Here is a 224,472-nt window from a genome sequence, read left to right on the forward strand (position 1 = left end):
CCGCGACATAGCGATGAACATGCTGAAAGCGCGGCTCTACGAGGCCGAAATGCGGTCGCGCGAGGAAGCTGCCAGCGCCGAACATTCGGCCAAGAGCGACATCGGATGGGGCCACCAGATCCGCTCCTACGTCCTGCAGCCCTACCAGATGGTCAAGGACCTTCGCACCGGCGTCGTCTCGACCTCGCCCGATGCGGTGCTCGACGGGTCGATCGATCCGTTCATCTCGGCCGCGCTGGCGCAGCGGGTGACGGGCGAGACGGTCGAGATCGAGGACGTGGAATAATCGTGCGCGTTTCGGGCTGGACGGCTTCGGCGCGCGCCTCGGGCTTGCTGGTCGCAGGCGCGCTGGCGCTGGTTGGTTGCGATCAGGTGGTACCGATCATGGCGGATCCGACCGACAGCCCGATCGACTTTCCCGAGCCCGATCGCCCGGTGGTCGAAGTGGTTTCCTACCAGTTCGCCGACGAGGACGCCCGCGACCAGCGCAACGAGGCGCAGGTGGTAATGGATCTTGCCGATATACGCCCTGGCATGACCGTGGCCGACATCGGGGCAGGGGAGGGCTATTACACCGTCCGCCTCGCCGAACGCGTCGGCGAGGACGGGCGCGTTCTGGCGCAGGACATCAGCCGCGAGGCGCTGGAACGGCTTGGCCGCCGGGTCGAGCGCGAACGGCTCGAAAACATCTCGATCAAGCTGGGCAAGCCCGACGATCCGCAGCTGCCCTCCGACAGTTTCGACCGCATTTTTCTGGTTCACATGTACCACGAGGTGACCGATCCTTACGCTTTCCTGTGGCGCATGTGGCCCGCCCTGAATGCGGACGGGCAGATCATCGTGGTCGAAGCCGATAGCCCGGTGGGCCGCCACGGGTTGCCGCACACGCTGCTGTTCTGTGAATTCGAGGCAGTCGGCTATGTGCTGGTCGAATATCTCGAACGGCCCGACATCAAGGGCTATTTCGCCCGGTTTCAGCGCGGTAAGGCGCGCACCCAACCCGAGGCGATCCGGCCCTGTAGAACGGGGCAGGAGTAAACCCGCCGCCAGACGTTGCGGGCAGCGCCGCGCGACACTATGTCACCACCACGTAATGCGCGTCAGAGAGGCGCGAAGGGGAGTTTTCATTGTTCAAGGGACTTAGCCCGATCGTTTATGGCGGGCGTGAAGTGTGGCCGCTGGTCGAAGGCGGCAAAGGTGTATCGGCGACCAATCATGCCAGTTCTGGCGCATGGGCGGCTGCGGGCGGCATTGGCACCGTCAGCGCGGTCAATGCCGACAGCTATGATGCGGACGGCAATCCGATTCCGCAGGTCTATCACGGCCGCACGCGCGAGGAACGGCACCAGGAGCTGATCCGCTACGCCATCGACGGCGCGACCACGCAGGTGAAGCAGGCCTATGAGTTGTCCGGCGGCAAGGGCGCGATCAACATCAACGTGTTGTGGGAAATGGGCGGGGCGCAGGCCGTGCTCGAAGGCGTGCTGGAGAATACGCGCGGCATGGTGGCGGGCGTCACCTGCGGCGCGGGGATGCCGTACAAGCTGGCGGAAATCGCGACGCGCTTCAACGTTGCCTATCTCCCGATCATCAGTTCGGGCCGCGCTTTCCGCGCCTTGTGGAAGCGTTCCTATCACAAGGTCCCCGATCTGATGGCGGCGGTGGTCTATGAAGACCCGTGGCTGGCGGGCGGCCACAATGGCCTGTCCAACGCCGAAGACCCGACCAAGCCTGAAGACCCCTATCCGCGCGTCAAGACGCTGCGCGACATGATGCGCGCCGAGGGCGTCAGCGATGACGTGCCCATCGTGATGGCGGGCGGGGTGTGGTTCCTGCGCGAATGGGAAAACTGGATCGACAATCCCGAACTCGGCAAGATCGCCTTTCAGTTCGGCACGCGTCCTTTGCTGACGCGCGAAAGCCCGATCCCGCAGATCTGGAAAGACATGCTGCGCACGGTCGAGCCGGGCGATGTGCTGCTCCACAAGTTCTCGCCCACGGGCTTCTACTCGAGCGCGGTCAAGACCCCGTTCCTGTATGATCTGATGCACCGGTCCGAACGCCAGATTCCGTTCTTCAAGCGCGGCGAGGAAGAAGGCACCGTACAGCTGGGCGAAGACGGCAAGGCGCGCAGTTTCTGGGTTATGCCCGAAGACAAGGCGCGTGCCGAAATGTGGATGCGCGCCGGACATACCGAGCCGCTGAAGACCCCCGATGGCACGATCATCTTCGTCACCCCGGAATCGCGCGACACGATCCGAACGGACCAGCAGGAATGCATGGGCTGCCTGTCGCATTGCGGTTTTTCGAGCTGGAAAGACCACGACGACTATACGACCGGCAGGCTCGCCGACCCCCGCAGCTTCTGCATCCAGAAGACCCTGCAGGACATCGCCCACGGCGACGATCCCGACAACAACCTGGCCTTCGCGGGCCACTCGGCGTACCGTTTCAAGCAGGACCCGTTCTACTCCAACGGCTATACGCCGAGCGTCGGCGAACTGGTCGAGCGGATCCTGACGGGGGATTGAGGTTGGACATCCGCATTGCCGATTTCGACAATGCGGATGTTTGCGACCTGATCGCACTTCACCAGCGGCGCGCTTACGATGCGTCGCCGCCGGGCACCTCTTTCGCCTTGGATCTGGCGGGCTTGCAGCGGCCCGAGATCACGCTTTTCGAGCTACGTGAAGGTACCCGATTGCTAGGCATCGGGGCCTTGATGGCGCTTCCCGACCGGACAGGCGAGGTCAAATCGATGCGCACTGCCGACGCCGCATTGCGGCGAGGAATCGGCGGTGCCATTCTCGCCCATATCGAGGCGGAGGCTCGCCGCCGCGGTTATACGAAGATTGTTCTCGAAACGGGAAACAATGAGGCCTACGCGCCCGCGAACGCGCTCTATCGGCGGCATGGTTTTACCAGACGCGGCCCGTTCGGCGACTATGCCGAAACCGGGTTCAATATCTTCTACGAAAAGGTTTTGGAGCAAACGTGACTGGGCGGTGCGAGGTCAGCCCCGCACCAGCGCCGTCAGCACCTGATCGGGCGGCCGGTGCCCATCGGCCCACATGCGGATGTTGGCGATTACCTTATGGCCCGAATCCTCGCGCCCCTCGGCCGTGGCGCTGCCGATGTGGGGGAGGGTCATGACGTTAGGGTGCGCGATCAGGCGTGGGTCGACATTCGGCTCGTCCGGATAAACGTCCAACCCTGCGCCCGCGAGATGGCCCGATTGCAGCGCCGCGATCAGCGCCTCCTGATCGATCAATTCGCCGCGCGCGGTGTTGATGATGCTGCTGCCGGGTGCCATCAACGCGATCCGCCGCGCATCGATCAGGTGCCGCGTTTCCTCGGTCAGCGGGCAATGCAGGGTGAGGATATCGGCCTCGCCCATCAGCGCATCGACAGTGCCGACGTGACGCACGCCCAGCATCCGCTCGACCGACTCGGGTAGCGCCTTGCGGTTGGTGTAAACGATCTCCAGCCCGAAGGCGCGGGCGCGGTGGGCGACTGCCTGACCGATCCGGCCCATGCCGATAATGCCCAGAACCTTGCCCGCCAGCTTGCGCCCGAGCAGGCCCGATGGCGTCCAACCCGTCCACTCGCCGCGCCGCACCAGCTGCGTGCCTTCGCGAATCCGGCGCGGCACGCCGATTATCATCGCCATCGCCAGATCGGCAGTGTCATCGGTGAACACGCCCGGCGTATTGGTGACAAGGATCTTGCGCGCAGCAGCAGCAGCCAGATCGATATGTTCCGTCCCCGCGCCGAAATTGGCGATCAGGCCCAGACGCGCGCCTGCGCCCGCGATTAGATCGGCGTCGATCCGGTCGGTCACGGTCGGTACCAGCACATCGCAATCCTGCATCGCGGCGGCCAGCTGATCGCGGGTGAGGGGGGTATCGGATTCGTTCAGCACCACGTCGAACAATTCACGCATCCGCGCCTCGACTTCGGGCACCAGATGGCGCGTGACGATCACGCGGGGACGCTCAAGGGGAGTGCGGGCGAGCGGGGTGCGGATGTCGGGCATGGCTATCGGCTAATGCCACTGGCCCCACGCGGTCAAGGCGTGATGCTGCCGGATTTGCATCAAGGCGTGCTTGATACCGGCGTGCCAGACCGTCTATCGCGGCAGATGATGATGGGACTTCGCGTTTTTGCCGTGCTCGGCCTGTGCCTGCTTCTGGGGTTCGTGATCGTGTGCGATCCGGCCAGCGCGCAGGATCGCGAAGTGCCCTACTGGGCAAGTCTTCGCTATGACGAGGTGCGCATGCGCGTCGGCCCGAGCGAGGAATATCCGATCGAATGGGTCTACAAGCGCAAGGGCCTGCCGGTAAAGGTGGTGCGCGTGCGCGAAGGCTGGCGGTTCGTCGAGGATCCCGAAGGCACCAAAGGCTGGATCGCCCGCAGTCAGCTCGATCCCGATCGCGGCACTATCGTCGTGGGCGAGGGGCTGGCCGACATACGCGCCGCGCCTGCCGTTGCCTCGGCATTGCGCTGGCGGGCCGAACCGGGTGTGGTGGGCAAGCTGGGCGCCTGCCGCGAAGGCTGGTGCGAGATCGACGTCGCCGGACGCAAGGGCTGGATGAGCGCCGAGCGGTTGTGGGGCGCGGAAACCCTGCCGGGCGACGAATAGCCGCGCTGGCGGCTTTTGGGCTTCGCGTTCAATCGGCCGGAAGTTCGGGCGGCTCGACCGGGTCGGGTTGCGGCGAGGGTTCACACCCCGCCGTCGCCCCGGCCGCAAGCAGCAGCATCAGCGCAAAAAGAGCCTTGCGCCCCACGATATCACACCAGTTCGACCGCTACCGCAGTGGCTTCACCGCCGCCGATGCACAGCGCCGCGATGCCGCGGGTCTTGCCGTGGGTTTTGAGCGCGTTGAGCAAGGTCACGATGATGCGCGATCCGCTGGCGCCGATCGGGTGGCCAAGCGCGGTGCCGCCGCCGTTGACGTTGATTTTGTCATGCGGAATGCCGAGGTCGCGCATCGCGAACATCGCGACGCAGGCGAAGGCTTCGTTGACTTCGAACAGGTCCACATCGTCCACGCTCCAGCCTGCGCGCTCCAGCACTTTCTGGATGGCGGGGATCGGCGCGGTGGTGAACTTGGCCGGGGCCTGGGCATGGGCGGCGGTGGCGATCAGGCGGGCGACAGGTGTCAGCCCCTTCGCCTTCGCCACGCTGTCGCGCGTCAGCACCAGCGCAGCGGCACCATCCGAAATCGAGCTGGAGGTCGCCGCTGTGATCGTGCCGTCCTTGGCAAAGGCGGGCTTCAATTGCGGGATCTTGTCGGGGCGGCCCTTGCCCGGCGCTTCGTCGTGCTCGACCGTGACTTCGCCTGCGCGGGTGATGACGGTTACCGCCACGACTTCGCCTGCAAACGCTCCGCTTGCGATCGCCTTGTTCGCACGGGCGAGCGATTCGATCGCGTAATCGTCCATGTCTTCGCGGGTCATCTGGTATTCGTTGGCGGTGTCTTGCGCAAAAGTGCCCATCGCGCGGCCGGATTCGTACGCGTCCTCCAGCCCGTCGAGGAACATGTGGTCGTAGGCGGTATCATGGCCCAGCCGCGCGCCGGAACGGTGCTTTTTCAGCAGGTAGGGTGCGTTGGTCATGCTCTCCATCCCGCCGGCGACGACGATGTCGATGGTGCCGCTGGCCAGTGCCTCTGCGCCCATGATGACGGTTTGCATCCCCGATCCGCATACCTTGTTGACGGTGGTCGCTTGGACCGACAGCGGCAGGCCCGCCTTGATCGCGGCTTGCCGAGCGGGCGCCTGACCCAGACCGGCGGGCAGCACGCAGCCGATATAGGCGCGGTCGATATCCTCGCCCGCCACCCCTGCGCGGTCCACCGCGGCCTTGACCGCGACGGCACCCAGATCGGTCGCCGATACGTCCGACAGCGCGCCCTGCATCGCGCCCATCGGGGTGCGGGCGTAGGAGAGGATCACGATCGGATCGGCGGGGGAAAGCTGGGGCATGGCAAAATCCTTGCATCAGGATGGAATGTCTGGGGCAGGCTCTAATGCTGCGTTGCGGTATTGGCAATCAACTGGGTGGGCAATCGGGCTATTCAATGCCCCGAGGCGCGAACCCGTTGCGGCGACAAGCTTGCACGCACCATCGGTTTGGGCGAAGATGCGTCGCAAATCAAAACGGATCGCTGTCCGAATGGGAGAACGACATGGCTGATGATCGCCGCGAAGAACTTGAAACGCTGCTGGCCCGCCAGCGCGCCGCCTTCACCGCCTCGCGCCCTGAGCCGATGTCCCAGCGCAAGGATCGCATCCGCCGCGCAGTTGCGCTGGTCAAGGATCACGGCGAGGAATTCGCCAAGGCGATGAGCGCGGATTTCGGCAATCGATCGATCCAGCAGTCGATGCTGACCGACATCGCCGCCACCGTGGGTGCCGGCAATGACGCGCTGAAGAACGTCGACAAATGGGCGAAGACCGAGAAGCGGAAAGTGCAGTTCCCGCTCGGTCTGCTCGGCGCCAAGGCCGAAGTGCGCTATGAGCCCAAGGGCGTGATCGGCATTCTTTCGCCCTGGAATTTCCCGCTGCAACTGGCGTTCGGCCCGCTGATGCAGGTGCTGGCGGCAGGTAACCGGGCGATGATCAAGCCGTCCGAATTCACCGAGCGCACCAGCGAGCTGATGGCGCAGCTGACAGCGGAATACTTCACGTCCGAGGAAGTCGCGGTCATTACCGGCGGGCCTGAGGTCGCGGCGGCGTTTTCATCACTGCCGTTCGACCATCTCGTCTTCACCGGGTCGACTGCAACCGGACGGCGTGTGATGCAGGCGGCGGCGGAAAACCTCGTGCCGGTGACGCTGGAACTGGGCGGCAAGTCGCCGGTCATCATGGGCCGGAGCGCCGATTTCGCGCGCGCCGGAGAGCGGATCGCAATTGGCAAGATGATGAACGCTGGCCAGATCTGCCTCGCGCCCGATTACATGATCGTGCCCGAAGACAAGCAGGACGAGGCCATCGCCGGGGTCGTCAATGGAGCGAGTGCGATGTACCCGCGCCTGCTCGACAACGACGATTACGCCTCGATCGTGTCCGACCGCCATTTCGAACGGCTGCAAGGCCTGGTCGAAGACGCGCGCGGCAAGGGGGCCGAAGTGATCGAGGTCAACCCGGCGGGCGAGGATTTCTCCAACGCCAACCAGCGCAAGATGCCGCTCACCATCCTCAGGAACGTCGACGAGTCGATGGCCGCGATGCAGGAGGAGATCTTCGGTCCGGTGCTGCCGGTGATGACCTACAAGGCGGTCGATCAGGCGGTGGATTACATCAACGAACACGATCGCCCGCTCGGCCTCTACTACTTCGGGGAAGACAAGGGCGAGCAGGAGCGCGTGCTGACCCGCACGATTTCGGGCGGGGTGACCACCAACGACGTGGTGTTCCACGTGTCGATGGAAGACCTGCCGTTCGGCGGCGTCGGCCCGTCGGGGATGGGCAGCTATCACGCGGTCGAGGGTTTCCGCGAATTCAGCCACGCCCGCGCCGTCTATCACCAGCCGAAGATCGACATCGCCAAGCTCGGCGGATTAAAGCCGCCCTATGGTTCGGCCATCGAGAAGGCCACGGCCCGCATGATGAAGTAGGGGGCGCGCGGAATTTCGCGCTCGCTCGCAAGAACTGTTCGATTTCGTGCAACACCGCTAAGGGCTTTTGCCCGAGTCGCGGGCTTGCGCGGTGGGCGCGAGAGGCTTAGGGCGACCGCGGGATTAATAGCTTGGACATCGCCGTGATCGATCTCAGCCAGTATCTGCCGATACTGTTATTCATTCTCATCGCCTTCGGGCTGTCGATCCTGTTCGTGGTCGCCCCGATGGCGGTGTCGCGGCTGACGGGCGCGCATAACCCGACGGCTGACAAGCTCAGCGAATATGAATGCGGCTTCCCCGCGTTCGAAGATGCTCGCAGCCAGTTCGACGTGCGGTTCTATCTCGTGGCGATCAGCTTTATCGTGTTCGATCTCGAAGCCGCGTTCCTGTTTCCGTGGGCGGTCAGCCTCGGTCAGACGGGCTGGGTCGGATGGGGCGGGATGATGGTGTTCCTGTTCATCCTTGCCGTCGGCCTCGCATATGAATGGAAGAAAGGAGCGTTGGATTGGGAATGAATACCACCGTTACTCCTCCCCAAGGGCTTCCCGACATTTCGGCTCTCACCACCGCCAAGGGCGGCGAGGTGCGTCAGCCTGACGCGTCCTATTTCACCGCGATGCAGACCGAGGTGAACGACAAGGGCTTCCTCGTCACCTCGACCGAGGATCTGTTCCAGTGGGCGCGCACCGGCAGCCTGTGGTGGATGACCTTCGGCCTTGCGTGCTGCGCGGTCGAGATGATCCACGTCAATATGCCGCGTTACGATATGGAACGCTTCGGCGTCGCGCCGCGCGCTTCCCCGCGCCAGTCGGACGTGATGATCGTCGCGGGGACGCTGTGCAACAAGATGGCTCCGGCGCTGCGCAAGGTCTACGACCAGATGTCGGACCCCAAATATGTGATCAGCATGGGTAGCTGCGCCAATGGCGGCGGCTATTACCATTACAGCTATTCGGTGGTGCGCGGCTGCGACCGGATCGTGCCGGTCGACATCTATGTTCCGGGCTGCCCGCCGACCGCAGAGGCGCTGCTTTACGGCGTCATGCAGTTGCAGCGGAAAATCCGCCGCGTCGGCACGATCGAGAGATAAGGGCAAAGGCCATGGCCGTTCTCCATTCCGCCCCGAAATACGCTTCGAACGAAGGCGTGATCGACGCAATCAGCGAAAGCATCAGCGTGTGGCTGCTCGATGCGGTCGAATCGCATGGCGAGGTGTCGTTCCGTGTCCGGCGCGACGACATTGCCCGCGTGCTGCAAACGTTGCGCGATGATCATGCCTATCAGCAGTTGATGGAGATCGCCGGTGTCGATTACCCCGACCGGGCCGAACGGTTCGAGGTCGTGTACATGCTGCAAAGCCTGACCAAGAACCACCGCGTGATGGTAAAATGTTCGGCGGACGAGAACACGCCGGTGCCGACCGTTACCACGCTGTGGCCCAACGCAGGCTGGCTCGAACGCGAAGTGTTCGACATGTTCGGCGTCAGCTTCGCGGGCAATCCCGATCTGCGCCGCATCCTCACCGATTACGGCTTTGAAGGGCATCCTTTCCGCAAGGACTTCCCGATGACGGGCTATACCGAACTACGCTATTCCGAGGAGGAAAAGCGGGTGGTGTATGAACCGGTCGAACTGGCGCAGGAAATGCGCAGCTTCGACTTTCTCTCCCCATGGGAGGGCGCGGATTACGTGCTGCCGGGTGACGAGAAATCGCGCGGCGAGCCGCGTGTGGAGGAAGTCAAGACGACCGAGAGCACCAAGCAGACCGGCGCCGGGCCAAAGGCCGACGAAAAGGCCGCCAAGCCCGTCTCTCCCGGCTCGCCCGATCTCAAAGACACCGACAAGAAAGCACCCCCCGCGCCCGAGGACACCTCGAAGGAGGGCGGACGATGAGCATGCAACGCGAAGAATCGCTCACCACCACCGGTGAGGTCATCTCCAACTACACGATCAATTTCGGCCCCCAGCACCCGGCTGCGCACGGTGTGTTGCGGATGGTGATGGAACTGGACGGTGAAGTGATTGAGCGCATCGATCCGCATGTCGGCCTGCTGCATCGCGGCACCGAAAAGCTGATCGAGCAGAAGACCTACCTGCAGGCGCTGCCCTATTTCGACCGGCTCGATTACTGCTCGCCGCTGTGCATGGAGCATTCGTGGGTGCTCGCAATCGAGAAGCTGCTGAACATCGAAGTGCCGATCCGCGCGCAATATCTGCGCGTGATGTTCGCCGAGCTGACCCGCATCTGCAACCACATGCTCAACATCGGTGCGCATGTGATGGACGTGGGCGCGATGACGCCCAACCTGTGGGTGTTCGAACTGCGCGAGGATTGCCTCAACTTCTTCGAGCGCGCGAGCGGCGCGCGGATGCACTCGGCCTGGTTCCGTCCCGGCGGCGTGCATCAGGACGTGCCGGAAAAGCTGTTGGTGGACATCGGCGACTGGCTCGACAACCGCTTCTTCCAGCTGTTCGAAGACGCGATGAGCCTCGTGATCGACAACCGCATCTTCAAGCAGCGCAATGTCGATATCGCCGTGGTCAGCCGCGATGATGCGGTGGCGTGGGGCTTTAGCGGCCCGATGATCCGCGCCGCCGGCATCCCATGGGATCTGCGCAAGAGCCAGCCCTATGATGTCTATGACCGGATGGAGTTCGACATTCCGGTCGGCACCAATTCGGACTGCTATGATCGCTTCATGGTGCGCGTGAAGGAAGTCTACGAAAGCGCCAAGATCATCCGCCAGTGTCTGCGCGATATGCCGCAGGGGCCGATTGCCAGCACCGACGGCAAGGTTTCCCCGCCCAAGCGCGGCGAGATGAAGCAGTCGATGGAAAGCCTGATCCACCACTTCAAGCTGTATACCGAAGGCTTTCACGTGCCTGCGGGCGAGGTTTACGTGGCGACCGAAAGTCCCAAGGGCGAATTCGGCGTCTATCTGGTCAGCGACGGCACCAACAAGCCCTACCGCTGCAAGATCCGCCCCACGGCGTTTTCGCACCTGCAGGCGATGGACTTCATGTCCAAGGGCCACATGCTGCCCGACGCGACCGCCATTCTCGGCGCGATCGACGTGGTGTTTGGGGAGTGTGACCGGTGAGCAATTCTCGATCGTTCCTGCTAATGGTCGGCCTCGCACTGGTCGCTTTATTGCTGGGTCCAGTGGTTTTCTTCGGCCTGTTCGCACCGGAAGGCGGGCTGATCGCCGGACTTAAGGGCAACTTCTTGCTTTTCGTCGCAGTTGTCGTCGGCGCCATGCTGGCATGGTGGCTGGCAGTGCTCGCCATCGGCCATGCCGCCTCCAAGCAAAACTCTCCAAAGGACAGCAAGCATGGCTGACCGTAACCCCGCACCCGATACCCCCGAACTGCGCGCCCGCTGGAGCGCGTTCGCATGGACGCCGGAGAACCGCACAACCGCCGATTGGCACATTGCCAAGTATCCCGAAGGGCGTCAGCGTTCGGCGGTGATGCCGCTGCTCGATCTCGCCCAGCGGCAGGTCGGCGCGGAGACCGATACGCAGGGCTGGCTGCCGCTGCCGGTGATCGAATATGTCGCGCAATATCTCGGGATGCCGGTGATCCGCGTGCTTGAAGTCGCCAGCTTTTACTTCATGTACAACCTCAAGCCCGTGGGCAAATTCCACGTCCAGGTGTGTGGCACCACGCCCTGCATGCTGCGCGGCTCGGACGACATCATCGCCGCCTGCAAGAAGCGCGGGATGGAGAAGGGCCACGTTTCGGCAGATGGGCTGTGGACCCTCACCGAAGTCGAATGCATGGGCAATTGCGCCACCGCGCCGATGGTCCAGATCAACGACGACAATTACGAAGACCTGACGCCCGAACGCCTCGATGCGGTGTTGGATGCGCTTGCGGCCGGACAGCAACCCAAGGCTGGCACGCAGGAGCCGGGTCGGCACACTTCCGAGCCTTCGGGCGGGCCGACGACGCTGAAAGAAATGGTCACCGAGAACCACGATTATCGAGGCGAGTGGTGACCGAAGCCGTCTCGATCATCGGCGCGTTGCTGCTGGCCTTCATCGCCTACAAGGTGCTGATGGGCCTGATGCGCGTGGGGGTGATTATCCTCATCCTGGTGGTGCTCGCCGCGCTGTTCAATCAGGGAGTGATCGGATGAACCCGATGACGCTCGCTCTGGTCGGCGCGGGGCTGACCGGCTTTGCTCTCGGCGCGTTTTTCACCGCGACGGGCAAGCTGGAAATGGGTGTGATCCTGATGGGATTGGGCCTGATGTTTCAGGTGATTTCGCTGGTGCGCCTGAAGCGCGCCAAAACAAGGGATGGCAGCGATGCTCGCGGATAAGGACCGCATCTTTACCAACGTTTACGGGTTCCAGGATTGGGGCCTGAAGGCAGCGCAGGCGCGCGGCGATTGGGACGATACCAAGGCGCTGCTCGCACGCGGGCCGGATGCGATCGTCGAGGAGATGAAAGCCAGCGGCCTGCGCGGACGCGGCGGAGCGGGCTTCCCGACCGGTTTGAAGTGGTCCTTCATGCCCAAGGAATCGCGCGACGGGCGCCCGAGCTTCCTTGTCATCAATGCCGACGAATCCGAGCCCGGTTCCTGCAAGGACCGCGAAATCCTGCGCCACGATCCGCACAAGCTGGTCGAAGGCGCGCTGGTCGCGGGCTTCGCGATGCGCGCGCGGGCGGCGTATATCTACGTGCGCGGCGAATATATCCGCGAGGCCGAGGTGCTGCAGGCGGCGATCGAACAGGCGTATGATGCCAAGCTGATCGGCAAGAACGCCTGCGGTTCGGGCTATGATTTCGACGTTTTCATGCATCGCGGCGCGGGTGCCTACATCTGCGGCGAAGAAACCGCGATGATCGAGAGCCTCGAAGGCAAGAAGGGCCAGCCGCGATTGAAGCCCCCGTTTCCGGCGGGCGCGGGGCTGTATGGCTGTCCGACCACAGTCAACAACGTCGAAAGCATCGCGGTCGCGCCGACGATCCTGCGGCGCGGGGCGGCGTGGTTCTCCAGCTTCGGGCGCGAGAACAACAAGGGCACCAAGCTGTTCCAGATTTCTGGCCACGTGGAAAAGCCCTGCGTCGTCGAGGAATCGATGAGCATCAGCTTCGAAGAGCTGATCGAAAAGCACTGCGGCGGCATTCGCGGCGGGTGGGACAATCTGCTGGCGGTGATTCCGGGCGGCTCCTCCGTGCCGCTCGTCCCCGCCGCGCAGATCCGCTACGCGCCGATGGATTTCGACGGGCTGAAGGAACTCGGCTCCGGCCTCGGCACGGCAGCGGTGATCGTGATGGACAAGTCCACCGACATCGTCCGCGCGATTGCCCGCCTCAGCTATTTCTACAAGCATGAGAGCTGCGGCCAGTGCACCCCCTGCCGCGAAGGCACGGGCTGGATGTGGCGCATGATGGAGCGGCTGCGCACCGGCGACGCGGCCATCGAGGAAATCGACATGCTGCACGAGGTGACCAAGCAGGTCGAAGGCCACACCATCTGTGCGCTCGGCGACGCGGCGGCATGGCCGATCCAAGGTCTGATCCGCCATTTCCGGCCGGAACTGGAGCGGCGGATCGTGGAGCATAATGCCAAGTTTGCAGAGGCAGCCGAATAATGCCTAAAGTCACCGTAGACGGTCAAGAAATCGAGGTCCCGGCGGGCGCCACCGTGCTCCAGGCGTGCGAGCTGGCAGGCAAGGAAATCCCGCGCTTCTGCTATCACGAACGCCTCAGCATTGCGGGCAATTGCCGCATGTGTCTGGTCGAGGTGAAGCCCGGGCCGCCCAAGCCGCAGGCCTCCTGCGCGCTGCCTGCTGCCGATGGTCAGGAAATCCGCACCGACAGCGCAATGGTCAAGAAGGCCCGCGAAGGGGTGATGGAGTTTCTGCTCATCAACCACCCGCTCGATTGCCCGATCTGCGATCAGGGCGGCGAGTGTGATTTGCAGGATCAGGCGGTCGCCTATGGCCGCGGCGGCTCGCGCTATCACGAGAACAAGCGCGCGGTGACCGAGAAGTACATGGGTCCGCTGATCAAGACGATCATGACCCGCTGCATCCACTGCACCCGCTGCGTGCGCTTTTCCGAGGAAATCGCGGGCGTGGACGAGATCGGCGCGCTGTTCCGCGGCGAGGACATGCAGATCACCACCTATCTCGAACAGGCGGCGGCACATGAACTCAGCGCCAATGTGATAGACCTGTGCCCGGTCGGCGCGCTGACGAGCCGCCCCTACGCGTTCGAGGCACGTCCTTGGGAATTGAAAAAGACGCTCAGCATCGACGTGTCGGACGCGGTGGGGGCGAACATCACGCTCCATTCGCGCGGCCGGGAAGTCATGCGCGCGCTGCCGCGCATCAATGACGACGTCAACGAGGAGTGGCTGAGCGACAAGGGCCGCTATCAGGTCGATGGCCTCGGCAAGCGTCGCCTCGACCGCGTGTGGGTGCGCCGCGACGGCAAATTGCAGCCCGCCGAGTGGACCGAGGCATTCGGGATGATTGCGGGTGCTTTGGAAGGCAACGCGTCCAGCATTGCGGCGGTCGCGGGCGATCTGCTCGACGCCGAGACGATGTTCGCGGCCAAGGCTTTGGTCAATGCCTGCGGATCGCAGCTGACCGAAGCGCGCCAGACCGGCATGACCTATGACGTGTCGAATCTTGCGGCGGTGAACTTCAATTCCACCTTTGCGGGCATCGAGACAGCCGACGCAATCCTGATCGTCGGAAGCAATATCCGTTGGGAAGCCGCACTGCTCAACGTTCGGCTGCGCAAGGCGGTTAAGGCAGGGGCAAAGGTGTTCGTGGTCGGGCCGGAGTGGGACACGACCTTCCCGGCGACGTTCCTCGGCTCCGACCTCAAGATCCTGAACCGTGTGCCCAAGGAACTGGGTGACGTCATGAAGTCGGCCAAGCGTCCGGCGGTGATCGTGGGCGCGGCGGCTCTGGCGAAGGGCGCGCTGCCGGCGGCGCTGAAGCTGGTCGACAAGTTCGGACTGGTGAAGGACGATTGGAACGGGTTCAACGTGCTGCACATTTCGGCAGCGCGGATGGCCTCGCTGATGCTGGACTTCACGGTTCCGGGCGGCATGGCCGACATCGCCAAGGCAGCGCCCAAGGTGCTGCTCAGCCTCGGCGCGGACGAAATGGATTATGCGCCCTACGCAGGGTCGCTGAAGGTCTATATCGGCCACCACGGTGACAAGGGCGCGCATCACGCCGACATCATCCTGCCGGGCGCGTCCTATGCCGAAAAGGACGGAACTTACGTCAATACCGAGGGCCGGGTGCAGTTCGCCGAGAAGGCCGTGTTCGCCCCCGGCGATGCGCGCGAGGATTGGACGATCTTGCGCGCGCTTGCCGACGCGCTGGACGTGACGGTCGGCTTCGACAGCTTCGGCGCATTGCAGGGCAAGATGATCGCTGCCGTGCCTGCGCTGGGCGAGGAAGGCCTCGCGGATTACGGCGCGCTGCCGAAACCTGACAGCGCAGCCAAGGCCGAGGGCGAAATCACCGCCCATCCGGTCAAGGATTTCTACCTCACCAATCCGATCGCCCGCGCCAGCGAAGTGATGCAGCGCTGTTCGGATGAACTGCTGCACGGGGCCGATGTGAAGGAGGCTGCGGAATGACCGCCTTCTTCCAATCCCTCGGCCTCAGCTACGAATGGGCCTGGAGCATTGCCACCGTGGCGGCGATCGTCATCGTCGCGCTGCTCGTCATGTTCAGCGTCGCGATGGTGATCTATGTCGACCGCAAGGTGATCGGCGCAGTCTCGATGCGGCGCGGGCCGAATGTGGTCGGGCCGTTTGGGCTGCTGCAAAGCTTCGCTGACGGGCTCAAGGTATTCCTGCAGGAAACCATCATCCCGACGGCAGCGAACAAGGGCATTTTCCTGCTCGCGCCGATCATCACCTTTACCGTGGCGCTCGCGGCGTGGGCTGTGATCCCGTTCTGGGACGGCGGGGTGATCGCCAACATCAACGTGGGCCTGCTCTACATTCTCGCGATCAGTTCGCTCAGCGTTTATGGCGTGGTGATGAGCGGGTGGGCGTCGAACTCGAAATACCCGTTCTTCTCGGCGATGCGCGCCGCGGCGCAGATGATCTCCTACGAGGTCTCGATCGGCTTCGTGTTGGTGTGCGTGGTGCTGTTTGCCGGCACGTTCAACATGAGCGGGATCGTGTATGCGCAGCAGGGCTTCGGGCTGGGCGTGATCAACGCCTATGTCGTGCACCCGCTGCTGTTCCCGATGTGGGTGGTGTTCTTCATCTCCTCGCTGGCAGAAACCGCGCGTGCACCGTTCGACCTGACCGAGGCGGAGAGCGAGCTCGTCGCGGGTTACCAGACCGAATATTCCTCGATGAGCTTCGCGCTGTTCTGGCTCGGCGAATATGCCAACATCCTGCTGATGTGCTCGCTCAACACGCTGCTGTTCTGGGGCGGGTGGCTGCCGCCGATCGACTGGGCGCCGCTTTATCTGGTGCCGGGGATCGTGTGGTTCCTGCTCAAGACCTTCATGTTCTTCCTGATGTTCAGCTGGATCTGGGCGACCGTGCCGCGTTACCGCTACGACCAGCTGATGCGCCTCGGGTGGAAGGTGTTCCTGCCGATGAGCCTGCTGTTCGTCGCGGCGACCAGCGGGTGGCTGATGGCGACGGGACATTTCGACCGCGCGCCGGCTTTCGTTCCCGATCCTGCCGCCGTTCCTCCCGCATTCGTCGATACCACCCCTGCGCAGCCTGAAGCTGCAAGAGCCAAGTCATGACCACCGTCTCCCACCTCATCAAATCGTTCACCCTCTGGGAATTCCTCAAGGCGCACGCCTTGACGCTGAAGTATTTCTTCAAGCCCAAGGTGACGATCAACTACCCGTTCGAAAAATCGCCGCTCTCGCCCCGCTTCCGCGGCGAGCACGCGCTGCGGCGTTATCCGAATGGCGAGGAACGCTGCATCGCGTGCAAGCTGTGCGAGGCTGTGTGCCCCGCGCAGGCGATCACCATCGAGAGCGAACCGCGCGAAGACGGCAGCCGCCGCACCACCCGCTATGACATCGACATGACCAAGTGCATCTATTGCGGCTTCTGTCAGGAAGCCTGCCCGGTCGATGCGATCGTCGAGGGGCCGAATTTCGAATACGCCACCGAAACCCGCGAAGAACTGCTTTACGACAAGGCCAAGCTGCTCGCGAATGGTGACAAGTGGGAACGGGCCATCGCGGCCAATCTTGAAGCCGACGCCCCCTACCGCTAGGGCGCGCCGGACGAAGGACATTGGGTCAATAATTTCGTTGTCCCGGCGCCGAGGGTTCGAGGCACCGGGAACACACTTGGACTAGGGATCACATTGCCGCTTTCTGGGCCACGGCGTTCGCCGGGGTGACGGATCGGCGGAGTAATATCATGATACAGGCCATCGCCTTTTATTTCTTCGCGACCATCGTGGTCGGCGCCGCCGTGATGACGATCATGTCGAAGAACCCCGTCCATTCGGTGCTGTGGCTGATCATGGCGTTCTTCAACGCCGCCGGCCTGATGGTGCTGGTGGGCGCGGAGTTCATCGCGATGCTGCTGGTGATCGTCTATGTCGGTGCCGTGGCCGTGCTGTTCCTGTTCGTGGTGATGATGCTCGACATCGATTTCGCCGCGATGCGCGCAGGCTTCAGCCGCAACGCGCCGCTGGGGCTCGCCGTCGCGGCAGTGCTGCTGGCCGAGTTGCTGCTGGCGGCGGGCGCATACAGCGCGGGCGGCATCCAGTTGGGTACGCCGGACGGCAGCGCGGTGCAGGCGGTCGAGGTCAGCAATATCGAGGCGCTCGGCGCGCTGCTGTATGGCCGGTACATCCTGCTGTTCGAAATCGCGGGCATTATCCTGCTGGTGGCGATGATCGGTGCGATCGTGCTGACCTTCCAGGCGCCTAAGCCCGGCGCGCGTGCGCGGCAGGACGTCGACAAGCAGACCCGCCGCCGTCCCGAGGATGCAACCGTCATGAAGAACCCGGAGATCGGGCAAGGGGTCGACCTATGAACAGTGCAGGCGCGATCGGCATTGAACATTACCTCACCGTGGGCGCGATTCTGTTCGTGCTCGGGGTGCTGGGGATTTTTCTTAATCGCAAAAACGTGATCGTCATTCTGATGGCGGTCGAATTGATCCTGCTGGCGGTGAACATCAACCTCGTCGCCTTCAGCGCCTTCATGCAGGACCTGGTGGGGCAGGTGTTCGCAATGCTGGTGCTGACGGTTGCGGCGGCGGAAGCTGCCATCGGCCTTGCCATTCTGGTGATCTACTTCCGCGGACACGGCTCGATCGCGGTCGACGATATCAACCGGATGAAGGGATAAACCGCCCGTGCATCCCATTCTCATTATCGTCTTCGCGCCGTTGCTCGCTGCCCTGATCGCAGGGCTGGGCAACCGTATGATCGGCAATGTGGCGGCGAAATCCGTCACCACCGGCGCGCTGTTCCTGTCTGCAGGCCTGAGCTGGCCGATCTTCCTCGGCTTTCTCGGCGGCGATCAGAACGCCGAAGTGATCGAAGTGCTGAAATGGGTCGAAAGCGGCTCGCTCAACTTCGACTGGTCGCTGCGCGTCGATGCGCTCACCGCGGTGATGCTGGTGGTGATCAATTCGGTCTCGGCGCTCGTGCACCTCTATTCGTGGGGGTATATGGAGGAAGATCCGGATCAGCCGCGGTTCTTCGCCTACCTGTCGTTGTTCACCTTCGCCATGCTGATGCTGGTGACCGCCGACAACCTCGTGCAGATGTTCTTCGGTTGGGAAGGGGTGGGCCTCGCGTCCTACCTGCTGATCGGGTTCTGGTTCCGTAAGCCGAGCGCAGGTGCTGCCGCGATCAAGGCTTTCGTGGTCAACCGCGTGGGTGACCTCGGCTTCATGCTCGGCATCTTCGGCACGTTTCTGGTGTTCCAGACGACCTCGATTACCGAGATCCTCGCCGCTGCTCCGGCGATGAGCGGATCGACCATCACCTTCGTCGGCATGCGGCTGTATACGATGGATATCCTGTGCATCCTGCTGTTCATCGGCGCGATGGGCAAATCGGCGCAATTGGGCCTGCACACGTGGCTGCCGGATGCAATGGAGGGGCCGACGCCGGTCTCCGCGCTGATCCACGCCGCGACCATGGTGACGGCGGGCGTGTTCATGCTGTGCCGCCTGTCGCCAATGTTCGAAACCGCGCCGACCGCGCTCACCATCGTCACCATCGTGGGTGCTGCCACCTGCTTCTTCGCCGCCACCATCGGCACGACCCAGTGGGACATCAAGCGGGTGATCGCCTATTCGACCTGCTCACAGCTCGGCTATATGTTCTTCGCTGCCGGGGTTGGCGCGTATGGCGTGGCGATGTTCCACCTGTTCACGCACGCGTTCTTCAAGGCGCTGCTGTTCCTTGGCGCAGGCAGCGTGATCCACGCGATGCATCACGAACAGGACATGCGGTATTACGGCGGGCTTCGTAAGCGCATTCCGCTGACCTTCTACGCGATGCTGGCGGGTACGCTGGCGATCACCGGCGTGGGCGTGCTCGGCGTGTTCGGCTTTGCGGGCTTCTATTCCAAGGACGCGATCCTCGAAGCGGCATGGGCGCGCGGTACCGGCGTATCGCAGTTCGCCTTCTGGGCCGGTGCCATCGCCGCATTGCTGACCAGCTTTTATTCGTGGCGCCTCATGTTTCTCACCTTCTGGGGCAAGCCGCGCTGGGCTCTGTCGGAGCATATCCAGCACGCCGTCCACCACGGCCACGACGATCCTGACCACGCCAACCCGCCCAAGCAGGAAGACGCAGGCCACGACGCGCACCATTCAGTGCCTTCGCCGCATGAGGATGACGGCACCGCCGGTTATCACCCGCATGAAAGCCCGGTCGCCATGCTGATCCCGCTGGGTGTGCTGACGCTGGGTGCGATCTTTGCAGGCTTCGCATTCAAGTACGATTTCATCGACGGCGAAGCTTTCTGGGGCGGCTCGATCTACTTCAACGAAAATCTGATCCACGCGCTGCACGTCGTGCCGCTGTGGGTGAAGCTGACTGCGACCATCGTGATGCTGCTGGGCCTTGCAGGCGCATACTTCGCCTACATCGCCAAGCCGGACATTCCCGGAAAGTTCGTGGCCACCTTCGGCGCACTGCACAACTTCGTCTACCGCAAGTGGTACTTCGACGAGTTGTATGATGCGATCTTCGTCAAGCCGGCGTTTTGGTTCGGGCGCCAGTTCTGGAAGCTCGGCGATATCGGCACGATCGATCGCTTCGGCCCGAACGGTATCGCCTGGGTGGTCGAGCGCAGCGCTGGCGCCGCGAAGTCGATCCAGTCGGGCTACGTCTACACTTATGCGTTGATCATGCTGCTCGGGCTGGTCGCCGCTATCACCTTCGTTCTGCTTTAGGAGCGCGCTTCGTAATGGAAGGCCTTCCCATCCTGTCACTGATGATGCTCGTGCCGCTTGCGGGCGCGCTGGCGTGCCTGTTCGTGGGCGCGAACCTTGCGCGCTGGGTCGCACTCGGGGCGACGCTTGCCACCTTCGGCCTGGGTATCATCCTGTGGTCGAGCTACCAGATCGGCGGGCCGCAATGGCAGTTCACCGAACGCGCCGATCTGTTTGCGGGCTTCAGCTACGCGCTGGGGATCGACGGAATTTCGCTGCTGCTGATCATGCTCAGCGTGTTCCTGATGCCGATCTGCATTCTTGCCAGCTGGGACGCGATCAAGAAGCGCGTCGGCGAATACATGGCGGCTTTCCTGTTCATGGAAGTGCTGATGATCGGCACCTTCGCGGCGCAGGATCTGTTCCTGTTCTATGTCTTCTTCGAAGCTGGCCTGATCCCGATGTATCTGATCATCGGCGTGTGGGGCGGGGACAACCGCATCTACGCCAGCTACAAGTTCTTCCTGTATACATTGCTCGGGTCGGTGCTGATGCTGATCGCGATGTTCTGGATGGTGGCCGAAGCGGGCACGTCCGACATTCCGACGCTGATGCAGTACGATTTCCCGGCAGAGGCGCAGACATGGCTATGGCTTGCCTTCTTCGCGAGTTTCGCGGTCAAGGTGCCGATGTGGCCGCTGCACACCTGGCTGCCCGACGCGCACGTTCAGGCGCCCACCGCGGGTTCGGTGATCCTTGCAGGCGTGCTGCTGAAGCTGGGCGGCTATGGCTTCATCCGTTTCAGCCTGCCGATGTTCCCCGAAGCTTCCGCCGATTTCGCGTGGCTGGTGTTCATCCTGTCGATGATCGCGGTGGTCTATACCTCGCTGGTCGCGCTGGTGCAGGCCGACATGAAGAAGCTGATCGCCTATTCCTCGGTCGCGCACATGGCGATTGTCACCGTCGGCCTGTTTGCCTTCAACGTGCAGGGGCTGGAGGGCGCAGTGATCATCATGCTCTCCCACGGCCTCGTTTCGGGCGCGCTGTTCCTGTGTGTTGGCGTGATCTATGATCGGCTGCACACCCGCGAGATCGCCCGTTATGGCGGGCTGGCGATCAACATGCCCTATTACGCGCTGTTCTTCCTGCTGTTCACGATGGCCAGCATCGGCCTGCCGGGCACCAGCGGGTTTGTCGGCGAGTTTCTGGCGCTGGCAGGCATTTACCAGACCTCCAGCCTTGTTGCTCTGGTGGCGACCACCGGCATCATCCTCGGCGCGGCCTACATGCTCTATCTCTATCGCCGCGTGGCGTTCGGCGGGCAGGTCAACGAAGATGCGGCCGCAATGCGCGACATTTCGGCGCGCGAGTGGGTGATGATGGCGCCGATTGCCGCAGCGGTGCTGTGGATGGGGGTTTACCCCGAAAGCTTCCTTGCGCCGATGCGTGCAGACATCGCGGTGCTCGATGCCCGCCTTGCCGCCACTGCTCCCGCTTCTGATGCCAGCCTCGCGCCCGGCGCTCCGCGTGAGGAAGCCGCCAATGCGCTCCACCACGATAATGCCGCCGGGGAGGGCGCACACTGATGGACTTCGCGCCTTCCTTCGCGCTGATCGCGCCTGAATTGCTGCTGATAGCAGCGGGCCTCGTGCTGCTGCTCGTCGCGGCTTGGGCAGGGGACAAAGCCGCGCGCCTCGTCACCATTCTTGCCGCTGCGGCGCTATTCGGTGCAGGCGTCATGCTGGTGCCGGGCCTCCATTTCGGGACCGACGGCCCGGCCACGCTGGCGTTCGGTGGGCTGATGAAGGTCGATAGCTTTGCCTTGTTCGCCAAGGCGCTGATCTATCTTTCCGCCATCGGCGCGCTCATGGTGGCGCCCGCGTTCTTCAACAGCGCCGCTGCCGGAACCGAGCGGGTGATGCGCGCCGAATATCCGGTGCTGGTGCTGTTCGCGACCGTCGGCATGAGCATCATGGTTTCGGCCAATGATTTCATGAGCCTCTATCTCGGGCTCGAACTCAACAGCCTGTCGGCCTATGTGCTTGCCGCGATCCTGCGGCGCGATACGCGCTCGGGCGAGGCGGGGCTGAAATATTTCGTTCTGGGCGCTCTGGCCTCGGGCATTCTGCTTTACGGCATGAGCCTGCTTTACGGCTTTACCGGCGGCACAGGCTTCCTTGCCGTGCGAGCGGGCCTGACCGGCGAATTGGGCACCGGCGCATTGTTCGGGTTGATCTTCGTGCTGGCGGGCCTTGCGTTCAAGATTTCCGCCGTGCCGTTCCACATGTGGACGCCCGACGTTTATGAAGGCGCGCCGACGCCGGTGACGGCCTTCTTCGCCACCGCGCCCAAGGTCGCCGCCGTCGCGCTGACCGCCCGTGTGGTGTTCGAGGTGTTCGGCGGGCAGGTCGACGCGTGGCAACAGATCGTGATGTTCACCGCGCTCGCTTCGATCATCTTCGGCGCGTTGGGCGCGATCGGTCAGGAAAACCTCAAGCGGCTGCTGGCTTATTCCTCGATCAACAATATCGGTTTCATCCTCCTCGGCCTTGCGGTCGCCAATCAGGACGGGGCGAGCGCGATGCTGGTCTATCTGTTCATCTATGTCGCGATGAGCCTCGGCAGCTTCGTCGCGCTGCTGATGCTGCGCGGCGAGGATGGCGCGCTGTTCGAAACCTTTGCGGACATTCGCGGACTTTCGGTCACGCAACCTGCGATTGCCTGGGCGCTGCTGTTCTTCATGTTCAGCCTTGCGGGCATTCCGCCGCTGCTCGGCTTCTACAGCAAGTTCGTGGTGTTTCAGGCCACCATCGAAGCTGGGCTGGTCGCATTCGGCGCAATCGCCATCGCTGCGAGCGTGATCGGGGCGTTCTATTACATCAAGTTCGTCAAGGTGATGTTCTTCGATGAACCGGCCGGCGTTGTTACGGGGAAGAGCCCGGCGGGGCACTGGGCGCTGCTGGGGCTGACCGCGCTGATCGTATCGCCGCTGGGCTATCTGCTCACTCCGTCTCTGACCGATCTGGCCGACAAGGCCGCCGCGTCGCTGTTCCTTACGGTTTGACGACACTTTCGCCTATCCATCTGGTCGAGGAGACCGGCTCGACCAATGCCGATTGCGCCGCCGCGATCCGGAATGGCGGAGGCTGGCCGCATGGACAGTGGCTGGTCGCACGCCGCCAGACCGCCGGCCGCGGACGGCAGGGGCGCGAATGGTTCGACGGTGCGGGCAATTTCATGGGATCGACTGTGGTGGTTCCCCATGAAGGCGATCCGCCGCTCGCTTCGCTCAGTTTCGTTGCTGCGTTGGCGGTGCGCGATGCTGCGGCCCGGGTGCTGGACGAAGGCGCGGAACTTGCGCTCAAATGGCCGAACGACGTGCTGCTGGATGGCGGCAAGCTGTCGGGTATCCTGCTTGAAATGGTGCGCGGGCAGATCGTCGTCGGCATCGGAGTGAACTTGGCGCGCGCGCCGCAATTGCCGGATCGCAAGACTGCGGCGCTGGCCGATCTTGTCCCCCCGCCGCCGGTCGAAGATTTCGCCGCCAGCCTCGCCGCCACCTTCGCCCACCGCCTTTCCAACTGGCGCAACGGCGGCCTTGGCGCGACACTCCGCGCCTTTCTTGCTGGATCGATCCATGCGCAGGGCGCGCCGCTGACCGTCCACGATACCGACGGTTCGGTGCTCTCCGGCAGCTTCGCCGGTCTGGACGAAAGCGACGGCGCGCTGCGGCTGCGCTTGGCGGATGGCAGGGAACGTGTCATTCGCGCCGGGGACATTTCGTGAATACAGGAGTCCGTCCAATGCTGCTCGCCGCCGATGTCGGGAACACCAATGTCGTCTTCGCGCTGTTCGAACCGGGCGTTGACGGTGCTTACACCATCCGTGCGCGCTGGCGCATCGCCACCGACCCGCGCCGCACCGGCGACGAATACGCGGTCTGGCTGCTGCAATTGCTCAAGATCGAAGAGGTCGAGCGCGATCAGATCACCCAGATCATCGTCGCCTCGGTGGTGCCGCGCGCGGATCACAACCTGACCGTCTTGTGCCAAAAGTATTTTGGCATCACGCCGATGTTTGCAGGGCAGGGCAAGGCTGCGTGGCGCTTTGCCATCGACGTCGATCAGCCCAGTTCATTGGGGGCCGACCGCGCGCTCAACATTCTTGCCGCGCACCATAAATACGGCGGCGATCTGATCGTGGTCGATTTCGGTACCGCGACCAAGTTCGAAGCGGTCGATTTCACCGGCGCCTACAAGGGCGGATCGATTGCGCCGGGGATCAACCTGTCGCTCGATGCGTTGGTGGGCAAAACGGCAAAGCTACCCCGCATCGCCATCCGTGCGCCCAGCACCCGCAGCGTCATAGGCCGCAACACCGAAGACCAGATGCTGATCGGCGTGTTCTGGGGCTATGTCGCGATGATGGAAGGGATGGTCGAACGGATGAAGTCCGAAATCGGCCGTCCGGCAAAGGTTGTAGCCACCGGCGGGCTCGCCATATTGTTCGATGACGCGACCGAAATTTTCGATCACGTCGATGCCGACCTGACATTGGACGGCCTCGCCATTCTTGCGCGGCAGGCCGAAACCGCCTGAATTTCCCCGCGCTCCTCCTGACAGAACCGGAAATACCTTGAAGAAAGATTTTACGCCCGAAGACGAATTGCTGTTCCTGGCGCTCGGAGGATCGGGCGAGATTGGCATGAACGTCAATCTCTATGGCTGTCAGGGCAAATGGCTGATGGTCGATCTGGGGATGACTTTCTCCGGGACCGAGTATCCCGGCGTCGACTTGGTCTTCGCGGACCTCGATTTCATCGAGGAGCGGGTGGAGGATCTGCTCGGCATCGTGCTGACCCACGCTCACGAGGATCACATCGGCGCAGTCCCCTATTTCGCGGGCGAACTGGGCGTGCCGCTTTACGCGACGCCGTTCACCGCCGATCTGGTGTCGCGCAAGCTTGAAGAAGCTGGGCTGCTCGGCAAGGTCGAACTCAATATTATCGAGGATGATCACGGCGAAATCGACATCGGCCCGTTCACGATCACCTACCTGCCGCTGGCGCACTCGATCGCAGAAGGCAACGCGCTGCTGATCGACACTCCGCACGGCCGGATTTTCCACACCGGCGACTGGAAGCTCGACGAAGAACCGATCATCGGCGAACCGACGACCGAGGCGGAATTGCGCGAAATCGGCGACGAAGGCGTGCTGGCGCTGGTGTGCGATTCGACCAACGTGTTCAATCCCGAACCTTCCGGTTCCGAAGGCGCGGTGCACCGCGCGCTGATGGAAGAAGTCGCTCGCCACAAGGGCAAGCGCGTGGTCGTGACCACCTTCGCCAGCAATGTCGCGCGCCTGCACACGCTGGGCGAGGTCGCGCGCGAAACCGGGCGGCAGATCTGCGTCGCGGGCCGCTCGCTCGACCGGATTATCGAGGTCGCGCAGGATAATGGCTATCTCGAAGACTTCCCGGCCCCGGTCAATTTCGACACCGCGATGGGCCTACCGCGCGGTGAGGTGCTGATTATCGCCACCGGCGGGCAGGGCGAACCCCGCGCCGCGCTGGGCCGGATGGCGGACAGCAACCATCCGATTGAATTGGTCGCAGGCGATGTGGTGCTGTTCTCCTCGCGCCAGATCCCCGGCAACGAAATTCCCATCGGCAAGATCCAGAACCAGCTCGCCGCACGCGGGATCCAGATGGTGACCGACCGGCAGGCGTTCATCCACGTTTCGGGGCATCCCGGGCGGCCCGAACTCGAAGCGCTCTACGAATGGCTGAGGCCCGAAGTGCTGGTGCCCGTCCACGGCGAAATCCGCCACATGGCCGAACAGGCGCGGGTCGGCAAAGCTGCGGGAATTCCGTCACAGGTGGTGCAGAAGAACGGCGACCTCGTCCGCCTTGCGCCGGGCAAGCCGGGTAAGCTCGCCGAAGTGCGCGCCGGTCGGCTCGTGCTCGATGGTGACATCATCTCGCCTGCCAATGGCGATGCGATGGTGATGCGCCGCCGGATTGCGCAGGACGGCGTGCTGGTGGTGGTGCTGGCGCGCGGGCAAGCGCCGCTGGTGGAGGCGATCGGCCTGCCGCTGGACGAAGACTTGCCCGATTTCCTCGCCGAGGCTGGCCGCGACGTGCTGACCGCGATCAACCGCCTCAAGGGCAAGGATGCCCGCGATCCGGCGGTGATCCACGAAGCCGCGCGGCTTGCCGCACGACGCGCGGCGCAGCGCTGGTCGGGCAAGAAGCCGCAGGTGCGCGTGGTCATGCCCGGAGCGCCGGTCTGATGCAGATCACCTCGATCGCGGCGATCTACTTTCTGTTCTGGGTGATGTGCGCCTTCATGATGCTGCCCTTCGGCGTGCGCACCGCCGCTGACGTGGGCGAGGGCATGGTGCCGGGGCAGGCGGAAAGCGCGCCGGTGAACTTCCGGCCGGGCAGGCTAGCACTGCGCGCGGCCATCATCGCGGCTGTCCTGACCGGACTATTCGTCGCCAATTACGAATATGGCTGGGTCACGATTGCCGACATCGACATCCTGCCCAAACCGCCGGTGAATTTGGCGGACTAATTCCGGAACCGCTGGATAGACTGCGCCAGCACGACATACAGCTTGCCCATATCCGACCCCAGCATCGTCACGCTCAGCACATGGCCGTCGCGGGTCGACAGCGTCGAACGCAGCATCGCCTCGAAATCGTGGATGTAGCGGCTGACATTGGCCTTGAACGTATCGTCCTGACTGTAGAGTTCGGCAATATCGCGGGCCGAGCCATTGTCGATGAGCCGCACGGCGCGGCGGGTGAAGATGCCGCGATCCCCCTTGAGATAGGCGTCCCAAGCCGTGTCGGCGACCTCGGTCGATAGCGCCCCGGCGATGTCGATCGAGGCCGAGTTGAGGCTGTCGGTGATCAGCGCCATACGCCGGGCAAAGTCGTTGTTGACCTGCTCCTCGGCCAGTTCGCGTGCGCGGCTGATCCGCTGTTCGAGGTTGCCGGTCAGCTCGTTCACCCGCACCAGTTGGTCGCGCAGCTGGATCACCGCCTCGCGCCCGACGCCCGAGGCGTGGGCGGCGGCCTGTTCCAACTTGCCGATGGTCGCTGCACTCTCGTTGCGCAAAGCCCGCTCCAGCGCCTGCACCGCTTCGGCCCCGATGTTCTGCGCCAGAACGGTGGCCTTTTCGCGGGCGCCTTCATCAAGCGTGGCAAAGGTCTGCGCGATTGCCCCTTCCAGCGTTGCGAGTGCCTCGCGCAGGCGCTCCTGCGTGTCTCCGGCCAGCGTGCCGCTTTCCTCCGCCAACCGCGCGAACCCGCCACGCAGCCCTTGCAGCCGCGCGAGCGCTTCGTCCGATTGTTCGGCCAGCCGCGTCCTGAAGCCGTCGATGGCGGTGTCCGCTGCGTCGATTTCGCCGCGGGTCTTGATGAGGTAATCGGACAGGTCGCTGCTCTGCTGGCTGGTGCGCAGCATCAACTGGCTGACCTCGCCCGCGCGCCCCTCGACCGCGGCAAGGTTCTGGCCCGCATTGGTGATTGCCTGCTGCAGGTCTTCGCGGCTCGTGCGCGCGCCTGACTGGATGATCTCGAGCAGCCGCACACCGCTTTCGGTCAGTTCGGCCAGCTGCGCCTCGGTCTGTGCAAGAGCGATGCGTTTGGCCGCCAGCTTTTCGCCAAGAACATCGAACCCGCTGGCAAGACTGGTGCGAGCGGCATTGCCCTCCTGCGTCACGTCGCTGAGCAAAGCGCCGAACTGGTCCAGTTGCGCGGCGATTGCCTGTCCGTGCGCCACCAGCTGTTCGGTATCTGCAACCTGCGCCTCGCGCCGCTGGGCTAGGGCATCGTCGAGTGCGGCGAGCCGCTGCGCCAGCAATTCACTGGCCTGTGCCTCGCGGGTTTCGAATTCGGCCTGACGTTTCTCAAGCTGTTCGTGCAACAACCGCGCACGCTCGGCGAAATGGTCGTCATAGCTGGCGGATTCGCCGCGCAGTTGGGCGATGCGCTGTTCGGCATCGCTGCTCGTGGTGCGGTCGAGCTCATCCACCAGCTTGAGCTTTTCCACCAGACCCTGCTGAAGCTGCGCAAACATCGCTGCGATGCTGGCATTGGCCTGCTCCTCGGCCGCTTGCAATCGCTGCGACAGAGCATCGACTTCGCTGGCGAAGGCTCCGCTGCGCTGGCGCAGGTCGTCGAGCGCTTTTGCTTCGGTCCCGTCGAGCTGGGTGCGGTAGGTTTCGGCGTCCTCCTGCAAGGCAGCGAAGCGCCGCGAGAGGGTCGCTTCGATCCGGCCCATCTGGGCGTCGAACCCGGTGAGCGTTTCTCCCACCCGCGCGCTGAGATCGGCCACCTGCGCTTCGCTTGTGGTCCCGAATTCGCCGAGCCGCGCGAAGCCGGATACCAGCCGGTCGAGCTGATCCTGCGCCTTGTTGCCTGCGCCGCCGATCTGGTTGGCGACATCGCGCGCCGCGTTGGCGATCACCGGCAGATCGTCGCGCAGCCGGTTCATGTTGCCGAGCGCGGTTTCGCTGGCGGTGCCGATCGCATCCACCTGCGCGCCGTTCGTGGTGATGAGCTGCTGCAATTCGGCCGCGTGGGTCGAAATACGCTCAGCCGAAATCCGGCCCAGCGACTCCAGATCGCGCGATTGCGCGGCGAGGAATTCGCGGGCGAGGCTGAGTTCGCGGTTGACGATCTTGAGCCGCTGTTCGAGCTCTGCACTTTCTTGGCTGAGCAATGCGGCGCTGGCAGCAAAGCGGCTTGCCTCGGCACGCGATGATCGCATCGCCAGCAGCCAGACGACCCCGATCAGCGCCGTTGGCACCGACCAAGCCACAATCCATCCGGCCCAAGCGGCAGGCGTTGCCCCGTCGATCACTTCGCCGCTGATGGTCCAGCCGAAAAATGCGGTCCACCCGGCAATTGCCAGCAAGGCAAGGGCAGCAGGCAGCCAACCGAAACGCGAAACGGCGGGCACGTCCGGCTCACTCTCGACCCACGCCTCCTCCAGCAGCATCTCGCCGCTGTCAGGCGCAGCATCATTGATGCCGCTTTCCTGCGATGAAGCCGTGCCGGTCGCGTCGTCCGCGCCGCCTTTGCGCCCCAAAGCGCGCATCTGGTGCCGTTCTGCCATGCTCGCGTCATACCACAGCCGCAAACGGGATAAACCCTGCTTTAACCAAATGCGTGTTAGCCCCCTGCCATGGCCTATGACAACGGAGCTCTGGATGCGACGCTTGCGGCAGCTGCAGGCGATAACGCCGCGCTGATGCACGAGCTGCGCGGTGCATTCCTGGAGAGCGCCGCGCGCCAGCTCGATCTGCTCAAGCGCGCGCGCTGCGACGGCAATTGGAACGTCGCGGCGATGCGGCTCAAGGGTCTGGCGGCGAGTTTCCACGCCGATGAATTGCTGTCAGCCGCCGATCATGCGCTCAATGCCGCGCCCGGTGAGCCGCTCGCGATCCGTGAAATCGAGGCAGTGCTGGCACGTTTCAACCGGTCGGCCCGGCGCTGATCCGTCAGCCCGCCCGCGATTTCGGGCAAATTTAGGCAGGCGCCGCTTGAACCGCTGATGCGGAACCGCCAATCGGGGGGTATTGATCCCTCGGCGAAAGGCGGCAGGATGCGCACGGCCCTGATTGCGGCCCTCAGACACAGTTCGAACGGCCCCCTGCAAGCTGCCCCCTTGCGCGCGACATTGCCGCTCGCCGGGCGCAGCGTGCTGGCGCGGCAGGTCGATCTGTTGCGGGCGCAGGGGTGCGAACGTATCCTGTGCCTGTGCGACCGGGTTGATGGCGAAGTCCTGCGGGTGCAGGCCGCTGTCGAGGCATCGGGCGGGACGTTTCAGGCTTTGCGCGGCTTTCTTCACCTGCCGGCAATGGTGCGGGCGGATGATGAATTGGTGATCCTGGCCGATGGTCTGGTGCCCGATCCGGCGATGGTGCGCGATCTGTTTGCAACCGGCCCGCAGCCCCCGCGTTTTGTCGCTTGTCTGCCCGCCGAAAGCGCGATGGTGAGCCGTCATCCCGACGATTTCGAGCGGATCGATGCGACGCGCCATTGGGCCGGTTTGCTGGCGATGCGCGGCGCGCCGGTGCAGCGTCTTGCCGATTTTCTCCCCGATGCCGATGCAATATCCGTCCTGCTCCGGCTTGCGCTGCAGGATGGGACGCCGTGCCGCGAACTTCCGAATGAAAATCCCGGTCCGGAAAGCTGGTTGCTGGCGACCGACGCGGATGCGCTGGCGCAGCAGGAGCATGCGTTGATCTTCCGCGCTGCAGGCGCTGTCGACTGGCTCAGGCCTTCGCTGGCGGCAGCGCGAATGGCCGCGCGCGCTCTCGGCCCGCGCGCGCTTGGCCGAGGGCCGCTGATTGCGCTGTTGACGGCGGCGGCGCTGCTGCTGGGCGGGGTTGGGGCCAGCGCGCTGGGGGTTCCATCGATCGGGCTTGCTCTTGCCGCTGGCGGCGTGTTCGGGGCGGCGCTGGCGGGTGCGCTAGCCGCGATGCAGCGGCAGTTGATGGGCGAGGGGTCATCGCCGAACGCCTGGGCGCGGCTCGGTTGGGGCGTGGACATCTTCGCGGCGATTGCCCTGTTGCTGTCGCTGTCACCCGTCCCCTGGGGAGAGCCGCTGGCGGCTCTGGGGCCGGTCACCATCGGGCTGGCGCGTCTCGTGCTCCGGAAGTCCTGCTTCGCGCCTGTCGCTGTTCTGGCAGACCGCGCCGTGCTGCTCGCCGCGCTCGCACTCGCCGCCGCATTCGACCTGCTCCCGCTCGCAACCGCGTTGGCTGCGCTGCTGTTGCTGGGTGAAATGCTGCTGCGCCGCGACCGGATTTGAACTAACGCGTATTTAACTATGCGCCGTTTATGGCGGCAGGATGGGCGAAGAAGCAATGGCACTCGCGACCGCCAGTCCGGTCGAGAAGAATCTGCGAGAGAACCTCGCGCGTGAAAACCGCGCGCTGGGCGCGGTTGTGCCGGTGCTGCGCCATCTGCTGGCAAGCGAAGGGCAAAGGCTCGTGAGCGATGCGATCCTTGCGCGGGTGCGGGGGATGCTGTCCGATCTTGCCGCGCAGCTGCTGGCGGTGGCGGATGGACGCGATCCGGCGCTGCGCAGCTTCAACCAGAGCGATACCGATACGCGCGATACGCTGGCTGAAAGCCTCGCCGCGGATCAGGTCTTGCTGACTCTGTGCCATGCGCTGGCGGTGGAAAGCCATCTGGCCGAACGGCTTCATCATCAGCGCGGGATCGACCCGGTGTTGTGCCCGCTGCTGCAGGAATTGATCGCTTCCGATGAGCCGGTGATTGCCGAACTGGCGATGAACATGCTCGCCGCGCAGTCGCGCTTCATCCAGAGCCAGCGCCGCATGGAATTGCCGCTGACCGAACTGCCGCCCGAATTGTTTCATGCCATTCTGTCGGATCATGCGCACCAGCACGGCAGCCCCGCGCCGGACAGCGCCTTGGCTCGGCTGTCGCAGAATTACGATGAAGCGGCATCCCGGCTCGGCCTGCTTGCCCGGCTCGTTTCGGCAATGCGGCGCGGCGCGGTGGCGGCGCTGGCGCTCGATCATGCCGGTCTTGCGCTGTTCGCGAGCGCGCTGGCCACGCTGTCCCGGCAGCCGCGTGCCCATGCGGTGCTGGCGTGTCACGAACAACAGGGCGCGCGTCTGGCGCTGGGGCTGCGGGCGGCGGGGCTCGGGGTTGAGGCGATCGAGCGGCAGTTTCTGCTGGTCGATCCGGCAGCCCGTATGCCGCGCGACCTTGCGGATATATCCCCTGAACGGGCGCGTCTGCTGCTTGACGCGGCCGCGGGCTGAAATGAACAGTATGGAACGCCGCGACAGCCTGCTGGGTGCCCACGGTCTGACCGACGCGCGCGACTGGCTGATCAACGCAGACGAGCCGCTGGCCGAGCTGCAGGCGCGGTGCGGGGGGCGGGTGCCCGGTCCGCTGGCGATCCCGGAATTGCGGGAACTGGTTCGCCAGACCCGTGAGATGGGCCTGAGGCTCGCCAGAGCCTTCGCAGCTTTCGATGGGGAAGCGCTGGTCACCGGCTTTGCCCGGATCCACCCCGCCAGCGAAGCCGCCGGTGGTGGCTGCGAAGTGCTGGTGGAGAACTGGCAGCGGAGCGTGCAATCCGTGCCGGAGGGCCGCGAATTTGCCGAGCGGCTCGACGCGATCGATCGTGCCACCGCCGAGGTCAGCGCCCGGCTCGACGCGCGTCAGCGGGTGCAGGTGTTGAGCGCGCTGGCACCCGATGCGCTGGAATTGCAGGCCGCCTGCATGGCCGCGCCGGGCCGCGTGTGGAGCGAGCTGGTCGAATTGAAGGGCATTGCACATCAACAACCCCTGCACTGGCGGCTGCTCGATGGAACAGCCTGCCGGTTTGCCGGTTCGCAGCGCCGCTGGCGGGCGCGGCTGATGCCGTTGGGGCCGGACCTGCAAACGCCTTCGGGCTTCGAACTGTTGCTGATTGCCGAAGAGCCGCTGTCCGCCATGCCGATTGCAAAAGACAGCGGCGAAAGCGGCGAGACCACGCCGACCCGCCTGATCGGCAGTGCGCTCGCGCCCGTTCTGCGCCAGCCGGTGTCGCGGATCATCGCCAATGCCGAAACCATCCGCGCGCGGCTCGCCGGGCCGCTGCGCGAGGAATACAGCGAATATGCCGGCACGATCGCCAGCGCGGGCCAGCACCTTGCAGCGATGCTCGATGATCTGGCCGATCTCGAAGTGGTGGAGACGCCCGGCTTCGTGACGGTGCGCGAGCGGGTCGACCTCGCCGATGCGGCGGTCAGGGCGGCGGGTATCCTCGGGGTACGCGCGCGCAACAGCGACATTCGCCTCGATGTGTCGGGCGATCGCGGTGCGGCGGTCGCGACGGCGGAGTTTCGCCGGGTGCTGCAAATTCTCATCAACCTGATCGGCAATGCGATCGCCTATTCGCCGGGCGGCAGCACTGTCACGATCACGGCCCGCGCGGCGGATGCCTCCAGCAAGAAGGGGGGCAGGGTGGTCGTTACCGTCGCTGATGAAGGGCCGGGGGTCACGACCGAGCAGGCGAAACGCATTTTCGAGAAGTTCGAACGCCTCGGCCGCGACAGCAATGGCGGCAAGGACAAGGGATCGGGCCTTGGCCTTTACATCTCGCATTGTCTGGCAGAGGCGATGGACGGCAGCCTGACGGTCGGCCGCGCGGAAGGCGGCGGGGCGCTGTTCACGCTGGAATTGCCGGGGGCGTAAACCGGCATATTGGCCAGGCGCCTCGAATTCTTGCGACCTAATCCGGCGTTCGGCCAACCCTGCTTGCGCCCCACAAGGCAAAGGCCCCGGTCGTTGCCGTTAGTGCGCCGTAGAACGCCCATTCGCGCTGGGCGAACATGATACTGCCCGCAGGCCAATTCAGCAGTCCCAAACCCTGAAAGGCCCAAATGGCGCCGAATGCGATCAGCAATCCGCCGAACGCTTTCAGCACCATCGGAAGCATTGCTGGCGCGCCTTAGCGACGATCCAGCGGGATGTAGTCGCGCTGCGTCGGGCCGGTGTAAAGCTGGCGCGGACGGCCGATCTTCTGACCGGGATCGGAAATCATCTCGTTCCACTGCGCCACCCAGCCCACGGTGCGCGCCAGCGCAAACAGCGCGGTGAACATCGTGGTAGGGAAGCCGATCGCCGAAAGGATGATGCCCGAATAGAAATCGACGTTCGGGAACAGCTTCTTCTCGATAAAATAGGGATCGTTGAGCGCCAGTTCTTCCAGCCGCAGTGCCGTCTCGAACAGCGGATCATCAACCTTCAGCGCATCGAAAACTTCGCGCACGGTCTTCTGCATGACGGTCGCGCGCGGATCGTAGTTCTTGTACACGCGGTGGCCGAAGCCCATCAGGCGGAACGGATCGTTCTTGTCCTTGGCGCGCTCGATGTAATGCGGAATGCGGTCCGGGGTGCCGATTTCCTTGAGCATGTTGAGTGCGGCTTCGTTGGCACCGCCATGCGCCGGGCCCCAAAGGCAGGCGATGCCCGCAGCGATACAGGCGAACGGGTTCGCGCCCGACGACCCGGCAAGCCGCACGGTCGAGGTCGAAGCGTTCTGTTCGTGATCGGCATGGAGGATGAAAATCCGGTCCATCGCCTTTTCGACCGCCGGGATCACCTCGTATTCCTCTGCCGGAACGCCGAAGGTCATCTTCAGAAAGTTGCCCGTGTAAGACAGCTTGTTGTCGGGATAGATGAAAGGCTGACCGATCGAATATTTGAACGCCATCGCCGCGATCGTCGGCATTTTGGCGATCAGCCGGTGCGAACTGATCTTCCGGTGCTCGGGATCCGAGATGTCGGTGCTGTCGTGATAGAACGCCGACAGCGCGCCGACCACGCCGCACATGATCGCCATCGGGTGCGCGTCACGGCGGAAACCCCGGTAGAAGGTCATCAGCTGTTCGTGCAGCATGGTGTGGCGGGTGATGGTGTAGTTGAAGTCGTCCATCTCCGCCTTGCTCGGCAGTTCGCCGTTCAGCAGCAGGTAGCTGACTTCCATGAAGCTGGAATCCTCGGCCAGCTGGCCGATCGGATAGCCGCGGTGCAGCAGCACGCCTTCGTCACCGTCGATATAGGTCAGCGCGCTTTCGCAGCTCGCGGTCGAGGTGAAACCGGGGTCGAAAGTGAAAGCACCGGTCTGCGCGTAGAGCTTGCGGATGTCGATGACATCGGGGCCGGTGCTGCCTTCAAGCACGGAATAATCGAAGGTCTTCCCGCCGAGTTCGAGTTTCGCCAGCTTGTCTGCCAAGGTCTGTCTCCTGTCCAAATTCTTTGCCGTTCCCGCGCCTTGCGCCGTCTGCTTTATGCAGCCTGGGCGTCGAGCCGGGCGAGAGCTTCTTCCCGTCCCAGAAGGACCAGAACATCGAAAATACCGGGTGAGGTCGTCGACCCGGTCAGCGCCGCGCGCATCGGCTGCGCCAGCTTGCCAAGGCCCAATCCCAGTTCCTCCGCAAGCGATTTCGTAGTGGCTTCGAGTGCCTCGCTTGTCCAGTCGTTTTCGCCCCCCAAACGCTCGCAAATCTTGCGCAGGTTGCTGCGTGCGTCGGCATCGAGGAGCTGGGCGGCTTTCTCGGTCATTTCCAGCGGCCGCTTGGCGAACAGGAATGCCGATCCTTCAACAACTTCGTTGAGGTTCTTCGCACGCACTTTAATCACCGGCATAGCCGCCGCGAGCAGCCCCGCATCGGCATCTTCGCCCATCCGCTCCGCGACCAGCGTGGCCAGACGTGCATCATCGGCTTCGCGCAGGTAGTGCCCGTTCAGGTTTTCGAGCTTTTTGATGTCGAACCGTGAAGGGCTCTTGCCGACGCCATCGAGATCGAACAGCTCGACCGCCTCCTCTCGGGTGATCTCCTCGCGGTCGCCGTGGCCCCAGCCGAGCCGCAACAGGTAGTTGAACAGCGCCTCGGGCAGGATGCCGAATTCGTCGCGATAGGCCTCCACCCCCAAAGCGCCGTGGCGCTTGGAGAGCTTCGCCCCGTCCGATCCGTGGATCAGCGGGATATGGGCATAGACCGGATCGGGCCAGCCGCCCTCGATCGCGTTCATCGCGCGGATGATCGGCAGCTGGCGGAAAGCGTTGTTCAGGTGATCATCGCCGCGGATCACGTGGGTTACGCCCATGTCATGGTCGTCGACCACCACCGCCAGCATATAGGTCGGCGTGCCATCGGCGCGCAGGATGATGTAGTCGTCGATTTCCTCGTTCCGCACCGTCACCGCGCCCTGCACCCGGTCGTGAATGGTGGTCTCGCCATCATTCGGGGTTTTGAGCCGGACAGTGAAGGGGGTACCTGCGGGCGCTTCGGCGGGATCACGGTCACGCCAGCGCCCGTCATAGCGCAGCGGCTGCTTGTTGGCGCGCTGCTCCGCGCGCATCGCTTCGAGTTCTTCGGACGTTGCGAAGCATTTATAGGCGTGGCCCGCTTCGAGCAATTGTAGCGCGACTTCGGCGTGACGCTCCGCCCGGTCGGACTGGAACAGCGGCGGCGCGTCATAATCCAGGCCGAGCCAGTCGAGCCCTTCGATGATCGCATCGATTGCCTCCTGAGTCGAACGCTTGGCATCGGTATCCTCGATCCGCAGCAGCGTGCGCCCGCCATGGTGGCGCGCATAGAGCCAGTTGAACAACGCCGTGCGCGCGCCGCCGATATGCAGAAAGCCGGTGGGCGAGGGGGCGAAACGAGTCACCACCTGGGTTGCCGGCGAATCCGCGGGGCTGCTGCTTTCGCTTGCCATTGCCTGTCACTTCCTGTTCAGTTTGAGCGGCTTGGCGTGGGCCTTGCCGGTCAGGGGGCGAGCCGATGCGCGATGCGCCGATCATTCCGATGGGGGACGATCCCGGCAGCCAACCTGCCGCTCGCGTCGTATCGGCGCGGCCTTGGCAAAGCGGCGCGGGATTGTCCAGCGCGGCAGCAGCGTCGATCGGCCAACTCGCACGCAGCATTGCCGACTATGCCGAGCGGTTTCTGGCCACTGCCGGGTTCGATCGTGCCCCTTGGTTGGCGGTGCTGTTCATGGGCGGGATCATGACGTGGTTCGCCTTGCCGGGTCAGCTCACCTGGATCCTGGCGATGGCGGCCGGGGGCGGTTTGGTTGCGACGGCGCTGGTACTCTGGCCGGATGCGAACGACGCCTTCGATGGACGGGTGAACCTGCGGAGCGCGGTGACTGCCGGAGGGCTGGCGTTCGCGCTGGGGATCGCGGTGATCTGGGCGCGCTCCGAAATTGTCGGGGCCGAGCCGATCGCGCGGCCGCAGGTCGCTCTGCTTCAGGGCCATGTGCTGGAGCGCGAGGATCAGCCTGCCGAAGACCGGATCCGGCTGACACTGGCGGTCCGCGATGCAGAGAGCCTCGCCGCGTACAAGGTCCGCGTCAACGTGCCGTTGGAAGCGCTGGAAGGCGGAGCCGCCGGTGCTGCACTGGCAGAGGGCGCGGTGGTGCGGCTGCGCGCCCGCCTGATGCCGCCCGCTAGCCCGATGTTGCCGGGTGCCTACAACTTTGCGCGCGCGGCCTGGTTCAAAGGGTTGGCCGCCACCGGCAGCGCGCTTGGCCCGGTGGAGCTTGTCCGTGCAGCGCCGCAAGCGGGCGGGATTGCCGACATCCAGCGGGCGCTTTCCGCTCATGTCCGCGCGCGGGTCGAGGGCTCGGCGGGCAGCATCGCTGCCGCCTTCGCCAGCGGCGACCGCGGCAGCATCGCGCGCGCCGACGAGGAGGCGATGCGCGATTCGGGCCTCACGCACCTGCTGTCGATCAGCGGACTGCATGTCAGCGCTGTGATCGCGGCGGCCTATCTTGCAGTGTTGAAGCTGCTCGCGCTGTGGCCCGCACTGGCCTTGCGCGTGCGTTTGCCTGTGGTGGCGGCAGCGGGCGGGGCGCTTGCCGGCATCGGCTACACCCTCTTGACCGGCGCCGAGGTGCCGACCGTGCGCAGTTGCGTTGCCGCCATGCTGGTGCTGATCGCGCTCGCACTGGGGCGCGACGCGCTATCGGTCCGGATGGTCGCGGTGGCTGCGGGGTTCGTGCTGCTGCTGTGGCCGGAGAGCGCCATCGGACCGAGTTTCCAGATGAGTTTCAGCGCAGTGCTGGCAATCATCGCCCTGTCGACCAGCGCGCCGGTGCGCGCTTTCCTCGCCGCGCGTGAGGAGCCGTGGATGGCTCGGATGGGCAGGCGGGTGGTGATGCTGTTTGTCACCGGCATGGTGATCGAACTTGCGCTGATGCCGGTGGTGCTGTTCCATTTCCACCGTGCGGGGCTTTACGGGGCGCTTGCCAATGTCGTCGCCATTCCGCTCGTGACGTTCATTGCGATGCCGTTGATCGCGCTCGGGCTGCTGTTCGATCTGGTCGGCGCGGGTTGGCCGTTCTGGTGGCTGGTTCAGCATTCGCTCGATCTGCTGCTGGGGATCGCCCACTTTACCGCAAGCCAGCCGGGCGCGGTGAAGCTGATGCCACAGATCAGCGGCTCGGCCATCGCGCTGTTCGCAGGCGGGGGGCTGTGGCTTGCGCTGTGGTCCGGGCGAGCGCGCTTGCTGGCATTGGTTCCGATATCCATCGCGACTGTTCTGACGCTACTCACCCCTGTACCCGATATCCTTATTTCGGGTGACGGGCGGCAAGCGGGCATTACGATCACTGAAGCAAGCGGCGGGCGGCGGTTGCTGTCCCTGCGAGACAGCCGTTCAGATTATGCGCGCGATAACCTGATCGAGCTTGCAGGAGTGAAGGCCGATCCGATTCCGCTTTCCGAATGGCCGGAGGCGCGGTGCTCGGATGCGTTCTGCACCTTGGTGATCGAGCGCGGCGGACGCGAATGGGTGCTGTTGATGGGCCGAAGCCGCGACCGGGTCGAGGAACGAGGGCTGGCAAGCGCCTGCGCGCGCGCCGATATCGTCATCGCTGACCGTTTCTTGCCGCGATCCTGCCGCCCGCGCTGGTTGAAGGCCGACCGGCGGCTGCTTTCAGAGACCGGCGGGCTTTCGATCAACCTCGACAATCGAACGATTTGCCACCGTCGCCGAGCGTGAAGGGCAACATGGCTGGTGGCGCGGGGGCGGGTAAAAACCACCCGCGCGTCAACAGATCTCAGTGATAGCGGCGCAGCAATCCGGCAAGCTTGCCCTGCACCTGAACTTCGTCAGACCGATAGACCTGCGCTTCGTAAGCGGCGTTGGCCGGATCGAGCCGCACCTGTCCGCCATCCTTGCGCAGATATTTGAGCGTTGCTTCCTCGCCGCGCACCAGCGCCACCACGATCTCGCCGTCGCGGGCGGTATCGGTGCGGCGAACCAGCGCATAATCGCCGTCGAAAATGCCGGCCTCGATCATCGAGTCCCCGGATACTTCGAGCGCGTAATGCTCACCCGGGCCGAGCAGCGCGGCGGGAACCGGCAACGTGCTCTGACCTTCAAGCGCTTCGATCGGAGCCCCTGCCGCGATCCGGCCATGCAGCGGCAGTTCGATCACGTCATTGGCCGGCTCGGGCGAAACGGCGCGCGCAGCGGGCGGCGTCATCGTGACCACATTATCTGCGGCGGCACGCGCCGGCGTCGAATTCTCGGGCTGCCGGATCACTTCCAACGCACGTGCGCGATTGGGCAGGCGGCGCAGGAAACCACGTTCCTCCAGAGCAGAAATCAGACGGTGCACGCCCGACTTGCTCTTCAGGTCGAGCGCTTCCTTCATTTCCTCGAAACTCGGCGAGATGCCGGTTTCCTCCAGCCGCTGCTGGATGAAGCGGATCAGTTCGTGCTGCTTGGCGGTCAGCATTGATCAAAACTCCCATACTTGCACCCTGATCCCGCCACAGCGGCGGTAGATGCGGTTCTGCGTGCGTGTGTCACGCGGCACCCACATATCCGAGGTGCAATTTTCCGTTCAGTGATATGGTGAACGAATAAGGAACAATTAGGCAACCGATATTCGCGTGTCAAGCGCGCTGCGCTGGCGAACCGCGCAATTCAGCCATTCCGGAGGTAGATCACCGGAACCGGATCGCCAGCGGCAACTGCCGGACCGCCTGCGGACCGATCGATCAGGCAATCGGCAGCGGCCAGGGCTGCCAGCGCGCTCGAATCCTGCGGGCCAGCGCGGGACACGCTGCCGCCATCGCTGACCGCGCGCAGGAACTCGCGCCGTTTGCCGACAGCGGGCAAGGCTTCGGCGGCGCGCAGCACAACCGATCGCGGCAGCGGGTTCGCATCGCCCAGCGCCGCCCGCACCAGCGGCAAGGCGAACAGGAAGGCGGTGACGAAGCTCGACACCGGATTGCCCGGCAGGCCGAGAATGACTTGCGCGCCGCGCCGCGCCACCAACAGCGGCTTGCCGGGCTTGATCGCGACCTTCCAGAACGTAGTTTCGGCTCCCCAATCGGCCAGCGCCGGCTTGATGAGATCGTGATCGCCCACCGATGCGCCGCCCGATGTGATGAGGATATCCGCCGCCTCCGCCGCAGTCAGCGCGGCGGCGAGTGCGGGCATATCATCGACGATAGGGCCGAGCCGCTGCACCTCGCAGCCGAGCGGTGCGAGCATGGCGGCGATCATCGCGCCGTTGCTGGCGGGGATTTGGTAGGGCGGGCAATTGGCGGGATCGGCCGCAAGTTCATCCCCGCTGTCGAGCACCGCAATCCGCGGGCGGCGCACCGCCGCCACCGCCGAATGCCCGGCGGCGAGCATCAAGGCGATGCGCGCCGGGGTAATGCATGTGCCGCGCGCGAGTAGCAGGTCGCCAGCGGCGAAGTCGAACCCGCGCGGGCGGATGTCGCGTCCGGGCAGCGGCAGTTCATCAGCGCGAACAACGCCATCGGCAACTGCAGCGTCCTCCTGGATCAGCACCCGGTCGGCGCCTTTGGGCAGCACCGCGCCGGTCGAGATGCGGACGCACTGCCCGGCCGTCAGAGTGCCTGCGAACGGTGCGCCAGCGCGGCTTTCGCCGACCAATTGCCACGGCCCTGCGCCGGGAGCGAGTGCATAGCCATCCATTGCCGACAGATTGGCGGCGGGCTGGGTGCGCGCGGCGCGGACATCCTCGGCGAGATAGCGGCCGAGCATCGCTTCGACCGGAACCTGCTCGGGCGGCAGCACCGGCGCGAGCGCCAGAAGCTGCGTCTGCGCCGCTTCCAGATCGAGCAGGTCGCTCAAACCGGCGGCGCTTTCCAGTCGCCCGACTTGCCGCCGGTCTTGGCGATCAACCGAACCTCGCCGATCACCATGCCTTTGTCGATTGCCTTGGCCATGTCGTAGATCGTCAGCAGCGCAATGCTGACCGCGACCATCGCTTCCATCTCGACCCCGGTGCGCCCGGTGAGCGAGGCGGTGGCGGTCGCGCGGATGGCGGCTTCCTCGTAAGTGAATTCGACGCTGACGGCTTCGAGGCCGAGCGGGTGACACAGCGGGATCAGTTCGCCGGTGCGCTTGGCTGCCATGATCCCGGCAATGCGTGCGGCGGACAGCACGTCGCCCTTCGGCGCGTTGCCTGCACGGATCGCGGCAAGCGCTTCTGCCGACATGGTGATCAGCCCCGAAGCGACCGCGCGGCGCTGTGTCTGCGGTTTGCCGCCGACATCGACCATGTGCGCGGCGCCGCTGTCATCCAGGTGGGTGAGTCGGGAGCGGTCTTCGTTCATTCTGGCGCCTGCAGGGCTGTCCGGACCGGCCTGTAGGAGACACATGAGACACTGTCCAAGGAACGAAAACCCGCCGCGTCGCAATCAGGCACATGGCGGGCAGGCGGGGAGGGCATCGGCATGGTCATGGCGTGGTTCTTGCCCGAATTTGCGGATGTAGGACAGTCCGCGCTTTGATCAGGCGTTCCCTTCGAGCAGGGTGCGCGTGGCGGCGGCGATATCTTCGGCCCGCATCAGGCTTTCCCCGACAAGGAAGGTCCGCACGCCCGCCGCTTCGAGCCGGGTGATGTCGGCATGGGTGTTGATCCCGCTTTCCCCGACCAGCAGCGTGCCTTCGGGCGCGAGCGGGGCGAGACGTTCGGTAACCGCAAGCGAGGTGGTGAAGGTTTTGAGATCGCGGTTATTGACCCCGATCAGGCGGGATTTCAGCACCCGCGCGGCGCGTTCCAGCTCGGCTTCGTCGTGCACTTCGACCAGCACGTCCATGCCGAGTTCGGCTGCCGCCACTTCGATTTCGGCCATCAGCGTATCTTCCAGCGCGGCGACGATGATCAGGATCGCGTCCGCGCCGATCGCGCGCGCTTCAAGGCATTGCCACGGATCGACCATGAAGTCCTTGCGCAGCACCGGCAGGGTGCAGGCGGCGCGGGCGGCGACCAGATAATCCTCGTGCCCCTGAAAAAACGGGGCATCGGTCAGGACGGAGAGGCACACAGCGCCGCCTTTCTGATAGGCGGCGGCGTGTTCTGCCGGGCGGAAGTCTGCGCGGATCAGCCCTTTGGACGGGCTGGCCTTCTTGATCTCGGCAATAAGTGCGTAACCGGTCGCGGCGCGGGCGCGCAACGCGGCCTCGAACCCGCGCGGTGCCGTCTGGATGCGCGCCGCAGCGGCCAGTCCAGCCTCACCGATCGCCTGCTTGCGGGCAGAAACGATGGTGCGCTTGGCGGCGCAGATTTCTTCGAGCTTGTTCATGTTCTCACTTTGCCAATGCAATCCATTTTTCCAGCAGCGCCATGGCGCGGCCCGAATCCAGCGCCTCTGCCGCCATTGCCGTGCGATCGCTCCAGTCCGTGCCTTTCCCGGCAACCTGCAGCGCTGCGGCGGCGTTGAACAGCACTGCATCGCGGTAGGGGCCGGGCGCGCCCATCAGCAGCGCCTTGAGCGCGGCGGCATTGTGCCTAGCGTCATCGCCGCGGATCGCTTCGATCGGGGCGTGCGGCAGGCCTGCCACGCTGGCATCGAGGCGCTCCATGGTGAAGGCGTTGCCGGTCACCACCGCGACTTCGTTACCGCCCGCGAGGCTGAGTTCGTCAAGCCCTTCATCGCCCGAGACGATCAGCGAACGCCCCGTGCCGAGCCGCGCCATCGCGCCGGCATAGATCGGCACGTATGCCGGGCGGGCGATGCCGATCAGCTGGCTTTTGACCTTGGCCGGATTGGACAGCGGCCCCATCAGGTTGAAGATCGTGCGCTTGCCGATTTTCTGGCGGATAGGTTGGATGCGCGCCATCGCCGGGTGGTGGTTCTTGGCGAACAGGAAGCAGATGCCGATTTCGGCGAGCGTCGTTTCCGCCGTCCGCCCGGCGGCGTCCATGTCGAGGCCGAGCGCTTCCAGCGTATCGGCCGCGCCCGCCTTGGAACTGGCGGCGCGGTTGCCGTGCTTCGCCACCGGCACGCCGCAGGCCGCGACCACCAGGCTGACCGCGGTCGAGACGTTCAGCGTATGGTGCCCGTCGCCCCCGGTGCCGCACACGTCGATCGCGCCTTCGGGAGCGCTGATGGGGATCAGCCGCGCCCGCAGCGCCCGCGCCGCGCCCGCGATTTCGTCCGCAGTCTCGCCGCGCGCCGACAGGTCGACGAGGAACCGCGCGATCTCGTCTTCCGAAGGCGCACCGTCGAGAAGCACGCCGAACGCAGCCTCGGCCTCTGCCTCGCTCATCGGAGCGGCGATTGCGGGGAGGGCGTTCATGCGAGCAGCCTTTCGGGCATGGCCGGTTCCAGCCCGCAAACCGTCAGGAAATTGGCAAGCAGCGCGTGGCCATGTTCGGTGGCGATGCTTTCGGGGTGGAACTGCACCGAATGGATCGGCAGGCTTTCGTGCCGGAAGCCCATCACGCTGGCATGATCCGCGCCCGGCGTTTCGGCGTGGGCATTGGCGACGAGCGCGCGCGGCACATCGACGACCTCGAGACTGTGATAGCGGGTGGCAATGAAGGGCGAAGGGACTCCGGCAAACAGCCCGGTCTGGTCGTGCGTGACCGGAGAGGTCTTGCCATGCATCAACCCGCCGCGCTGCACGGTGCCGCCGAAATGCTGGCCGATCGCCTGATGGCCCAGGCACACGCCCATCATGGGCTTGCCCGCGTCGGCGCAGGCCGCAACCAGATCGAGGCTGATCCCGGCCTCGTTCGGGGTGCACGGTCCCGGCGAAATCAGATAGCCCGCCGCATCCAGCCGCAGCGCATCCGCCGCCGTCAGCGCATCATTACGCTCAACGCGGACATCGGCCCCAAGCTCCATCAGGTAGTGGACGAGGTTGAAGGTGAAGCTGTCGTAATTGTCGATGACGACGATCGTTCGCGAGAGGGTCATTCGCCCGTTCCTTCAAGTCCGGCCGCGGCAATCCTGCTCACCACGATGATCGGCCCGGCGCGGCCCTGATCGAGCCTGTCGGTCGCAGGGTTCCACAGCGCAGAAGTCTGACTGTCGAGATGCAGCGCGTTGGCGGCCTTCACCTCGTCGCGGAAATAGCGCGCCAGCTGCCCGAAGCTGAGCGGCGCATCGGCGATCACGAAATGCGCGCGGCCCTTGGCATCCACGCCAACGCCGTTGCGGATTGCGCGCGACGGGCCGTTGTCCTGAATGTCGGGATGCAGCTTGCCGTCGATCACCAGCATCGGGCCGGACTGCGTGCCGAACTGCGGACGGTCGCCCACCGTGGCAACGAATGTCTCGCTCGCCAACACCCGCCACTTGCCCCCGGTACCGAAGAACACGCCGTTGGGCTTCATGTAGAGATTGCCATCACCCGAACCGCGATCGAGCTCGGACAGCCGCTCGCCATTCTCGACGTAGTAGCCGACCGCTTTGAGATCATAGCCGAAAATCCCGCCGTTCACGGCAAAGGCGATGGTGCCGGTATCGGCGCTGGCGGCAAAGGTGCCGAGCGAGCCGAACGGCTGCCCGCCTGCCGGAGCATTCGCCATCGCAATTCCGTGCTGCGCGGGATCGGCGACGCAATGCGTCAGCGGCACATCTTCAAACACGGCTGTGCGGCAGGCCGAATCCGTCGCCGCGACACCGGGCGAGGGTGAGGCGACCATCTCGGGCGGGGTCGAACCATCCAGCATGGTGCGCACCACCGGTTCCCCAGCAGGCTGCTCCGTGCAGGCGAAAAGGGCGAATACCGTCAGCAGAAGGGCAGGCGTCCGGGTCATCGCGGCTCTTCGAGAAAACGCAGCAATTCGTCCATCCACAAGGCCGGGCGGCTGTGAGTTCCGTGGCCATAGGTCTGTGCGCTTGGCGGGATCAACACGAACCGCGCCCGAGGCATGGTGGAGGCCAGCGCCGCCGGATTGCCGAGGCCGGGCGGATTGATGAAGTCGTCAGCCGAATTGATCCACAGCACCGGCGCGGTGATTTCGTGCAGGCGCGCAGCAGGGTTATAATGGCGCGAGGAATCGAACTGGTAGATCGTATCATTGGGATCAACCGCCCGACCTGCGGCAAGACGGCTCCGCTCCGCAAAGAATTGCTCGGCAGCGGCACGGGTCGGATATTCGGCGTCCATGCGGTACGGGTTGCTGCCAGCCAGCAGCAGCACATTGGAAGCAATGGCCTGACCCACCTTGAGATCGGCCGGATCGACATAATTGCCGCCATCATAGGCCGGATCATTCCGGAATCCGTCGATCACCATCTGGCGCATGATGCGGTTGCGCCCCGCGATCTCGACCGCATTACAGGCGAGCGGGACATATTTTTCGACAAAGCCGGGATACATCGGCCCCCAGACGAAGGAATGCATGCATCCCATCGACGTGCCGATGATCAGGTCGAGGCCGGTCACCCCGAAGCCTTCGGTCAGCATCCGATATTGCGCGCGCACCATGTCATCATAATCATAGCGCGGAAATGCGGCGCGCAGCCCGTCGCTGGGCTTGCTACTTTTGCCGTGACCAAGATTGCTCGGAGAAATCACGTAGACGCGGCTGATGTCGAGCGGTTGGCCCGGCCCGAACATCGCGTCACCTAAATGGGGTTGCAGCAGCGACGTCGCATTCCCGCCAGTGCCGTGCAGCAGCATCACCGCGTTCTCGATCTCGCCCTTCGCATTGCGGCGCGGCTCACCGAGGGTGAGCGCATGCATGGTAATCGCGGGAAGCGTTTCGCCGGTGTCAAAGGCGAAGTCTTTCAGCTCGATCGTGTGCTCCTGCGCCTGCGCCACCCAGTCCTCGGCTTTGAGAGCGGCAGATGGAAGGCCCAGTGCCAGCACCATAAGCAGGGCGACGGCGTAGCGGATGATCGGCATGATCGCTCTCCTTTTCCGGGTCATTGGCCGTACCCCGGCTCGCCCGCCACGCGCACCGCTTCGCGCGCGGCGGCGATCAGGGCGCCGGCCTTGGCGCGGCATTCAGCGAGTTCGTAATCGGGATCGGAATCGGCGACGATCCCTGCGCCCGCCTGCACATGCATCACCCCGTCCTTCACCACGGCGGTGCGCAGGACGATGCACGAATCGAGGCTGCCATCGGGCGCGAAGTAACCCACGCCCCCGGCATAGGCGCCGCGCGTTTCGGGTTCGAGCTGCGCGATGATCTCGCACGCCCGGATTTTTGGCGCGCCCGAAACCGTTCCCGCAGGAAAGCCTGCAAACAGCGCGTCGAGCGCGTCCTTCGATGGATCGAGTTGTCCCACCACATTGCTGACGATGTGCATGACGTGGCTGTAGCGTTCGATGGTGAAGCTGTCGGTCACGGTCACGCTGCCCGCCGCCGCCACCCGGCCCACATCATTGCGCCCCAGATCCAGCAGCATCAGATGCTCGGCCCGTTCCTTGGGGTCGGCCAGCAGGCTGGCTTCGTTGGCGATGTCTTCGTCGCGCGTGCTCCCGCGCGGGCGCGTTCCGGCAATCGGACGGATGGTGACTTCGGTATCGCCCTTGTCGTCGGGCCGCGCGCGGACGAGGATTTCCGGGCTGGAACCCACCAGCGCAAAGCCCGGCAGGTCGAGGAAATAGAGAAACGGCGACGGGTTCACCCGCCGCAATGCGCGATACAGCGCCAGTGGCGGCAGGGGAAAGGGGCAGGTGAAACGCTGCGCCAGCACCACCTGAAAGATGTCGCCTGCGAGGATGTAGTCCTTGGCACGCAGTGCCATCGCCTTGTAATCATCCGCCGCGATCACCGGGGCCAGATCGGGCAGCGCATCGGGCAGTTCGGGCTGATCGGTGACAGGTGCGGCCTGTCCAAGCTGGCTGAGCGCCGCGTCGATCCGCTCGCCCGCGCGCTCCACGGCGGCCTGCGGGTCGCGCGCCTCCCAGATCGGGGCAACCGCGAATAGTGCATTGGTCAGACCATCGAACACCAGAATCACGGTGGGCCGCACGAACAGCATGTCGGGCAATTCGAGCGGGCTGTCAGCCGCGCGGGGCAGGGTTTCGACCAACCCGATCGTTTCGTAACCGAGATAGCCGACAAGGCACGCCAGTGCAGGCGGCAGGCCTTCGGGCATCGGATCGATCCGGCAGCCAGCGGCAAGTTCGCGCAATGCGCTGAGCGCGTCGCCGGGGCAGGGGGCAAAAGCCTCGCGGTCGGTGCGCCAGTCGCGGTTGGTTTCGGCGCTGTTGCCGGTCGCGCGGAACACCAGATCGGGGTCGAGCCCGAGCAGGCTGTAACGCCCGCGCACTTCGCCGCCTTCGACCGATTCGAGCAGGAAATCGCCGCGTCCCGGCACGATCAGCCGCCGTGCCGCGCCGACCGGCGTGTCGCTGTCGGCGATGATCCGCCGCCACACCAGCGCCGCATGGCCAGCGGCCAGCGCCTGCACGGCTGCGGCAGCGTTTTCGGGCAGGCCGGGGTGCGGCGCGGTCAGATCAGGGCCATTGGTCACGAAGCGGCGGTGCCTGCGCTTACTGCTCGCCGGCGAGCTGCTTGCGCACCGCTTCGACCGCGTCATCATTGATCGTGGTGCCCAGTTCCTGCTGCATCGCGGCGGCGGCCTGGCGGCGGTATTCCTCGCTCAAGGTCGGGGCGAGCTGGCTGCGGGTCTGTTCCAGCAGGCCCGGCTCGCCATCCACCGGATCGGTGCTGATGTCGTCGAGACTGACGACATACCAGCCGATGTCGCGCGGCGCTTCGAGCAGCTTGACCGAGCCTTCGGCCATGCTGAACATCAGCACCAGCGGCGGGGGAAGATTGCCCTGTCGTTGGGCGAGCAGCTGGCGGCGTTCGAGATCGATCGCCTCGCGTTCGAAACCGGGCTTGTTTTCTGCGGACAAAGCGGCGGCAAGCTCGGTCTCGCCGCGCACCTTGCCGACGATCCGTTCGGCGGCAGCGCGGGCGAGCTTCGCCCCTTGCGCACGGCGCCATGCAGCTTCGGCCTGTTCCTGCACTTCGGCCAGCGGCGGGGCGGCGGCTTCTTCGATGCGGGCGACTTCGAAGGCCACGAACTGATCGCCCGCAACGGCCAGCTGGGGTTCGCTTTCATCCATCTGGAATGCGGTCGAAAGGACCGGCGCAAGTTGCGGCACGATCTGCATGTCCGGACGTCCATAGGCCTCGCCGGTGGCGAGCAGCGGGGGAGTGGTTTCGAGCGTCAGGCCGTAAGCTTCCGCGACCTCGGTCAGCGCGGTACCGCTATCGATCTCGGCCTCGATCTCGGCGGTGAGATCGGCGACAGCAGCGCTTCGCTTTTCCACGCCGAGACGTTCGGCGATCTCGCCGCGTACATCGGCGAGGCTGCGCGCGGGCAGGCGTTCGACTTCGTCGACGCGCGCCACGTACCAGCCGAGCGTGCCCTGTGCCGGCTCGACCACGCCGCCCTCGTCGGCCTTGAAGACGTTCTCGGCGAAGGCGAAGCTTGCGGCGTTTGCGGTTTCCTCACGGCTCCGCAATTCGGTGCTGGAGGCATTGAACCCGGCCTCGCGCGCAGCCGCTTCGAGCGACATGCCGCCGCGGATGCGATTGACCAGCGCCTTGGCTGCGTCTTCAGTCGGCACCACGAAGGTTGTGGTCGCGCGCCGTTCCGTTGCCTTGTACTGATCGGCATCGCGTTTGTAGCGCGCGGCGATTTCAGCGTCGGTCGGGGTGGCTGATACTTCAAGCGTCTCCTCGCCGAACACCGCAAAGCGCAAGGTGCGGCGTTCGGGCCGGATGAACTGGGTGCGATTCTCGCCGTACCATTCGGTCAGCTGCGCCTGCGTCGGGCCGGTGGTCGGCGCGAAGGCGGCACTCGGGATCAGGGCGATCTCTCCGCGCCGCCGTTCCAGCACCAGCGCGGCATACTGGCGCGCGATTTTTTCGGGCATCTGCGGCGCGATCAGCGCAGGGCGGAGCAGCTGGTCTTCCAGCAGCCCGTCGGCCAGATCGCGGCGGAACACCGCATCGGTCAGCCCGCGCTGTTGCAGCGCCGCCAGATAGACCTGCTGATCGAAACCGCCGGTCAGCGAATTGAACGCGTCGATCTGCAGGATCTCGCTGTTCACCAGATTCTCGCCAGCCCGCAACCCGTAACTCTCGGCGTAATTGCCGATCGCATACCGATCGATCAGCTGACGCAGCACTTCGTCGAGCACGCCGGCTTCGATGAATTCGGGCATGGTCAGGGCCGGGTTCTGGCGACGTACCTGATCGAGCGCGGTGTTGGCCGCAGTCGCCAGATCGGTGTCGGGAATCGGTTCGCCGTCGACAACCGCCACCCGGTCCCCGCCCGACACACCGCCGAAGGTCGTGCCGGTGATATCGGCGGCGGCAAACGCCAGCGCGATCAGCACCAGAAATCCGATGAAAACCGGCAGACCGATCTTCGACTGGAAGAAACGACGGAAGAAGGAGATCATTGCTGGTGTGACCCTACCCGATAAAACTGGCTGCCGGCAGGGACGCAACGCGATGTCCCCGGCGCGCCGACCGGAAGCGACCGGCGCGAGCGCGCTTTATCGGCCCTGCGACCGCGCGGCAACAGGTCTCCCCGCCTTTTGTTCAACCGGTGGCTTTTGTTCAACGGGTGCTTTGACTGCAGGGGTTTCCTCGGCTAGCCCACCGCGCCCGGCGACCGTAAAGGCTCCGGGCAATCGCTTCCCCACTTCACTCCTCTTCACTTGTGCAGGACACACCCCATGACACGCCGACCCTACATCGTCGGAAACTGGAAGATGCACGGCACCCGCGCGATGCTCTCCGAAGCGCGCGCGATCGACCGTGCGGCCCAGCGGCATATGAAGGTCGAGGTCGCGCTCGCGCCTCCTTTCACGCTGATTCACCCGATCCACCGCGAGGCCGAACAGATTTCGGTCGGCGCGCAGGATTGCCACCAGGCCGATGGCGGCGCCTTTACCGGCGACATTTCTGCCACGATGGTCGCCGATGCCGGCGCGAAATTCGTGATCCTCGGCCATTCGGAACGGCGGCAGGGGCACAGCGAAACAGATGCGCTGGTGCGCGCCAAGGCTGAGGCGGCGCTGGCGGCGGGCCTGCGGATCATCATGTGCTGCGGCGAAAACATCGAAACCCGCGAATCGGGAAGTGCAGTGGCGTTTGTCAGAGCGCAGCTGAAGGCGTCACTCCCGGCGCCGGATGAGGCGCTGGCCGACGTCGCAGAGCGCATTACCGTCGCCTATGAACCGATCTGGGCGATCGGCACCGGCACGGCGGCCACCACCGACGATATCGGCGAAATGCATACCGAGATCCGCAAGCTGCTGGTCGAGCTGTACGGTGAGGAACAGGGCGGCGAAGCGCGCATCATCTATGGCGGCTCGGTCAAGCCCGAGAACGCCGCCGAAATTTTCGCCGTGCCCGAAGTCGGCGGCGCCTTGGTGGGCGGGGCAAGCCTGACCGCCGACAGCTTCATGGGCATCGCCCTTGCCGCGGGCGAGCCGACCGACCACTGATCCTGCTGCCCTAGACCCGGCCACCGCCTGTACCGTAAGCCCCGCGCACCCTTGCTGTTCGCGCGTGGTGAGCCTACATGGCGCGCAGATTGCCCGCGCGACCCTATCCCCGTTGAAGAGACCTGTTCATGTCGACGTTTATTTTCCTTACCGTAATTCAGGCCCTGATCGCCGCCACGCTGGTGGGTGTGGTGCTGATGCAGCGTTCTGAAGGCGGCGGACTCGGCATTGGCGGCGGTTCTTCAGGCGGTATCGGCGCGCGCGGAGCGGCGGATTTCCTGACACGGGCGACCAAGTGGCTGGCGATCGCCTTCGTGGTGCTTTCGATCATCCTTGCTGCTCTGGCGGTGCGCGAAAGCAGCGTCGGCGCGGTAACCTCCACGCTCGAACGCGGGCCGACCGCCCCGGTCGCCGCGCCGGACCTGCTGGCCGAGCCTGAGGCTCCGGCGGCAACAGCTACGGCGCAGCCCGCACCGGCGCCTGCGGAGCAGGATCCGCTCGCCGAGTAATCAGGCCGAACCGCTGCCGACGCAGCGATTTGCCTTTCTATCGTACCGACTTTCGTCACCTTCGATGCGCGTAGCATCGGCCATGGGCGCGGCCTTCGGGTCACAGGCCTGTGGATGGGTGAACGAAGGTGCTGCAATTCGCTTGCCCCGAATCCCTCTCGACGCTTAAGGCCCAACTCCCATGGCGCGGTTCATTTTTATCACCGGCGGCGTGGTCTCCTCGCTTGGCAAAGGTCTCATGGCAGCCTCCTTGGCGGCCCTTCTGCAGGCGCGCGGCTACAAGGTCCGCATCCGCAAGTTCGATCCCTATCTCAACGTCGATCCGGGCACGATGAGCCCGTATCAGCACGGCGAGGTCTATGTTACCGATGACGGCGCGGAGACCGATCTCGATCTGGGTCACTACGAACGCTTCACCGGGGTCTCCGCGCGGCAGAGCGACAACATCACCAGCGGGCGCGTTTACCGCGACATCATCGCCAAGGAACGCCGCGGGGATTACCTTGGCGCGACGGTGCAGGTGATCCCCCACGTGACGGACGCGATCAAGGAATTCGCACTCGCGGATCAGGGCGACCATGATTTCATCCTGTGCGAAATCGGCGGGACAGTGGGCGACATCGAATCGCTGCCGTTCATGGAAGCGATCCGCCAGCTCAGGAACGAGCTGGAACCGCTCCAGACGCTGTCGGTGCATGTCACGCTGGTGCCCTACATCAAGGCCGCGGGCGAGCTGAAGACCAAGCCGACCCAGCATTCCGTGCGCGAACTCGCCAGCCTCGGGATCAAGCCCGATCTGCTGCTGTGCCGCGCCGAGCATCCCATTCCCGATAGCGAACGCCGCAAGATCGCGCAGTTCTGCAACGTGCGCGCCGAAGCAGTGATCCCGGCGCTCGATGCGCCCTCGATCTATTCGGTGCCGCTGCAATATCATGGCGAAGGGCTCGACCGCGAGGTGCTTCGCGCCTTCGGCATCAATGACGCGCCAGAGCCCGATCTGACTGCTTGGGACGACGTGACCGACCGTTATTTCAATCCCGAAGGCGAAGTCACGATTGCGGTCGTCGGCAAATATGTCGGTCTGCCCGATGCCTACAAGAGCCTGAACGAGGCGCTGGTGCATGGCGGGCTGGCCAACCGGGTCAAGGTCAACATCAAGTGGATCGACGCCGAGATCTTCGAAGGCGATGACGACACGCAGATCATCCCCGCGCTGGAACCGATGCACGGCATTCTGGTGCCGGGCGGATTCGGCACACGCGGCAGCGAGGGCAAGATCGCCGCTGTGCGTTTTGCCCGAACCCGCAACGTCCCGTTCTTCGGGATCTGCCTCGGAATGCAGATGGCCTGTGTCGAAGGCGCACGCGCGGCAGGACTTGCAGGCGCCTCCTCGACCGAGTTCGGGCCGACCGATACGCCGGTTGTCGGCATCATCACCGAATGGATGAGCAAGGAAGGCCTTCAGCAACGCGCCGAGGGCGGCGATCTGGGGGGCACGATGCGGCTCGGCGCCTATCCGGCCGCGCTCAGCCCCAACAGCCACACCGCGCGCGTCTATGGCGGGGCGGAAGTGATCTCCGAGCGTCACCGGCACCGTTACGAGGTCAACAGCGCCTATATCGCGCCGCTGGAGAAGGATGGGCTGGTGTTCGCAGGGATGTCACCCGACGGCCTGTTGCCCGAAATCATCGAGCGGCCCGATCATCCGTGGTTCGTCGGCGTGCAGTTCCATCCGGAGCTTAAATCACGTCCGTTCGATCCCCATCCGCTGTTTGCCGGATTCATCGCGGCGGCGCTGGAGCAGTCGCGACTGGTCTGATACTGGCACGGTTGTTCTGGGCGTTTGCAGTAGGCTTTTTGTCAATCTTTCTGCGGCCATGCACCATTTTGTTACAATGATTTGTCGGTTCGTGTCGCATCCTTACAAGTCTGGAAGTTTGCGCTTGCGTGACGTTGCGTTTCGGCATTAGACGCTGGCTTGGCGAGACGATTTAGCAAGGTTAGCAACCTTTGGCGTCAGGTGTCGCGGCCATATCCCTTTGATATGCCCGTTCCTGGTGATTTTGCGTTTCAAGCTTGCCGGGTTTTGTCCGTCTTCTGCGACCCGGACGGACAGAGTCAGGCGAGGCGGTGAAAACCGCGGGGGCGGATCGCAAGATCCGCCCCCTTTCGTTTGGTTCAACTCGTATGAAGATCAGGCCGCGCTGGCAGACGTGTCGTCGCTATCGTCGGCCACGGGTACGGCAGAAAGCCGCACGGTCCCGTTGATCGCGATTTTCTTCGGCTTCATCGCTTCCGGCACTTCGCGCACCAGATCGATGACGAGCAATCCGTCGGCAAGATCGGCGCTTTCGACGCGGACGAAATCCGCCAGTTCGAAGCGCCGCTCGAACCCGCGGTTGGCGATGCCGACATGAATCAGTTCGGAGCCATCGGCGGCCTCATCACGCTTGCGACCCTGCACGACCAGCAGGTTCTGCTGCGCGGTAATGTCGATATCCTGCGAACGGAAACCCGCCACGGCCAGCGTGATGCGGTAATTGTCCTCACCGGACCGCGAGATGTTGAACGGCGGGTAATTGTCCCCGGCATTGAGCCGCGCCTGATTTTCGAGCAGGTCGAACAGGCGGTCGAAACCCACGGTGCTGCGGCGATAGGGAGTGAAATCGAAACGTGACATAGTGCAAATCCTCGTGCTTGAGCAATTTGGTTCGGGTTGCGGGCCTGCCGTAAGCAGCACCCGCCTTGTCGCCAGAACGTTCCCCAAGACTGGCGAAACGCGGCGACAGACACTATCTGGTTTGCAAATTTTCGCTTTCAAGAGGATCGTAATGGCCCAGCAGCAAATCGACATCTACACCAAATTCGGTTGCCCTTATTGCGTTCGCGCCAAGCGCCTGCTCGACGACAAGGGAGCCGAATACAGCGAACATGATATCACCATGGGCGGCCCCAAGCGTGACGAGATGCGCGAACGCGCTCCGCAGGCGATGACAGTGCCGCAGATTTTCATCGGCGAAACCCATGTCGGCGGTTCGGACGAGCTTGCGGCGCTGGATCGCTCTGGCAAGCTTGACGCAATGCTGGCCGGCTGATGCCGAAAATAGCTGTCTTGCAGATGTGTTCGGGCATTGATCCGGGCCGCAACTTCGATACTCTTCGCGGCGCCGCCCATGACGCCCGCAAGGAGGGCGCCGAAATGCTGTTCACACCCGAGATGTCGCTGCTGCTCGACCGCAACCGGCAGCGTTCCGCCGATCACATCGTGCCTGAGGAACAATCGCCTTACGTGGCGATGTTGGCGGACCTTGCGGAAGACTGCGAACTGATGATCGCACTCGGTTCGATGGCGGTGGCGGTGCCGGGCGGAAAGAATGCGAACCGCTCGATGATTTTTCCCCCGAGCGGGGAAAGGCCGGTCACTTACGACAAGATCCACATGTTCGACGTGGACCTTGCCTCCGGCGAGGCGTGGCGAGAAAGCGCCGCCTATCGTCCGGGCAACGAGGTGGTGAGCATTGACGATACCCCGGTCGGGCGGCTCGGCCTGACGGTGTGTTACGACCTCAGGTTCCCGGCGCTGTTCGGTGAGCTGGGCAACCGCCGCTGCGATGCCATTGCCGTACCCGCCGCTTTCACCAGACCGACCGGCGCAGCGCATTGGCATGTGATGCTGCGCGCCCGCGCGATCGAGGCCAGCGCCTTCGTCATCGCCGCAGCGCAGGTCGGATCGCACGAAGACGGCCGCACCACCTACGGTCACAGTCTCGTCGTCGATCCGTGGGGCGAAGTGCTGCTCGACATGAGCGGCGAGGCGCCGGGGCTCGGCTTCTGCGACATTGATCTTGCACGGATTGCGGATGTCCGCGCACAGGTGCCGTCGCTTGCCAACCGCCGCGCAATTCCCGGATTGAATGGACAATGATCGTTTTCGACCTTGCGTGCGCCGACGGCCACCGATTTGAAGGCTGGTTCGGTTCTTCGGCCGACTTTGCCGATCAGCAGGCGCGCGGGCTGGTGGCTTGTCCGCACTGCGGCTCTGCCGAGGTGTCCAAGGCGCCGATGGCCCCGGCGGTTCCGGCCAAGGGCAACAGCAGGCCCGAACGTGCGCCCGCCGAGCAGGCACCGTCGCAGCAACTTGCCAACGTGCCGATGTCGCCCGAAGTGAAAAAGGCGCTCGGCGCGCTTGCCAAGGCGCAGGCCGACGCGCTCAAAAACAGCACATGGGTGGGTGACAAGTTCGCCGACGAAACCCGCAAGATGCATTATGGCGAGCGCGATGAAGCGCCGATCCACGGGCAGGCGAGCCTTGCCGAGGCCAAGGCGCTGATCGACGAAGGCGTGCCGGTCGCGCCGCTGCCGTTCCCGGTTGCGGCGCCTGAAAAGTTGAATTGATCGGTAAGGCGTTTTTGGATTGCGCACGCCCTACGGCGTGCGATCTCCTCGCTCATGCTGGCTACGCCAGCGTCGCTGCGGGCGGCCAGTCGGCCTTGCGGGCGCTTGCGCGCCCGTTTGGCCCTGCTAAGAAGCGCGGCGGGACCCCGTAGCTCAGCCGGATAGAGCACCAGATTCCTAATCTGGGGGCCGCGCGTTCGAATCGCGCCGGGGTCACCACCTTTCTCCTGAAATGCCGCGTTGTGAATGGGCGAGGTGGACTCGGCCCTGCTCTCCGCGCTAGCAGCCGCGCCACAAGGAGACGCTGCGCGCCATGCAAAACCACGATACCGATGACCTCGCCGAAATCCGCCGTGCAGTCGCCAGCCTGTGCGAAGGCTTTCCGGGCGAATATTGGCGCGCCAAGGATGCGGTTCGCGAATACCCGGCAGAATTCGTCGATGCTTTGACGAAAGCGGGGTTTCTCGCCGCGCTGATCCCGGCAGAATATGGCGGCAGCGGCCTCAGCCTTGAGGCGGCGCGTGTCATCATGGAGGAGATCCAGGCAAGCGGGTGCAACGGATCCTCAGCCCACGCGCAAATGTACATCATGAACACGCTGCTGCGTTACGGCAGCGAGGCGCAGAAGGCCGGATATCTACCGCGCATCGCCAGCGGTGAGCTGCGCTTGCAAGCGTTCGGCGTGTCCGAACCGACCAGCGGCACCGACACGCTCAGCCTCAAGACCCGCGCGGTCAGGGACGGCGACGAATACGTCATCACCGGCCAGAAGATCTGGACCAGCCGCGCCGAACATTCGGACCTGATGCTGCTGCTCGCCCGCACCACCCCGCGCGAGCAGGCCGCAAGCAAGACTGAGGGCCTCTCGCTGTTTCTCGTCGATATGCAGGCGGCGCTGCAAAGCGGCATGACCGTGAAGCCGATCCGCACGATGATGAACCATTCATCTTGCGAGGTGTTTTTCGACGATCTGCGCATCCCCGCATCCGCGCTGGTGGGCGAGGAGGGGAAGGGCTTCCGCTACATCCTGTCGGGCATGAATGCCGAACGCATTCTGATCGCTGCCGAGTGCATCGGCGATGCCAAGTGGTTCATCGAAAAAGCCACTGGCTATGCCAAGGACCGCAACGTCTTCGCGCGTCCCATCGGCCAGAATCAGGGCGTGCAGTTTCCGATCGCCCGCGCCTATGCCCAGATGCGCGCTGCCGAATTGATGGTCCGCCATGCCGCGCGGGTCTATGACGAAGGCGGAAATCCGGGCGAAGAGGCGAACATGGCGAAACTGCTAGCTTCCGAGGCCAGCTGGGCGGCGGCGGACATGTGCGTGCAGACCTTCGGCGGGTTCGGTTTCGCCGAGGAATACGACGTCGAACGCAAGTTTCGCGAAGCGCGCCTGTATACGGTCGCGCCGATCTCGACCAACCTGATCCTGTCCTATCTTGCCGAACACGTACTCGGTCTGCCGCGCAGCTATTGAGTCGCAATTCGCAAGGTTTATTGCGCAGGTGCGCGCATGGTGCTTGCGGTGAGCGCCCAAGTGTGATTCTGTCGTTTCTGCGGCGGTAAGGGGATTGAGCCAGTCATGCACAACACGGTTTCAGGCGAGCGAAGGAAACGCATCGCCGCGCTGTGCGTGCTGTTGGCGCTGGCTGGCTTCGCAGTCGCGGGGCCGACAGGGCTGCTGGCATGGAGCGAAAACGCCGCGACACTCGAGCAGCGCGAGACGGAAATCGCGCAGCTCACCGGAAAGCGTGATGCGTTGCGCAACCGGGTGATGCTGCTCGATCCCGAAGCCGCCGATCCCGATCTCGCCAGCGAACTGGTGCGCGCACAGCTTGGCGTCATTCACGAGGACGAGGTCGTCATCACGATCGAGGACGAGTGACACGGCAGCCGTCCGGGACGTGCTGATTTCGTATGCGAGTGCTGCTAACCCCGATGCTTGACGTTGCACGGCGGGCAAATCCCCGCCAATAGCAATCGCGCGCGCATCTCCTCCCCATGAGCCGCGCCTGAGAGAGGAACCCTTGTCTTGGCCAAACAGCCTTCCAAAGCCGCATCGGCTGCAAAGAAACCCGCCTCACCGACCAACGCGGCCGCCGCTCCTTCGGACGATCCCGATTTCGTCCTGGGTTCGCTGCAGCAAGCGTTCGAGGCGAACAAGCGTTATGCCGCGGATGAAGCGGAGATGCTGGAATTCTACCGCCAGATGCTGCTGATCCGGCGGTTCGAGGAGAAGGCCGGTCAGCTTTACGGGCTCGGCCTGATCGGCGGGTTCTGTCATCTCTATATCGGGCAGGAAGCGGTCGCTATCGGGCTGCAGTCCGCGCTCGACAATGATCGCGACAGCGTGATCACCGGCTACCGCGATCACGGCCACATGCTCGCCTACGGGATCGATCCCAAGGTCATCATGGCGGAACTCACCGGCCGCGAAGCCGGGATTTCCAAGGGCAAGGGCGGGTCGATGCACATGTTCTCGACCGAGCACAAATTCTACGGCGGCCACGGGATCGTCGGCGCGCAGGTTGCGCTGGGCGGGGGACTCGCGCTCGCGCACCAGTACAACGAAGATGGTGGCATCTGTCTTGCCTATTTCGGCGACGGCGCGGCCAATCAGGGTCAGGTCTACGAAACTTTCAACATGGCCGCGCTGTGGAACCTGCCGATCGTGTTCGTGGTGGAGGACAACCAGTACGCGATGGGCACCTCGACCAAGCGTTCCTCGGCAGAAACCCGGTTCTACCGGCGCGGCACGTCGTTCCGCATCCCCGGCATGGAAGTGAATGGCATGGACGTGCTCGAAGTGCGCGCCGCCGCCGAAGTCGCTTTTGCCCACGTCCGCGCGGGCAAGGGGCCGGTGCTGATGGAGTGCAACACCTATCGCTATCGCGGGCATTCGATGTCCGATCCGGCCAAATACCGCACCCGCGAGGAAGTGCAGGATCAACGCGACCACCACGATCCGATCGAGCGGCTGAAGAAGACTCTGATCGAGAGCGGCAAGGGCGAAGACGAATTGAAAAGCATCGACAAGGCCATCCGCGCCGAAGTGGCGCAGGCGGCCGATTTTGCCGAGACCTCGCCCGAGCCTGGTGCAGGTGAACTCTACACCGATGTTCTGGTGGGGGAGTACTGAGCAATGGCGATCGAACTGAAAATGCCGGCGCTGTCGCCGACAATGGAGCAGGGCACGCTCGCCAAGTGGCTGAAGGCAGAAGGTGACCGGATCGAACCGGGCGATATCATCGCCGAGATCGAGACCGACAAGGCAACGATGGAATTCGAGGCCATCGACGAAGGCGTGCTTTCAAAGATCCTGATCGAAGCTGGTACCGAGGATGTGGCCGTGGGCGCAGTGATCGCGCTCATCGAAGGGGAAGGGGAGGAGCCTGCCGAGGCATCTGCGCCTGAGCCTAAAAAGGAATCCGCGCCCACGCCGACGCCGACGCCCACACCATCACCGCGGGCTGAGAAACCGGCACCAGCCACTGTCGCCAGGGACCCGGCCATTCCCGAAGGCACCAGGCTGACCAGCACCGCAGTGCGCGAGGCGCTGCGCGACGCCATGGCCGAGGAAATGCGGCGCGATCCCCGCGTCTTCGTGATGGGCGAGGAAGTCGCCGAATATCAGGGCGCCTACAAGGTCACCCAAGGGTTGCTTGACGAGTTCGGCCCCAAGCGGGTGATCGACACACCGATCACCGAATACGGCTTTGCCGGGATCGGCACCGGCGCGGCGATGGGCGGATTGCGCCCGATCGTCGAATTCATGACCTTCAACTTCGCCATGCAGGCGATCGACCACATCATCAATTCGGCCGCCAAGACCAACTACATGAGCGGCGGCCAGATGCGCTGCCCGATCGTGTTCCGCGGCCCCAACGGCGCGGCTTCACGCGTCGGCGCGCAGCACAGCCAGAATTACGGGCCGTGGTATGCCAGCGTTCCCGGCCTGATCGTCATTGCGCCGTTCGATGCCGCCGATGCCAAGGGATTGCTCAAGGCGGCGATCCGCTCGGAAGACCCGGTCGTGTTCCTCGAGAACGAACTGGTCTACGGGCGCAGCTTCGACGTTCCCGATATGGATGATTATGTGCTGCCGATCGGCAAGGCGCGGATCATGCGCGAAGGCAGCGATGTCACCATCGTCAGCTATTCGATCGGCATCGGCATGGCGCTGGAAGCGGCGGCGACGCTGGCGGATGAAGGCATCGAGGCCGAGGTTATCGACCTCAGAACGCTGCGCCCGCTCGACAAGCAGGCCGTTCTCACCAGCCTTGCCAAGACCAATCGCCTGATCGTTGCCGAGGAAGGCTGGCCGACCTGTTCTATCGCCAGCGAAATCATCAGCATCTGCATGGAGGAAGGCTTCGACCATCTCGATGCGCCGGTGCTGCGCGTGTGCAACGAAGATGTGCCGCTGCCCTATGCCGCGAACCTCGAAAAGCTGGCGCTGATCGATCCGGCCCGCATCGCCGAGGCCGCGCGCAAGGTTTGCTACAAGTAAGCGGTCAGGACCGCCCCGGTCCGATCAGACCGGGCGGTCCGCCGAATAGACATTGCAGCTTGCCACCGGATCGGGATCGTTGGGATCGCGCTGGAACAACCCCGCCAGATTGCGGTTATCGCGGACGTTGAATGCGGCCGTATAAGTGATTTCCTGCCCATCATAGACGGTGAAGGGCGTGAGCGAATCGTACTCGTAGGAAATCTCGATGAAGATCACCGCCGTGCCGTTAGCGGCGGTGATAAGTTGGCCGGGTTTGCCCATGCCCTGGAAAGCCGTGCCCGTGGCACCGTCGCCCTGATTACCGTACCTCGAATTGTGAACCCTCGCACCGCGACAACGTTGCCATGCAATCCATTGCCCGTCGTCGGCGTTACGCTGGAGACTGGAAATGATGACGCGCCCGCGCTCGAAGATCTGAAAGGTTTCCCCGAGCTTTTCGGCACCGACGAGCGACGCGTTGATATCGGATTCGAACACACGCCGGGCAACCAGCACATCCTGTTCGCCGACACGCGAAACGTTGTCCGCCACCTGCATTGCAAGCTGGCTCACCTGCATGTGCGTGATGACGTAATAGGCGGTCTCGGTCCCGAGCATGCCCATCGACAGGACGATCGGCGCGGTGAAAGCGAATTCCACGAACGCAACGCCCGAACGATCCCGCGCCAGTCTTTGCGGCAGGCGTCGCACCCGGTTGCACAGGGCCGATGCCGATCCGGCGATTTTTGCGAGGGTGTTTAGCGGGGCGGCGATCATGGGCAATTTCCCGTTTGGGCTGATTGATCCTGCTCATCATATGGCTGGTTACGCAGCACGGTCGATGCGCGCAGGGTCACGGTTTCGGACATGCCGGCAAGGCCGAACATCGGAAACAGTCGGGGATAGCTGACGACAGCAGTGTAGAGCACCGCATCGCGGGCGCCCCCGATCCCCTGACGACCCCGGTTCGCGTCCCATTGGCTATTGCCGTTCGAATCCACGAAGATCTCACCGGCGTTGCAGATACCGTCGGCATTATCGTCGGCGAATTCCTCGGCTTCCCCGATGTCGGTGAAGTCGAAGTGCGAGAGCTTCTCGAACGTCACGGTGGCGGTGGTCGGTGTCACAAGCAGGACTTCGGCTTTCACCGCCGCGTCGATATCTGCCTGGCGACTACCCGCCGTCTCCAGCGTCAGATCACGCCCTGCCTTCTGCATCGCCCCGTTGATGAGCGAGGTGGTGTACTGGGTGTGCGCCATGTCGAAAATGCCCATGATTAGCAGACACAGCACCGGTGCGACAAAGCCGAATTCGGTGAGGGTCGCACCCTGCCGGTCGCCGGAGAGACGGTGCAGCAGGGTGCGGACGCTGATTGCGGTAGAGCCGATCATGACGTGAGCCTCAAGGCAGCGATCTTCTGGGCGATTTCCTGGAAACGTGCAGTGAGTGTCTCGGAGTCGTTCGCCTGGAACGCTCGGCCCGGGGAGGCGCAGTCGATCAGGTTCTGGGTCAGCGTCGTGCCGAAGGCGACCACCCAGACGGTGATGTTCTCCTGACGGGCGGCCCGGCAGATGGCCTGCAGACGTGCTGCACGGCGGTTGAATTCACGCCCCGAGTTCCCGTCTCCGGTAATCCGCCGATCCCACCACTCGACGCCGTGGTTCGAATAGTTCTCGATATTGTTCACCTGCGCGCCGTCCGTCATGAAAACGATATGGCGGGAAATCGCGTCGCCGTTCGGCGCCGAGTTGTTTTCCGCTGCGAACAGCCCGTTCGGCGAGATGAAGCGGGCGCCCCACAGCATACCGATATCGTGATAGGTGTTGCCGCTGGCGTTGAGACTGTCGACGTAAGCCTGCAGGCCGGACCGGGGAATCTCGGTCAGCCGGAAAGCCTCACGCGGGCAGGTATAGCCGGGCTTGCTTTCGTTCCAGGTCTGGTAGAGCCAGTTCGTTGTCCGGCCACCGCCGTCTGTGCGCTCCCAAATTGCATTGCGAAGCGCCGGCTTCCATCTTTGCTCCTCGGTCGTCGGAACAAGATTGATGTTGAGGTCGTGCGCAGCGGCAGGGATCGGGCTGTAGCTGTCGGCGAGAACCGTTGATGGTTCTTCGACGCAGCCGTCCCAAGTGTGCGTCTGCATTGCACCCTGATCGCCGGTGGGCAACTCAATCGTGTTGTTCGTGTAAAGCGTGCTGAGATCGACGGATTCCCAACCGGCCGGGCTGTCGGCCGGATTGTCTACATCGCAGGGCGTGGTATCGTCGGTGTCGACCGGGCAATAAACATAGTCCTGCCATACGACCTCGACGCGATCCTCGATGACATCGTCCGCAGTCGCAATCTTGGATTTGCGAACTCTTCCAGCGCAACCGCCACGGTTGTTCGAACCGCCGCCACTCCAGACGCCCTCATAATATTGCGTGCCCGAGAACACTTCCCACGTCCAGCCATCGACCGTGTAGGTGCCGGGCAGGGTGTTCCAGCAGAAATCCTGTGCTTGGCTACGTGCAGAGTCGCCGCTGGTGCGGAAGCGATAATTGCTCGTGCTAGACGTGCCAAAGTTTGACAATGAGCGGGGCAGCCATTCCCACTGGTCGGACTGGACCAGCTCGTCGCCGATCTCGACATCATTTCCGGGGATGAAATTTTCGCGGAAGCGTGCGACGCGGGATTGATAGGTGTGGCTGGCGGCCATGTGTTCCTGCGGTAGGGAGAAGCCGACATTGGCCTGTTGCGAATAGGGCACGATCCCGTAGCGGATCTGTGCACTGTCCGAGGTCGCGTCTTCGACCGTGTCGTAGAAGTTCATCACCGCTTCGCGCAGCGCGACGATCTTGGAGCCCGGCCCTGAACCGCAGTTGGAGCCATCGGGGCAGCTGGCCATCGACCCGGTGACGTCGAGCACGAACATGATGTCGCTGTTCGAGATGTTGATTTCGGCTGTGCAGCTGACAGCGAGACTGAAGGATTCGAAACCGAACGCACCCATGATGCTGGTGGGCAGCGTCCCGCTGGCTGTGCCCGTGACCACGCCGTCGCCATCGCTGGTGTAGGTGCGCGTGTCGCCGGTAATGCCGAACATGCCTTGCGAGAAGTTCTGATCATAGAAGTTGAGCCCCGTGTCCCGGTGCTCGGTGGTGAATTCGTCCGTGATCATCGCGCGTCGCGCGGCCAGAGCGCCGGCATCGCAGGCGGCCTGCATCCGCGCTGCCGCCATGTAATAGCGACTGGCATCGACGCCCCCGCCAATCATCGCCAGAAGCGGGAGCATTGCGGCAGCGGAAATTACGATCGTGTTTGCAGTCCTGTCGTGCAACAGCGACCGCATAAACGACTCCCGCTCGTGATTTTCTCGTACCATCGGATGCGCGTCCTTCCCCTGACCATTCCCCTCATCCAAGGAGAATTCCAGATGCATCCGTTTGCTTTAAAAGGGTCTGGTAAGCGGATTGCGAAGGAGCGTGGTTAATTCATTCCTAATGCTGTTCCACGGGTTTCAAACCTTGCGTCCGTGTCACCGCGGCACACTTATATTGTCATTTGTGAGCGAAGCCGTTTACCCGCTCTACCTGCCATGAACACCGAATCTGCCGATATTCTTCCCCCCGAAGCCGAGCTGGCTGTGGCCTGGAGCCCGCCAAAGGTTCGCGCAGCATTCAGCATATTGCTTCAGCTCGATCGCCGATTGGCAAAAATCGTGTCGCGAACCACCGAGCCGATGCTTGGCCAGATGCGGCTCGCCTGGTGGCGCGATGTGCTGAAGCAGTCTCCTGCGCAGCGGCCGCGCGGTGATGTGGTGCTCGATCAGATCGGTGCCCTGTGGCCGAGCCGCGAGGAGTCGCTGATCGCGATGGTCGATGGGTGGGAGATCCTGATCGGCGAAAATCGGCTTGGGCCGGACGATGTGAACGCCTTTGCAGGCGGCCGCGCGGCTCCTTTCGTCAGCTTTGCCGGGCAGGGCGACAGCGCAGCAGGCAGCCAGCGCGCCGAGCAGGCGGCGCGGTGCTGGGCACTGGTCGATGTCGCGGTGGGCGTGTCCGATCCCGAGGAACGCGCGCTGTTCCTCGAAGCGGCAACAGTCTGCAGCACTGCACGAGGCCGGCTTCCCGGCGATCTGCGCGGCCTTGCCGTGCTGGAAGGGCTGGCACGGCGGGCGCTTCGCAATGATGGCGCACCGTTGATGGCCGGACGCGGCGCAGCGCTGACCGCGTTGAGAGCGGCTATCTTTCTGACCTGATTACGTATATTTACCTGTCGTGGACGGCAAGATGGGGCAGACCTTTGCGGCAGGCAGTATTGGGCGTTTTTGCGGGGCTCGCGTTGGCCGGGATCGGCATGTTCTGGTGGCAAGGCCGCGCGGCAATCGACCAGAGCGCGCCGCCACCGCCTTTGCCTGAAGCGCCCGCACCCGATCCCGAAGACCTGCCGCTGACCGATCCGGGGGATATGGAAGGCCCGACTCCGCCCGAAGTCAGCCCGCTCACCCGCGAGGAGCAGCGCTTCTTCCGCTATGATCGCAACCGCGACCGCCTGATCACCCGCAACGAAATGCTTTCGACCCGCACCGACGGGTTCCGCAAGCTCGATGTGGACGGCAATAATCTGCTGACATTCGAGGAATGGGCGGTGACCACGGTCGATCGCTTCGGGTCGGCCGACGCCGATGGCGATGGCCGCCTGACCCCGCGTGAATTCGCCACCACCGCGCCCAAACCGGCGGCGAAGAAGCCCGCCTGCAAATGCTGATCAGGCGGGCACGGCCTCACGCGCTTCGCTGATCCAGCGCGCCAGATCGGCCTTTGCACGGTCGGTATAGGCTTCCTTGCGCACCTTCTTGCCGACGTCGTGGAGCGGCGGGAACAGGCCGAAATTGACGTTCATCGGCTGAAACGTCTCGGCCTCGGCATCGCCGGTGATGTGGCTCAGCAGCGCGCCCAGCGCTGTGGTGGCGGGCAAGGGCTGCCAATCGTGTCCTGCCAGTTCGGCGGCGGCCATCATCCCGGCCACCAGCCCGATAGCGGCGCTTTCAACATAGCCCTCGCAGCCTGTGACCTGCCCGGCGAACCGGATATGCGGCGCGGCCTTCAGCCGCAATTGGCGGTCGAGCACCTCCGGAGAATTGAGGAAGGTGTTGCGGTGGAGCCCGCCCAGACGCGCGAATTCGGCATTTTTCAGCCCCGGAATGGTGCGGAACAGATCAATCTGCGCGGCATATTTCAGCTTGGTCTGGAAACCGACCATGTTCCACAGCGTGCCCAGCTTGTTGTCCTGCCGCAGCTGCACCACGGCATAGGGCCAGCGGCCCTGCGGAAATTCCGGCGTCGTATCGAACGGGTTATCGAGCCCCACGCCCTTCATCGGGCCATAGCGCAGCGTTTCCACCCCGCGTTCCGCCATCACCTCGATCGGCATGCAGCCATTGAAGTAGGGGGTGTCCTTTTCCCACTGCTTGAACTCGGTCTTCTCGCCTTCCATCAACCCTCGGTGAAAGGCGCGGTATTGCTCCTCGTTCATCGGGCAGTTGATGTAATCGCCGCCTTGGTTCGACGCATCGGTGCGCTTGTTCCAGCGCGACTGGATCCAGCATTTGCTCATGTCGATGCTGTCGTGATGGATGATCGGCGCGATCGCATCGAAAAACGCCAGCCGCTCGGCTCCGGTGGCCTTCACGATGCTGCCCGCCAAAGCCTCCGCCGTCAGCGGGCCGGTGGCGACGATGGTGAGCCCGGCAGCGGGGAGGGTATCCACCCGCTCGCGCACGATGGTGACATTGGGATGCTGGCTCAGCGCCTTTTCGACTTCGGCAGAGAAAACATCACGGTCCACTGCCATCGCGCTACCCGCCGGCACCTGCGCCACTTCGCCTGCACGCATCACCAGGCTGTCGAGCGCGCGCATTTCGTGGTGCAGCAGGCCGACCGCGTTCTTGGTGTCATCGTCCGAGCGGAAGGAATTGGAGCACACCAGTTCTGCCAGCCCATCGGTCTGGTGCGCCGGGGTCATCTCGCCGCTTCCACGCATCTCCGAAAGGCGCACCTTCACCCCCCGCCGGGCGAGCTGCCAGGCAGCCTCACTCCCGGCAAGGCCGCCGCCGATGATGTGAACATCGTGAATAGTCGCTGATGCAGTCATGGCAGGGCAGGTAATTGCGTGATAGCGCCGCGGCAAGCCCCTTGGCGGGCGGTATCGGGCAAAGGGACGCAGACAGGGATGGCAAAACAGGCGCTGATCGAACAACGGCCATGGCTGCTGCTGAGTGTCGTTGCGGCAACCGCTTTCTATTTTCTGCGCGACAATCCGGTTGGCGAGGGGACGTGGGGGTTGCTGGCCAAGGGGTTATCGGTCGGCCTGCTGGCGGCCTATGCATGGCTGCGGGTGCCGCGTGACCGGCGCTGGACCGACGGCATTCTGCTGGTGGTGGCTCTGGCGCTGGCGGCTGCGGGCGATGTGGCGATCGAACTCTATTTTTCCGTGGGCGGCGCCTTGTTCGCTGCGGCGCATTGTTTTGCAGTGGCGCTTTATCTTCGAAACAGGCGCCAGCGCCCGTCGCCAAGCCAACGGATGCTGGCTCTCGCGCTGCTGATCGGTACGCCGCTCATCAGCTACCTTGTCAGCGAACGAGCCGACGTTGCGATCTATGCCAGTTTCCTCGGCGCAATGGCGGCTGCCGCGTGGATGAGCCGCTTTCCGCGCTACCGGGTGGGCACTGGCGCGGTTCTGTTCGTCGTCAGCGACTGGCTGATCTTTGCGCGGTTCGGCAGTTACGACTTCGGCGTGCTGCCCGATCTGCTGATCTGGCCGCTCTATTTCGCCGGGCAGTTGATGATCGCGACCGGCATTGTGCAATGCCTGCGCGGAGAGCAGCCCGTCAGGTGACGGACGGCTCTCCTGCACCGGCATCGCTCGCGATTTCGGCGGCGACGGCTTCTTCGGCCGGGTTTTCCGGCTCTTCATTGTCGTCGATCAGCGCAGCCCCGACGATATGTTCGCCCTTGGCAACGTCGAAGATCTTGAGGCCGGACGAGCTACGTCCGTAGATCGAGAAGCCCTTGTGCAGTTCGAACCCGCCTTCGACGAGGTGGCGGAAATCGATCCCCAGCCGGATCAGCTTGGCTTGATCGGTCACCAGCATCAGTTGCGATCCATGGCGCACCGGGAAGCTGGCGACGACCGGGCCGTTGCGTTCCGGATTGCTTTCGGGCGTGCCGATGTTGGTGATGCCCTGACCGCCGCGTGATGTGGTGCGGTATTCATAGGCGGAGGAAATCTTGCCATATCCATTGGCGGTGATGGTGAGGATGAACTCCTCGCCTTCCGCCATCTCCGCCTGCCTGTCGGCGGGTAGGGCAGGGACCGCATCATTGTTCTTCCATGCAGCGGCACGCAGATAGGCTTCGCGTGTTTCCATATCCACGGTGAGCGGATCGAGCACCGCCATGCTGACGACCTTCGCGCCGCCCTTCAGCGCCATGCCGCGCACGCCGATGCCGGTGCGGCTCTTAGTTTCGCGCGCATCGGTGGCAGAGAACCGGATCGCCTTGCCTGCATCGCTGGCAAGGAAGATCTGCTGTTCTTCGGTGAGCAACTGCACCCCGATCAAGCGGTCGCCTGATCCTTCGACAAAGCCCATCGCGTATTTGCCGGCGGTCGGGACGTTGGTGAAGGCGTCCATCGAATTGCGGCGCACCATGCCCTGTTCGGTGGCGAACACGATGTTGAGGTTCGCCCAGGTGCCTTCATCCTCGGGCAGCGGCAGGACGTTGGTGACGCGCTCCTCCGCGCCGAGCGGCAGCAGGTTGACCATCGGGCGGCCTTTAGTCTGCGGCCCGCCTTCGGGCAGCTTCCACACCTTCATGCGGTAGACACGCCCGCTATTGGTGAAGAACAGGACCGGGTTGTGCGTGCTGGTGACGAACAGCTCGACAATGGCGTCTTCATCCTTGGTCGCCATGCCGCTGCGGCCCTTGCCCCCTCGTGCCTGCGCACGGAAGGTGTTGAGCGCGGTACGCTTGATATAGCCGTCATGCGTGACGGTGATGACCATCTCCTCGCGCTCGATCAGGTCTTCGTCTTCCAGACCATCCCATGCGGGCGCGATTTCGGACAGACGCGGAGTGGCATAATTGGTGCGGATTTCTTCCAGTTCCGTCCGCATCACGCCGTACAGCTTCACGCGGTCGGCAAGGATCGAGAGGAATTCCTCGATCGACAGCGCCAGACCTTTCAGCTCTTCGCCGATTTCGTCACGGCCCAGCGCGGTGAGGCGGTGGAGGCGCAGATCGAGGATCGCCTTCACCTGCCGTTCGGACAGGCGATAGGTGCCGCCGCTTTCGTCGGCGGATGGCTCGATCGCTTCGATTAGACGGATATATTGCGCGATGTCGCCGATCGGCCATTCCTTCGCCAGCAGGCGCGCGCGCGCCTCGGCAGGATTGGGCGCGGTGCGGATCATCGCCACGACTTCATCGAGGTTCGAAACCGCGACCACCAGCCCCAGCAACATGTGAGCCCGTTCCCGCGCCTTGGCGAGTTCGAACTTGGTGCGGCGCGTGATCACTTCCTCGCGGAAGCTGATGAAGGCCTGGATGAATTCGTTCAGCCGCAGCGTTTCCGGTCGCCCGCCGCGGATCGCCAGCATGTTGGCGGGGAAGGAGGATTGCGCCGGAGTGTGCCGCCAAATCTGGTTGAGCACGACTTCGGGCGTGGCATCGCGCTTTAGATCGATCACGACCCGCACACCTTCGCGCGAGGATTCGTCGCGGATGTCGGAAATACCCTCGATCCGCTTTTCCTTGGCGGCTTCGGCGATTTTCTCCACCAGGTTCGACTTGCCGACCTGATAGGGGATCGAAGTGAAAACGATGCTTTCGCGGCCTTCGCTCTTCGCGCCGCGAGTGGATTCGATTTCGTGGCGGCACCGCATCAGGATCGAACCGCGCCCGGTGGTATAGGCCTGCCGCGCACCGTGCGTGCCGAGGATCAGCGGGGCAGTGGGGAAATCGGGGCCGGGGATATATTCGATCAGTTCTTCCGAAGTGATCGCCGGATTGTCCATATAGGCAAAGCAGGCATCGATCACCTCGCCCAGATTGTGCGGCGGAATATTGGTCGCCATCCCGACCGCGATCCCGCCCGCGCCGTTGACCAGCAGGTTGGGGAAACGCGCAGGCAGAACCGTCGGCTCCTTGCGACTGCCGTCATAGTTGTCGGTGAAATCGACCGTATCCTTGTCGAGATCGTCGAGCAGGCTGTTGGTGACCCGCGCGAGCCGCGCTTCGGTGTAGCGCATCGACGCTGGCGGATCGGGGTCCATCGACCCGAAGTTGCCCTGACCATCGATCAGCGGAACACGCATCGACCACGGCTGCGTCATCCGCGCGAGCGCATCGTAGATCGCGCTGTCGCCGTGCGGGTGATAGTTGCCCATCACGTCGCCGACGATCTTCGCGCTCTTGCGGTATGGCCGCCCGGCAACGAAGCCGCCTTCCTGACTGGCGAACAGGATGCGGCGGTGCACCGGCTTCAGCCCGTCGCGCACATCCGGCAGCGCACGGCTGACGATCACGCTCATCGCGTAGTCGAGATAGCTCGACTTCATTTCGTCGACGATGTCGATGCGTTCAAAACCGCCCATCGGCGATGGCGCAGGGGAATCGAGAATGTCGCTGTCGTCGCTCAAGGCTCGGGCCGTTTCTGCTAGTGTTTATCGGGCCCCGCGGGCGGGGCGGCGGCCATGAAGGGCCGGAACGCAACCTATGTAGGCCTGACCCAGCAGTTTCGCCACCTCCACAGCCGAACACAGCGGGAACGGAGCGGCTTTTTCCACATTTCACAAAGGATGAACGCTGCACTGGGTCACCATTCAAAAGCCGTTCAGCACGCTTGGCCTACCAAGAATTGCAAATTGCTCGCGAGCCGTTCAAAGGCTGCAAAATGCATAATGCGTCCGGTCGCGCGTGCCGCCCGGACAGATAATTATCTGGAGGATGAATTGACCAACCTTTCTTCGAACCATCGCGGTAACCGCGGCCTGATGCGCCAGCTGGCGCTTGCGATCGCCCTGGCCGGCGGCACCGCGATTCTGGCTGCGCCCGGCTTTGCCGATCCGGCACATGCGCAAAAGCGCAACAAGAAGAAGGACAAGGAAGAACCGAAGACGGAATTCTCGAAGGAATTCATCGAAGCCTATCAGCCTCTTAACGAAGCGATCGCTGCGGAAGGAACCGATGTCAGCGCGCTGCGCCCGCAGTTGCAGTCTCTCGTCCAGTCTTCTGTCTCGCCGGACGAGAAGCAGGCTGTTGGCGGTCTGGTCTACAATGCCGGCGCCAAGATGCAGGACAAGTCGCTCCAGTTGCAGGGCATGGAACTGCTGCTGTCGAGCGGGAAGCTTCCGGCTGATCAGGTCGGACGCTACAATTTCAACGCCTACCAGCTGGCCAACGCGATGGAGGATTATTCCAAAGCGCGCACCTATCTGCAGCGGGCGATCGACGGCAATTTCACGACCGAGACGGTGTCCGCCGCCGATCTGGAAATCACGATGGCCGAAAGCTATTTTTCATCGGGAGAGTTCGCCGAGGGGCTGGCGTATCTCGACAAGGCCATCGCCGCACGCAAGGCACAGGGCCAGCCGGTCGATGCGCAGTGGTATCGCCGCGGAATCACGGTTGCCTATAACAACAAGGTCGTGCCGCAGATTTACGACATCGTGGTCGACTGGGTCGGCGATTATCCGTCGGAAGAAAACTGGCGCGATGCGATCAACCTGACCCGTAATCTGAATAATTATGAAGGGGCCGAAGTCCTCGATCTGTTCCGCCTTGCGAACCGCACAGGGGTTCTGAACGACAAGCAGGATTACATCTATTACATCGAATCTGCCGATCCCCGGCGCCTGCCCAAGGAAGTCAAGGATCTGATCGATCAGGCCTATGCCAAGGGCACCTTGAGCAAGGATGACATCTACGTCGCGGATTCGTTGAGCACCGCCAACAGCCGGATTGCGGCCGACCGGGCTGACCTTCCGTCACTGGAACGCGATGCAAGCGCGGCTTCGGCCGGGTTGCGCACGGTGTTTGCAGCGGGCGATGCATTCCTGAGCTACGGCGACTATGCCAAGGCCGCGACCTTCTATGAAAAGAGCCTCGGCATGGCCGGGGTCGATCGCGACACTGCTTTGACCCGCCTCGGGATCGCCCAGATCGGTCTGGGAGACTACGCTGCGGCGCAGGAGACATTCGGCAAGGTGGGCGGGGCACGCGCCCCGCTTGCGAAGCTGTGGTCGGCCTATGCGGCGCAGCAGGCCGGCGGCGCAACCGCAGCGGCGATCTGAACCGGATAGTCTCGCAGGATTAATCGAAGGAGGCGGCAGGCGTGGGTCTGCCGCCTCTTTTCGTTTGGGCTCCCAGCGTCAGCGCAAGCGCTTCACCCAGATCTGATTGTCAGCCCGCCGCTCGACCTTGAAGTTTTCAAGTGAGGCGAACATCTCCGACAGGCTCTTGAAGCCATAATTGCGCACATCGAAGCTGGAGCGGTTTCCGGCGATCTGCCCGACTTGTTGAATGCGCGCGAAGCCTTCTTCGTCGCGCTTCGCTTCCCGGTAGGCGGCGAGAATGAGTTCGCGCAGGTCCTGCAAATCTTGCGTGCTCTCTGACTTGGCGGCCGGCAGTTCGTCACGGGACGTGGCGATCAACTCGTCGATGTAGAGAAACCGGGTGCAGACCGCCTGAAATGCTTCCGGCGTCTTCTTCTCGCCAAATCCGTAAACGAGAATGCCGTCCTGCCGCAGCCTGGTGACGAGCGGTGTGAAGTCGCTGTCTGATGTCATGATCCCGAAGCCGTCGACCTTGCCTTGGTAAAGCAGGTCGATCGCATCGATGGTCATCGCCATGTCGGTCGCATTCTTGCCCTTCGATATATCGAATTGCTGCTGGGGGCGGATCCCGAACTTGTTGGTGATCTTGTCCCACTTCGACAGGTTGTCCTTGGCGAAATTGCCATAGGCGCGGCGGATATTGACCTGACCCAGCTCGGCCATCACCGTCAGCACGGGGTCGATCGCCTGAGGCGAGGTGTTGTCTGCATCGATCAGCAGGGCGATGTTCTGGAGCGTGATTTCGGACATTGGCGCGCTATGAAGCCTAGTTGCTTCATCGACAAGTCGGCTGTCGAAAAGGTGAACTCCGCCGCGCTTGCGGGAAGGGCCACGCGCTCCTAAATGGCAGGCTATGAACGATCTTGCCAGCACGCCGCAGCCCGAACCTTCTGCCGAGCGCCCAGCGCGTCAGCGCAAGCCCGACTGGATTCGCGTGCGCGCACCGGTGAGCGAGGGTTACCACGAAACCCGGCGGTTGATGCGCGAACTCAACCTCAACACCGTTTGCGAGGAAGCCGCCTGTCCGAACATCGGTGAATGCTGGACCAAAAAGCACGCCACGGTGATGATCCTTGGCGATGTCTGCACCCGCGCCTGCGCGTTCTGCAATGTCAAGACCGGGATGCCCCGCCCGGTCGATCCGATGGAGCCGGAAAACACCGCCATCGCCGCGGCCAAGATGGGGCTGGAACACATCGTCATCACCAGTGTCGACCGCGACGATCTGCCCGATGGCGGCGCGATGCAGTTCGTCAAGGTGATCGAGGCGCTGCGCCGCAACACGCCCAACACCACGATCGAGATCCTTACCCCCGATTTTCGGGGCAAGATGCGCCGTGCGGTGGAAATGATCTGCGAGGCAGGGCCGGATGTCTACAACCACAACCTCGAAACCGTGCCGCGGCTTTATCCCACCATCCGTCCGGGCGCGCGCTATTATGCCTCGCTGCGGTTGCTGGAAGAGGTGAAGGCGCACAATCCGCTGATTTTCACCAAGTCGGGCATTATGCTCGGGCTAGGCGAACAGCGGCTCGAAGTGCATCAGGTGATGGACGACATGCGCAGCGCCGAAGTCGATTTCATCACGATGGGGCAGTATCTCCAGCCCACGCCGAAGCACGCCAAGGTCGAGGAATTTGTTACGCCCAAGGCGTTCAATGCCTATGGCGCGATTGCCCGCGCCAAGGGCTTCCTTCAGGTGGCGGCCACCCCGCTGACCCGGTCAAGCTACCATGCGGGTGATGATTTCGCAGTGATGCGCGCCGCGCGCGAGGAAAAGCTTGCGACCGCACGGGAGCGGGCCAAGACCTGATGCCCGGCATCCGCGAAACCCGGCGATTGCCCTACAGCGCGCAGCAGATGTTCGATCTGGTGGCGGATGTGGGTCGCTATGGCGAATTCCTGCCGTGGGTGATCGCGACTCGTGTGCGCAGCGATTCGGAGACCGAAATGGTCGCCGACATGGTGGTGGGCTTCAAATCCTTGCGGGAAAGCTTCACCTCGAGGGTGTCCAAGGAACGGCCCCGAATGATCGATGTCCATTATATCGACGGGCCATTGAGCGACCTCGACAACATCTGGACGTTCCGCCCGGTTGACGAGACCAGTTGCGAAATCGATTTCGTGGTCGAATTCACCTTCAAAAACCGGCTGTTCGAACGGATCGCCGGGCAATATTTCGATAAGGCCTTCCGCAAAATGGTTGAAGCCTTCGAAAAACGGGCAGAGCAGCTTTACGGAAGCAGCAATTCGAGCGCGCAGAGCGTTGCCTGACGGCGGATTTCCGCGCGCCCATCCGGCCCTTCGCCTCCTTCGAAAAACTTGAGCTCTCCCTCGGGCTCGCCCGCAGCAGCGCGGACAACGCGGGCGAAGACCACCGTACCGACCGGCTTCAGCGAGGTTCCGCCACCCGGCCCGGCCACCCCGCTGATCGCCACCGCAACATCGGCGCCCGAACGCTCGAGCGCGCCCTTCGCCATGGCCCAGGCACACGCGATCGAGACTGCGCCGAAGGTCTCGATGATGTCGCTGGCGACCCCCAGCATCTCCATCTTCGCCTCGTTCGAATAGGTCACGAACCCGCGATCGAGCACGGCGGATGATCCCGCGATTTCGGTCAGCGCTGCCGCCACCAACCCGCCTGTGCAACTTTCAGCCACTGCGACCTTGCGCGCAGATGCCGTGTTTTCCGACACGACTCGGGCAGCAAGTGCGGCAATGTCATCAGGCAGGAGAGAGAGGGGCATGACCGGTCACTCCCTCGCCGAAGCGGGCGCGGTGCCGCAGATCGGCGGGTTCTTGATGTCGGCAAGTTCGGCAACGAAGGCGATGAGACCCGCGACATTATCGGTCGGCAGGGGGCTGAGCAGTTCGAGCCCGCGCTCGATCTTGCCGCAGGAGTCGGGTTTGATTTCCTCCGCAATCATCTGGCCCACCATCCCGTCCACGAATGGCCGCAGCGATTCTTCGGGCAGGGCGGCGATCATGGCCGTCATATTGGCGTCCGCTCCGCCCTTGTCGGCGCTGTCCTGTGCCATGAAGGTCTTGAGCAACCGGAACGCGCCGGGCCAGGCCATGTTCTGGCGGGCGCGAAAGCCGTCGATGAATGAGTCCCCGCCGCGCGCCATGAAGCCATCCGCCTTGAACTGCGAGGCGCATCGGGTGCTGACCGCGTCATAGGCGAGCGGCATCGCATAGATCACCGTATCGCCGAGATCGTCAGGCGCGACGCAGGCCTGCTGCTGCGCCTGAGCGGCCTGTGCAGAGACCAGCGCGGCAAAAGCCATCGCAGGGGCAAGAACATGTCGGTTCATCTCGTGTAATCCTCTCACGCAAGGGTCAGTGCCACAATGGCCTGAGCAGCAATCCCTTCGCCGCGTCCGGTGAAGCCCAGTTGTTCGGTGGTGGTTGCCTTGATGCTAACCGCGCTTTCGGCAAGGCCGGTAAGACGGGCGACTTCGGCGCGCATGGCGGGGCGGTGCGGGCCGATCTTCGGCGCTTCGCAGATCAGGGTAAGATCGATATTGGCGATGGCATAGCCTGCCTGGTGGGCAAGGCCGACGGCGTGTTCGAGAAAGCGCCCCGATCGTGCGCCGCGCCATTGCGGGTCGCTGGGCGGGAAATGGGTGCCGATATCGCCTTCGCCAATCGCACCGAGCACGGCATCTGTAATCGCATGGAGCGCGACGTCGGCATCGGAATGACCGGCCAGCCCCTTGTCATGCGGAACCTGCACGCCGCACAGCCACAATTCCTCGCCAGCTTCGAGCCGGTGGACGTCAAACCCCTGTCCGACGCGGAATGCCGGCAAAGTGGAAGGGTGTGTGCCGGTATCCACGAAATCCTCCGCAAAGGTGATTTTCCTGAGGCGTTCGTCACCATCGACCAGCGCAACTGAACCGGAGCTTGCCATCATCACCTGCGCATCATCGCCCGCAACGGTCGCGCCGTCCCACCTGCGATGGGCTGCGAGAATGGCGTCGAAGCGGAACGCTTGGGGGGTTTGCACCCGGCGCAGCGCCTCGCGGTCGGCCTTGCCGGTCATCACCCCGTCACCGCCAGCCAGTGCGAGGCTGTCCACCACCGGAAGTACGGGGATCGCGCCCGGATGCCGATCGAGCGCCGCCAACAGGCGGGTGGTGACAGCCAGCGGCAGATCGGGGCGGGCGGCATCGTGGATCAGAACCGATCCCGGCGCGTCTTCGGCCAGCGCTTCAAGCCCGTTGCGAACCGAATCCTGACGGGTTTCGCCTCCGGCCACAAACCGAATGCCCGCTATCCCGCCGAGCGCCGCCTCGGCGTCGCTTCCGCCATCGGGTGCGATCACCACCACCAGCGGTGCCGCTCCGGCTTCGAGCAGTGCTTCGACCGAGTGGCGGATCAATGCCTTGCCGTGCCAATGCCGGAACTGCTTGGGCACATCGCCGCCGACGCGCAGACCTTTGCCCGCGGCCACCACAATGGCCGCAAATGGGGGAAGGGAAGGAGGGATCGCCATGAGGCCGTTCGCTTAAGGTCTGGACGGACTTTCGGCAATCCACTATGCGCCTGCCTAAATATTAGGCACCCTCGGCAATGAATTCACTTCCCACCCCTCCGGCGCTCAAGCCGATCGCCATCGGTCCGGTCACGATCGCCGAGCCTGTGGTGCTGGCGCCGATGACCGGCGTCACCGACATGCCGTTCCGGACTCTGGTGCGGCGCTATGGCTCCGGACTTAATGTTACCGAAATGGTGGCGAGCGAAGCGGCCATTCGGGAAACCCGCCAAAGCGTTCAGAAGACCGCATGGGACCGGATCGAGGAGCCGGTTTCGATGCAGCTGGTCGGTTGCGATCCCGCCAGCATGGCCGAAGCTGCCAAGCTTCAGGAAGGCAGCGGCGCGGCGATCATCGACATCAATTTCGGCTGCCCGGTGCGCAAGGTCGTCGGCCAGCTCGCCGGCAGCGCTCTGATGCGCGAAGTGCCGCTCGCCGTGCGCCTGATGGAAGCGACGGTGAAGGCGGTTAAGGTGCCGGTCACGGTCAAGATGCGGATGGGCTGGTGCCATGATAGCCTGAACGCGCCGGAACTTGCCCGCATGGCCGAAGACATCGGCGTGCAGATGATCACCGTCCACGGCCGCACCCGCAACCAGATGTACAAGGGCAGCGCGGACTGGGCTTTCGTGCGCAAGGTCAAGGACGCAGTCTCGGTTCCGGTCATCGTCAACGGCGACATCTGCACCATCGACGATGCGGCCAAAGCGCTCGAACAATCCGGCGCCGACGGGCTGATGATCGGCCGCGGCGCCTATGGCAGGCCGTGGCTGCTGGGGCAGGTGATGCATTGGTGGCGCACCGGCGAAGCGCGCGCAGAACCCGGCATCAATGAACAATACGCGGTGCTGGTGGAACATTATCACCGCATGCTCGATCACTATGGCCGGGACACAGGGGTGAAGATGGCCCGCAAGCATCTGGGCTGGTACACCAAAGGGCTGCATGGTTCGGTTGAGTTCCGCCACAAGGCCAATTTCATCGACGATCCGGAGCAGGTGCTCGGCGAGATAGAGCGGTTCTACACGCCGTTCATGTTGCAGCAGGCAGCCTGATCGGTGCCAACCACCGTGACACCGGGAGAGATGGGCGCTCCCGACATGGCCGGCGCGTTTGTAGCCGATAGCCTGCCCGATGCCCGCGCACAGATTGCCGGGCTTATTTTTGCGGTTTTGCTGATCGACGACGCTGGCAGGATCGCGGAGGTCAATCACGCAGCCGAAAGCCTGCTCGGCACCAGCGCAAGCCGGATTGTTGGCGCAAGTCTGGCCGAACGGATCGGGCCGCTCGACAAGCGCGTCGAAGCGCGCCTGCGCGAAACCGATGAGGCACTTGTTGCGCGTGACCTTGTAATCAGTACCGGCAATACGGAAGCCCGCGTCAATATGACTGTGTCGCCACTGGGCTCCTTCCCAGGGTGGCGCGTGGTGACGTTGTCGGAAATCGGTTACGAAGACCCGGCGCACAAGCAGGGCGGCGACGCCATGCTGGGCGCGCCTGCGGTGCTGGCGCATGAGATCAAGAACCCGCTCGCCGCCATCCGCGGAGCGGGGCAGCTGATCGCTCGCAAGCTTCCCGATGCCGACAAGAAGCTTGCACGCATGATCACTGACGAGGTCGACCGGATTGCCCGGCTGATCGACCGGATGCAGCAACTCGGCAGCACCCGGACCGGGCCGGTCGAACCGTGCAACCCGCACGAAGCGATCCGCGCCGCCATCGCCACCTTGCGCGCGGCAGAGGGCGAGCGGGGCGCGGTGGAGATCCGCGAGGAATTCGATCCCTCGCTTCCGCCGGTGCTCGCCAATCGCGATGCGTTGGAACAGGTGCTGATCAATCTGGTGTCGAATGCCCGCGACGCGGCGCTCGGTGGGGAGGGCCCGGCGGAAATCACTGTGCAGACGCGGTTTGTCAGCGGGCTGGCCTTCAGCGCGGTCCGGCATGGCCGGGCAGTGCCGCTTCCGATCGAGATCACCGTGACCGATAACGGCCCCGGTATTTCGCCCGAACTTCGCGACCATGTCTTCGAACCCTTCGTGTCGTCGAAGGTCTCGGGTCAGGGGCTGGGCCTTTCGCTGGTCCGCAAACTGGTGCGCGACATGAACGGCAATATCAGCCACGACCGCGACCAGCGCAGCGGGTTGACGCATTTCCGGCTGCATCTGCCGCAGGCCCGGCGCGAAGGATAATCAATGAGCGGTTCGGGCACTCAGGCAATTCTGCTGGTCGAAGATGATGCGGCCATCGCAACCGTCATCACGGCCGCGCTGGAGGATGAAGGCTTTGCGATATCGCATTGCACCGGCATCGCGGCGCGCGACCGGTTGCTGGATCAGGGCCGTTTTGCCTTGATGCTGACGGACGTGATCCTCGAAGACGGGGACGGGCTGGCAAGCCTTGCTGCTGTGCGCGAACGCGCGCCGGAAATGCCGGTGATTGTGCTGTCGGCGCAGAACACGCTCGATACCGCGGTCCGCGCGAGCGAGAGCGATGCTTTCGAATACTTCCCCAAGCCATTCGATCTCGACGAACTCGTGCATGCGGTGCGGCAAGCCGTGGGCCAGCGCGCCAACCTTGCGCAGTCCGAGGCCGAGATCGCGGGAGAAGCGGAAGGCGTGGGCGCGCGAATGCCGCTGGTCGGGCGCAGCGCAGCGATGCAGAGCGTCTACCGCATGATCACCCGCGTCCTGCGCAATGATCTGACAGTGCTCATAACCGGGGAGAGCGGCACCGGTAAGGAACTGGTGGCAGAGGCGATCCACGAACTCGGCAATCGCCGCACCGGCCCCTTCGTGGCGGTCAACACCGCCGCCATTCCGGCGGATCTGGTCGAAAGCGAGCTGTTCGGACACGAAAAGGGCGCGTTCACCGGAGCGATTGCGCAGGCGATCGGCAAGTTCGAACAAGCCAATGGCGGAACCCTGTTCCTCGACGAGATCGGCGATATGCCTGCCGAGGCGCAAACGCGGCTGCTGCGGGCGCTTCAATCGGGCCGCATCCGGCGGGTTGGCGGGCGGCAGGAAATCGCCGTCAATGTCCGGATCATCGCCGCCACCAATCGCGATCTTGCTCCCATGATCGCCGCCGGAACCTTCCGCGAGGACCTGTTCTACCGCCTCAATGTGGTTCCGATCGAATTGCCGCCCTTGCGCGAACGGCGCGAGGACATCGGGGCATTGGTGCAGCATTTCCTGATCCTTGCCGCCGAAGATGGCCTGCCACGCCGCACGCTGACGCCCGAGGCGGTCAACCGGCTCGAACAGCGGGCATGGCGCGGCAATGTTCGCGAGCTGCGCAATGTCGTCTACCGGCTTGCGCTGATGGCGCGCGAGGACCGGATCGATGCCGAGAGCCTGGCCGACATCATCGGCGATGAAATCGCTTTTGGCGCGGGTCAGGTTCGGGAGAGCGGCGGCAGTTTCGCATCCGCACTGGCGGCATGGCTCGCCAGCGAGACTCTGCCGCCCGGAACGCTTTACCACCGCGCGCTGGCAGCGTTCGAGAAGCCGTTGATCGAGCATGCTTTGGGCCGCACTGGCGGCAACCAGCTGCGGGCAGCGCAGTTGCTCGGCATCAATCGCAACACCTTGCGCAAACGGATCGGTGAACTGGGGCTGGAACCGGACCGGTTCTCGCAGCCATCCTGACCGGGATTGCCTCTCAGCACAGTTTCGGCTTGCGCATTTGCCACACCATTGTTGTAAAGGAGCAACGATGGATGCGCCCATGACCCGAACGCCGAGCCTTCCGCCACGGCAGTCGCCGCGTTGGTGGCGCCGGTTTGTCGTTGGCTCCCGGCGCGCAAACATCTTCGGGTGGCTCGAGCTGTTGTGTGCCGCCGCGCTGTTGGCGGCCATCGGTGCCACCTATCTGACCTACTCGACTGCATCGGCACCCGATGATCTGCTGCCGACAATGCAGGTTTCGCTCATCCTGATGGCGACCCTGGTGCCGGCGATGGCGCTGCTGGTGCTGATCGGCCGCCGTGTGGCGCTACGCCGCGCATCCGGCAGCACCGCGCGGCTGCATGTCCGGCTCGTGTTCTTTTTCTCGATGGTGGCGGCTCTGCCGACGCTGCTGGTAGCAGGTTTCGCGGCCTTCCTGTTCCAGACCGGCGTCGATTTCTGGTTCTCCGACGATTCCCGGGGGTTGATGGAGAACGCCAACGCGCTGGCGCAGAATTACTACGACGCGAACCAGCGCAATGTTCAGCAGAACACCATCATAATGGCGACCGACATGCGAGAAATTCTCGCCCGGGTGCCGATCACCGATCCCGATTTTCCCGACTTCTACCTCTACCAGACGCAGGGGCGCGAAATATCCGAAAGTGCGATCCTGCAGCGGGTTAGGGACGGTTCGTTCCGGACGGCAGCGGCGCTCAATCTGCCGCGCGACAACAGCCCGCTCGAGTTCAGTCGCAAAGCGCTGGCCCGCCTCGATCAGGGCGAACTTGCCGTTGTTGGGATCAGCCCCGAACGGATCGAAGCGCTGGCGGCGATTGACGCCGAGGCCGGGGTCTATCTCTACAACGCGCGGACCACTGAAGAGAGCATGTTCAATTCCTGGTCGCGCGCGCAATCGATCGTCGGCGCCTATGACCGGCTGACCGGCAGCGCCCGGATGCTGCAACTGCGCTTCAACATCGCGCTGGTGGCGGTCAGCCTTTTTCTGGTGGGGATCGCGATCTGGTTTGCGCTGCGTTTTGCCGACCGTCAGGTGAAACCACTCACCGATCTGGTCGGGGCGGCGCGCAAGGTCGGGCAGGGCAACTTCGCGCTCCGGCTCGAAGGGCGCACCGGTGCGGACGAGATCGGCCTGCTCAACCGCGCGTTCAACCGGATGACCGGGCAGCTCGAAAAGCAGACGCAGGCCCTGGTCAGCGCCAACCGCCAGATCGACGATCGCCGCGCGTTCATGGAGGCTGTCCTGGAATCGGTGACGGCAGGCGTCATCTCGGTCGATGCGGACAACCGCGTCATGCTGATGAATTCCTCGGCGCAGGCGCTGCTCTCCCCGCCGGGCGCGGAGGAAGTGGACATGAACGGCCACGCGCTGGAAGAGCTCGCGCCCGAATTGTGCCGCATGATCGCGGAAGGCAAGGAGCGGGCGATCATCACGCACGCCAAGGGCGCGGAATTGCTGACGCTCGCGGTAAAGCTGGCGCCCGGGAACAGCGGCCATGTGATCACCTTCGAGGACATCACCCGCCAGCTGCTCGATCAGAGGCAGGCGGCGTGGGCCGATGTCGCCCGGCGGATCGCGCACGAGATCAAGAACCCGCTCACGCCGATCCAGCTGGCGACCGAGCGTCTCAAGCGGCGTTACCGCACGCGGGTCGGCGATGAGGACCGCGACCTGTTCGACGAACTGACCAGCACGATCGTGCGTCAGGTCGGCGATCTCAGAAAGATGGTGGACGAGTTCTCCTCGTTTGCGCGCCTGCCCAAGCCGGTGTTCCGCGACGAGGACGCGCTCGATCTGGTGCGTCAGGCGGTATTCCTTCAGGAAGTCGCCCATTCGGGGCTCGCGTTCAGCGTCTCCTCCACCAAACTGCTCGACCGCGAAGTGCGCTGCGACCGCCACCAGTTCGGGCAGGCGATGACCAATGTGCTCAAGAATGCAGTCGAAGCCGTCGAAGCCCGTGCGGGCGAGGCGCGCGAGGAATATGCCGGCGAAATCGCGGTTTCGATCGCCGATGGCGGGGATTCGATCGTGGTCACTGTCGAGGATAACGGCGTCGGCCTTCCTTCGGACCGCGAACGTATTACGGAGCCCTATGTTACTACCCGAGAGAAAGGCACCGGCCTCGGCCTCGCCATCGTCAACAAGATCGTCGACGAACATGGCGGCGACATGAGTTTTGCCAGTGCTGCGAGCGGAGGAACGCGCGTGACCCTGCGCTTTGCCCGCAATCCCCAACCCGTCGATGGCCTGCCCGCCTGATGGACCCTGAACAGCTGACCGAAGGACACTGCCGATGGCGCTCGAAATCCTGATCGTCGATGACGAACGCGATATCCGCGAACTGGTTGCCGGCGTGCTCGGCGACGAGGGGTATGCCTGCCGTACCGCCGCCGATAGCACCGCAGCTCTTGCCGCAATCGACGAACGCCGCCCGAGCCTCGTCCTGCTCGACGTATGGTTGCACGGCAGCCAGATGGACGGGCTGGAACTGCTCGATGCGATCAAGGCGCGCGAGCCGGGCCTGCCGGTGATCATCTTCTCCGGACACGGCAATATCGATACCGCCGTTGCCGCTGTGAGCCGCGGCGCGATGGACTTCATTGAAAAGCCGTTCGAGGCCGAACGCCTGCTGCTGCTGGTCGAACGCGCGACCGAAACCGAGCGGTTGCGCCGCGAAAACAGCCGGTTGCGCGAAGGCAGCTGGGGTAGCGCGGAATTCACCGGCAATTCGCCGACTATCAACGGTGTGCGCGCGACGCTGAAGCGGGTCGCCAATACCGGCAGCCGCGTGCTGATTTCCGGGCCGCCAGGCGCTGGCAAGGAAGTGGCCGCGCGTCTGCTCCACGCCTGGAGCGGGCGCTCGCAAGGCGCTTTCGTACTGGTCAATTCGGCCCGTATCACGCCCGAGCGGTTCGAACAGGAGCTGTTCGGTGAGGAGGTCAATGGCAAACAGATGCGCCCGGGCCTGCTCGAAATGGCCGACGGCGGGACGCTTTATCTCGATGAGATCGCGGACATGCCGCTGTCAACGCAGGCGCGCATTTTGCGGGTGCTGACCGACCAGAGCTTCGTGCGGGTCGGTGGCAGCCGCCAGATCGGGGTCGATGTCCGGGTGGTGTCCTCGACCACCCGCGATCTGAACGTGGAAATGGCAGAAAAGCGCTTCCGCGAGGATTTGTTCTATCGCCTGAACGTCGTGCCGGTGGCGATTCCCTCGCTATCGCAGCGGCGCGAGGATATCCCGTCGTTGGCCGAGCATTTCTTCACCCGCTATTCCAACGATCAGGGGCTTACCCCGCCGGAAATCTCGTCCGAGGCGATGGCGGCGCTGCAAGCCTATGACTGGCCGGGCAATGTCCGCCAGCTCAGGAACGTGGTGGAGCGTACGATCATCATGACCCCGCGCGAAAAGCTCAACACGGTCGAGCCCGACATGCTCCCGCCCGAAATTACAGGCGGACAGGCGGGGGTGGGCAGCGAGAGCCTTTCGGCAATCATGGGCGTGCCACTGCGCGAAGCGCGCGAAAGTTTCGAGCGGGAATATCTGGCCATCCAGATCCGACGGTTCTCCGGCAACATCTCGAAGACTGCCAGCTTCATCGGAATGGAACGATCGGCCCTGCACCGCAAGCTCAAGCTGTTGGGAATGGCAGACCGCCGCGACGAGGCGGATAGCGAATAAACCGTATGGCCAACTGGGCCGCGCTCAAATCAAGCCTTGTCGCATGACGCTGCAATCGCCATTATATTGAATGGGTCAGGCGGCCCATCAATCGGCGCGCCTACCCTGAACTGCGGTTACTCTCGATAATCGCCAAGAACAGGAGGCAAAGTCATGTCCAACGGGCGAACACTCTCTCCCCGGCCGATCGTCCGTGAAACTGTCCCTAGCGAGCCGCGTTCCGGCGATAGTGGCGGATCGTCGGGGCGTCAGGGCAATTTGCAGGACGCCTTCCTGAATCTGCTCCGCAAAAACAAGATTCCGGTCACCATGTTTCTGGTCAAGGGCGTGAAGCTTCAGGGCATTGTCACGTGGTTCGATAATTTCTCGATCCTGCTGCGCCGCGACGGGCAGTCGCAATTGGTCTACAAGCACGCGATTTCGACCATCATGCCCGGCCAATTGCTCGATCCGCAGCAGTTCCAGGCTCGGCCCGGCGGCAAAAAGCAGAAGCAGTTGCAGGACGTGTTCCTCAGCCGCGTTGCCGAAGCGGAAGTTCAGGTGACGATGTTCCTCGTCAACGGCGTGATGCTGCAGGGCCGGATCGCCGCGTATGACCTGTTCTGCATGATGCTGGAACGCGACGGCGCGGTTCAACTTGCCTACAAGCATGCAGTATCTACCATTCAGCCCGCAGGCCCCGTCGATCTGAGTGTCGGCGATGATGACGATGGCGAACTTGATGACGGGATTTCAGACTGAGCTTCGATAGCGAATATAGTGACGAGGTGACCCGCGGCGCGCGGGCACTGGTGTTGTGTCCGGATATCAAGGCATTACGATACGACCTTGATGCAACCGATCGTCTAGCGGAGGCTGAAGGGCTTGCGCTGGCCATCGGTATTGTGATTGCGCATTCGGCCATTCTGCCTGTGCGCAAAATGCAGCCCAACACGCTGTTCGGCTCCGGTCAGGTCGAAAATATCGCGGTGTGGTGCGAACAGCACGAAGCCGAACTGGTGATCGTCGACGGGGCGCTCTCCCCGATCCAGCAGCGCAATCTCGAAGATCGGTTGAAACGCAAGGTGATCGACCGGACCGGGCTGATCCTCGAGATTTTCGGTGAGCGTGCCGCGACCGCCGAAGGCCGGTTGCAGGTCGAACTGGCGCATCTCGATTACCAGCAAAGCCGCCTTGTGCGCAGCTGGACCCACCTCGAACGCCAGCGTGGCGGCTTCGGCTTCCTTGGTGGTCCCGGCGAAACCCAGATCGAGGCTGACCGCCGGATGATCCGGCAGCGCATGACCCGCCTGCGCCGCGAGCTGGAACAGGTGCGCAAGACCCGCGCTTTGCACCGCGAGCGGCGGGGTAGGGCGCCGTGGCCGGTTATCGCGCTGGTGGGCTACACCAACGCGGGCAAATCCACTTTGTTCAACCGTTTGACCGGCGCCGACGTGATGGCCGAGGATCTGCTGTTCGCGACGCTCGATCCGACCATGCGCGCGATCAGCCTGCCTGGCGTCGAAAAGGCGATCCTGTCCGACACGGTGGGCTTCATTTCCGATCTGCCGACACAGTTGGTGGCGGCGTTCCGCGCAACGCTCGAGGAAGTGACCTTCGCCGACATCATCTTGCACGTCCGCGACATGGCGAATGCGAGCAACGCGGCGCAGAAAAAGCAGGTCATCGAGGTGCTAGGCGACCTTGATATCGTCGACACCGACACCGGCGAAAGCACGATTCCGATCGTCGAGGTCTGGAACAAGTGCGACCTTCTGGACGCCGAAAGCCAGGACGAATTGCGCGCAATGGCTGAACTCCATGGCGCCGTAATGGTGTCGGCCGTAACCGGCGAAGGCGTTGCTGCGCTGGAAGATCGGGCAGCTGCCATGCTGACCGGAACCGCGCGCGAGGTGACCTTCACTCTGCCCGTCAGCGAAGGGCGCCATATTGCATGGTTGCACGCACATGGTGAGGTTGTCGCAGAGGAAGATGCGGGGGAAGGGGACGCCGGCCCGATGCGCCGCGTGACGGTACGTCTCAACCCCAAGGAACTTGGGCAATTCGCGACTTTATTTTAGGTTTAGCAGGCGTTTATTCGGCCTTTTTGACCTGCTGCCATAGCGCTTCTTGCGCCTCAAGACCGAGGTTCTGGAAGTCACCCTTCGCTTTGTCTTCCATGGCACGAAAGCGCCGCTCGAATTTGGCATTGGCAGCCCGCAGCGCATCTTCGGCGCTGATCCCGTGAGCTCGGACGAAATTGACCACCGCGAACAGCAGGTCGCCTGCTTCCTCGGTTCGGTTTTCGTCCGAAGTGGCTGACTTAAGCTCTTCGAGTTCTTCAAAGATTTTCGCTTCGGAGCCCGAGGGATCAGGCCAGTCGAACCCGGTGCGCGCGGCGCGTTTCTGCAATTTCTGCGCGCGCATCAGTGCTGGTAGCGCAATCGCCACGCCGTCGAGCGCGCTGGTCACACCTTTCGCTGCGCGTTCGGTTTCCTTGATATCTTCCCAGCGGGCATCGTCCATCGTGCCACCGGCGCCGGCAAAGATGTGGGGATGGCGGGCTTCCATCTTGTCGCTGATCGCGTTCGCGACATCGGCGAACGCGAAGTGACCGGATTCTTCGGCCATGCGGGAATGAAACACGACCTGCAGCAGGAGATCGCCGAGTTCGTCTTTGAGATCGGCCAAGTCGCCCCGGGTAATGGCATCGGCGACTTCATAGGCTTCTTCGATGGTGTACGGCGCGATCGTTTCGAAGGTCTGCGCCAGATCCCATTCGCAACCGGCCACAGGGTCACGCAATCGCGCCATGATCGTAAGCAGCCGTTTGATAGGGGGCACCTGGCTCATGTCGCACCTTAAGATTGATAATATATATTATGTAAAATCTAGATCAAAGCGCTGGCGGCGCCTTGAGCAGTCAGGAACCATTCGACCACCAGATAAAGCCCGCCGAAAAGGGCCAGCCAAACCAGCGCCATTTTCACAACCTGGCTCCATTTCAGACGGTAAGACGCAAACGCAGCGCCAACCAGTATCAGCCAACCGAGGCTTGTGACGATCGGCAGAAGCATGTCCGAGTTCATGCGACGATCTCCAGCCCATCATATCCGACTGTCACGAAATCGGGCACCTCGTCGCACAGGCTGCGATAATCCATGCTCTTGTCGAGATGGCTCAGGACCACGCGCCCGGCACCGCACCGTTCGCCAAGCTCGATCGCCATGGCCAGATGCGCATGCGTGGGATGAGGGTCACGCCGGAGGCAGTCCGAAACCAGAATATCGACTTGATCGAACAGATCGATCATGTCCTCTGAAATCTCACTGAAATCCGTGGCATATCCAATGGACTTGCCATCAGCTTCGAACCTGTAAGCGGTGGTTTCGCCTGGACCGTGCGCCATCTGGCACCATTCGACACCGAAGCCTGCGACCATCCGCATCCTGTCGAGCGTGTCGATGCTGCAGATCGTGGGATAGCCATCCTGTCCCGCAAAGACATAGCCGAAACGCTGGCGCAAACGGCGCACTGTTTCGGTCGATGCGAAGCCCGGTATCGGTCCGGCGCGTCCATAACGCAGCACACGCAGATCGTCGATGCCGTGGCAGTGATCAGCATGGTCGTGCGTCCAGAACACGGCGTCAATGCTGCCGATCCGGTTCGCCAGCAGCTGTGCGCGGCAATCTGATGACGTATCGACAAGCAGCCGCCGTCCTTCATCGCTTTCGACCAGAATCGAAACCCGCGTCCGCCGGTTCCGCGGCTCATCCGGATCGCAATCGCCCCAGTCACCGGTGCCGTCTGCCCCGCCGATCCGAGGCACCCCGGTCGAGGTGCCCGAGCCGAGCATCACCACTTTCACAGGCGCGCCTTACTGAAAAGCTTGAAGAAATTGGTGGTGGTCTGCGCTTTCAGCTGTTCCACATCCGTTTCGCGCAAGCCAGCAATGAAGGCAGCCGTATCCGCAACATAGGCTGGCTCACACACCCGCCCGCGATGCGGCACTGGGGCAAGGAACGGGCTGTCGGTTTCCACCAGCAGGCGATCTGCAGGAACGGTCTTCGCAACCTCCTGCAAAGTCTTGGCGTTCTTGAAGGTTACGATGCCCGAAAGCGAGATCGTCAGACCCAGTTCCAGAACCTTCGCGCCGAAATCGGCGGAGGCGGTGAAGCAGTGGATCAGCGCCGGGAAGGCGCCCTTCCCCATCTCCTCGGCAAGGATCGAAAAGGTGTCGTCCTCGGCATCGCGGGTGTGGATGATCACCGGCAACTGCACCTCGCGCGCCACATCAATATGCATACGGAACAAGCGCTTCTGCGTGTCTCTGTCCGAATGGTCGTAATAGTAGTCGAGTCCGGTCTCGCCGATTGCAATGACGCGCGGATGCCGGGTCGCCTCGAGCAAGGCAGCACGCCCCAAATCCTGATGCGCGTCGGCCTCATGCGGATGGATGCCGACACTGGCGAACACATCGGGTTCGCGCGCAGCAGTGGCAACCACCTGATCCCATTCGCTCTGGCGGGTCGAGATGTTGAGAAACGCGCTCACGCCAGCCTCCCGCGCACGGGCGAGCACGCCAGCCTGATCTTCGACCAGACCTTTGTATTCGAGATGGCAATGGCTATCGACCAGCATCAGGCGGCGGCCTCCGCTTCAAGCAGTTCGAGGCGCGGGAACAGCGGGGTCGGCGGCGCGACAGTAAAGCCGGTGGCGACGAGCCGGGCGAACCAATCGGTGTCGGACAGCGCCGCGAAGCTGCGTTCGTCCTCGGGAATGCCGAGCTGATCCAGCAATGCCGCTGCCTTCTCCGGCACAACGGGCTGGATCGCGATGGCAAGGTCGCGCAAGGCAACGAACAGCGTTTGCAGCACCGCCTTCATCCGCGCAGGATCGGTCTTTTTCAGCGTCCAGGGTGCCTGCTCGTCGACATACTGGTTGCAGGCATAAACCGCCCGCAGCCATGCCTCGATCCCGGTCGAGAACGACAGATCATTGAAATCCCGCGGAAGCTCCGTGCCGCACGCCAAGGCGACCGTGGCGAGCAGAGTAACATCCGCATCCTGCTGCTCAAACGCCTCAAGCCGCCCGTCCATGTTCTTCACGATCATCGACAACGTACGCTGCGCCAGATTGCCGAAGCTGTTCGCCAGTTCCGCATTCGCCCGTAAAACAATCGCTTCGGGCGAATAGCTGCCATCCTGCCCGAAGGCGACCTCGCGCATCAGGAAATAGCGCAAGGCGTCCACACCGAAGCGCTCCGCCAGCGCGAGCGGGTCCGTGACATTGCCGAGTGACTTCGATTCCTTCTGCCCCCGGTTGAGCAGGAAACCGTGACCGAACACCTTTTGTGGCAGCGGCAATTGCGCGCTCATAAGAAAGGCAGGCCAATAGATCGTGTGGAAGCGCACGATATCCTTGCCGATCAGGTGCAGACTGGCAGGCCAGAACGTCCCCATTCCTTCAGGCATATCATCGGGATAGCCCAGGCCCGTGAGATAGTTCGTGAGGGCATCGACCCACACATACATCACATGGCCTTCGCTGCCGGGTACCTTCACACCCCAATCGAAACTGGTGCGGCTGACCGACAGATCGCGCAGGCCACCTTCGACAAAGGCGATCATTTCGTTACGGCGGCTTGCCGGCTCGAGGAATCCGGGCGTGCGCAGCAGTTCGAGCAACGGCTCCTGATATTTCGACAGGCGGAAGAACCAGCTTTCCTCGACCGTCCATTCGACGGGCGTGCCCTGCGGCGAAAGCTTTTCCCCGTCCTCGCCTTCGGTCAGTTCGCTCGCGTCATAATAGGCTTCGTCACGAACCGAATACCATCCCTCGTACCGATCGAGATACAGGTCGCCTGCAGCCTCCATCGACTGCCAGATCGCCTGGCTGGCGCGGTGGTGATCGGGCTCACTGGTACGAATGAAACAATCATACGAAACGTTCAAAGCATCGCACATCGTCCGGAAATATCCGGACATTTCATCCGCCAGATCGGAAGGTTTGCGACCCTGCTCCTCGGCCTTGCGCGCCATTTTCAGGCCATGTTCGTCGGTGCCGGTCTGAAACCGCACCTTGCGGCCCTGAAGGCGCTGGAACCGGGCGATTACATCGGCGGCAATCGCCTCGTATGCATGGCCGATGTGCGGCCGCCCGTTCGGGTAGCTGATCGCAGTGGTGATGTAGAACGGGGTGTTGTCAGGGTCAGCCATGGGCCGGTTCGCTAGCTGGGGCGGCGGAGACAAGCAAGGTGCCGATCTCGAATGGGAGCATCCCGGGATCGAAATTGGCGGTGGGCGCTTCGGCGGCGAGTGAGACCAGCGCGGCGTGTGTATCGATCAGACGCGCACGCTGGTACGGCTCCTCGGAAGTGCGCGCTGCGCGGGCGACCAGACCCTGCGCCAGATCGAGCACGGCTTGCACCCGTTCGCGGTCGGCGCGTGGCCCGATCAGCCGCGCCAACTGGCCGCGCTGTTGGAAATCGATGTCACGGGTGGACAGCAAGGATACAATCACTTGAGCCAGCGGATTGAGATCCTGCGATGCGAACCGCAAAGCCACGCCGAACGATCCTTCGGCGGCAGCAATCGCGGCAGGATCGACCGGCAGGCCGCCGTCCTCCAGCATTGCGGCAAGCTGGCTATCGGTCAGCGCCGGAAACCGCAAGGTGCGGCAGCGCGACCGGATCGTGGGAAGCAATCGTGCCGGACGGTGGGATACAAGCAGAAAGAAGGTGCCGACGGGCGGCTCCTCAAGGCTTTTGAGCAGCGCGTTCGCGGCGGATTTTTCCAGATCGTCGGCCGGATCGATAATGATCGCGCGGCGCGCGCCGAGTGTCGGGCGGGTGGACAGGCGGCGCTGCATCGCACGGATCTGCTTGATGCGTATGCTGCGGGCCAGTTCGAAGGATTTGCCATCGGCCTGTGCTTTCTCGGCCTTGTCGTCCTTCGGCCCATAGGTCAGCGTCAGGATGTCCGGATGATCGCCCTGCGGCTGCGGTACCCCCGGTTCTGCCACCAGTTCGCGCGCGGCCGCCAGTGCGAAGTCACGCTTGCCGACGCCCGCCTTGCCCGACAAAAGCCAGCCATGATGCATCCGCTCGCCGCCAAGCGCATCGCGCCACTGCCGCCACGGCTCGGCATGGTTCGGCCAGCGGGTCATCGCCGCTCGCCCTCCGGGTCCAGCAGATCGGCCAATGCGCCCATGATCCAAGCGTGCACATCTTCGGGCGCGCCTACGCCGTCGATCCGGACAATCCCGGCAGGGTCGGCGATTCCCAAGGCGCGGAACGCTTCGGCAACCGCGCGGTGATAGCTGGCGGGACGCCCCTCGATCGCATCGCTTATCGCTCCGCGCGCCGCTAGGCGTCCGGCCAGCACAGTCTCGTCGCCCTCGAGCAGGAATACCCGGTCAGGCCGAAGCCCGCCGCTGCCGAAACCGTGCAGCGCAAGCACGGCATCGTCGCCCAGCCCGCCCGCTGCGCCCTGATAAGCGCGGCTCGAATCGACAAAGCGGTCGCAAATGACCCACTCGCCGCGAGCCAGCGCCGGGCGGATCAGGTGCGCGACGTGGTCGGCGCGGGCGGCGGCGAACAGCAGGGCTTCGGCCTCGGCCGTCCAGCCCGCATCACCCGGCGGATCGAGCAGCAGCTGGCGGATCGCCTCTGCGCCCGGCGTTCCGCCCGGCTCGCGCGTGGTGACGACCGCCAGTCCGCGCGACCGCAACGCCTCGGCAAGCAATCGCGCCTGCGTGGATTTGCCCGCCCCCTCGCCGCCTTCGAAGGCGATAAACCGGCCCGCCTGCGTGCTCATGCGAACAGCCCGGCGATAGCATTGACAATCCGATCAATCGGACCCGCCACCGCGACGTCATCGCGCGCGTAAAGCGGAATGCGTGCAGGCGCGACGCCGGGCGCGGTGACTTCGAGCACGGCGACCTCCTGCCCTGCCGCGATCGGGGCGCGCAGCGGTCCTTCGTAGCGAATGGTCGCGCTAAGCTTTCCCGTGCTCCCGCGCGGCATGTTCACTGTGACGGCGCTTCCTGCGATGAGCGGCACATCCCGCGCATCGCCATTCTGCACCAGCGCCTCGCCCACTACCGCCTCGGGCGCGAACAGGCGGCGGCGGTCGAACGCGGCAAAGCCCCACTCCATATAGCTGCGCGCCAATCGTCCCCTGAGGCGACCGTTCTCCACCCCGGCCAGCACCAGCACCAGCCTTTGACCATCGCGCCGCGCGGTCCCGAGATAGGTGAAACCCGATTCGTTGGTGAACCCGGTCTTGATCCCATCAGCGCCGGGCGTACGACCGATCAGCGGATCATGGTTGATCTGCGCGATACCTTTGTAGTCGAAGCCCTTGCGTCCGACATAATAACCGAACTTGTCGCGGTGCCGTGTCACCATCGCCTGCGCGAGGCGCACAAGATCGCTGGCGGTGGTAAAGGTGTACCCTTCGTCGGGAAAGCCGTTGGGTGAGGCGAAATGGCTTCCGCTCATGCCGAGCGCGCGTGCGGCTTCGTTCATCGCTGCCGTCCATGCCGGGACAGAGCCCGCCTGCCCGGCAGCCAGAACCGCAGCCCCATCATTGGCCGATACATTGGCGATGCCGAGCAGAAGATCGTCCACCCGCACGCGTTCGCCTGCATCGAGGAACATCGTCGACCCAGTGCGCCGCCATTCGCGAGCGGTATCGGGGCTCATCATGAAGATCTGCGCCGGATCGAGCCGGCCTTGTTCGATCAGCTCGAACGCCAGATAGAGCGTCATCGCCTTGGTAACCGACGCCGGCATGAAGCGCCGGTCGGGGTTGCGGGCGTGGAGCACCTGGCCGCTGGTGATGTCGACCAGCAACGCCACCGGCGCTTCGTTAGCAAGCGGAACCGCAGGAACGACAGGCTCGCTCGTACGCTGCGCGCCCGCAGGCGATATCACTGCGGCGAGCAGAATCAGCAGCAGGGCCGGGCGAAATTTGAGAATGGCAATCACGGCGCAAGCTATAGCCACACCCCCCGCCCTTGGCGAGGCGTGCGCTGCCCTCAGTTCACGATTTCATCGGCCAAAAGCCCCACACTCATCGCGTAATAGTTGGAGCAGTTATATTCGAGGATCGAGCGGTAGTTGCTGGTCAGTAGCCATGCCGGAGCGCCCGGCCCGTCTGGCTGGAACAGCGAGACCATTACCGCATCAGCCAATCCGCCCTGCGCCACCACGCCGAGCGCGCGCCATTCGGCAACCGTCTTCCAAACGCTATGCCGCTCGTGCACCCGCGGGCAGAGCGGTGCGACCAGTTCGGTTTTGTAGGCATCGACATCGAAGCCCGAAGGGACATAGGCCCGCACGCCCCACGGTTGGCCCGGACGCCATCCCGCATCGCGGAAATAGTTGGCGATGGAGGCAAAGGTGTCGGCGCGGTTGGAGAAAATGTCGGCGCGCCCGTCCCCGTCGCCATCGGTAGCGAGCCGCAGGTAGACGCTCGGCAGGAATTGCGGGTTGCCGAAAGCTCCGGCGTAGCTACCGACCAGTTGCGACCGGGCAAAGCCCCTGTCGGCGATCTTGAGCAGAGCGATGAACTCGCCTTCGAATAGCTCGCGCCGCCGCCCTTCCCACGCCAGCGTGGCGAGGCTGCGGGAGAGATCGAAATCGCCCTTGATCCTGCCGTAGCTGGTCTCATGACCGAAGATCGCGACGATGATCGCACCGGGCACGCCGGTTTCGCGCTCGATCCGGGCGAGTAGATCGCGGTGCTGGGTGTAGACAGCCCGCCCGCTGCCGATCCGCGCACCATTAACGTGGGTGGCGATGTAGGGCGCAAGTGGCGGGTAGCCCTGCACCGTGGCGCTGCCGGGCTGGTTGCGATCGAGCCGGATCACACGATCATTCGGGGTGAGGCCGGCGGTCATCCGGTCGATTGTCGCGCTGCTCACCCCTTCCGCCCGCGCGCGCGCTTTCAGCACCTCGACATAGGCATCGAACGGAAGCCCCAGTTGATCGGGCGACTGCGCGGTCGCGGGTGCCAGCACGGCGCTGGTGCCGAACAGGGAGACTGCGGCAAGCGCAAGACAGGCGACGGGGAGCAAGCGATGAATCATGTCCAAGGGGATGTCATACCTTTGCTGAATTCCCAACAACCGAAGTATGGTGACTTGTGAATCCGGCTTGGCTACAGAGCGCGCCGTGCGGACAGGTGGCCGAGTGGTTTAAGGCAGCGGTCTTGAAAACCGCCGAGGGTGCAAGCCCTCCGTGGGTTCGAATCCCACCCTGTCCGCCATGCAAGCCCTAAAAATGGCGGAAATGCTAGGTTTTCCACATTTACCGGCACCCAAACTAACCAATTCGCTCACCAAAATATGACCGATTGTGCCGGATCGTGGCCGCTCGTGACGGGTGGTTATGGCTGGAGGGTTTATCCCCGGCGGCTGTCTGGACAACAGTCATTGTCCGCCCTGACAGGGGTGTGGGGGGGGTGTTTGCAGCCGTGACGGGTGCGGCGGACGGTGCGTCCGCACAAAGGCGAGCAATCATGCGGCTCTCGGTGCGGCGCTCACCAGCGGCCCTAACCGATCGTGGCTTGCACTTGCTCCACTTGTCGCGCGAGTCGCAGCACGTCCGCCGTTGCCGTTTCAGCATCACCCGGCCATGCAAATAGGCGGCGCATGTCACGCTCTAGATCAACCGTGCCGCTAGTGTGCACCAGCCCGAATCCGCCTGCGCCAGCAGCGCTGTGCCGATGGGCGCAATCATCCCTTCGAACCGTTCGAGACTGGCGAGCCAGCGCGCGCCCATTTCTCCCGCCCAGTCTTCACCCTTGAGGGCTTCGGGTGCTGCCTGATTCATCAGCTATTCCTTTAAAAGTGGATCGCCCGCCCGTACGCATCGAGCACGCTTTCATGCATCATTTCGCTCAGCGTCGGGTGCGGGAAGACGGTTTGCATCAGTTCGGCCTCTGTCGTCTCCAGCACCTTGCCGACGGTGTAGCCCTGGATCAGCTCGGTCACTTCCGCGCCGACCATGTGCGCGCCCAGCAGTTCGCCGGTCTTGGCGTCGAAGATGGTCTTGATGAAGCCTTCCGCCTCACCCAGCGCGATGGCCTTGCCGTTACCGATGAAGGGGAAGTTGCCGACTTTGATCTCGCGCCCGGCTTCCTTCGCCCTGGCTTCGGTCAGGCCGACGCTGGCGACCTGCGGGTGGCAATAGGTGCAACCGGGAATGGCGTTGCGGTCAAGCGGGTGCGGGTGGACGTTTGTGTTGCCCAGTTCCTGCGCGATGGCTTCGGCGGCGGTGACGCCTTCGTGGCTCGCCTTGTGCGCCAGCCAAGGACCGGGCGTGCAATCGCCGATGGCCCACAGCCCCTTGGTCTTGGTGCGGCCATAGGGATCGATCTGGATGAAGCCGCGATCCATCTCCGCCAGCTTGTCGAGCCCGATATTCTCGGTGTTCGGCACGATGCCGATCGCGACGATCACGTGGGTGAAGTCCTGCGGCGCGGCTTTGCTGGACTTGTCCTTGATGGTGGCGGTGATGCCCTTATCGCTGACCTTCACGTCCTCGACACCCGCACCGGTCATGATGGTGATGCCCTGCTTCTTCAGCGACTTTTCGAGGAAGGTCGAGACGTCCGCATCCTCCACCGGCACGATCCGGTCGAGCATTTCCACCACGGTCACGTCAACGCCGAGATCGTTGTAGAAGCTGGCGAATTCGATCCCGATTGCACCCGATCCGATCACCAGCAGCTTTTCCGGAAGTTCGGTGGGGGTCATCGCATGGCGATATGTCCAAACGCGCTTTCCGTCAGCCGGGGCAAACGGCAGGTCGCGCGCGCGCGCGCCGGTGGCAACGATGATGTGCTTGGCGGACAGGGCTTTCTCGCCCTTTTCGCCCTTCACCGTGAGAGAAGTCGCGCCGGTCAGCGTGCCCTCGCCCATATGGACGGTGATCTTGTTCTTCTTCATCAGGTGGCCAATGCCCTGATTGAGCTGTTTCGCCACCCCGCGGCTGCGCTTCACGATCGCGCCCAGATCCGCCTCGATCCCCTTGGCGACGAGGCCGTAATCGCCCGCGTGCTGCATGTAGTGGAATATCTCGGCCGAACGCAGCATCGCCTTGGTCGGAATGCAGCCCCAATTGAGGCAGATGCCGCCGAGGTTCTCGCGTTCAACAATCGCGGTCTTCAACCCCAACTGCGCGCAGCGAATCGCCGCCACATAGCCGCCGGGGCCGGAACCGAGCACAATCACGTCATAATCATTAGCCATTGGTATTTCCCGTCAATTCAAAACCGTTCAGGCTGAGCTTGTCGAAGCCCTGCCCTTCCTTTTGCCCGGTGGCGAAGGAAGAAGGGCAGCCCTTCGACAAGCTCAGGGCGAACGGGTGTGGGTTGGTAGTGCAATTGCGCGGGGGCGATCATCCTCGCCCAGCAGCACGAATTTGAAGGTGCCTTGGGCAACCTTGGTGGTGGCCTCGCCATTGCGTGTCCGAGCGATGGCTTCGGCAGCGATGGTGAGCGAGGTGGTGCCGGTGGCGGCGACTTCGCAGTAAACGCTGAGTTCGTCGCCGACGGCCATCGCGCCGGGAAAGGCGAAGTCAGTCGCGGAAACCACCACCGCCTTGCCCTGCCCCACTCGGCTTGCAAGGGAGCCTGCGCCTAGCGCCATCTGCGCCATGAGCCACCCGCCAAACACCCCGCCATAGGGGTTGGTATCGGCCGGCATGGCGGTGACGCGGATCTGGGGGGGGCGGGCAGTCATTCACCAAGTCTCCGCCCTGACTTAAATGACGCCCGAACCAAACGGATGCTGCGATAAGACCGGCGACTGCGCCCATTGCTGCCCAAATGAGCATACCAGCCATCACAATCTCGATGTTGCCCTGCCAAAACACGACACTTAAAGCGATTCCCCCGACCGCTCCTGCAATGCAGCCAAAAACAGCTAGCTTTCGGAAATCCCCGTCCAAATGCAGCTTGCGGGCTAACCAGAGCGTGGGCAAGCCAACCACTAAACCCCCGATGATTCCGATGACAAAGCTCATCGCACCAATGGCAAAGAAGGCTTCGATGGAAAAATGCTCCCCACGAACGAGTGACAATGCAGCGAAGCCAGTGGGGATCGTGATTGCAACAGCGAGTGCCGTCACCATGAACCGGCCAGCTTCAACCAGTAACCTCACACCACCAGCCCCATCGGGTTCTCGCACAGCTGCTTGATCGCCTCCATCAGCTGCGCGCCGTCCGCGCCGTCGATGGCGCGGTGGTCGAAGCTGCCCGAGGCGTGGAGCACCGTCGCCACCTCGATCGCACCGTTGACCACATAGGGCTGCTTCTGTCCGGCTCCCACGGCGAGGATCATGCCCTGCGGCGGGTTGATCACCGCGTCGAACTGCTTGATCCCGAACATGCCAAGGTTGGAAAGGCTCGCCGTGCCGCCTTGATATTCGTGCGGTTGCAGCTTGCCATCGCGAGCCTTGCCCGCGAGCGTCTTCATCTCGGTCGAGATCGCGGCGAGGCCCTTGGTGTCGGCATGGGTGATAACCGGCGTGATCAGGCCCGAAGGCGCGGCCACCGCCACCGATACGTCAGCGCGTTCGTAACGGCGCAGCGTGTCGCCCTGGAAGCTGACATTGCACTGCGGCACGCGCATCAGCGCGCGGGCGAGCGCCTTGATCAGCAGATCGTTGACCGACAGCTTCACACCGTCCGGCTCCAGCGATGTGTTCAGTTGGGCACGCAGTTCCAGCAGCGGATCGAGCCGGATGTCGATGGTGAGGTAGAAGTGCGGGATCGTCTGCTTGCTCTCGGTGAGGCGGCGGGCGATGACCTTGCGCACACCCGACAGCTTCTCGTCGGTGAACGGCGCGCCGCCTTCGACGGCAGGGGCCGGAGTGGGTGTCCGCGTGGCAGCGCTCGCGGTTGGCGTGGGCGCCGATGTTGCAGCACCGGGCGAGAAGTTTTCGACGTCGTCTTTCACGATCCGGCCATTGGGGCCGCTGCCCTTGACCTGCGCCAGATCGATCCCCTTGTCCGCTGCGATCCGCTTTGCCAGGGGCGAGGCGATGATGCGCTCGCCATCGCCTTGGGCCGGTTCCGCCTGCGCTGCCGGGATGTCCTTGTCCGGAACCCCGGAGCCGGTGACGGATGCTGCACCGCCGCCGCCCATGGCCGCCTCGACATCGCCTTTCGTAATCTTGCCATTAGGACCCGTGCCTTCAAGACCGGCAAGATCAATGCCATTGGCCTCTGCCAGACGCTGCGCGGTGGGCGTAGCGGCGGGGCCATTGTTTGCGGGTGCGGGTGCGGGAGCAGGTTCGGAAGACCCGGCAGGCTTCGAGGCTGGAGCCTCATCCTCGCCCTCAACCGTCAGCCGCGCGATTACCGCGCCGACTTTCACGTTCTCGGTCCCGGCTTCGATCAGGATTTCGGCGATCACGCCTTCGTCCACCGCTTCGAACTCCATCGTCGCCTTGTCGGTCTCGATCTCGGCCATGATGTCGCCCGATTGCACCGTGTCACCGACGCTCACCAGCCACTTTGCCAGCGTGCCCTCTTCCATCGTGGGCGACAATGCCGGCATCTTGATATCCAAGGCCATGATCCGCTGAAACTCCCTTGATCGATCCTTGCCCCGTTCTCTGGCCAATTCCCTAGCGTCGGGCAAGTGGTCAGAGTGGGGGACTTGCCATTCCATACGAATGCATTGATACCCTCGCACCCAACGGGGCTCGAAAATATGCGTACATTTCTGGTCATCATCGACGAAAGCGAAGAGGCGCTGGCCGCCTTGCGCTATGCCGCGCGCAGAGCCGTGGCGGTGGGCGGCGCGGTGCATTTGCTGGCGCTGGTGCCGCAGCAGAATTTCAGCGCGTTCGGCGCCGTGCAGGCGACGATCGAGGAAGAAGCGCGCGACAGGGCGGAGATGCTTGCCCACGGAGTCGCCGGCAATCTACTGGCCGAAAGCGGGATCATGCCGACCATTTCGGTCAAGATCGGCAACGGGCAGAGGATCGTCAGCGACTTTCTGGCCGAGCATGACGAAGTCGCCGCGCTGGTGCTGGGGGCAGCGAAAGGAGCAGCGCCCGGCCCGTTGGTGACGCACTTCTCGGCTGCGGCGGGGAACCTGCCCTGCCCGCTCTATATCGTCCCTGCCGATTACGACGAGACCAAGAGCGATCATCAGGTCTAGGTCAGGGCCGCTACTTCTTGCGCCCCTGATGCCGGATATTGCCCGGCCGCCCGCGTTGTCCCGCAATGTATTTGCCCGCTTTCTTCGGTGGCCCACCGGAACTGCGGCGGCGATCGTCGGGGCGGGCGCCGCGCGGTTCAATCGCGCCCGCATCGGCGCCGGGCAGCACGAACTTGAGCGCGCCGGTCAGCGCGTTGGCCTCCGCCAGCTTCAGCTTCAGCCGGTCTCCGCTTGTGTAGCTTGTGCCGCTGTCGGTCCCGACCAGCGCCTGCGCCGCCTCGTCATGGCGGAAATACTCGCCGCCCAAGGTCGAGATCGGCACCAGCCCATCCCCCCCTAACCCGACGATGGTGGCGAAAAACCCGAAGCCCTGCACCCCGGTGATGCGGGTATCGAACACCTCCCCCACCCGCGCCGATAGCCACGCCGCGACGTAACGATCAATGGTGTCGCGTTCCGCCTCCATCGCGCGCCGTTCGGTCTGGCTGATCGCGTCGCTGACCTGCTGCAAGCTGGCGCGGTCGCGGTCAGACAGACCGGAAGTGTCCGGCAGCGATCCCGGCGGGGCGGGCTGTTCCAGCTTGTAGGCATCCACCAGCGCGCGGTGCACGAGCAAGTCGGCATAGCGGCGGATCGGCGAGGTGAAGTGCGCGTAAGACCCAAGGCTCAATCCGAAGTGCCCGGCATTGGCGGGGCCGTAATAGGCCTGCGTCTGGCTGCGCAGCACCGCCTCCATCACCAGCGCCTTTTCCGCCTCGTCGGTAACGTCCTTTAGCATCCGGTTGAATAGGCCCGGCGTCACCACCTGACCGAGCGCCAGTTTCTTGTCCATCGTGGCAAGGTAATCGCGCAGCGCGATCAACTTTTCGCGGCTCGGCGGTTCATGGACGCGGTAGATAACTGGCGCGGTTTTCGCCTCCAGCGCCTTGGCCGCGGCGACATTGGCAGCGATCATGAAGTCTTCCACCACGCGGTGCGCGTCGAGCCGTTCGCGCAGGGCGATTTCGGCGATCTGGCCCTCGGCGTTCAACACCACGCGCCGTTCCGGCAGTTCGAGCGCGAGCGGATCGCGGGCATCGCGCGCGGCGGAGAGCGCCTTCCATGCGTCCCATAGGTGCGCCAGATATTCGGGCGGATTGCCGCTATCGACGGCCTTCTGCGCATCCTCATAGGCAATGTTGTGCGCAATCCGCACCAGTGCGCGGGTGAAGCGGAAGCTCGACACCTTGCCATCGGCGTTGATGTGCAGATGGCAGGCCATCGCCGCGCGGTCCTCGCCTTCCTTCAGCGAACAGACATCGGCTGACAGGATTTCGGGCAGCATCGGCACCACGCGGTCGGGGAAATAGACCGAATTGCCGCGCTTCCGCGCCTCACGGTCGAGCGCCGAGCCGGGGCGGACGTAGAAGCTCACATCGGCGATGGCGACCAGCGCGTTGAACCCGCCCTGCCCGTCCGGCTCCGCCCAGATGGCATCATCATGGTCGCGCGCGTCGGCGGGGTCGATCGCGACGATGGGCAGGTGCCGCAGGTCTTCGCGGGTCTTTTCCGACAGCTTGAGTTTGGCCGCGCGCGGCGCTTCTTCGAGCGCTTCCTCGGGGAAGACGTTGGGGATGCCGTGTTTGGCAATCGCGATCAGGCTGAAACTGCGCGGGGCGAGCGGATCACCGATCACTTCGATGACCTTCACCCCGGCGCGCTCGGACCGACCGACTCGTTCGGCGATGACCAGCTGGCCTTCCTCGGCCTCGCCCACATCCGCAATCAGCGTGGACTGGCGCACGCGCTTGTCGACCGGCGCGAGCCATGCCTTGCCGGCCTTGTCGAACTCGACCACGCCCATCAGCCCTTCGGTGCGTGAGGGCAGCTTCTTCATCGGATGCGCGATCCAGCCTGCGTCCGTCTCCTCGGTGCGCGCCAGCACACGGTCGCCGCGCTTGAGCGCAGGCGGTCGCTTCGCGCCGGGCTTGGGGCGCGGTTCCCGGATGGTGAGACGCGGAGCATCGCCGGGGGCTTCGGGGTCCCAGTTGTCGGGCACGGCGATCAAGTCGCCGTCTTCGATGGCGACGATCTTGAGCGTGGTCACCTTCGGAACCCCGCCCATCCGGTGGAAGGCGGATTTCTTGCCGTCGATCAGGCCGTCCTCGGCCATGTCCTTGAGCAGGGCTTTCAGCTTGATCTTTTCCTGCCCCTTCAGCCCGAACGCCTTGGCGATCTCGCGCTTGCCGGCGGGAATGTCGGAGGACTGGATGAAGTCGAGCACCTGTTTGGCGGTCGGCATTCCTTGGGGGAGTTTGGGGGGCTTGGGCATGAATAAGGCCCTAACCGATAAGCCTCGTCATTGCGAGCCGAAGGCGAAGCAATCCATGGACGGACGTTAGCCCAAACCGCAACGCAGGGTCATTGAGTGCCGCAGCCCTGACGGGCCTCGCAATGACGAAGGTCATTCCTTCGCCACCGGCTCGAACGCACCGCCGGGGACGGCGCTGGAAACGGGCGAGCAATATTCCCCCGCGCAGGCCGACGCGCCGAACATCCAGTCGTCACCGCGAACTGGCAGGGTCGTCGTGATAATCTCGCCTTCAGATACTTCGAGGCCTGGCTCGGCGCTGCCTAGGATCCCCTCAAGTTCTTCGCGACTGGCCCACTCGGTGGCATTGGTGCGGCGCATCGCAATATCGATCAGCTCGGCCCCCGCAGGCAACTTCGCGCTCAGCAAGGTATCAACCCGCACCGCCGCATCGATGCTGACCTCCGGCGGCATCGGCGCGCGCGCCAGCGCGTCCAAGGCGCGCACGTTCAACTTGGTCACTCCGGCGAGGTATGCGAAGTCCATTTCCTCCACCGTGTCGCCGTAGAATACGCCGCTTTCGGTGCGCAGGTCCTGATGCTGGTGGTCGTAATCCTCGACTCCGACAGAGAATCTGACCGCAGGGTAGCCCTTCTGCAGGAACGGCACCTGATCCCCGCCCCGCCCCATGCGGTCGGTTCGCCAGATCTGGCGGACCTGCATTTCGTCGGAGTGCTCGGCCGCCAGATCGGCAACCCAGCGCGACAGGTTGCGGCCCGGCGAATCGTTCTCGCCGCCGTAACGGGTTTGTGACGCGCGCAAGCGTTCGGTCAGATCGGCGCGCGGACCTTCGGAGAAGACGCGCACCACCTTGGGCTCGCAATATCCGTCCTTGCCGCAGGAATTGCCGACGATGTCGTTGTTGAGCACGGCTTTCACCGTATAGCCCTGCGCTTCGGCCCAGTTGGCGAGAGTGCGACCGCCGTGGAGGCCCTGTTCCTCGCCAGACAGCAGGGCATAGATGATGGTGCTGGGGTATTGCGTCCCGGACAGCGCCCGCGCCGCTTCCAGCACCAGCGCGGTGCCCGACCCGTCGTCGTTCGCGCCGGGCGCATCGCTGGTGAAATCGAGCGGATCGGACACGCGGCTGTCGATGTGGCCCTGAACGATCACGACCTCGTTGGGCCGCTCGCTGCCGCGCTGGATGGCGACGGCGTTGCGCACCAATGTGGGCGTCGGGATGCGCGGCGCGGCGGTGATCGTGTCGCTGACAGGCAGGACTTCAAGGCACCCGCCGCACTTCGCGCCGATCCGCTTGAACTCGGCCAATCCCCAATCGACCGCCGCGCCGATGCCGCGATCGGGATCGTCCTGCGATGACAGCGTGTGCCGTGTGCCGAAGCTCACAAGCTTCTCGACATCGCCCTTAAGGCGCTCCTCGGAAACAGCCTCGGCGGGATGGGTCTGGGCGGAAAGCGGGCTGGCCAGCAGTGCGGCGAGCAGAAGGGCGCGTTTGATCATGCCGCCCTGTCTGCCCGCCCTGCGGGATGGGCGCAAGTCTAGTAAGCGCGGGCGATCAGGATGCGCTCGGTCGCGGGCGCGCCGGTGAAGATGCAGGTAGCGGTGGCAGGCTCGCCTCCGCGCGGCACGTTGCGGATGGTGAGCTTCACCGCCTTCAGCTTTTCCACCACGGCATCGAGCGCCGCGCCGGTCGGCTTGGCCCACTCGACCTCGACCCAGCCGGGATGTTTGCCGCCGTTTTCGAAGTGGCTGACGACTGCAGTCCAGTCGCTGATCCCGCGGGTGATGCTGGCATCACGCCGTGTGCGGGCTTCGCCGAACAGGCCGTGCTGGATTTCCTCGAGCAGCGCGCCCGCGCTCGCCGCAAAATCGTCGCGGGGAACAAATTGCATGGCGGGCTTGCCGTTCTCGGCATTCCACAACCGGTCGCGGCGCAGAACCGCCAGCTTGCCCTCGGCCATGTCGCGCGGGCCGACTTCTACGATGACGGGCGCGCCCTTGCGCACCCAGTCCCACCGCTTGGCGGCAGCCTTGCCTGGCTTGGTGTCGAGCAGGACGCGCACCTTTTCGCCCAAGGCGGTTTGCGCAGCCAGCGCCGCACGCACGTTCTCGCAATAGGCCAACAATTCGGCGTCCTCGGGCGTGTCGCGCAGCATCGGGAGGATGACGATCTGTTGCGGCGCGATGGCGGGCGGCACGCGCAAGCCATCATCATCGCCGTGGGTCATGATCACCCCGCCAATCAGCCGTGTCGACGTGCCCCAACTTGTGGTGTGGCAATATTGCTGCGCGCCTTCGCGGTCCTGATACTGAATGCCCGCCGCGTGCGCGAAATTGGTGCCGAGATAGTGGCTGGTGCCCGCCTGCAGCGCCTTGCCGTCCTGCATCATCGCTTCGATCGACCAGGTCTCGACCGCGCCGGGGAAGCGTTCGTTCTCGGGCTTCTCGCCCGCGATCACCGGCATGGCGAGGTCTTCTTCTGCGCATGCGCGGTACATTTCCAGCGCGCGGTGGGTTTCGGCTATCGCCTGATCGCGGTTCTCGTGCGCGGTATGGCCTTCTTGCCAGAGAAATTCGCTGGTGCGCAGGAACATCCGCGTGCGCATTTCCCAGCGCACCACGTTGGCCCATTGGTTGGTAAGCATCGGCAGATCGCGCCAAGACTGAATCCAACGCGCCATCGCATCGCCGATGATCGTTTCCGACGTCGGGCGCACCACCAGCGGTTCTTCGAGCTTGGCGGCGGGATCGGGGATCAGACCGCCCTTGCCGTCCGAAATCAGCCGGTGGTGGGTGACGACCGCCATTTCCTTGGCGAACCCTTCGACATGCGCTGCCTCACGCTCGAAATTGGCGAGCGGGATGAACAGCGGGAAATAGCAATTCTGCACGCCCGCAGCCTTGATCCGGTCGTCCATCAGGCGCTGGATACGTTCCCAGATGCCGTAGCCCCACGGCTTGATGACCATGCAACCGCGCACCCCCGATTCCTCGGCGAGGTCGGCGGCGCTGATGACTTCCTGATACCACTTGGCAAAGTCGTCTTCGCGCTTGACGGTGAGGGCGTGGCGGATCTGGGACACGGACTTGATTCCTGACTAACTCACGCGATCCAGCATCGCGAGGCGCGCCGCGCTTCGCGCTATTTGCCCAATTCGTCCAGCTTCTTTTGCATTGCTGCCATCTGTTCGCGCAGCTGGGCGATTTCGTCCTTCGCTTCTGCAGCGGGCGCAGCGGGCTTGTCCTTGCCCTTTGCAATGCCCGGCATGAAGGCCCCGGCAGCAGCGCGCATCATCGCCATATTGGTTTCATGGATCGCGGCGAAGGGATTGCCGGTCATGCCCTTTTCGAAAGCTTCGCGAATCTTCGACTGGTTGTCGCGGAAGTTCGTCATGCTGGCTTCGAGATAGGATGGCATCAGAGCCTGCATCGAATTGCCGTACATCCCGATCAGCTGGCGCAGGAAGCTTACCGGCAGCATCTGCTCGCCATTGGCCTCTTCATCCATGATGATCTGGGTCAGGATCGAATGCGTGATGTCGTCACCGCTTTTGGCGTCGAGTACCTGAAAATCGATGTTCTCGCGCACCATCCGGGCCAGATCCTCAAGCGTGATATAGCTCGACGAGGCGGTGTTGTAGAGCCGCCGGTTGGCGTACTTCTTGATGATTACCACACCGCCGTTTTCGCCCGATGCCGCCTTCGACCTGCCGACCATTATGTTATCCTGTCAGTTGACGCTGACCCGCCTTAGCACCTGCACAAGCTGCAGTGCAATATAAGTGACAGCGAAAGCTTACCCCCGGCGTAGACGCTGGCCGATCACCGTCAGCAGTTCATAAGGCGATAGAATAGTTTGCTGCGCACAATTTGCGATATCCCAAGGCACCTGCAGCCAATCGCCCGCCGCCACATCGGGCGCGGCGGAAAGGTCGACCACCACCATGTCCATCGAAACCTTACCAAGGATCGGCAACCTGCGACCCTGATGGTGCAATGCGTTGCCGACCCCGCGCAGGCGCAGGAAGCCGTCCGCATAGCCGATAGAGACAGTGCCGACCCGCATCGGCGCAGCAGCGGTGAAGGCGGCGTTGTAGCCCACGCTTTCACCCGGCAGGATGCCGCGACATTGCAGGATTGCCGCCTCCACCCGCGCGACCGGGCGGATTGTCGACGCCAGTTCGGCACGGGGCACGCCGCCATAAAGCGCAAGTCCCGGCCGCGTCAGATCGAAGGCGTAGTCCGGTCCCAGCGCAATCCCGGCGCTGTTGGCAAGGCTCGCACGGCGATGCGGTACCTGCCCCGCCACGGCCACGAAGGCGTCGCGCTGGCGGGTGTTCATCACGCTGTCCTCGTCCGCGCAGGCAAGGTGGCTCATCACGATATCGATATCGAGCGCGGCGATGCGCGGGTCGCTGGTCTCTGCAGGTGCGATGCCGAGACGATTTATCCCTGTATCGATCATCAGGTGGCACAGACCGCCGCCCGAGGCACGCCAGCGTTCCGCCTGGTCGAGCGAGTTGATGACAGGCACGGCACCGGCATTGCGGGCATAGGCGCAGTCGCTTTCGTTGAGCGGGCCGTGCAACACTGCGATCTGCGCAGGCGGCACATGGCGCGCGACCGCCGCGACTTCGCCCCAATGGGCCACGAAAAAGGTTCCGCACCCCGCATCGCGCAGAACCGGAACGCAGGTTTCCACGCCCAGTCCATAGCAATTGGCCTTAACCGCCGCACCTGCCCTGCCGCCGCCAGACAGGTCATCGAGCGCGCGCCAATTGGCGGCGAGCGCCTGCGTGTCGGGCGACAGCCGCAACGTGGGCTGCGGGGTTACTTCAGTCATCGGCAAAGTCTGTCGGCGGCCCGGAAGGAAGGCCCCACCACGCCACCACCAGTCCGAAGGCAACGATTGCCCAAGTGTACCACAGACCCGAATACATATCCCCGGTGCTGGCCACGATTACGCCCGCGATCAGCGGCAGAAACCCGCCGAGATATCCGGCCCCGATGTGATAGGGGATCGACATCGAAGAATAGCGGATGCGCGGCGGGAACATCTCGCTCAGCAGCGCAGCGACCGAACCATAGGTCAGCGCCGACAGCATCCCCAGCGCCAGCAAAATGCCGACGATGCCGATGATGTTGGCGGTATCCGGCTGCTGCTTGGAAAAGTCGAAGCCGTATTGACCGAGGGCGGCATGGATGCCCGCGCGCCGTGCTGCACTGTCGGCGAACCACGCCGGGTCGATCGCCACCGGTTCGCCGCCCGCCGTCACGGTCAGCGAGTTGCCGGGGGTGAGCGTGTAAGGCACGCCCGAGGCGGTCAGCGTCTCCAGCACCTTGCCGCAATCGGTCTGCTCGCGCTGGAACAGTTCGGCAAACGGATCGGTCACGCATTCGGGGCCGCTGACCACGATCGGCGTTTGCTCGGCCGCCGATGCGAGGCCCGGATTGGCAAGGCTACCCATCATCCAGAACAGCGGAAACAGCAGCGCCAGCGTCAACGCAGCGCCGATGATGATCGGCAGCTTGCGACCCACCCGGTCGGACCATTTGCCGACGAAAATGTAGAAACTCATGGCGATCAGGCCGGACACCAGCAGCACCAGTTCCACCGTCTGATCTTCGACATGCATCGGCCCGCGCAGAAAGCTCATGCCAGAGAAGAAGGCAGTGTACCAGATTGTCGTCAGAACGCCGGTGATGCCGAACAGCGCGACGAAAATACGCTTGGGGTTGCCGGGATAGGTGAAGCTTTCGACGAAGGGATTACCCGACGTCTCGCCCGCCTCCTTCATCGCCTGGAACACCGGGCTTTCCGACAGCTTCAGCCGCATCCACAGCGATATGGCCAGAAGGATGAGCGACAGCAGGAACGGCACGCGCCAGCCCCACGCCGCGAAGTCATCCGCGGGGATCAGGAAGCGGCATGCCAGCACGACGATGATCGACAGCACGAACCCGCCGGCAACGCTCGCCTGAATGAAGCTGGTGTAAAAGCCGCGCTTTTCGGGCGGCGCGTGTTCGGCGACATAGATCGCCGCGCCGCCATATTCGCCGCCCAGCGCCAGCCCCTGCAATACCCGCAGCAGGATGACGATGATCGGCGCGGCCATGCCGATGGTGTCGACCGTCGGGATCAGGCCCACTCCGGCAGTGGCAATGCCCATCAACGTGACCGTGACGAGGAAGGTATATTTGCGCCCCAGCTTGTCGCCCAGAAAGCCGAACAGGATCGCGCCGAGCGGCCGGAACGCAAAGCCGACTGCGAAGGTCGACCACACCAGCAGCAGGCCCAGCGTTTCGTTGTCGGTGGCGTAGAACGCATCTTTGAGGATGTAGGCGAGCGTGCCGTAGATGAAGAAATCGTACCATTCGAAAATGGTGCCCGCGCTCGACGCGCCGATTACCAGGCGGATTTCCTTCTCGCTCGGCTCGCGGTCTGCGAGCGCCTGCGCTTCTGCCATGTCGATCAATCCCCTTTTGCCACCACGCATGGCTGTGCCGCCGCGCATGGATGCGCCTTTGGCAAGACCTCTAGCCCGCAGCGTCTCGGCTTGAAAGCGCCTTGCTTGCGGCCTTCCACGGCAACAGCAAGGCCGCATGGCGGGCCGGGTGCGCGCGCGCCGGTGCCAGAAGCTCCAGATCGGGCCATGCGGGCAGTTCTCCGGTTCCGGCCAGCCACTGCTCCAGACCTGTCAGAGTCGCGGCAATCGAACCGGCGTCGCATCCCTTCGCGCTGCGGGCCAGCAAAGCAGCGGAGCCTTGGCCGATCGCGCAGGCGCTGACTTGCATCCCGACCCGGCCAATCGCCCCGTTAGCATCCAGCGACAGCCCGACAGTGATAGTGCTGCCACAGGTACGCGAGCGCGCCTCTGCCCGCAGCGGGAGTTCATCGCCCAGCGGATAGGCAGCAAGCTCGATCGCCAGCGCCAGCACTTGCGGCGAATACAGCCGCGCGGGACGTGGGCTGGACATGACGCTCAACGGCGGGCCTTGGCGGCGGTTGCCTCCCGCAATTCGGATTCGCGCCGTAGCTGATCGCGGCGGACGGCGATCATCGGCACCAGCTGGCGTGAAAACGCATCGGCGGCCGGATAGGTGCGGGCAGTGACGATCCATACCGGACGTCCCTGATAACCCCACGCCTCGTCGAACCCGAGTGCCAGCAACGAAAAGGCGAAGATACCGATCAGCGCGCCTTTGACCGCGCCGAAGCCGAAGCCCAGCACCCGGTCAATCGGCCCTAGGATCGCGCCATCTGAAACGCCGCTGATATTGCCGGCGATCAGTTTCATCGCGGCATAGGGGATCAGCAGCAGCAGCACGAAGGAGAAGACCGGCGTAAGCCGCGCCGAATTGAGCAGATCGCTGAGCGCGGGGGTGAGGACAGGGTGCATGAAATGGACCGCCAGCGCGGCAAACACCCATGCAGCCAGCGACAGGACTTCCTGCACCAATCCGCGCAGAAAACCGCCGATCGCCGCAACGCCGACGATGAACAGAAAGACGAAATCGAGCCCAGCCATAGCCGCGATGTCTATGCGTTGCCCATCACCTGGTCAACGAGGTTCGCAAGTGCAGCAAAACCGCGATATCCTTTCGCATCCTCCGGCTTAACCCCGGTCGGGCCGAAACTGCGGGTAAAGCCGAGCTTGGCCGCTTCACGCAGGCGCAGCGGAGCGTGGGCGACGGGGCGAATCTCACCCGCCAGACTGACTTCGCCGAACCATGCGGCCTTGTCCGGCAAGGGCTTGTCCGCCAGCGCGGAAACGAGCGCGGCGGCCACTGCAAGATCGGCGGCCGGATCGGTCAGCCGGTAGCCCCCGGCGATGTTGAGATAGACCTCTGCCGAGGAGAAATTGAGCCCGCAGCGCGATTCGAGCACCGCCAGCAACATCGCCAGCCGCCCGCTATCCCACCCCACCACCGCACGGCGCGGGGTCGCGCCCGATTGCAGTCGCACGATCAGCGCCTGAATCTCGACCAGAACAGGCCGCGTGCCTTCCAGCGCCGGGAACACAGCGCTGCCCGCTAACGGCTGATCCCGCCCTGACAGGAACAGCAGCGATGGATTGGCGACTTCCTCCAGCCCTTCGGCCGCCATCGCGAACACGCCGATCTCGTCGACCGCGCCGAACCGGTTTTTGAGCGCGCGCAGAATGCGGTACTGGTGGCTGCGCTCACCTTCGAAGCTCATCACCACGTCGACCATGTGCTCCAGCACGCGCGGCCCGGCAATCGTGCCGTCTTTGGTGACATGGCCCACCAGCACAACCGCGCAGCCGGTTTCCTTGGCATAGCGGATCAGTTCCAGCGCGCAGCCGCGCACCTGCGACACGGTGCCCGGCGCGCCTTCGATCGTGTCGGAATGCATCGTCTGGATCGAATCGATCACCAGCAGCGCAGGCGGATCGCCCTGCCCCAATGTGGTCAGGATATCGCGTACCGAGGTTTCCGACGCGAGCCGGATCGGCGCATCGATCAAGCCCATGCGTGAGGCGCGCAGGCGCACCTGCCCGGCCGCTTCCTCGCCGCTGACGTACACGACATCATTGCCCCCGCGCGCGATGGTGGCCGCGGTCTGCAGCAGCAGGGTCGACTTGCCGATCCCCGGATCGCCGCCCATCAGGACTGCCGAACCCGGCACCAGTCCGCCGCCGAGTGCACGGTCGAATTCTGCCAGCCCGGTTGATTTGCGCACCGGCAGCTGGGTCGGCGCATTGAGCGGTTCGAACGCCAGCGCCCTGCCCCCGCGCGACAGGTCGTGCTTTTGCGAGAACACTGTCGCCGGCACATCCTCCACCAGCGTGTTCCATTCCGCGCAATCGGCGCATTGCCCCTGCCATCGCGGCGATACGCCGCCGCAGGCCTGACACACGAAACGCTTCTTTGACTTTGCCATAAGTGTCCGCCTTATCGAGAACAGATGACGAACGCAATTGCATTGCCGGTCTGATCCACGTTAGGAAGCTGACCATGCGTCAAAAGGAACTCCGCCTTGCCCTTGTCTGCTACGGCGGCGTCAGCCTTGCCGTCTATATGCACGGCATCACCAAGGAAATCTGGCATATGGCGCGAGCCAGCCGGGCGTTTCACCAACCGGGCGCAGTACCGCTCGACGGGGTGGCGGAGGCCTATCGCGATTTCCTGACCGAGATCGAGCGGGAGGACGGGCTGCGGCTACGCATACTGCCCGATGTTCTGACCGGGGCGAGCGCGGGCGGGATCAACGCCGTGTTCCTCGCGCAGGCGATCCATTCGGGCCACAGCCTTGAACCGTTGACCGATCTGTGGCTGGAAAACGCCGATGTCAGCGAGTTGACCGATCCCAAGGCGGAACCCCTGTGGCGATATGGCAAGCTGTGGGCGCAGCCGATCGCTGAATGGTTCCTGAGCCGTCCCGGCAATGCGGTGAGCGAGACAGTATCCCCCGAAACGCGCGAGGAAGTGCGCAGCAAGGTTTCGCGCTTCGTGCGCGGGCGCTGGTTCAGTCCGCCATTCTCAGGCGCGCGGTTTTCGGCGATGCTGTACGAGGCGCTGGTGAAGATGGCGGAAAAGGGCGATGGCGTTCCCTTGCTGCCGCCCGGCTACCCCGTCGATCTGGCAGTGACGGCCACCGATTTTCGCGGACATCCGCAGACACTGCGCCTGAATTCGCCGCCCAAGGTGGAGGAGACCGAGCACCGCCTGTCGATCAGCTTTCGCAAGCGGGTTGCCGCCGATACCCCGCAGCCGCTCGCCGATAATCTCGAGCTGGTGTTGGCGGCGCGAGCCACCGCGAGTTTTCCGGGCGCCTTCCCGCCGCTCGGTATCGACGAGATCGACCAGCTGGCCGCCGACGAAAGCCACAATTGGGCCACCCGCGCTGATTTCCTGAAGCGCATCATGCCGGTGCATGTCCGCGATGGCACCATCGGCGAGGTTGCGCTGATCGATGGATCGGTGCTGGTCAACGCTCCGTTTGGGGCAGCACTGGCCGCGCTGCACGGACGTCCGGCCCAGCGGGAGGTGGATCGCCGCTTCGTCTATATCGACCCGCGCCCGGACAGCCGCGCCCTTATGCCCTCGGGACCGGCACGCGAGATCGGCTTTTTCGGTGCGATATTCGGCTCGCTTTCCACCATCCCGCGCGAACAGCCGATCCGCGACGATCTGGAGCGGATCGCGCTACAATCGCGCGATGCGGCGCGGTTGAAACGGATCGTGATGGACCTGCAGCCCGATATCGACCGGGCGGTGGAAAAGCTGTTCGGCTACACCTTCCTGCTCGACCGGCCGACGCCCAAGCGCCTTGCCGGGTGGCGCGCCAAGGCGCAGCAGGCCGCAGCCGAGCGCGCGGATTATGCCTTCGGAGCCTACGCGCTGGCGAAGTTCGACGCGATCCTCGATCACCTCGCCCGGCTGACGTTGCGGGCCGAAGGAAACGGCGCAGGTGATACTACGCCCATCGTTGCTGCTTTGCGCCGGGAACTGGCCGCGCGCGGGATCGACCGGCTCACCGATGCCAATGGCGGTGCCAACGCGGGCGCCATCGCTTTCTTCCGTACTCACGATACCGGCTTCCGCATCCGCCGCCTGCAAATGCTGGCGCGCAAGCTGTCGCGCGATTGGGAACTCGATCCCGACATCCCCGACGATGCGCTCGATCATGCGCGTGACCGGCTCTACGCGATCCTGGCGCTGTATTACCGCACCGACGAGCGCGTGTTGCAGAACACCCATTTCGCCGCGCTCGCCGGTGCTGCTCTTGAGGCACCCGGCGCGGTGCTCGATTTTCTCGCGACCGAGCGCCTGTTGCCGGCAACCGATCTCGCCGCCGAGGAACTGCTGATCGACGCGCTCGAGGCTATGCCGAAGAACTTGAAGCGGCGGATGCTGCTGACCTATCTCGGCTTTCCGTTCTACGATGTCGCCACGCTGCCAATGACCCGGCGCGAAGGGCTGGATGAATTCAACCCGGTCAAGGTCGACCGCATTTCGCCCGAAGACGCGCGCTCGATCCGCGAAGGCGGCACCAGCGCGACCTTGCGCGGGATCGAGTTCTATAACTTCGGCGCTTTCTTCAGCCGCGACTATCGCGAGAACGATTACTTATGGGGCCGCCTGCACGGGGCTGAACGGATGATCGATCTGGTTGCCTCGACCGTGCCCGATGCCCTGCCCGAAGCGCGCATTCGCGCCGCCAAACGCGCGGCGTTTCTCGCGGTGCTGGAAGAGGAGGAAATCACCGGGCGCTGCCGGCCCAGGCTGATCGAGCAGATCCGGCGCGAGGTGGGCGAACGGCTGGGTTAATTCGTCACCGGCGCGAAGAACAACAGCACCGCTCGTCAGCCCCCGAACACGTCCTTGAGCTTATCAAAGAAGCCGCGGCTTTCGGGGCATTCGTCGCCGGTTTCGGTTTCACGAAACTCCTCGAGAATTTCCTTCTGGCGGCGCGACAGCTTGGTCGGCGTTTCGACCGCAATCTCGACCACCAGATCGCCGCGCCCACGCCCCTGCAGCACCGGCATCCCGGCACCGCGGACACGCAACTGCTTGCCCGATTGGATGCCTGCCGGGATGTCGAGCCGGTTGGTGCTGCCATCGAGATCGGGGATCTCGACACAGCCGCCCAGCGCGGCGGTGGTGAAAGTCACCGGCACGCGGGTCATCAACGTCGTGCCTTCGCGTTCGAACACGCGGTGCTGCTTCACATGCAGGAAAATGTAGAGATCGCCGGGGGGCGAGCCACGCTGGCCAGCCTCGCCCTTGCCGGAAAGGCGGATGCGGGTGCCGGTGTCGACGCCTGCCGGGATGTCGACCTGTAGCGCCTGCGGCTTGTCCACCCGGCCCTCGCCCCGGCATACACGGCACGGATCTTCGATCACGCTGCCGCGCCCGCCGCAGGTGGGACATGGGCGTTCGATCACGAACAGTCCCTGCTTGGCCCGCACCGCGCCCATCCCGTTGCACAGGTTGCACTGGCGTTCGCTAGTGCCAGGGGTTGCGCCGGTTCCGTCGCAGGTGTCGCACGACTGGCTGACCTCGATCTCGACCTCGGTAGACTTGCCGTGGAACGCCTCTTCGAGGCTGACCTGCATGTCATAGCGCAGATCGGCGCCGCGGCGGTTCTGCTGCCGCGCTCCTGCTGCACCGCCAAAAGCGCTGCCGAAAATCGTTTCGAATATGCCGCCGATATCGGCAAAGTCGCCGTGGCCGCCGCCCCCGAAGGGACCGCCGCCGCCGCCGCCGCCGTTCATGCCCTGCGTGAAGGCTTCATGGCCGAAGCGATCATAGGCCGCGCGCTTTTGCGGGTCCTTGAGGCAATCATACGCCTCGTTGATCGCCTTGAACTTGGCTTCGCAGGTGGCGTCGCCCGGATTGCGGTCCGGGTGAAACTTCATCGCAAGCTTGCGGTAAGCGCTCTTGAGCGTTGCCCCATCGTCACCGCGAGAAACTTCGAGCGTCTGGTAGTAATCAGTCTGGGCGCTGGACATTGGTATAACCTATTCCCCGTGTCCGGTCGTCACCGATGCGCCGGACATGGCGTCCGGGCGCATCGGCACGATACCGGGTTGCATCGGGGCCTTAGCCCTTCTTGTCTTCATCCACTTCGGAGAATTCCGCGTCGACTACATCTTCGTCGGCGGCCGGTTCAGCTTCAGCTTCGGCAGCCGCATCCGGCTCTGCCGCCTGCTGCTGTTCGTAGATCTGCTGGCCCATCTTCATCGCGGCTTCGGTCAGCGCCTGCGCCTTGGCGTTGATGTCATCGGCATCACCGCCTTCGATCGCAGTCTTGGTCGCGGCAATGGCTTCCTCGACTGTCGACTTGGTGCCGGCGTCGATCTTGTCGCCATGTTCGGCCAGCTGCTTTTCGGTCGCATGGACAAGGCTATCGGCCTGATTGCGCGCTTCTGCGGCAGCCCGGCGCTTCTTGTCTTCCTCGGCGAACTTTTCGGCATCCTTGACCATCTGATCGATGTCGTTGTCGGTAAGACCGCCCGACGCCTGAATCTTGATCGTCTGTTCCTTGCCGGTGCCCTTGTCCTTCGCCGCCACGGAAACAATGCCGTTGGCGTCGATATCGAAGGTCACTTCGATCTGCGGCACGCCGCGCGGTGCGGGCGGAATGCCGATCAGGTCGAAATTGCCGAGCAGCTTGTTGTCCGCCGCCATCTCGCGTTCGCCCTGGTAGACCTTGATCGTCACCGCGTTCTGATTGTCTTCGGCGGTCGAATAGGTCTGGGTCTTCTTGGTCGGGATGGTGGTGTTGCGGTCGATCATGCGGGTGAACACACCGCCCAGCGTCTCGATGCCGAGCGAAAGCGGGGTAACATCGAGCAGCAGCACGTCCTTGACGTCGCCCTGCAACACACCCGCCTGAATGGCCGCGCCCATGGCGACGACTTCATCCGGGTTCACGCCGGTGTGCGGCTTGGCTCCGAAGAACTGCTCCACCACTTCGCGCACGCGGGGCATACGGGTCATACCGCCGACAAGGATCACCTCGTCGACCTGATCCTTCGAGATACCGGCATCAGCCAGCGCCTTCTTGCAGGGATCAAGCGTGCGCTGGATCAAGGCATTGACCATCTTCTCAAGGTCGGCGCGGGTGATCGTTTCGACCAGGTGCAGCGGGGTGGTGCTGCCGCCTTCCATGCGTGCGGTGATGAAGGGCAGGTTGATTTCGGTGGTCGCCGCGCTCGACAGCTCGATCTTGGCCTTTTCGGCCGCTTCCTTCAGACGCTGAAGAGCGAGCTTGTCGGTCTTGAGGTCCATGCCTTCCTTCTTCTTGAAGGACTCGGCCAGAAATTCGACAATCGCATTGTCGAAATCCTCGCCGCCGAGGAAGGTGTCGCCGTTGGTCGACTTCACTTCGAACACGCCGTCCCCGATTTCGAGGATCGACACGTCGAAGGTACCGCCGCCAAGGTCATAGACGGCGATGGTCTTGCCCTCGTCCTTGTCCATCCCATAGGCGAGTGCGGCAGCTGTCGGCTCGTTGATGATGCGCAGCACTTCAAGGCCCGCGATCTGGCCGGCATCCTTGGTCGCCTGACGCTGGGCGTCGTTGAAGTACGCGGGAACGGTGATGACCGCCTGGGTAACCGTTTCACCGAGATAACTTTCGGCGGTTTCCTTCATCTTCTGCAGAATGAAGGCGGAAACCTGCGACGGGCTGTAATCATCGCCGCCCGCATTCACCCAGGCATCGCCATTCTTGCCCTTGGTGATCGTATAGGGGACGAGGCCCATGTCCTTCTTGGTCAGCGGATCTTCGAACCGGCGACCGATCAGGCGCTTGATCGCGAACAGCGTGTTGTCGGGGTTGGTCACGGCCTGACGCTTGGCCGGCTGGCCGATCAGGCGTTCGCCATCCTTGCTGAAGGCAACGATTGAAGGCGTGGTGCGCGCGCCTTCGGAATTTTCAATCACCTTGGGTTTGCCGCCGTCCATGACAGCGACGCAGGAATTGGTGGTTCCGAGGTCGATACCGATAACTTTACCCATTGTTTCCCCATCCATCTGGAAGATTGTTGGACACCGCGTATCGCGCTTCCCACAGGGCGGCAAAGCGCTTTGGCGGCTCGTTTGTGAGCGCGATATAGGTGCGGTTTTGCTTGGCACAAGACTTCCGACGGCCTAGTTTTCCGCCATTCCACAAGGAGACATACGAAGTGAACAGATCAACGGGGATGCAGGGGCTTACGAAAAATCGGGGCAAAGGGCTCGGCGCGATCCGAAAGGGTGCGGTCATATTCGGCATGGCCGCGATGCTGGGCCTCGCCGCATGCGGGGGCGAAGCCGAGGCTCCGGCGACAGAGGCGGTCGCGGGGCAGGTGCCCGGCATGACCATCAGCAATGCCCGCATGGTTCTTCCGCCCGTGGCGGGCAATCCGGCAGCGATCTATTTCGATCTCGCCTATGAGGGCGACAGGGGGCTGACCATCCGCAAGGCCGAAGTGGCCGAAGCGGGAAGTGCTATGATGCACGATTACGGCGAATATGATTTCAAGGTTCAGATGATGGAAGCGCTGCCGATCGCGCTCACGAAAGGCACCAAGGTCGCCTTCGAGCCGGGCGGGTTGCATGTGATGGCGATGGAACCTTCGGCAGATCTCGCGCCGGGCGACAAGGTAACGGTAACGCTCACCATGTCCGGCGGAGCGACGCAGGTGTTTCAGGCGGACGTGCGCGCTGCGGGTGAAGAACGCTGAGTGATGCGCTGACCGGGACGGGCGCGGCGGTGGGCGATGCCCTGCCGCCCGCCTGCCCGGCCGGTGGCCAGCGCCTGCTTACTCCGGGCGAGATCGCACTCGCGCGCAGTGTGTTCGGCGATGCGATCGATTATGCGCACGTGACGATCCGGCGGCGCAAGTTCTTCGCCTTTCAGCCGCGCAAGGTGACGATGGCTCCGATGGGGCACATTCATTTCCATCCGGCAGGCGATAGCTACCGCGATGATTTCTCCTCCGCGTCGCTGTCGCTGCAGGCCCATTTCATTCACGAGATGACCCACGTCTGGCAGGCGCAGAAGCGCGGGCGGTGGTATCTGGTTTTCAACCGCCATCCGCTCTGCCGCTATGATTATGCGCTGAAACCGGGCTGGACGCTGGAACGCTATGGCATCGAACAGCAGGCCGAGATTGTGCGGCATGGGTTCCTGCTGATGAAAGGTGCCAGCGTGGCGGGTGCGCCTCCGCTGGCTACCTATGTAGCAATCCTTCCGTTTTGGCCGAAGGTGGCGTCCTCCTAGTTCGGGCAGCGCACCGGATATTCGCGCCCGTCATCGCCGACGCGGTAGCAATCGCCGTCGTTCTTTTCGATCAATGCGCCGCCAGCGCCGCCAGCCGCTGCACCGACTGCTGCACCCGTGCCGACATCGCCGCCCGTTACAGCGCCAATCGCAGCGCCCGCAGCCGCACCGGCACCGGCGCCTTCCAAGGCATAGTTATCCGCACATGCGCCAAGCGAAAGGGCGCAGGCAGCGGTAATGGCTGAAAACTTGAGGCGATTTGTCATTTGGTATCTCCGTATTCCTGTTACTCGTCCTCAACGGAAAAGCCGGATACGGAGTTCCACCACTCGTCGCGCCCATCGGGGCATGCAGCGCAGCTAAGCCGAATGCTAGTCCGGCTTCTTCGCCACGGCCACCATCGCCGCGCGCAGCAGGCGATCCTTGATCATCCAACCGGCCTGCATTTCCTGCACCACCGTACCGGGTTCGTGATCGGCGCTGGGCACTTCCAGCATCGCCTGATGCTGGTTGGGGTCGAGCGGCAGGCCGATAGACGCGATGCGGGTGATACCATGGCCGGCGAACACCTTTTCCAGCTCGCGCTGGGTCGCTTCGAGACCGATAACGAGCCCCTTCATCTTGTCGTCCTCACGCAGACTTTCCGGGATCGCTTGCACTGCGCGCGTCAGATTGTCGGCCACGCTCAGGACATCGCGGGCAAAGCCGGTCGCGGCATAGGCGCGGGCCTCGTCCTTCTCGCGTTCGAGCCGGCGGCGCACGTTCTGCGTTTCAGCCTGCGCGTAAAGCACGTCCTGCTTGGCTGCTTCCAGATCGCGGCGCAGTGCGGCCAGCGCCTCACCAAGGGCATCGTCTGCCCCGCCTTCGGCCTCGCCGTCATCGAGGAATTCCTCCGGCACGCCCTTCAATTCATCTTCAGCCGCAGAATCGCGCGGCTTGTCGTTATCGATCATGTCTCGTGTGTTCCATTCAAGCGATGAGCTTACCCAGCGAACGGGCGGTCATATCCACCATGGGGACAACCCGCGCGTAATTCAACCGCGTCGGCCCGATCACACCCAACACGCCGACCACCCGCCCCTCTCGATCGCGGTAGGGCGAGGCGATGACAGAGGAGCCGGAAAGCGCGAACAACCGGTTTTCGCTGCCGATGAATATGCGGGTCGCATCGGCATCGCGGGCCGAATCGAGCAGCTGCGCAACCGACTGCTTGTTTTCCAAATCTTCGAGCAGGCGGCGCACCCGCTCGATATCGCCCACCGCGCTTTCATCCAGCAGGTTGGCGGCGCCGCGTACGATCAGCACCGGACGCGCGGCGGCATCCTCGCTCCACACGGCGAGTCCGCGCTCGACCAGATCGCGGCTGGCATCATCGAGTTGCGATTTACCGGCGTTGATCTCGGTGCGCATCGCCTGCGCTGCCTCGGCCAGTGTGCGCCCGGCAAGGCGCGCGGTAATGTAATTGCTCGCCTGATCGAGCGCGCTCGAACTGATCGCGCCGCCGATGGTAAGGATGCGGTTTTCCACTCCGCCATCCTCGCCCACCAACACCGCGAGCGCCCGCCCCTGACCCAGATCTACCAGGCTGAACTGGGCAAGCCGCTGTTCGCGATGCGGCACCAGCACCATGCCCGCCGCGCCCGAAAGGTCGGAAAGAATTGCCGAGGCTTGCTTCAAGGCAGCCTCCACCGGGCCGGCCTCGGCCAACCGGGATTCGATCGCGGCCTGTTCCTGCATGGTCGGCTCGGCAACGCGCATCAGTCCGTCGACGAAGATACGCAGACCCGCATCGGTCGGCATCCGCCCCGCGCTGGTATGCGGCGCGGCGAGCAGGCCCGCCGCCTCGAGATCGGCCAGCACCGAACGGATCGAGGCGGGCGAGAGGTTCAGCGTGCCATCCGCCGCCAGCGTTTTCGACCCGACCGGCTGCCCGCTGTCGATAAACTCCTCCACCACCCGGCGAAAGATTTCGCGGGCGCGGGACGTAAGTTCGGTTACGGGGAGTGAGGTCATGGCTGGTGCATTAGAAACTAGCTCTACCCGCCTTCGCCGACAAGCTCGACGATGGCTGGCAATTCCTGCCAAGCGTTCGACAGTTCGATCCACGCGTCCGGCATCTCGTCAGTCCCGCAGGCGTCATAGAGGACGAGGATATCGCCATCGGGCCAGGCAAGCCGCATAGCCGCCCCGTCGGTCGGAACGGGCTGTGGGCAACTTTGAGCGCTACGGTCGAGCAGGCCATCGGGGCGGAAACGTTCAATACGCGAATTGAATGCGGTAAAGTGGTCCGGCGTGACGACAAAGCCATGTTCGCCTGCAGACTCGACATGCTTCCTTCCGTTGAACACGCCGCTCCCGTCGGAGGCGATTACGAAGGAAAAGACGGGGCAGGCCCCGAAGCAGCCCGACGCTTGAAAGAACACCTCGCCAGGAGCAAGTTCGGGGATGCTTGCTATCGCGTTCGCTTTGGCAATTTTCGCGAAGTCAGGGCGGGCACTCTCGCGAACTATCGGTGCCTCACTGCGCTCCTCCGCGGGATTGCAGGCCGTCGCCAGCAGGGCTGTGAGCAGAACGGCTTTGTGCAAAGGTTTTCCCTTCCGAGACTTTCCCAGTGGTTTCTCTCATAGAAGCTGGCTAGTCGGCCAAGCAAGACCACAGGAGAATACAAATGCGCCCATCAGGACGCGCGCCCGACGAGATGCGCGCCATTACCATTGAAACCGCCTTCACCCGCCACGCCGAAGGATCGGTGCTGATCGGGTTCGGCGATACCAAGGTGCTGTGCACCGCCAGCGTCGAACGCGGTGTGCCGCCGTGGATGCGCGGCAAGGGTGAAGGCTGGGTGACGGGCGAATATTCGATGCTCCCCCGCGCCACCCATACCCGTGGTCAGCGCGAAGCCGCCAAGGGCAAGCAATCGGGCCGCACTCAGGAAATCCAGCGGCTGATCGGGCGCAGCCTTCGTGCCGTGGTCGATCTGCAAAAGCTCGGCGAGCGGCAGATCACGCTCGATTGCGACGTGATACAGGCCGATGGCGGCACGCGTACCGCCGCGATTTCGGGCGCGTGGATTGCGCTGCGGCTTGCGATCAACGGGTTGATGGCGTCGGGCGATATCAAGCATGATCCGATCACAGCGCAGGTCGCCGGCATTTCCTGCGGCATCTTCAAGGGCACCCCGGTGCTCGATCTCGATTACGACGAGGATTCCAACGCCGAGGCTGATGGCAACTTCGTGTTGCTCTCGGGCGGCAAGATCGCCGAAGTGCAGGCGACCGCCGAGGGCGCGACCTATGACGAGGAAGCTTTGCTGCGCCTGCTCCGCCTCGCCCGCATGGGCTGCGACCGGATCTTTGCCGCGCAGTTGGACGCGGTGAAATGACACGTCGCCTCGGCTCCGGTTCCCTCGTTATTGCCACGCATAACGCGGGCAAGCTGAAGGAAATCGGCGCTCTGCTGGAGCCGTATGGCATCAAGTGCCTGTCCGCCGGATCGCTCGGCCTGCCCGAACCGGCCGAGACCGGCACCACCTTCGCCCAGAACGCGCTGCTCAAGGCACGAGCAGCGGCGGAAGCTTCGGGTCTGACGGCGCTGGCTGACGATAGCGGCCTCAGCGTGGCGGCGCTCGATAATCGTCCCGGCGTCTACACCGCCGACTGGGCCGAGCGGCAGTGGTTCGAGGGCGCTCCGGGGCGAGACTGGTACATGGCGATGGGCAAGGTCGAAGGGATGCTGGCCGAGAAGGGCGAAAGCGTCGACCGAAGCGCCGCATTTCATTGCGTGCTGGCGCTGGCTTGGCCCGACGGGGAATATGCGATCTACGAAGGCAAGTGCGAGGGTAGCCTGACATGGCCGCCGCGCGGGACACTCGGCTTCGGCTATGATCCGGTGTTCGTGCCCACAGGCCGCAGCCAAACTTTCGCCGAGATTGCGCCGGAGGAAAAGCACGCGATCAGCCACCGCGCCGATGCCTTTGCGAAGCTGGTCGCGGAGCAGTTCGGCCGCTAGACTGCGCTGATGGCCCGCGCGCTCTACATCCACTGGCCCTTTTGTGCCAAGAAATGCCCCTATTGCGACTTCAACTCGCACGTGCGCGAGCAGGTCGAGATGGGCGCGTGGCAAGACGCACTGATCGCCGACATGCGCGCCGAAGCCGAAGTGGCCGGGGGCGACAAACTGGCATCGATCTTCTTCGGCGGCGGGACCCCGTCCCTGATGCCCCCCGCGCTGGTCGCGGCGCTGCTGAACGAGGCCGAGCGCCTGTGGGGTTTCGATCCGGCAATCGAGATTACGCTGGAGGCCAATCCTTCGTCTGTCGAAGCCGCCAATTTCGCTGCCTTGGCGGGCGCGGGTGTAAACCGTGTTTCTCTGGGAGTGCAATCGCTCGACGATGCCGAGTTGCGTTTTCTCGGGCGGCTGCACGGCGCGGAGGAGGCGTTGGCGGCGCTGGACATGGCGCAGGCGCATTTCAGGCGCGTGAGTTTCGATCTGATCTATGCCCTTCCCGGACATACGCCCGACTTGTGGCATGAACGCCTGACCCGCGCCCTGTCCTTCGGCACCGGGCACTTGTCGCTCTATCAACTCACGATCGAGCCCGGCACGCGCTTCGCCAGCGATGTACGGCGCGGACGGCTGACCCCGCTCGACGATGATGCTGCGGGCGAGCTGTTCGATATCACACAGGAACTGACCGAGGCTGCGGGGCTGCCCGCCTACGAAACCAGCAACCACGCCCGCCCCGGCGAGGAGAGCCGCCACAATCTGGTGTACTGGCGCTATCATGATTATTGCGGGATCGGCCCGGGAGCGCATGGGCGGCGCGGCGGCGCGGCGACGGTGCGGCACAAGAAACCAGAGAATTTCCTGCGGTCGGTTCGCGAGCGTGGTGACGGCATAACCGAAACGCGCCTGCTCACCCGTAACGAACAGGCGACCGAGGCGTTGCTGATGGGCTTGCGACTTGGCGAGGGGATCGATCTTGCCGCGATGGAGAGCCGTTTCGGCCTTCTGCGCGCCGATCTGGTGGACACAGCCGCCCTCGCCCGGCTGATGGCGCTCGATCTGATGTGGCAGCAGGGGGGCCGCATCGGTGTTTTGCCGAAGGGCCGTCCCTTGCTCGATGCGCTGCTTGCCGAGGTGGTGGCCGATGGGCTGGTGGCGGCATGACGTCGTCTGATCTGGTCGCGGCATGGCGCGCCTACCTTACAGATAACAAGCGCCGCTCGCCGCACACAGTGCGCGCCTATGTCGCTGCGGCGCAAAGGCTGGTGGCTGCGCGCGGCCTGACTGACTGGGCCGCCGTTGCCCGCACCGAAGCACATCACCTGCGCACCTTCCTTGCCGCGCGCCGGGCCGAGGGGATCGGCAATGCCAGCACTGCGCGCGAACTGTCTGCGCTCAAGGCCTTCATCGCCTTTGCCCGGCGGGAAAGCGGCGATCCTGATCCTGCCCCGCCCCGGCTGCGCGGACCACGGCTGAAAAAAGGCCTGCCCCGCCCTGTCACGCCCGACGAGGCGGTGAATCTCACCGATCTGGTCGATAGTCTGGCGGGCGAGGACTGGATCGGCGCGCGAGACCGCGCTGTGCTGCTGCTACTCTATGGATCGGGACTCCGCATTGCAGAGGCGCTTTCGCTTACGGCACGCGACGCGATGCTGGACGAAGTGCTGCAAGTCACCGGAAAGGGCGGCAAGCAGAGAATGGTGCCGGTCCTGCCGATCACCCGCGCTGCAGTGGCCGAATATGTGCGGCTATGCCCGTGGCCGCTGACCACGAAGGAGCCATTGTTCCGGGGTGCCAAGGGTGGACCGCTGTCGCCCGGTATGGTGCAGCGTGCGATGGCGCAGGCGCGGCGCGCGCTGGGCCTTCCCGATACCGCAACGCCCCACGCGCTGCGGCATTCCTTCGCCACCCATCTGCTCAGCGCAGGAGCAGATTTGCGCTCACTGCAGGAATTGCTCGGCCATGCATCGCTGGGATCGACCCAGATCTATACCCGCGTCGATGCCGCGAGCCTGCTGGAAAATTACCGCAAGGCTCACCCGCGCGGCTAGGGCTCAATCCTGCCGCTCGTGCGCCTTGACCGGCTTCCACGTGACCACGCGGTAGACGTAGAACGCCACGCCCGCGAGCACGAAGAGAACCACGCCGTAACCCGCCAGCTTTTCAAACCGTTCGATGAGCGGCTCGAGCGCCTGGCCGCCGAAGATCAGGATGCCGTTCCAGATTGCCGAACCCAATGCGGTGAACAGTACGAAGCGCCACAGCTTCATCTTGGCAAGGCCCGCAGGCAGCGAGACGATGGTACGCAGGATCGGCGAAAAGCGCAGCAGGAACACGATCCAGTCGCCATATTTCCGGAAGATGTCGCGCGCCTTGGTGAATTCGTCCCATTCGAACGTCAGCCAGCGGCCCCAGCGGTCGATAATCGCCTTGAGCTGTTCCTCGCTCCAGCGCACGCCGATCCAGTACCAGAACAGATTGCCGACCACCGTTCCGGCGGTGGCGACAATCCACAATGTCATGAAGGTCATCTGCCCGCGCGCCACCAGCACGCCCGCCGCGCCCATGATCACCTCGGACGGGATCGGCGGGAACACGTTTTCGGCCATCATCAGGAAGAAGATGCCCACATATCCGCCCTTGTCGAGCAGTTCGAGCAGGAGGTCGGTCATCGGATTCCTAAGCGTTGTCGGCAGCAGCGGCGCGGCGTCCGGCAAGCCGCCGCTCGATCGCATCCCAGATCATGCCCGCCGTATCACTGTTGTTGAAACGGTCAATCGCAACGATCCCGGTGGGCGAGGTGACATTGATTTCGGTCAGCCACTTACCACCGATCACGTCGATGCCCACGAAGGTGAGGCCGAGGCGTTGCAAATCCGGGCCGAGCGCCGCGCAGATTTCCTGTTCGCGGGGCGTCAGTTCGGTCGCCAGCGCGCTGCCGCCCATCGCGAGGTTGGAACGAAACTCGCCCTCGCCCGGCACCCGGTTGATCGCGCCAGCCACTTCGCCATCGATCAGCACGATGCGCTTATCGCCCTGCGCCACTTCGGGAAGGAAGGGCTGCACCATGTGCGGTTCGGGCCAGGTCTGGTTGAACACCTCGAACAACGCTGTCAGGTTTTCGGCGTTCTCGCCGATACGGAAGATCGCCTTGCCGCCGTTTCCATGGATCGGCTTGACCACTATGGCGCCATGTTTGGCCATGAAGCGGCGCACTTCGTCCACGCTACGCGTCACCAGTGTCGGCGGCATGAAGCGGCGATAGTTCAGCACCATCACCTTTTCCGGCGCATTGCGGACATTGGCGGGATCGTTGACCACCAGCGTCTCATTCGCGATCCGCTCAAGCATGTGGGTGGCGGTGATATAGCCCATGTGAAACGGCGGATCCTGCCGCATCAGGACGACATCGATATCGCTGCCGAGATCGATCCGCACCTGCTCGCCGCGCTTGAAGTGATCACCCTCGACCCGCTGCACCGTTACCGGAAAAGCGTGCGCGAACAGGCGATCATCCTCGTCCAGCGTCAGACTTTCGACGTGGTACTCGAACAGCGTGCAGCCGCGCGCCTGCGCCGAGAGCATCAGCGCAAAGGAGGAATCCCCCGCGATGTTGATCTTGTCGATGGGGTCCATCTGGACAGCGACTCTGAGCGACATTTTCCAAATCCGTTCGTGCTGAGCTTTTCGAAGCACCGTTTTGCTTCGCGGCGGCGGTTTAAAGGGAAATACGGCCCTTCGACAAGCTCAGGGCGAACGGACGGAGTTTATGCAAAGGGCATCCAGGCGTTTTCGATGTGGGTCGGCTTGCAGCCCGGTGCAAGCAGGATCACGTCGATGCGGATATCCTCGCCGTCGGTCGCGTAGTTCGGCCACACGCACTCCACTGCCGCCGCCACCCGTCTGAGCCGCCGTTCGTCGATGGCATCGCCTAGCGCAGCGGCACGCGCCCGCCATTTGACTTCGACAAAGGCGACCAGTCCGGTGCGCTTGGCAATCAGGTCGATCTCGCCCGCCTTGGTCTTGACCCGTTCAGCGACAATCCGCCAGCCCTGCTGGGCAAGGTACATTGCGGCCTCCGCCTCGCCCTCGCGACCGCGCCGGTCGGCTTCGCGGCGCTCGGGAGCGGAGCGTTCGACGGTCATTCGCCTTTCAGCTCCAAGGCGCGGGCGTAGAGCACCGCCCGGTCGATCCCGGTCGCCTTGGCCACCTGCCCTGCAGCCTTGCCCGGCCCCGAATCCGCAAGTGCCGCGCGCAGAAGGGCGTCGGCATCCGCCACGGGCGCCTCTGCCTCTGCCGGCGGGCCGACCAGCAGCACGATCTCGCCCTTGGGCGGGTAGGCTGCGTAATGCGCGGCGAGATCAGCGGCGGTGCCGGTGCGGCATTCCTCGTGCAGTTTGGTAAGTTCGCGCGCGACTGCCACTTCGCGGTCCGGCCACAATTCAGCGATGGCGAGCAGCGACCGTTCGATGCGGGGTGCCGTTTCATAGAACACCAGAGTGGCCGCGATCTCGGCCAGACCTTCCAGCGCCTCGCGCCGCGCCTTGTCCTTGACTGGCAGGAATCCTGCAAACAGAAAGCGGTCGCTCGGCAGGCCCGCGATCGCAATGCCCGCGATTGCCGCGCAAGCACCCGGAATGCTCGTGACCGTCACGCCCGCCGCGCGCGCCTCACGCACCAGACGATACCCCGGATCGGAGATCAGCGGCGTGCCCGCGTCGCTCACCAACGCGACCGCTCCAGACCTCGCTTGGTCGATAAGTCGCGCGCGCACCTCTGGCGGAGCATGATCGTCAAGCCGCTGGAGCCGAGCCTTGATCCCGAGATGTTTGAGCAGCTTGCCTGTGACCCGCGTATCCTCGCACGCAATCAGCGTGCAGGTTTCCAGCACTCTGATCGCGCGCAGGGTGATGTCGGCGAGATTGCCAATCGGGGTCGCCACGATATAGAGCCCAGGTTCGGGATTCCCCGGAGGGATGGATGGAAGCTCGCTCGTCATTGCGGGCAGAGCATTGAAGCACCAGTAAAGGGTCGGCAAGGATGAAGCTTACGGGATCGCCAAAATGGGCAGGCTGGCTGGCGGCCGGCGCCGGTATCTTCAAGCGCCGCAATCTCGCAATCGCGGGCGCGGCGATGCTGGCTGCCGGGTGTCAGGTTATCCCCAAGACCGACGTTCCCACCACGCCACCCCCGCCTGCGCCCACACCCGAACCTTCGGCGACCGCGCTGCCAACCGATTCCGGGCGTCACCGCATTGCACTACTGGTGCCGATGAGCGGCGATACCGCAGCCGTGGGGCAGGCGATCGCGAATGCCACCACCATGGCACTGCTCGATACCAACGCGTCCAATCTGCGAATCACGACCTATGATACCTCGGCCGGCGCTTCGGCGGCGGCGCGACAGGCGATTGCGGATGGAAACCGGCTGATCCTCGGCCCGCTGATGGCCGGCGCCGTGCCTGCGGTGCAATCGGCCGCGCGCGGAGCGGGGGTGCCGGTGATCTCGTTCTCGAACGATACCAGCATCGCCAGCGCCGACGTTTTCGTGATGGGCCACAATCCCGAACAGTCGATCCGGCGCAGCGTGGAGTTCGCGCGCGGTCGCGGGGCCAACCGTTTCGCCGCCCTGCTGCCCGAAGGTGATTACGGCCAGCGCTCGGCCTCTGCACTGGAGAACGCGTTGCGCGATTTCGGCGGTGCGCTGGTCGGCCGCGAAACCTATGCGCGCGGCAACACTTCCATCGTCGGCGCAGCCCAGCGTTTGCGCTCGGCGGGTGGGTACGACACCGTGGTGATCGCCGATAGTGCGCGGCTCGGAATTCAGGCGGCAGATGAGTTGCAGCGTGGTGCCACTCCCCGCACGCGCATCATCGGCAACGAATTGTGGAGCGGCGAGGCTGTGCTGACCCGCGCCGGATCGATGGAGGGCGCATTGTTCGCGGCTGTCTCCGACCAACGATACGCGCGTTTTGCCGATAGTTACGAAACGCGGTTCGGTGCCAAGCCCTATCGTGTGGCGACGCTCGGCTATGACGCGGTACTGCTGACCCTTCGGATCGCGCGCGATTGGAAAACTGGCACGCCCTTCCCCAAGAACGAGCTTTATGATCGCGGCGGATTTCTGGGGGTCGATGGCCCGTTCCGCTTCGCCCGCACCGGGGTTGCCGAACGGGCGCTTGAAGTGCGGGAAGTGCGCGGCGGCGAGGTGGTCGCGGTCGATCCGGCACCGACCGATTTCAGTCGCTGAGCAAAACCACGTCGCGGCGCTTGTGAGCGGGACGGGCGTGCGCCTATAGCTGGCGCATGTCCGACACCGCTTCCGACGATCTTTTCGCCAACACCCCGACATCCAGCGGCGATTACAACGCCTCGGCGATCGAGGTGCTCGAAGGGCTTGAGCCCGTTCGCCGCCGCCCCGGCATGTATATAGGCGGCACTGACGACCGCGCTCTCCACCATCTCGCCGCCGAAGTGCTCGACAACGCGATGGACGAGGCGGTCGCCGGCCATGCCACGCGGATCGAGATGCGACTGGAGGAAGGCAATCGCCTGAGCGTTGCTGATAACGGGCGCGGGATTCCCGTCGACGAACACCCGAAATTTCCGGGCAAGTCGACGCTGGAAGTGATCCTTGCCACGCTGCATTCGGGCGGCAAGTTTTCGGGCAAGGCCTATGCCACCAGCGGCGGGTTGCACGGCGTCGGGGTCAGCGTTGTCAACGCGCTGTCGTCGGACACACGCGTAGAAGTCGCGCGCGACAAGCAGCTTTACGCGCAGGAGTTCTCACGCGGGATCACGCAAGGCCCGCTGCAGAGCCTTGGCGCGGCGCCCAACCGGCGCGGCACCACGGTCAGCTTTACTCCGGACACCGAGATTTTCGGCGACCGCAAATTCAGCCCCAAGCGGTTGTTCAAGCTCGCCCGCTCCAAGGCATATCTGTTCGCAGGGGTCGAAATCCGCTGGAAATGCGCACCTTCGCTGGCGAGCGAGGACGTACCGGCAGAAGCGGTGTTCAAGTTCCCCGGCGGTTTGGCCGATCACCTCGTCGAACAGGTTGGCACGCGCGAATGCGTCACCGCCCAGCCCTTCACCGGCAAGCAGGATTTCGCCGAAATCGCGGGCGAGGCGCAAGGCCGGGCGGAGTGGGCGATTGCCTGGCCGCTCTATTCGGATGGCTCGACCAGCTGGTATTGCAATACCGTGCCTACGCCCGATGGCGGCACGCACGAACAAGGCTTGCGCACAGCGCTGACCCGCGCCCTTCGGGCTTTCGGCGATTTGGTCGGCGCGAAGAAGGCCAAGGACATCACCGCCGACGACGTGATGACCGGCGCGGAGGTGATGCTCAGCGTCTTCATCCGCGATCCGCAGTTCCAGTCGCAGACCAAGGACCGCCTGACCTCGCCCGAGGCCGCACGCCTCGTCGAGAACGCCGTACGCGATCACTTCGACCACTTCCTCACCGACAATATGGAGCGCGGCAAGGCGCTGCTGGGCGAGGTTATGGAGCGCATGGACGAGCGCCTGAAGCGCAAGCAGGAACGCGAGATCAAGCGCAAGACCGCCACCAGCGCCAAGAAGCTGCGCCTGCCGGGCAAGCTCACCGATTGCAGCGGCGAAGGCGGGCGCGAGACGGAACTTTTCATCGTCGAAGGCGACAGTGCGGGCGGCAGCGCCAAACAGGCGCGCGACCGCAAGAGCCAGGCCATCCTGCCGATCCGCGGCAAGATATTGAATGTTGCATCGGCCACGAACGACAAAATCCGCGCCAATTCCGAGATCGCCGATCTGGCGCTGGCGCTGGGCTGCGGCACCCGCAAGGACTGCGATGCGCAAAACCTGCGCTATGACCGCATCATCATCATGACCGATGCCGACGTCGACGGCGCCCATATCGCGACGCTGCTGATGACCTTCTTCTTTCAGGAAATGCCCGACCTTGTGCGCAAGGGGCACCTGTTCCTCGCCCAGCCTCCGCTCTACCGCCTGACTGCGGGCAAGGAGAGCCGCTACGCCCGCGACGATATTCACCGTGCGGAGCTGGAAGCGACGGTGTTCAAGGGCAAGAAGGTCGAAGTCAGCCGCTTCAAGGGGCTTGGCGAAATGAACCCGCAGCAATTGCGCGAAACCACCATGGCGCCCGAAACACGCGGGCTGATCCGCATTACTCTGCCGCAGGAATTCGAGGAGCGGGCGGGTGTGGCGCGTCTGGTGGACGAGTTGATGGGCCGCAACCCCGAACACCGCTTCAATTTCATCCAGAACCGCGCGGGCGAGGTGGATCGCGCGTCGATCGATGCCTGATCGGTATCCCGACCCGCGCAAGGAAGACATCATGGCCGGGGACCGGCGCGTATCGCGGCCCGATAGTGCCTTGCCGGATTCGATCATCCCCGATGCCGCCTATCGCCCGATACCGATCGCGTGGTTCGCGGGGGCGTTCCTGCTGCAGATGGTAGTGCTGTTCGCGATCTTTATGGTGTTGATCGGCCAATCAGGCTGGGTGACGATCGCCCTGTCGGCCCTCGTCACCGGAGCCATCGGCAAGTGGACGTGGGAGCGCGGGATGCAGGGTGCCGGTCCCGGCTGGAGGCTCGCGACGGTGCTGCTGCTGGCAGGGCAACTCGGCTTCGTATGTCTGGGGGCCGCAGCCCGCTTATGACGAACAGAACCGGAGAAAGATGATGTTGCGCAAAAGCTTGCTTGCCCTTGCTGGGTCACTTCTGGTCTTGCCTGCGGTGCCGTTGATGGCTCAGGAACCAGCTGAGGCCGCAGCTCCGTTGACGCAAACCCCGCTGGAGATCCGCAGCCAGCAGGTCGTGGGCGTTATCAATGGCTCGGTCGCGCCCGAGGACGTGTTCAGCGACAGTTTTCTTGCCGCCATTCCCGCCGCCCAGCTCAAGGGATTGAGCGCCAGCCTGACGGCCCAATTCGGTGCAGCGGTAGAGGTGTCCTTGCTCGCCCCGCGCGAAGGCACACGCGCTGCGCTGGAAATCCGGTTCGAGCGCGGGCTCGCCAAAGGCGGCATCGCTATCGATCCGGCAGCGGATAACCGGGTGACCGAGCTTGTCTTCAACACAGTGGATTCGCTCGCGATCGAAGGCGACACGCCGGAGCAGATCGCCGCTGATCTGTCCGCGTTGCCGGGAAGTGTGAATGCATGGTTTGCCCCGCTCGATGGCGGCACGCCAGCGATCAGCATCGGCGCCGACACACCACTGGCGCTGGGTTCGACCTTCAAGCTGTATGTGCTGGCCGCGCTGGCGGAGGATGTGAAGGCGGGCAAGCGGCGATGGGGTGACGTCGTGCCGCTCACCCAAAAGAGCTATCCCAGCGGCAAGCTACAGGATTGGCCCGCGGGCGCGCCGCTGACGCTGCACACGCTCGCCAGCGTGATGATCTCGATCAGCGACAACACCGCGACCGACCAGTTGATCAAAGAAGTAGGCGAAGATCGCATCCTCAAGCTGATGGCGGATAGCGGCCACGCCAATCCGGGTGCGAACAATCCCTTCCTGAATACCCGCGCGCTGTTTCAGCTAAAGGGCGGCGATGCCGCGCGACTGTCGGCCTATCAAGCAGGCGATGCCGAAGCCCGCTCAGCGATTCTTGCTACGCTCGATACGCAGCCGGTGACGCTTCAGGAGGTCAACGCCGCCTTTGCGGCCGGACCCAAAGCGATTGACGTCGAATGGTTCGCCTCGCCCGCCGATCTTGCCAAATTGTTCGCTCACATGCGCGAAACGGCGGACCCCGAGGCGTTCGAGATCATGGCGATCAACCCTTCGGCCACACCGGCGATTGTGAACGCCTGGGACTATATCGGCTTCAAGGGCGGATCGGAGCCGGGTGTGCTCAACCTCACCTGGTTGCTGCGGGACAAGGCGGGCGCGTGGCACGTGCTGACCTTGGGGTGGAACAATCCTGCGGCGAGCGTCGATCAAGGCGCATTTGAAGCAATTGCCCAGCGCATCCTGCTGCTTCCGCGCTGAACTGCCCGCCCTCACCCCCTTGCGCGAGGCGGTGCCGCCGCTTATCGCTGCGCGCTGAAATTCAGTCTCACAAGGAAACCCGATGTCAGATCAACAGCGTTTCGAAGGCACCAAGTCCTATATCGCGACCGAAGACCTCAAGGTTGCGGTCAATGCCGCCGTCACGCTGCGCCGCCCTTTGCTGGTGAAGGGCGAACCCGGCACCGGCAAGACCGTGCTGGCGCATGAGATTTCCAAGGCACTGAACGCTCCGCTGATCGAATGGAACATCAAGTCGACCACCAAGGCGCATCAAGGCCTCTACGAATATGACGCCGTGGCGCGTCTGCGCGACGGCCAGTTGGGTGAAGAGCGCGTCCACGACATCCGCAACTACATCAAGAAAGGCAAGCTGTGGGAAGCCTTCACCGCTCCGCAGCTCCCCGTTCTGCTGATCGACGAGATCGACAAGGCCGATATCGAATTCCCGAACGATCTGTTGCAGGAACTCGACCGGATGAGCTTCGACGTTTACGAAACGCAGGAGCGGATCGAGGCGAAGGAACGCCCGATTGTTGTCATCACCTCGAACAATGAAAAGGAACTGCCCGACGCGTTTCTGCGCCGCTGTTTCTTCCACTACATCAAGTTTCCTGACCGCGAGACGATGCAGGAAATCATCGACGTGCACTTCCCCGGCATCCAAAAGGTGCTGGTGAAGAAGGCAATGGATATCTTCTATGACCTGCGCGACGTGCCCGGGCTGAAGAAAAAGCCCTCGACCAGCGAGCTGCTCGACTGGCTGAAGCTGCTGCTGAACGAAGATATGCCGCTGGAGGTGCTCCAGAACAGCAATCCGGCGAGCGCAATCCCGCCGCTGCACGGCGCGCTGCTGAAGAACGAACAGGACATCATGCTGTTCGAACGGCTGGCCTTCATGGCGCGGCGCAATCCAAGCTGAGGCCACGCGGCGTGAAGCCCCGATTTGCAGCTCTTGCCGGGGTTGCCGCCTTTCTTGCCGCGACCTCATGCGGCGAGGCATCCGAGCGGTCGGTTGAAGATGAATTCTTTGCAGCACGTAATGCGAAGTGTCAGAAATATGGCAGTGTTGACGGCTATTCGCCAATCGATCTCGCCAGCGTCCGCCATATTCTGCAGAGCCGTTATGAGGGCGAGCGACTGATGGCCCACCTTTCGCCCGAGCATCATTGCGCTACTGCGAAGACCGTCGGTGAACGGACCTGCTATCGCTTCATCGCAAGCGCGATCCATGTTGGCGGCGGCCTTGCGTTCTGCGCAGACCGGGACGGCGCCATCAGCGATGTCGAGATAGGCGAATGAAAGCCGCAGTAAACCTTCAATCGAAGCTGTAAGCCAGTTCGAAATCGCCCCAGCGACGCCCGCCGATTACCAGCGGGACATAGACGTTGCGCACCACCACGTAGCTGTTGCCATCGCCTTCCTGGCGGTAGACCGCCATCATGTAAGGTGCGCGGCTTTCCTTCGCCTTGCGGTCGATCGCTTCCAGCATGATCCGGCCATTCCGGCAGAACTGCGTATCATGCGCGATATCTCCGGTGGGCGTGCGTGAACGTTCGGTCAGGTGGGTCGGCAAGAAGCCGTTCATGTCGGTGCAGGCTGCCGCCAGCACGCGGGTGTCGCTCGCCTTGGCCTGATCGAGGAACGTGCGCCATTCAGAATGCGCCCAGTCTGACAGGCGCGTACGGAACAGTTGCGGGTTGGTGTTCGGCACCGGCTGATAATCGGTATCGAACAGCGCGCTCATGCTGACCTTTCCGTCGGTCAGCGCCGCTTCGGTGTGCGCCGCAATGACCTTCACCATCTCATGCGCACGTTCCACCATCGCGCTGTCTTCGGGGCTGAGGCCCGCCTGCACGATCCGGTCGAACATCTCGCTGGCGGTGATTTCCAGCTCTTCCATCTTGCGGTGCGCGCCGTGCAGCCGGTCTTCGTTGCTGCGCGAAGCCGCGTCATAGCTGGTGAGCACGCGCTGAACCTTGTCAACATGGCCGCTGATCGTGCCGGTCGAACGGGCGATCACGTCGTTCTGCTTGTCGACTTCCTCCACCAGTTCGCCGACATTCGCGATCGTGTTTTCGATCCGTGCAACCGAAGCCTTGGCCTCGCCGCTGGCGCGAGCGCCGGCCTCGATCCGGCCGATCACCAGTTCCGCTTCGCCGCCCAATGCGTCAATCGTCTGGGCTATTTCCTCGGTAGCCTTGCGTGTGTCGTTGGCGAGGCTTTTGACCTCGCTCGCCACCACCGCGAAGGTGCGGCCCGCATCGCCAGCACGCATCGCTTCGATGGTGGCGTTCAGCGCTAGGATGTTGGTCGTCTCGGCGATGTTGTCGATATCCTGCGCGCTACGGCGCACCTGTTCCATTGCGGCGGAAAAGCTGGTGACGTGCTGGCCGAGCGTCTCGACCAACTCGATCAGCGATCCGATCTGCCCCAGCGAGGACTGGATCAGCGCGGTGCCTTCCGACAGGCGATCGATCGCGCGTTCAGACAATAGCCGCGCTTCGTCGCTGGCTTCGGCAACCTTGGTCTGGTCAGCTTCGAGCATCCGCACGGTTTCGCGCAGCGCCTCGTGTTCCGATCGCAGCGTCTTGGACGACGCGATGACCGCCTCGACCACGCCCGCCACATCGGTGCACCCCACCGTCACCGCGCCGCAGCTTTCGGGGATCATCCCCAAGGCATGAGCATTGGCGACGTCGATGGCGATGGGTTTCATGTTCTGTGCGGCCCTTGTTCCGGTCGGCGTATCTTACGCTTGCGATGGTAAGCGAAGCGTTAAGGCCCGCCGTCCGGCCAACCCGAGAAAGGGGACTGGTCAGGCCCGCACACGCGGGTTAAGCAGCGCCCATGTTCTTCAATTTCATCGACGAGCTGCGGGCTGCCGGCATCGGGGCCAGTTTCAAGGAGCACCTCACCTTGCTGGAGGCGCTCGACCGCGATGTGATCGACCAGACGCCGGAGGCGTTCTACTACCTTTCCCGCGCCACCTTCGTGAAGGATGAAGGCCTGCTCGACCGGTTCGACCAAGTGTTTCACAAGGTGTTCAAGGGGATCATGTCCGATTACGGCCAGAACCCGGTCGACATCCCCGAAGACTGGCTGAAAGCGGTCGCCGAGAAGTTCCTGACGCCGGAGGAAATGGAAAAGATCAAGTCCCTGGGCGACTGGGACGAGATCATGGAGACGCTGAAGAAGCGGCTCGAGGAACAGGAAAAGCGGCACCAGGGCGGCAACAAGTGGGTCGGCACCGGCGGCACCAGCCCCTTCGGCAATTCGGGCTACAACCCCGAAGGCGTGCGCATCGGCGGCGAGTCCAAGCATGGTAAGGCGATTAAGGTCTGGGAAAAGCGCGAGTTCAAGAACCTCGACAACACCAAGGAACTCGGCACCCGCAACATCAAGATGGCGCTGCGCCGTCTACGCCGCTTCGCCCGCGAAGGCGCGCAGGATCAGCTCGATATTGACGCCACAATCAAGGGCACGGCCAAGCAAGGCTGGCTCGACATCCACATGCGCGCCGAACGCCGCAATGCCGTCAAGCTGCTGCTATTCCTCGATGTCGGCGGGTCGATGGACCCGTTCATCAAACTGGTCGAAGAGCTGTTCAGCGCCGCGACGTCAGAATTCAAGAACATGGAGTTCTTCTACTTCCACAACTGCCTGTACGAAGGCGTGTGGAAGGACAACAAGCGCCGCTGGCAGGAACGCACCAAGACGTGGGACGTGCTCCACAAATATGGCCACGATTACAAGATTGTATTTGTCGGCGATGCGGCGATGAGCCCTTATGAGGTGACGCATCCCGGCGGCAGCGTCGAGCATATGAACGAGGAAGCGGGCGCGGTGTGGTTGCAGCGCGTGGCGAACACTTACCCTGCCACCGTGTGGCTCAACCCGGTGCCGGAAAAGCAGTGGAACTATTCGCAGTCGACCAAGATGATCAAGCAGTTGGTCAATGACCGGATGTATCCGCTGACGCTCGACGGGCTGGATGATGCGATGCGGGAGCTGTCGCGGAAGCACGGAGCTTGAGGCTGCTCGCGGGTTGGAAAATCAGGAGAATGTGGTAACTTCGTGGGACTAAGGAGGATACCATGCGCCTGATCGCTCTGCCAATCGCTGCGCTTGCCCTTATTTCAGCGAAGGATACACCAGCGCCGCCAGCAATGTCGGAACCTGAGGCGACGATGCGGGAGCTTTATCTCCATAATCCGGCAGAGGTGTACTGCCGTGACCGCATCACCAAGGCTCGGGAGGATGCGGGCAAACCGCCGCTGCTCGACCGGGAGCCAGCTTCGACAGGTAAGCCCTATCATATTTATGCGGTCGACAAGCGGATCGATGGCTGCGCAGTCATGGTCATGCATGGTGACGTCACGGATATTCGGCCTACACCCGAAAGGCCTGATGGGCCGATCCGGTTAATGCCCGCGAAGCCTGGTCAATAAAGCAAATGCCCGCGCACCATCTGCACCCACGCCGCCTCGTCGTGTGACGTCATGACGTCAAGGTCATGCGGCGTCGCGGCGCTGTCATCGACCCATTGCCGCAGCGACGGCCCACCGTTGATGACGTCGATCGCAAGGCGCGACAATTCGTATTCATAGGGAAAGTCGCGCCACAACGGATAGCTGGGATTAAGCCGACGGATCGCCTTGAACGCCAGCGCCTGCAGTCTCCAAGGCTTGAAGGCGTGGTGTTCGTAGAACCCGGCTTCTGCGTGGATCATCAGTGCGTTGCAGAGCTTTCCTGCGTGCTTGTGGAAAGTCGGTTCGAACCAGCATTCGCGGATCGCGCAACCCGCGAGCCACTCGGGCGCGAGGCGGTGCATCTCCGCCAGCACGGCTTTGGCGTCGATATCCGGCGCGCCGAACAATACCTCCAATGGCCGCGTGGTGCCGCGCCCTTCGGACAGCGTGGTACCTTCCAGCATCACGGTTCCAGCATAGCAGCGCGCCATGTTGACGTTGGCGGCATTGGGCGAAGGGTTGATCCACAGCCGTGACGTCGGCCAGCCCCAGCTGCTATCCTCATCCGGACGCCAGCCTTCCATCGCCACCACGCGGTATGCGACGTCGAGGCTGAAATGTTCGATGAACCAATGGCCCATCTCTCCCATCGTCAGCCCGTGCCGCATCGGCATGGGTGCGGCGCCGACAAAGCTTTCCTGCCCCGGCACCAGCAGCGTGCCTTCCACCGGGCGCCCGGCGGGATTGGGTCGGTCGAGCACCCAGACTTCCTTGCCCGCCTTGGCTGCTTCCTCTAGTAAATACAGCAAGGTGGTGACGAAGGTGTAGATCCGGCAGCCGAGATCCTGCAGGTCGAACAGGAACACATCCGCGCTCGTCATCATCTGCCCGGTCGGACGGCGTACCTCGCCATAGAGCGAGAAAATCGGGATGCCGTAATGCGGATCCATTTCGTCCGCTGTTTCGACCATGTTGTCCTGCTTGTCGCCCTTCAACCCGTGCTGCGGGCCAAAGGCGCTGGAGATCGTCACCCCCGCCGCGATCAGCGCATCGAGGCTGTGCTGAAGGTCTGACGTCACGCTGGCCGGGTGGGCAACCAGCGCCACGCGGCGACCCTTGAGTTGTGCCAGCAGTGCGGGATCGGCGAGCAGCCGGTCAATTCCTGTCTTCATGGAACGACGGGTTGAAGCAGCCCTGCGGCAAAGGCAATGGCATTTGCGCGAGCTTTGCCTATATGCAGTCATATGGATTGGACCTACGCCCTCATCGCCGCCGCCTGGGCCATCATCTTGGGCGGCGCGGGCGGCGCGCTGACCGATATCGGGCAATGGTATCGCGATCTGAACAAGCCGCGCTGGCAGCCACCCGATTGGCTGTTCGGCCCGGCCTGGACGATCATCCTCGGCCTGGCTGGCTGGAGTTTCTACATCGGTCTGACGTCAGCCCCCACGCCCGAGGCGCGCATGGGTGTCTATGCGCTGTTCGGGGCCAATTTCGTGCTGCATTTCCTGTGGTCACCGCTGTTCTTCAAGCTGCGCCGTCCGGATTGGGCGCTGGCGGAGAACGTGCTGCTGTGGGCGTCTGTTACCGCGCTTATGGTGGTGCTGCCGCGGTTGGCGGGAGATAGCTTTGCAGGCTGGCTCAACGTGCCCTACTTCATCTGGGTGACGTTCGCCTTCGTGCTCAACGCCACGATCGTAAAGCTGAACGCGCCGTTTGGGGTGGAAAAGGCTAGCGCTCGATAATCAGCTGTCGACAGGCTTCGGAGTGGAACTCCGGCTTGCCTGGCGCGAAAGCCAGCGCCCAGAACTGCATCGCGCCATCGGGGTGCTCGACGATTGCATTGAGCGCCACCTGTGCGGGCGATGGGAGCTCGGCTGCGATGCTGGCTTTGAGCACAAGGCCGGCCTCGTCATTCGAGCAGGTGATTGCGATGGCTTCTACCGGCGCGTCGCGCATCCCTTCGCGGAACGAGTCGAAGTCGTACGCTGCCCAGCGTCCCGACGGGGAGAGATTGAACTCGCGGTAATATGTTCCGCCCAGCGGCTGCCAGAATATCTCGAAGCAAGTGGTCTGCCAAAGATTGTCCATCCGTTCGGGCGCAGCGTGTGGCGGCAGGATGATCGCCGGCACATGCCCGTCGAGCCGGAATTCCGCCTCACATCCCTGCGGCGTTGCCGTGATGGAGGCGGTGACGGCGCGGATCGGGCCGAGGTCGCAGGTCTGATGAAGCATGAGCGGTTGCATCGCAGCGTCATGGCGCGCCCACCTATCGCGGGCAAGTCTCTTCCCGTCGCCCTTCCCCGCTGTTAAGCGCCCCTGAAACGACAGGACTCCCATGACCAGCTACCAATCCGATCTGCTGCGCGTGCTCGACGAACGCGGCTATATTCACCAGATGACCGATGCAGCCGGGCTGGATGCACTGGCATCCAAACAGGTCTTGCCGGGTTACATCGGGTTCGATGCGACCGCGCCTTCGTTGCACATCGGCAGCTTGGTTCAGATCATGATGCTGCGCCGCCTGCAACAGGCCGGGCACAAGCCGGTGGTGGTGATGGGCGGCGGCACCACGCGAATCGGCGACCCCACGGGGCGCGACGAAAGCCGCAAGATGCTGACCGATGAAACCATCGAAGCCAACATCGCGTCGATCTTCACGGTGTTCGACAAGCTGCTGACATTCGGTGACGGGCCGACCGATGCTGTGATGGTCAACAATCACGAATGGCTGGGCAAGCTGGGCTACATCCAGCTGCTGCAGGAAGTCGGCACGCACTTCACCATCAACCGGATGCTGAGTTTCGATTCGGTGCGGCTGCGGCTCGAACGCGAACAGCCGATGACCTTCCTCGAATTTAACTACATGATCCTGCAGGGCTATGATTTCCGCCACCTGTCAAAGGCGATGGGGGTCCGCCTTCAGATGGGTGGCAGCGACCAGTGGGGCAATATTGTCAACGGGATGGAACTGGGCCGCCGCATGGACGGCGCCGAGCTGTTCGGCCTCACCACCCCGCTGCTCACCACGGCTGACGGCGCGAAGATGGGCAAGACCGCCGCCGGCGCAGTCTGGCTGAACGAGGATCAGCTGCCCGCCTATGACTTCTGGCAATACTGGCGCAATGTCGATGATCGCGACGTTGGCCGGTTCCTGCGGTTGTTCACCGATTTGCCGCTGGATGAGATCACGCGGCTCGAAGCGCTCGAAGGGGCAGAAATCAACGCCGCCAAAACCGTGCTGGCGAATGCGGTAACCGCGCTTGTCCGCGGCTCTGATGCCGCGTCTCGGGCCGAATCCACCGCGCGCGAAACATTTGTCGGAAGCGGCGCCGGGGAGGATCTGCCCAGCCTTTCCACCGGCCCCGAGGGGATGCGCATCGCCGCCCTGCTAACCGAACTGGGTCTCACCGCATCCAACGGAGAGGCCAAGCGCAAGCTTGCCGAAGGGGCGGTGAAGCTGGAAGGCGAGGCGATCACCGATCCCGCGCATCTCGTCCTGCCTGACGACGGAGCTACCCTGCGGCTCAGTCTCGGCAAGAAGCGTCACGCGCTCGTACGGCGCTGACAGCCAGCCCGGATCGGGAGGTCTTTACCAATTTTAAGGCTTTCTACGGCATCTCTCGGTCAAGCCGAAATTAGAACAAAGGAACGCAAGGGTGGCTGGCGGAGCGAGTCTAAGCGTAACAGACATGCGCCGCGCCGCGCGGCATCCGGTCGACTTCCCGGTGATCGCCGAGCATTTCGAGCACGGCGATATCAAGCTGCACATCTGCAACCTGTCGGCCCACGGCTTCATGGTCGATGATGGGGCTCGCCTCGCACGCGGCGACCGGATCATCATTCGCCTTCCGATTGTCGGGCGCATCGAAGCCTACGTGATCTGGACAAGGGATCTGCGCGCAGGCTTCCAGTTCGAACGGATCATCCGGCTCGACGATTTCATCGCCATCATTGACGAACTGCAACCCAATCCGCGTTTGCGCCGTTCGCGCTGACCGGAACGGATAGACGAGCCTGAAGGCCGTCAAGTTTCGCTAGGTTGGCAGCCGCTGTGCAGCCTGCCATGGGCTGCGGTGTGAGCGATTCCCCCACCCATCCCTTCCGTGTCCATAACTTCCGCTGTTACTGGACCGCGCGCCTTTCCATGACTTTGGCGCAGGACGCCATGCTGCTGGTGATCCAGTGGCAGGCCTATAACCTTGCGCGCGACAGCGGCATGAACGTGGCCGAGGGCGCGGGCCAGCTTGCGATCATCGGTCTGCTGCAATTCGTACCGCTGTTCCTGCTCACCCCGTTTTCCGGCCTTGCCGCCGACCGGTTCGACCGTCGGCTGCTCGGATTGATGACCATCCTCCTGCAACTGGCAACCGCCGTTGTTCTGGTCTGGGCAACCTGGAGCGAAAGCGTCGATCTTCCGCTGCTGTTTGCCCTTGCAATTGTCCTGGGCATCGCCCGCGGTTTTGCCGGACCTGCCCTGTCCGCGCTCGCTCCGAATCTGGTGCCGCGCGCGATTCTGCCCACCGCCATCGCGCTGTCATCGATCTCGTGGCAGGTCGGCAGGCTGGTGGGTCCAGCGATCGGTGCGGTGCTTTATGCATTCGAGCCTGCCATGCCCTACGCGATATCAGCGGTGCTGTTCTGTACCGCGTTCGGAGCGCTGGCGCTGGTGGGCAAGGTGCCACAACCAGCCATGCGCAAGGATCAGCGCCCGATCGGCGCAATCGTGGACGGGCTGCGCTATGTCGGGCGGAACCGGATGGTGCTGGGCGCGATCACGCTCGATCTGTTCGCGGTGTTCCTTGCAGGTGCCAATGCCCTGATTCCGGTGTTCGCGCGCGACATCCTGCTTACGGACGAAGTCGGGTTGGCCATGCTCGCGTCGGCTACTCCGGCTGGCGCAATCGTTACCGGATTGTGGTTCTCCTTCCGTCCGCTGCACAGCCAGGTCGGGCCGAAGATGCTGGGATCGGTGGCGGTTTTCGGTTTGGCGACGATCTTCTTCGGGCTTTCGACAAGCCTTGTCCTCAGTTTGGCGATGTTGTTCATTATCGGCGCTGCTGACATGTTCAGCGTCTATGTCCGCCAGTCGCTGATCCAGTTGCATACCCCCGATGACAAGCGCGGCCGCGTATCGTCAGTCAGCATGATGACGATCAGCGCCTCGAACGAAGGCGGCGATTTCTTCTCAGGCAGCCTCGCTTACCTGTTCGGCCCGGTCGCAGCTGTGGTTGCGGGCGGTGTTGGCGCAATCATAACCGTTGCGGTGTGGAGCCGCATTTTTCCGGTGCTGCGAACGACGAAAACCTTCGATCCGCCGCCCGACGTGTTAGAAGCAGATCAACCCCGCAACACAGGAGGCCTGACATGAAAGCCGACTCCATCCTCGCCACCATCGGCGCGACCCCGCATATCCGCCTTGCCCGCATCTTCCCGGATCACGAGGTCTGGGTGAAGTCCGAACGCGCCAACCCCGGCGGATCGATCAAGGATCGCATTGCGCTGGCGATGGTCGAAGACGCGGAAAAGTCCGGCGCGCTGCAGCCCGGCGGCACCATAGTCGAGCCGACCAGCGGCAACACCGGCATCGGACTTGCGATGGTGGCGGCGGTCAAGGGTTACAAGCTGGTGCTGGTCATGCCGGAATCGATGTCGATCGAGCGCCGCCGGTTGATGCTGGCCTATGGTGCCAGCTTCGATCTGACGCCGCGCGAAAAGGGCATGAAGGGCGCAATCGAGCGCGCGTCCGAACTGGTCGAGCAGACGCCCGGCGCATGGATGCCCAGCCAGTTCGACAACCCCGCGAACGTCGCAGTGCATGTGCGCACCACAGCGCAGGAAATCCTTGCCGACTTCGCCGATGCGCCGATTGACGTGATGATCACCGGGGTCGGCACTGGCGGGCACCTGACCGGCTGTGCCGAGGAGCTCAAGAAGCATTGGGCGGATATGAAGGCTTACGGTGTTGAACCTGCGCAATCGCCTGTGATCAGCGGCGGGCAGCCCGGCCCGCACCCGATCCAGGGCATCGGCGCTGGCTTCATCCCGGGCAATCTTCACACCGACGCCATCGACGGCGCGATCACGGTCGATGCCGAGGACGCCAAGGAAATGGCCCGCCGCGCCGCGCGCGAAGAAGGGATGCTGGTGGGCATCTCCAGCGGCGCAACACTGGCCGCCATCGCGAAGAAGTTGCCGGAACTGCCCGCCGGCGCGCGCGTGATGGGTTTTAACTACGACACTGGCGAGCGCTATCTTTCGGTGCCGGATTTCCTGCCGGTCGAATAGACCGATTCCTTAACCGGCAGGCTTTATTCCCGCAGCGGATCCACGAAGCATTCGTGGTGCTGCTCGGGAGAAGGCGCCCATGAAATTCATCCTGCTCGAATCGCGCGGCGGCAATTACCTTGTCGTGGCCGAAAATATCGCTTGGCTGCGCACCGGCGAAAATGGCCAGACCAATGTCGGGATGGTCGGCGGCAATCCGTTGCTGGTCGTCGGTTCGATCGAGGAGGTCGCTGCGAAGATTCTGGCCGCAACGAAGCAGGATGAACCGCCGGTCGCTGAAGCAAGCCCGGCTGCCGCGCCCGAACTTACGCCCACCCCTGCGGCAGCGCCGCCTGTCCCCGCTGCAGCTGCACCCGTCCCCGCGCCGGTCGCTGAACCCGCTGCCGCCCCTCCGGCTGTGGAAGATCAGCCCGTCATGGATTATGCGTCGCCGGCTCCTGTCGAGGAAGTTGCGGCCGAAAATCGGGCTCCGAAACCGGCACCCGAACGCTCTCGCTCCGGCGCGGCAAAGCCCATGACGCTGGCGGATCGCCTTGCCCGCGCTGCACCGCCCAAGGTCAAGGCAGGGAATCAACGGCTCATGACAATGTCGGACAATGGCTGACGAAAAAGAGCGCACGTCGCCGCAATTCCTGCTCTGACCCGAGCGCCCCCGTCCGCCCTCCACAATGCAAGCGAGCATCGGCGCGAAAGCCGTTGCCAAACAACGCGACGATGGTAGCCTCGCCCTCGCTTTAAGGGGGAGAATGCGATGATGACGCGTCGGTTGACTGGGTTGGGGGCGGCTGCGGCGATTGCGCTGGTGATGGTTCCGGCAGCGGCAGAAACGCCCGAACGCGATCGGATTGTCACAGCGGTAGAGGCGCAGCACGACGCAACGGTCAAGGCCTTGCAGGACTGGATCGCCCTGCCCACCATCGCGGCGGAAAAGCGCGGTACGCCCGAAGGCGCGGAATACATGATGCAACTCGCGCTCGATGCCGGGTTCCAGCAGGCCAAGATCATTCCGACAGACGGGGTTCCGGCCGTGTTCGCGACGCTGGATGCGGGTGCGCCGGCCACAATCGGCATCTATTTCATGTATGACGTCAAGCAGTTCGATCCGAGCGAATGGGATTCCCCTCCGCTTGAAGGGCGGCTCGTCGAAAGATCGGGAGAGGGTCTGGCGATCTATGGCCGCGGCGCTGTCAACCAGAAGGGGCCGGAAATGGCCTTCCTTGCCGCGCTCAAGGCGATTCAGGCCAGCGGCCGCAAGCTTCCGGTCAACATCGTCTTGGTCGCCGAGGGCGAGGAGGAAGTCGCCTCGACCCATTTCGATCAGGTCGTGGCTGTCTCCGAAGTGCAGGCTGCGCTGGCCAAGACCATCGGCGTGTTCATCCCCTCTGCCGCACAGAGCAAAGATGGCAGCGCCAATATCACGCTGGGTGCGAAAGGCGCGGTTGAATTCCAGCTGGTGGTCGGCGGCGAGACGTCGGACAAATACCCCAAGACCGACATCCACTCATCGAACCACGCGCGGGTCGAGAACCCGGCATGGCGGCTGGTCAAGGCGCTGGATACGCTGGTCGCCGACGACGGGCACACGCCTGCGATCGATGGCTGGTTCGAGAACGTGAAGCCGCTGACCGAACGGCAGAAGCAGTTGATCGCCGAAAGTGTCGAGACCAACCCCGAGGCAGAACAAAAGGCGCAGCTCGGAGTAGGTCGCTGGATCGACGACGAGGATTACATCACCAGTCTCGAACGCTTCTTTTCGCAGCCGACCGTCAACATTCAGGGGCTGGTCGCAGGCTACACCGGCCCCGGCGGCAAAACCGTTCTGCCGGGCCGGGCCGAGGCCAAGCTCGAATTCCGGTTGGTTCCGGCAATGACCAAGGACGAAGCGGTCTCGAAGCTCAAGGCGCATCTTGCCAAGCGCGGATTCGACGATGTGCAGGTGACTGTGTCGGGCGGCTATGGCCCGAACGAGACCGAAGAGGACAGCGTGCTGATCCGCGCGCAGAAGCGGCTGTTCGACCAAAGCGGTATTCCCTACGCCATCCGCCCGCGCAATGCAGGCAGTTGGCCGGGGGTGATCTTCAACGGCCCGCCGCTGAATTTGCCCGCCTCGCAATTCGGCCTCAGCCGCGGCGGCGGAGCCCATGCGCCGAACGAATGGTTCCTGATCGATAGCAGCGACCCCAAGGTCAACGGTCTGGACGAAGCGACCATGGCCTATGTCGACTATCTCTATGTCGTCGCCGAGGAGGCCGCGAAGTAGCGTCAGTCCGCGGCGATCAGTAGTGCGGCCGCCTTGGCCATTCTGCCGTTGCTGTGGCCGACATCGGGCACGGTCAACAGCTTCCATCCGAACGGCGCGTCTCGCGCTGTCGCCGCCTGTTGGCCTTGTTCGAAGAACTGCTGCCCGCGCGCGAAGCGGTTGGGGCCTTGCGCATCAGCTTCGGGTGTCTTGCGCAGGTTGGGATCGCTGCGATCGGTATCGGCGGTGCCCAACAGCACTGTCACGCGCTGACCGAGCGCAGCACTCAGAGCCCGTTCGTCGACCGGGGTACCGCCAAGACCGTAGGGAAATGGCGTCGCAGGATCTGGCATGGTGTACCATCCGGCATTGGCGGCGATTGCCTGATCGATCCGCGCCTCGGGCATGAAGAGCACGAAGCGATGTACGAATTGCGCGCCCGCCGAATGGCCATAGATGGTGTAGCGCGCCGCCCGGGTTCCGAACCGCGCGCGGACGTCGTCGAACAGCGGCTCGATCGCGGCGAAGGACCATAGCGAGCGCGGGCGCGAAACGCCGTCATCTTCGGTGAAGTATCCGGTGTTGTAGCCCCGCGATCCGGGGAAGTCCGACCTGCTGAATTGGGGGACGATTACGATAAAGTCGTGTCGGCGAGCAAGGTCGGCCCATTCGTCACGGTAGCGGTCGGCATCGCGATTGACCCCGTGCATCACGAAAACCACCGGCGTTTCGGCGGTCACCTTGTCTGGTAGTTGATACCACACCGGCAGGTCCGGCCCATCCCACCCGGCAAAAACATAGCGGCCCGATGCTGGCGCCTCCTCCGTTGCGAGCTGTTCCTGCTCCGAAAAGGACACCGCGGGACCCGCGATCAACAGCGCAGCCCCTGCCAGCACCAGCCACCATCGTCCGATTGTCATGCGCGAATCCCCCTGTGCGTCCCAGCGTTACGACACGGGCCGCCGTGCGCAAACACGGCGGCCCGGAAAAAAGGTTCGGCGGTTGACGACAGAAAGGATCAGGCGGCGGTGGCGAAGGCCTCTTCCGGCAGCTTCATCATGTATTCGCTGCCCGCTTCCAGCTTGCGTCGCAGCGCGCCGGCATCGGGCAGATAACGTTCGGCGTAGTAATTGGCGGAAACCAGCTTGGCTTCGTAGAACGCCTTGTCCTCAGGCTCGCCCGCCAGCTTGCCCAGCGCCACCTTAGCCATTTTCAGCCAAAAGAAGCCCAGCGTCACAATGCCCATGATGTGCATGTAGTGATGCGCGCCCGCGCCGAGGTGGTTGGGATTGGCCATCGCGTTCTGCATGAACCACATCGTGGCCGCCTTCTGCTCGCCGAGTGCCTTTTCAAGCCGTCCGGCGACGTCCTTGAGTTCGCCAACCTGCTTGGCCGCAGCGATTTCCTCGTCGACCATGGCGAAAAACGCCTGAATGGCCTTGCCACCGTTCGCGGCCAGCTTGCGGCCGCACAGATCCATCGCCTGCACGCCGTTGGCGCCTTCGTAGATCATTGCGATGCGGCTATCGCGGACGAACTGCTCCATGCCCCATTCGCGCACATAGCCATGGCCGCCATAGACCTGCTGCATGTTGGTGGCGATGTCATAGCCCTTGTCGGTGCCGTAACCCTTGATGACCGGCGTCATCAGACCGATCAGCAGATCGGCCTGCTCGCGCTCCTCGGGGGTCTGCGCCTTGTGGGTCAGGTCGACCTGCAACGCGCCCCACAGGCACAGAGCGCGCATCGATTCGGTGAACACCTTGGCGTCCATCAGCATCCGGCGCACGTCGGGATGGACGAAGATCGGATCGGCCTTGGCCTCCGGTTCCGCCGGGCCGGACAATGCGCGGCCCTGCCGCCGGTCGAGCGCGTAGGTGACGGCGTTCTGATAGGCCACTTCGGCCTGGGCATAGCCCTGAATGCCGACACCGAGACGCGCGGCGTTCATCATGATGAACATCGCGGCCAGGCCCTTGTTCTCCTCGCCAACGAGGTAACCGGTCGCGCCGTCATAGTTGAGCAGGCAGGTGGCGTTGCCGTGGATGCCCATCTTCTTCTCGATGGAACCGCAGGTCACGCCGTTGCGCTCCGCCGGTTCGCCGTTTTCGTCGAGCACGAACTTGGGCACGATGAACAGCGAAATGCCCTTGGTGCTGTCGGGCGCCCCGGGCGTCTTGGCCAGAACCAGATGGATGATGTTGCTGGTGAGATCATGCTCGCCGGCGGAAATGAAGATCTTGGTGCCGGTGATGGCGTAGGAGCCGTCGCCGTTCGGCACCGCCTTGGTGCGGATCATGCCGAGATCGGTGCCACATTGCGGTTCGGTCAGGTTCATGGTGCCGGACCACTCGCCCGAGATCATCTTGGGCACATAGGCCGCCTTCTGTTCGTCCGAACCCTTCGCGAGAATTGCGGAGATCGCACCGGCGGTGAGGCCGGGATACATCGCGAAAGCCTGATTGGCAGTGCCAGCATATTCCTCGAGCACGAAGCCGAGTACATGCGGCAAGCCCTGCCCGCCGAATTCCTCGGGCTGGGCAAGCGTGCCCCAACCGCTTTCGACATAGGCCTGATAGGCTTCCTTGAAGCCCGGCGGGGTGGTGACGCTGCCGTCGTCATGACGCGTGCAGCCATGCTCGTCACCGGCCTGATTGACCGGCGCCAGCACCTCGGCGCAGAACTTGCCAGCTTCGTTGATGACGGTGTCAATCATATCGGGCGTGGCGTTCTCGAAACCCGGCAGATTGCCGTAGCTCGCCAAATCGAGCACTTCGTTGACGACGAAACGGGTGTCGCGAGTGGGGGCGGTATAGGTCGGCATCACAAGATCCCTTGAGTGTGCATGGTCAAATTCAAAATCGCTGGAACGATTGCACGTTCAGCGCAGGTCGAGCTTCTCGATCTCGGCCACGAAGTCGGTCAACTCGTTAATCGACGAATCGATGTCATCGCGCTGAGCCTTGAGCTTGGCGATATGCGCGCGGCACTTCTCGATTGTGACGCGGCGTTGTTCGACCCGGCCATCGTCGAGATCGTACAGGTCGATCATCTCGCGGATTTCGGTCAGCGAAAAGCCGACGTTCTTGGCCCGCATGATCCACGCAAGCCGCGCCCGGTCGCGTTTGGAATAGACGCGGGTCAGACCGACGCGCGCGGGATTGATCAGCCCCTCGTCCTCGTAAAAGCGCAGCGCGCGGGCGGTGCAGCCGAATTCCGAGGTAAGGTCGGAGATGGTGAATTGCTCGCGCGCATGAATATCGGGCCGGTCGAGATGCGCGCCATTGCGGCGCGGTTCAGCCTCATTGGCACGAGCGGCGTTGTCTTGTGCGGGTGCGGTAGCCATGACACTTGCCTAGCTTACCTTTACGTGAGCGTCAAGTCTTGACCTTAACGAGAGCGGCCCCGGAATCCGCCATCTCGACCCGCCGGTAGAAGCAACTGCGCGCACCTGTGTGACAGGTCGGGCCGGCCGGACGCGCACGAATCACCAAGGCATCCTGATCGCAATCGACCAGCACTTCCTCGACCGTCAGCACATTGCCCGAAGTCTCTCCCTTCATCCACAAAGCCTGCCGCGAACGCGACCAGAAATGCACCTTGCCGGTGGCCAGTGTCGCATCGAGCGCTTCGCGGTTCATGTGTGCCACAACCAGGACATCACCCGTCTGCCCATCGACCACCACTGCGGTCAGCAATCCGTGGGCGTCGAATTTGGGGGCGAATTGCGCGCCGTGCTCGCGTTCGTCGGTGGTCAGGGACTGGTCGGCCATGAACATACTCCTGCGAAATTATGCGTCCGGTTGGTCCGAACCGGAAACTACCGTGACGAAAACGCCGCGCTCATGCGTCGAATGTTGCACGTTCACAACAGAAGGATGCAAAAAACTGCTTATGCGGAGGTTTGCACTTCCGCCTTGGCCGACAGAATGGAACAACGCGGTGTGAGCCCTGAAGGGGGTTCTCCACCGAACGACGGCATCGCCCGATGCCAGGTTCAGGGGGTGATCGGGACGCAGACTGGCAGCGGGGTGCCAGGGCGACCGATTGAACGATGAGGGACAGGATCCTGATGGCCAAGTTAGGGGGTGGCCATCTTTGCCCGCAAGGGCGGATCCACACCGTTTCGTCACGCGGCGCCCGAGGCTCACAAGGCCTCGGGCGTTTCGTTTTTGATCACCGCATTTTCAAAGCTCGGTATCGGCTCTGCTGCTTGAATGTCGCGATCCCCTCGTCCGGACGATTCGTCGACTCGTGCGAAACAGGCCACCGCAATGCTGCGCGCGCCCGCAGCGGCCATTACCGCGATGCAGGCTCGCGTGGTCGCTCCACTGGTGAACACATCATCCACCAGCACGACGTCGCGCCCTGAAATCATCCCGGTTCTTGCACGATCGACGACAATCGCCCCCGCCAGCGCCCGCTCGCGCGCCTCGCGCCCCAATCCGCCGAGGCTGGGCGTCCGCTTCCGGCGTTTCAGCGCATCGACCAGCAATTCGCCTTTGCCAAGCCTTGAAAGCTCATGCGCCAGCAAGGCCGCCTGATTGAAGCCGCGATGCCACAGCCGCCAGCGATGCAGCGGCACCGGCACCAGCAAGGGAATGCGGTCAGCCGCCCCCGGATCAGGCAGGCGCGCCGCCATCAACCGGGCGAGCAGGCGGGCTAACGTGATCCGGCCGCCATGCTTGTAGGCCAGCACAAGCCGGCGCGAGGCATCATTGTAGAGGGTTGCCGCATGGACAGGCACGCCGCTATGATCTTCGCAACCGGCCCCGCTTCCCGCGGGGATATCGAGCAAGCCCCAGCATTCGCCGCACAGTCCATCCTGATCAGCCAGCGCTGCGCCGCATAGCGGGCAGCGCGGCGGATAGACCAGATCGACGACCGGCCTCAGACCCTCGGCAAGATGCGACCCCCACCCCATGCGGACAGGTGTGCACCTCTTGCGCACCGCACGCAAGCGCGGCAGGGGACGGGCATGACCGGACCAAGCGTACCCAGAATTTTCTCTCGCCGCCGCGTCGGGTCACGGATCTTGCGGCAGAACGCACGCGCTTCGGCGGGGGCTACCCAGCAGTTCATCTGGCAAGACATCTGCGAAGACACTGCCGAACGCCTGGAATTTGTAAGGCACGAACCAAAGCGCCCGTTGGTGCTGGGCATGTGTCACGATCCGCTCCGCGCGATGCTGGATAATTGTGACGGAGACATGTGGGACGGGGCTGATTGGACCATCGAAGAGCCGTTTCCTGCGGCTGACTACGACTTCATCGGCGTGGTGGGACTGCTCGATGCAGTGAACGATCTGCCGGGCGCGCTGATCCATATCCGCAATGCGTTGGTGCCGGGCGGCCTTGCGGTTGCCAGCTTCATCGGCGGGGCGAGCCTGCCGCGCCTGCGGGCGGCAATGCTGACTGCCGACGGCGATCGGCCCGCAGCACGCATACACCCGATGGTCGACCCGCGCGCGGTGCCGCAGCTGCTCCAGCGTGCAGGATGGAAAGACCCGGTGGTCGATACCCGCAGCCTAACCGTGCGCTATTCCTCGCTCGACCAGCTTGTATCCGACCTGCGCGACCACGGCCTGACCAGCGCCCTCGCCAACGCCGGCCCGGCGCTGGGTAAGGCCGCACTGGACCGCGCCCGGGCTGCGTTTCGCGAACAGGCCGATCCCGACGGCAAGACCGCCGAAACCTTCGAGATCATCACCCTTACTGGGCGGCGAACGCTCGCCGGAACCTAGCTCTTCAGCGCGGCCTGTGCTGCTGCCAACCGGGCAATCGGCACGCGGTACGGCGAGGCGCTGACGTAATCTAGGCCGACACGCTCGCAGAACGCGATGCTCGCCGGGTCGCCGCCGTGTTCGCCGCAAATGCCCAGCTTGATGTCCGGCCGGGTCGCCCTGCCCCGCTCCGCCGCCAGTTCCACCAACTGGCCAACGCCTTCGATGTCGAGGCTGACGAACGGATCGCGCGGGAAGATGCCCTTGTCGACATAGACAGAGAGGAACCGCGCTGCATCGTCGCGCGACACGCCCAAGGTGGTCTGGGTCAGGTCATTGGTGCCGAAGCTGAAGAATTCGCCTTCCTCGGCAATTTCACCGGCCATCAGAGCGGCACGCGGAAGTTCGATCATGGTCCCGACGAGGTATTCGACCCGCGTGCCGACCTCGGCAAAGACCGCTTCGGCCACTCGGTCTATCAAGACGCGCAGGATCGCCAGCTCACGCTTGGTCGCGATCAGCGGGATCATGATTTCGGGCAGCGGAGCCTCGCCCGACGATTTCTTCACCGCACAAACGGCCTCGAAGATCGCCCGCGCCTGCATCTCGTAGATTTCGGGATAGGTGATCCCCAGGCGGCAACCGCGATGGCCCAGCATCGGATTGAACTCGTGCAACTCTCCCGCGCGCCGCTTGAGATGATCGACCCCCAAGCCGGTCGCGTCGGCAAGTTCGGCGAAGTCCTCGTCCGCGTGGGGCAGGAATTCATGCAACGGCGGGTCGAGCAGGCGGATGGTGCATGGCAGGCCCGCCATCACCTCGAAGATCCCGGTGAAATCGGCGCGCTGTTCGGGCAGCAGCTGTTCCAGCGCCCGCCTGCGACCGGCCTCGTCGTCGGCCAGAATCATCTGACGAACCAGACTGATACGCGACGCTTCGAAGAACATGTGTTCGGTGCGGCACAGCCCGATGCCCTCCGCGCCGAACTGCCGCGCCATGCGGCAATCCTCGGGCGTTTCGGCATTGGTGCGCACCTTCATGCGCCGCAGCTTGTCCGCCCAAACCATCAGCGTGCCGAAATCGCCTGCCAACTCCGGTTCGACCGTGGGCACGATGCCGAGCATCACCTGCCCGGTCGCACCGTCAAGGGTGATCGCGTCGCCCTCTTTCAGTTCGTGGTTGCCGATCCGCAGCGCGCGGCTGACCCGGTCGATCGATACCGCGGACGCACCCGAAACGCACGGCCGCCCCATCCCGCGAGCCACCACCGCTGCGTGACTGGTCATCCCGCCGCGCGCGGTGAGGATTCCCTGCGCCGCGTGCATCCCGTGAATGTCCTCCGGCGAGGTTTCGACCCGCACCAGAATGACCTTCTCGCCGCGCCCGGCCCATTGTTCGGCGGTATCGGCATCCAGCACGATTTTACCCGCCGCCGCGCCCGGTGATGCGGGAAGCCCGGTGGTCAGCACATTGCGTTCCGCCTTCGGGTCCAGCGTCGGGTGAAGCAGTTGGTCCAATGCCATCGGATCGACCCGCCGCACCGCCTCACGCTCGTCGATCAGGCCTTCTTCGACCATATCGACCGCCATTTTGAGCGCGGCCTTGGCGGTGCGCTTGCCCGTGCGGGTTTGCAGCATCCATAGCTTTCCACGTTCTACCGTGAATTCAATGTCCTGCACGTCCTTGTAGTGAAGTTCCAGCAGGTCGAACACGCGGGCCAATTCGGCATAGGCATCGGGCAGCGCCTCTTCCATGCTGAGCGGCTTGGCCCCGGCCTTCTCGCGCGCTTCCCTGGTCAGGTACTGGGGCGTGCGGATGCCTGCGACCACATCTTCGCCCTGCGCATTGATCAGGTATTCGCCGTAATAGGCACGGGTTCCGGTCGCCGGGTCGCGGGTGAAGGCGACGCCGGTGGCGCTGGTGTCGCCCATGTTGCCGAACACCATCGCCTGCACATTGACTGCGGTTCCCCAGTCGCCCGGAATGTCGTTGAGGCGGCGATAAACCTTGGCGCGGTCGCTGTCCCAACTGTCGAACACGGCGCGTATCGCGCCCCATAGCTGTTCGTGGACATCCTGCGGGAACGGGCTTCCGCGTTCTTCCTCGACGATCCTTTTGAACTGGCTGACCAGCGCCTGCCAGTCTTCGGACGTCATCTCGGTATCGTTGTAAAAGCCCTTGTCTTCCTTGACGATCTCCAGCGCTTCTTCGAACAGGCCGTGATCGAGGCCAAGCACCACGTCGGAATACATCTGGATGAAACGGCGGTAGGAATCCCAGGCAAACCGCGCATCGCCGCTGGACTTAGCCAGCCCGGCAACGGTCGCATCGTTCAGCCCGAGGTTGAGGACCGTGTCCATCATCCCGGGCATCGACACTCGCGCGCCGGAACGGACCGACACCAGCAACGGATCTGCGGCGTCGCCGAAATTCTTGCCCACGGTCGCTTCGACATGGGTCAGGGCCGCCGCGACTTCGCTTCGCAACTCGTCCGAGAAGTCTGCGCCATCACGCAGATAACGCACGCTTTCTTCGGTCGTGATAGTGAATCCCGGGGGAACCGGCAGGCCGATGCTGGCCATGACGGCAAGGTTCGCGCCCTTGCCCCCGGTGATGGTCTTGTCCTTCTGACGCGGGTCGGAGTGGTCGGCTTTACCTCCAAAAACATAGACCGTCTTCAATGTCATGGCAGTTCCCGCAAAGTGTTGGTGGAGGGACAATACAAGCGCGCGGCGCGGTGGATCATCCTTCGATCCGGCTGAAATCCGCGACCCGGTGCACCGCATCGCGAAAGCGTGCGAGCAGAGCAAGCCGTGCGGCACGCTTTTCCGCTTCTTCGGCGTTGACGATCACCTCTTCGAAAAAGCGGTCGATCGGCGCGCGCAAAGTGGCTAGCGCAGCCATGGCATCGGCGAAGCGCTCCGTCTCAACCGCCTCGGCAGCCCGAGGCGCAGCCACGGCGAGCGCATCGATCAGCGCCTTTTCAGCCGGTTCGGGCGTGTAGGAGAGGGTTTCCGCGGCGGCTTTGCGATCTGCCATCTTGGCCGCGATCACCGGCGCGAGATCGGGATCATCGACCAGTGCGAGCGGGTCTTCCTCGCCGGTCTGCGCGATTTCACCCTCGATGCCGCGCCAGTCCTCCTTCTTGAGGATATTGGCCGCGCGCTTGTAGCCTGCGAGGAGGTTGGTGCCGTCTTCTGTGGTGACAAAGGCCTGCAGGGCATGAACACGGGCGAGCAGGCGGACGAGATCATCCTCGCCCCCAAGCGCGAACACCGCGTCGATCAGGTCGTGGCGGACGCCAGCCTCGCGTTGCTGGACCTTGAGGCGGTCGGCGAAGAAATCGAGCAAGTCGCTTGAAGGATTCGTCACTTCGATGCCCTGATTGCGATACAACTGGGCTGCTGCGTCGAAAAGAGGGGACAGAGAGAGGCGAAGGCCTTTTTCTGTTACAAGCCGGATAACGCCTAACGCTGCACGTCGAAGTGCGAACGGGTCTTTCGATCCCGTCGGCTTCATTTCAGCTCCAAAGAAACCAACGAGAGCATCGACCTTGTCGATCAGCGCAGCCAAAATTGCGGCTTCCGCGTTCGGCAACTCGTCAGACTGGCCAGTCGGCTTGTAGTGATCCCGAATAGCAGCGACGATCGATGGGGCCAGACCCTCTGCTTCGGCATAGTAGCCGCCCATCAACCCTTGCAATTCGGGAAATTCGCCGACCATCTCTGTGACAAGGTCCGCCTTCATAAGAGCTGCAGCTTGCCTCGCATCAGCAACGGCATTCGGAAGCTGTCCCTGGAAATCATCCGCGAGAGATACAAACCTCTGATGCCGCTGTGCGACCGTCCCCAGCTTTTCGTGGAACGTAATCCGCTCCAGCCCTTTGGCGTGCTCGGCGAGCGTCTTCTTCTGATCCTGCTCCCAGAAGAACCGCGCATCGGACAGCCGCGCGGCCAGCACCTTGCGGTTGCCGTCGATCACCACGGCGGGGTCGATCGCGTCGATATTGGCGGTGCAGATGAACGCGTTGGCGAGCTTGCCGTCAGTGCTCTCACAAACAAAATACTTCTGGTTCACCCGCGCGGTGAGCTGGATGACTTCGGGCGGCACGTCGAGGAAAGCTTCATCGAAGCGGCCGAGCAGGGGCACCGGCCATTCGGTCAGGCCTGCGTTCTCGATCACCAGACCTTCGTCCGCTACCAGAGTCAGACCCGCCCCTCCGGCAACTGCGCGTGCGCCTTCGCGAATGATCTGCGCGCGTTCCTCGTGGTCGATGATCACATGGCAGGCGCGCAGCTTTTCGGCGTAGTCGTCGGCCGAGCCGATGGTGATCGGCCCTTCATGATGGAAGCGGTGGCCATCCGTGGCCGCGCTCGCTGCGATCCCTTCGACCGCGCAGGGCACCACCTCGCCATCGAGCAGCGCGACGATACCGGAGAGCGGGCGCACCCAGCGCAGGCTTTCAGGCGAGCGCGACGCATCACCCCAGCGCATCGATTTGGGCCAGCTGAAATCGCGGATGATCGTGGAGATCGCTGCGGCCAGCACATCGGCCATGGCGCGCCCCGGCTGCTCGATCACCGCGAAGTAGGTCATTCGGCCTTTGACGTCGCGCAGTTCGAGTGCATCGCGGCTCACGCCGTTCTTCTTGCAGAACCCGTCAATCGCCGCATCGGGCGCGCCTTCGGGCGGGCCTTTGGCTTCCTCGCTCACCGCCTCGGTCGCGAGCGGCAGTCCGCGCGCGATCAGCGCGAGGCGGCGCGGGGTCGACCAGATGGTGAGTTCGTCCACCTTGACCCCCGCAGCATCCAGCTCGCGCCGGAACAGCTTTTCGAGTTCGGCGCGCGCACCCGCCTGCATCCGGGCAGGGATTTCCTCGCAGCGCAGTTCGAGCAGGAAGTCGGCCATTACAGCACCCACCCCGGATATTTCGCTTCCCATTCGGGCGTCATCTTGAGCGCGTGAGCCTCGCACGAAGAGCGCGCGAGGTCGCGCACACGGCCCATGTAGCTGGCGCGTTCCTGTACCGAAATCACACCACGGGCCTGAAGCAGGTTGAACACATGGCTCGCCTCGACCGCCTGTTCATAGGCCGCAATCGGCACGCCTGCGGAAAGTGCGTTGCGGCATTCGGCCTCGGCCTTGGCGAACAGGTCGAACAGCGCGCCGGTATCGGCGACCTCGAAGTTCCACTTGGACATCTGGCGCTCGTTTTCGAGGAACACGTCGCCGTAGGAAACGCCAGCGGTGTTGAACGCCAGATCGTAAACATTGTCGACGCCCTGGATATACATTGCGAGGCGCTCCAGCCCGTAGGTCAGTTCGCCCGCGACCGGTTTGCAATCGAACCCGCCCATCTGCTGGAAATAGGTGAACTGGGTCACCTCCATTCCATCACACCAGACCTCCCAGCCCAGCCCCCATGCGCCCAGCGTCGGCGATTCCCAATCGTCCTCGACAAAGCGGATATCGTGGGCGAGCGGATCGATGCCGATCGCGCGCAGGCTGGCGAGGTAGAGTTCCTGAATGTCCGGCGGCGATGGCTTCAGGATCACCTGATACTGGTAGTAATGCTGCAACCGGTTGGGGTTCTCGCCGTAACGTCCATCGGTCGGGCGGCGGCAGGGCTGAACGAAGGCCGCATTCCACGGCTCCGGCCCGAGCGCGCGCAGGGTCGTCGCGGTGTGAAACGTGCCCGCCCCCATGCGCATGTCGTAAGGCTGCAGAATTGCGCAGCCTTGCGCGCTCCAGAAGTCGTGAAGCGTCAGGATCATGTCCTGAAACGAGCGCGCCGGATCGCGCTGCGCGGGCGTGAAAGAAGGGACGGCGTTCATGGCGGCTCGCCATGGCCGAACACCCCGAGAGCGTCAATGCCGCAGCGCAGCAACACGGTGGCGAAGACGGACGCTGGTCATGTTGATGTGACACAAAGTCAGGTTATCTTGACATAGTCAGCGAATCGCGACATATAGTCAGGTAAGCCTGACATCTGGTCGGGAAAGCAACTGGAGAGGCCCCATGTCCTCGATGACCGAAACGATCTGCATCAAACGCTGGCAGGCCTATCTGATGTTGGCCATGAGCGGCCTTGCCATCGGTATGATGGTCGGGGCGACAGCGAGAGCCGTCGGGCTTTGATTGCATGAAAAACCGCCTCAAAGTTCTGCGCGCAGAACGCGATTGGTCACAGGCTGAGCTCGCCGGAAGGCTCGACGTGTCGCGTCAGGCGGTCAACGCCATCGAGACCGGCAAACACGACCCCTCCCTACCGCTGGCCTTCCGCATCGCGCGCCTGTTCGACATGCGGATCGAGGAGATTTTCGATGATGGAGAGCATCATGACGGATAAAGGACCCCGCCCGCTCGGCCCCGGCGAAGCGCGCACGCGCCAACGGCGGCGAAATCAGGCGATCTATATCGGCGTGGCCGCTTTGGCTGGCGGAGTTATCGGCTTCGCTACCGGCTTTTTCGATCAGGGCGACGGCAATCTGTTCGCGGGCGATTGGGAAGACCTGAAACTGCCTCCGGCAATGGCGCTCGGCATCGCCGCGCTGCTGCTGGCGGTCTTCGTCGCCCTGCCGATCTACGGCTTCCGCATGATCGACGATTACAAGCGGGAGCAGAATCTGGTCGCATTCAGCGGCGGATGCATAGCGGTGGTCGCAGGTTTCCCGATCTGGGCTGCGCTTCATGCCGGAGGTTTCGTTCCTGCGCCGCATGCGTTCGGGATATTCGCCATCGCCTATGTCTCGACCATCATTTCCTACGGCTATGCCCGCTGGCGGCTGTGACCCGGCCGACATGGCCAGCTTGTTCAATTGACTGAAATGTAAAGCCCTCTAACCCCGTACCGAAAGGAATTCCCGATGAAGCTTTCCTCCGTTCTAGCCCTTACCGCCGCCCCGTTCGCGCTGTTCGCGCTGTTCGCCGCCAGCCCTGCACTGGCCGACAATCACGCCGCTGGCGAAGCCGCCCCTGGAACCGCAACCGCAGCCACAACCGGCCCGGCGATGTGGAAAGTCGCCGATGAGGACACCACGATCTATCTGTTCGGCACAGTCCATGTCCTGCCCGAGGGGATCGAGTGGTACGATGCCACGATCGCGAATGCCCTGGAAGGCGCCGACATGCTCGTAACCGAAGTCCCGATGGACAAGGCGAGCGAAGCGCAGATGCAGCAGCTCGCCATGCAGATTGGTGTCCTGCCCCAGGGCACCACTTTGCGCTCGCTGCTCACCCCCGAACAGACCGTCGTTTACGAGGCGGGTCTGGCCAAGCTCGGCGCCCCGCCGGCCGCTTTCGACCCGGTAAAGCCGTGGCTGGCCGGGCTTACCTTGGCTATTCTGCCGTTGATGCAGCAGGGCTATTCGCCCGAGAGCGGGGTGGAGAAGGTGCTGCTGTCCAAGGTGGGCGACAAGCCGCAAGGCGCGCTGGAGACCGCAGAGTTCCAGTTCGGTATCTTCGACGGGATGACCACAGAGGCGCAGGTCGCCTTCCTGATGGAGGCGGTCGAAGGAATGGACGAGGTCAAGCCGATGCTCGACCGGATGGTCGCCGAATGGATCGAGGGCGATGCGGTCGAACTGGCCAACGTCATGAACGAGAGCCTGGACGATCCCGCCGTCGCCGAGGCGCTGCTTTACAGCCGCAATGCCAATTGGGCAGAATGGATCGATGCACGGCTCGACGCGCCGGGTTCGGTGTTCATCGCAGTCGGCGCAGGCCATCTGGCCGGTGACCGCAGCGTTCAAGATTACCTCGCCGAAAAGGGCATTTCGGTGACCCGGGTGAAATGATCGGAAAGGTCGGGCGACGATGATTCCATTGTCAGGGGCCGGTATCGTCAGCCGCGCACGGTTTGCCGCCGCGACGCTGCTGGCCCTTGTTCTCGCAATTGCCCTTGCCGGATGCAGCGATGCCTCAGGCGAAGGCGCAGCCGGCCCGCCGCCGAGCCCGCTGCTGTATGAAATTGCCAGCGCCGATGGCGCGGTGGAGGGCTGGATGCTCGGAACCATCCATGCCCTCCCCCCCGGCACATCATGGCGGACCCCTGCGATCGGCCGGGTCGCTGACATTGCCGACATTCTGGTGGTCGAAATCGCCGCGCTGGATGATCGCCGAAAACTGGCCGCGACCTTTTCCGCGCTTGGCACCACTCCCGGCTTGCGTCCGCTGGACCAGCGCGTGCCCGCCCGCCTGCGTGCCAAGCTTGCGGCGCTGCTCGACCGCGGCGACATGGAAGCGAACCAGTTCACCAGCACCGAAAGCTGGGCTGCAGCCTTGATGCTCGCTCAGATCGACGCAGAGGGCGATCCCGAATATGGCGTCGACCGCGCACTGATCCGCGAATTTCCGGCGAACAAGGTGCGCGAACTCGAAGGCGCACGCGGTCAACTCGCCATCTTCGATGCCTTGCCCGAACCCGAGCAGCGCGAACTGATCGCCACTGTGGTGGCGGAATCGGAATCGTCCCGAAGCCGCGCGCGCGATCTGCGCCGCGCCTGGCTGACCGGGGACGAGGCAGCGCTGATCGATGCGGCGTCAACCGGGATCATGGCCGATGCCGAACTGCGCGAGGCGTTGCTGCTGGCCCGCAATCGCCGCTGGGATGCCGCCATCGCCAAAATGCTCGATCAGGCGGAGCGTCCGCTAATTGCGGTCGGCACCGCGCATCTGGTCGGCGCGGAAGGGCTGGTGGCACTTCTCGAAGCGCGCGGTTATCAGGTTACGCGCCTGCGTTGATGGGCTCAGCGCAGCGCAAATCGGTTGCCATCTGCCCCTCCTGTCTCTAAGGGCCCGCGCTTCGGCGCTCTGGTCATCCCTGGAGGCGGCGCGCCGGACATTCTGTTATAACACGCATTTGAAAGGCACAGCCATGAGCGAAGCTCTCACTCTGCCGGCAGAAGCGCGCGAACGGGCTGGCAAGGGAGCCTCCCGAGCACTTCGCCGCGATGGTCGGACTCCCGCCGTAATTTACGGCGGCAAGGAAGAACCCACGACGATCCACGTCGAGCAGAAGGAACTGGTCAAGCAATTGATGACCGGTCACTTCATGAACTCGATCGTGAATATCGAGATCGACGGCAAGATGATCCGCACCCTTCCCAAGGATGTGGCATTCCACCCCGTTTCCGATCTTCCGACCCACGTCGACTTCCTGCGCCTTACCGGCGATTCGATGGTCGAAGTTCAGGTGCCGGTGGTATTCATCAACGAAGCCGCCTCGCCCGGTCTGAAAAAGGGCGGCGTGCTCAACGTGGTGCGTCACGAGCTCGACCTGATCTGCCCGAATGCGGACATCCCTGAAGAAATCCAGATCGACGTCACCGGCAAGGATGTCGGCGATGCGATCCACATCAGCGAAGTCACTCTGCCAAAGGGCGTGAAAAGTGCGATCACCGATCGCGATTTCACCATCGCCACGCTGGTTGCCCCTTCGGCGCTGAAGAGCAGCGGACCCGATACCGATACCGAAACCGCGACCGAGGAAGCACCGAGCGAAGACTGATCGCTTTGCCGAAACGGTTTTCTGAAACGCCGGGCTTCGCAAGAAGTCCGGCGTTTCGTTTGCGGCTTGCACTCGTTAAGGACACGCCATGCAGATCTGGGTCGGCCTAGGAAATCCGGGACCGCGCTATGCGCTCCACCGGCACAATGTCGGCTTCATGGCCGTGGACGTGATCGCCGACATGCACGGCTTCGGCCCGATCCAGACCAAGTTTCAGGGCTGGATGCAGGAAGGCCGGATCGGCGGCGACAAGGTGCTGCTGCTGAAGCCCGCCACCTTCATGAACGAAAGCGGCCGCGCCGTGGGCGAGGCGCTGCGGTTCTACAAGCTGGGCACCGATGCGCTGACCGTGTTCCATGACGAGCTCGACCTTGCCCCTTTCAAGGTCAAGGTGAAGCAGGGCGGCGGCCATGCCGGGCATAACGGCCTCAGATCGATTGACCAGCACTTGGGTGCGGAATTCCGCCGCATCCGGCTAGGCATCGGCCATCCGGGGCACAAGGAGCGCGTCACCGGCCACGTGCTGGGCAATTTCGCCAAGGATGAACAGGACGATCTGGTTGCCATGCTCGGCGCGATCAGTGCCGAGGCGGAGTGGCTGGCCAAGGGGGACGACGCGCGGTTCATGAACGATGTCGCGTTGAGGATGCAGGATACCTGACATCCATGCGCCGGGTCATGATCATCGGCCCCTGCGGTTCGGGCAAGAGCACCCTCGCCCGTGAACTCGCACTGCGGATGGGCCTGCCGCTGGTTCACATGGACCGGCTGGGCTGGCAGGCGGGCTGGGTGGAGACCGAAAAGAGCGAACTGAACGCCCGCCTTGCTGACGCGGTAGCGCAGGATGCGTGGCTGATCGAAGGCAATTACGGCAGGACGCTGGCCCCGCGGCTCGAACGGGCGGACACGGTACTCTATCTCGATTTCCCGATCCGCCTGTGCCTGTGGCGCCTGATACGCCGCGTCACCAGCCTGCGCGGACAATCTCGCCCCGATATGCCCGAGGGCTGCCCGGAACGGTTCGATGCTGCCTTCTTCTGGTATGTGCTGAACTGGAACTCCGGCCCGCGGCCGCGCACCGAAGCGCAATTTGCGCCCTATGCGGACAAGGTGGTGCGGCTCACCAGCCCGCGGACACTTGCACAATGGCGCAAAGCCAATAATCTTCACTGATCGCACTGTGTAGCCAAGGAAACGTCCATGCCCCGCCTCGATCGCCGTACGCTGCTTGCCGGGGCTGCCGCCACCGGGGCGCTTGCCGCCGTATCGCGCAGCGCCGCCGCCAGCGAACCGGCCTACCGCCCCGATCTCGATTTCCGCGGGAAGAGCGTGCTGATCACCGGCTGTTCGTCCGGCTTCGGGCGGCTGACGGCGGAATTGCTGGCGCGGCAAGGAGCGCGGGTGTTCGCTACGATGCGAAACCTCCCCCGCCCCGAAGCCGACGAACTGGTCCAGCTTGCTGAGGCAGAGAACCTCGATCTGCACGTGATCGGCATCGACGTGACCGATCTCAAACAGATCAACGCAGGCGTCAAAGAGGCCGAGCGCATCAATGGCGGCCCGATCGACGTTCTCGTCAACAATGCCGGGATCGGCATCACCTCACCAGTGGAGGTGCAGGACATGGAAGCCACGCGCCTGATCTTCGACACGAACGTGTTCGGCCCGCATCGGATGGCGCGCGCTGTGCTGCCAGGAATGCGGAGTAAGGGAGGCGGGCAGATCATCCAGATTTCCAGCCAGCTTGGCCGGGTGATCGTGCCCTATTCGGGGCATTATTCCGCCACCAAGTTCGCGCTGGAGGCGATGAGCGAACAGCTCGCCTATGAACTGGTGCCGCACCAGATCGACGTGACCATCATTGAACCGGGTGGTTATCCGACCAAGGTCTGGGAAAACCGCAACATCTATTCCGCCGCCCTGAAGAAACGTTCAATGGCGGTGCATTCGGAAGGGTATCCGCAGCAGGTGGCGCGCATGGGGCAGGAGGACGGATCAGGCCGCAGCGCCGATCCCGCCGATGTCGCACGCGCCATTGGCGGGCTGATGGCGCAGGTTCCCGGAACCCGCCCGCTGCGCCTGCCGGTGCACCCGGGTGCCAAGCCGCAAATTCCGATCAACGAAGTCACCGCAAGGGTGCAGACCCAATGGCTCGGCAATTCCGGCTACGGCCCGCTGATCCGTGCTGTGCACGAAAGCTAGGCCGCTGGTCGCGCCTGCGGATGCCGACCCACTGGTCATGTTGCCCAAGCGGCGCTAAGGGCCAGCGCTTTCCAGCTAGCCAAGAGATTACATCATGGGTTTCCGTTGCGGTATCGTCGGCCTGCCGAATGTCGGCAAGTCCACCTTGTTCAATGCACTGACGGAAACGCAGGCCGCGCAAGCCGCCAATTACCCGTTCTGCACGATCGAACCCAATGTCGGTCAGGTCGCAGTGCCGGACGAGCGGCTGCAAAAGATCGCCGCCATCGGCAAAAGCGCCAAGATCATCGAAACCCAGCTCGGCTTCGTCGATATCGCAGGGCTGGTGAAAGGCGCGAGCAAGGGCGAAGGCTTGGGCAACCAGTTCCTCGGCAACATCCGCGAGGTCGACGCGGTCGTCCATGTGCTGCGGTGTTTCGAGGATGACGATATCCAGCACGTCGCCAACAAGGTCGATCCCATTGCGGACGCCGAAGTGGTCGAAACCGAGCTGATGCTGTCAGACCTCGAAAGCCTGGAAAAGCGCGTCCCCGCCGCCGCCAAGCGCGGAGCCACCGGTGACAAGGAAGCAAAGGCGATGGCCAGCGTGCTCGGCCAAGCCCTGGAACTGCTGCGCGAAGGCAAGCCTGCGCGCCTGACTGTCCCGGCTGATGACGAGGAGGAACGGCTGTTCAAACAGGCCCAGCTCCTCACCGCCAAACCGGTGCTGTATGTCTGCAACGTCGCCGAAGAAGACGCAGCGGAAGGCAACGAATTGTCGGCCAAGGTATTCGTCAAGGCTGCGGCTGAAGGTGCCGAAGCCGTTGTCGTCTCCGCCGCGATCGAGGCTGATCTGGTGACGATGCCGTTGGAAGACCGGGGCGAATTTCTCGAAGCGCTCGGCCTCACCGAAAGCGGCCTCGCCCGCGTGATCCGCGCCGGCTACACGCTGCTCGGTCTCAAGACCTTCTTCACCTGCGGCCCCAAGGAAGCGCGGGCATGGACCTTCCCCGATGGCGCGAAAGCCCCGCAGGCGGCTGGTGAAATCCACTCCGATTTCGAACGCGGTTTCATCCGTGCCGAAACGATTGCCTATGACGATTTCGTCGCGCTCGGCGGAGAAGCTGGCGCCAAGGAAGCGGGCAAGCTGCGGCAGGAAGGCAAGGAATATGTGGTGCAGGACGGCGACGTGCTGCTGTTCAAGTTCAACGTCTGAGCAGTAACGTCGCATAATTGTCGCGCGCTGACCGTAGGAGCCTTGCCATGCGCCGTATCCTAATCCTGCTCGCTCTCCTGCTGCTGCCCGCCTCTGCCGCGGCGCAGGACGAACCGCGTCCTGTCACCATCCTGATCGGCATCGACGGTTTCCGCCCCGATTACCTGACGCGCGGCATCACCCCGCGCCTCAGCGAGTTGGCTGCCAGCGGCGCTACAGGCGACATGCGGCCGAGCTTCCCGACCAAGACCTTCCCCAACCACTACGCCATCGTCACCGGCAGGGTGCCGGATCACAGTGGCATCGTCGGCAATTCGATGATCGACCCACGTCGTCCGGGGCAGATCTTCAGCATGGGCAATGCGCGTCAGGCGCTCGATCCATTCTGGTGGGACGACGCCGAGCCGGTGTGGGTCACCGCCGAGCGTGCGGGCATCCGCACCGCGACGATGTTCTGGCCCGGCAGCGAAGTCGCGATCCGCGGACAGCGGCCCAGCGATTGGCTGCGGTTCGATCAGAATGTCGGCAATATCCAGCGGGTCAACACCATGCTCGACTGGTTGCGGCGCCCTGCGGCGATCCGGCCCGCCTTCGCCACGCTCTACTTCGACACGGTGGATACCCAAGGCCACCGCTTCGGCCCTGACAGTGCCGAGGTCAACGCAGCTGTTGCGGAAGTCGATGCGCGGATCGGCGATCTGGTGGACAGCATCGCCGCGCTCGGCCTGCAGGCGAACATCGTCATCGTCGCCGACCACGGGATGCGCCAAACCGATGACGCGCGGGTGATCCAGCTGGACGACCTGATCGACCGTGCCAGCTATATCGCGGTGGAGGCTGGCCCCTACGCCGCCATCGAACCGGTCGCCGGGACCGATGAAAGGGTGGCCGAAGCCTTGCTGGTGGCTCACGATCACATGACCTGCCACCGCAAGGAAGACCTGCCTGCCCGGCTGAATTACGGCACCAACCCGCGTGTCGCAGCGATCATCTGCCTTGCCGAGAACGGCTGGACGATCCTGTCCGGCCCGCCCGCCTACCCCGTATCGGGCGGCGCGCATGGATACGACAATGCCGATCCCGACATGCTGGCGCTGTTCGTCGCCCGCGGTCCGGCTTTTGCGCAAGGCGTACGGTTGCCGGTGTTCGACAACGTCGCCGTGGCGGCACTGCTGCGTGCGGTGATGGGCCTTCCGCAAGATCCCGATGCCGACGGAAAGCTAGCTGACGTGAGCGCTGCACTGCGACCTTGATGCGCGGCGCGGCGTCAGCCCCGATATTCTTCTCCGAATGCGCTGATGCTTGTTTGAGCATGCCGGAACTAACCTGTGATGGAACACCTCCCGCTTAGTTGTTGTTCAACAGCGAACAGCAAATGAGGGAGACGCCGGGATGGTCGACAAGACCGAAAAGTTCAATTGGCTGGTACGGGTCGGCTATTTCAGCCGTGCGGTGCTGTATATCGTGCTGGGCTTCATCGCGCTCACCAGCGCCGGACGGGTAAGCGAGGGGACCGAGGGCATCTTCCGCGCGGTCGAGGAACTGCCAGCGGGAACATTGCTGCTTTGGGTGCTGGTGGTGGGCCTTGCCGCCTATGCGTTGTTCCGCCTCGCCTCGCCATTGTTCGATATTGAAAACAACGGCTCAGACGCGAAGGGTTGGGCCATGCGCATCGGCCATGCGGGCAGCGCTATCGCGCATGTCGCCCTAGCGTGGACTGCATATCAGTTCGCGACCGGCCAGCCATCGTCGGGGGGACAGGGTGCCTCGCAGGCGGCGGCCGGCGTGCTGTCGATCCAGTTCGGTGACGTGGTGATCGGCCTGCTGGGCATCGCGTTCTTCATCGCGGCGGCGGCGCAGGCGCAGAAGGGCATCAGCGGCAAGTTCATGCAGCGCATTTCGCCTGCAGCCCCCGATGCGACCCGCTGGGTCGGCGCGGCAGGTTATCTTGCGCGTGCGGTGGTGTTCGTGGTGATCGGCTGGTCATTGATCGAGACCGGATTTCTCGCGAGCGGTGCAGGCAACGTAAAAACGCTGGGCGATGCGGTCGCTTCGCTCGCCGGTACCGGCTGGCTGTTCACGGTGACGGCAATCGGGCTGCTGCTGTTCGGCCTGTTCAGCCTGATCCTCGCCCGGTACCGGATCATCCCCGATCTCGACCCGAGCGGACGCGTTCCGAACTTTCGCGCTTGATCGGGGGTGTCGAGAAAAATTCGATTCAATGCCGCCCGAACAGCTTCTCGACATCCTCCATGCTCAGCTTCACCCAGGTCGGGCGTCCATGATTGCACTGGCCTGACCGGGGTGTGGCTTCCATCTCGCGCAGCAGGGCGTTCATCTCCGCAACGCTGAGCGTGCGCCCTGCCCTGACCGATCCGTGACAGGCCATCGTCGCCAGCACCAGTTCGAGCCGCTCGGCCAGCAACAGTGCGCCGCTATCGTCCTGCTTGCCGTGTTTGGCGATGTCGTCAGCCAGATCGCGCAGCAGCGCGCCGCCGTCAGCCTTGGGCAGAGCGGCGGGGATCGCGCGCACCAGCATCGCCGATGGCCCGAAGCGTTCGATCACGAGGCCGTAGCGCGCAAGCCCTTGAGCTGCGTCTTCCAACCGGTCGCAATCGACCTCGTCCAGTTCGACGACGTCGGGGACCAGCAATGCCTGACTGCGGCGGTTGGCCTCCCCTGCCCCGGCCGCGCGCAGGCGTTCGAGCACAAGACGTTCGTGCGCGGCGTGCTGATCGACCAGCACGAGGCCATCGGCGGATTCGGCGACGATATAGGTGTTGGCGACTTGGCCGCGGGCAATGCCGAGGGGGTATGCGCGGGCTTCCTCAGCCACCGGCACGGCTTCCTCCGCCCGGCCCTGTGGCTGTGCGAGGGGTGCGTTCCAATCGTTCCGTGCTTCGCCGAGCCGTTGTTGCGGCGCATTCCAGTCGCGGCCTGAAAAAATGCTGGAGAGCGCCGGGGAAACTGAAGCCTCCGGAGCAATCGGTTCGCTCACCCACCGCGCCATCGCGCCGCGATCCGGACCTTGCGCGCTCCGCCGATCTCCGGTGCCGAGCGCCTGCCGCAATCCGCTGACGATGAAGCCGCGCACTCCGGCGCTGTCGCGAAACCGCACTTCGGTTTTGGCGGGGTGGACGTTCACGTCGACGTCTTGCGGCGGCAGGTCGAGGAACAGCGCCAGCACGGCATGGCGATCGCGCGCCAGCATATCGGCATAGGCCCCGCGCACGGCGCCCACCAGCAGCCGGTCTTTCACCGGGCGGCCATTGACGAACAGATATTGGTGATCGGCGACCCCGCGATTATAGGTCGGCAGGCCCGCAACACCGGTCAGCCGCATGACCCCGTGCGGCGTATCGCGCACCAGTTCGATCGCGACCGAATTGTCCTTCAACTCATGGGCGATGATCCGTGCCACGCGAGTCGCCAACTCCTCGCCCGCTTGCAAGGACAGCACGGTGCGCTTGCCTGCCGCGCCAACGGTTTCGAGCGTGAAGGCAATATCGGGCCGCGCCATCGCCAGACGGCGAACGACATCGAGGCATGCGGCATATTCGCTGCGCGCCGTGCGCAGAAACTTGCGGCGTGCCGGAACCTTGGCGAACAGTTGCTCCACCCGCACGCGGGTACCATGCGGCAGCGCGGCCGGCTCGTCCGCCAGCAGCGCGCCATGATCGATCACCTTGCGCCAGCCTTCCGAAGCGCCATCTTCGCGGCTTTCGATGGTCAGGCGGGCAACACTGGCTATGGACGGCAGCGCCTCGCCGCGAAAACCCAGCGTCGTTACCAGCTCGATTGCCCCGTCAGGGCCGATCAGCGAATCGGGCAGCTTGGACGTGGCGTGCCGTTCCAGCGCCAGCGCCATCCCCTCGGGCGCCATTCCACAGCCATCATCCACCACCTCGATCCGCTCCAGCCCGCCATCGGCCAGCGTTACGGTGATTCGCCGCGCACCGGCATCGATTGCGTTCTCGACCAGCTCTTTGAGCGCCGCTGCCGGGCGTTCGACCACCTCACCCGCGGCAATGCGGTTGACCAGAGCGGAGGGGAGACGGCGGATTTCGGGCATTTGTCGCACGCTAGCGGGCGGTGGTCGCAAATTCGAGGGGAAGCCCGGAGAAATCACCAGCCCGGTGGACAAATATTTTGGCGTTTTCGATGCGGATTCGCTAGGCGCACGGGGTCATGTCATAACCGGGTCGAAATTCTCGCAGCCGCCTGACACCTCCGGCCTTTGCGCTCACGCCCCGCCACCACTGGAACACCAATACAGATGAGCTTCCTGTCCAATCTCTTCAAGTTCGGATCGCAGAACCTCGCGATCGATCTCGGCACCGCAAACACCCTGGTTTATGTACAGGATCAGGGCATCGTCCTGAACGAACCATCGGTGGTCGCGATCGAGACGATCAACGGGATCAAGCGGGTCAAGGCCGTCGGCGATGATGCGAAGATGATGATGGGCAAGACCCCCGACAGCATCGAGGCAATCCGCCCGCTGCGCGACGGCGTGATTGCCGACATCGAGATCGCGGAAGAAATGATCAAGCACTTCATCCGCAAGGTGCATGGCAAGCGCAATCTGTTCCGCTATCCCGAAATCGTGATCTGCGTGCCTTCGGGCTCGACCTCGGTGGAAAAGCGCGCGATCCGCGATGCCGCTTCGAACGCCGGCGCTTCGCAGGTTCACCTGATCCTTGAACCGATGGCTGCGGCAATCGGGGCCGATATGCCGGTGACCGAGCCGGTCGGCAGCATGGTGGTCGATATCGGCGGCGGCACCACCGAAGTCGCTGTGCTTTCGCTTCGCGGCCTCGCCTACACCACCTCGGTCCGCACCGGTGGCGACAAGATGGACGAAGCAATCGTCTCCTATGTCCGCCGCCACCACAACCTGCTGATCGGCGACGCGACGGCAGAGCGGATCAAGAAGGAATACGGCATCGCCGTAATCCCCGAAGACGGGATTGGCGAAATCATCACCTTGAAGGGCCGCGACCTCGTCAACGGGGTGCCCAAGGAAATCACCATCAATCAGGCGCACGTTGCCGAGGCTTTGAGTGAACCGATCGGTGCGATCGTCGAAGGCGTGCGCATTGCGCTGGAAAACACCGCGCCGGAACTCGCGGCCGACATCGTCGATCAGGGCATCGTGCTGACCGGCGGCGGAGCGCTGATCCGGCGGTTGGATGAGCACCTGCGCGAGGAGACGGGCTTGCCGGTTTCGGTCGCGGAAGATCCGCTCACCTGCGTTGCGATCGGCACCGGCCGCGCGATGGAAGACCCGATTTATCGCGGCGTTCTGATGACGGCGTAAGGCGCCCCAGATTGAGCCGGGGGATCTGGCAGAAGGGACTATAAGCCATGGCGCCGCCTTCATCGCGACGGTCGGGCTTTTCGAAGAAGGCACAGTTCTCCGTGTTCACCGGCTACTTGCTGGCCGGTGTGGGGGCGTTGGCGGGCTTCGGATTGCTGTTGCTGTCCTTGTGGCAGCCATCGGCATTCGCCCCATTGCGGGGCGTTGCGGGTGACGTTGTCGCGCCCGCGGGCGAGGTGACCGCGGCAGCGCGCAGCGGCAGCGACGGCTTTTTCGATGGCATTGCGGGATATTTCCGCGCCGGAAGCCAGAACGCGGCGTTGCGCGAAGAGGTCGAAATCGCCCGCATCCGCCTCGCCGAGGCCGAAGCCATCAAGGCGGAAAACCGTCGATTGATGGCGCTGATGGCGTTGCGCGAAGGTGAGACCAAACCGGTCGCAACTGCACGACTGGTCGGCTCGACCGCAGCCAGCGGGCGGCGGCTCGCGTTTCTCGGTGTTGGCCGTAACGACGGGGTGAAGCCCGGTATGCCGGTCACGTCCGAGCGCGGTGTGATTGGCCGAGTGCTTGAAACAGGACGTAATTCTGCCCGGGTTCTGCTGCTGACCGACAGCGAAAGCGTGCTTCCGGTGCGGCGCGCGAAGGATGACGTGGTGGCCTTTGCCGAGGGGCGCGGCAATGGGTTGCTGCGCGTGCGGCTGGTCAATCTCGGGATCAATCCGCTCAAGGCAGGTGACCTGATGGTGACCAGCGGTGCGGGCGGATATTACAAGCCCGGCGTCGCGGTTGCGGTAATCAAGGAGATTACCCCCGATGGCGGGATCGCGCAGTTGGTGGCCGAACCGTCGGCAACCAACTTCGTTGCGGTCGAGCCGATTTTCGAACCTGCCGCCGTGGCCGCCCTCAGAAGTCCGCGCGAACCGCTTGACGAGGCTGCGGCAACGCAGCCGCAATCCCCGCCGGTGCCTTCCGACCAGGGTAGCGAATGATGGAGCGGCTCAATCAGCGGTCGCGTTCCGATCCCTATGGCAGCCGTATCAACCGCACCCAGTCGCCGCTGCGCGCCGGGAGCGTGCCGTATCTGTCGATCATGCTGGGATCGCTATTGCCGGCGCTGCTGATCGCAGACGTGATGCCGCTGGTGCCGCCGCTCGGCTTCCTGGTGTTGTTGGCCTGGCGTCTGATGCGTCCCGGTCTGCTGCCGCTATGGGCCGGAGCGCCGCTCGGTGCGTTCGATGATCTGGTCAGCGGGCAGCCTTTCGGCAGCGCGGTGCTGCTGTGGTCGCTCGCGATGATTGCAATCGAGTTGCTCGAGGCGCGCTTTCCCTGGCGCGGGTTCTGGCAGGACTGGTTCACTGCAGCACTCGCCGCTTTGCTTTACTGGTTGGCCGCGCTGCTGCTTTCAGGCGCACCCGTCACGCCGGAACTATTGGTGGTTGCCCTGCCACAGGCCTTGTTGTCGGTGCTGATCTACCCAATATTGGCCCGCATGGTGGCCAGTCTCGACCGATTTCGTCTCGTCCGGGCCCGGAGGATCGAGTGAAGTCGCTGTTCTCGCGCGGCAAACGCAACCCTCGTCCGGCTCCGGTTATCAACGCCTCGATTTTGCGCAGCACTTTCGAGCGCCGCGCTGTGCTGATCGGCACCGTGCAAGGTGGCATCGGCGTGCTGCTGGCGGCGCGCATGGGCTATCTGGCGATTGCCGAAAACGAGAAGTACCGGCTCGAATCCGAAAGCAACCGGGTCAATCTGACATTGATCCCGCCGCGGCGCGGGTGGATTCTCGACCGCAACGGCGCTCCGCTTGCTTCCAACCGCGCCGATTTCCGGGTCGACATCATTCCCGAGCGGCTGACCAATTCTGACGCCACAATCGACCGGATCGGTGCGCTCCTGTCGCTCGAGCCGTCGCGGATCGCCGATATCAAGGACAAGGTGGCCGAATCCCGCGGGTTTCAGCCGATCGAGGTGGCTAGCGGACTGAACTACGATCAGTTCGCTGCTCTCAGCGTCCGGCTGCCCGATTTGCCCGGGGTTGTCCCGCAACGCGGTTTCTCGCGGTTCTACCCGACCGGGGCCAGCGTCGGCCACCTTATCGGCTATGTCGGTCCGGCCTCGGCCGAGGAATTCGAGGAGGACCCCAACCCGCTGCTGATCACACCCGGCTACAAGATCGGGAAGGACGCGCTGGAAAAGCAGTTCGAGAAGGAATTGCGCGGCATTCCCGGCGCGCGGCGGGTCGAAGTCACCGCTCGCGGCCGGATCGTGCGTGATCTGGAAACCCGCGAGGATATTCAGGGCGATCCCGTGCGCCTGACCATCGACGGCCCGTTGCAGGATTATGCCGCCCGCCGGATCGGTCTCGAAAGCGGCTCGGTGGTGGTGATGGACTGCCGCACCGGCGACCTCATGTGCATGGCCTCGATGCCGAGCTTCGATCCCAACAGTTTCTCCGACGGGATCGGCAGCGTCGAATACGGCATGCTACGCGACGACGAGCGCGTTCCTTTGCGGAACAAGGTGTTGAAGGGCCTCTACCCGCCCGGCTCCACGGTCAAACCAATGGTGTCGATGGCGCTGATGCAACAGGGCGTCGACCCGAATGAAACGGTGTACTGCGGCGGCGGCCTCAGGGTCGGCAACCGGGTGTTCGGTTGCTGGAACCGGCGCGGCCACGGCGCGGTCGACATGGCCAAGGGCATTTATCAGAGCTGCGACGTCTATTTCTACGCCATGGCGCAGCGGGTGGGCATGGACCCGATCGCAGCAATGGCGCGGCGCTGCGGGATGGGACAGGAATTCCCCCTGCCCGTCACCAGTCAGTTCTACGGCACTGTACCCGATCCGGCCTGGAAGATGAACAAATGGGGCCGCGAATGGCAGGCCTTCGACACGGTCAACGCCACGATCGGTCAGGGCTATATGCTCTCCAGCCCGTTGCAGCTGGCGGTCATGGCATCACGGCTTGCCACCGGGCGCCACGTGATGCCGCGCCTGACACTCTCGACCAAGCCGCAGGGGTTCGATAATATCGACTTCCCCGCAGAGCAGGTCGATTATGTCCGCAAGGCGATGAGCGATGTGGTCAACGGCCCCGGAACTGCCGGACGCGCGCGCCTGCCGGTAGATGGCACGCTGATGGCGGGAAAGACCGGCACTGCGCAGGTCGTCTCGCTCAGCATTTCCAATGGCCGCACCGGCCCGTGGAAATACCGCGACCACGGGTTGTTCATCTTCTTCGCTCCCTACGACAATCCGCGCTACGCCGGAGCGGTGGTGATCGAGCACGGCGGCGGATCGGGCGCAGCCTATCCGATCGCGCGTGATGTCATGACCTTCATGTTCGATCCGGCTAAGGGAATGGAGGCGCTTGCATCGCTTGAAAAGCAGTGGGGCGGCACCGCCCAGCAGCGGCTCGACGCGCGCTATGCCGCCTATGCCGCCGAGCGCGGGGCCGAGGTGCGCCGCCCGCCGCGCCGCGACGAGGAAATTTTCGACCGGGTAGAAGCCGAAGCGCGACTTGCGGCCGAGCAATCGCAGGCCATCGCCGGCGAAGTCGTGACCCCGCGCCCGATTGCCAATCCTTCCGGCACACCGCCTGTGTCGCCTCCCGGTGAAGCGGCCGCAGCAGCGCCTGCGACACCAGGCGACGCCGGCGTGGATGCTTCTGGCCCGGCACCGGCGTCCACGCCGGACAGTTCTGTTGCCGGGGACTTGGCACAGTGAGGCTCGGCAGCGCCGCCACCACCTCCGGGATCATTCCAGAGCCGATTGCGCGCCAGCCATGGGAAATGCTGATCCCGCTGTTTGCCCTTGTAGGTTTCGGCGCGGCGGTGCTGTATTCCGCCGGCGGCGGCGCGATGCAGCCTTATGCCGCGTCGCATCTCGTGCGGTTTGCCGTCTTCATGACGATGGCGATCGTCATTACCGCCTTCCCGCGCGATCTGGTGCGGATGCTGATTTATCCGGCCTATATCATCGTGCTGCTGCTGCTGATGGCGGTTGAAGCAATTGGGCAGGTCGGCGGGGGTAGCCAGCGTTGGCTCGACTTGGGCTTCATGGTGCTCCAGCCCTCTGAACTGATGAAGCCGACCGTGGTGGTAACACTGGCGATGTTCTATTCGAGCCTGCCGTTGGGGATGACCAACACCTGGCGAGCGCTGCTGATCCCGGGCGGACTTGTGGGTCTGCCGATGGCTCTGGTGTTGCTCCAGCCCGATCTCGGGACGGCGCTCGCAATCGGATTTGGCGGGGCAATGGTCATGCTGCTGGCGGGGCTCCCGCTGCGCTGGTTCGTCGGCGGAGCGGCGGCGGGGTTGGTGATCGCCCCGCTGGCATTTTTCTACGGCCTGCAGGAATATCAACAACGCCGGGTGATGACGATGTTCGATCCCGAGGCCGATCCGCTCGGCGCAGGCTATCACATCACCCAGTCCAAAATCGCTATCGGTTCGGGCGGTATTTTCGGCAAAGGCTTCAACGAAGGCTCGCAAAGCCACCTCAATTACCTGCCCGAACCGCACACCGATTTCGTCTTCTCCACCATGGCGGAGGAATGGGGCGTGATGGGCGGACTGTTCGTGCTTGGAGCCTTCGCCGTGATCCTGCGCTGGGGTTGGAAGGTGGCGCAAGAATCCAATGATCGTTTCGCCAGCCTTCTGGCCGCGGGCATGGTGGTTACCATTTTCTTCTATGTCGCGGTCAACCTGTTGATGGTGATGGGCATGGCGCCGGTGGTCGGCATCCCGCTACCATGGATGAGCCATGGCGGATCATCGATGCTGACCAACATGATCTGTATCGGCGTACTGATGATGGTAAACCGCTGGAACAAAAACGCGCCGCGCCGGGGGCTGACAGGCTGAGCGGAAGTTTCAGGCGAATACACTCTTGCCATCGGCGCATGGGACGCTAAATGCAGCGCCTCACGCGAATCGGAGGCCGCCGAATTGGCCCTGCACCGCGGTCCGGTCAGGTCGGAATGGACGCATAGCTCAGTTGGTAGAGCAGCTGACTCTTAATCAGCGGGTCCTAGGTTCGAACCCTAGTGCGTCCACCACCCCCCTCCTTACATGCCCCATATCAGACGTTCGCAATCACATTGCGGCGGGCGTGTGCGGTAATGAGAGTTGATAGTAGCCATCCCGGCGCCGATTTTCTCAGCATCAACGTGGCTTGCCTCCACATCAAAATGTGATATCGAGGCATCATGAGCACATCACCTATCACACGCGTTCGCGACCTTGTCACATCGGGCGGCATGACCAAGGCCGGATTGGCCCGTGCCGCCGGGCTCCATGCCAACACCTTGCGCGACTGCACCGAGTATGGCTGGAATCCTACGGCCGAAACGCTCGCGAAGCTCGAATCCTTTCTCGATGCGAATGATGATCGGCCTGTGCTTGCCAGTATCGAGGCCATCATCGACGAGGCGCGCAATGGGCGGATGTACATCCTCGTCGACGACGAGGACCGCGAGAACGAGGGCGATCTCATCATCCCCGCCCAGATGGCGACCCCGCAGGCGATCAATTTCATGGCGATGCATGGGCGCGGCCTGATCTGCCTGGCATTGACCAAGGACCGCGTCGATCACCTCGGGCTGCAGCCAATGAGCCGCAACAACAAGGAATCGATGCAGACCGCCTTCACAATCTCGATCGAGGCGAAGGAAGGCGTCACCACCGGCATTTCTGCAGCAGACCGCGCGCGCACCGTCTCCGTCGCGATCGACGCGGCCAAAGGTGCCGACGACCTCGTGACGCCGGGCCACGTCTTCCCTCTGATGGCACGCGATGGCGGCACTCTGGTGCGCGCCGGCCATACCGAGGCAGCGGTCGATATCTCGCGGCTCGCCGGACTCAATCCTTCGGGCGTGATCTGCGAGATCATGAACGAGGACGGCACCATGGCCCGGCTCGACGATCTCGTGGCCTTCGCGCGCAAGCACGATCTCAAGATCGGCACAATCCGCGATCTCATCGCCTACCGGATGCGCAACGACCACCTGGTCGAACGTCTCGCCGAACGAAGCTTCGAAAGTGATTACGGCGGCCAGTGGCGGATGATCACCTACCGCGACCGGGTTGCGGGCAACGAAGCCTATGTCCTGCAGAAGGGCCACGTCATTCCCGGCGAGCCCACCCTCGCTCGCGTCCATCCGATCTCTGTCTTCGATGACGTGCTCGGCGCCCCCGGCCCGCGCAAGCGCACGCTGCAGCGGGCGATGCAGGCGATTGGCGAGCATGGCTCGGGCGTGATCGTGATCCTCACCGGGCGCGTGGGCACCGGCGAATGGCGGCCTGACGAGGAACTGCGCAATATCGGCATCGGCTCGCAGATCCTCGTCGATCTGGGCGTGTCGGACATGGTTCTGCTGTCGAACAGCCGCCCTGATTTGGTCGCGCTCGAAGGTTACGGCCTGACCATCACCGACTTCCATCCCATTCCGGAGTAACCCAATGGCTCGCATCCTGATCGTCGAAGCGCGTTTCTACGCCCATCTGAATGATATGCTGATCGCTGGCGCGCGCGCTGCGCTGGAAGTGGCTGGTCATGAGGTCGAAGTGCTGACCGTTCCCGGCGCGCTCGAAATCCCCGGAGCAATCGCGCTGGCTGCCGAAAGCGACCAGTTTGAAGGTTTCGTAGCGATTGGCGTCGTCATTCGCGGCGAGACCTATCACTTCGAGATTGTTGCGGGCGAAAGCGCGCGCGCAATCATGGCGCTGACCATGGATGGCATTCCGATCGGCAACGGTATTCTCACCGTCGAGAACGAAGCGCAGGCGCTGGTGCGCGCCGATCCGTCACAAAAGGACAAGGGTGGCGAGGCGGCGAAGGCGGCGTTGGCGCTGCTCGCGTTGCAGGACCGTTTCGGCCGCTGAGGCGTCACGCTAGCACCGTACCAATCTGGATCACTAACCTGACTAAGTAGTTTCCCTCTGTAGATTTCCGTAAGGCTTTAACGCGATATCCGAGCAGGTTCTGCTGTTGCTCGCCGTTCGCACGGGTTAGCAGCTTCGTGCAGTCAGCCTTGGAAAATCTTATCGTGAACAACCCCGACTCTCCGGCGACCGATCTTTCCCGGCTGCCCCGGATAATTGCCGTGCTGGAAGATCAACTCACCGAGCTTGATCGGATGCGCATTTATATCGGGGCCGCTCATGTCGATGCCGCGATCCAGCATCTGCGCACCGAACAGGCCCGCCGCGTGGCGAGCTGAACCAGACGCGCGGGGGATAACCAGACGCGCGGGGGATAAGGTCAACGTTGTTTCCCCAGTGAAACAGCGCACCTGCGTATTTGCCCTTAAAGCCAAACCGCGCCGCGCAAGATAATTTTCGCAGCGTGGTTTTCGATTCCTTCCCAGTAGACAGGCCTTTGCGGACGCGGGCGGCACATGGATGATGCCGCACCACTGCCCGAGTTCGACCGGCAGACCGATTTCGCCGGGCGAACCAAAGGCGAACTGCAACCGCTTTCCTATGAACTGCTGGCACTCGCCGAACGGCTACGCAAAATCGCTGCGGCACCCGATGGTGCTGGCGCAAATACCGGCGCAGAACGCGCCCCGCGCGACACACGGCGCTATCTTGCGCTGGCCCGACAGGCCTATGCGTTGCGGCGAAAGCGTGCGGCGATCTTCGGCAATCCCGAATTGTTCGGGGAACCCGCGTGGGACATCCTGCTCGATCTCTACATCGCGCATGGCGAAGGCAAGCCGGTTTCGGTGTCGAGCGCCTGCATCGGCTCAGCCGCGCCGGCCACCACCGGCTTGCGATGGCTCGGCGTATTGGCTGACGAAGGACTGGTGGTGCGCGAAAAGGACCCGCAGGACCACCGCCGCGTAATGGTGCGGCTGACCCGCGAAGGCGTTGCCGCGATGGAGCGGTTTTTCGATAACGTCAGGGCGGGCGGTTAGACCCGCAGCGGCTCAGCAGCGACCGCCGAAGCAGCCCTTGCCGGCATAGACTGCACTGTCGCCCAGCTCTTCCTCGATCCGGATCAGCTGATTGTACTTGGCAAGCCGGTCCGAGCGCGCCAGCGACCCAGTCTTGATCTGTCCGCAATTGGTCGCAACCGCGAGATCGGCAATGGTCGCATCCTCGGTCTCGCCCGAACGGTGGCTCATCACGCAGGTGTAGCGCGCGCGGTGTGCCATATCGACAGCGGCCAAAGTTTCGGTCAGCGTGCCGATCTGGTTGACCTTGACCAGCAGCGAATTGGCGAGGCCGCGAGCGATCCCGTCGGACAGGCGCGCCGGGTTGGTAACGAACAGATCGTCGCCGACCAACTGGACCTTGTCGCCGATCTTGCCGGTGAGCGCGGCCCAGCCTGCGAAATCGTCCTCGCTCATGCCGTCTTCGATCGATCGGATCGGGTATTCGGCGCACAGCTTGGCTAGATAATCGGCCATCTCGTCAGGGGAGAGGCTCAGCCCCTCGCCAGAAATTTCGTAGCGGCCGTCCTTGAAGAACTCGGTCGCTGCGCAATCGAGCGCGAGCACGATGTCCTCGCCGGGGGTAAATCCGGCCTTGGCGACCGATTCCATGATGAAATCGAGCGCGGCACGCGTGCTGGCGAGGTCCGGCGCAAACCCGCCTTCATCGCCGACACTGGTGGCCAGCCCCTTTTGCGCGAGACCTTTTTTCAGAGTGTGAAAGACTTCCGCGCCCCAACGCACGGCCTCGGCCAAGCTATCCGCGCCGACCGGCATGATCATGAATTCCTGAATGTCGATCGGGTTATCGGCATGCTCGCCGCCATTGATGATGTTCATCATCGGCACAGGCAGCAGGTGCGCCGACACACCGCCGAGATACGAATAGAGCGGCAACCCGCGCGCATTGGCCGCAGCCTTGGCCACCGCAAGGCTGGTGCCCAGAATCGCATTTGCGCCGAGCCGCGCCTTGTTGGGGGTGTCGTCGAGCGCGATCAGCGCCAGATCGATATCGCGCTGATCTTCCGCATCGAAGTTCTCGATCAGCAGCTCCCGGATTTCGCCGTTGACCGCGTTTACGGCACCCATCACCCCCTTGCCAAGGTAGCGTTCCGGGTCGCCATCGCGCAGTTCCACCGCTTCGTGAGCGCCAGTCGACGCCCCTGAAGGCACAGCCGCGCGCCCGAAACTGCCATCATCCAGCAGCACGTCGACTTCGACGGTGGGATTTCCGCGGCTGTCGAGAATTTCGCGGCCGTGCAGGTCGATGATCGCGGTCATATTTGGCTCCGGCGGTAAAGTGGTTTAGGATGTTAAGACACTTGTTCGGTATGATATTCGGGACGGCACGATTCTGGCTTGCTGAATCAGGCAGACGCCCGGATGCGAAAAGTCCCTATGCGCGGGAATCGCCCTGTGCAAGCGGGCGACGGCTCGCAGACCGGACGGAACAATAAACAAGGAGCATCGCAATGGCAGATACGACCCCGATCAAAAAGACGCCGGCAAAATCCACCAAGGGCGCGACCACCAAGACCGATGGCCCCACCAAGGCCGCCTCGCGCAAGTCGGGAGCGACCACGCGCGGCGCAGATACGCCGGCGGCCACACCGGTTGCGACGGGCACCCACACCGCCGAAGCCAAAAGCCGGTTCAACGCCGCGCTCGAAGAAGCCAAGGCCGGTGCCGCCGCGCTTCGTGCCGAGGCGGGAACCCGTGTCGGCAGCTATGGCGAACAGGCCAAGTCCAAGGGCGGCGACCTTGTGACCGACGCGAAATCCTATGGCGACAAGGCTATGGTGAAGGCAGGCGACATCGCGGTCGAAGGCAAGAAGGCCACCAGCGACGCGATCGCCTCGCTCGGCAAGGTGGTCGGCGAAAGCGCCACGCAGATCGACGAGAAGCTGGGCGAGCAATATGGTGATTACGCCCGCAAGGCATCGCGCACGCTGCAGGAAACATCCGCCAAGCTCGATTCCAAAAGCGTCGAGGAACTGGGCGACGATGCGCGCGAAATGGTGCGCAAGAGCCCCGGCGTGGCCGTCGGCATTGCGGCGGTCGTGGGTTTCTTCCTCGCCCGGATGCTTGGCGGCGGGAAGCGCAACTGAGCGAACATCTCACGCTCCCCGTTGCAGGCACGATTGCAGGAACCATTGCAGGACCCGTCAATGCAGGACAGTAACCCCGGCCTTCAGGAGCCTCCCGCCGATGCGCCCGGTGCCGACGACGATGCCGCGGATTCCCCCTTTGCCGCTGCGGAGGACGCGCTGACCGGCCTGCGCGAGGAAATTGCGGTGCTGGTGGAAGATGCGCGCACCTATGCCGAGGCCGAGGTCGCGTTTCAGAAAACCCGCGCGACGATCGCCGGCAAGACCGCCGGTCGCGCGGCGGCGATGCTGGTTTTGGCACTGGTGCTGCTGCACCTTGCATTGATCGCGCTGGCCGTGGGTGCAGTGATCGCGCTTGCTCCGTTGGTGACCATCTGGGGAGCTATCGCGATCGTCGTCGGCGTCCTGCTGATCGGCGTGGCGGCGCTGGTGCTGGCCGCGCGCAAGGATGCAGACGTTGTGGCGGCGCTGTTCAACAATGTGAAGGGAGACAGCGCATGACCAGCCTTCCCTCCCGCTTCGTCGAAGACCGCGCGCTGCGCGACGCCGCACGCGCGGTGATAGAGGAGGACATCTCCCGCATCCGCGCCAGCCTCGGCCAACAGGGTGTGGCAAGCAGGGTTTCCTCCAGCGTCGGCAGCAGCATCTCGGGCCGCGTACGCGCCGGGGCGAGCGACGTGCTGGAACAGGCGAAACAGCAGGCGAGCGACCATCGCGGCGTGCTGGCGGTGCTGATCGGCGCGATCATGCTGTGGCTGATGCGCGGCCCGTTGCTGGCGCTGATGGATGGCGAAGAAGAAGATGCACAAAACGATGGGAAAGGCGAGGATGCCGGCGCAGATGCCGGTACCGGGGCTGAGCCAGCCCGCGCCCCCGAAGGAGATTTGCAATGACCGATGTGACCGTACTCACCCCCACAGACAAGCGTGACGCCCTGCGCGCGAAAATCGATGCAGCCGAGCGCCGCAATGCCGAACGTTCGCTGGCCGATCAGGCCCGCGAAGCCGCCTCCGCTGCCGCCGACTACACCCGCGAACACCCGCTGACTGTAATCAGCGGAGCGGTTGTCGTCGGGCTGCTGTTGGGCTTGGCCACCCGCCCCGGACGGCGCGTAGCGACCCGTGCGGCCGGCGCGGTGGGTGTTGCGGCATCCGGCGCGGCAAGTTCCGCCGCATCGGGGGTGAAGGGCCTGACCGCGCGCGGCAGCTCCACCATGAGCACCTTGGTAAGCGATGCCGCGATGGCCTATGTCATGAAGCTGATCGACGACGTGGTGGATGCAGCGCGTTCGGGTCAGGACCGGATCGAGGATCTGGGCGACGAAGCTGAGGCCACTGCTCGCCGCGCCCGCCGCAAGGCTGCGCATGCACTCGGCACCGCTGCCGATACGACCCGCGATGCCGCGCGCAAATCCCGCCGCAAAACGTCCCGCGTGGTTCGCGACACGGTGAAGAAGGTCAAGGGCTGATGTGGGCTTGCTCTTGGCGCGCGAGCCGTTAAGGCACCGCGCAACGTTCCTCCCCAAGGGCTTGCAAAATGGCTGAAACCACTCCGAACCAGCGTCTCCACCTTGTGATGGGCGGCCGCGTGAAAGATCCGCGCGGGATCGAGTTCCAGGATCCGGAAAGCATCCACGTCGTGGGCGTCTACAGTTCGTATGATGCGGCGGTGGACGCGTGGCGCGCGCAGGCACAGCGTACGGTCGACGATGCCGAGATGAAGTACGTGGTGGTGCACATCCACAAGCTGCTGACGCCCGAAGACTAGGCCCGAAGATCAAGGTAAGCACGCTTGGCCAGCATCATCCGCCCGTTCCGCGAGGATGATGCCGAGCCGCTGGCGGCGCTGACCGGCGCGGCTATCCGCAGCATCGGTGGTCGCGCCTACGCGCCCGGTCAGGTCGCGGCGTGGGCCGCGCGCCATCCCGGCCCGCAGCGGTTCATCGCCAGCGCAGCAAAGGGCGACATCATCCTTGTTACAGTGAATGCGGCGGATCTCCCGACAGCTTACGCGCTGTTGGAGCCTGACGGACATGTCGACATGCTATATTGCCACCCCGATTACGCGGGTACGGGCCTCGCCGGGCGATTGCTCGACAGCGCAGAGGACCGTGCGCGGGCAGCGGGTATCGCACGGTTGTTCACTGAAGCGAGCGAATTGGCGCGCCCGGTGTTCGCGCGCGCCGGATTTCGTCTGGTGCAGCGGCGCGACTTCACCATTCCCCACGCGGGGGAAGACGTCGCGATCCACAATTACGCGATGGAAAAGGTGCTGGACTGACCGGCAGAAAGCGCTGCGATCAGCCCCGCCCGATCAGATGAATTCGATCTTTTCGACGTGGTAGAACTTCTCGCCGGAAGGCACCGTCACTTCGATGTCATCGCCCACCTGCTTGCCGATCAGAGCGCGCGCGAGCGGCGAGCTATACGAAATGCGGCCCTTGTTCGCATCCGCTTCGGTCTGGCCGACGATCTGGTAACGGATCGGCTTGTCGTTATCGTCGATCAGGGTCACGGTCGCACCGAAGATGATCTTGTCGCCCGAAAGCGTCGCAGGATCAATGATCTGCGCGCGGCTGACCATGTTCTCGATCTCGCCGATCATGGCTTCTACCTGGCCCTGACGTTCCTTGGCGGCGTGGTATTCGGCATTTTCCGAAAGGTCGCCGTGGGCGCGGGCTTCCTCGATCGCCTCGACGATCTTCGGGCGCTCGTCACGCAGCACCTTGAGGTCAGCGGTGAGCCGCTCGTAACCCTCGGCCAGCATCGGGACCTTTTCCATGGTTGCCATTGCCTTTATCTCTTCCTGTTTGCTCTTGGCTCTACCCGGCGGACACTGATTCAATCGTGGAACGCCCGCATTTCAGGAAAACGCGGCCGCGACTGATCAGAATGTCGGGGAGGGCGAGGTCAGTTAGACTCCACAATAGTCTTGCAACGACCGGACTTCAAGCTGATCCGGCGCGATCGCGGCAATCGCGGCCGCCGCAGCCAGCGAAGCAGCTGCAGTCGTGTAATACGGAACCTTGCCGGCGAGCGCCGCCTGACGGATAGATTTGCTGTCCATCAGCGACTGCCAGCCCTCCGTCGTGTTGAAGATCAGCGCGATGTCGCCGTCGATGATCCGGTCGACGATATGCGGCTGGCCCTCGGCCACCTTGTTGACCCGCTCCACCGGCAGCCCCTGTTCGGCCAGCCATGTCTGGGTGCCGCCGGTGGCGATGACGGTGAAACCGTGCTCGATCAATCGCCTGATCGCCGGGACGATCGCCGGCTTGTCGGTATCCTTGACCGATACGAACAAGGTTCCGCCACGCGGAAGGTTCATCCCAGCACCGATCTGCGACTTGAGAAACGCAGCCTCGAAGCTCGCGTCGATCCCCATGACTTCGCCGGTCGATTTCATCTCGGGGCTCAGAACAGGATCAGAGCCGGGGAACCGCGCAAACGGGAACACCGCTTCCTTCACCGACATGTAAGGCAGATCGCGCTTAAACGGCTCGAAGCTGGAGAGCGGCTCTCCCGCCATCACCCGCGCAGCAATCTTGGCGACCGGCTGGCCGGTAGCCTTGGCGACGAACGGCACGGTCCGGCTGGCGCGCGGGTTGACCTCGATCAGAAAAACCACGCCGTCCTTGACTGCGAACTGCACGTTCATCAGCCCCTTCACGCCCAGCGCAAAGGCCAGCGCTTCGGTCTGGCGCTCCATCTCGGCGACGATTCCAGGGTCGAGCGAATATGGCGGCAAGGTGCAGGCACTATCGCCCGAATGGACGCCGGCCTCTTCGATATGCTGCATCACCGCTGCAACCCGCACTTCGGTGCCATCGCATATCGCATCCACATCGCACTCGATCGCGTCGCGCAGATATTGGTCGATCAGCACCGGGCTATCGCCCGAAACATTCACGGCCGTGGCGATGTAATTATCGAGCTGGGCTTCGGAATCGACGATCTCCATCGCCCGCCCGCCCAGCACATAGGACGGGCGCAGCAGCACCGGATAGCCGATCCGCGCGGCCACTGCGGCCGCCTCGTCGCGGCTGCGGGCGATGCCATTCTCGGGCTGCTGGAGCTTCAGCTTGCTCACCAGCTTGGCAAAGCGTTCGCGGTCTTCGGCTAGGTCGATCGCATCGGGCGATGTACCGAGGATGGGGATCCCCGCATCCTCCAGCGCCTGCGCCAGTTTCAGCGGGGTCTGCCCGCCGAACTGCACGATCACGCCCACAAGCTCCCCGTTCTGCTGTTCGACACGCAGGATTTCGAGCACGTCTTCCGCGGTCAGCGGTTCAAAATAGAGCCGGTCAGAGGTGTCGTAATCGGTCGACACGGTTTCGGGATTGCAGTTGACCATGATCGTTTCGAACGCCGGGCCATGCCATTCCTCGCCCAAGGCAAAGCAGGCGTGGACGCAGCAGTAATCGAACTCGATCCCCTGCCCGATCCTGTTCGGCCCGCCGCCAAGGATCACGATCTTGCGCCGGTCGGAGGGGTTTGCCTCGCACTCCGCCTCGCCGAAGCTTGGGGCTTCGTAAGTCGAATACATATAGGGCGTGATCGCCTCGAACTCGGCGGCGCAGCTATCGATCCGCTTGAAGACCGGCAGCACGCCAAGCTTGTGGCGCAGCGCCCTCACCTCGTCCTCGCTGGTGGCACCGGCCATCGCGACCAGCGCATCGTGCAGCAGGCCGGAACGCTTGGCCTGCGTTTCGCCCATCCCGCCTGCTACCCCCACCGAGCGTACCGCCAGCGTGGCGAGGCGCCGATCGGAAAATCCCATCGCTTTCAAGCGCCGCAATCCGGCAGCATCGCGCGGCAAGCCATCGGCCTGCACTTCGCGCTCGGCAGCGATGATGGCTTCGATCTGGCGCAGGAACCACGGGTCGTAGAAGGTGACGGCGGCGATTTCCTCGACGCTCAGACCCTCGCGGAACGCCTGCCCCACCTTGAGCAGCCGGTCAGGCGTGCGGCGTGACAGCGCGGCATTGATCACATCCCGGCTCGCGCCTTCCAGCTCCGGCATGCGGTTGAACCCGTCGAGCCCCGTTTCCAGCCCCCGAAGCGCCTTCTGCATCGATTCCTGGAAATTGCGACCGATCGCCATCACCTCGCCCACCGACTTCATTGCGGTCGAAAGATCGGTGGCTGCGCCCTTGAACTTTTCGAACGCGAAGCGCGGAATCTTGGTGACGACATAATCGAGCGTCGGCTCGAAGCTGGCAGGCGTTGCGCCGGTAATCTCGTTGGTGAGCTCGTCGAGGGTGTATCCGACCGCCAGTTTCGCCGCGACGCGGGCGATGGGGAAGCCGGTGGCTTTGGATGCCAGCGCGGAGGACCGCGACACGCGCGGATTCATCTCGATCACGATCAGGCGTCCGTCGGCTGGATTGACAGCGAACTGCACGTTCGATCCGCCGGTTTCCACCCCGATCTCGCGCAGGCAAGCGATGCTCGCGTTGCGCATGATCTGGTATTCCTTGTCGGTCAGCGTCAGCGCCGGGGCGACGGTGATCGAGTCCCCGGTGTGCACGCCCATCGGATCGACGTTTTCGATGGCGCAGATGATGATCGCGTTATCCTTGCGGTCGCGCACCACCTCCATCTCGAACTCTTTCCACCCGAGCAGCGATTCCTCGATCAACACTTCAGTGGTGGGCGAGGCGTCGAGGCCTTCTGCCACGATCTGGTCGAATTCGGCCTTGTTGTAGGCGATCCCCCCGCCCGTGCCGCCAAGGGTGAAGCTGGGGCGAATGATCGAGGGCAAGCCGGTGCGCTCAAGGATCACGCGCGCCTGTTCCAGTGTGGTGGCAACGCCCGAACGCGCACTTTCCAGCCCGATGGAGTCCATCGCATCGCGGAAACGCTGGCGGTTTTCGGCCTTGTCGATCGCGTCCGCTTTCGCGCCGATCATCTCGACGCCGTATTTCTCGAGCGTCCCGTCCGCATCCAGCGCCAGCGCGCAGTTCAGCGCCGTCTGCCCGCCCATCGTCGGCAGCAGCGCGTCGGGGCGTTCCTTGGCGATGATCTTGGCGACGATATCTGGCGTGATCGGCTCGATATAGGTCGCGTCGGCGAATTCCGGATCGGTCATGATAGTCGCCGGGTTGGAGTTGACCAGGATGACGCGGTAGCCCTCCTCCTTCAGCGCCTTGATCGCCTGCGTGCCGGAATAATCGAACTCGCACGCCTGCCCGATGATGATGGGGCCGGCGCCAATGACGAGGATCGAGGAAATGTCGGTTCTTTTGGGCATCAGGAGTCCTGCTCGGAAGGGTCGGGCGCGAAGGCGAAGGTGAACTTGGTATAGCGGTTCACGAAAGGCAGCACGTCGGGCTTGGAGGCGGCGCTGCCGAAGGTGAAGGTGCAGTTGCGGCGGATGTCGATCATGCGGTCGCCGTCGCGCGCGGTGATGTAGCTCAGCGCGTAATAGCTGCGCGGGGCGTTGCGGCGGCCGATCACGTCGAGCTGGCGCATGGTGGCATCCTCGGAGGCGAGGCGCTCTGTGTCGATGAAGCCCTGCTGCTTGCGCTGATCGGCGACGGCTTCATGGCGGGCGGCGGGATTGAAGGTGGCTTCGTCAAACGGGCCTTGGCTGGCAGCGACGCGGCAATCCATCCGGCCTGCGACGGGATAGCGGCTATCCTCGTCATGCAGCACCGGCCGCCAGAAGGAGAGCACCGGCAGGCCGGTCTCGGGCGGGGCTTCGAGCGTCACCGAACCATCGCCTTGAAATGCCACGCCCTCGGCAATCTCCGCACCGGGCCATTCGGCCAGCGGGCGCGGGGTCATCGCGGGGTTCTGGGCGAGCGAAGGGGTTGATATAGTTACGAAAGCAGCGGCCAGCGCAGTAAACCCCTTCCCTTGAGGGAAGGGGTTGGGGGATGGGTGTTCGACGCCCGAAATGACACCCCGCCCCCTCACCGCCGAGCCCCCATCCCCAGCCCTTCCCTCAAGGGAAGAGAGAAGTAGGGCGCGAACATGTTGATCGAGGTGAATTGGGCCTTCACCCCAGCCCCCCTACAAACTTCTCGAACAGGTAGAAGCTATCCTGCGGCCCCGGCGATGCCTCAGGGTGGTACTGCACCGCGAACGCCCGCTTCCCGCGAATGGAAATCCCGCAATTCGTTCCGTCGAACAGCGACACATGAGTCTGCTCGACGTTGTCCGGCAAGGTCGCCGCATCCACCGCAAAGCCGTGGTTCATGCTCGTAATCTCGACAAGGCCAGACGTCTCGCCCCAGCCCGCGCCAACCCTCTGCACCGGATGGTTTGCGCCGCGGTGGCCCTGGTGCATCTTGATCGTCTTCGCGCCCGCCGCCAGCGCCAGCAGTTGGTGGCCCAGACAAATGCCGAAGATCGGCACGTCCGCCTCCAGCAGCTGCGCGATCACCGGCACGGCATATTCGCCCGTCGCCGCGGGATCGCCAGGGCCGTTGCTGAGGAACACGCCATCGGGCGACAGCGCCATCACGTCCTCGTAAGATGTCTTGGCCGGCACCACCGTCACCCGCGCGCCGGCCTTCACCAGATTGCGGAAGATATTGTCCTTGGAGCCATAGTCGATCGCCACAACATGCGGCTTTGCGTCCCTCGGTGCTCGCCCGTAGCCAGTGCCGAGCCGCCAATATCCGCCCTCCCAGCTTTCGTGCTTGTCGCGGGTGACGCGCACCGCGAGGTCCATGCCCTCCAGACCCGGCCACCCTTGCGCGCGCGCCAGCAGTGCGGGCAGGTCAAACTTGCCGTCGGGAGCATGGGCGATCACGGCATTGGGCGCGCCCGTCTGCCGGATGCGGCGGGTCAGCGCGCGGGTGTCCACGCCCGAAACCCCGATCTTGCCGTTTCGCGCCATCCATCCGGCGAATTTCTCGATGCTGCGGAAGCTGCTCGGCTCGGTCACATCCTCGCGCACCACGCAGCCGACTGCACCTTCGACCTTGCTTTCGACATCTTCGGCATTCGCGCCGACATTGCCGATATGCGGGAAGGTGAAGGTGACGATCTGCGCCGCGTAGCTGGGATCGGTCAGCACTTCCTGATAGCCGGTCATCGCTGTGTTGAAGCACACCTCGCCCACCGCGCTGCCTGCCGCACCGAAGCCCCGACCCCAGATCACCGTACCATCGGCCAGAACGATACAGCCGGTCGCACCCGAAGGTTGCGCGCGGAAAGATGCGGGGTCGGCCATGGGGCGCTCCGTTACAGGTAAAGCCAGCGATGTTGCTAAGTTTCGTGCGCTAAGCGCGTGGGCCGCGCGCGTCAACCTAGGCTTGGCCCCGCAATTGGGTTAGAGGGCCCGACATTCATTCCATCCACAGGAAACGCACGAATGATCCGTGACGACATCAAGGCCGCTACCATCACCGCGATGAAGGCAGGCGAGAAAGACCGCACAGCCGCGCTCCGCCAGATCAGCGCCAAGATCAAGGACCGCGATATCGAGGAACGCACCAGCGCCAAGGAGATCCCTGACGATGAACTGGTCGTCAGCGTGCTTCAGAAGATGGCGAAGCAGCGCCGCGAATCGATCGAGATGTACGTGACCGGCGGGCGCGAGGAGCTGGCGGCAAAGGAACGCGCCGAACTCGAAGTGATCGAGGAATTCCTGCCACAGATGATGGACGAGGCGGAAACCCGCGCTGCGATCGAGGCGATCAAGGCGGAAACCGGCGCGTCCAGCATGAAGGACATGGGCACCGTGATGGGCGAACTGAAAGCCCGCCACGGCGCGGTGCTCGACGGCAAGCTGGCGAGCACGCTGGTGAAGGCGGCGCTTTCGTAAGCCCACAGACCAATCCACAGGCCGCGCTTGAACCCTGGCGGGTTCGGGCGCACCTAACCCAGCATGGCCATCACCCCGCAATGGAAGGACGAACTGCGCGCGCGGATCACGCTGTCGACGCTTGTCATGCGGTCGGTCAAGCTGACCCGCGCCGGACGCGAGTGGAAGGGGTGCTGTCCGTTTCATGACGAGAAGACGCCGAGCTTTTACGTCAACGACCAGAAGCAGTTTTACCATTGCTTCGGTTGCGGCGCGCATGGCGATGCGATCAGCTGGATGGTCGATCACGCGGGCCTGCAATTCATGGACGCGGTCAAGGAACTGGCCGCCGAGGCCGGGATGGAAGTCCCTGCCCCCGACCCGCAAATGGCCAAGCGTGCAGAACAACGCGCCAGCCTGATCGACGTGACCGACGCGGCGCAGGCGTTCTATGTTGCAAGTCTCGCCGCGCCAGGCGGCAAGGCGGCGCGGGATTATCTGGAACGGCGCGGCTTCTCGGCCAAGATCATGGCCGAATTCGGCTTCGGCTGGGCGCCCGATGAACGGCAGGCTCTGCCCAAAGCCCTTTCGCAATTCGGCGAGGATATGCTCGAAGGCGCCGGGATGCGCGCCGCCAATGAACAGGGCGAACGCTACGACCGCTTCCGCGGGCGGGTGATGCTGCCGATTCAGGACGCGCGCGGACGGGTGATCGCCTTCGGAGGGCGCATTCTCGATAAGCGGGACGGCGTGGCGAAATACCTGAATTCGTCCGACACCGAATTGTTCGACAAGGGCCGCACGCTCTACAATCTCCACCGCGCTGCGCCCGCATCGCGCCAGACCGGACGGGTGGTGGTGGTCGAAGGCTATATGGATGTGATCGCGCTGGCGAATGCGGGGATCGCCGATGTGGTCGCGCCGCTGGGCACGGCGCTCACCGAGATGCAGCTCGAACTGCTGTGGCGCATGGTCGAGGTGCCGGTGCTGTGCTTCGATGGCGACGCGGCAGGGCAGCGCGCCGCGATTCGGGCGGTGACGCGCGCCCTGCCCCTGCTCGGCCCGATGCGCTCGCTCAGCATCGTGCGCCTGCCCGCCGGGCTCGATCCCGACGATCTCATCAACCAGCAAGGCAAGGCCGCGATGGAGGCGCTGCTCAGCCGCCCTGCCAGTCTGGTCGATACGCTGTGGGAGTTCGAACGCGATGCCCAGCCCCTCGCAACGCCCGAGGCCAAGGCGGGCCTGAAGGCGCGGCTGATGGCGCATGTCGAAACGATCGCCGATCCCGAGGTCAAAGGGCTGTACCGCCGCGAGCTTGGCGACCGGTTCTCCGCCTTCGCTTATCCCCCCCGTCCGCCGCGTGCGCCCTATTCACCGCCGCAGCGCAGCCAGCGCGGCCCCTGGCGCGGTGCACCTGTGCCGCCGCCGGGCCTTTCGGAAGATGCGCGCGCACGGCTATCGGGGATCATGTCCGGCGGCCAACGGCAAGGCTTGCTGGCCGCCGTGATTGCCGGCCTGACCCGGTTTCCGAAGGAGATCGACCGCCATGCCGAGGCGCTGTCGCAGCTCGCCCGGCATGACCCGAAATCCGCACCATTGGTCGAATCGCTCTTCGAACTTGCAGAAATGCTTGATTCGTCGCCCCCAAGCGCCATATGCGATTCGCTAGGTCATCCTGCCCCGCCGGCAGACATCCGTTACGCCTTCCTTGATGAAGGCACATCCACCGGCGCTGCGTGTGAGGAATTGGCCGAAGCTGTGTCGCTGCTGGTCGAACGGCCGGCGCTTGAGGCTGCGCTTGCGGTCACGATAGCCCGTTTCGACAACGATCCTGAAGGATCGTTTGCCGAACAGACCAGGCTGCGCGCACAGCTCATGACAGTTGAAGAGCGCCTCAAGGCATTCGGGCGCAGAAAAGCTGCCCCGGCAGCTACGGGTGACAACTCCGCGCCCGCGGAGGACATTGGTTAAACAGGCGGCGGTTTTCTGCGAAACGCAGGAGAAAGCCACCCGGCAACGGATTGATTGAAAAATATGGCCGACAAGGAAGACGCCCCGCTGATCGATCTCAACGAGGCTTCGATCAAGAAGCTGATCAGCAAGGCGAAGAAGCGCGGCTATGTCACCTATGACGAGCTCAACGAAGCGCTGCCTTCGGGCGAGATGAGTCCCGACCAGATCGAGGACATCCAGACCGCCTTGTCCGAAATGGGCGTCCAGATCGTCGAGAACGACGAGGAAGCCGAAGCCGAGAGCGACGAGGACGGCGAACGCGTCGAGCCGCTCGTCGCCGAGGATGACGACGAGGACGAAGAGGACGACGAGAAGAAAGGCCCGAGCAAGGATGCCCGCGCCGGCAACAAGAAGCTCGTCACCGGCGAACGCACCGACGATCCGGTGCGGATGTACCTGCGCGAGATGGGCGCCGTCGAACTGCTGAGCCGCGAAGGCGAAATTGCCATCGCGAAGCGGATCGAGGCGGGCCGAGACATGATGATCATGGGGCTTTGTGAAAGCCCGATCACCTTCCACGCCATCATTCACTGGTCCGAAGCGTTGAACAACGGCGACATGCAGCTGCGCGAGATTCTCGATCTCGACGCAATGCTGTCGAAGGAGCCGCCGGCCGACAAGATGGCCGAAGGCGCCGAGGATGACGACGACGACGGCGAAATTTCCGAAGCAACCGCCGGCCCGACGATCCGCGAGGACGATGAGGTCAAGGACGAGCCCGAAGCGGATGATGATGACGAGGATGGCGAAGGCCAGCCCAAGCGCGAAGAGGAAGAGGAGGAAGACAACACCCTCTCCCTCGCGCAGATGGAAGCCGCGCTGAAGCCTGAAGCGCTCGAAACCTTTGCCCGCATCACCACACTTTTCCATGCGTTCGAAAAACTTCAGGGTGACCGGGTCGATACGCTGGCGGCGGGCAATGATTTTCCCGCTGCGAAGGAAAAGAAATACGAAGCGCTGCGTGAAGAACTGACCGCAGAGGTCGAAAGCGTGCAGTTCCACGCGACGAAGATCGAATTTCTGGTCGACAATCTTTACGCCTTCAATCGCCGCTTGACCACGCTGGGCGGCCAGATGCTGCGACTGGCCGAGCGTCACAAGATCAAGCGCATCGACTTTCTCGGCTCCTACCTCGGCAACGAAATGGACGACGCCTGGATCAAGGAACGCGCGAAGAAGGACAAGAAGTGGGCTGCCTTCGCCGAGCGCGAAGAAGCCGCGATCGAACGCATCCGTGCCGAAATCGCCGATATCGCCGCGCAGACCGGCATGAGCCTGACCGAATTCCGCCGCATCGTGAACATGGTGCAGAAGGGCGAGCGCGAGGCGCGCATCGCCAAGAAGGAAATGGTCGAGGCGAACCTGCGTCTAGTGATCTCCATTGCCAAGAAATACACCAACCGCGGCTTGCAATTCCTTGATCTTATTCAGGAAGGCAATATCGGCCTGATGAAGGCGGTCGACAAGTTCGAATACCGCCGCGGCTACAAGTTCAGCACTTACGCAACGTGGTGGATCCGGCAGGCTATCACCCGCAGTATCGCCGATCAGGCGCGCACCATCCGTATTCCGGTGCACATGATCGAGACGATCAACAAGCTGGTGCGGACTTCCCGCCAGTTCCTGCACGAGGAAGGCCGCGAGCCGACCCCGGAAGAAATGGCGCAGCGCCTCTCCATGCCGCTCGAAAAAGTGCGCAAGGTGATGAAAATCGCCAAGGAGCCGATCTCCCTCGAAACGCCGATCGGCGACGAGGAAGACAGCCATCTGGGCGATTTCATCGAGGACAAGAACGCAATCATCCCGGTGGATGCCGCGATCCAGGCGAACCTCAAGGAAACCGTCACCCGCGTGCTGGCGTCCCTCACCCCGCGTGAAGAGCGCGTGCTGCGGATGCGCTTCGGCATCGGGATGAACACCGACCACACACTGGAAGAAGTCGGCCAGCAGTTCTCGGTGACGCGCGAACGTATCCGCCAGATCGAGGCCAAGGCGCTGCGCAAGCTCAAGCACCCGAGCCGGTCGCGGAAAATGCGGTCGTTTCTGGATCAGTAAGTCGCGAAAGGCCCCGCTTCGGCGGGGTTTTTCATGGGCGGTGTCGGAACGGCCATACCAACTGCCGCGCCCAGCCCTCCGGCGCGCGTTCTCCGGCCATGCCATAGCCGCTCGGCCAGCAGTCCTCCGGCATGTGATACGTCCCGAACCAGCGGTCGATCATCGGCAGGTGCACCGCGAAGTTCACATCGCGCGCCTCGGGCTCTGCCCCATGGTGCCAATGGTGGAAGCGAGGCATCGCCACCCACCGCTCGAGCCAGCGCACTCGCGGCGCGAAGTTCGCGTGGATGAACACCGCGTGGAAGCTTACCAGCGCCAGATAGGCGTAGACCGCGACAGGATCGAACCCCAGCATCACCAGTGGCAGCAGCACCAGCCCGCGCGTCATGATAACATCGACCAGATGCAGCCGCGATCCGGCGAGCCAATCCATGACCTCGACGCTATGGTGCACCTTGTGAAACCGCCACAGCAACGGGATGGCATGAAAGGCTCGGTGCACGCCATATTGCGCCAGATCCGCGACCAGCACCGCCAGCGCAAACTGCACCGCCAGCGGCAGGCTCTGCACCGCTGATTGCGCTGAAGGCAACGCCAGCACGCTTCCCAGCGCCACCGCAGGTGCCAGCACCGCGACGCTCATCACCTGCGCCAGCACGTGGCTGGCAAAGAAATACTGCGTGTCGGTCAGCCAGCCACGCCGGAATGCACCCTGACCGCGCCGCAGCGCAAAGCCCCGCTCCAGCGGCACGAAGATCGCGGCGGTGGTCAGCACGCCCAGCACGAACCAGTCGAGCCCGAGATAGACGGTGCTGGCACCGCCGCGCGGAATCTCCACCCCGCCCGCGCCCAAGGCCAAAGCCGCTCCCGCCAGAAACAGGCCCGCGATCCCCAGCGCCTTTCTGCGCCGCAACAGCATGGATAATCCCGCCAACGCCATCGCCGCCAGCAACCCGACATCGATCGCCAACCGCACCAACTCCAGCGGATAACGCGCGCGCAGTTCCGGCAGCGTCAGATATTGCGGGAAATGCAGGCACAGCACCGCAAACAGAGCCAGCAGCCCCAGCACGATGCCCATAACACCGCTGATCCAGCCCGTACCGAAATGGCGCGGCGCAGCGTCGGCAAAGACGCGGGCCAGCCATTGTTCGGCGGTCGGACGGGAAGCAGGATTGCTCATCGGACGGGCGGTAGCACGCTGCCTCTTTCGACGGCGTAAAGCAAAACCGGTGCTGACCGTCGAAAAGCCGATTCTACGGGGTGGAGAATCTCGCCCCCAGCGACTATGTCGAGCCAATGCGCATAGCAATTGCATCCGATCACGCCGCGACCGAGCTGAAGGCCGAACTGGCCGAATGGCTCATCGAAGAAGGCCATGACGTCGCTGATCTCGGCCCGGAGCCGGGGGTGAGCGTCGATTACCCCGATTATGGCTATCGCCTCGCGGAGATCATTGCCGAGGGTACCGTCGAATTCGGCGTTGCGCTGTGCGGTAGCGGCATCGGCATCTCGATCAGCGTCAATCGCCACCCCGAAGTGCGTTGCGCGCTGGTTTCCGAGCCGCTTTCCGCAGCCCTCGCGCGCGAACATAATGATGCGAATTGCATCGCAATGGGCGCGCGTCTCGTAGGAATCGAGATGGCCAAATCCTGCATCGCCACCTTTCTGGACACCGAATTCGCCGATGCCGGCGATCCTGCCGGGCGCCATCAGCGCCGGGTGGGCAAGCTCGGCAAGCCTCCGTTTCTGCCCGATCATATCGAGACCCACCAATGAGCACCGCCCCGATTGATTTCGCCACCCGCACCTCTGCCGCCCCGATGGACGGTTTCTGGAACGATGACCTGGCCCACGCCGATCCCGAAATCGCGGCGGCCGTCGGCAAGGAACTCGCCCGTCAGCGCGACAAGATCGAACTGATCGCAAGCGAGAACATCGCAAGCCGCGCCGTGCTCGAAGCGGCGGGCAGCGTGTTCACCAACAAGTATGCGGAAGGCTATCCCGGCAAACGGTATTATGGCGGCTGCGAATATGCCGATGTGGTAGAAACGCTGGCAATCGACCGCGCCAAGCAATTGTTCGGCTGCAACTTTGCCAATGTGCAGCCCAACAGCGGCAGCCAGATGAACCAGGCGGTGTTCCTCGCCCTGCTCAATCCGGGCGATACCTTCATGGGGCTCGATCTGAACTCCGGCGGGCACCTCACCCACGGATCGCCCGTCAATATGAGCGGCAAGTGGTTCAATGTCGTGTCATATGGCGTGAGCCGCGACACCGAAACCATCGACATGGACGAGGTCGCCGCCAAGGCGCGCGAAAGCAAGCCGAAGATCATCATCTGCGGCGGCACCGCATATTCGCGGTTGTGGGATTTCCCAGCGTTCCGCGCGATTGCCGACGAAGTGGGCGCGATTTTGCTGTGCGACATGAGCCACATTTCCGGCCTTGTCGCAGGCGGCGCGCACCCCTCGCCCTTCCCGCATTGCGACATCGTCACCTCGACCACGCACAAGTCGCTGCGCGGTCCGCGTTCGGGGATCATCCTGTGGAACGACGAGAAGTTCACCAAGCCCCTGAACATGGCGGTCTTCCCCGGCCTGCAGGGCGGCCCTCTGATGCACATCGTCGCAGCCAAGGCGGTGGCTTTCAAGGAAGCGCTCGATCCCTCGTTCAGCGAATACGCCCATCGCATCGTCGATAACGCCCGCGCGCTCGCCGCAAGCCTTGAGGAAAACGGGTTGCGCATCGTGAGCGGCGGCACCGATAACCATTCGATGCTGGTCGATCTCACCGCCAAGGACGTGACCGGCAAGGACGCCGAAAAGGGTCTCGATCGGGCATGGCTCACGTGCAACAAGAATGGCATCCCGTTCGACACCCGCTCGCCTTTCGTAACCAGCGGGATCCGGCTCGGCACGCCCGCCGGAACCACTCGCGGCTTCGGCCCCGAGGAGTTCCGCACCATCGGCAAACTCATTGCCGAAGTGGTTGACGGTCTTTCCAAAAACGGCCCCGAAGGCGATACGCAGGTCGAGGAAAGTGTGCGCGCACGGGTCGCTGAACTCTGCGCCGCCTTCCCCGTCTATCCCGGCCTGTAAGGAAGCAATGCAATGAACGATCAGGAACCCCGCCAGACACCCGACTGGGTCGAGGATGTGAAGGTCGAAGTCAGCGGCATGGCGAAGGAAGGGGTCAACCACCCCTCGACCGGGCCGGTGCTGACCGGCGCGGCAATTGGCGCTGTGGCGGGCTGGATCCTGCCGGTCATATCGCTGCCGGTCGGGCTGCTCGCCGGTGCGGGCTTTGCACTCTACCAGAGAATCAAGAAATAACCATCTGAATGCGTTGTCCCTTTTGCGCCCACGACGACACCCAGGTAAAAGACAGTCGCCCGACCGAGGACAATGCCTCGATCCGGCGGCGTCGCCAGTGTTCGTCCTGCGGGGCGCGCTTCACCACCTTCGAGCGCGTCCAACTGCGCGAGGTGGTGGTGGTCAAGTCCGGGTCCGATGGCGGGCCGGGACGGCGGGAACCGTTCGAACGGTCCAAACTCGAACAATCGGTCGCGCTTGCCTGCCGTAAACGGGCCATTGATCAGGAGCGGCTCGATCAGTTGATATCGGGCATTCAGCGTCAGGTCGAAACCTCGGGCGAGCCGGAGGTCCCCTCCTCCAGAATCGGCGAGATGGTGATGGATGGTCTGCGCCAGATCGATTCGGTGGCCTATATCCGGTTCGCCAGCGTCTACCGCGATTTCTCGGAAGCGCGCGACTTCGAAGAGTTTGCCAGCACCGTGCAGCAAGCGGCGAAAGAATAACCACAAAATGGCCGAAACCAACAAGCCGGTGATCGTGCTGGTGCGCCCGCAATTGGGCGAGAATATCGGCAAGGCAGCGCGGGCGATGCTGAATTTCGGGCTGACCGAGATGCGGCTGGTCGCCCCGCGCGATGGCTGGCCCAACCCCTCTGCCGGCCCGGCTGCGGCGGGCGCGGATATCGTGCTCGAACAGGCCAAAGTCTTCGAAACTACGGCCGAAGCCGTGGCCGACTGCGCCCATGTCCACGCCACCACGGTGCGCAAGCGCGGCGTTACCAAGCCGGTGATCGGCGCGGACGAAGCGGGGAGGATCGTCCACACGCTGGCCGGGCGCCATGCGATCATCTTCGGCCCCGAACGTTCCGGACTGGAAACCGAGGATGTGGCGCTGGCGCGCAATATCCTGACCGTGCCGATCAATCCCGAGTTCGCTTCGCTGAATCTCGCGCAGGCGGTGATTCTGGTGGCGTATGAATGGTCGCGGATCGGGCGAGAAATCGCGGATTCCGGCATGGTGCTGGTGCAGCCCACGGTTGAGGATGTGCTGCCCCCTGCCCCGCAGGAGGAGCTTGACGGGTTGATCGCGCATCTGGAAGCGATGCTGGAGCCGCGCGGCTATTTCCTGCCCGAGGGCCGCGCCGAAGCGACGCGCCGCACCTTGCGCGGGGTGCTGACGAAGCCGGGCTGGAACCATCTTGAGGTGCGCACCTTGCGCGGGGTTCTCACCACGATCCAACGCAATCGCCGCGACTGACGTCGTTCGTCGAATGCGGTTGGACTGGCGTTGGTCAGGCGGTACGTTGATCGCTTCCCCAGTCACAAATTCGTGAGATTTCAGATGATTTCGATGCGCCTCCCGCTTGCCCTCGCTTGCGCCCTGTTCGTTCTACCAGTTGCGACTGTGGCCAACGCCGCCGGACAGACAGCCGAGAAGCCCCCTGCCAGCGAGGAACCGGCCGAGCAGTCGGCTGATGAGGCTGCGGAGGACGCCGTGACCGAAGAAAAGCGCATCTGCCGCTACGTGAAGCTCGACACGTCGAGCCGCCGCAAGACCAAGGTCTGCCGCACGTCCGAGGAGTGGCGTGAGCTCAACAATCCGCGCTGATCGCCGTTTGCGCCGGGCCAATGCTTGACCTTGCGGCCCATCCTGCTATGCGCGCGCCTTCGCAATTGGCCCTGCACCCCGGTGAAGCAGTGGCCGCATCAGGCAAATCGGTCTGATGGTGCGATGCCGGGTTCAATGGTCAGGCTCAGTTCGATTGTCGGATTGGGGGATGATCCAGCAGATATGAAGGACACGACTTATGTCGAAGCGTAAAAGCGCCAAGTACAAGCTTGACCGCCGGATGGGCGAGAACATCTGGGGTCGCCCCAACTCCCCGGTGAACAAGCGTTCCTACGGCCCCGGCCAGCACGGCCAGCGTCGCAAGGGCAAGATGAGCGATTTCGGCCTGCAGCTTCGCGCCAAGCAGAAGCTCAAGGGCTATTACGGCGACGTCACCGAAAAGCAGTTCAAGCGCACCTATGCCGAAGCATCGCGCATGAAGGGCGATACCAGCCAGAACCTGATCGGCCTGCTCGAGCGGCGTTTGGACATGGTGGTCTACCGCGCCAAATTCGCGCCGACCATCTTCTCGGCCCGCCAGATCGTCAGCCACGGCCACATCTATGTGAACGGCGTGAAGTGCAACATCGCCTCGCGCCGGATCGATATCGGCGACGTCATCAGCCTCGGCAGCAAGGCCAAGGAAATGGCATTGGTGATCGAAGCCCAAGGCCTCGCCGAACGTGACATTCCCGATTACGTTGCGCCCGACGGCAACGAGAAGGTGCAGTTCACCCGCGTGCCGAAGCTCGACGAAGTGCCCTATCCGGTAACGATGGAACCGAATTTGGTGGTGGAGTTCTATTCGCGCTGATCTGATTTTTAGCGATGGACATACGAAAGGGCGGCCTTGCGGGGCCGCCCTTTTCTTTTGTGCCGCGCAATGCGATTGATTGGCTAGCGAAGGCTTGGGGGTGAACGGCGATGAATGTGCTGCTGATCGACGGACACCCTGACGAGCGGCGCTATTGCTCGTCCCTGATGGAAGAATACCGCGCCGCGCTTCCTGCACACGCCGAAGTCACGGCGGTGGCCTTGCGCGATCTGCGGTTCGATCCCAACCTCGCCCACGGCTACCGCCAGCGCACTGAATGGGAGCCTGATCTGCTCCGTCTGGCCGAGGAGCTGGATGCCTGCGATCACCTCGCGCTCGCCTTCCCGATGTGGTGGGGAGCGGAACCGGCGATGCTCAAAGGCTTGCTCGACCGGCTATTCCTGCCCGGATTCACCTTTGCCTATCACGATCAGGACACCTTCTGGGATCGCAACATGGCAGGGCGCTCTGCCGATGTGATCATCACCATGGACACGCCGCCATTCTTTCTGTGGCTTGTCTATGGGAATGCCGTGATCCGCCGCTGGAAGGGGCAGGTGCTGGGCTTTGTCGGCTTCAAGCCGGTGCGGATTCTGCCGCTGGGTCAGGTCAAGTTCGGCGGGGCGGAGAAGCATGCCGCGAAATGGACCGGCAAGATCAGGCGTTTGGCGCAAACCATCCGTCAGGCAGAACCGGCAAAAAAGGAACCCCGGTTGGGGCGATTCCTGAACCGCAAAAAAGCTTAGCCTTTTACCCGGTCCCACTCGCCGAATTCATACGCAATCGAGCCTTCGACGAGCCGTTCCCAGATGTCGCCGACGACATCGCCGGGAATGCCGTGCGCCTCTGCCTCGGCGACAGCCGCAGCGATCACGCTGGCCTTGCGCGCTTCGTCGCGCACTGCCCCGCGGCTCTGCTTGATGCGGGCGGCGGCACGCATATAGCCAAAGCGGGTCGCGAGCAGAGCGACCAGTTCACGATCGAGAGCATCGACTCCGACGCGCACTTCGGCCATCGTGGTGCAGTCCGCGGGGCTAAGGGGAATATCGTTCATCCTTGCCGCCCTAGGCGGTGAAAGGCGGATTTGTCGAGTGCCTTCGGGCTCCAGAGCGCCTTACCCGCCACGCCCCAGCGCCTCATCCAGAAAACGGCCGATGGTGGCGAGCATATCGGCGCGCGCCTTGCTGTCACCGAGGCCGTGCTGGAGGTCTTCGTATTCGTGGTAGATGACAGGCTTGCCCGCGTCCTTGAGCGCCTTTTCCATCGCGCGCGCATGGCGCACATCGACGTTGAGATCGCGGGTACCGTGGAACAGCGCGACCGGTGCGGCGAATTTTTCAGGATGACGGCGCGGGCTGCCTGCGTCCACATGCGGCCCCTGCCCGATGAAATCGCGCACCATACGATAGCTGGTATATCCCCGCTTGTCGTCTGCCAGATAGGCCAGATCCGTCACTGGGGCGATTGCCACCACAGCCTTGAACAGCGCGGGATCGAGCACCTGCGATTGAAGCGCGGCATAGCCGCCGTATGACCACCCGGCGATCGCCAGCTGGTCAGGCCGGGCAATCCCCTCGCTCACCAGCCAGCGCCCCGCATCGTTGACATCGCCGATTGCAACGTCCCACGCCTTGAACCCGTTGCGCCCGTACCAGTCGGCGCCATAACCCGATGATCCGCGGTAATTGGGCTGGAGCACGGCAAACCCGCGCGCGGTGAAGAACTGCACCAGCCAATCGAACCCCCATTCATCGCGCGCCGAGGGGCCGCCGTGCGGCATGACGATGGCGGGCAGGTTCTTGCCGTCGGAACCCGGCGGTAGCGTCAGATAGCCGGGGATCTGCGTGCCGTCCGCTGCCGGATAGGTGACCGGCCGCATCCGGCCCAGCTGCCGTTCGCCGATTTCGGCGCGCACCGGCAGGACCGGTTCGAGCGTGCGCTTGCCCTTGTCGAACAGATAGACCTGCCCCGGCTGGGTATCGCTCGACGCGATCAGCAGCAATTGCTGCTCGTCACTGCTCGATCCAACGATGTTGATCATCGGCTGATCGGGCAAAGCTTTGCCGAGATCGGTCGCCAGCTTGGCCAGTTCCGGACTGAAATAGGCAATCTGCCGCTTCTCCGTTGCGTAGCTTGCGCCAACCACCCGGCGTTGACGCCCGATCCGGATCAGCGCGTCGACATCGACATCATCGCGCGCCATCAGCAGGGTGCCCTTGCCGCTGCCATCGAGCGCGAATTCAGCGATCGCATCATAGCCGTCCATCTGGACAAACCCGACCGCAACGTTGCGTTTGCTGTTGACCGACAGAGGGGAAAACCACGGCACCGGCTCACCATCAAACGTGAGATTGTCGAGCGCCTCCCAGCCATTCTTGTCCGGCAAGCGATAGAAATAGTCGTACTCGCCGGTCAGCCGCCCATTTCCGTCAAAACGCGCCCGCACCTTGATCCGCACCTGTCCGGTCTCGTCGGCGACAAAGCGCTGCGCTGCGGGATCGGCGCGTTCGAGCGTGCGCCGCTTGCCGGACATCACGTCGACCAGATCGACACCCAGCCCGGCATCGCGACTGGCGATTCGCGTGCCCATGCCATTCTCCTCGACCCATTGGCGCGACATCAGGATCTGTCCCTGTTCGCCGCCAACGTCGAGCGCGAGCACATCCCCGCCCTGTTGCGCAAAGCCCATCGCCCGCGGCGACTCGCGCTTGCTCAACTCCTGAACATTGCCGCCGTCGCTATCGATGGCGAACAGTCGGTCGAACGGCAGCAGGAACCCGTCGCCGCCCTGCGCCATGGCCGACACCTGGCACACCAACCGCGTGTCATTTGCCCATTCGCACCAGTCGAGATCGGCGATTTTCTCCGAATTCACGATCACCCGCTTGATCTCGGCATCGCCTGCCAGATCGATGACGTTGAGCAATTCGGTGTGTTCCGGGCCTGCGGCAATGAAGGCGACTTTCGTGCCCGAAGGCGAGAGCGAGATGTCGAGCACGGTCTCGCGCGCGCCGAACACGGCGGCGGTTGCCTCGATATCGCTATCCTGCGCGGTGGCCGGAACAGATCCGACTATAGTGCTCGCAAGGCACAAAACTGCGCCCTTCGCCAACACGTTGGCGCTGCGTCCGAATTTCATGCTGGCTCCCCGATTGCAAGGCGGTCAGGCTAGCGCGTCCCGCCCGGCGATCAACCCCCTTGGCGCAAGTAATCGCGGCGGAAGCCGGCGGCGAAACCGGCGAAGGCTCCTGCCGCAATCGCATCGCGCATCGCCTGCATCAGCGCCTGATAGAAGCTGAGGTTATGCTCGGTCAGCAGCATCGCGCCCAGCATCTCGCCCGATTTGACGAGGTGGTGGATATAGGCGCGCGAATAGGTGGTGCAGACCGGACAGCCGCAGCGTTCGTCAAGCGGCCCGGTGTCCTCGGCAAAGCGCGCGTTGCGCAAGTTCAGCGGCCCGTTCCAGGTGAAGGCCTGCCCATTGCGGCCCGAACGGGTCGGCAACACGCAATCGAACATGTCGATCCCGCGTTCGACCGCGCCCACAAGGTCATCGGGCTTGCCCACGCCCATCAGGTATCGCGGGCGATCTTCGGGCAGCATGGTGGGCGCATAGTCGAGCACGCCGAACATCGCCTGCTGCCCTTCCCCCACGGCCAGCCCGCCGACGGCGTAGCCATCGAAGCCAATCGCAGTCAGCGCATCGGCGCTGATCCGCCGCAAGTCTTCATGCAGCGCGCCCTGCTGGATGCCGAACAAGGCGGCGCTCTCCGCGTGTTCTTCGCCCGCGTCGAAGCCATCGCGGCTACGCTTGGCCCAGCGCATCGACAGTTCCATGCTCTCAGCGATCTCGTCCTTGGGGCGGTCGGCGCGGGGACATTCATCGAAGGCCATCACGATGTCGGAGCCGAGCAGGCGCTGGATTTCCATCGATCGTTCCGGGGTGAGCATATGCTTCGAACCATCGAGATGACTGCGAAACTCCACCCCCTGCTCGGTCAGTTTGCGCAGCTCCGACAGGCTCATCACCTGATAGCCGCCAGAATCGGTCAGGATCGGGCGCTGCCAGTTCATGAACTTGTGCAAGCCGCCAAGCCGCGCCACCCGTTCCGCGCCCGGACGCAGCATCAGGTGATAGGTGTTGCCGAGGATGATATCGGCCCCGGTCGCGCGCACGCTTTCGGGCTTCATCGCCTTCACCGTCGCCGCCGTGCCGACGGGCATGAAGGCGGGCGTGCGGATTTCCCCGCGCTGCATCGCGATGGTGCCGGTGCGCGCCTTGCCATCGGTGGCATGGAGGGTGAACGAGAAGCGGGAGCCTGTCATCGGCCCGCGCGCTAGCGAGGCCGGGCGCTGCTGTCACCTCTAAAGCAAACGGGCTGCCCGGCGATAATGCCAGACAGCCCGTCTGTATTCGGTACTGGATCAGTCGATCAGAACTTGAAGCCGACGCCAACCGTTCCGCGCAGGGTGTCGAACGCGATGGTGTCGACATTGGCCCGCAAGACGACCGTATCCAGCGGAAGTTCGACGCCGGCGCCCACAAGGTAATCACCTTCGGTGGTATCCAGATCGAAATCGCTTTCGTCGAAGTCCGGAACGCCGATCACGTTGCCGGCATCAAGATCGACCCACTGATAGCCGCCGCGCGCATAGATCTTGGCACCGCCTTCGGTGCGGAAGCCAAGGCGGGCAGAGGCGCCATATTCGGCATCGATCGGGCCGCTGCCGAAGTGTGCGTTGCCTTCAACACCGGCAAACAGGTTTTCGCCGACCGGGAAATCGACCGCGGCAAAGCCACCATAGATTTCGCCGCTGTCGTCGATGTTGAGATCGTCGAACTCGCCATCGTCGGCGTCGAGGTCGCCCAGATCGAGACCGAGATCATGCAGACCGACCGATGCGCCGACCGTGATTTCCGGTTGGCCGTCATTGGACTGCGCGTGCGCTGCGGCCGGAAGTGCCATCGCGCCCATCGCTACGAGCGTGGTGATTGCGATTTTCCTCATGCGTTTATATCCTTGTTTTCTTGCCTGCCGCAGGGGGTGCGGCGGTAGGCAAGCCACTAGGATTCGGTGACTTTCTGCCACATGAACAGGGCGACCAGTTGTCGCTCGTGTCGGACGGACGACATTTGCTGTTCGACAGAGTGCGCCGGCAGACCCGCTCCGATTACTCGCGCAGGCGCCATCCGGTGCGGAAGATCACCGTGATGATGACGACGCACAGCGCGAGGAAGCCGAGCGTCAGGCCGAGCGACACGGCAATCGGCACATCGGCGGTGCCATAGAAGGTCCAACGCAGTCCGCTCACCAGAAAGGCGATGGGATTGGCGAGCGCCACCGCATCCCACGGCGCGGGCAGATCGCGGATCGAATAGAAAGTGCCGCCCAGAAATGTCAGCGGCGTAAGGAGCAGCAGCGGGATGATACCCAGCTTCTCGAACGAATCGGCCCAAATGCCCAGGATGAAGCCGAACAGCGCGAAACTGGACGCCACCAGCATGATGTAGAACGCGGCGAACACCGGATGGGCGATCTGGTAATCCACAAACAAAGTCGCCGTGGCGAGGATGATCGCAGCAAGGATCAGCCCCTTGGTCATTGCCGCGCCGACGAATCCCGCCAGCGTCTCGGCCACACCGACCGGCGCGGACAGCAATTCGTAGATCGTGCCGGTGAAGCGCGGCATGTAGATGCCGAAGCTGGCATTGCTGGTGGTTTCGCCCAGCAGGGTCAGCATCAGCAGGCCGGGAATGATGAAAGCGCCGTAAGGCACCCCGCCGATCGGCTCCATCCGAGCGCCGATCACCGATCCGAACACCACGAAATAAAGCGAAGTGGTCAGCACCGGCGAAAGGATCGACTGGAACGCCGTGCGGAAGGCGCGGCTCATTTCGCGGCGGTAGATCGCATAGGCGCTGCGGACGTTGAAATGCATCACGCGGCCCGCCCTTCGCCCAGCAGTCCGACGAAGATATCCTCCAGCGAGGAATCGTGGATATCGAGGCTGAGATATTCGATGCCTGCGCGGGTCAATGCCTGGGCCAGCTGCGCCACCTGAGCGCGGCCTCCGCCCTGCCCGTTTCCGCCGCGATAGGTCAGGCACGTGCGGCCGGCGTCCAGTTCGACCGGGAAAGCGGCGATTTCCGGCGGCAAGGCAGCGAGCGGCGCGGCCAGCGCGATCACAGCTTCGGTGGTGCCCAAGCGCTCCATCATTGCGCGCTTTTCATCGACCATCAGGATGCGACCGCCCTGAATGATGCCGACGCGATCGGCCATCTCCTCGGCCTCCTCGATATAATGGGTGGTGAGGATGATGGTGACGCCACGTTCTTTCAGCGCAGCGATCTGCTGCCACATGCTTTTTCTGAGCTCCACGTCCACGCCTGCGGTGGGTTCATCGAGGAACAGCAGTTCGGGGTCATGCGCCAGCGCCTTGGCGATCAGCACCCGGCGCTTCATCCCGCCCGAAAGCGCACGGATCTGCGCATCGCGCTTGTCCCACAGCGAGAGGCCTTTGAGGATATCCTCAAGCCGCTCGGCATCATAGGGTTTGCCGAACAGGCCCTGCGAGTAAGCGACCGCGCGCCAGACCGTCTCGAACATGTCGGTGGCGAGTTCCTGCGGCACCAGCCCGATCCGCGCCCTCGCCCGCCGCCAGTCGCGCGCAAGATCGTGCCCGAAGGCGGTCATCGTGCCGCTGCTGGGCCGCACCAGCCCGCACACCGCACCGATCAGCGTGGTCTTGCCCGCACCGTTCGGACCGAGCAGCGCGAAAATCTCACCCTTGCGGATCGACAGATCGACGTTGTCGAGCGCCCGCGTGCCGCCCTTGTAGACCTTCGACAGGCCGCTGATTTCGAGAATGGATTCGGGCATGCACCAGTGGCTAGGGCAGCAGCAGCGATGAGTCACCATAGGAATAGAAACGATATTCGTTGGCGATGGCGTGGGTATAGGCTGCCATCATCCGTTCGCGCCCCATCAGCGCACTGACCAGCATCATCAGCGTCGATTTGGGCAGGTGGAAATTGGTCATCAACCCGTCGACGGCGCGGAGTTTGTAACCGGGCGTGATGAAAATGGCCGTGTCCCCCGCGAACGGTTGAATGATCCCGCTTTCATCGACCGCGCTTTCCAGCAGGCGCAGCGAGGTGGTGCCGACCGCTATGATCCGCCCCCCCTTGGCTCGCGCTTCGTTGAGCTGTGTGGCGGTGGCCTGTGAAATGCGCCCGAATTCGGCGTGCATCCGGTGGTCGTCGGTGTCCTCCGCCTTCACGGGCAGAAACGTGCCTGCCCCGACATGCAGCGTCAGCATTGCCCGGCCGATTCCGCGCGCGTCCAGCGCATCGACCAGCCTCTGGGTGAAATGCAGCGAGGCGGTGGGGGCCGCCACTGCGCCCTTCTCCGCCGCGAACATCGTCTGGTAATCTTCGAGATCTTGATGGTCGACCCCGCGTTTGGAGGCGATGTAGGGCGGCAGCGGCATGGTGCCTGCCCGGTCGAGCAACACTTCGACCGGTTCCTCGCCTTCGAACAGCAGCGTGATGGATCCATCATCATGGCGCTGCTCGGCAAGGGCGGTCACACCGCCGCCGAACACCAGCGTATCGCCCAGTTTCACCCGTTTGGCATTGCGGATGAAAGCCTGCCAGCGACGCAGATCGATCCGCTTGTGCAGCGTTGCGCCAATCTTCGCTTCGCCGTCCGCACGGCGACCTTCGAGCTGGGCGGGAATCACACGGGTATCGTTGAACACCAGCACATCGCCGGGGTTGAGCAGATCAGGCAGATCGCGAACGCCCCAGTCTTCGAACGGCCGATCCTCGAACGGTGCATCAGCCCCGCGCACCACCAGCATCCGCGCCGCATCGCGCGGACGGACCGGACGCAAGGCGATGCGTTCCGGCGGAAGCTCGAAATCGAACAGGTCAACTTTCATGGGCAGCGCGCCTAGCGCGGCGCGGCATCCACGAAAAGGACTTTAGCTCAGCGGGCTGCTCAGCATATCGGCAGTGATCGGCGCCGTGTCGACCGGAGCAGCCGGTGGAGGCGGCGGCGGCACGTTGTCGCTCGCCAGCGAGGCTTGCACGATATAGGTCGGATCGGCGGGCGGCTCGCCGCGATTGATCGCGTCCACCGCGTCCATGTTCTCGATCACGCGGCCGAAATTGGTGTAATTCTTGTCGAGACTGAAGCGCGGATAGAACACGATGAAGAACTGGCTGTTGGCGCTGTCTTCCTCGCTCGCGCGGGCCATCGACACCGTGCCGCGCACATGCGGCATCGGATTGAACTCAGCCTCCAGGTCGGGCAGGTCCGAAGCGCCCTGACCGGTGCCGGTGGGATCGCCGCCCTGCGCCATGAAGCCTTCGATCACGCGGTGGAAGATCACGCCGCTGTAAAAGCCGTCGCGGGTCAGCTTCTTGATCCGTTCGACATGGGCGGGCGCCCAGTCGGCCATCAGCCGGATTTTGACCCGTTCGCCGTTCGATAGATCGAGCACCCAGACATTCTCCGGCTCGACGGCAGGATCATAGTTGATCGGTCCGAAGCGGCGCGGCGCGGCGACGGCGGCTTCAGCCTCGTCCTCGTCGTCCTTGTCGACATTATCGCCGAAAGCGACCGGAGGCGTATCATCGCGTTGTTGCTGCGCCAGCGCGGGATGCGCCGATGCAAGCAGGAAAAGCGCGCCAAGGGCGGTAGGGAGCGTGGCTTTGATCATCATTTCTTCCGTAGCAGACGCGCCGTGTAACCATGCCGGGCTGACACTTCAATGAACGAAGCGACGGGCTGTCGACAAGGCGGGTTCAATAATCGCCCTTCAAGCCCAGTTCGCGGACCCGCGCCTCGACTTCGGTACACACCGGCGGACTGACGAACCGCGCTATATCCCCGCCATACAGCGCAATTTCCTTGACCAGTTTCGACGCGATCGGCTGGAGCGAGACATCCGCCATCAGGAACACGGTTTCGATGTCGTCGTCGAGCTGCTGGTTCATGCCGGCCATCTGATATTCGTATTCGAAATCGGCGACGGCCCGCAGCCCGCGAATGATGACGCTGGCGCCCTGTTTCTGCGCGAACTTCACCAGCAGCGCGTTGAACCCCACCACCTCGACATTGCCGAGGCCCAGATTGGCGACCTCGCGTTCGACCATGCGGAAGCGTTCCTCGGTCGAGAACATCGGGTTCTTCGATGGATTGGTGGTGACCCCGATGATCAGCCAGTCGACCAGCTTCGACCCGCGCCGGATGATGTCGGCGTGGCCCAGGGTGATGGGATCGAAAGTTCCGGGATAGATCCCGACGCGGCGTGTCATCGCGGTTGTCCTTGTGGCTTGAGGGGATCAGCGATCCCGCTCGACGATATAGCGGGCCAGCGCGCGCAGGATGTCGGCTTCGGGGCCGTATGATGCGAGCCGCAGCACTGCCTGATCGACCAGTGCGCGCGCCTGTTCGCGGGCCTTGTCCGCACCCATCAAGGTGACGAAGGTCTGTTTGCCCTGTTCGTCGTCCTTGCGCAGCGCCTTGCCCGCCTTTTCCTCGTCACCCACCACATCAAGCAGGTCGTCGGCGATCTGGAACGCGAGCCCGATGTCGCGGGCATAGGCGCGCAAGTGCGCCCGGCCCTGCGGTGCGACCCGGCCCAGAATCGCGCCCATTTCAACACTGGCGGCCAGCAGCGCGCCGGTTTTCAGCTGTTGCAGGCGGGTGATGGTGTGAAGGTCATAGGTCACGCCTTCCTCGTCCGCGACCATATCCATCATCTGCCCGCCGGCCATGCCGTGCATCCCCGATGCCTTGCCCAGCGTGGCGATCAGTTCGGAACGCACGAAGGGGTCCGCGCTGGTTTCGTCATCGGCCAGAACCTCGAACGCCAGCGCGTGGAGCGCATCGCCCGCCAGCACTGCGGTCGCCTCGTCATAGACCTTGTGCAAGGTCGGTTTGCCGTGGCGCAGATCGTCATTGTCCATGCACGGCAGATCATCGTGGATCAGCGAATAGACATGGATCGCCTCGATCGCCGCGCCCGCCCGCAGCGCGGCATCGCGAGACACGCCGAACAGGCTGGCGGTGCTGCACACCAGCAACGGGCGCACCCGCTTGCCCCCGCCAATCGCGGCATAGCGCATCGCCTCGACCAGACGCGCGCTGGTATCGTCCGGTACCGGCAACAGCGCATCGAACAGTGAATCGATATCGGCCTGAACGCTTGCGATCGCGTCGCTCAGCATACTGCCCCCCGTTTGCGCCAGCATCACGTCAGCTTTCCGCGTCGAACGGCCGAGTGCCCGCCGCGCGGCCATCGGCACCGGTCACGATCTTCTCGATCCGCGCCTGCGCCGCATCGAGCCGTTGCTGGCACGCAAGCCGTAGCGCCTCGCCGCGTTCGTACAGGCTGATCGACTGATCGAGGGGCACGTCGCCGCGTTCGAGCTGCTGCACGATCTGTTCGAGCGCGGCCAGCGCCTGCTCGAAGCTCATTTTCGATATATCCGGCTGTGCCGCCGGTGATGCTGTGCCCTCGTCCATGGTCATGAGCATTGACGAGGCAAGCCTGCCCGGTCAAGGCTGCCAGTAGTGGGCGGGGCTACGAAACAGGGAATTGCAGACAGATGTTGAAATGGATCATCGCCTACGTGACGGCGGCTATCGCCTTTGGTGTGCTGGATGCGATCTGGCTGCGCTGGGCGGCGGGAAACCTCTATCGTCCGGTGATCGGCGACATCATGGCCAAGGATTTCAACGTCGCTGCAGCCGGGGTGTTCTATCTGATCTACCTCGCCGGGATGACCTGGTTCGCGATCAAGCCGGGCCTCGATAGCGGTACGGTGCAGGCTGCGGTGCTCAACGGCATTCTGCTGGGCGCGCTGTGCTATGCCACTTTCGACCTAACGTCGCAGGCCGTGTTCAAGGTGTGGGCGACCCATATCAGTGTTCTCGACATCCTGTGGGGCGCATTCGCGACCGGCATGGCGAGCGGGATTGCCACCTATGTCGCGCTGCGGTTCGCCCCTTCGGTGATGCCCGCCTGACATGTTCATCGGTCACTTCGCTCCGGCCCTTGTCGCCGCTGCAGTCAGCCCGCGCAGCCCGCGGCTCGGCACGCTGTTCGTTGCCGCGCAGCTGATCGATTGGGGATTTTTCGGGCTCGCGCTGATCGGGGTCGAAAAGCTGCGGGTCGATCCCGGTGCGAGCGTGATGGTACCGCTCGATCTCTATCACATGCCCTATACCCACAGCCTGCTGGGCGCCGGAATCTGGGCGCTGGCCTGCCTGCTGGTGGTGGCACTGGCCCAGCGCGATGCATTTGCCGGAGTTCTGGCGGGACTGGTGGTGGTTTCGCACTGGTTGCTCGACTGGCTGGTGCATGTACCCGATCTCACCATCAACGGCGATCCGCCCAAGCTGGGGCTGGGATTGTGGAACTACCCGGCTGTCGCAATGCCGCTGGAACTGCTGCTGGTGGGCGGCGCTTTTGCGTTCTACGTGCGCCGCACGCGCGGCCCGCTCGGCCCGCCGCTGGTGCTCTTGGGAGTGATGCTGCTGTTGCAGGCGGTCAACTGGTTCGGCCCGCATCCCGAACAGGCGGGCGCGTTGCTGTATCTGCAGGCGTTGCTAGCCTTTGCTATCATGACCGCCCTTGCGCTGTGGGTGGGGGAGAATCGCTGGTTCCAGAAACGCGGCGGCTTGGCCTTCGGCGAGCAGTGATTTAGGGGGGCGGCCAAGGAGTCCCCACATGTCTGCCATTACCCCCGAAATCGTCGAACAGCACGGCCTCTCGCCCGAGGAATACGAGCGCGTCCTCGCCGCATTGGGCCGCGAGCCGAACCTCATCGAACTCGGCATCTTTTCGGTGATGTGGTCGGAGCATTGCAGCTACAAATCCTCGCGCCTGCACCTCAAGAAGCTGCCGACCGAAGCCCCGTGGGTGATCTGCGGACCGGGCGAGAACGCGGGCGTGATCGACATTGGCGATGGTCAGGCGGCGATCTTCAAGATGGAGAGCCACAACCACCCCTCCTATATCGAGCCCTATCAGGGCGCGGCGACGGGCGTGGGCGGCATTTTGCGCGATGTGTTCACCATGGGCGCGCGGCCCATCGCCAATGCCAACGCACTGCGATTCGGACGGCCCGAACACCCCAAGATGAAGCATCTGGTGCAAGGCGTGGTCGCGGGCATCGGCGGCTATGGCAATTGCGTCGGCGTGCCGACTGTGGCGGGCGAGACGAACTTCCACCCGGCTTACGACGGCAATATCCTCGTCAACGCGATGACGGTGGGCGTCGCCAATACCGACAAGATTTTCTACTCGGCGGCCACCGGCGTCGGCAATCCGATCGTCTATGTCGGCAGCAAGACCGGGCGCGACGGCATCCACGGCGCGACCATGGCGAGCGCCGATTTCGGCGAGGATGCCGAGGCCAAGCGCCCGACGGTGCAGGTCGGCGATCCGTTCACCGAAAAGCTGCTGATCGAAGCCTGCCTCGAACTGATGGCGACCGATGCAATCGTCGCGATTCAGGACATGGGCGCAGCGGGGCTGACCAGCTCCAGCGTCGAAATGGCGAGCAAGGGCGGCGCAGGCATCCGGCTCGACATGAACGCGGTGCCGTGCCGCGAGGAGGGCATGACCCCTTACGAGATGATGCTGTCAGAGAGCCAGGAACGGATGCTGATGGTGCTAAAGCCGGGCCGCGAGGCTGAGGCAGAGGCGATCTTCACCAAGTGGGAACTGGACTTCGCGGTGATCGGCGAGGTCACCGATGCGCTTGAAGACGGGGGCCACATGGTGCTCGAATTCAACGGCGAAGTCGTGTGCGACATCCCCCTCGCCCCGCTCGCCGATGATGCGCCGCTATACGACCGGCCCTATCTCTCCAAGGCCGAGTACAAGGCTTGGGCAGGTATCAAGCCGCTCGCCGAAGTGCCGGCGAGCGATGATATCGCTGCTGATCTGCTGACCATGATGGGTTCGCCCGATCTCGCATCGCGGCGCTGGATTGCGGAACAGTACGATTCGCAGGTTGGCGCGGATACGCTCCAGACCGGCGGCGATGCGGGCGTGGTGCGGGTGCACGGCACCGGCAAGGCGCTGGCAATCACCACCGATTGCACCCCGCGCTACGTGTTCGCCGACCCCTATGAAGGCGGCAAGCAGGCGATTGCCGAGGCTTACCGCAACCTGTGCGCGGTCGGCGCGCGGCCGCTGGCGGTGACCAATTGCCTCAACTTCGCCAACCCGCAGCGCCCCGAAATCATGGCCCAGATCGTGCACGCATTGGAGGGCATGGGCGATGCCTGCCGCGCGCTCGATTTCCCGATCGTGTCGGGCAATGTCAGCCTTTACAACGAATCGAAGGCGACCGGCGGCGGCAGCGCAATCCTGCCCACCCCGGCCATCGGCGGCGTCGGCATCATCAACGATTTGTCGAAGATGATGACAATGCACTTCAAGGCTGCGGGTGATGCGATCTACCTCGTCGGGCCGGAGTTCTGGGCCAAGCCCGATCCGACGCGTTCGCATCTCGGTCGTTCGCTGTGGCTCAAGATCATCAAGGGGCTGGAGGACGGCCGCACCCCGCCCACCGATCTGGTGGTCGAGCGCACTGCGGGCGCGATTATCCACGAGTTGATCGCCGATGGGCTGGTGAATGCCGTGCACGATCTGTCCGACGGCGGGCTGGCCGTGGCGCTGGCCGAGATGGCGCTGGCAGGCGGCATCGGGGCGGACGCCGATCTGGCGGGCAACCCCGATTACACCCCCGCGCAGTGGTGGTTCGGTGAGGATCAGGGCCGCTATCTGGTGACAGTGCCCGATGTGGCGGCGCTCAATGCCGCGCTCGCCAAGGGCACCCGTGACGAGGACACCGCGCAGATCGGGTTCCAGCGGATCGGCACTGTCGGCGGCGGCGATGTGCTGGGCATCCCGCTCAGCGAACTGCGCGCCGCGAACCAGCGGTTCTTCGATGATTGGATGGAGGGGTAAAAGGCGCGCCTTAAGCGGCCTGCGCCCCTGCCCCGCCCAGCGTCAGCTGTTCACGCATGGTGCCTTCGCTTTCGAGGGTCGCGAGGCACTGCCGGTACACTTCGGGCAGGCCGATATTCAGCCGCGCCCGCGCTACATCGATATCTTCGCGCATCAGCGCGGCGATGTCCTGATGCGAAATCTTGGCCGCAGCTTTGCCCAGCCGGCGCCCTTCCTTGATCGCGGCAAAGATCGGCGCTTTCGTGCCGCTCATCTTCTTGATCTGGCGCGCACCGGCATAGGCGATGAACAGAATGCCGGTGTTGTGGTTCTGCTGGTAGCTGAAGGCGAGCAGACTGGTTTCGCCCAGCGCGTCGCGCCCATAACCGCTCAGCACATGGAACAGATCATGCGTGTCGCGCAGGCGATCGAAATACCACTGGGTCAGGTCGCGCGGCAGATTTTCGGGCGGCGCCCACTTGTGACTTTCCGCCACCAGACCGGCTGCTGACAGCCCTTCGCGCTTCATGAAGGCGATGTAATGCGCCGCCACCGTGTTCGGCCCGCAATCGGCCCAACGATCGTGATCGTCGAGCATCGCGGGAATATCGACCTTGTTACGCAGGAAACGCTGGCCTTCAGGCGAGGTGATGAAATCCCGCGCCTGTGCATGGCTGCGCCTGCCCTTGGTCGCTTCGATGATGTGGAACACCTGCTCGGTGTCCTCCTTGTCCTCGACCAGCTTGCCGAAATGGTGCAGCACCTTGAGCGGACGAAAGCCCGAAACCTTGCGGTCCGGGGCAACCAGCGGAAGATCGAGCAGGGCCATCGTGTAACGTCCTTCATTCGAGTCGCGAACCGGGTCCGCGTTGCCTTACTTACATTGATGTCAGTATAGTGTCCAATCCCTTGTTGATCGAGGTCAAAAGCGTGCCCATGCCCGAACCCGAACCAATCCCCTACACCCTGCCCCGCCTTACCGACGCCGAGGGCATTGCCCGCGCCAAGGCGATGGCCGAAAGCCTCAAGCAGCGCCGCACCTGTCGCTGGTTTGCCGCCGATCCGGTGCCGCGGGAGATTATCGAAGCGGCAATCACCGCCGCAGGCAGCGCGCCAAGCGGGGCCAACCACCAGCCATGGCACTTCGCCGTGGTCGCATCGCCCGAAAAGAAGCGCGCGATTCGCGAATCCGCCGAGGCCGAAGAGCGGCGGTTCTACGGGGCGGACGGGGATTATCCCAAGGCTTCGGCAGAATGGCTCGCCGCGCTGGCCGATCTCGGGACGGACGCAGACAAGCCGTTCCTTGAGACCGCGCCTTACCTCATCGTGGTGTTCGCGCAGCGCAAGGGCGGCATCGACGAGGACGGGGCCACCCAGAACTACTACGTCAATGAAAGCGTCGGGATCGCTTGCGGCATGCTGCTGGCGACCTTGCACCAGGCCGGGCTGGCAACGCTGACCCACACGCCTTCCCCCATGGGGTTTCTGCGCGAGGTGTGCGGGCGTCCGGAATGGGAAAAGCCGGTGATGATCGTGGTTGCAGGCCACCCGGCGGCCGATGCCACCGTGCCGGCGAAAGCGCTGATCAAGAAGCCGCTGGCGCAGATCGCCAGCTGGCTCTGAACAGATTTAAGCCGCTGCCAATTCCTGCGACGTGTTCTCGCTGGAAAGCAGGTTGTAGGGATTGATCCCTTCGCTTTGCCAGATGCGATGGCATTCGCGATATTGCGTCGGCGCCGGGATATTCATCTGCGCGCGTACGCTCTCGAGCGGCTGCGCCAGCAGTGCGCGGATCGGCTGTTCGATCAGCCGCGGCGCGCCCTTGCCGGTGCGATGCGCCTGCCGCACAGCACCGAACACCGGTGCCTCGCTGCCCTTGACCATCTTCTTGATATTGGCCGCTCCGGCGTAACCGATCAGCAGGTGGCCCTGACTGGGCGACTGGCCGTGGGTGAACAGCAGCACACATTGTTCGCCCAGCGCGTCGCGGCCATAGCCGGTCAGAATGTGGAACAGATCATGGGTATCGCGCGACCGCTCCATGAACCACTGCACCAGATCGGGGTATTTGGGCCGACCGAGCCGCTCGGCCTCGGCCACAAGACCTGCGGCCGACAGCCCTTCGGCCTCCATGAAATCGCAATAGGCATGCGCCAGACTGCCCTTGGGCGTGCGGCGCAGCGCGACGTGATCGTCGAGAATTTCGGGCAGGCGCGGCTCGGTGCGGCGCAGTTGTTCGCCATGATCGGACAATGCCAGCTCCGCCACCCGCGGCAGGAAGGTGCGCGAAGGCAGCGATTCGAAAATCTTGAACACCAGGCTGGTGTCTTCCTTGTCCGCGATCAGCAGGCGAAAGTTCTTCCAGGCGCGCAACGGGCGATAGCGCGGCGGCACCCGGTCAGGGTGGCGCAGAACCGTCCCGTCGGCGGCGAACATCTGGCTGTACTCTGCGGCGGTGGCGGTCATTAGCTTTGGTCCTGATTGGCGTGCGGGGAATGCCACGGAATGCTTACATCAGTGTAAATAAGCGATTCGCGTCCCGAATCAAAACCCTTTCTTCGATGGACTGCCCCTCACGCGTGACCGGACGGCGCCCGATCAGGCCGCGCGCCACTCCTTGCGCGGGATCCCAAGCAGACTCAGCACCGCGCTCAGATCACCATGATCGACCCGGCCGTTGGCGGCCGCGCGTGCCTTGGGCTTGGCGCGATAGGCAAAGCCGTAAGTGGCCGCTTCGATCATCGGGATGTCATTGGCGCCGTCGCCAGTGGCAATGCTGATGCGGCCCTCGCCCGCTTCCTCGCGCAGCACTTGCGCCTTCACACCGCTGTCGACGATTCCGCCCAGCAATCCGCCGGTAAGCCGTCCGCCTGCAACTTCGAGCCGGTTGCCCACCACCCGGTCGAACCCGAGCATTTCGCCCACCGGATCGGCGAAGTGGTGAAACCCGCCGGTCACCAAGACCGTGCGCGCACCATGCGCGGCTAGTGTCGCCACCAGCGCCCGCGCGCCTGGCGTGGGGGTGATCCGCTCGTCGAGACAGGTGCTTACCGCGCTTTCCTCGAGCCCTTCGAGCAGAGCGACACGTTCGCGCAGTGCGGCGACAAAATCGAGTTCCCCCTGCATCGCGCGCTCGGTGATGGCGGCGATTTGCGGCTTCAATCCCGCGTAATCCGCCAGTTCGTCGATGCATTCCTGCCCGATCATGGTCGAATCCATGTCCGATACGAACACTTTGGGCATTTCGATGGTATCGCGGCTCACCAGCATATCGGCGGGTGCAAAGTGGCGGTCGATTGCGGCCAGCACCGTGTCCGGCTCACCGGTGGCAAAGCGCATTTCCAGCACTTCCTCGCCCGCCAGCAGCGCCGCCGAGGCGAGCGCCGCGCCCTCGCCCTTCAGCGCATCGACCATTGCATCGAGACGTGTTTCCCTTGTCGCTGCGTCTGCTATCAGCCGGGCTATGAGCATCGTCACATCTCCACCTTTACCGCTGGCGCTCATTGCAGGGCCGACCGCCAGCGGCAAGAGCGCGATTGCGCTCGCCCTCGCCCATCGCCTGGCCGAAGCCGGGCGTACGGGTGTGGTCATCAACGCCGACAGCGCGCAGGTCTATGCCGACCTGCAAGTTCTGTCCGCGCGCCCGTCCGAGGATGAGATGGAGGGGATCGAACACCGCCTGTTCGGCGCGTGGGACGGCGCGGAGGCGTGCTCGGCAGCGGCGTGGGCGACGCGGGCAAAGGCCGAAATCGCCGATTGCCACGCGGCCGGTGCGGTGCCGATCCTTGTCGGCGGGACGGGCCTATATCTCAAGGTGCTGCTCGAAGGCATTGCCCCTATCCCGGAAATCGACCCCGACGTGCGCGCAACGGTGCGCGCGATGACGCAGGATGCCGCCTACAAGCTGCTGCAGATCGAAGATCCGCAGCGCGCCGCCGAACTCGATCCTGGCGACGGCCAGCGCATCGCCCGCGCGCTCGAGGTCAAGCGCTCGACCGGCGTGACGCTGGGCGATTGGCAGCTGGCGAAGGCGGGCGGGATCGGGGAGGAAGTGACGCTCCATCCGCTGATCCTGCTTCCCGACCGTGCATGGCTCTATTCGCGCTGCGACCAGCGGTTCGAGGCGATGCTGCGATCCGGCGCGGTCGCAGAGGTGGAGGCACTGCTGGCACGCGATCTCGACCCGGATCTGCCGGTGATGCGCGCCATTGGCGTGCCGGAAATCGCCGCTTTTCTGGCCAGCGATCTGACCGAGGCGGACATGATCGCCGCCGGACAGCAGGCCACACGCAACTATGCCAAGCGGCAATTCACATGGTTCCGGCGCCAGCCCCCCGGGGAATGGCCCCGGGTCGCGCCTGAAGCCGAATTCGAATATATCGACATTGACGAGCATTTCGCATCAATATTGCGCGATTAGGGGTTGACCCGTCAGATTATAACCGATAGCGGCAATCTCACTCGGCCCGATGCGCTCCCCCCCCTGCGTCGGGCCGGTTTTGTTGGTATAGCCGACGCCTCTTTTGCGATGATGGAGTTCCCCGTGCCCGGCCAGCCGGATCATGCCCGACCAGACACTGCCCCGATCAGCGGCGCGGCGATCCTTGTGCAATGCCTGATAGAGCAGGGTGTCGAATTCGTGTTCGGCTATCCCGGCGGCGCAGTACTGCCGATCTATGACGAACTTTTCGGTGATGAGCGTATTCGCCACATCCTCGTCCGGCATGAAGCAGGCGCGGCCCACGCGGCGGAAGGCTATGCCCGCGCCACCGGCAAGCCCGGCGTGGTGCTGGTCACCTCCGGCCCCGGCGCGACCAATGCCATCACCGGGATTGCCGATGCATGGATGGATTCGATCCCGCTGGTGGTCATCACCGGCCAGGTGCCGACCGCGCTGATCGGGACCGACGCGTTTCAGGAAGCCGACACCATCGGCATCACGCGCCACTGCACCAAGCATAATTATCTGGTCAAAGACCCGGCCGATCTCGCCGCGACGATCGAAGAGGCGTTCCGCATCGCCACCACAGGCCGCCCCGGCCCGGTGGTGATCGACATTCCCAAGGACGTGCAGATAGCGGTTCCCTCGACCCGCCGCGCGTTCCTGCGTCCCGGCTCGCACCGTTATGCGCCGCAGACGGTCGCGCCTGCCGAGCAGATCATAGAAGCGATCGACATGATCGCCGCTGCCGAACGTCCGATCTTCTACACCGGCGGCGGGGTGATCAATTCCGGCCCGCAAGCGAGCGAATTGCTGCGGCAGCTGCAGGACATCACCGGCGCGCCGGTCACTTCGACGCTGATGGGCCTCGGCTCATTTCCAAGCGTACATCCCGATTGGCTGGGGATGCTGGGGATGCACGGCACCTACGAAGCCAACATGGCGATGAACAAGGCCGACGTGATGGTCTGCATCGGCGCGCGCTTCGATGACCGGGTGACGGGCAGGCTCGATGCGTTCAGCCCTGATTCCAAGAAGATCCACATCGATATCGACCGGTCATCGATCAACAAGACGGTGCCGGTCGAACTCGGCATCGTCGGCGATTGCGGCACGGTTCTGGGCCAGATGATCGAGGCATGGGGAGATCGCAAACCCCGCGATCTGGGCGACTGGAAGGCGCGGATTGCAGGCTGGCGCGCACGCGAATGCCTTGCCTATCCCGAACGGTCGGTGAAGCACCCGAACATGATCATGCCGCAAAAGGCGGTCGAACGGCTTTACGCCCTCACTCACAAGCAAAAGCCGATCATCTCGACCGAAGTGGGCCAGCACCAGATGTGGGCGGCGCAGTATTTCCGCTTCGACGATCCCAACAAGTGGCTGACCAGCGGCGGCCTCGGCACGATGGGATACGGCCTCCCTGCCGCCATCGGGGCGCAGCTGGGCCACCCCGATGCGCTGGTGATCGACATTGCGGGCGAGGCGAGCATCCAGATGAACATTCAGGAACTGGGCACCGCCAGCCAGTATCGCCTGCCGGTGAAGGTGTTCATCCTCAACAACGAATATATGGGCATGGTCCGCCAGTGGCAGGAACTGACCTATGAAAGCCGCTATTCGAACTCCTATTCCGACAGCCTGCCCGATTTCGTCCGACTGGCCGAGGCTTACGGCTGGAAGGGCATCCGCATCCACGACGAAAGCGAGCTTGATGAAGGCATCGCCGCGATGCTCGCGCATGATGGGCCGGTGATGGTCGATTGCCTCGTCGCGCAGGATGCCAACTGCCTGCCGATGATCCCCAGCGGGGCAGCACACACCGACATGCTGCTGTACGGCGACACGGTCGAAGGCACGATGGACGACGAAGCCAAGGCGCTCGTTTGATGCCTTACTGGGTTTTCGTACCGGTCGTCGCTGCGATCTGGTTGGTCGTTCTCGGCATCCGTGAATTCAGACGCAAGGATCATGCTTGGGGGATGATCGACATCGTGATTGCCGTAAGCCTGCTCCTGATCCCGATCCCGAGCCATTCCGTCACAATCGATCTGCCGAGCCAGCAACCATGAAAATCACCGAAGCAGCTTCCGAGCGCCATGTGCTCGCCGTCACGGTCGATAATGAACCGGGGATCCTCGCCAAGATCACCGGGCTGTTTACCGCGCGTGGATACAACATCGACAGCCTGACCGTGGCCGACATTACCGAAGACCATGCCCTTAGCCGCATCACCATCGTTACCAACGGGCCGCCGCAGGTGATCGACCAGATCGAGGCGCAGCTGGAACGGTTGGTGCCGGTGCACAAGGTCGTCGACCTCACCACCGCCGGCCCGCATGTCGAGCGCGAACTGGCGCTGATCAAGGTCACCGGCACGGGCGAGAAGCGGGTGGAGGCGCTGCGGCTCGCCGATATCTTCCGCGCGCGGCCCGTCGACACCACCACCGGAAGCTTCATCTTCGAAATCACCGGCCCGCCCGACAAGGTCGACAGCTTCATCGCCCTGATGCGCGAACTGGGGCTGGTCGAAGTCGGCCGCACCGGCATCGTCGGAATGCTGCGCGGGGCCGATGGGGCCTGAACAAATTCACTGAATACAATGTATAAGAGAGAACATTGATGAAAGTCTATTACGACGCCGACGCCGATCTCGATCTGATCAAGCCCAAGAAAGTCGCGATCGTCGGCTATGGCAGCCAAGGCCACGCCCACGCCCAGAACCTGCGCGACAGCGGCGTTGCCGAAGTCGCCATTGCGCTGCGCGAAGGTTCGGCCACCGCCAAGAAGGTCGAAGCCGCCGGGTTCAAGGTGCTCACCAACACCGCCGCCGCTCAATGGGCTGACGTATTGATGATCCTCGCGCCGGACGAACATCAGGCGGGCATCTGGGAAAACGACATCAAGGGCCACATGAAGCCCGGCAGCGCGCTGGCCTTTGCGCACGGCCTCAACATCCATTTCGGCCTGATCGAAGCGCCGTCGGACATCGACGTCATCATGATCGCGCCCAAGGGGCCGGGCCACACCGTCCGCTCCGAATACGTGCGCGGCGGCGGCGTGCCCTGCCTGATCGCGATCCATCAGGATGCGAGCGGCGCGGCGCATGATGTTGCGCTTGCTTATGCCAGCGCCGTCGGCGGCGGGCGTTCGGGCATTATCGAAACCAACTTCAAGGAAGAATGCGAAACAGATCTGTTCGGTGAACAGGCGGTGCTGTGCGGCGGAATCACGCACCTGATCCAGGCCGGTTTCGAAACGTTGGTCGAAGCCGGATACGCCCCCGAAATGGCCTATTTCGAATGCCTCCACGAAACCAAGCTGATCGTCGATCTGCTGTATGAAGGCGGCATCGCCAACATGCGCTATTCGATCAGCAACACCGCCGAATATGGCGACATCACCACAGGCCCGCGCATCATCACCGATGAAACCAAGGCCGAAATGAAGCGCGTGCTGGCGGATATCCAGTCGGGCCGCTTCGTGAAAAACTTCGTGCTCGATAACCGCGCCGGCCAGCCCGAGCTCAAGGCCGCCCGCAAGGCTGCAGAAGCGCACCCGATCGAAAAGACCGGGGCGGAGCTGCGCGCCATGATGCCGTGGATCGGTGCGAACAAGCTGGTCGACAAGTCGAAGAACTGACAGCGGAACTGAAGGTGTGTCTCGTTCATTGCTGGACGAGACACACTCCAGGAGACAGCCGCTATGAAAAGAATCGCCCTTGCCGCCGCCGCCACGATGCTCGCCGTGACCGGGGGCATCGCCGCAGCCCCCGCCATCTTCGCGCAGGGCGCTCCGCAGGTGCCGGGCCAGCAGGATCCGGCCCGCGTGACTGCCGGAACCTACTCCGCCGATCCCGCTCACTCGCTGATCACGTTCGAGGTCAACCACTTCGGCTTCAACGATTATTACGGCATCTTCGGCGATGTTGCCGGAACGCTGGTGATCGACCCGGCCAATCCGGAAGCCGCGATGGTCGACGTCACGATCCCGGTCGCCAGTGTCACCACCGCCAGCAAGGGGTTGACCGACCACCTGCTGCGTCCGGCGAAGGATGGCGGCAGCCCCGATTTCTTCGGAGCCGAACCCGCCCCTGCCCGCTTCGTTTCGACTGCGGTCGAAGTGGACGGCATGACCGCGATGATCACCGGCAACCTGACCTTGAACGGCGTTACCAAGCCGGTCACCTTCGAAGCCGAATTCACTGGCGCGGGGACGAACCCGATGAACAAGAAGGAAACCATCGGCTTCGAAGCCGAGACCGAGATCAAACGCTCCGATTTCGGCGTGAACTACGGCATTCCGCTGGTCAGCGACGAGGTTGAACTCGATATCAGCGTGGCGTTTGAAAAGCAGTAAAAGCGCTCTCGACAGCAATCCGGCAATCGGGCAGGCAGCACGCCGATGCGCCTGACCGATTGCCACAATATCGACGATTTCCGGCGACTGGCCAAGGCCCGCCTGCCCTTTCCCGTGTTCGATTATATCGACGGGGCGGCGGATGACGAACTGACCAAGGCGCGTAACACGTCCGCTTTCGATAATGTCGATCTGGTGCCCGATGTGCTCGCCGGGGTAGAGGTGATCGATACCTCCTGCACCATTCTCGGCCGCAAATCCGCGCTGCCGCTGATGCTCTCGCCCACCGCAGTGCAACGCGCATTCCACTGGCAGGGGGAAACAGCCGTGGCGAAGGCGGCGGAGAAGTTCGGTCTGTGGTTCGGTATCTCCAGCCTTGCCACCCGCAGCATCGAGGAGATCGCCGCGCTGACCAGCGGTCCCAAGCTGTTCCAGCTTTACGTCCACAAGGACAAGGGCCTGAACACCCACATGATCGAACGCTGTAAGGCAGCAAAGTTCGATGCGCTGGCGCTGACGGTCGACACCATTGTTTCGGGCAAGCGCGAGCGGTGCCTGCGCAGCGGCTTCACCACCCCGCCGCGTTTCACCCCGGCCAGCATCCTCAGCTATGCTACCCGCCCGCGTTGGACGCTCGACTATGTCTTGCGCGAGAAATTCCGCCTCCCCAATCTCGACACCCACGTGTCCGAGGGCAGCGGCAAGGCGGTGAGCATCGCCGAATATTTCAACACCATGCTCGACACCGCGATGGATTGGGACACCGCTGCCGCGATCCGCCAGCAATGGGGCGGGACATTCGTGCTGAAGGGCGTGATGAGCGCCGCCGACGCCCGCCGCGCGGTCGACATCGGCGCCGATGCGATCATGATCTCCAACCACGGCGGCAGGCAGCTGGATGGCAGCCGCGCGCCGTATGACCAGCTACCCGAAATCGTCGATGCGGTGGGCGGCGAGATAGAGATCATCTGCGACGGCGGCGTGCGGCGCGGCACCCATGTCCTGAAAGCACTGGCGAGCGGCGCGACGGCGGCTTCGGGCGGGCGGCTTTACCTCTACGCGCTGGCCGCTGCCGGGCAGGACGGGGTCGAACGCGCGCTCGGCATTCTCAAGGACGAGATCGAGCGCGGAATGCGGCTGATGGGCGTCACGGGGGTGGCGCAGTTGACGACCGACCGGCTGCGATTCCGCGGCATGTCATAATCTTGCAATGCAAGGCGCGCTTGAGGCTGACAACTCTTCGAACGGATCGACACCATGCTCAAGATTTCGCCTGCCCTCCTCGCCCTGCCCCTTGCGCTGGCTCTGACCGCCTGCGGCAGCGAACCCGACCCCGTCGCCAATGATGCCGACAGTTTCGCCGCGCGGATCAATCAGAACGGCGGCGCGACACCCGCACCGCAAGGCACGGTCGCACCCAAAGTGGCCGAAACCCTGCCCGGCGCTGCGCCCGGTCCGTTCGCAGCCGGAACACTGACCGATCCCGCGTCGGCAAACTGCGGCGCGAACATGATGGGACCGTTCATCGGCAAGCCCGCCGACGATGCGACACGGACCGAAATCGTCAAGGCGCTGGGCCGCAGCGACAACCTGCGCTTCGTCGCCTACGGCACGCCTGGTTATGTGAACCCCGATGCCACCAACCCGCGCCTCAGCCTGATGCTGGACGCGCAGAATGTCATCGTCGACGCTCGCTGCGGCTGAGCAGCGGCCCGCGGGCGCTGGCAATCCGTGCTTGCGCGCGGCCCGGTAATCGGCAAAGACTGCTGCCCATGACGCGGAACGGAACCCTGCTGCTTCGACTTATGCGCCCTTGGGCGTAGGGCACCGCGCGCGAGGAACGCCGCGGCCCCGCTCCCAAGGGTGAACCGCCGCCAGCCTTCCTTTTCCACTACCGCGACGAGCCTCATTCCATGCCCATGCTCAAGGATCCTTCCGCCAAGTACCGTGCCTTCGGGCAGATCGACTTGCCCGGCCGCCAATGGCCATCGCGCCTGATCGAACAGGCCCCACGCTGGCTTTCGACCGACTTGCGCGACGGCAACCAGTCGATCATCGACCCGATGGACGCGGTGAAAAAGCGCCGCTTTTTCGATCTGCTGATCGACATTGGTGTCAAGGAAATCGAAGTCGGCTTCCCCAGTGCGGGCGCGACCGAGTTCGACTTCATTTCCGGCCTCGTGAAATCCGATGCGATCCCCGATGACGTGATCGTGCAGGTGCTCACCCAGAGCCGCGAAGACCTGATCCGCACCAGCTTCGCCAGTCTCGAAGGCGCGCGGGCAGCAATCGTGCACCTTTACAACGCCGTCAGCCCTGCATGGCGCGACATCGTGTTCCGGATGAGCCGGGAAGAGGTGAAAGCCATCGCCGTCGCCGGTGCCAAGGTGATGCGCGACGAGGCGGCGAAGCAGCCCGGCACCGAGTGGCATTTCCAGTATTCGCCCGAAACCTTCTCCACCGCCGAACTCGATTTCAGCATCGAGGTCTGCGCGGCAGTGATGGAGGTGCTGGCCCCCACGCCCGACCATCCGATCATCCTCAACCTGCCCGCCACGGTCGAGGCGGCGACCCCGAATATCTACGCCGACCAGATCGAATATTTCTGCCGCCACCTGCCCAACCGCGAGGCGGCGGTGATCAGTCTGCACACCCACAACGACCGCGGCACCGGGGTCGCGGCGGCGGAACTGGGGCTGATGGCAGGGGCTGACCGCGTCGAAGGCTGCCTGTTCGGCAATGGCGAGCGCACCGGCAATTGCTGCCTCGTGACCATGGCGCTCAACCTCTACAGCCAAGGCGTCGATCCGAAGCTGGATTTTTCCGACATCGACCGCGTGATCGCGACGGTGGAATATTGCAACGACCTCCCCGTGCATCAGCGCCACCCCTACGGCGGTGAGCTGGTCTACACCGCGTTTTCCGGCAGCCATCAGGACGCGATCAAGAAGGGTTTCGAGGCCCGCGACGCGCAGAACGACGAATATTGGCGCGTGCCCTATCTGCCGATCGATCCGGCTGACTTGGGGCGCAGTTACGAAGCGGTGATCCGGGTCAATTCGCAATCCGGCAAGGGCGGGTTTGCCTGGGTGCTGGAGAAGGACCAGGGCCTGAAACTCCCCAAAAAAATGCAGGCCGATTTCAGCGCCCACGTCCAGCGCATGGCGGACGCGTTGGGCCGCGAATTGAATGCCGCCGATATCTGGGATGCCTTCCGCAAGGCCTATCAGGTGCAGACCCACCCCAAGCATTTCCAGCTGGTTCGCTACGAGGAAAGCCGCAGTTCCGACGGCACGCGGATTTTCGCCGGGACCATCGCGGTCGACGGGGTCGAACAGAGCGTATCGGGGCGCGGCAACGGCCTGATCTCCAGCGTCATGGGCACCTTGCGCGAAGCCTTCGGCGTGGATCTCGAAGTCGCCGATTACACCGAACACGCGCTCGGCTCGGGCACGGATGCGCGCGCGGCGGCCTATCTGGAATGCCGGGCGGGCGATGGCCGCACGATCTGGGGCTGCGGCATCGACGAGGACGTGGCGACCGCCAGCGTGCGCGCGGTGCTTTCAGCCGCAAACGTCGCGGTTGCGCAAAGCGCCGCATAGACGCGCCTTACCTGCTTGCACCACGCGCAATTTCCGCGCAATCTTGCGGCCTGCGCATCAGACGCGGATCATGGGTGGGGGAGGCAAGCCGATGGAAGTGCTGGAACAAGGCCCCGCCACGCCGCTGCCACCGCCGCAGGTGGCGGGCGATCTGGCATTCGGCGATCTGGGCAAGGCGCTGGCCGCAGGCTGGCGCGACTTCCTCAGCATGCCGCAATACGGGATGTTCTTCGGCGGGGTTTATGTGCTGGCGGGCCTCGCAATCGGCTGGGCGACAGTGACCGGGGGCGAGCCGACCTGGCTGATCCCTGCAATGGCGGGTTTCCCGCTGGTCGCGCCCTTCGTAGCAGTCGGCCTTTATGAAGCGAGCCGTCGGCGCGAGGCTGGCGAGGCAATCGGCTGGCGCGCGGTGCTGGGGGCGCTGAAGGGGCATGACGACGACCAGATCCTGTCGATGGGAGTGATCGTGTTCGTCGCCTTTTCGTTCTGGATGATCGTGGCGCACGCGATCTTCGCGGTGTTCATGGCCGAAAGCGGTATGGGCGGGGAATCGCTCGCCGCTCTGCTCACACCGGCGGGTCTGATGATGCTGGCGGTCGGCAGCGTGGTCGGCGCGGTGATGGCATTCGCGTTCTATGCGATGACAGTCATCAGCCTGCCGATGCTGGTCGAACGCAAGGTCGATTTTCTCACCGCGATCATCGCCAGCTTTAAAACCGTGCGCGGCAATTTCGCGGTGATGCTGGCCTGGGCGGCGATCATCGCGGCGGTGTTGTTTGCAGCGATGATCCCGGCGTTTCTCGGCCTGATGGTGGCGCTGCCGGTGCTCGGCCATGCGACCTGGCACCTCTATCGCCGTGCGGTTGTTTAGGCATTTCCTACCGCCAGACCGCTCCCTACCAGAAGAGGCATGACGCGCGCCGTTCGAACCATTAGAGCTAACTGGATAAAGAGCGGCGCGGGGCGGCGGGTTTTCTGTTCCTGAACAGTGTCTCATGTGTCTCCTACACGCCGCACCACGAGGGAGAGAACCATGACCGACAGCCGCACGCCCGAAGCGATTCTCGAACCCGATCTGCCCATCATCGATCCGCACCACCACCTGTGGGACTTGCGGCCGATGCTGCCGATGTTCCCCGAACCACATCACCACTTCATCGCCGCGCTGGTGGATAATGCGCACTACACCTTCGACCAGCTGCAGACGCACCTGAACAGCGGGCACAACATCATCGGCACGGTCTTCATGGAATGCAGCGCGTTCTACGATGCTTCGCTGGGCGACACGTTGAAGCCGGTGGGCGAGGTCGAATTCGTCAACGGCGTCGCCGCGCAGGCGGCAAGCGGGCTTTACGGGCCGGGTCGGCCATGCGCCGGCATTGTCGGCCATGCCGATCTGATGCTGGGCAGCGAAGCGGGGGCAGTGCTCGATGCGCTCCGCGCCGCCGCGCCGCGCCGATTCAGGGGCATCCGACATCAGGGCGCGTGGGATGCCGATCCGGTGGTGTTGGGCCCCCCGTTCCATGCACCCGAAGGCCTGTACCGCGACGCGACCTTCCGCCAGGGCTTCGCGGAACTCGGCAAGCGCGCGATGACCTTCGATGCGTGGGTGCTGGAACCGCAATTGCCCGACGTGATCGATCTGGCGCGCGCCTTCCCCGATCAGCCGATCTGCCTCGACCATTGCGGTACGCCGCTTGGGGTCGCGGCCTACAAGGGGCGGCTGCACGAACGCTTCGATATCTGGCGCCGCAACATCCACGAACTGGCGAAGTGCGAAAACGTGGTGGTCAAGCTCGGCGGGATGGCGATGGCATTCTGCGCCCTGCCCGAAGACGGCCCCGCCGCCGGGCACGGATCGGAGCATCTTGCTGCGCTGTGGCGGCCCTATATCGAGACCTGCATCGAAGCCTTCGGGCCGGAGCGCGCAATGTTCGAAAGCAACTATCCGGTCGATTACTGGGGCGCGGATTACGCTGTGCTGTGGAACGCGTTCAAACACCTCACCCGCTCGGCCAGCGCGGACGAAAAAGCCGCGCTTTACGCAGGCACTGCCGCGCGGTTCTACGGCCTAGATCATTTGCTGGGCTGATGCTGCGCGGGTCTTGCAAAGATCACGCTTGGCAGGTTCGGAACCGCCGCTAGAGACGCGGGTTAATGCCGAATACGTTTTGAGGAGAAACCGATGCCCCTTCCCGCCCCGTTCGATCGCCTGCGTCTGCCGCTGATCGGATCGCCGCTGTTCATCGTCTCCGGCCCGGAACTGGTGATTGCGCAGTGCAAGGCGGGAATCATCGGCAGCTTTCCGGCGCTCAACGCGCGGCCGCAAACGCTGCTGGATGAATGGCTGCACCAGATTACC

General features: G+C 63.7%; 222 protein-coding genes and 3 tRNA genes (2 of these 225 cut by a window edge). 135 read left to right on the forward strand and 90 right to left on the reverse strand.

Going from position 1 to position 224,472, the window contains the following annotated elements; genetic code table 11:
• The 4 genes from prfB to Q0L48_RS01420 all read left to right on the forward strand — a co-directional run.
• On the forward strand, positions 1–286 hold the 3' portion of the coding sequence (gene prfB / locus Q0L48_RS01405; RefSeq protein ID WP_296716381.1) for a peptide chain release factor 2. 842 nt of this gene lie to the left of the window's left edge; only the last 286 of its 1,128 coding nucleotides appear in the window; its start codon lies beyond the left edge, outside the window; the stop codon is at positions 284–286.
• Between the two features lie 98 nt (positions 287–384).
• A complete protein-coding gene (locus tag Q0L48_RS01410; RefSeq protein WP_296717081.1) occupies positions 385–1,038 on the forward strand; it encodes a class I SAM-dependent methyltransferase in 654 nt (217 codons plus the stop codon).
• A gap of 89 nt (positions 1,039–1,127) precedes the next feature.
• Entirely contained in the window at positions 1,128–2,531 is a 1,404-nt protein-coding gene (locus Q0L48_RS01415) for a nitronate monooxygenase (protein ID WP_296716382.1), read from the forward strand.
• 2 nt (positions 2,532–2,533) lie between these two features.
• On the forward strand, positions 2,534–2,998 hold the full coding sequence (locus Q0L48_RS01420; RefSeq protein WP_296716384.1) for a GNAT family N-acetyltransferase: 465 nt from the start codon (positions 2,534–2,536) through the stop codon (positions 2,996–2,998).
• Between the two features lie 15 nt (positions 2,999–3,013).
• Here the strand turns inward: Q0L48_RS01420 and Q0L48_RS01425 are convergent, their stop codons facing one another.
• Positions 3,014–4,036: a D-glycerate dehydrogenase gene (locus tag Q0L48_RS01425; RefSeq protein ID WP_296716386.1), complete on the reverse strand. Its 1,023-nt coding sequence runs from the start codon at positions 4,034–4,036 to the stop codon at positions 3,014–3,016.
• A 111-nt stretch (positions 4,037–4,147) separates the two neighbouring features.
• Between Q0L48_RS01425 and Q0L48_RS01430 the strand changes: the two genes are divergently transcribed.
• On the forward strand, positions 4,148–4,642 hold the full coding sequence (locus Q0L48_RS01430) for an SH3 domain-containing protein (protein WP_367273984.1): 495 nt from the start codon (positions 4,148–4,150) through the stop codon (positions 4,640–4,642).
• Positions 4,643–4,791: 149 nt separating this feature from the next.
• Here the strand turns inward: Q0L48_RS01430 and Q0L48_RS01435 are convergent, their stop codons facing one another.
• Positions 4,792–5,988, reverse strand: a complete 1,197-nt coding sequence (locus Q0L48_RS01435) for an acetyl-CoA C-acyltransferase (RefSeq protein WP_296716389.1) — start codon at positions 5,986–5,988, stop codon at positions 4,792–4,794.
• A 203-nt stretch (positions 5,989–6,191) separates the two neighbouring features.
• Here Q0L48_RS01435 and Q0L48_RS01440 point away from each other — a divergent pair, with 203 nt between their 5' ends.
• The 22 genes from Q0L48_RS01440 to Q0L48_RS01545 all read left to right on the forward strand — a co-directional run bounded on the left by Q0L48_RS01440 (position 6,192) and on the right by Q0L48_RS01545 (position 26,575).
• A complete protein-coding gene (locus Q0L48_RS01440; protein WP_296716391.1) occupies positions 6,192–7,622 on the forward strand; it encodes a coniferyl aldehyde dehydrogenase in 1,431 nt (476 codons plus the stop codon).
• A gap of 143 nt (positions 7,623–7,765) precedes the next feature.
• The gene (gene ndhC, locus Q0L48_RS01445; RefSeq protein ID WP_296717084.1) at positions 7,766–8,140 is read left to right on the forward strand and encodes an NADH-quinone oxidoreductase subunit A; all 375 of its coding nucleotides are present in this window, start codon (positions 7,766–7,768) and stop codon (positions 8,138–8,140) included.
• Entirely contained in the window at positions 8,137–8,715 is a 579-nt protein-coding gene (locus tag Q0L48_RS01450) for an NADH-quinone oxidoreductase subunit B family protein (RefSeq protein WP_367273986.1), read from the forward strand. Before ndhC ends, Q0L48_RS01450 begins: the two co-directional genes overlap by 4 nt.
• Before the next feature lie 11 nt (positions 8,716–8,726).
• Complete coding sequence (locus tag Q0L48_RS01455) at positions 8,727–9,518, forward strand: NADH-quinone oxidoreductase subunit C (RefSeq protein WP_296716392.1); 792 nt, start codon at positions 8,727–8,729, stop codon at positions 9,516–9,518.
• Positions 9,515–10,726, forward strand: a complete 1,212-nt coding sequence (locus tag Q0L48_RS01460) for an NADH-quinone oxidoreductase subunit D (RefSeq protein ID WP_296716394.1) — start codon at positions 9,515–9,517, stop codon at positions 10,724–10,726. The genes Q0L48_RS01455 and Q0L48_RS01460 overlap by 4 nt, the downstream gene beginning before the upstream one ends.
• A complete protein-coding gene (locus Q0L48_RS01465) occupies positions 10,723–10,965 on the forward strand; it encodes a hypothetical protein (RefSeq protein ID WP_296716396.1) in 243 nt (80 codons plus the stop codon). The genes Q0L48_RS01460 and Q0L48_RS01465 overlap by 4 nt, the downstream gene beginning before the upstream one ends.
• Entirely contained in the window at positions 10,958–11,626 is a 669-nt protein-coding gene (gene nuoE / locus Q0L48_RS01470; RefSeq protein ID WP_296716397.1) for an NADH-quinone oxidoreductase subunit NuoE, read from the forward strand. Before Q0L48_RS01465 ends, nuoE begins: the two co-directional genes overlap by 8 nt.
• The gene (locus tag Q0L48_RS01475; RefSeq protein WP_296716399.1) at positions 11,623–11,766 is read left to right on the forward strand and encodes a hypothetical protein; all 144 of its coding nucleotides are present in this window, start codon (positions 11,623–11,625) and stop codon (positions 11,764–11,766) included. The genes nuoE and Q0L48_RS01475 overlap by 4 nt, the downstream gene beginning before the upstream one ends.
• Positions 11,763–11,951, forward strand: a complete 189-nt coding sequence (locus tag Q0L48_RS01480) for a hypothetical protein (RefSeq protein WP_296716401.1) — start codon at positions 11,763–11,765, stop codon at positions 11,949–11,951. The genes Q0L48_RS01475 and Q0L48_RS01480 overlap by 4 nt, the downstream gene beginning before the upstream one ends.
• A complete protein-coding gene (nuoF, locus tag Q0L48_RS01485; protein ID WP_296716403.1) occupies positions 11,938–13,230 on the forward strand; it encodes an NADH-quinone oxidoreductase subunit NuoF in 1,293 nt (430 codons plus the stop codon). The genes Q0L48_RS01480 and nuoF overlap by 14 nt, the downstream gene beginning before the upstream one ends.
• Positions 13,230–15,245 carry an NADH-quinone oxidoreductase subunit NuoG gene (nuoG, locus tag Q0L48_RS01490; protein WP_296716405.1) on the forward strand — a complete coding sequence of 672 codons (2,016 nt, stop codon included), beginning with the start codon at positions 13,230–13,232 and terminating at the stop codon, positions 15,243–15,245. The genes nuoF and nuoG overlap by 1 nt, the downstream gene beginning before the upstream one ends.
• Complete coding sequence (nuoH, locus tag Q0L48_RS01495) at positions 15,242–16,381, forward strand: NADH-quinone oxidoreductase subunit NuoH (RefSeq protein WP_296716407.1); 1,140 nt, start codon at positions 15,242–15,244, stop codon at positions 16,379–16,381. The genes nuoG and nuoH overlap by 4 nt, the downstream gene beginning before the upstream one ends.
• On the forward strand, positions 16,378–16,866 hold the full coding sequence (gene nuoI / locus Q0L48_RS01500) for an NADH-quinone oxidoreductase subunit NuoI (protein ID WP_296716409.1): 489 nt from the start codon (positions 16,378–16,380) through the stop codon (positions 16,864–16,866). Before nuoH ends, nuoI begins: the two co-directional genes overlap by 4 nt.
• A gap of 149 nt (positions 16,867–17,015) precedes the next feature.
• Positions 17,016–17,639: an NADH-quinone oxidoreductase subunit J gene (locus Q0L48_RS01505; protein ID WP_296716410.1), complete on the forward strand. Its 624-nt coding sequence runs from the start codon at positions 17,016–17,018 to the stop codon at positions 17,637–17,639.
• Positions 17,636–17,956 (forward strand): NADH-quinone oxidoreductase subunit NuoK, encoded by a 321-nt coding sequence (gene nuoK / locus Q0L48_RS01510; RefSeq protein ID WP_296716412.1) that lies wholly within the window; start codon positions 17,636–17,638, stop codon positions 17,954–17,956. Before Q0L48_RS01505 ends, nuoK begins: the two co-directional genes overlap by 4 nt.
• 7 nt (positions 17,957–17,963) lie before the next feature.
• Positions 17,964–20,021, forward strand: coding sequence for an NADH-quinone oxidoreductase subunit L (gene nuoL, locus Q0L48_RS01515; RefSeq protein ID WP_296716414.1), 2,058 nt, complete (start codon positions 17,964–17,966; stop codon positions 20,019–20,021).
• A gap of 14 nt (positions 20,022–20,035) precedes the next feature.
• Positions 20,036–21,586: an NADH-quinone oxidoreductase subunit M gene (locus tag Q0L48_RS01520; protein WP_296716416.1), complete on the forward strand. Its 1,551-nt coding sequence runs from the start codon at positions 20,036–20,038 to the stop codon at positions 21,584–21,586.
• Entirely contained in the window at positions 21,586–23,064 is a 1,479-nt protein-coding gene (gene nuoN / locus Q0L48_RS01525) for an NADH-quinone oxidoreductase subunit NuoN (RefSeq protein WP_296716417.1), read from the forward strand. The genes Q0L48_RS01520 and nuoN overlap by 1 nt, the downstream gene beginning before the upstream one ends.
• Positions 23,061–23,786: a biotin--[acetyl-CoA-carboxylase] ligase gene (locus Q0L48_RS01530; RefSeq protein WP_296716419.1), complete on the forward strand. Its 726-nt coding sequence runs from the start codon at positions 23,061–23,063 to the stop codon at positions 23,784–23,786. The genes nuoN and Q0L48_RS01530 overlap by 4 nt, the downstream gene beginning before the upstream one ends.
• 17 nt (positions 23,787–23,803) lie before the next feature.
• Positions 23,804–24,598, forward strand: a complete 795-nt coding sequence (locus Q0L48_RS01535; RefSeq protein WP_296716420.1) for a type III pantothenate kinase — start codon at positions 23,804–23,806, stop codon at positions 24,596–24,598.
• A gap of 37 nt (positions 24,599–24,635) precedes the next feature.
• Positions 24,636–26,291 (forward strand): ribonuclease J, encoded by a 1,656-nt coding sequence (locus Q0L48_RS01540; protein ID WP_296716422.1) that lies wholly within the window; start codon positions 24,636–24,638, stop codon positions 26,289–26,291.
• Positions 26,291–26,575, forward strand: coding sequence for a DUF1467 family protein (locus Q0L48_RS01545; RefSeq protein ID WP_296716424.1), 285 nt, complete (start codon positions 26,291–26,293; stop codon positions 26,573–26,575). Before Q0L48_RS01540 ends, Q0L48_RS01545 begins: the two co-directional genes overlap by 1 nt.
• Here the strand turns inward: Q0L48_RS01545 and Q0L48_RS01550 are convergent.
• Positions 26,572–29,127: an ATPase gene (locus Q0L48_RS01550; RefSeq protein WP_296716426.1), complete on the reverse strand. Its 2,556-nt coding sequence runs from the start codon at positions 29,125–29,127 to the stop codon at positions 26,572–26,574. The genes Q0L48_RS01545 and Q0L48_RS01550 overlap by 4 nt on opposite strands.
• Positions 29,128–29,196: 69 nt before the next feature.
• Here Q0L48_RS01550 and Q0L48_RS01555 point away from each other — a divergent pair, with 69 nt between their 5' ends.
• The 4 genes from Q0L48_RS01555 to Q0L48_RS01570 all read left to right on the forward strand — a co-directional run bounded on the left by Q0L48_RS01555 (position 29,197) and on the right by Q0L48_RS01570 (position 33,236).
• Positions 29,197–29,508: an Hpt domain-containing protein gene (locus Q0L48_RS01555; protein ID WP_296716428.1), complete on the forward strand. Its 312-nt coding sequence runs from the start codon at positions 29,197–29,199 to the stop codon at positions 29,506–29,508.
• Between the two features lie 108 nt (positions 29,509–29,616).
• The gene (locus tag Q0L48_RS01560) at positions 29,617–30,828 is read left to right on the forward strand and encodes a hypothetical protein (RefSeq protein ID WP_296716429.1); all 1,212 of its coding nucleotides are present in this window, start codon (positions 29,617–29,619) and stop codon (positions 30,826–30,828) included.
• 40 nt (positions 30,829–30,868) lie between these two features.
• Complete coding sequence (locus tag Q0L48_RS01565) at positions 30,869–31,813, forward strand: hypothetical protein (RefSeq protein ID WP_296716431.1); 945 nt, start codon at positions 30,869–30,871, stop codon at positions 31,811–31,813.
• Positions 31,814–31,823: 10 nt separating this feature from the next.
• Positions 31,824–33,236: a sensor histidine kinase KdpD gene (locus Q0L48_RS01570; protein WP_296716433.1), complete on the forward strand. Its 1,413-nt coding sequence runs from the start codon at positions 31,824–31,826 to the stop codon at positions 33,234–33,236.
• A gap of 37 nt (positions 33,237–33,273) precedes the next feature.
• On the opposite strand, the gene Q0L48_RS01575 is transcribed toward Q0L48_RS01570, so the two are convergent.
• From Q0L48_RS01575 to gltX, 3 genes are read right to left on the reverse strand one after another with little or no spacing between them, the layout of a single operon-like run.
• Positions 33,274–33,480, reverse strand: a complete 207-nt coding sequence (locus Q0L48_RS01575; RefSeq protein WP_296716434.1) for a hypothetical protein — start codon at positions 33,478–33,480, stop codon at positions 33,274–33,276.
• A 12-nt stretch (positions 33,481–33,492) separates the two neighbouring features.
• Positions 33,493–34,779 (reverse strand): citrate synthase, encoded by a 1,287-nt coding sequence (locus tag Q0L48_RS01580; RefSeq protein WP_296716435.1) that lies wholly within the window; start codon positions 34,777–34,779, stop codon positions 33,493–33,495.
• A 53-nt stretch (positions 34,780–34,832) separates the two neighbouring features.
• Positions 34,833–36,269: a glutamate--tRNA ligase gene (gene gltX / locus Q0L48_RS01585; RefSeq protein ID WP_296716436.1), complete on the reverse strand. Its 1,437-nt coding sequence runs from the start codon at positions 36,267–36,269 to the stop codon at positions 34,833–34,835.
• 65 nt (positions 36,270–36,334) lie between these two features.
• On the opposite strand from gltX, the gene Q0L48_RS01590 reads away from it, so the two are divergent.
• Positions 36,335–38,557 (forward strand): ComEC/Rec2 family competence protein, encoded by a 2,223-nt coding sequence (locus Q0L48_RS01590; RefSeq protein ID WP_296716438.1) that lies wholly within the window; start codon positions 36,335–36,337, stop codon positions 38,555–38,557.
• Positions 38,558–38,615: 58 nt separating this feature from the next.
• On the opposite strand, the gene lexA is transcribed toward Q0L48_RS01590, so the two are convergent.
• From lexA to Q0L48_RS01640, 10 genes are all read right to left on the reverse strand, one after another.
• On the reverse strand, positions 38,616–39,299 hold the full coding sequence (gene lexA / locus Q0L48_RS01595; RefSeq protein ID WP_296716440.1) for a transcriptional repressor LexA: 684 nt from the start codon (positions 39,297–39,299) through the stop codon (positions 38,616–38,618).
• A 191-nt stretch (positions 39,300–39,490) separates the two neighbouring features.
• Positions 39,491–40,672, reverse strand: a complete 1,182-nt coding sequence (locus Q0L48_RS01600) for a molybdopterin molybdotransferase MoeA (RefSeq protein ID WP_296716441.1) — start codon at positions 40,670–40,672, stop codon at positions 39,491–39,493.
• Positions 40,669–41,157, reverse strand: a complete 489-nt coding sequence (gene moaC / locus Q0L48_RS01605) for a cyclic pyranopterin monophosphate synthase MoaC (RefSeq protein ID WP_296716443.1) — start codon at positions 41,155–41,157, stop codon at positions 40,669–40,671. The genes Q0L48_RS01600 and moaC overlap by 4 nt, the downstream gene beginning before the upstream one ends.
• 177 nt (positions 41,158–41,334) lie before the next feature.
• Entirely contained in the window at positions 41,335–42,129 is a 795-nt protein-coding gene (trpC, locus tag Q0L48_RS01610) for an indole-3-glycerol phosphate synthase TrpC (RefSeq protein WP_296716445.1), read from the reverse strand.
• A 4-nt stretch (positions 42,130–42,133) separates the two neighbouring features.
• Positions 42,134–43,126, reverse strand: coding sequence for an anthranilate phosphoribosyltransferase (trpD, locus tag Q0L48_RS01615; protein WP_296716447.1), 993 nt, complete (start codon positions 43,124–43,126; stop codon positions 42,134–42,136).
• Positions 43,123–43,749 (reverse strand): aminodeoxychorismate/anthranilate synthase component II, encoded by a 627-nt coding sequence (locus Q0L48_RS01620; RefSeq protein WP_296716448.1) that lies wholly within the window; start codon positions 43,747–43,749, stop codon positions 43,123–43,125. Before Q0L48_RS01620 ends, trpD begins: the two co-directional genes overlap by 4 nt.
• Entirely contained in the window at positions 43,746–44,594 is an 849-nt protein-coding gene (locus Q0L48_RS01625) for a phosphodiester glycosidase family protein (RefSeq protein ID WP_296716450.1), read from the reverse strand. The genes Q0L48_RS01620 and Q0L48_RS01625 overlap by 4 nt, the downstream gene beginning before the upstream one ends.
• On the reverse strand, positions 44,591–45,688 hold the full coding sequence (locus Q0L48_RS01630) for an alpha/beta fold hydrolase (protein WP_296716452.1): 1,098 nt from the start codon (positions 45,686–45,688) through the stop codon (positions 44,591–44,593). Before Q0L48_RS01630 ends, Q0L48_RS01625 begins: the two co-directional genes overlap by 4 nt.
• A 20-nt stretch (positions 45,689–45,708) precedes the next feature.
• The gene (locus Q0L48_RS01635) at positions 45,709–47,172 is read right to left on the reverse strand and encodes an anthranilate synthase component I family protein (protein ID WP_296717089.1); all 1,464 of its coding nucleotides are present in this window, start codon (positions 47,170–47,172) and stop codon (positions 45,709–45,711) included.
• 115 nt (positions 47,173–47,287) lie between these two features.
• A complete protein-coding gene (locus tag Q0L48_RS01640; RefSeq protein ID WP_296716453.1) occupies positions 47,288–49,216 on the reverse strand; it encodes a peptidylprolyl isomerase in 1,929 nt (642 codons plus the stop codon).
• Positions 49,217–49,495: 279 nt separating this feature from the next.
• Here Q0L48_RS01640 and tpiA point away from each other — a divergent pair, with 279 nt between their 5' ends.
• The 3 genes from tpiA to Q0L48_RS01655 all read left to right on the forward strand — a co-directional run bounded on the left by tpiA (position 49,496) and on the right by Q0L48_RS01655 (position 52,597).
• The gene (tpiA, locus tag Q0L48_RS01645; RefSeq protein WP_296716454.1) at positions 49,496–50,269 is read left to right on the forward strand and encodes a triose-phosphate isomerase; all 774 of its coding nucleotides are present in this window, start codon (positions 49,496–49,498) and stop codon (positions 50,267–50,269) included.
• A 128-nt stretch (positions 50,270–50,397) separates the two neighbouring features.
• Positions 50,398–50,778, forward strand: coding sequence for a preprotein translocase subunit SecG (gene secG / locus Q0L48_RS01650; RefSeq protein ID WP_296716456.1), 381 nt, complete (start codon positions 50,398–50,400; stop codon positions 50,776–50,778).
• 181 nt (positions 50,779–50,959) lie between these two features.
• Complete coding sequence (locus Q0L48_RS01655) at positions 50,960–52,597, forward strand: CTP synthase (protein ID WP_296716457.1); 1,638 nt, start codon at positions 50,960–50,962, stop codon at positions 52,595–52,597.
• Positions 52,598–52,972: 375 nt separating this feature from the next.
• On the opposite strand, the gene Q0L48_RS01660 is transcribed toward Q0L48_RS01655, so the two are convergent.
• Entirely contained in the window at positions 52,973–53,458 is a 486-nt protein-coding gene (locus Q0L48_RS01660) for an Hsp20 family protein (RefSeq protein ID WP_296716459.1), read from the reverse strand.
• 151 nt (positions 53,459–53,609) lie between these two features.
• Here Q0L48_RS01660 and grxC point away from each other — a divergent pair, with 151 nt between their 5' ends.
• The 8 genes from grxC (at position 53,610) to Q0L48_RS01700 (ending at position 59,683) form a co-directional block, all read left to right on the forward strand.
• A complete protein-coding gene (gene grxC / locus Q0L48_RS01665; protein ID WP_296716461.1) occupies positions 53,610–53,873 on the forward strand; it encodes a glutaredoxin 3 in 264 nt (87 codons plus the stop codon).
• Positions 53,873–54,703 carry a carbon-nitrogen hydrolase family protein gene (locus tag Q0L48_RS01670; protein WP_296716463.1) on the forward strand — a complete coding sequence of 277 codons (831 nt, stop codon included), beginning with the start codon at positions 53,873–53,875 and terminating at the stop codon, positions 54,701–54,703. The genes grxC and Q0L48_RS01670 overlap by 1 nt, the downstream gene beginning before the upstream one ends.
• Positions 54,700–55,173, forward strand: a complete 474-nt coding sequence (locus Q0L48_RS01675) for a DUF1178 family protein (protein WP_296716465.1) — start codon at positions 54,700–54,702, stop codon at positions 55,171–55,173. Before Q0L48_RS01670 ends, Q0L48_RS01675 begins: the two co-directional genes overlap by 4 nt.
• 142 nt (positions 55,174–55,315) lie before the next feature.
• Positions 55,316–55,392 (forward strand) — tRNA-Arg (locus Q0L48_RS01680).
• 94 nt (positions 55,393–55,486) lie between these two features.
• Positions 55,487–56,650, forward strand: coding sequence for an acyl-CoA dehydrogenase family protein (locus Q0L48_RS01685; RefSeq protein WP_296716467.1), 1,164 nt, complete (start codon positions 55,487–55,489; stop codon positions 56,648–56,650).
• 105 nt (positions 56,651–56,755) lie between these two features.
• Entirely contained in the window at positions 56,756–57,058 is a 303-nt protein-coding gene (locus Q0L48_RS01690) for a septum formation initiator family protein (protein ID WP_296716469.1), read from the forward strand.
• Positions 57,059–57,205: 147 nt separating this feature from the next.
• Positions 57,206–58,312, forward strand: a complete 1,107-nt coding sequence (pdhA, locus tag Q0L48_RS01695; protein ID WP_296716471.1) for a pyruvate dehydrogenase (acetyl-transferring) E1 component subunit alpha — start codon at positions 57,206–57,208, stop codon at positions 58,310–58,312.
• Positions 58,313–58,315: 3 nt separating this feature from the next.
• Positions 58,316–59,683 (forward strand): pyruvate dehydrogenase complex E1 component subunit beta, encoded by a 1,368-nt coding sequence (locus tag Q0L48_RS01700; RefSeq protein WP_296716473.1) that lies wholly within the window; start codon positions 58,316–58,318, stop codon positions 59,681–59,683.
• Positions 59,684–59,707: 24 nt separating this feature from the next.
• Here Q0L48_RS01700 and Q0L48_RS01705 read toward each other — a convergent pair whose 3' ends face one another.
• The 3 genes from Q0L48_RS01705 to Q0L48_RS01715 are packed head-to-tail and all read right to left on the reverse strand — an operon-like array spanning position 59,708 to position 63,083.
• Complete coding sequence (locus tag Q0L48_RS01705; protein WP_296716476.1) at positions 59,708–60,442, reverse strand: TadE/TadG family type IV pilus assembly protein; 735 nt, start codon at positions 60,440–60,442, stop codon at positions 59,708–59,710.
• Positions 60,439–61,056: a TadE/TadG family type IV pilus assembly protein gene (locus Q0L48_RS01710; protein WP_296716478.1), complete on the reverse strand. Its 618-nt coding sequence runs from the start codon at positions 61,054–61,056 to the stop codon at positions 60,439–60,441. Before Q0L48_RS01710 ends, Q0L48_RS01705 begins: the two co-directional genes overlap by 4 nt.
• Positions 61,053–63,083: a VWA domain-containing protein gene (locus tag Q0L48_RS01715; RefSeq protein ID WP_296716480.1), complete on the reverse strand. Its 2,031-nt coding sequence runs from the start codon at positions 63,081–63,083 to the stop codon at positions 61,053–61,055. The genes Q0L48_RS01710 and Q0L48_RS01715 overlap by 4 nt, the downstream gene beginning before the upstream one ends.
• A 156-nt stretch (positions 63,084–63,239) precedes the next feature.
• Here Q0L48_RS01715 and Q0L48_RS01720 point away from each other — a divergent pair, with 156 nt between their 5' ends.
• Positions 63,240–63,902 (forward strand): squalene/phytoene synthase family protein, encoded by a 663-nt coding sequence (locus Q0L48_RS01720; RefSeq protein WP_367273988.1) that lies wholly within the window; start codon positions 63,240–63,242, stop codon positions 63,900–63,902.
• Between the two features lie 44 nt (positions 63,903–63,946).
• Positions 63,947–64,411 (forward strand): hypothetical protein, encoded by a 465-nt coding sequence (locus Q0L48_RS01725; RefSeq protein WP_296716485.1) that lies wholly within the window; start codon positions 63,947–63,949, stop codon positions 64,409–64,411.
• Here the strand turns inward: Q0L48_RS01725 and trmFO are convergent, their stop codons facing one another.
• A complete protein-coding gene (gene trmFO, locus Q0L48_RS01730) occupies positions 64,412–65,797 on the reverse strand; it encodes a methylenetetrahydrofolate--tRNA-(uracil(54)-C(5))-methyltransferase (FADH(2)-oxidizing) TrmFO (protein ID WP_296716487.1) in 1,386 nt (461 codons plus the stop codon).
• A gap of 78 nt (positions 65,798–65,875) precedes the next feature.
• Between trmFO and Q0L48_RS01735 the strand changes: the two genes are divergently transcribed.
• On the forward strand, positions 65,876–66,541 hold the full coding sequence (locus tag Q0L48_RS01735) for a lysoplasmalogenase family protein (protein ID WP_296716489.1): 666 nt from the start codon (positions 65,876–65,878) through the stop codon (positions 66,539–66,541).
• Here Q0L48_RS01735 and gyrA read toward each other — a convergent pair.
• Complete coding sequence (gene gyrA, locus Q0L48_RS01740; RefSeq protein ID WP_296716492.1) at positions 66,534–69,344, reverse strand: DNA gyrase subunit A; 2,811 nt, start codon at positions 69,342–69,344, stop codon at positions 66,534–66,536. The two genes, Q0L48_RS01735 and gyrA, sit on opposite strands and share 8 nt — an antisense overlap.
• 261 nt (positions 69,345–69,605) lie before the next feature.
• Between gyrA and Q0L48_RS01745 the strand changes: the two genes are divergently transcribed.
• Entirely contained in the window at positions 69,606–70,997 is a 1,392-nt protein-coding gene (locus tag Q0L48_RS01745; protein WP_296716494.1) for a hypothetical protein, read from the forward strand.
• A 78-nt stretch (positions 70,998–71,075) separates the two neighbouring features.
• Here the strand turns inward: Q0L48_RS01745 and Q0L48_RS01750 are convergent, their stop codons facing one another.
• Complete coding sequence (locus Q0L48_RS01750; protein WP_296716497.1) at positions 71,076–71,789, reverse strand: NYN domain-containing protein; 714 nt, start codon at positions 71,787–71,789, stop codon at positions 71,076–71,078.
• 103 nt (positions 71,790–71,892) lie between these two features.
• Here Q0L48_RS01750 and lipA point away from each other — a divergent pair, with 103 nt between their 5' ends.
• Together lipA and Q0L48_RS01760 are read left to right on the forward strand one after the other, a co-directional pair.
• On the forward strand, positions 71,893–72,852 hold the full coding sequence (lipA, locus tag Q0L48_RS01755; RefSeq protein WP_296716498.1) for a lipoyl synthase: 960 nt from the start codon (positions 71,893–71,895) through the stop codon (positions 72,850–72,852).
• The gene (locus tag Q0L48_RS01760; RefSeq protein WP_296716500.1) at positions 72,852–73,313 is read left to right on the forward strand and encodes a type II toxin-antitoxin system RatA family toxin; all 462 of its coding nucleotides are present in this window, start codon (positions 72,852–72,854) and stop codon (positions 73,311–73,313) included. The genes lipA and Q0L48_RS01760 overlap by 1 nt, the downstream gene beginning before the upstream one ends.
• On the opposite strand, the gene Q0L48_RS01765 is transcribed toward Q0L48_RS01760, so the two are convergent.
• From Q0L48_RS01765 to Q0L48_RS01775, 3 genes are read right to left on the reverse strand one after another with little or no spacing between them, the layout of a single operon-like run.
• The gene (locus Q0L48_RS01765) at positions 73,274–73,786 is read right to left on the reverse strand and encodes a CinA family protein (protein WP_296716503.1); all 513 of its coding nucleotides are present in this window, start codon (positions 73,784–73,786) and stop codon (positions 73,274–73,276) included. The two genes, Q0L48_RS01760 and Q0L48_RS01765, sit on opposite strands and share 40 nt — an antisense overlap.
• Positions 73,787–73,792: 6 nt before the next feature.
• Positions 73,793–74,353: a hypothetical protein gene (locus Q0L48_RS01770; RefSeq protein ID WP_296716505.1), complete on the reverse strand. Its 561-nt coding sequence runs from the start codon at positions 74,351–74,353 to the stop codon at positions 73,793–73,795.
• Between the two features lie 14 nt (positions 74,354–74,367).
• Complete coding sequence (locus Q0L48_RS01775; RefSeq protein ID WP_296716508.1) at positions 74,368–75,537, reverse strand: bifunctional 2-C-methyl-D-erythritol 4-phosphate cytidylyltransferase/2-C-methyl-D-erythritol 2,4-cyclodiphosphate synthase; 1,170 nt, start codon at positions 75,535–75,537, stop codon at positions 74,368–74,370.
• A 77-nt stretch (positions 75,538–75,614) separates the two neighbouring features.
• Between Q0L48_RS01775 and dusB the strand changes: the two genes are divergently transcribed.
• From dusB to hflX, 7 genes are all read left to right on the forward strand, one after another.
• Complete coding sequence (gene dusB / locus Q0L48_RS01780; RefSeq protein WP_296716511.1) at positions 75,615–76,631, forward strand: tRNA dihydrouridine synthase DusB; 1,017 nt, start codon at positions 75,615–75,617, stop codon at positions 76,629–76,631.
• A 3-nt stretch (positions 76,632–76,634) separates the two neighbouring features.
• Positions 76,635–77,765, forward strand: a complete 1,131-nt coding sequence (locus Q0L48_RS01785; RefSeq protein ID WP_367273989.1) for a nitrogen regulation protein NR(II) — start codon at positions 76,635–76,637, stop codon at positions 77,763–77,765.
• Positions 77,766–77,768: 3 nt separating this feature from the next.
• Positions 77,769–79,223, forward strand: a complete 1,455-nt coding sequence (locus Q0L48_RS01790; protein WP_296716512.1) for a sigma-54 dependent transcriptional regulator — start codon at positions 77,769–77,771, stop codon at positions 79,221–79,223.
• A 79-nt stretch (positions 79,224–79,302) separates the two neighbouring features.
• Entirely contained in the window at positions 79,303–81,522 is a 2,220-nt protein-coding gene (locus tag Q0L48_RS01795) for an ATP-binding protein (protein ID WP_296716515.1), read from the forward strand.
• A gap of 34 nt (positions 81,523–81,556) precedes the next feature.
• Positions 81,557–82,945 (forward strand): sigma-54 dependent transcriptional regulator, encoded by a 1,389-nt coding sequence (locus Q0L48_RS01800; RefSeq protein WP_296716516.1) that lies wholly within the window; start codon positions 81,557–81,559, stop codon positions 82,943–82,945.
• Positions 82,946–83,098: 153 nt separating this feature from the next.
• The gene (gene hfq / locus Q0L48_RS01805; RefSeq protein WP_296716519.1) at positions 83,099–83,686 is read left to right on the forward strand and encodes an RNA chaperone Hfq; all 588 of its coding nucleotides are present in this window, start codon (positions 83,099–83,101) and stop codon (positions 83,684–83,686) included.
• A 26-nt stretch (positions 83,687–83,712) separates the two neighbouring features.
• Positions 83,713–85,005: a GTPase HflX gene (gene hflX / locus Q0L48_RS01810; protein ID WP_296716521.1), complete on the forward strand. Its 1,293-nt coding sequence runs from the start codon at positions 83,713–83,715 to the stop codon at positions 85,003–85,005.
• A 13-nt stretch (positions 85,006–85,018) separates the two neighbouring features.
• Here hflX and mazG read toward each other — a convergent pair whose 3' ends face one another.
• The 9 genes from mazG to Q0L48_RS01855 are packed head-to-tail and all read right to left on the reverse strand — an operon-like array spanning position 85,019 to position 93,019.
• On the reverse strand, positions 85,019–85,777 hold the full coding sequence (gene mazG / locus Q0L48_RS01815; protein ID WP_296716522.1) for a nucleoside triphosphate pyrophosphohydrolase: 759 nt from the start codon (positions 85,775–85,777) through the stop codon (positions 85,019–85,021).
• A 38-nt stretch (positions 85,778–85,815) separates the two neighbouring features.
• Positions 85,816–86,013, reverse strand: coding sequence for a hypothetical protein (locus tag Q0L48_RS01820; protein WP_296716525.1), 198 nt, complete (start codon positions 86,011–86,013; stop codon positions 85,816–85,818).
• Positions 86,010–86,792 (reverse strand): MBL fold metallo-hydrolase, encoded by a 783-nt coding sequence (locus tag Q0L48_RS01825; protein WP_296716527.1) that lies wholly within the window; start codon positions 86,790–86,792, stop codon positions 86,010–86,012. Before Q0L48_RS01825 ends, Q0L48_RS01820 begins: the two co-directional genes overlap by 4 nt.
• The gene (locus Q0L48_RS01830; RefSeq protein ID WP_296716531.1) at positions 86,789–87,565 is read right to left on the reverse strand and encodes a TatD family hydrolase; all 777 of its coding nucleotides are present in this window, start codon (positions 87,563–87,565) and stop codon (positions 86,789–86,791) included. The genes Q0L48_RS01825 and Q0L48_RS01830 overlap by 4 nt, the downstream gene beginning before the upstream one ends.
• Positions 87,565–89,142, reverse strand: a complete 1,578-nt coding sequence (gene metG / locus Q0L48_RS01835; protein WP_296716535.1) for a methionine--tRNA ligase — start codon at positions 89,140–89,142, stop codon at positions 87,565–87,567. Before metG ends, Q0L48_RS01830 begins: the two co-directional genes overlap by 1 nt.
• Positions 89,135–90,091, reverse strand: a complete 957-nt coding sequence (locus tag Q0L48_RS01840; RefSeq protein WP_296716538.1) for a DNA polymerase III subunit delta' — start codon at positions 90,089–90,091, stop codon at positions 89,135–89,137. Before Q0L48_RS01840 ends, metG begins: the two co-directional genes overlap by 8 nt.
• A complete protein-coding gene (gene tmk, locus Q0L48_RS01845) occupies positions 90,088–90,741 on the reverse strand; it encodes a dTMP kinase (RefSeq protein WP_296716540.1) in 654 nt (217 codons plus the stop codon). The genes Q0L48_RS01840 and tmk overlap by 4 nt, the downstream gene beginning before the upstream one ends.
• Complete coding sequence (locus Q0L48_RS01850; protein WP_296716542.1) at positions 90,738–91,934, reverse strand: D-alanyl-D-alanine carboxypeptidase family protein; 1,197 nt, start codon at positions 91,932–91,934, stop codon at positions 90,738–90,740. Before Q0L48_RS01850 ends, tmk begins: the two co-directional genes overlap by 4 nt.
• Before the next feature lie 32 nt (positions 91,935–91,966).
• Positions 91,967–93,019, reverse strand: coding sequence for a lytic transglycosylase domain-containing protein (locus Q0L48_RS01855; RefSeq protein ID WP_296717094.1), 1,053 nt, complete (start codon positions 93,017–93,019; stop codon positions 91,967–91,969).
• Between the two features lie 89 nt (positions 93,020–93,108).
• Here Q0L48_RS01855 and Q0L48_RS01860 point away from each other — a divergent pair.
• A tRNA-Ser gene (locus Q0L48_RS01860) sits at positions 93,109–93,198 on the forward strand.
• A 395-nt stretch (positions 93,199–93,593) separates the two neighbouring features.
• Here Q0L48_RS01860 and Q0L48_RS01865 read toward each other — a convergent pair.
• The 4 genes from Q0L48_RS01865 to Q0L48_RS01880 form a co-directional block, all read right to left on the reverse strand.
• Positions 93,594–93,764 (reverse strand): hypothetical protein, encoded by a 171-nt coding sequence (locus Q0L48_RS01865; RefSeq protein ID WP_296716543.1) that lies wholly within the window; start codon positions 93,762–93,764, stop codon positions 93,594–93,596.
• Between the two features lie 11 nt (positions 93,765–93,775).
• Positions 93,776–95,185, reverse strand: coding sequence for a dihydrolipoyl dehydrogenase (gene lpdA / locus Q0L48_RS01870; protein ID WP_296716546.1), 1,410 nt, complete (start codon positions 95,183–95,185; stop codon positions 93,776–93,778).
• 102 nt (positions 95,186–95,287) lie between these two features.
• Complete coding sequence (locus Q0L48_RS01875) at positions 95,288–95,677, reverse strand: hotdog domain-containing protein (protein ID WP_296716549.1); 390 nt, start codon at positions 95,675–95,677, stop codon at positions 95,288–95,290.
• Between the two features lie 417 nt (positions 95,678–96,094).
• The gene (locus Q0L48_RS01880; RefSeq protein ID WP_296716550.1) at positions 96,095–97,516 is read right to left on the reverse strand and encodes a 2-oxo acid dehydrogenase subunit E2; all 1,422 of its coding nucleotides are present in this window, start codon (positions 97,514–97,516) and stop codon (positions 96,095–96,097) included.
• 138 nt (positions 97,517–97,654) lie between these two features.
• On the opposite strand from Q0L48_RS01880, the gene Q0L48_RS01885 reads away from it, so the two are divergent.
• On the forward strand, positions 97,655–98,107 hold the full coding sequence (locus tag Q0L48_RS01885; RefSeq protein WP_296716551.1) for a universal stress protein: 453 nt from the start codon (positions 97,655–97,657) through the stop codon (positions 98,105–98,107).
• Between the two features lie 10 nt (positions 98,108–98,117).
• On the opposite strand, the gene rnr is transcribed toward Q0L48_RS01885, so the two are convergent.
• The 9 genes from rnr to radA all read right to left on the reverse strand — a co-directional run bounded on the left by rnr (position 98,118) and on the right by radA (position 109,323).
• Positions 98,118–100,418, reverse strand: a complete 2,301-nt coding sequence (gene rnr / locus Q0L48_RS01890; protein ID WP_296716554.1) for a ribonuclease R — start codon at positions 100,416–100,418, stop codon at positions 98,118–98,120.
• A gap of 132 nt (positions 100,419–100,550) precedes the next feature.
• On the reverse strand, positions 100,551–101,918 hold the full coding sequence (locus Q0L48_RS01895) for a M20/M25/M40 family metallo-hydrolase (protein WP_296716556.1): 1,368 nt from the start codon (positions 101,916–101,918) through the stop codon (positions 100,551–100,553).
• A 38-nt stretch (positions 101,919–101,956) separates the two neighbouring features.
• Positions 101,957–103,501, reverse strand: a complete 1,545-nt coding sequence (locus Q0L48_RS01900) for an aminoacyl--tRNA ligase-related protein (protein ID WP_296716560.1) — start codon at positions 103,499–103,501, stop codon at positions 101,957–101,959.
• A 59-nt stretch (positions 103,502–103,560) separates the two neighbouring features.
• Positions 103,561–104,136, reverse strand: a complete 576-nt coding sequence (gene phaR, locus Q0L48_RS01905; RefSeq protein WP_296716562.1) for a polyhydroxyalkanoate synthesis repressor PhaR — start codon at positions 104,134–104,136, stop codon at positions 103,561–103,563.
• 78 nt (positions 104,137–104,214) lie between these two features.
• Complete coding sequence (gene alr / locus Q0L48_RS01910) at positions 104,215–105,261, reverse strand: alanine racemase (protein ID WP_296716564.1); 1,047 nt, start codon at positions 105,259–105,261, stop codon at positions 104,215–104,217.
• Positions 105,254–106,885 (reverse strand): MFS transporter, encoded by a 1,632-nt coding sequence (locus Q0L48_RS01915; RefSeq protein ID WP_296716567.1) that lies wholly within the window; start codon positions 106,883–106,885, stop codon positions 105,254–105,256. The genes alr and Q0L48_RS01915 overlap by 8 nt, the downstream gene beginning before the upstream one ends.
• A gap of 70 nt (positions 106,886–106,955) precedes the next feature.
• The gene (locus Q0L48_RS01920; protein ID WP_296716569.1) at positions 106,956–107,396 is read right to left on the reverse strand and encodes an iron-sulfur cluster assembly scaffold protein; all 441 of its coding nucleotides are present in this window, start codon (positions 107,394–107,396) and stop codon (positions 106,956–106,958) included.
• A 5-nt stretch (positions 107,397–107,401) separates the two neighbouring features.
• Complete coding sequence (locus tag Q0L48_RS01925) at positions 107,402–107,947, reverse strand: CvpA family protein (RefSeq protein ID WP_296716572.1); 546 nt, start codon at positions 107,945–107,947, stop codon at positions 107,402–107,404.
• A gap of 11 nt (positions 107,948–107,958) precedes the next feature.
• Positions 107,959–109,323, reverse strand: coding sequence for a DNA repair protein RadA (radA, locus tag Q0L48_RS01930; RefSeq protein ID WP_296716575.1), 1,365 nt, complete (start codon positions 109,321–109,323; stop codon positions 107,959–107,961).
• Positions 109,324–109,397: 74 nt separating this feature from the next.
• Here radA and Q0L48_RS01935 point away from each other — a divergent pair, with 74 nt between their 5' ends.
• Complete coding sequence (locus Q0L48_RS01935) at positions 109,398–111,713, forward strand: patatin-like protein (RefSeq protein ID WP_296716577.1); 2,316 nt, start codon at positions 109,398–109,400, stop codon at positions 111,711–111,713.
• Between the two features lie 35 nt (positions 111,714–111,748).
• Here Q0L48_RS01935 and dnaJ read toward each other — a convergent pair whose 3' ends face one another.
• Both dnaJ and dnaK read right to left on the reverse strand, forming a co-directional pair.
• Positions 111,749–112,897 carry a molecular chaperone DnaJ gene (gene dnaJ / locus Q0L48_RS01940; protein WP_296716579.1) on the reverse strand — a complete coding sequence of 383 codons (1,149 nt, stop codon included), beginning with the start codon at positions 112,895–112,897 and terminating at the stop codon, positions 111,749–111,751.
• A gap of 91 nt (positions 112,898–112,988) precedes the next feature.
• Positions 112,989–114,911, reverse strand: a complete 1,923-nt coding sequence (dnaK, locus tag Q0L48_RS01945) for a molecular chaperone DnaK (RefSeq protein WP_296716581.1) — start codon at positions 114,909–114,911, stop codon at positions 112,989–112,991.
• A gap of 167 nt (positions 114,912–115,078) precedes the next feature.
• Here dnaK and Q0L48_RS01950 point away from each other — a divergent pair, with 167 nt between their 5' ends.
• Positions 115,079–115,618 carry a copper chaperone PCu(A)C gene (locus Q0L48_RS01950; protein WP_296716583.1) on the forward strand — a complete coding sequence of 180 codons (540 nt, stop codon included), beginning with the start codon at positions 115,079–115,081 and terminating at the stop codon, positions 115,616–115,618.
• 29 nt (positions 115,619–115,647) lie between these two features.
• Positions 115,648–116,157: a vgr related protein gene (locus Q0L48_RS01955; RefSeq protein WP_296716584.1), complete on the forward strand. Its 510-nt coding sequence runs from the start codon at positions 115,648–115,650 to the stop codon at positions 116,155–116,157.
• Here the strand turns inward: Q0L48_RS01955 and Q0L48_RS01960 are convergent.
• The 4 genes from Q0L48_RS01960 to Q0L48_RS01975 all read right to left on the reverse strand — a co-directional run bounded on the left by Q0L48_RS01960 (position 116,154) and on the right by Q0L48_RS01975 (position 118,742).
• On the reverse strand, positions 116,154–116,423 hold the full coding sequence (locus Q0L48_RS01960) for a YMGG-like glycine zipper-containing protein (protein ID WP_296716585.1): 270 nt from the start codon (positions 116,421–116,423) through the stop codon (positions 116,154–116,156). The two genes, Q0L48_RS01955 and Q0L48_RS01960, sit on opposite strands and share 4 nt — an antisense overlap.
• 105 nt (positions 116,424–116,528) lie before the next feature.
• Positions 116,529–117,110 carry a nucleotide exchange factor GrpE gene (locus Q0L48_RS01965; protein WP_296716587.1) on the reverse strand — a complete coding sequence of 194 codons (582 nt, stop codon included), beginning with the start codon at positions 117,108–117,110 and terminating at the stop codon, positions 116,529–116,531.
• Between the two features lie 16 nt (positions 117,111–117,126).
• On the reverse strand, positions 117,127–118,170 hold the full coding sequence (gene hrcA / locus Q0L48_RS01970; protein WP_296716589.1) for a heat-inducible transcriptional repressor HrcA: 1,044 nt from the start codon (positions 118,168–118,170) through the stop codon (positions 117,127–117,129).
• 23 nt (positions 118,171–118,193) lie between these two features.
• Positions 118,194–118,742, reverse strand: a complete 549-nt coding sequence (locus Q0L48_RS01975; protein WP_296716591.1) for a DUF6438 domain-containing protein — start codon at positions 118,740–118,742, stop codon at positions 118,194–118,196.
• Between the two features lie 83 nt (positions 118,743–118,825).
• Here Q0L48_RS01975 and rph point away from each other — a divergent pair, with 83 nt between their 5' ends.
• The 4 genes from rph to Q0L48_RS01995 are packed head-to-tail and all read left to right on the forward strand — an operon-like array spanning position 118,826 to position 122,213.
• Positions 118,826–119,539, forward strand: a complete 714-nt coding sequence (gene rph, locus Q0L48_RS01980) for a ribonuclease PH (protein WP_296716593.1) — start codon at positions 118,826–118,828, stop codon at positions 119,537–119,539.
• Positions 119,536–120,165 carry an RdgB/HAM1 family non-canonical purine NTP pyrophosphatase gene (rdgB, locus tag Q0L48_RS01985; protein ID WP_296716596.1) on the forward strand — a complete coding sequence of 210 codons (630 nt, stop codon included), beginning with the start codon at positions 119,536–119,538 and terminating at the stop codon, positions 120,163–120,165. Before rph ends, rdgB begins: the two co-directional genes overlap by 4 nt.
• Positions 120,166–120,174: 9 nt before the next feature.
• The gene (gene hemW, locus Q0L48_RS01990) at positions 120,175–121,326 is read left to right on the forward strand and encodes a radical SAM family heme chaperone HemW (protein ID WP_296716599.1); all 1,152 of its coding nucleotides are present in this window, start codon (positions 120,175–120,177) and stop codon (positions 121,324–121,326) included.
• Positions 121,323–122,213 (forward strand): tyrosine recombinase XerC, encoded by an 891-nt coding sequence (locus Q0L48_RS01995; protein WP_296716601.1) that lies wholly within the window; start codon positions 121,323–121,325, stop codon positions 122,211–122,213. Before hemW ends, Q0L48_RS01995 begins: the two co-directional genes overlap by 4 nt.
• 3 nt (positions 122,214–122,216) lie before the next feature.
• On the opposite strand, the gene Q0L48_RS02000 is transcribed toward Q0L48_RS01995, so the two are convergent.
• The 4 genes from Q0L48_RS02000 to rsmI form a co-directional block, all read right to left on the reverse strand.
• A complete protein-coding gene (locus tag Q0L48_RS02000; RefSeq protein WP_296716604.1) occupies positions 122,217–122,834 on the reverse strand; it encodes a DedA family protein in 618 nt (205 codons plus the stop codon).
• Positions 122,835–122,841: 7 nt separating this feature from the next.
• On the reverse strand, positions 122,842–123,822 hold the full coding sequence (gshB, locus tag Q0L48_RS02005; RefSeq protein ID WP_296716607.1) for a glutathione synthase: 981 nt from the start codon (positions 123,820–123,822) through the stop codon (positions 122,842–122,844).
• Between the two features lie 107 nt (positions 123,823–123,929).
• Positions 123,930–124,307: a YraN family protein gene (locus Q0L48_RS02010; protein ID WP_296716609.1), complete on the reverse strand. Its 378-nt coding sequence runs from the start codon at positions 124,305–124,307 to the stop codon at positions 123,930–123,932.
• Positions 124,304–125,161, reverse strand: coding sequence for a 16S rRNA (cytidine(1402)-2'-O)-methyltransferase (rsmI, locus tag Q0L48_RS02015; RefSeq protein ID WP_296716612.1), 858 nt, complete (start codon positions 125,159–125,161; stop codon positions 124,304–124,306). The genes Q0L48_RS02010 and rsmI overlap by 4 nt, the downstream gene beginning before the upstream one ends.
• 41 nt (positions 125,162–125,202) lie before the next feature.
• Here rsmI and Q0L48_RS02020 point away from each other — a divergent pair, with 41 nt between their 5' ends.
• The 6 genes from Q0L48_RS02020 (at position 125,203) to Q0L48_RS02045 (ending at position 131,476) form a co-directional block, all read left to right on the forward strand.
• Positions 125,203–126,411, forward strand: coding sequence for a penicillin-binding protein activator (locus Q0L48_RS02020; protein ID WP_296716614.1), 1,209 nt, complete (start codon positions 125,203–125,205; stop codon positions 126,409–126,411).
• Between the two features lie 56 nt (positions 126,412–126,467).
• Positions 126,468–128,468 (forward strand): DNA topoisomerase IV subunit B, encoded by a 2,001-nt coding sequence (gene parE, locus Q0L48_RS02025; RefSeq protein ID WP_296716617.1) that lies wholly within the window; start codon positions 126,468–126,470, stop codon positions 128,466–128,468.
• A complete protein-coding gene (locus tag Q0L48_RS02030) occupies positions 128,461–128,826 on the forward strand; it encodes a hypothetical protein (protein ID WP_296716619.1) in 366 nt (121 codons plus the stop codon). The genes parE and Q0L48_RS02030 overlap by 8 nt, the downstream gene beginning before the upstream one ends.
• Before the next feature lie 85 nt (positions 128,827–128,911).
• Positions 128,912–130,156 (forward strand): serine hydrolase, encoded by a 1,245-nt coding sequence (locus tag Q0L48_RS02035; protein ID WP_296716621.1) that lies wholly within the window; start codon positions 128,912–128,914, stop codon positions 130,154–130,156.
• Between the two features lie 82 nt (positions 130,157–130,238).
• On the forward strand, positions 130,239–131,096 hold the full coding sequence (locus tag Q0L48_RS02040; RefSeq protein ID WP_296716622.1) for a MoxR family ATPase: 858 nt from the start codon (positions 130,239–130,241) through the stop codon (positions 131,094–131,096).
• A gap of 11 nt (positions 131,097–131,107) precedes the next feature.
• Entirely contained in the window at positions 131,108–131,476 is a 369-nt protein-coding gene (locus Q0L48_RS02045; RefSeq protein WP_296716624.1) for a hypothetical protein, read from the forward strand.
• A 16-nt stretch (positions 131,477–131,492) separates the two neighbouring features.
• Here the strand turns inward: Q0L48_RS02045 and Q0L48_RS02050 are convergent, their stop codons facing one another.
• Entirely contained in the window at positions 131,493–132,893 is a 1,401-nt protein-coding gene (locus Q0L48_RS02050) for a methyl-accepting chemotaxis protein (protein WP_296716625.1), read from the reverse strand.
• Positions 132,894–133,024: 131 nt separating this feature from the next.
• Between Q0L48_RS02050 and Q0L48_RS02055 the strand changes: the two genes are divergently transcribed.
• Complete coding sequence (locus tag Q0L48_RS02055; RefSeq protein ID WP_296716628.1) at positions 133,025–134,209, forward strand: VWA domain-containing protein; 1,185 nt, start codon at positions 133,025–133,027, stop codon at positions 134,207–134,209.
• A gap of 62 nt (positions 134,210–134,271) precedes the next feature.
• Positions 134,272–134,625: a hypothetical protein gene (locus tag Q0L48_RS02060; RefSeq protein WP_296716630.1), complete on the forward strand. Its 354-nt coding sequence runs from the start codon at positions 134,272–134,274 to the stop codon at positions 134,623–134,625.
• Here Q0L48_RS02060 and Q0L48_RS02065 read toward each other — a convergent pair.
• On the reverse strand, positions 134,619–135,818 hold the full coding sequence (locus Q0L48_RS02065; RefSeq protein WP_296716632.1) for a DUF1343 domain-containing protein: 1,200 nt from the start codon (positions 135,816–135,818) through the stop codon (positions 134,619–134,621). The two genes, Q0L48_RS02060 and Q0L48_RS02065, sit on opposite strands and share 7 nt — an antisense overlap.
• 72 nt (positions 135,819–135,890) lie before the next feature.
• Here Q0L48_RS02065 and Q0L48_RS02070 point away from each other — a divergent pair, with 72 nt between their 5' ends.
• Positions 135,891–136,391 (forward strand): TspO/MBR family protein, encoded by a 501-nt coding sequence (locus tag Q0L48_RS02070; protein ID WP_296716633.1) that lies wholly within the window; start codon positions 135,891–135,893, stop codon positions 136,389–136,391.
• Here Q0L48_RS02070 and Q0L48_RS02075 read toward each other — a convergent pair.
• Positions 136,378–136,881: a hypothetical protein gene (locus Q0L48_RS02075; protein ID WP_296716635.1), complete on the reverse strand. Its 504-nt coding sequence runs from the start codon at positions 136,879–136,881 to the stop codon at positions 136,378–136,380. The genes Q0L48_RS02070 and Q0L48_RS02075 overlap by 14 nt on opposite strands.
• Positions 136,882–136,984: 103 nt before the next feature.
• Between Q0L48_RS02075 and tyrS the strand changes: the two genes are divergently transcribed.
• From tyrS to Q0L48_RS02105, 6 genes are all read left to right on the forward strand, one after another.
• Complete coding sequence (tyrS, locus tag Q0L48_RS02080; RefSeq protein WP_296716636.1) at positions 136,985–138,214, forward strand: tyrosine--tRNA ligase; 1,230 nt, start codon at positions 136,985–136,987, stop codon at positions 138,212–138,214.
• Positions 138,215–138,305: 91 nt separating this feature from the next.
• On the forward strand, positions 138,306–138,644 hold the full coding sequence (locus tag Q0L48_RS02085; RefSeq protein ID WP_296716638.1) for a PilZ domain-containing protein: 339 nt from the start codon (positions 138,306–138,308) through the stop codon (positions 138,642–138,644).
• 80 nt (positions 138,645–138,724) lie between these two features.
• Complete coding sequence (locus Q0L48_RS02090) at positions 138,725–140,017, forward strand: MFS transporter (protein ID WP_296716640.1); 1,293 nt, start codon at positions 138,725–138,727, stop codon at positions 140,015–140,017.
• The gene (gene cysK, locus Q0L48_RS02095; RefSeq protein WP_296716643.1) at positions 140,014–140,934 is read left to right on the forward strand and encodes a cysteine synthase A; all 921 of its coding nucleotides are present in this window, start codon (positions 140,014–140,016) and stop codon (positions 140,932–140,934) included. Before Q0L48_RS02090 ends, cysK begins: the two co-directional genes overlap by 4 nt.
• A gap of 79 nt (positions 140,935–141,013) precedes the next feature.
• Positions 141,014–141,538, forward strand: coding sequence for a hypothetical protein (locus Q0L48_RS02100; protein WP_296716645.1), 525 nt, complete (start codon positions 141,014–141,016; stop codon positions 141,536–141,538).
• 147 nt (positions 141,539–141,685) lie between these two features.
• Positions 141,686–143,194, forward strand: a complete 1,509-nt coding sequence (locus tag Q0L48_RS02105; RefSeq protein WP_296716647.1) for a M20/M25/M40 family metallo-hydrolase — start codon at positions 141,686–141,688, stop codon at positions 143,192–143,194.
• A gap of 2 nt (positions 143,195–143,196) precedes the next feature.
• Here Q0L48_RS02105 and Q0L48_RS02110 read toward each other — a convergent pair whose 3' ends face one another.
• From Q0L48_RS02110 to Q0L48_RS02130, 5 genes are all read right to left on the reverse strand, one after another.
• Positions 143,197–144,093 carry a hypothetical protein gene (locus Q0L48_RS02110; protein WP_296716650.1) on the reverse strand — a complete coding sequence of 299 codons (897 nt, stop codon included), beginning with the start codon at positions 144,091–144,093 and terminating at the stop codon, positions 143,197–143,199.
• A 98-nt stretch (positions 144,094–144,191) separates the two neighbouring features.
• Complete coding sequence (locus tag Q0L48_RS02115) at positions 144,192–145,997, reverse strand: acyl-CoA dehydrogenase C-terminal domain-containing protein (RefSeq protein ID WP_296716653.1); 1,806 nt, start codon at positions 145,995–145,997, stop codon at positions 144,192–144,194.
• 57 nt (positions 145,998–146,054) lie between these two features.
• Positions 146,055–146,519 (reverse strand): MerR family DNA-binding transcriptional regulator, encoded by a 465-nt coding sequence (locus Q0L48_RS02120; protein ID WP_296716655.1) that lies wholly within the window; start codon positions 146,517–146,519, stop codon positions 146,055–146,057.
• A 31-nt stretch (positions 146,520–146,550) separates the two neighbouring features.
• Entirely contained in the window at positions 146,551–146,946 is a 396-nt protein-coding gene (gene hisI / locus Q0L48_RS02125) for a phosphoribosyl-AMP cyclohydrolase (RefSeq protein ID WP_296716657.1), read from the reverse strand.
• 374 nt (positions 146,947–147,320) lie between these two features.
• On the reverse strand, positions 147,321–148,097 hold the full coding sequence (locus tag Q0L48_RS02130; protein ID WP_296716659.1) for a ComF family protein: 777 nt from the start codon (positions 148,095–148,097) through the stop codon (positions 147,321–147,323).
• A gap of 54 nt (positions 148,098–148,151) precedes the next feature.
• Here Q0L48_RS02130 and Q0L48_RS02135 point away from each other — a divergent pair, with 54 nt between their 5' ends.
• Positions 148,152–148,916 carry a methyltransferase domain-containing protein gene (locus Q0L48_RS02135; RefSeq protein ID WP_296716661.1) on the forward strand — a complete coding sequence of 255 codons (765 nt, stop codon included), beginning with the start codon at positions 148,152–148,154 and terminating at the stop codon, positions 148,914–148,916.
• On the opposite strand, the gene ppdK is transcribed toward Q0L48_RS02135, so the two are convergent.
• From ppdK to Q0L48_RS02150, 3 genes are read right to left on the reverse strand one after another with little or no spacing between them, the layout of a single operon-like run.
• Positions 148,913–151,582, reverse strand: coding sequence for a pyruvate, phosphate dikinase (gene ppdK / locus Q0L48_RS02140; RefSeq protein WP_296716664.1), 2,670 nt, complete (start codon positions 151,580–151,582; stop codon positions 148,913–148,915). The two genes, Q0L48_RS02135 and ppdK, sit on opposite strands and share 4 nt — an antisense overlap.
• Before the next feature lie 55 nt (positions 151,583–151,637).
• On the reverse strand, positions 151,638–153,803 hold the full coding sequence (gene glyS / locus Q0L48_RS02145; protein ID WP_296717096.1) for a glycine--tRNA ligase subunit beta: 2,166 nt from the start codon (positions 153,801–153,803) through the stop codon (positions 151,638–151,640).
• Entirely contained in the window at positions 153,803–154,729 is a 927-nt protein-coding gene (locus Q0L48_RS02150) for a glycine--tRNA ligase subunit alpha (protein ID WP_296716666.1), read from the reverse strand. Before Q0L48_RS02150 ends, glyS begins: the two co-directional genes overlap by 1 nt.
• Before the next feature lie 308 nt (positions 154,730–155,037).
• On the opposite strand from Q0L48_RS02150, the gene Q0L48_RS02155 reads away from it, so the two are divergent.
• From Q0L48_RS02155 to Q0L48_RS02205, 11 genes are all read left to right on the forward strand, one after another.
• Entirely contained in the window at positions 155,038–155,244 is a 207-nt protein-coding gene (locus Q0L48_RS02155; protein ID WP_296716668.1) for a helix-turn-helix transcriptional regulator, read from the forward strand.
• Entirely contained in the window at positions 155,234–155,686 is a 453-nt protein-coding gene (locus tag Q0L48_RS02160) for a hypothetical protein (protein WP_296716671.1), read from the forward strand. The genes Q0L48_RS02155 and Q0L48_RS02160 overlap by 11 nt, the downstream gene beginning before the upstream one ends.
• 75 nt (positions 155,687–155,761) lie before the next feature.
• Entirely contained in the window at positions 155,762–156,691 is a 930-nt protein-coding gene (locus tag Q0L48_RS02165) for a TraB/GumN family protein (protein ID WP_296716673.1), read from the forward strand.
• A gap of 19 nt (positions 156,692–156,710) precedes the next feature.
• On the forward strand, positions 156,711–157,637 hold the full coding sequence (locus Q0L48_RS02170; RefSeq protein WP_296716678.1) for a TraB/GumN family protein: 927 nt from the start codon (positions 156,711–156,713) through the stop codon (positions 157,635–157,637).
• A gap of 133 nt (positions 157,638–157,770) precedes the next feature.
• Positions 157,771–158,403, forward strand: coding sequence for a 50S ribosomal protein L25/general stress protein Ctc (locus Q0L48_RS02175; protein WP_296716680.1), 633 nt, complete (start codon positions 157,771–157,773; stop codon positions 158,401–158,403).
• A gap of 88 nt (positions 158,404–158,491) precedes the next feature.
• Positions 158,492–159,064 carry an aminoacyl-tRNA hydrolase gene (pth, locus tag Q0L48_RS02180; RefSeq protein WP_296716682.1) on the forward strand — a complete coding sequence of 191 codons (573 nt, stop codon included), beginning with the start codon at positions 158,492–158,494 and terminating at the stop codon, positions 159,062–159,064.
• A gap of 5 nt (positions 159,065–159,069) precedes the next feature.
• Positions 159,070–159,576, forward strand: a complete 507-nt coding sequence (locus tag Q0L48_RS02185; RefSeq protein ID WP_296716685.1) for an AAA family ATPase — start codon at positions 159,070–159,072, stop codon at positions 159,574–159,576.
• Between the two features lie 27 nt (positions 159,577–159,603).
• On the forward strand, positions 159,604–160,605 hold the full coding sequence (locus Q0L48_RS02190) for an SDR family oxidoreductase (RefSeq protein ID WP_296716687.1): 1,002 nt from the start codon (positions 159,604–159,606) through the stop codon (positions 160,603–160,605).
• 94 nt (positions 160,606–160,699) lie between these two features.
• Positions 160,700–161,800 (forward strand): redox-regulated ATPase YchF, encoded by a 1,101-nt coding sequence (gene ychF / locus Q0L48_RS02195; RefSeq protein WP_296716690.1) that lies wholly within the window; start codon positions 160,700–160,702, stop codon positions 161,798–161,800.
• Between the two features lie 47 nt (positions 161,801–161,847).
• Positions 161,848–163,053, forward strand: a complete 1,206-nt coding sequence (locus tag Q0L48_RS02200; protein ID WP_296716692.1) for an ectonucleotide pyrophosphatase/phosphodiesterase — start codon at positions 161,848–161,850, stop codon at positions 163,051–163,053.
• 139 nt (positions 163,054–163,192) lie between these two features.
• The gene (locus tag Q0L48_RS02205) at positions 163,193–163,993 is read left to right on the forward strand and encodes a DUF1206 domain-containing protein (RefSeq protein ID WP_296716695.1); all 801 of its coding nucleotides are present in this window, start codon (positions 163,193–163,195) and stop codon (positions 163,991–163,993) included.
• A 25-nt stretch (positions 163,994–164,018) separates the two neighbouring features.
• Here Q0L48_RS02205 and mutL read toward each other — a convergent pair whose 3' ends face one another.
• Positions 164,019–165,872: a DNA mismatch repair endonuclease MutL gene (gene mutL / locus Q0L48_RS02210; RefSeq protein ID WP_296716696.1), complete on the reverse strand. Its 1,854-nt coding sequence runs from the start codon at positions 165,870–165,872 to the stop codon at positions 164,019–164,021.
• A gap of 204 nt (positions 165,873–166,076) precedes the next feature.
• On the opposite strand from mutL, the gene Q0L48_RS02215 reads away from it, so the two are divergent.
• From Q0L48_RS02215 to Q0L48_RS02260, 10 genes are all read left to right on the forward strand, one after another.
• A complete protein-coding gene (locus Q0L48_RS02215) occupies positions 166,077–167,120 on the forward strand; it encodes a rod shape-determining protein (protein WP_296716697.1) in 1,044 nt (347 codons plus the stop codon).
• A gap of 47 nt (positions 167,121–167,167) precedes the next feature.
• Positions 167,168–168,109 carry a rod shape-determining protein MreC gene (gene mreC, locus Q0L48_RS02220; protein ID WP_296716700.1) on the forward strand — a complete coding sequence of 314 codons (942 nt, stop codon included), beginning with the start codon at positions 167,168–167,170 and terminating at the stop codon, positions 168,107–168,109.
• Positions 168,106–168,663 carry a rod shape-determining protein MreD gene (gene mreD, locus Q0L48_RS02225; RefSeq protein ID WP_367273991.1) on the forward strand — a complete coding sequence of 186 codons (558 nt, stop codon included), beginning with the start codon at positions 168,106–168,108 and terminating at the stop codon, positions 168,661–168,663. The genes mreC and mreD overlap by 4 nt, the downstream gene beginning before the upstream one ends.
• 5 nt (positions 168,664–168,668) lie before the next feature.
• Positions 168,669–170,846 (forward strand): penicillin-binding protein 2, encoded by a 2,178-nt coding sequence (mrdA, locus tag Q0L48_RS02230; protein ID WP_296717101.1) that lies wholly within the window; start codon positions 168,669–168,671, stop codon positions 170,844–170,846.
• Positions 170,847–170,911: 65 nt separating this feature from the next.
• The gene (rodA, locus tag Q0L48_RS02235) at positions 170,912–171,985 is read left to right on the forward strand and encodes a rod shape-determining protein RodA (RefSeq protein ID WP_296717104.1); all 1,074 of its coding nucleotides are present in this window, start codon (positions 170,912–170,914) and stop codon (positions 171,983–171,985) included.
• A gap of 118 nt (positions 171,986–172,103) precedes the next feature.
• Positions 172,104–172,179 (forward strand) — tRNA-Lys (locus Q0L48_RS02240).
• Between the two features lie 150 nt (positions 172,180–172,329).
• The gene (gene ribB, locus Q0L48_RS02245) at positions 172,330–173,577 is read left to right on the forward strand and encodes a 3,4-dihydroxy-2-butanone-4-phosphate synthase (RefSeq protein ID WP_296716702.1); all 1,248 of its coding nucleotides are present in this window, start codon (positions 172,330–172,332) and stop codon (positions 173,575–173,577) included.
• A 4-nt stretch (positions 173,578–173,581) separates the two neighbouring features.
• Complete coding sequence (gene ribH, locus Q0L48_RS02250; RefSeq protein ID WP_296716703.1) at positions 173,582–174,004, forward strand: 6,7-dimethyl-8-ribityllumazine synthase; 423 nt, start codon at positions 173,582–173,584, stop codon at positions 174,002–174,004.
• A gap of 164 nt (positions 174,005–174,168) precedes the next feature.
• Positions 174,169–174,342 (forward strand): hypothetical protein, encoded by a 174-nt coding sequence (locus Q0L48_RS02255; RefSeq protein WP_296716706.1) that lies wholly within the window; start codon positions 174,169–174,171, stop codon positions 174,340–174,342.
• 177 nt (positions 174,343–174,519) lie between these two features.
• The gene (locus Q0L48_RS02260) at positions 174,520–175,041 is read left to right on the forward strand and encodes a MarR family winged helix-turn-helix transcriptional regulator (protein WP_296716711.1); all 522 of its coding nucleotides are present in this window, start codon (positions 174,520–174,522) and stop codon (positions 175,039–175,041) included.
• A gap of 12 nt (positions 175,042–175,053) precedes the next feature.
• On the opposite strand, the gene eno is transcribed toward Q0L48_RS02260, so the two are convergent.
• Positions 175,054–176,340 (reverse strand): phosphopyruvate hydratase, encoded by a 1,287-nt coding sequence (gene eno, locus Q0L48_RS02265; RefSeq protein ID WP_296716714.1) that lies wholly within the window; start codon positions 176,338–176,340, stop codon positions 175,054–175,056.
• 191 nt (positions 176,341–176,531) lie between these two features.
• Between eno and Q0L48_RS02270 the strand changes: the two genes are divergently transcribed.
• From Q0L48_RS02270 to Q0L48_RS02295, 6 genes are all read left to right on the forward strand, one after another.
• Positions 176,532–177,167: a hypothetical protein gene (locus Q0L48_RS02270; RefSeq protein WP_296716716.1), complete on the forward strand. Its 636-nt coding sequence runs from the start codon at positions 176,532–176,534 to the stop codon at positions 177,165–177,167.
• Positions 177,168–177,227: 60 nt separating this feature from the next.
• Positions 177,228–177,668, forward strand: a complete 441-nt coding sequence (locus Q0L48_RS02275) for a phage holin family protein (protein WP_296716719.1) — start codon at positions 177,228–177,230, stop codon at positions 177,666–177,668.
• Positions 177,665–178,060 (forward strand): hypothetical protein, encoded by a 396-nt coding sequence (locus Q0L48_RS02280; protein WP_296716723.1) that lies wholly within the window; start codon positions 177,665–177,667, stop codon positions 178,058–178,060. The genes Q0L48_RS02275 and Q0L48_RS02280 overlap by 4 nt, the downstream gene beginning before the upstream one ends.
• The gene (locus tag Q0L48_RS02285) at positions 178,057–178,635 is read left to right on the forward strand and encodes a hypothetical protein (protein ID WP_296716726.1); all 579 of its coding nucleotides are present in this window, start codon (positions 178,057–178,059) and stop codon (positions 178,633–178,635) included. The genes Q0L48_RS02280 and Q0L48_RS02285 overlap by 4 nt, the downstream gene beginning before the upstream one ends.
• Before the next feature lie 68 nt (positions 178,636–178,703).
• The gene (locus tag Q0L48_RS02290; RefSeq protein WP_296716728.1) at positions 178,704–178,934 is read left to right on the forward strand and encodes a DUF4170 domain-containing protein; all 231 of its coding nucleotides are present in this window, start codon (positions 178,704–178,706) and stop codon (positions 178,932–178,934) included.
• 24 nt (positions 178,935–178,958) lie between these two features.
• Positions 178,959–179,447 (forward strand): GNAT family N-acetyltransferase, encoded by a 489-nt coding sequence (locus Q0L48_RS02295; protein ID WP_296716731.1) that lies wholly within the window; start codon positions 178,959–178,961, stop codon positions 179,445–179,447.
• A gap of 33 nt (positions 179,448–179,480) precedes the next feature.
• On the opposite strand, the gene greA is transcribed toward Q0L48_RS02295, so the two are convergent.
• The 4 genes from greA to carA all read right to left on the reverse strand — a co-directional run bounded on the left by greA (position 179,481) and on the right by carA (position 185,351).
• Entirely contained in the window at positions 179,481–179,957 is a 477-nt protein-coding gene (gene greA / locus Q0L48_RS02300; RefSeq protein ID WP_296716733.1) for a transcription elongation factor GreA, read from the reverse strand.
• A gap of 123 nt (positions 179,958–180,080) precedes the next feature.
• The gene (gene carB / locus Q0L48_RS02305; protein ID WP_296716734.1) at positions 180,081–183,419 is read right to left on the reverse strand and encodes a carbamoyl-phosphate synthase large subunit; all 3,339 of its coding nucleotides are present in this window, start codon (positions 183,417–183,419) and stop codon (positions 180,081–180,083) included.
• Positions 183,419–183,955, reverse strand: a complete 537-nt coding sequence (locus tag Q0L48_RS02310; RefSeq protein WP_296716737.1) for a carbamoyl-phosphate synthase large subunit — start codon at positions 183,953–183,955, stop codon at positions 183,419–183,421. The genes carB and Q0L48_RS02310 overlap by 1 nt, the downstream gene beginning before the upstream one ends.
• 214 nt (positions 183,956–184,169) lie before the next feature.
• A complete protein-coding gene (gene carA, locus Q0L48_RS02315; RefSeq protein WP_296716739.1) occupies positions 184,170–185,351 on the reverse strand; it encodes a glutamine-hydrolyzing carbamoyl-phosphate synthase small subunit in 1,182 nt (393 codons plus the stop codon).
• Between the two features lie 141 nt (positions 185,352–185,492).
• Here carA and Q0L48_RS02320 point away from each other — a divergent pair, with 141 nt between their 5' ends.
• From Q0L48_RS02320 to rpoD, 3 genes are all read left to right on the forward strand, one after another.
• Positions 185,493–185,945, forward strand: a complete 453-nt coding sequence (locus Q0L48_RS02320; RefSeq protein ID WP_296716742.1) for a GatB/YqeY domain-containing protein — start codon at positions 185,493–185,495, stop codon at positions 185,943–185,945.
• A 63-nt stretch (positions 185,946–186,008) separates the two neighbouring features.
• Positions 186,009–187,895 carry a DNA primase gene (gene dnaG / locus Q0L48_RS02325; RefSeq protein WP_296716744.1) on the forward strand — a complete coding sequence of 629 codons (1,887 nt, stop codon included), beginning with the start codon at positions 186,009–186,011 and terminating at the stop codon, positions 187,893–187,895.
• Between the two features lie 63 nt (positions 187,896–187,958).
• Positions 187,959–189,992: an RNA polymerase sigma factor RpoD gene (gene rpoD / locus Q0L48_RS02330; RefSeq protein WP_296716746.1), complete on the forward strand. Its 2,034-nt coding sequence runs from the start codon at positions 187,959–187,961 to the stop codon at positions 189,990–189,992.
• A gap of 31 nt (positions 189,993–190,023) precedes the next feature.
• On the opposite strand, the gene Q0L48_RS02335 is transcribed toward rpoD, so the two are convergent.
• Positions 190,024–191,175, reverse strand: coding sequence for a sterol desaturase family protein (locus Q0L48_RS02335; RefSeq protein ID WP_296716748.1), 1,152 nt, complete (start codon positions 191,173–191,175; stop codon positions 190,024–190,026).
• Between the two features lie 116 nt (positions 191,176–191,291).
• Between Q0L48_RS02335 and Q0L48_RS02340 the strand changes: the two genes are divergently transcribed.
• The 8 genes from Q0L48_RS02340 (at position 191,292) to Q0L48_RS02375 (ending at position 196,477) form a co-directional block, all read left to right on the forward strand.
• Positions 191,292–191,771 carry an RpiB/LacA/LacB family sugar-phosphate isomerase gene (locus Q0L48_RS02340; protein ID WP_296717106.1) on the forward strand — a complete coding sequence of 160 codons (480 nt, stop codon included), beginning with the start codon at positions 191,292–191,294 and terminating at the stop codon, positions 191,769–191,771.
• Positions 191,768–193,093, forward strand: coding sequence for a serine hydroxymethyltransferase (gene glyA / locus Q0L48_RS02345; protein ID WP_296716751.1), 1,326 nt, complete (start codon positions 191,768–191,770; stop codon positions 193,091–193,093). The genes Q0L48_RS02340 and glyA overlap by 4 nt, the downstream gene beginning before the upstream one ends.
• Positions 193,094–193,105: 12 nt before the next feature.
• Positions 193,106–193,327 carry a hypothetical protein gene (locus tag Q0L48_RS02350; protein WP_296716753.1) on the forward strand — a complete coding sequence of 74 codons (222 nt, stop codon included), beginning with the start codon at positions 193,106–193,108 and terminating at the stop codon, positions 193,325–193,327.
• 8 nt (positions 193,328–193,335) lie between these two features.
• On the forward strand, positions 193,336–193,812 hold the full coding sequence (gene nrdR, locus Q0L48_RS02355; RefSeq protein ID WP_296716756.1) for a transcriptional regulator NrdR: 477 nt from the start codon (positions 193,336–193,338) through the stop codon (positions 193,810–193,812).
• 7 nt (positions 193,813–193,819) lie between these two features.
• Complete coding sequence (locus Q0L48_RS02360) at positions 193,820–194,566, forward strand: RNA methyltransferase (RefSeq protein WP_296716757.1); 747 nt, start codon at positions 193,820–193,822, stop codon at positions 194,564–194,566.
• Between the two features lie 84 nt (positions 194,567–194,650).
• Complete coding sequence (locus Q0L48_RS02365; RefSeq protein ID WP_296716764.1) at positions 194,651–194,917, forward strand: hypothetical protein; 267 nt, start codon at positions 194,651–194,653, stop codon at positions 194,915–194,917.
• A 199-nt stretch (positions 194,918–195,116) separates the two neighbouring features.
• Positions 195,117–195,731 (forward strand): 30S ribosomal protein S4, encoded by a 615-nt coding sequence (gene rpsD, locus Q0L48_RS02370; protein WP_296716765.1) that lies wholly within the window; start codon positions 195,117–195,119, stop codon positions 195,729–195,731.
• 110 nt (positions 195,732–195,841) lie between these two features.
• Positions 195,842–196,477, forward strand: coding sequence for an NAD(P)H-dependent oxidoreductase (locus Q0L48_RS02375; protein WP_296716769.1), 636 nt, complete (start codon positions 195,842–195,844; stop codon positions 196,475–196,477).
• Here the strand turns inward: Q0L48_RS02375 and Q0L48_RS02380 are convergent.
• The 11 genes from Q0L48_RS02380 to Q0L48_RS02430 all read right to left on the reverse strand — a co-directional run bounded on the left by Q0L48_RS02380 (position 196,474) and on the right by Q0L48_RS02430 (position 206,281).
• Positions 196,474–196,785 carry a chorismate mutase gene (locus Q0L48_RS02380; protein ID WP_296716770.1) on the reverse strand — a complete coding sequence of 104 codons (312 nt, stop codon included), beginning with the start codon at positions 196,783–196,785 and terminating at the stop codon, positions 196,474–196,476. The two genes, Q0L48_RS02375 and Q0L48_RS02380, sit on opposite strands and share 4 nt — an antisense overlap.
• 60 nt (positions 196,786–196,845) lie before the next feature.
• Positions 196,846–198,870, reverse strand: coding sequence for a S9 family peptidase (locus Q0L48_RS02385; protein WP_296716771.1), 2,025 nt, complete (start codon positions 198,868–198,870; stop codon positions 196,846–196,848).
• Positions 198,871–198,920: 50 nt separating this feature from the next.
• A complete protein-coding gene (gene tgt / locus Q0L48_RS02390) occupies positions 198,921–200,057 on the reverse strand; it encodes a tRNA guanosine(34) transglycosylase Tgt (RefSeq protein WP_296716772.1) in 1,137 nt (378 codons plus the stop codon).
• Between the two features lie 107 nt (positions 200,058–200,164).
• Positions 200,165–200,740 carry a hypothetical protein gene (locus tag Q0L48_RS02395; protein WP_296716775.1) on the reverse strand — a complete coding sequence of 192 codons (576 nt, stop codon included), beginning with the start codon at positions 200,738–200,740 and terminating at the stop codon, positions 200,165–200,167.
• A gap of 163 nt (positions 200,741–200,903) precedes the next feature.
• Positions 200,904–201,671, reverse strand: coding sequence for an ABC transporter permease (locus tag Q0L48_RS02400; RefSeq protein WP_296716776.1), 768 nt, complete (start codon positions 201,669–201,671; stop codon positions 200,904–200,906).
• Positions 201,671–202,612 (reverse strand): ABC transporter ATP-binding protein, encoded by a 942-nt coding sequence (locus Q0L48_RS02405; protein ID WP_296716779.1) that lies wholly within the window; start codon positions 202,610–202,612, stop codon positions 201,671–201,673. Before Q0L48_RS02405 ends, Q0L48_RS02400 begins: the two co-directional genes overlap by 1 nt.
• A gap of 10 nt (positions 202,613–202,622) precedes the next feature.
• Positions 202,623–203,675, reverse strand: a complete 1,053-nt coding sequence (queA, locus tag Q0L48_RS02410; RefSeq protein WP_296716782.1) for a tRNA preQ1(34) S-adenosylmethionine ribosyltransferase-isomerase QueA — start codon at positions 203,673–203,675, stop codon at positions 202,623–202,625.
• Between the two features lie 42 nt (positions 203,676–203,717).
• Positions 203,718–204,458 carry a peptidylprolyl isomerase gene (locus Q0L48_RS02415; RefSeq protein ID WP_296716785.1) on the reverse strand — a complete coding sequence of 247 codons (741 nt, stop codon included), beginning with the start codon at positions 204,456–204,458 and terminating at the stop codon, positions 203,718–203,720.
• Positions 204,459–204,543: 85 nt separating this feature from the next.
• Positions 204,544–205,056: a pantetheine-phosphate adenylyltransferase gene (coaD, locus tag Q0L48_RS02420; protein ID WP_296716787.1), complete on the reverse strand. Its 513-nt coding sequence runs from the start codon at positions 205,054–205,056 to the stop codon at positions 204,544–204,546.
• A 27-nt stretch (positions 205,057–205,083) separates the two neighbouring features.
• Positions 205,084–205,995 (reverse strand): polyprenyl synthetase family protein, encoded by a 912-nt coding sequence (locus Q0L48_RS02425; RefSeq protein WP_296716790.1) that lies wholly within the window; start codon positions 205,993–205,995, stop codon positions 205,084–205,086.
• Positions 205,996–205,999: 4 nt separating this feature from the next.
• Positions 206,000–206,281 carry an exodeoxyribonuclease VII small subunit gene (locus tag Q0L48_RS02430; RefSeq protein ID WP_296716792.1) on the reverse strand — a complete coding sequence of 94 codons (282 nt, stop codon included), beginning with the start codon at positions 206,279–206,281 and terminating at the stop codon, positions 206,000–206,002.
• Positions 206,282–206,352: 71 nt separating this feature from the next.
• On the opposite strand from Q0L48_RS02430, the gene Q0L48_RS02435 reads away from it, so the two are divergent.
• Genes Q0L48_RS02435 through purL form a run of 3 tightly spaced genes read left to right on the forward strand, consistent with a single transcriptional unit; the run spans position 206,353 to position 209,729 of the window.
• On the forward strand, positions 206,353–206,772 hold the full coding sequence (locus Q0L48_RS02435) for a DUF2177 family protein (RefSeq protein WP_296716794.1): 420 nt from the start codon (positions 206,353–206,355) through the stop codon (positions 206,770–206,772).
• A gap of 1 nt (position 206,773) precedes the next feature.
• On the forward strand, positions 206,774–207,448 hold the full coding sequence (locus tag Q0L48_RS02440) for a hypothetical protein (RefSeq protein ID WP_296716795.1): 675 nt from the start codon (positions 206,774–206,776) through the stop codon (positions 207,446–207,448).
• 28 nt (positions 207,449–207,476) lie between these two features.
• On the forward strand, positions 207,477–209,729 hold the full coding sequence (purL, locus tag Q0L48_RS02445; RefSeq protein ID WP_296716796.1) for a phosphoribosylformylglycinamidine synthase subunit PurL: 2,253 nt from the start codon (positions 207,477–207,479) through the stop codon (positions 209,727–209,729).
• A 10-nt stretch (positions 209,730–209,739) separates the two neighbouring features.
• Here the strand turns inward: purL and Q0L48_RS02450 are convergent, their stop codons facing one another.
• Positions 209,740–210,537 carry a Coq4 family protein gene (locus Q0L48_RS02450; protein WP_296716798.1) on the reverse strand — a complete coding sequence of 266 codons (798 nt, stop codon included), beginning with the start codon at positions 210,535–210,537 and terminating at the stop codon, positions 209,740–209,742.
• A gap of 107 nt (positions 210,538–210,644) precedes the next feature.
• On the opposite strand from Q0L48_RS02450, the gene Q0L48_RS02455 reads away from it, so the two are divergent.
• Entirely contained in the window at positions 210,645–211,331 is a 687-nt protein-coding gene (locus tag Q0L48_RS02455; RefSeq protein WP_296716801.1) for a nitroreductase family protein, read from the forward strand.
• Positions 211,332–211,337: 6 nt separating this feature from the next.
• On the opposite strand, the gene Q0L48_RS02460 is transcribed toward Q0L48_RS02455, so the two are convergent.
• On the reverse strand, positions 211,338–212,174 hold the full coding sequence (locus tag Q0L48_RS02460; protein WP_296716803.1) for a Coq4 family protein: 837 nt from the start codon (positions 212,172–212,174) through the stop codon (positions 211,338–211,340).
• A 132-nt stretch (positions 212,175–212,306) separates the two neighbouring features.
• Positions 212,307–213,179, reverse strand: coding sequence for a phosphoserine phosphatase SerB (gene serB, locus Q0L48_RS02465; protein ID WP_296717111.1), 873 nt, complete (start codon positions 213,177–213,179; stop codon positions 212,307–212,309).
• Here serB and miaA point away from each other — a divergent pair.
• The 12 genes from miaA to Q0L48_RS02525 all read left to right on the forward strand — a co-directional run.
• Positions 213,172–214,128 carry a tRNA (adenosine(37)-N6)-dimethylallyltransferase MiaA gene (miaA, locus tag Q0L48_RS02470; RefSeq protein WP_296716806.1) on the forward strand — a complete coding sequence of 319 codons (957 nt, stop codon included), beginning with the start codon at positions 213,172–213,174 and terminating at the stop codon, positions 214,126–214,128. The genes serB and miaA overlap by 8 nt on opposite strands.
• A gap of 165 nt (positions 214,129–214,293) precedes the next feature.
• A complete protein-coding gene (ilvB, locus tag Q0L48_RS02475; protein ID WP_296717113.1) occupies positions 214,294–216,039 on the forward strand; it encodes a biosynthetic-type acetolactate synthase large subunit in 1,746 nt (581 codons plus the stop codon).
• A complete protein-coding gene (locus tag Q0L48_RS02480) occupies positions 216,039–216,221 on the forward strand; it encodes a hypothetical protein (protein WP_296716808.1) in 183 nt (60 codons plus the stop codon). Before ilvB ends, Q0L48_RS02480 begins: the two co-directional genes overlap by 1 nt.
• On the forward strand, positions 216,218–216,733 hold the full coding sequence (gene ilvN, locus Q0L48_RS02485; RefSeq protein ID WP_296716812.1) for an acetolactate synthase small subunit: 516 nt from the start codon (positions 216,218–216,220) through the stop codon (positions 216,731–216,733). The genes Q0L48_RS02480 and ilvN overlap by 4 nt, the downstream gene beginning before the upstream one ends.
• 38 nt (positions 216,734–216,771) lie before the next feature.
• A complete protein-coding gene (gene ilvC, locus Q0L48_RS02490) occupies positions 216,772–217,791 on the forward strand; it encodes a ketol-acid reductoisomerase (RefSeq protein WP_296716814.1) in 1,020 nt (339 codons plus the stop codon).
• Positions 217,792–217,854: 63 nt separating this feature from the next.
• Positions 217,855–218,508, forward strand: coding sequence for a YceI family protein (locus Q0L48_RS02495; RefSeq protein WP_296716815.1), 654 nt, complete (start codon positions 217,855–217,857; stop codon positions 218,506–218,508).
• 45 nt (positions 218,509–218,553) lie between these two features.
• On the forward strand, positions 218,554–219,711 hold the full coding sequence (locus tag Q0L48_RS02500) for an alpha-hydroxy acid oxidase (RefSeq protein ID WP_296716818.1): 1,158 nt from the start codon (positions 218,554–218,556) through the stop codon (positions 219,709–219,711).
• Between the two features lie 54 nt (positions 219,712–219,765).
• The gene (locus tag Q0L48_RS02505) at positions 219,766–220,212 is read left to right on the forward strand and encodes a hypothetical protein (protein WP_296716820.1); all 447 of its coding nucleotides are present in this window, start codon (positions 219,766–219,768) and stop codon (positions 220,210–220,212) included.
• Between the two features lie 209 nt (positions 220,213–220,421).
• A complete protein-coding gene (leuA, locus tag Q0L48_RS02510) occupies positions 220,422–222,110 on the forward strand; it encodes a 2-isopropylmalate synthase (protein WP_296716822.1) in 1,689 nt (562 codons plus the stop codon).
• Between the two features lie 91 nt (positions 222,111–222,201).
• Positions 222,202–222,981, forward strand: a complete 780-nt coding sequence (locus tag Q0L48_RS02515; protein WP_296716825.1) for a DUF2189 domain-containing protein — start codon at positions 222,202–222,204, stop codon at positions 222,979–222,981.
• 162 nt (positions 222,982–223,143) lie between these two features.
• The gene (locus Q0L48_RS02520) at positions 223,144–224,202 is read left to right on the forward strand and encodes an amidohydrolase (RefSeq protein WP_296716828.1); all 1,059 of its coding nucleotides are present in this window, start codon (positions 223,144–223,146) and stop codon (positions 224,200–224,202) included.
• Between the two features lie 93 nt (positions 224,203–224,295).
• Positions 224,296–224,472, forward strand: partial view of a nitronate monooxygenase family protein gene (locus Q0L48_RS02525; protein ID WP_296716831.1) — the 5' portion only. It continues 828 nt past the right edge of the window; 177 of the gene's 1,005 nt are visible here — the first part of the coding sequence; it begins with the start codon at positions 224,296–224,298; its stop codon lies off the right edge, out of view.

The organism is Erythrobacter sp. (genome assembly GCF_024305245.1).
Lineage (GTDB): Bacteria > Pseudomonadota > Alphaproteobacteria > Sphingomonadales > Sphingomonadaceae > Erythrobacter.

Coding starts and splice junctions, on each gene's coding strand:
- Q0L48_RS01410 (WP_296717081.1), top strand. CDS start 385: ATGGCGGATCCGACCGACAGCCCGATCGACTTTCCCGAGCCCGATCGC.
- Q0L48_RS01425 (WP_296716386.1), bottom strand. CDS start 4,036: ATGCCCGACATCCGCACCCCGCTCGCCCGCACTCCCCTTGAGCGTCCC.
- Q0L48_RS01430 (WP_367273984.1), top strand. CDS start 4,148: ATGGGACTTCGCGTTTTTGCCGTGCTCGGCCTGTGCCTGCTTCTGGGG.
- Q0L48_RS01435 (WP_296716389.1), bottom strand. CDS start 5,988: ATGCCCCAGCTTTCCCCCGCCGATCCGATCGTGATCCTCTCCTACGCC.
- Q0L48_RS01440 (WP_296716391.1), top strand. CDS start 6,192: ATGGCTGATGATCGCCGCGAAGAACTTGAAACGCTGCTGGCCCGCCAG.
- Q0L48_RS01450 (WP_367273986.1), top strand. CDS start 8,137: ATGAATACCACCGTTACTCCTCCCCAAGGGCTTCCCGACATTTCGGCT.
- Q0L48_RS01455 (WP_296716392.1), top strand. CDS start 8,727: ATGGCCGTTCTCCATTCCGCCCCGAAATACGCTTCGAACGAAGGCGTG.
- Q0L48_RS01460 (WP_296716394.1), top strand. CDS start 9,515: ATGAGCATGCAACGCGAAGAATCGCTCACCACCACCGGTGAGGTCATC.
- nuoE (WP_296716397.1), top strand. CDS start 10,958: ATGGCTGACCGTAACCCCGCACCCGATACCCCCGAACTGCGCGCCCGC.
- Q0L48_RS01480 (WP_296716401.1), top strand. CDS start 11,763: ATGAACCCGATGACGCTCGCTCTGGTCGGCGCGGGGCTGACCGGCTTT.
- nuoF (WP_296716403.1), top strand. CDS start 11,938: ATGCTCGCGGATAAGGACCGCATCTTTACCAACGTTTACGGGTTCCAG.
- nuoG (WP_296716405.1), top strand. CDS start 13,230: ATGCCTAAAGTCACCGTAGACGGTCAAGAAATCGAGGTCCCGGCGGGC.
- nuoH (WP_296716407.1), top strand. CDS start 15,242: ATGACCGCCTTCTTCCAATCCCTCGGCCTCAGCTACGAATGGGCCTGG.
- nuoI (WP_296716409.1), top strand. CDS start 16,378: ATGACCACCGTCTCCCACCTCATCAAATCGTTCACCCTCTGGGAATTC.
- Q0L48_RS01505 (WP_296716410.1), top strand. CDS start 17,016: ATGATACAGGCCATCGCCTTTTATTTCTTCGCGACCATCGTGGTCGGC.
- nuoK (WP_296716412.1), top strand. CDS start 17,636: ATGAACAGTGCAGGCGCGATCGGCATTGAACATTACCTCACCGTGGGC.
- Q0L48_RS01520 (WP_296716416.1), top strand. CDS start 20,036: ATGGAAGGCCTTCCCATCCTGTCACTGATGATGCTCGTGCCGCTTGCG.
- nuoN (WP_296716417.1), top strand. CDS start 21,586: ATGGACTTCGCGCCTTCCTTCGCGCTGATCGCGCCTGAATTGCTGCTG.
- Q0L48_RS01535 (WP_296716420.1), top strand. CDS start 23,804: ATGCTGCTCGCCGCCGATGTCGGGAACACCAATGTCGTCTTCGCGCTG.
- Q0L48_RS01545 (WP_296716424.1), top strand. CDS start 26,291: ATGCAGATCACCTCGATCGCGGCGATCTACTTTCTGTTCTGGGTGATG.
- Q0L48_RS01550 (WP_296716426.1), bottom strand. CDS start 29,127: ATGGCAGAACGGCACCAGATGCGCGCTTTGGGGCGCAAAGGCGGCGCG.
- Q0L48_RS01555 (WP_296716428.1), top strand. CDS start 29,197: ATGGCCTATGACAACGGAGCTCTGGATGCGACGCTTGCGGCAGCTGCA.
- Q0L48_RS01560 (WP_296716429.1), top strand. CDS start 29,617: ATGCGCACGGCCCTGATTGCGGCCCTCAGACACAGTTCGAACGGCCCC.
- Q0L48_RS01565 (WP_296716431.1), top strand. CDS start 30,869: ATGGGCGAAGAAGCAATGGCACTCGCGACCGCCAGTCCGGTCGAGAAG.
- Q0L48_RS01570 (WP_296716433.1), top strand. CDS start 31,824: ATGGAACGCCGCGACAGCCTGCTGGGTGCCCACGGTCTGACCGACGCG.
- Q0L48_RS01575 (WP_296716434.1), bottom strand. CDS start 33,480: ATGCTTCCGATGGTGCTGAAAGCGTTCGGCGGATTGCTGATCGCATTC.
- gltX (WP_296716436.1), bottom strand. CDS start 36,269: ATGGCAAGCGAAAGCAGCAGCCCCGCGGATTCGCCGGCAACCCAGGTG.
- Q0L48_RS01590 (WP_296716438.1), top strand. CDS start 36,335: ATGCGCGATGCGCCGATCATTCCGATGGGGGACGATCCCGGCAGCCAA.
- lexA (WP_296716440.1), bottom strand. CDS start 39,299: ATGCTGACCGCCAAGCAGCACGAACTGATCCGCTTCATCCAGCAGCGG.
- moaC (WP_296716443.1), bottom strand. CDS start 41,157: ATGAACGAAGACCGCTCCCGACTCACCCACCTGGATGACAGCGGCGCC.
- trpC (WP_296716445.1), bottom strand. CDS start 42,129: ATGAACAAGCTCGAAGAAATCTGCGCCGCCAAGCGCACCATCGTTTCT.
- trpD (WP_296716447.1), bottom strand. CDS start 43,126: ATGAACGCCCTCCCCGCAATCGCCGCTCCGATGAGCGAGGCAGAGGCC.
- Q0L48_RS01620 (WP_296716448.1), bottom strand. CDS start 43,749: ATGACCCTCTCGCGAACGATCGTCGTCATCGACAATTACGACAGCTTC.
- Q0L48_RS01625 (WP_296716450.1), bottom strand. CDS start 44,594: ATGACCCGGACGCCTGCCCTTCTGCTGACGGTATTCGCCCTTTTCGCC.
- Q0L48_RS01630 (WP_296716452.1), bottom strand. CDS start 45,688: ATGCCGATCATCCGCTACGCCGTCGCCCTGCTTATGGTGCTGGCACTG.
- Q0L48_RS01640 (WP_296716453.1), bottom strand. CDS start 49,216: ATGATCTCCTTCTTCCGTCGTTTCTTCCAGTCGAAGATCGGTCTGCCG.
- tpiA (WP_296716454.1), top strand. CDS start 49,496: ATGACACGCCGACCCTACATCGTCGGAAACTGGAAGATGCACGGCACC.
- secG (WP_296716456.1), top strand. CDS start 50,398: ATGTCGACGTTTATTTTCCTTACCGTAATTCAGGCCCTGATCGCCGCC.
- Q0L48_RS01655 (WP_296716457.1), top strand. CDS start 50,960: ATGGCGCGGTTCATTTTTATCACCGGCGGCGTGGTCTCCTCGCTTGGC.
- Q0L48_RS01660 (WP_296716459.1), bottom strand. CDS start 53,458: ATGTCACGTTTCGATTTCACTCCCTATCGCCGCAGCACCGTGGGTTTC.
- grxC (WP_296716461.1), top strand. CDS start 53,610: ATGGCCCAGCAGCAAATCGACATCTACACCAAATTCGGTTGCCCTTAT.
- Q0L48_RS01670 (WP_296716463.1), top strand. CDS start 53,873: ATGCCGAAAATAGCTGTCTTGCAGATGTGTTCGGGCATTGATCCGGGC.
- Q0L48_RS01675 (WP_296716465.1), top strand. CDS start 54,700: ATGATCGTTTTCGACCTTGCGTGCGCCGACGGCCACCGATTTGAAGGC.
- Q0L48_RS01685 (WP_296716467.1), top strand. CDS start 55,487: ATGCAAAACCACGATACCGATGACCTCGCCGAAATCCGCCGTGCAGTC.
- Q0L48_RS01690 (WP_296716469.1), top strand. CDS start 56,756: ATGCACAACACGGTTTCAGGCGAGCGAAGGAAACGCATCGCCGCGCTG.
- Q0L48_RS01700 (WP_296716473.1), top strand. CDS start 58,316: ATGGCGATCGAACTGAAAATGCCGGCGCTGTCGCCGACAATGGAGCAG.
- Q0L48_RS01705 (WP_296716476.1), bottom strand. CDS start 60,442: ATGATCGCCGCCCCGCTAAACACCCTCGCAAAAATCGCCGGATCGGCA.
- Q0L48_RS01710 (WP_296716478.1), bottom strand. CDS start 61,056: ATGATCGGCTCTACCGCAATCAGCGTCCGCACCCTGCTGCACCGTCTC.
- Q0L48_RS01715 (WP_296716480.1), bottom strand. CDS start 63,083: ATGCATCTGGAATTCTCCTTGGATGAGGGGAATGGTCAGGGGAAGGAC.
- Q0L48_RS01720 (WP_367273988.1), top strand. CDS start 63,240: ATGAACACCGAATCTGCCGATATTCTTCCCCCCGAAGCCGAGCTGGCT.
- trmFO (WP_296716487.1), bottom strand. CDS start 65,797: ATGACTGCATCAGCGACTATTCACGATGTTCACATCATCGGCGGCGGC.
- Q0L48_RS01735 (WP_296716489.1), top strand. CDS start 65,876: ATGGCAAAACAGGCGCTGATCGAACAACGGCCATGGCTGCTGCTGAGT.
- Q0L48_RS01745 (WP_296716494.1), top strand. CDS start 69,606: ATGCGTCCGGTCGCGCGTGCCGCCCGGACAGATAATTATCTGGAGGAT.
- Q0L48_RS01750 (WP_296716497.1), bottom strand. CDS start 71,789: ATGTCCGAAATCACGCTCCAGAACATCGCCCTGCTGATCGATGCAGAC.
- lipA (WP_296716498.1), top strand. CDS start 71,893: ATGAACGATCTTGCCAGCACGCCGCAGCCCGAACCTTCTGCCGAGCGC.
- Q0L48_RS01760 (WP_296716500.1), top strand. CDS start 72,852: ATGCCCGGCATCCGCGAAACCCGGCGATTGCCCTACAGCGCGCAGCAG.
- Q0L48_RS01765 (WP_296716503.1), bottom strand. CDS start 73,786: ATGCCCCTCTCTCTCCTGCCTGATGACATTGCCGCACTTGCTGCCCGA.
- Q0L48_RS01770 (WP_296716505.1), bottom strand. CDS start 74,353: ATGAACCGACATGTTCTTGCCCCTGCGATGGCTTTTGCCGCGCTGGTC.
- Q0L48_RS01775 (WP_296716508.1), bottom strand. CDS start 75,537: ATGGCGATCCCTCCTTCCCTTCCCCCATTTGCGGCCATTGTGGTGGCC.
- dusB (WP_296716511.1), top strand. CDS start 75,615: ATGAATTCACTTCCCACCCCTCCGGCGCTCAAGCCGATCGCCATCGGT.
- Q0L48_RS01790 (WP_296716512.1), top strand. CDS start 77,769: ATGAGCGGTTCGGGCACTCAGGCAATTCTGCTGGTCGAAGATGATGCG.
- Q0L48_RS01795 (WP_296716515.1), top strand. CDS start 79,303: ATGACCCGAACGCCGAGCCTTCCGCCACGGCAGTCGCCGCGTTGGTGG.
- Q0L48_RS01800 (WP_296716516.1), top strand. CDS start 81,557: ATGGCGCTCGAAATCCTGATCGTCGATGACGAACGCGATATCCGCGAA.
- hfq (WP_296716519.1), top strand. CDS start 83,099: ATGTCCAACGGGCGAACACTCTCTCCCCGGCCGATCGTCCGTGAAACT.
- mazG (WP_296716522.1), bottom strand. CDS start 85,777: ATGAGCCAGGTGCCCCCTATCAAACGGCTGCTTACGATCATGGCGCGA.
- Q0L48_RS01820 (WP_296716525.1), bottom strand. CDS start 86,013: ATGAACTCGGACATGCTTCTGCCGATCGTCACAAGCCTCGGTTGGCTG.
- Q0L48_RS01830 (WP_296716531.1), bottom strand. CDS start 87,565: ATGCTGGTCGATAGCCATTGCCATCTCGAATACAAAGGTCTGGTCGAA.
- metG (WP_296716535.1), bottom strand. CDS start 89,142: ATGGCTGACCCTGACAACACCCCGTTCTACATCACCACTGCGATCAGC.
- Q0L48_RS01840 (WP_296716538.1), bottom strand. CDS start 90,091: ATGACCCGCTGGCCGAACCATGCCGAGCCGTGGCGGCAGTGGCGCGAT.
- tmk (WP_296716540.1), bottom strand. CDS start 90,741: ATGAGCACGCAGGCGGGCCGGTTTATCGCCTTCGAAGGCGGCGAGGGG.
- Q0L48_RS01855 (WP_296717094.1), bottom strand. CDS start 93,019: ATGATTCATCGCTTGCTCCCCGTCGCCTGTCTTGCGCTTGCCGCAGTC.
- Q0L48_RS01865 (WP_296716543.1), bottom strand. CDS start 93,764: ATGAATCAGGCAGCACCCGAAGCCCTCAAGGGTGAAGACTGGGCGGGA.
- lpdA (WP_296716546.1), bottom strand. CDS start 95,185: ATGGCTAATGATTATGACGTGATTGTGCTCGGTTCCGGCCCCGGCGGC.
- Q0L48_RS01875 (WP_296716549.1), bottom strand. CDS start 95,677: ATGACTGCCCGCCCCCCCCAGATCCGCGTCACCGCCATGCCGGCCGAT.
- Q0L48_RS01880 (WP_296716550.1), bottom strand. CDS start 97,516: ATGGCCTTGGATATCAAGATGCCGGCATTGTCGCCCACGATGGAAGAG.
- Q0L48_RS01885 (WP_296716551.1), top strand. CDS start 97,655: ATGCGTACATTTCTGGTCATCATCGACGAAAGCGAAGAGGCGCTGGCC.
- rnr (WP_296716554.1), bottom strand. CDS start 100,418: ATGCCCAAGCCCCCCAAACTCCCCCAAGGAATGCCGACCGCCAAACAG.
- Q0L48_RS01895 (WP_296716556.1), bottom strand. CDS start 101,918: ATGATCAAACGCGCCCTTCTGCTCGCCGCACTGCTGGCCAGCCCGCTT.
- phaR (WP_296716562.1), bottom strand. CDS start 104,136: ATGGTCGGCAGGTCGAAGGCGGCATCGGGCGAAAACGGCGGTGTGGTA.
- alr (WP_296716564.1), bottom strand. CDS start 105,261: ATGACTGAAGTAACCCCGCAGCCCACGTTGCGGCTGTCGCCCGACACG.
- Q0L48_RS01915 (WP_296716567.1), bottom strand. CDS start 106,885: ATGGCAGAAGCGCAGGCGCTCGCAGACCGCGAGCCGAGCGAGAAGGAA.
- Q0L48_RS01920 (WP_296716569.1), bottom strand. CDS start 107,396: ATGTCCAGCCCACGTCCCGCGCGGCTGTATTCGCCGCAAGTGCTGGCG.
- Q0L48_RS01925 (WP_296716572.1), bottom strand. CDS start 107,947: ATGGCTGGGCTCGATTTCGTCTTTCTGTTCATCGTCGGCGTTGCGGCG.
- radA (WP_296716575.1), bottom strand. CDS start 109,323: ATGGCAAAGTCAAAGAAGCGTTTCGTGTGTCAGGCCTGCGGCGGCGTA.
- Q0L48_RS01935 (WP_296716577.1), top strand. CDS start 109,398: ATGCGTCAAAAGGAACTCCGCCTTGCCCTTGTCTGCTACGGCGGCGTC.
- dnaJ (WP_296716579.1), bottom strand. CDS start 112,897: ATGTCCAGCGCCCAGACTGATTACTACCAGACGCTCGAAGTTTCTCGC.
- dnaK (WP_296716581.1), bottom strand. CDS start 114,911: ATGGGTAAAGTTATCGGTATCGACCTCGGAACCACCAATTCCTGCGTC.
- Q0L48_RS01960 (WP_296716585.1), bottom strand. CDS start 116,423: ATGACAAATCGCCTCAAGTTTTCAGCCATTACCGCTGCCTGCGCCCTT.
- Q0L48_RS01965 (WP_296716587.1), bottom strand. CDS start 117,110: ATGATCGATAACGACAAGCCGCGCGATTCTGCGGCTGAAGATGAATTG.
- hrcA (WP_296716589.1), bottom strand. CDS start 118,170: ATGACCTCACTCCCCGTAACCGAACTTACGTCCCGCGCCCGCGAAATC.
- rph (WP_296716593.1), top strand. CDS start 118,826: ATGCGCCCATCAGGACGCGCGCCCGACGAGATGCGCGCCATTACCATT.
- rdgB (WP_296716596.1), top strand. CDS start 119,536: ATGACACGTCGCCTCGGCTCCGGTTCCCTCGTTATTGCCACGCATAAC.
- hemW (WP_296716599.1), top strand. CDS start 120,175: ATGGCCCGCGCGCTCTACATCCACTGGCCCTTTTGTGCCAAGAAATGC.
- Q0L48_RS01995 (WP_296716601.1), top strand. CDS start 121,323: ATGACGTCGTCTGATCTGGTCGCGGCATGGCGCGCCTACCTTACAGAT.
- Q0L48_RS02000 (WP_296716604.1), bottom strand. CDS start 122,834: ATGACCGACCTCCTGCTCGAACTGCTCGACAAGGGCGGATATGTGGGC.
- gshB (WP_296716607.1), bottom strand. CDS start 123,822: ATGTCGCTCAGAGTCGCTGTCCAGATGGACCCCATCGACAAGATCAAC.
- Q0L48_RS02010 (WP_296716609.1), bottom strand. CDS start 124,307: ATGACCGTCGAACGCTCCGCTCCCGAGCGCCGCGAAGCCGACCGGCGC.
- rsmI (WP_296716612.1), bottom strand. CDS start 125,161: ATGACGAGCGAGCTTCCATCCATCCCTCCGGGGAATCCCGAACCTGGG.
- Q0L48_RS02020 (WP_296716614.1), top strand. CDS start 125,203: ATGAAGCTTACGGGATCGCCAAAATGGGCAGGCTGGCTGGCGGCCGGC.
- parE (WP_296716617.1), top strand. CDS start 126,468: ATGTCCGACACCGCTTCCGACGATCTTTTCGCCAACACCCCGACATCC.
- Q0L48_RS02030 (WP_296716619.1), top strand. CDS start 128,461: ATGCCTGATCGGTATCCCGACCCGCGCAAGGAAGACATCATGGCCGGG.
- Q0L48_RS02035 (WP_296716621.1), top strand. CDS start 128,912: ATGGCTCAGGAACCAGCTGAGGCCGCAGCTCCGTTGACGCAAACCCCG.
- Q0L48_RS02040 (WP_296716622.1), top strand. CDS start 130,239: ATGTCAGATCAACAGCGTTTCGAAGGCACCAAGTCCTATATCGCGACC.
- Q0L48_RS02050 (WP_296716625.1), bottom strand. CDS start 132,893: ATGAAACCCATCGCCATCGACGTCGCCAATGCTCATGCCTTGGGGATG.
- Q0L48_RS02055 (WP_296716628.1), top strand. CDS start 133,025: ATGTTCTTCAATTTCATCGACGAGCTGCGGGCTGCCGGCATCGGGGCC.
- Q0L48_RS02060 (WP_296716630.1), top strand. CDS start 134,272: ATGCGCCTGATCGCTCTGCCAATCGCTGCGCTTGCCCTTATTTCAGCG.
- Q0L48_RS02065 (WP_296716632.1), bottom strand. CDS start 135,818: ATGAAGACAGGAATTGACCGGCTGCTCGCCGATCCCGCACTGCTGGCA.
- Q0L48_RS02070 (WP_296716633.1), top strand. CDS start 135,891: ATGGATTGGACCTACGCCCTCATCGCCGCCGCCTGGGCCATCATCTTG.
- Q0L48_RS02075 (WP_296716635.1), bottom strand. CDS start 136,881: ATGCTTCATCAGACCTGCGACCTCGGCCCGATCCGCGCCGTCACCGCC.
- tyrS (WP_296716636.1), top strand. CDS start 136,985: ATGACCAGCTACCAATCCGATCTGCTGCGCGTGCTCGACGAACGCGGC.
- cysK (WP_296716643.1), top strand. CDS start 140,014: ATGAAAGCCGACTCCATCCTCGCCACCATCGGCGCGACCCCGCATATC.
- Q0L48_RS02100 (WP_296716645.1), top strand. CDS start 141,014: ATGAAATTCATCCTGCTCGAATCGCGCGGCGGCAATTACCTTGTCGTG.
- Q0L48_RS02105 (WP_296716647.1), top strand. CDS start 141,686: ATGATGACGCGTCGGTTGACTGGGTTGGGGGCGGCTGCGGCGATTGCG.
- Q0L48_RS02110 (WP_296716650.1), bottom strand. CDS start 144,093: ATGACAATCGGACGATGGTGGCTGGTGCTGGCAGGGGCTGCGCTGTTG.
- Q0L48_RS02115 (WP_296716653.1), bottom strand. CDS start 145,997: ATGCCGACCTATACCGCCCCCACTCGCGACACCCGTTTCGTCGTCAAC.
- Q0L48_RS02120 (WP_296716655.1), bottom strand. CDS start 146,519: ATGGCTACCGCACCCGCACAAGACAACGCCGCTCGTGCCAATGAGGCT.
- hisI (WP_296716657.1), bottom strand. CDS start 146,946: ATGGCCGACCAGTCCCTGACCACCGACGAACGCGAGCACGGCGCGCAA.
- Q0L48_RS02130 (WP_296716659.1), bottom strand. CDS start 148,097: ATGGGGTGGGGGTCGCATCTTGCCGAGGGTCTGAGGCCGGTCGTCGAT.
- Q0L48_RS02135 (WP_296716661.1), top strand. CDS start 148,152: ATGACCGGACCAAGCGTACCCAGAATTTTCTCTCGCCGCCGCGTCGGG.
- ppdK (WP_296716664.1), bottom strand. CDS start 151,582: ATGACATTGAAGACGGTCTATGTTTTTGGAGGTAAAGCCGACCACTCC.
- glyS (WP_296717096.1), bottom strand. CDS start 153,803: ATGGCCGACTTCCTGCTCGAACTGCGCTGCGAGGAAATCCCTGCCCGG.
- Q0L48_RS02150 (WP_296716666.1), bottom strand. CDS start 154,729: ATGAACGCCGTCCCTTCTTTCACGCCCGCGCAGCGCGATCCGGCGCGC.
- Q0L48_RS02155 (WP_296716668.1), top strand. CDS start 155,038: ATGAAAAACCGCCTCAAAGTTCTGCGCGCAGAACGCGATTGGTCACAG.
- Q0L48_RS02160 (WP_296716671.1), top strand. CDS start 155,234: ATGACGGATAAAGGACCCCGCCCGCTCGGCCCCGGCGAAGCGCGCACG.
- Q0L48_RS02165 (WP_296716673.1), top strand. CDS start 155,762: ATGAAGCTTTCCTCCGTTCTAGCCCTTACCGCCGCCCCGTTCGCGCTG.
- Q0L48_RS02170 (WP_296716678.1), top strand. CDS start 156,711: ATGATTCCATTGTCAGGGGCCGGTATCGTCAGCCGCGCACGGTTTGCC.
- Q0L48_RS02175 (WP_296716680.1), top strand. CDS start 157,771: ATGAGCGAAGCTCTCACTCTGCCGGCAGAAGCGCGCGAACGGGCTGGC.
- pth (WP_296716682.1), top strand. CDS start 158,492: ATGCAGATCTGGGTCGGCCTAGGAAATCCGGGACCGCGCTATGCGCTC.
- Q0L48_RS02185 (WP_296716685.1), top strand. CDS start 159,070: ATGCGCCGGGTCATGATCATCGGCCCCTGCGGTTCGGGCAAGAGCACC.
- Q0L48_RS02190 (WP_296716687.1), top strand. CDS start 159,604: ATGCCCCGCCTCGATCGCCGTACGCTGCTTGCCGGGGCTGCCGCCACC.
- ychF (WP_296716690.1), top strand. CDS start 160,700: ATGGGTTTCCGTTGCGGTATCGTCGGCCTGCCGAATGTCGGCAAGTCC.
- Q0L48_RS02200 (WP_296716692.1), top strand. CDS start 161,848: ATGCGCCGTATCCTAATCCTGCTCGCTCTCCTGCTGCTGCCCGCCTCT.
- Q0L48_RS02205 (WP_296716695.1), top strand. CDS start 163,193: ATGGTCGACAAGACCGAAAAGTTCAATTGGCTGGTACGGGTCGGCTAT.
- mutL (WP_296716696.1), bottom strand. CDS start 165,872: ATGCCCGAAATCCGCCGTCTCCCCTCCGCTCTGGTCAACCGCATTGCC.
- Q0L48_RS02215 (WP_296716697.1), top strand. CDS start 166,077: ATGAGCTTCCTGTCCAATCTCTTCAAGTTCGGATCGCAGAACCTCGCG.
- mreC (WP_296716700.1), top strand. CDS start 167,168: ATGGCGCCGCCTTCATCGCGACGGTCGGGCTTTTCGAAGAAGGCACAG.
- mreD (WP_367273991.1), top strand. CDS start 168,106: ATGATGGAGCGGCTCAATCAGCGGTCGCGTTCCGATCCCTATGGCAGC.
- rodA (WP_296717104.1), top strand. CDS start 170,912: ATGCTGATCCCGCTGTTTGCCCTTGTAGGTTTCGGCGCGGCGGTGCTG.
- ribB (WP_296716702.1), top strand. CDS start 172,330: ATGAGCACATCACCTATCACACGCGTTCGCGACCTTGTCACATCGGGC.
- ribH (WP_296716703.1), top strand. CDS start 173,582: ATGGCTCGCATCCTGATCGTCGAAGCGCGTTTCTACGCCCATCTGAAT.
- Q0L48_RS02260 (WP_296716711.1), top strand. CDS start 174,520: ATGGATGATGCCGCACCACTGCCCGAGTTCGACCGGCAGACCGATTTC.
- eno (WP_296716714.1), bottom strand. CDS start 176,340: ATGACCGCGATCATCGACCTGCACGGCCGCGAAATTCTCGACAGCCGC.
- Q0L48_RS02270 (WP_296716716.1), top strand. CDS start 176,532: ATGGCAGATACGACCCCGATCAAAAAGACGCCGGCAAAATCCACCAAG.
- Q0L48_RS02275 (WP_296716719.1), top strand. CDS start 177,228: ATGCAGGACAGTAACCCCGGCCTTCAGGAGCCTCCCGCCGATGCGCCC.
- Q0L48_RS02280 (WP_296716723.1), top strand. CDS start 177,665: ATGACCAGCCTTCCCTCCCGCTTCGTCGAAGACCGCGCGCTGCGCGAC.
- Q0L48_RS02285 (WP_296716726.1), top strand. CDS start 178,057: ATGACCGATGTGACCGTACTCACCCCCACAGACAAGCGTGACGCCCTG.
- Q0L48_RS02290 (WP_296716728.1), top strand. CDS start 178,704: ATGGCTGAAACCACTCCGAACCAGCGTCTCCACCTTGTGATGGGCGGC.
- greA (WP_296716733.1), bottom strand. CDS start 179,957: ATGGCAACCATGGAAAAGGTCCCGATGCTGGCCGAGGGTTACGAGCGG.
- carB (WP_296716734.1), bottom strand. CDS start 183,419: ATGCCCAAAAGAACCGACATTTCCTCGATCCTCGTCATTGGCGCCGGC.
- Q0L48_RS02310 (WP_296716737.1), bottom strand. CDS start 183,955: ATGACCCCGCGCCCGCTGGCCGAATGGCCCGGTGCGGAGATTGCCGAG.
- carA (WP_296716739.1), bottom strand. CDS start 185,351: ATGGCCGACCCCGCATCTTTCCGCGCGCAACCTTCGGGTGCGACCGGC.
- Q0L48_RS02320 (WP_296716742.1), top strand. CDS start 185,493: ATGATCCGTGACGACATCAAGGCCGCTACCATCACCGCGATGAAGGCA.
- dnaG (WP_296716744.1), top strand. CDS start 186,009: ATGGCCATCACCCCGCAATGGAAGGACGAACTGCGCGCGCGGATCACG.
- rpoD (WP_296716746.1), top strand. CDS start 187,959: ATGGCCGACAAGGAAGACGCCCCGCTGATCGATCTCAACGAGGCTTCG.
- Q0L48_RS02335 (WP_296716748.1), bottom strand. CDS start 191,175: ATGAGCAATCCTGCTTCCCGTCCGACCGCCGAACAATGGCTGGCCCGC.
- Q0L48_RS02340 (WP_296717106.1), top strand. CDS start 191,292: ATGCGCATAGCAATTGCATCCGATCACGCCGCGACCGAGCTGAAGGCC.
- glyA (WP_296716751.1), top strand. CDS start 191,768: ATGAGCACCGCCCCGATTGATTTCGCCACCCGCACCTCTGCCGCCCCG.
- Q0L48_RS02350 (WP_296716753.1), top strand. CDS start 193,106: ATGAACGATCAGGAACCCCGCCAGACACCCGACTGGGTCGAGGATGTG.
- nrdR (WP_296716756.1), top strand. CDS start 193,336: ATGCGTTGTCCCTTTTGCGCCCACGACGACACCCAGGTAAAAGACAGT.
- Q0L48_RS02360 (WP_296716757.1), top strand. CDS start 193,820: ATGGCCGAAACCAACAAGCCGGTGATCGTGCTGGTGCGCCCGCAATTG.
- Q0L48_RS02365 (WP_296716764.1), top strand. CDS start 194,651: ATGATTTCGATGCGCCTCCCGCTTGCCCTCGCTTGCGCCCTGTTCGTT.
- rpsD (WP_296716765.1), top strand. CDS start 195,117: ATGTCGAAGCGTAAAAGCGCCAAGTACAAGCTTGACCGCCGGATGGGC.
- Q0L48_RS02375 (WP_296716769.1), top strand. CDS start 195,842: ATGAATGTGCTGCTGATCGACGGACACCCTGACGAGCGGCGCTATTGC.
- Q0L48_RS02380 (WP_296716770.1), bottom strand. CDS start 196,785: ATGAACGATATTCCCCTTAGCCCCGCGGACTGCACCACGATGGCCGAA.
- Q0L48_RS02385 (WP_296716771.1), bottom strand. CDS start 198,870: ATGAAATTCGGACGCAGCGCCAACGTGTTGGCGAAGGGCGCAGTTTTG.
- tgt (WP_296716772.1), bottom strand. CDS start 200,057: ATGACAGGCTCCCGCTTCTCGTTCACCCTCCATGCCACCGATGGCAAG.
- Q0L48_RS02395 (WP_296716775.1), bottom strand. CDS start 200,740: ATGAGGAAAATCGCAATCACCACGCTCGTAGCGATGGGCGCGATGGCA.
- Q0L48_RS02400 (WP_296716776.1), bottom strand. CDS start 201,671: ATGCATTTCAACGTCCGCAGCGCCTATGCGATCTACCGCCGCGAAATG.
- Q0L48_RS02405 (WP_296716779.1), bottom strand. CDS start 202,612: ATGCCCGAATCCATTCTCGAAATCAGCGGCCTGTCGAAGGTCTACAAG.
- queA (WP_296716782.1), bottom strand. CDS start 203,675: ATGAAAGTTGACCTGTTCGATTTCGAGCTTCCGCCGGAACGCATCGCC.
- Q0L48_RS02415 (WP_296716785.1), bottom strand. CDS start 204,458: ATGATCAAAGCCACGCTCCCTACCGCCCTTGGCGCGCTTTTCCTGCTT.
- coaD (WP_296716787.1), bottom strand. CDS start 205,056: ATGACACGCCGCGTCGGGATCTATCCCGGAACTTTCGATCCCATCACC.
- Q0L48_RS02425 (WP_296716790.1), bottom strand. CDS start 205,995: ATGCTGGCGCAAACGGGGGGCAGTATGCTGAGCGACGCGATCGCAAGC.
- Q0L48_RS02430 (WP_296716792.1), bottom strand. CDS start 206,281: ATGCTCATGACCATGGACGAGGGCACAGCATCACCGGCGGCACAGCCG.
- Q0L48_RS02435 (WP_296716794.1), top strand. CDS start 206,353: ATGTTGAAATGGATCATCGCCTACGTGACGGCGGCTATCGCCTTTGGT.
- Q0L48_RS02440 (WP_296716795.1), top strand. CDS start 206,774: ATGTTCATCGGTCACTTCGCTCCGGCCCTTGTCGCCGCTGCAGTCAGC.
- purL (WP_296716796.1), top strand. CDS start 207,477: ATGTCTGCCATTACCCCCGAAATCGTCGAACAGCACGGCCTCTCGCCC.
- Q0L48_RS02450 (WP_296716798.1), bottom strand. CDS start 210,537: ATGGCCCTGCTCGATCTTCCGCTGGTTGCCCCGGACCGCAAGGTTTCG.
- Q0L48_RS02455 (WP_296716801.1), top strand. CDS start 210,645: ATGCCCGAACCCGAACCAATCCCCTACACCCTGCCCCGCCTTACCGAC.
- Q0L48_RS02460 (WP_296716803.1), bottom strand. CDS start 212,174: ATGACCGCCACCGCCGCAGAGTACAGCCAGATGTTCGCCGCCGACGGG.
- miaA (WP_296716806.1), top strand. CDS start 213,172: ATGAGCATCGTCACATCTCCACCTTTACCGCTGGCGCTCATTGCAGGG.
- serB (WP_296717111.1), bottom strand. CDS start 213,179: ATGCTCATAGCCCGGCTGATAGCAGACGCAGCGACAAGGGAAACACGT.
- Q0L48_RS02480 (WP_296716808.1), top strand. CDS start 216,039: ATGCCTTACTGGGTTTTCGTACCGGTCGTCGCTGCGATCTGGTTGGTC.
- ilvN (WP_296716812.1), top strand. CDS start 216,218: ATGAAAATCACCGAAGCAGCTTCCGAGCGCCATGTGCTCGCCGTCACG.
- ilvC (WP_296716814.1), top strand. CDS start 216,772: ATGAAAGTCTATTACGACGCCGACGCCGATCTCGATCTGATCAAGCCC.
- Q0L48_RS02495 (WP_296716815.1), top strand. CDS start 217,855: ATGAAAAGAATCGCCCTTGCCGCCGCCGCCACGATGCTCGCCGTGACC.
- Q0L48_RS02500 (WP_296716818.1), top strand. CDS start 218,554: ATGCGCCTGACCGATTGCCACAATATCGACGATTTCCGGCGACTGGCC.
- Q0L48_RS02505 (WP_296716820.1), top strand. CDS start 219,766: ATGCTCAAGATTTCGCCTGCCCTCCTCGCCCTGCCCCTTGCGCTGGCT.
- leuA (WP_296716822.1), top strand. CDS start 220,422: ATGCCCATGCTCAAGGATCCTTCCGCCAAGTACCGTGCCTTCGGGCAG.
- Q0L48_RS02515 (WP_296716825.1), top strand. CDS start 222,202: ATGGAAGTGCTGGAACAAGGCCCCGCCACGCCGCTGCCACCGCCGCAG.
- Q0L48_RS02520 (WP_296716828.1), top strand. CDS start 223,144: ATGACCGACAGCCGCACGCCCGAAGCGATTCTCGAACCCGATCTGCCC.